The sequence below is a fragment of the Embleya sp. NPDC050493 genome, assembly GCF_044458105.1.
Lineage (GTDB): Bacteria > Actinomycetota > Actinomycetes > Streptomycetales > Streptomycetaceae > Embleya.
In genome coordinates, this window is record NZ_JBITHP010000024.1 from 1 (window position 1) to 161,836 (window position 161,836).

Sequence of the window (161,836 nt, forward strand, 5' to 3'; positions counted from 1 at the left end):
TGATTTGGCCTCAAGCGCCGGCCGGGCTGGTTCGCCTCAAGCGCCGGCGAGGCTGGGTGGCCTCAAGCGCCGGCCGGGCTGGTTCGCCTCAAGCGTCGGCCGGGCTGGGTTCGCCTCAAGCGCCGGCGGGGCTGCTTGGTCGCAAGCGCCGGCCGGGCTGGGTGGTGTCGAACGCCGGTCGGGCTGGGTGGGTTCGTGTGGCGGTGGGGCTGGGTTCGCCTTGGGGGTGGTGGGGAGGGGCTTGTGGGTTCGTGTGGGTTGGGGGTTGGGGGACGTTGGGAACGGACCTGGTGGTTGTTGTGTTCGTCCGGTCGTGGATGAGTGCGCGACTTGGTTGGATGCGTAGGTGTTGGTGGCTGCTTCGGGTTCGGGACTGTCTCGACTTTGTTGTCCGGATCGCGCTGCTTGTGGGGGAGTGCGCCTTGGGGAACGGGGCGCGGCGCCGTGCTCTCCGACCGTCGTCGGGGGGCACGGCGCCGGAAGGGCGTCCCACTGTGCGGTTGTGTTACTGCGGCCGACGGTTGTCGGCGGGGTGATCAGACCGGGCGGGTGGCGCCGGCGATCGGCATGGTGCTGATCGAGGCGATCTCGACCGGCTTGCGCGGGTTGGCGGCGTGCACCATCTTGCCGTCGCCGATGTAGATGCCGACGTGGCTGATGCCCGAGTAGAAGAACACCAGGTCGCCGGGCTGCAGGTTGGCGACCGACACGTGCGGGTCGGCGGCGAACTGGTCGTTGGTCACGCGCGGCAGCGAGATGCCCGCGGACTTGTACGCGGCCTGGACCAGGCCCGAGCAGTCGTACGCGTTCGGGCCGGTGGCGCCGTACACGTACGGCTTGCCGATCTGCGCCTTGGCGAAGGCCACGGCCTGGGCGGCCTTGCTGCTCGACGCGGTGGACGAGCCGCCGGTCGGCGCCTGGTTGCCCTTCGAGCCGCCGGTGGCGGGCTTGGCGGGGGCCTTGGCGGCGGGCTTGACCGACACCCCGGCCGACGGCTTGCTCGCCGGCTTGGTGGTGGTCTTGCCGGGGGTGACGGTGGTCTTCGGCTGCACCTTGACGCTCGGCTGGGCCGGAGCGGCCTTGGACAGCACGGGCGCCGCGCCGGTCAGCCGGAGGGTCTGGCCGATCTGGATAAGGTCCGGGCCGGACAGGAGCACGTCGCGGTTGAGCTCGTACAGGCTCTGCCAGCCGCCGGTGACCTGGTTGGCCTGGGCGAGCCCGAACAGCGTGTCGCCGGCCTTGACCACGTAGCCGGCCTTGTCGGCGGGGACGGCGGTTTCCTGCGCGGCGGGCGCGGCCTGGACCGGAGCGCTCTCGACCGCGGCGGTCGGGGCCGCCGACAGCACGGCGGAGGCGCCGGAGGTGGGCTGCTCGGAGGTGGAGGGGGCTTGTGCCTGAGCCGTACCGGCAGTGGCGACCGGGATCACGACACCCATGCCGGCGATGCCCACCGCCGCGACGAAGCGGCGGACGTTGGCGGGGCGAGCGGCGCGGTGGCGAGCGTTTGCGGACAGCATGAAATGGGGTCCTCTCCTGTCGCCTACGAGGTGAGCTGTCGGATTCGGACTGGAGCAGCCCGGTCGCGCAGACGCGACTTCACCCCTAGCCGTCACCGGAACGATCCCGGCCACGGCGATCCACCTGGTTCCCCCGCTCCCGTCGGATTCTTCGATGTAGACCTCCCGCTGCCGGCGACGGGATTCGGCGTACCGGCGACAGGGTTCACCCGAAAGGTGAATCGGCGAGAAAGGTAGGCAATGCCGATGCCGGATCACAACCGAAACGCCGACTTCGCCTCCGGCGTAAAGGCGGAATAAAGGCGACATCTCACCCGGACCCGGCGCGACGTACCGGTGATGACGAGGGGATATCTCGGAGAGTGGCGTGATCGTCCGGTCACGGAAAATAGTCGAAATTCATGCCGGGACGCGGGAAATGAATTACCACACGAAGTCGGCTTAGTAATTTATGTCCGATTTATCCATGCGGCCTACATCACATTTCGGACGGTTCGATCGAGGGGACATGCCGGACATGCCGGCGATCGAACGATCCGCCCCGCCACCCCATCCGCCCCGCCCGCCCCACCTACCCACTCACCGCGCGCGTCCGCCGATCGTCGATCGCCGACCCGCGCGATGGATGCGATGCCGACCCGCGCCGATGCGCCGATGCCGATCGGGCCCGACCTACCTCCCCACTACGGCGGACCGCAACCGCAACCGCACTCGCGACGCGAGCCGGAGCCGAAACCACGAAGCGGGGGCGCCGACCTCGCGCCCCCGCTCCGCTCCGCTTCCGCAGTCCCAACCCGTCACAACTCCCGCAGTGCCGCCAAGAGCTTGTCCTGAGCCCAGTCCAGGAAGGCGTGCTGCGTCTCGCCGCCGATCTGGACGAGCGCCACCTCGGTGAACCCCGCCTCCACGTACGGGCGCACCGCGTCGACGAAGGCGCCCACGTCGTCGCCGCACGGAATCGACTCGGCCACGTCCTCCGGCCGGACGAACTGCGTGGCGCCCGCGAAGCCGGCGGTGCCCGGAAGCTCGGAGTTGACCTTCCACCCGCCCCCGAACCAGCGGAACTGCTCGTGCGCCCGGGCGATCGCGGCGTCCCGGTCGGGGTCGTAGCTCACCGGCAGCTGGCCCACCCGGGGCTTGCCCGCGCCGCCGTGCCGATCGAATTCGGCCAACAGCTCACCCTTGGGCTCGGTCGCGATGACCAGGTCGGCCAGTTGCCCGGCCAGTGCGCAGCTCTGCGCGCCGGAGACCGCGATGCCGATCGGCGGCGGTCGATCCGGCAGGTCCCACAACTTGGCGGACTCGACGTCGAAGTGTGTGCCGTGATGATCGACATAGCCGCCCGCGAACAGGGCCCGGATGATCTCCACCGCCTCGCCGAGCATCTCCTGCCGTACGTCCGCGGCCGGCCACCCGCCGCCGATCACGTGCTCGTTCAGGTTCTCGCCGGAGCCGAGTCCCAGCCGGAAGCGCCCGTCCGACAACAACTGCACGGTGGCGGCCTTCTGCGCCACCACCGCCGGGTGGTAGCGCATCGTCGGACACGTCACGTACGTCATCAACGGGATCCGCGACGTGGCCTGGGCCGCCGCGCCCAGCACGCTCCAGGCGTACGGCGCGTGGCCCTGCGCATCCAGCCACGGGAAGTAGTGGTCCGAGGTCACCGAGAAGTCGAAGCCGACCCGCTCCGCGTGCACCACGTGCTCGACGAGATCCTTGGGTCCGGCCTGTTCGGTCATCATCGTGTAGCCGATTTTCACCATGGGACGCGGGTGCCCGAGCGGCACGGCGGAAAACCGCCCTTGCGGCTCCCGCCTCCGCGACGCCCGTCCCCGCGACGCCCGCGGCTCCCGCACTCGCCGGGCACCGGCCGAGCATCCAACGAGCACCCGACGAGCAGCCGGCGGGCATCCGCCACCCGGGCCGCCCGGGTCAGGTCAGCCCGTGAACACCTGCACCACCGACCAGATCGCCAGCCCGAGCATGCACACGCCGCCGATCCGCTGCACCGTCCGGAGGGGGACCCGCTTGGCGATGAATCGCCCCGCCAGTAGGGCCAGTGCGGAGACCGACATCAGCGCCGCGGCCGAGCCGATCGCGGTGGACCAGGTGCCGTTGGTGGCCGCCAGGTTGGCGGTGGTGATCTGGGTCAGGTCGCCCCATTCGCTGATGAACACGGCCGTGAACGCGGTCGAGAAGACCGGCCAAAAACCGGTCACGGTCTTGCCCGCGGTGTCCTCGTCGTCGTCGCCGGCCCCGCCGCGCAGCAGCATGAAGGCGCCGAAGCCGAACAGGGCGGCGGAGACGAGTTCGACGATCCAGCCGGGGAGCAGGCCCAGCAGTCCGCCCGCGCCGACGGCGATGGCGACGTGCACGACGAACGCGGTCGAGGTGCCGAACCAGACGAACAGCGGCCGCATGCGGGTGCCCATGGCCAGCGATGCGAACATCGTCTTGTCCGGGAGTTCGGCGAGGAAGATGAGCCCGAAGGCGGTCAGGATCGCCAGAGGGTCGAGGTGCATCCGGGTGGCTTTCTGCGAGAGCCGAGCCTCCGGGTCTTCACGAAGGCGCCGCTCGGCGACCGGAGGACCACTCGGCCCGGCACGACGGGTGCACCCGCGAAGAACGCGGATGCGTCGATACCTGGCCGAAGGTCTCGCCCGCCCGCATCGAGCACGGGCCCGGCCACCGGGAGTCCGAGGACTCCAGCATGTCGACGACCGGTTCGCGGGGCTACTCCCCTTCGCTGTCGTCGACCCTACCGCACCGCGCCCCCCGCCCCGCTACGGCGCGGCCGCCCCCATGACCCGGTCCAGCGACCAGCGCAGTTGCTCCTCGTCCAGGGCCGTGCCCAGCGTGAGCACCTGCAACATCGTGCCGTCCAGGACCGCCAGCGCCGCTGCCGCCGCCCGCCGCCCGACCCGGCCGGCGAGGAAGTCGCCGACCCCCTCGACCCACGCCACCGCGAAACCGCGCAGTTGCGGGCTGCGGGCCGCCGCCAGGTACAACTCGTACTCGACCAGCGCGCGCGGGCGGTCCGCGAGGTATTCGGCGGTGAGCGCCGTGAGTACCCCCGGCAGGTCCTCGGCGTCGTGGGCCCGCCGCACCCACTCCTCCAGCAGCGCCACCGTCTCCGCCGACGCGTGCGCGAGCGCCGCGCCGACCAGGTCGTCGAGCGTCGCGAAGTAGTACGTGGTCGCCCCCAGCGGGACGCCGGCCCGGGACGCGACCAGGCGATGCGTCGTGTTGCCCACGCCCACCTCGGCGATCACCTCGCACGCACCACGCAGGATCCGCAGCCGCCGCCCCTCGGGATCGCGGGTCCCGCTCAATGCGCACCGCCCAGGTTCAGCACCACCACGCCGGCGATCACCAGCGCCATCCCGAACGCCTTGAGCAGCGTCACCGGCTCGTTCAGGAACACCGCCCCGACCAGCGCGATCGCCACGGTCCCGAGCCCGGACCAGATCGCGTAGGCCGTGCCAACCTGCAACTGTCGCAACGACAGCGTCAACAGGTAGAAGGCCCCGGCATATCCGGCCAGACACGTCACGGTCGGCCACAGCCGGGTGAACCCGTCGGTGCTCTTGAGCAGGCTGGTCGCGATCACCTCGCACGAGATCGCCAGTCCCAGGAACAGCCAGGCCACGGGCCTCTCCCTCCGAGTGGTGAAGACGTAGTGGTACAGGTGTACAAGTACAAATGTACTAGTGCGGGATCCGGGGGTGTCCGGGGCGGTGCGGTCGGCGGCCGGGACGACGACGTGCGCCCGGCGTCGCGGCCGGCCGCGCGGGGCGTCCGCGGCGGCTCGGTGGGTAGGCTGCGGCGGTGTCCATCGAACGGCCGGATCCGCCCTGGGACGCGACGGCCGCTCGACTCGCCGCGCGTGCCGTCGTGCTGCCGCCGTCGGTCGGCGGCACCCGGCTGGTGGCGGTGGACGGCATCGGTGGCTCGGGCAAGACCACGCTCGCCGATGCGCTCGCCGTACGGCTCGGGGGTGCGCCCGTGGTGCGTCTGGACGACTTCGCCCGGCCCGGGGACTTCTTCGGCTGGTTGCCGCGACTGCGCGCTCGACTGCTCGAACCGCTCGCCCGGGGGCAGGCGACCCGCTGCGAGACCTACGACTGGGCCGGCTATCGGGTCAGCGGCTGGAGCGAGGTGCCGGCCGCGCCGGTGTTGATCCTGGAGGGGGTCGGCGCGGCTCGGCGCGAACTCGGTGCGGTGACCGCGCTGCGGATCCGGGTGGACACGCCCGCCGAAGTCGCCGCCGCCCGCACCCTGGACCGGGACGGCCCCCAGGTGGCCTGGTTCTGGCGGTTGTGGCGCGCCGCCGAGGCCGCGCACCTGGCCGAAGACCGCCCCTGGACCCGCCCGCACCTGCGCGTCGACGGGACCGACGGGCGATGCGACGCCGGCGCGGGGCGGCATGCGCTTGCGGGCGGCGGCCGGCCGTAGGGCCGCTCTCCAGGCCCTGGGCCGCTTCTCGTCCGGACGTGCTCACATGCCGGCGGCGCCGTCGAGGCGTTCGCGCAGGAGGTCGGCGTGGCCGTTGTGGCGGGCGTACTCGGCGATCAGATGGACCAGGACCCAGCGCAACGAGAACGGTTTGCCGGTGGACTTGCGGATCCCGGTGTCGTCCAGGGACGTCGCGGCGGCGACGATCTCCCGGGAGCGGTCGCACTCCGCATGCCAGCGGGCGAACGCCTCGACCGGGTCGCCGTCCAGCCGCTCGAAGTCCTGGTCGGGGTCGTCGTCGGTGTAGTAGAGCATCGGGACGTCGTCGCCCGCGAACTGGATGTGGAACCACCAGCGTTCGACGCCGGCCAAGTGCCGCGCCATGCCGTGCAACGACAGCCCGGACGGCGAGACGGCCCGTTCGGACAACTGCTCCGCCGACAGGCCCGCGCACTTGAGCTCGAAGGTCGCCCGGTGCCAGTCCAGGAAGCCGGTCAGGATCTCGCGCTCGTCGCCCAGCTCGGAGGGGGAGGTTCGGGCGTCGTCGCTCCAACGCGGGGCGTAGTGCAGCGGCGCGGCGGTCGGCTCGGTCATGATCCACCTTCCGGTTCGGAAAGGCCCGAGTCTTTCAGACGCCCCGGCCCGATCTCCCGCCACCGGCGCGACCCGGGGCACGGCCTCGGCCCCGGACACGATCGCGGCCCGGGACACGGCCTCGGCCAGGGACCCCTCCCCAGCCGGCGGACCCCGCCCCCGGGACCGCACCCGCCGCGCCCGTCCCGCGCGGGCTCACACCCGACGCGGGGCGGGCGGGTGCACCCGAGGCCCGCCTACCTGCGCCCGAGGCGGCGCGGCGCGACGTCCATCGCGTTGGACCGACGGTCCTCGGCGAGATCGGCGATCTCCTCGGGGCTCGCGTTGTTCGCCCGCGCGTACTCCTCGGCCATCGCCGTCGAACTCGACCAGCCGCTCCAGTAGTTCTCGGTGCGACCGAGGCCCGAACCGTGTTCGAGTGCGGCGGTGTCCGCGGCCAGCGCGTGCGCGACGTACCAGTCCATCATCCGGCCGGCGGGGATGCCGACGTGCGGGACGTAGCCGAGGATCTGCGCACTCGTGAGGTACTGGAACTTGCGGTTCCAGGTCGCCTCGGCGACCCCCGCCTCGCGCGCCGCGACGATCGACTCGTCGCGCAGGCCGTCCATGGTCCCGAGCGCGTTGAACGCCTGCCGGGCCTCGACGTCCATGGCCGGCAACGCGCCCGGTGCCTTGACCACCGGGTGCTGAGCCAGCACGTCGGCCGCGTGGTTCACGGTGGCGCCGTGCATGACCGCGAAGGCCTCGGGGTCGGTGCCGGCCGCGGTGATCACCCGCATCAGGTCCTGGTCGTGGAACATCGAACCGTTTCGACCGTCCTTGGCCACGAGTTGGTCGTACACGCCGTCGCCCATGTACGACGCGACCATGTTGCCCACGCTGTCGCGCATGATCGCCGGGAACTTGCCCTGTCTCCCGTCCTCGCCGCCGAGCACGGAGACGGTGTCGCGCATGATCTGCCTCATCGTCTCGTCGTGCACGGGATGGGCCCCGCCGGGCAGACCGTAGCCGCCGGTGGGCACCCGGCCGGTGGCCGCGGCCTCCAACGCGCGCCCCAACGGGTCGTAGCCGGGCGGGTTGTGGCCCTCGGGAATCGGCCCGGCGCCGGCCCAATCCATCAGCCAGTGCCGGTCCTTGAGCATGTAGGCGACCTCGCCCGGGTGCTCGGCCGGATCGAAGAACTCCTTCGCGGCCTCCGGGTTGTTGCCGAACGCGGCCATCAGCCCGGTCATCGGATCGAGCCCCGCGCCGTGCCCGTCGGTGATGTCGAGCCGGAATCCGTTGTATATCGCGCCCGACGGGGTGTTCTCGAGCCACACCGCGGGATCGTCCCGCTCCATGGCACGCATGTCCTGGCCGATCAGGCGCAGGAAATCGGTGTCCTGATGTCCGGTGTCCAGGAGCGTGCCCAGGAGTTGGTAGCCATAGGGCCGAAACGAATACAGCCCGATGTCGGTCTTCTCCCGGCCGGCCCGCTCGAGCTCGTCGATCCAATTCCGATCGACGTGCGGCCCGGGCCCCTTGCCGGTCCCGGCGGCCAACACCCGGCCCAGATCGGCCTGGATGGCCTCGAGATCCTCCTGCTGGTCCTTGGGCACGCCGCTGCCCGCGCCCAGCTTGGCGATCATGCCCGCAAGCCACAGGGTGCCGCGCGGACCCTGCCGGTTCAGGAACGGGGTACCGAACGCGGGGTCGTCGGCATTGGCGGCCAGCAGATTGCGCAGTTCGCCGCGCTCGGCCGGACCGAGCATCATCAGTCGGTTGGCCAGGTCGGTCGCCCGGCGGGCGTCCTGGGCCGGACCGGCGCCGACCGCGTTGCCGTTGAACCTCTTCGGATCCGCGCCGCGGGTGTCCGCGTTCAGGGCGAACGCGGCACGCCGGTCGGCGGCGGTGGCCTCGGTCAGCGCCTTGCCGATCCGGTCCGCGATGTCCTGCGCCGCCTCCTCGAGCGGTCTGGTCACCGCCTCGTAGTCGTCCGGCGGCAGGTTGCGGGCGTACGGCGGCGCCGTCCAGTGCACGCCGCCGCTGTCGTCCACGGTCAGCTTCCGGTCGACCGCGTCGGCGATCGCCTCGGTCAGGTGCTCCTTGGCGGTCCGGAGGTCGCTCGCGGCGTCGAGCAGCACGGTGCGCAGCGCCGCCGCCTCGGTGTGCGCGTCCTCGATCTGTCCCGACATGGTGCGCAGTTCGTCGATCCCGTGGTTCGCCTCGGCGCCCTTCCAGGCGCCGTTCGCGAGCGGGGAGACCACGTCCCGGTCCACGTCGCCGTGTTGGGTGTGCATGCGGTCGGGCAGCGTCGCCCACACCTCGGCGGCGGTGGTCAGCGTGCCCAGGTCGACATCGCGCAGGTGGATGAAGTCGACCACGGGTCAGCCGCCGAACGTCGTGCAGACGGTCTTCTCGGTGCTGCGCCAGCTGCTCGCCGTGCTGTTCAAATCGCCCGCCCGGCCGGCGAGCGTGTCGGCCACCGCGATGGTGCGGTCGTGCCAGGCGGTGTGCGCGCCGTCCAGCGCCTTGGCCAGGTCGAAGCCGGCCAGCGCCTTGGACACCGGTTCGAGCGCGGTGACGCCCTTGAGGCCGGTACTGCGGAAGTCGCCCGCGATCTCCCGCAGTCGGCCGGCGGCGGAGTCGAGCGTGCCGGGCTCGACGTGCACGTCCGGTGCCTGCGGCGCGCAACCCGGGCGCGGATCGGGCGTGTTCGCCGCGGCATATGTGCTCGACCGGGGCAGCCCCGGATTGATTATCGAGTCGAAGTCGGTCGTCATGGTGTAACCCCCGAGTCACCAGCGATACGCGTCATACACCTGTGGTACCCGGACATCCAAGACCACCGGGCCCGACCTGATCAACCAACCCGCGGACATCCGGACAACGACGACCTGCGAGCCTTGTTCGTCGACTGCACGCTCAAGCGCTCACCCGCGGTCGGCAATACGCAGGGACTCGTGGACCTCAGCCGCGGCATCATGACCCGACACGGGGCCGCCGGTGCTACGGCGGTGGCAGCGCGGCGATCGCCTCGGGGGTCCAGGTGCCGGCCGCGCCCGGGCAGCCGGCCAGGTAGCGGGCCGCGCGGAGCGCCGACCAGCCGTGGGCCTCGGCGAGGCCGGCCCTCAGGTGCCGCAGGTAGGCGGCGGCCGGCGCGTTCCACGGCGCGTCGGCGCTGCGCCACGGGGCGGTCAGGGTGAGGATCGCGTGCCCGTCGGCGGTGCCCACCTGCACGACCGTCTCGTAGCGGCCCGGGCCCAGCGTGGCCCGTCCGATGGTCGCCAGCGTGCTCAGGTCCGGGTCGGTGCCGGGCGGGCGGTACATCTCCTGCGCGGCCAGGTCGACGAACTGCGACCTGGTCAGCAGATAGGCCCGGGCGGGGGTGCGGCCCGGATCCAGCGGGTCGTACAGGGCGAGGCCGCCGGTCCAGTTCTTGGATTCGAAGGCGAAGTACATCCGGCCCGGCAGCACCACCGGGCGCGTGGCGCGCGGCGCGGAGGGGTCCCGGCAGCCGGGATACGTGCGCACACCGCCGGGCGGTCGGCCGCCGCGCAGGTAACAGTCCAGGCGGGCGGCGTGCATGTTGGACCCGTACGCGGCATACCAGACCAGGTCGCGACCCACCCGACGCAGCCTAATGCCGCGCCGGGCGGGTCGGCTCACCCCGCGGGTGCCGTCGTGTCGTGCGCCGAACGGGCGGCGCGGGCGGGTCCGGGCGGGGCCGAGGGCGTGAACGCGCGGATGGGCCCCGCGATTCCGGGCAACCATGAGGACGCGCCGAGTACGGCCGGTCGCCGGGTCGACCCGAGGTCGGCCGGGACCGGAACCGAAGTCCCGTGTGCGCCGGGCCACGGCCGATCGCGCCGTCGCCGGCGTGCAGGCACCGCGAAGGAGCCCAGGATGCCCGATCCGCTGCCGCCGCCCGCCGTCGACCACGCCGTCGCGGACGTTCTCGATGCCCACGACGTCCCGCTGGAGGCGACCGTTCGGGTGGACCCGTACCCCGACATGGCGGTGGGCGACCTGCTGACCCTGTCCTGGCGCGGCCCGGACACCGCGGCCTTCACCGTCTGCGTGCCGATCACGGGACACGCGGTCGGCCGACCGGTCCTGTTCAAGGTGCCCGCCGCCGAGATCCTCCCGCACGCGGGCGGCGAGGTGACGTTGAGCTACCGCCTGGAGCGTCCCGGTGGCGAGGTCGCCGGCGACTCGGCCGCACGGGTGCTCAGGATCGAACTGGACGAGGTGGCGGCCACGACCGAGGCCGGCTGACGACCCGGCGCGAGTCGCCCATGAGTGCAATCGGTCTCACGCGACGGACCGACGGAGCAACCGAGAAGCCGGGCCGACGCAGAGGCGGGCAACCGAGCGACGGCACGGCCGGCACCGGGCAACCGCCCTACCCCACCCCCGCACCGTCCGGGTGCCGCACGTCCCACACCTGCACGTCGTCCACCTGCCGACCGGGCCCCAGCAGGGCCGTCAGCGTCGTCGCGAGTTCGGCCCGGTGGCGGTGTTCGGGCAGGACCACCACGTCGGCATGCCAGCGGGCCAGGTCCGCACGGGCCTCGCGGCGCTGGGTCTCGGTGATCTCCGGGACCACGCCGTCGGCGGCGACCCGGCCCAGCAGCGACGAGGTCGGGCTGTACTCCGCTCCGTAGACGCCCACCCGATCGGGACCCCACGGCCCGACGAAGTAGCCCTCCGCCAGCGGGAAGCCCAGATCGGTCGCGCTCTGCCAGTGCAGGGCGGTGGCGTCGCCGACGTTGGGCAGCGGCACCACCACGACGGATCCGTCGTCCACGTACGACCGCCACCCTCCGTCCGCGAAGAACGTCGGCACCGGCCGCCGGTCCCGGACGTCCAGCGGCGTGGGCGCGATCGGCAGCAGCGCCATGGTCAGCACCGCGGCCCAGATCAGCCGGACCGGGAGTTCGCGGCCCTCGGGGGCGGTCCGGGCCGCGTCGAGGACCCGGTCGGTGGCCAGCGCCAGCAGCACCGCGACGGCCGGGACGCAGACCAGCGTGAAGCGCGATTCCAGGATCGACTCGAACAGGGGCAGGTCGTTCAGCAACCGCCACGGACCGGGCAGGCCGGTGTCGTCGTGGTCGACCACGATGTCCAGACCCAGCGACAGCAGCGCCCCCACCGCCGCGGTGATCGCCGCGGCGCGGGCGACGGCCAGTCGGCGCAGCCAGACCACCAGGAAGACGGTGAGGATCACCAGCGGCCAGCCGAAGAACGCGTTCTCCTCGGTGCTCCCCTCGGACAGGGCCGCCGCGCCGGCCCGGTCGCCGCCGAGCGAGTCGCTCGCGTACGCGGTGAACGCGGCCAGATCGTTGCCCGACTCGTGTTCGAGCGTGGAGTAGTGCTGCGGTCCGAAGAACTGCACCCACAGCGGGTACGCGACCAGCGTCAGTGACACTGCGGCGCCGATCAGCAGCCCGGTACCCAACGGCCGCGCCGCCGCCCGTGCCGCGTCCGGCGAGCCGATCGCGAACACGACCCCGAACACCACCAGGCCGACCGCGGCGAACAGCAGCGGCTCCTCGCCGACGAAGATCTGGAAGGTGATCAGCAGCCCGAGCACGACCCCGTTGCGGACCGGCCGCTCGCCCTGCCACAGCCGGATCAACATCTCGATGATCGGCGGGATCACGAACAGCACCACGAAGTTCGGATGCGCGTTGGCGTGCGAGACGATCGGCGGTGCGAAGCCGCACAGCGCGCCGCCCAGGACCGCGGCCGGCGTGCCGCGCACCACCCGACGGGCCAGCAGCCGGTACCACGCGAAGGCGCTGCCGGCCAGGCCGCCGGTGAGCACCAGGGCCCACGTGGTGGTGGGGCCGAAGAGCAGGGTGACCGGGGTCAGCGGGATGCCGAGGCCGAGCATGGCCGTGTTGGCCATCATGTTCACGCCCAGCGGATGGTTCTGCAGGTCCGACACGAGCGGGTCGCGGAAGTTGCGGACCGCGTCGGCGGTGGCGTCGAAGAACCACTCCCACATGTTCTGGTCCTGGCCGCCGTTGACCAGATAGGCACGGTCGAGGTCGGCCCACAGGCCCTTGTACAGCCAACACGCCAGGCCCAGGAACAGGGCGGCCACCCACCAGTCCACCGCGCGCCCCTCGCGCAGCCCGCGGATGGAGAGCCCGCGCACGAGAAGACGGGGATCGGTGCGTTGCCGGGCCTCGGCGACGGGCATGGGTGTCTGGTCCTTCCGGGGGCTGCTGCCCGCCACGGGCGTGCGCGCGACCCCGGTCCGGTGCCCGTACGGGCGAACGCACTGCGGCACCCGGTCGGCGAGGCGCATCCCGACCGAGGGGGCGATCCCCGCGGCGCGTACCGGGACCGAAGCACCCGGCGGGGCGCGCTACGGCGGTTGATCGCCGGCCATGCTACGAGGACCGGCCGGCCGGCCGCACGGCGGGGTTGCCCGGTGCGGACCGCGCCGGGCACCGGGTCGGGGCGCGGAGAAATTCGCCGGCCCGAGCGGGCGCGGTCCGTGAGGATGGCCGGATGTCGATATTCCTGGAGACCGCGCGGCTGGAACTGCGCCCGTTCACCGCGGACGATCTGCCGCACCTGGTCGAGCTGTATCGCGATCCGGAGGTGATGCGCTACATCACCGGCGGCCTGCCGGCTTCGCCCGAGTTCGTGCGTGACCGGGTCCTGCCGATGCTCATGCGTGGGTATCCGGCCTGGGGCAACCGCGGCTTCTGGGCCGCCCGGGAGCGGGCCGGCGGCCGATTCGTCGGCTGGTTCGAATTGCGGCCGGTCGCCGAGGACAGCGCGGACGTGGTCGAGCTCGGCTACCGGTTGCGTCGCGCCGCGTGGGGCCTCGGTTACGCCACCGAGGGCTCGCGGGCGCTGCTGGACAAGGGCTTCGCCGAACTCGGCCTGCGGGAGGTGACCGCCAACACGATGACGGTGAACACCCGCTCGCGGCGGGTGCTGGAGAAGGCGGGCCTGACCCTGCTGCGCACCTACTTCGGTGACTGGCCCGAGCCGATCGAGGGCTCCGAGCTGGGCGAGGTCGAGTACTCCCTCACCCGAGCCGACTGGACCCCGTCCACGATCGCGCCCGCGGCCGAATGAGCCCGCGCATCCCGGCCCGCGGGCCGGCCCACCCACCCGCTCTGCCGGTCGCCTCGGGCCGCATGGGAGGCTGCGCCGCGTGACTGTTCTCGGCGGTGTGCCACTCTTTGTCGGACGCGAGCCCGAGATGGGGCGACTTGTCGAGGCGCTTCGCGAGGCCGATCGAGGCGAGCCCCGGATCGTGCTGACCACCGGGGAGGCCGGAGTCGGCAAGACCCGGTTGCTCGAAGAGTTCCTGACCCAGGCGGTCGGGCGCCCCGAGCACACCTCGGTCGCGGTCGGCGCGTGTCTCGAACTGGGCGCCGAGGGGCTGCCCTTCGCGCCGTTCTCGGCGATCCTGCGCACCCTCGCGGACGCGCTCGGCGACGACTTCGAGGCCGCGGTCGGCGACCGGCGCCGCGAACTCGCCTGGATCTCGCCGACCCTGGCCGCCGAACCCGGGCACGGCCCGGCGCCCGAGCGGGCCCGGCTGTACGAGTCGGCGCTGCGCCTGCTGGAGCGGATCGGCGAGGACCGTACGCTGATCGTCGCCTTCGAAGACCTGCACTGGGCCGACTCGGCCACCCGCGAACTGCTCGCGTTCCTGGTCCGCTCGCTGCGCCGGGGCCGGATCCTGCTGGTCGGCACGCTGCGCGCGGACGCGATGGACCGCAGTCACCCGATGCGCCGACTGGTCGCCGAACTGGAGCGGATCCGCACGGTGACCCGGCTCGAACTCGGCCGCCTCACCATGCCCCAGGTCGAGGAACACCTGACCGCCCTGCTCGGCGGCACCCCCTCGCGCGCCCTCGCCCAGCAGGTGTACGAGCGTTCCGAGGGCAACGCGTTCTTCGTCGAGGAACTCGCCGCCGGGGTCCGGGACGGCCGGCTCGCCGGTCTCTCCGACACGCTGCGCGACCTGCTGCTGATCCGGATCGAGCAACTGCCCGAGCAGGCCCGTCGGGTGGTGCGGTTGGCCGCCGTGGGTGGCATCGGGGTCGAGCATCGGCTGCTTGCCGAGGTGGCGGGCCTCGATCCGGACACCCTGGAGACGGCCCTGCGTGCGGCGGTCTCCGGGCACGTCCTGGTGGCCGAGGCGGAGGGCGAGGGCTACTCGTTCCGGCACGCGCTGGTGCGTGAGGCCGCCCTGGGCGACCTGCTTCCGGGTGAACGCACCCGGATGTACGCGGCGTTCGCCCAGGCCCTGGATGCGCTGATCGAGCGCGGCGAGCTGCCGGCGCGCCGCGACCACGTGGACCGCCGGGCCCGCTACTGGATCGCCGCCGGCCGCCCGGCCCTGGCGCTGCCCGCGAGTGTGACCGCCGCGGCCGCCGCCGCCGACCGCTACGCGTTCGGCGAGGCCTGGGCGCTGTACGAGAGCGCGATCACCATGTGGGACCAGGTTCCCGATCCGGAGCGGCTGACCGGCACGACCCTGGCACAGGTGCTGGACGGCGCCATCGTCGCGGCCCGCTACGACAATTCCGGTGATCGCGAACTGGCTTTGCTGCGCCAGGCGTTGGGTCTGGTCGAGGAGGACCGGGAGCCGGTTCGGGCGGCCGCGCTGTGGACCCAGCGGGCGAAGACGCTCAGCCGGTTGGGCCGCGGCCCCGGCATGGTCGAACTGGAGCACGCGCAGCGGCTGTTGCAGGACCGACCGGAATCGATCGAGTACGCCGGTGTGGTGATCCGGATCGCCCGCGCGCACTTCCTGGAGGGCGGCGCCGACGAGGCGATCCGGATCGCCCGGCAGGTTCTGGAGATCGCCCGGCGCCTCGGCGACCAGGACATGATCGCCACTACCCTCCAGACGTTGTCCTGGTTCCTCACCGGGAGCGGTGAACTCGACGAGTCGCAGGCGCTTTCGCACGGCCTGGAGGCGGTCCGCGTCGCCGAGGCGGCGCAGGGCGGCAAGCCGGACACGCTCGTATACGTGCTCGGCAACTGGGCCTCGGTGCTGGAAGGGGTCGGCCGACACGAGGAGTCGGTCGAGGCGGCCCGCCGGGCGCTGGACCTGTCCCGGGATCGCGGCGTGATCCGCAACACGGGCGCGTTCGTCCTGGGCAACCTCGCGGAGAGCCTGTTCTCGCTCGGCCGCTGGGACGACGTGGCCAAGACGGTGGACGAGATCCGCGAGTACGACGCCGACGGATGCGCCACCGGACACGCCGAACGGGTGCTGGCCATGGCCCACCTGGTCCGCGGCAACGTGTCCGAGGCGGCCGGCCACCTGACCCACGCGCACGAGAGTGCCCGCGGGATGTACCAGGAGGCGCAACACCGGATCCCGCAGTCCGGTGCCGAGATCGCGCTGGCCCGGGCGCTGGGCCGGCGCGCCGAACTGGGCGAGATTCTGGAGGCGGAGCTGCGGGCCGGCTTCGGGGTCGGCAATCAGCGGTTCGCCTTCCCGCTGCTGATCGAGGCGGCGCGCGCGTACGCCGAGGACGAGCCGACCGCCTCCACTCGGGCCGAGCTCGGCCGGATCCGGGCGGCCGGTGCCGCGCTGGCCGTGCACTGCGAGCTGGACCGCACGCAGGCACTGACGCTGGTCGCGCACCTGGACCGGGTCGAGGGCAACGACACCGTCGCGCAGTGGCGGGAGGTGGTCGCGGCCTGGGAGGCGACCACCCAGCCGTATCCCACCGCCCAGGCCCACGCCGACCTGGGCGCCGCGCTGGTGGCCGCCGGCGACCGGGACGCGGCCGGCGCGGCCCTGGCCCGGGCGCACGCCGGCGCCGAACAGCTGGGCACGACCCCGCTGCGCGAACAGGTCGAACTGCTGGCCCGCCGGGCCCGGATCGACCTGCCGGGCCGACCCGGGACCGGTGCCGGACGCGCGGCGCATCAGGCCGGCGACCTGACGCCCCGCGAGCGGGAGGTGCTGCGCCTGCTGATCGAGGGACGCAGCAACCGGCAGATCGCCGAGACCCTGTTCATCAGCGTCAAGACGGCCAGCGTGCACGTGTCCAACATCCTGGCCAAGCTCGAAGTGGCCACCCGCGGCGAGGCCGCCGCCCTGGCCCACCGCATGCACCTGGTGGACGACGAACCCCCCGTCGGATAGGCCCGAGCGGGGTGCCCCCGCCGGTTCGGACGGGCTATACATGGTCCGTTCGGTAATTCGGGGGCATGCCGTCGGGGGTGGTCGTGGAGGAGCACGGAGTACGTGTCGCGGCGAGCGGGGTGAGCCGAACGGTCGGGGGACGCACCGTACTTCGGCACGTCTCGCTGGTCGCCGAGGCCGGTGAGGTCTCGGCTGTCGCGGGGAGCAGCGGATCCGGCAAGACCACGCTCCTGGACACCCTGGCGGGGATTCGACTGCCCGCCACGGGCGAGGTGCGGCACGACGGCGGCCCACCGGACGCACGCGGTCTGGGCTATGTCCCGCAGGACGACATCCTGCACCGGGCGCTGCCGCTGGCACACAGCCTGCGCTACGCCGCGGCGCTGCGCGAACCGGCCGACGAGGGCGTGGACGCCGCGGTCGCACGCGCCCTGGCCGCCCTGGGCCTGACCGCGTGCGCGGACCGGCGGGTGGGTACGCTCAGCGGCGGCGAGCGCAAACGGGCGAGCATCGCGGTGGAGTTGCTGACCCGGCCCCGGGTGTTGTTCCTGGACGAGCCGACGTCCGGCCTGGATCCGGCCGCCGCGGCGGAACTGATGGCCGTACTTCGCGAGTTGGCCCGAGCCGGCACCACCGTCGTGCTGACCACCCACGCGCCGGCCGATCTGGTGCGCTGCGACCGGGTGGTGTTCCTGGCCCCGGACGGGCGGCTCGCGTACGTGGGCGATCCGCGGGCGATGCGCGCGCACTTCGGCGTGGAGACCGAGGCCGACGTGTACGCCGCGGTGGCCGCGCGCGGTGCGAGCGCGGACGCCGAGCGCGAACCGGAACTCGAACTGGAACCCGAAGTCGGAGCGCTGGAGCCGGAGTTGGGCCCGATCCCGGAGCCCGTCGAGGCGAGCGATCAGGCCGCGCCGCAGGCCGGGCGGGCGCTGCGGCAGTGGTCCATCCTGGCCCGCCGCGACCTGGAGTTGATCACCCGAGACCGGCCGGCCGCCGCGATGCTGGTCGGCTCGCCGCTGGTGATCGTGGCGATGTTCGCGATGCTCTTTCGGCCCGGTGCGTTCGACCCGGCCGACCCGAGTCCCTCCGGCTCGGCGATGATCCTGTTCTGGATCGCCTTCGGCGGATTCTTCTTCGGGCTGACCTACGGCCTGTTGCAGATCTGCGTGGAGTTGCCGATCGTGCGCCGCGAACGGCTGACCGTGCTGCGGATCGGGCCCTACGTCGCGGCCAAGTTCACCGTGCTGCTGCCGATCCTGGCCTTCGCCGACGTGCTGCTGCTCGCGGTGTTGCGCGGGCTGGACCGGCTGCCCGCCGCGTCCTGGGGGGTGTACGGGTCCCTGCTGACGACGCTGCTGCTGGCGTCCGCCGCGGCGCTCGCGCTCGGCCTGCTCACCTCCGCGGCGGTCACCGAGGTGAGCCAGGCCACGCTGATGTTGCCGCTTCTGTGCTTTCCCCAGGTGCTCTTCTCCGGCGCGTTCGTGCCGGTGCCCCGGATGCCGGTGATCGGACACACGCTCAGCTACGCGATGACCAACCGATGGGCGTTCGAGGCACTGGGCAGCGACCTGGACCTGCCGGGGCGCTGGGCGCACGGCCGCTCCGCGCTCGGCCCGCCGCTGCTCGCCTCCTACGGCGACAGCTTCGACCACCCGCCCGCGCTCGGCTGGGCCGTACTCGCGGGCTGCGCCGTGCTGTTCGTCGCCGCGACCTGCGCGGTGCTGGCCCGCCGATGTCCGCGCGCCGGGTCCTGAGCACATCCGCGAGCGCCCGTCCCGCGGATCGGGCGGGTCAACAGCGCAGCCGAGGGGCCAGCCCCCGGGCATCGGCGGGCCGGTCGCGGTAGGTGCGCGCGACGAAGTCGAGGAAGGCGTCCACGTCGGCGATCGTGGACGGCAGGCCGAGCGAGACCCGCACCGCGCCGCCCGAGGGCAGCCCGAGGCGGGCCAGGTAGTCGTCGAGCGTCCCGCCGGAGGCGGCCGTACGCAACACCGCGCCGCGCAGTGTGCGGCGCCCGATCGCGAACGCCGCCTCGCCCGCGCCGGGATTGCAGAAGCAGCCGGTGCGCACGCAGATCCGGGCGGCGGCGGTGTCCCGGGCGACGATCCGCTCGTCGACCACGGTGCCGGCGGCGTCCAGGATGTTCAGCGCGACGGTGCCGCCTCGGGCGTGCACCGTGTCCGGCCCGTACACCCGAATCAGTGGCGCGCCGCTGTGGTGGCGCAACTCGGCCAACCCGGCCAGCAGATGGGCGGTGAGCTCGGCGACCCGCTCGTGGATGGCCCGCATGCCCAGCGAATCCACCCAGGCCAGGCCGTGCGCGACATCGGGAATGGCGAGGAAGTTGAGCGTGCCGTCCTCGTAGGCGGATTCGTCGCCGGCCATGCGATGCCAGCCGCCCTGCGCGCTGACCGCCTCGATCGTGCCACCCGCGAACCACGGCCGGCGCAGTCGCGCGAGCGCGTCCCGGCGGGCGAGCAGGCAGCCCACGCCGGTCGGGTAGCCGAACACCTTGTACCAGCTCACCGCGACGAACTCCGGCTGGACCAGCCGTAGATCGAGCACGTTGGTGGGTGTGTACGCGGCCGCGTCCAGGAGCACGTCGTAGCCGTGTGCCTGGGCGACGCCGATCCAGTCCAGGGGGTGCCGGACCCCGGTGAAGTTGCTTTGCGCCGGATAGGCGAACAGCCCGCGGCGGCGGGCCAGCGCGGTGCGCAGCGCGTCTTCGTCCAGCCGCAGATCGGCGCCCGTCAGGCCGATGTAGTGGGTGCGGGCGCCTCGGGCACGGGCGTATTCGCGGATCCCGTTCACCGAATTGTGGTTGTCGATCGGCAACACCAGGCGGGTGCCGCGGCGGAACGGGTAGGCCTCGCCGACCAGTCGGCAGGCGCCGGTGGCGTTCGCGGTGAACACGGCCGCGTACCGGTCGGGATCGGCGTTGAAGTGGTCCAGGATCGCCCGACGGGTGTTCTCCACCAATGTCGTGGAGGCGGTCGAGGCCGGGTGCTCGGAGTGCGGATTGCCGTAGGTGGCCCCGGACAGCCGCTGTGCGTGCGCTTGTCGTTGGCGGCGTGCGGCCAGTCCCGCTCCGGTGTGGTCGAGGTAGACCAGGCCCTCGTCGTCCAGGTATCCGTACTCCTTCCGACGGATCGCGTCGAAGTCCGGACCGAGCACGTCGGCGACCACCACCGGCACCACCTCCCCGGGTCTGCCGAGTCTTGCGCCGCACCGGTGGCGACGTCAACGGATGGGCCGGCCGCGGTGCGGGCGGCCGGGTCCGGGGCCGCCGATGCCCGTTCTCACCCCTGATGGTTGATCCGTGGCAAGGATCCCCTAGGGTAAGGAAAGGTAAGGCTTGCCTCAGCGGATCGCCCTGCCTCAGCAGTGCGGGCCGGCACCGCCTCGTCGCGGCGCCCGGCTCGTGTCATCACACGCGCCAAGGAACCAGGACCCATGCCGATACCTCGCCGCCGGATCGCCGCCGTTGCCGTGACCCTGTCCGCCGCCCTGCTCACCGGGGCCTGCGGCTCGGACTCGTCCGACGGGAACAAGGGCGGCGGCAAGCCCGCCGTCGCAGCCGGCGGCAAGGAGTTCGGCAGCGCCGGCCAGGTGAGCACCGGCCTGGGCACCGACGCCGCGCCCGGTCAGTACCCGCGCACCATCCGTACCGCGATGGGCGACGTGACGCTCAAGGCGCAGCCCAAGCGGGTCGTCGTGCTGGACACCGGCGAACTGGACAACGTCGCGGCGCTGGGCGTGCAGCCGGTCGGCGTCGCCTTCACCGAGGGGTCCCAGGAACTCCCGGCGTACCTCGACGGCAAGGCGGGCAAGCCGGCCAAGGTCGGCACGACCAACAGCCTCAACCTGGAGGCGATCGAGAACCTCAAGCCGGACCTGATCCTGGGCAGCAAGCTGCGCGCGGAACAGCAGTACGCGGTGCTGAGCAAGATCGCGCCGACCGTGTTCTCGGTGCGCCCCGGCTACACCTGGAAGGAGAACTTCCTGCTCAACGCCGCGGCCCTGGACAAGACCGCCGAGGCCAAGCAGCAGCTGGACGCCTACCAGGCCCGGGCCAAGGCGCTGGGCGACAAGCTGGGCGCGAACAAGCCCACCATCTCCATGGTCCGCTTCATGCCGGGCAAGATCCGCCTGTACGCGAACAAGTCGCTGATCGGCACCGTGCTCCAGGACGTGGGCCTGCCGCGCCCGGCCAACCAGAACATCGACGACCTGGCCGTGGAGTTGTCCGAGGAGCGGATCACCGAGGCCGACGCGGATAGGATCTTCGTCGGCACCTACGGCCCGGCGGACAAGACCGCGCAGGCCCGGGTGACCGACAACCCGCTGTGGAAGAAGCTCGGCGCGGTGGAGAAGGGCAAGGCCGTCACGGTCCCCGACGAGACCTGGTACCTCGGCCTGGGCGTGGTCGCGGCCAACTCGATCCTGGGCGACCTGGAGAAGAACCTGATCGGCTGAGCCGAACCGGGCGGGTCGAGCAGCCGACGCGGCGCCGGAATCAGCCGGGTCGGCGACCCGATCCGGCGACGCGCTTCGGCGGTTCGACCCGCCCTACTCGGTGCGATCCGGTGCCCGGCGCGGTCAGGCCCCCGCCGCGGCGGCGCTCGGCGCGACCTGTGCGACCCGCGTGGGGGCGCCGGGCTCGGCCGGTCCCAGCGGCTCCCGGGCCGCGTAGGCGAGCAGCGCGGCAACCCCCGCCGCCGGGCCCTCGGCGCGGCGCCAATGCTCGTCGCGCTCGGTCAGCGCGGCGAACAGGCGCTGCCAGCACCGGTCCTCGGTGCCGAGCAGATCCACGGTCAGCGCGGCCACCTCGGCGTACGCGGCGGCCACCGCCACCCGCACCGGCTCGGACGGGTCGATGCGTGCCCGGGCGTCGGCCAGGTAGCGCAGCACGCGGTCGGCATGACCCACCTCGTGCACCAGGTCGTGGCCGGTGAGCAGGCCCGCCTCGATCAACCGCTCGATCTCGACGTGCCATTCGGCGGTGCCACCGTCCGGCAGCACCCACGCGGCGACGGTCCGGGCCGCCCGCGGGCTGCGCCGGGCCGCCGCGAACGCCTCGGCGGGACGCAGGTCGGTGGGCAGCGCCACGATGATCTCGTCGGGTGCGTCCGGTCGACCCACCAGCGCCTGCCGTACGCCGACGGGCCACGGCGCACGGGCGTGCTCGTCCGCCAGCAGCGCCCAATCGCGCCGGTACGGACGGTCCAGGACGCGTTCGGCATCCGCGAGCCGGTGGCAGGCACGCAGCCTGGCCACCAGCCGGGTCGGCGACAGTTCGCGGTCTATCCGCGAGGTCAGCATCGCGACGCCGGAGCCGATCGGGTCGCCGCCGTCGGCGCCGGCCAGTGCCTTCGCGGCGACCCCGGCGGCCCCGCTGCCGAGCAGTCCGCGGTCGATCAGCACGCGCAGCCGGTGCGGGCCGCCGAAGCGCAACACGTTGCGTGCCGCGATCAGTTGGTCGAGCAGCGACAACTTCCCGGCCAGGCCGGCCAGCGCGGCCTCGACCACGTCGGGGCAGGCCGCCTCCACGGTCACCCGCAACACGTCGGCCCGGTACTTCGAGAACACCCCGGGAGCGAGCAGGCGCCGGCGCAGCACGGGCGACAACGGCCGGGTGTCCCCGGTCGCGCGGGCCAGGATCCGGCGCCGCTCGGCCACGTCCCCACGCCGCTTGACGTCGCCGTACAGCCGGTCCTCCAGCACCGGGTCACCGCGATCGAGCAATCCTTCCCGGATCCGCCGGGTGTGCGGCGAGCGCGGGTCACCCTCGGCCAGGACCAGTGCGGGGCCAGGGTCGGCCTGCTCCAGCACGTACTCGACGAGGTCGTCGCCGACGTGCCGGGTGCGCTCGGCCTCGCGGGCCAGGGTGTCCGCCGCGCCCGGGCCCAGCAGCGGGAGCACGGCGCGGAGCACGTGCACGTCGGCGTACCCGAGCAGGGCCGAACCGGCACCGGTCGGCGACGCGGGCGCGGAATCGGGCCGGGGACCGGGCCCGGCGGTCAGCCGGTCGAGCAGTGCGGGCAGCGGCAGTTCGCCCGCGTCCGTGTCCATCGCGGCCACCGCGGCGAGCCACCGGCGGCGATCGTGGCCGAGTCGATCGGCGAGCAGTGCGCGTACCGCCCGGGTGAGCGGTTCTCGGGCCAGCTGGGAGAACTCGCCGGGGCGGGCCGCGCCGAGCGCGCGCGCCGGCGTCGTGGCGATCATCTCGGCCGGCCCGATCAGGCCCGCGCGATAGCGCACGGAGGCGGAGGCGGTGTCCCGGAAGCCGGCCGGATCCCGCCGGGCCAGTCGCTCGCGCGCCGGCTCGCCCGGGTCGGCCGCACACGCCGCGACCAGCCATTCCGGGTGGCACAGGCCGGGCAGGTCCGCTTCGGGGGTTTCCGCGAAGGCCGCGAGCACCGCCGGGTCGGTGGGTATCGGCGCGTCCGGCACGATCTCCCGCAACATCTGCGCCGCCGCGAGCGCGCAGCCCCGATCCGGGGTGTTGCGCCGACCGCGCCTGGTCGGCAGGGTCGGCCCGGCCGGCTCGCGGGTGCGTCCGGGCGGGGCGTGGCGGGCGAGGGCACGGGCGTACTCGGCGATCTCCGAGTCGTCCAGGGCCCGTTGCGCGGCCCCGGGCGGTGGGCCGGCCGCCTGTGCGGCGACGGTGATCAGCTCGGCGACGGTGCCGGCGAACGAGTCGAGCAGGCCGAGCCCGATCACCGTGGCCTCGACGTGCCCGGCCAGGTGGGTCCGGACCAGTTCCGCCAGCCGTGCGTGGATCGGCGCGGCCACCGTCTCCGGGGTCAGCTTGGGCAGCGCGCGCAGCACCTCGCCGGCCGGCCGGGCGGTGTCCACCAACCTGACCGGATCCAGCAGGTCGTGATCGACGCAGTCGTTCACCCACCCGGCTTCGGCGCGGGCGAAAGCGACGGCGCGCAGCCGGTCGACGGGTTCGCGGTTGAGATCCTCGGGGCCGGCCCCGCATGTTCGGTTGACCAGGGCGAGCCTGAGCAGTCGGCCGAGCTCGCCGTCGGCGTGCTCGTGGCGCAGGAGTTCGTCGATCGCCTCGGGCGGGTACGGCGTTTCACGATGCCGGGCGACCAGACGCGGCAGGTCGTAGACGTACGGCTCGTGGACGAGGCCGGCCATCAGCCGACGGGTGGCGTTGCGTCCCCTGGTGCCGGCGAAGACGCGCGGCAGCGCCTCGGGATCCTCGTACGGGATGCGCAACGTGCCCAATCGGCCCGGCCCGTACGGGCCTTCGAGCGCATCCGGGACGGCGTCGGTGGGATGTGAGCCGCCCGGGCCGCCGAGCAAATGCACCAGGCGTCGGACCGCGTCGGGGCCGCCGCGCTGCCACACCCGCAGGAACGCGAAGCAGCGGGCGTCCGCGGACGGGAACGTATGGAGCGCGGCGTGCACGAGTTCCGGGTCGCCGCTGACCACCAGTGGCGTGAGCCGGCGCTGGTCCCGGCAGTCGAGCAGGTCGGCGCGCAACCGCGGGTCCAGCGGCACGGGTTCGGTGCGGCCCGGGGTGCGCGGCACGCCGGAGGCGATGGTGCGACGCAGGGTCGGCGGGGTGTGATGGTTGCGGTACACGGCCGCGTCCACGCCGGGTTCGTCCAGCGCGACCAATCGGCCCAGCTCGCGCGGATCCAGGCCGGCGTTGTGGGCGACGGCCGCACAGACCCGCGGGTCGCGGGTGGCCAGCGTGACGTCGAGCACGTGCGCCGGGAGCGGCCCTCTGCCCAGCAGGTCACGCAGCAACTCGTCGGGCAACCGCGGCAACAGGGTGCCCAGGTCCTCGGGTTCGGCGGCGTAGAGAAGAAACCTATAGGGCCGGGACAGCGCCGGCGGGACGGCCGCGCCGGCGTCCGGAACGGATCCGTCGGCGATCCGGGCCAACAGCTCGGCCAGAGTGCCCCGGTGGCGCGAGAGCGCGATCCGCATGGTGGCCCAACGGTTTGCCGAGCCGCCCAGGTGACGGTGGATCAGGTCGGCGAGCGGCCGACGGGCCGGGAGTTCGGCCAGCGTCGCGACCGCGACCCGGGCGGGCGCGATCGTCTCCAGGACGAGGACGGTGTGTCGCTCGTCGGTGAGCCCGGCCGCAGCGGCTGCGGCGGCGATCCGGGCCGATTCGGGGTGGCCGGGGTGGTGCGCGGCGGCGACGAGGAGCGCGGCCGAGGGGCGGGCGGCCCGGGCCACGGATTCCGGGTGCGTGCGGTAGAGCTCCACGAGCAGGGCATCGGGACAGTCCTCGTGCCCGGCCAGGGTGGCGGCGGCTGCCTCGGGCAGCGGCTCGGCCCGCTGGGCGGTGACCAGTTCGGCCCAGTCCGGGTCGCGGCGCCAGGACGGTTCCGGCTCGCCGGCGCGGAGACCGGCGATCAGTCCGGCGGTGCCCTCGGCGGTGAACACCGCGGCCCGCAGGTCGGCGATCCGTCCCGAGACGAGGGCGCGGGTGGCGAGAGCGGCGACGTGCGGCGCGATCGGCGGGGCGGCGCCGGAGCGGTCGGTTGCCATCGGCGATCCGGGCCGGCGGCGGCCCGGATCCGTTGGTGCGTCCGCCTGCGGTTGTGCTTCGGCCGGGGCTTGGGCCTCCGCTTCCGCTTCCGCTCGGGCTTCAGCGCCTGCTTCCGCGAGTAGTCCGGTCAATCGTGCGGGGTCCGCGAACAGACCGAGGACGCCGCGGAGTTGCTCGGCTGTGGTCAGTCGCCGGCCGCTCGTGCGCAGCGCGTGCTCGACCAGCGCCGGCACGTCCGACACCACGGCGGCCCCGACGAAGTGCGGGTGGTCCGGCGGGTCTTCGGCACAGGCGCGGATCTCTTCCAACAACGCCGTGAGCGCGCCCGGATCCGGATGTCGGCCCGGGGCGAGCACTTCACGGCGCATCCACGGCAGCGCGGTGGCATGCCGGTACACCAGCCGATCCACCACCGGGTCGGGCCGATCCAACAGTGCGGCCAGATCCGCGACGGTGGCCCGCGGGTTGCGCGCCACCGCACGCCGCACCAGCACGTCGGGATCGCGAACGGCCATGGTACGGGCGGCGATCGGCAACAACGCGTCGGCCAGGTAGCCGGGGTCGGTCTCGCCCAGTCGATGGCGTAACCGTCCCGCGTCCCCGGGTTCGCCGCTCGCCACCGCGAGCCCGAGCAGCACCTCGGCGGCCGGATCGTACCGGCGCGCGGCTCCATGCGTCACTGTGCGATGTCCCCTCGTCGGGCCCGCCCCGCCCACCGCCGTTCCGCCGGTGCGGCCGGTGCGGCCGGGCTCACGAGGACCACCCCACCACAACTGACCGACGGTTGGGCTCCGGGGGCCATCGCCAGGGGGCCGGATAGGGGGCGGACGTGCGAAGGGGTGGGGGGGGGGGGCCCCCCCCGGGGGGCCGGCCCCCCCCCCCCGGCCGGCCCCCCCCCGCCGCCCCCCCGCGGGGCGCACCCCGGGGCGGGGGTCGCCGCCCCCCCCCCCCCCCGGGCGGCGGGCCGGGGGGGGGGGGGGGCCCCCCCGCCCCCCCCCCCCCCCCCCCCCCACCCCTTCGAACAACCCGCCCGTCCCGACGCCCCGTTCCGCCACCCCGTGTCGGCGGTCCCGCCCCACCCACGCCCGCTGTCTGCACACACATCCTGACGGCGTGCGACGACGCCGACCATCCGCTCGACTACTCGGCTGTGAACCTGAGTACCGAACGTCTGTCCTGAGTACCGACGGCGGGCGGTTGGGGCGGGGCGGTGCCGGCAGGGCGGGACAGGGGAGAGGGCCGCCGCGCCTGCGCGAGAGGGAGTCGACGCGGCGGCCGGTTACGGATCGGAGCGGGACCTCACGCCCCGGCGAGGGCCTGACGCCACACCGGGCTGTCCACGTAGTGGTTGTCGAACCGCTCGGACGTCTCGCGCAGTTCGGCGAAGTCGGCCTCACCGCGGTGCACACGCTCCAGGAGCCGGTAGTAGTCGAAGCGGTCCATGCCGGGGGTGAACACGACCAGCATCTTGGCCTCGGTGTCCGGCGCAGGGGCGAAGGCGTGCGGCATGTGCGGCGGCACCAGCAGGAAGTCACCGGTTTCGAGGGTGACGATCTCCTCGCCGAGCAGGATGCGCATCGTGCCCTCGGTGACGTGGAACATCTCGCTCGCCCGAGTGTGGAAGTGGGCGGGCGCGCCAGGGGAGCCCTTCTGGAAGGTGGCCAGGTTCGCGGTCATCCCGGGGGTGTCGGCGAGCAACGTGATCAGGCTGGTGGGGCCGTCCTGGACGATCTCCGCCTCCCGGGTGCGGACCAGGATCGGGGTGGCGGTGGTGGTGTCGGCGGTGTTCGAGGCGTGCGTGGACACGGTGGCTCCCTGGTGCGTGGCGAGGTGGTCGACCGAGTCGACCGGGTGGATCGGTGGGCCGGTGGTGTGCGCCGCTGGTCTCTCGGCGTCCGGCCCCGCTGTTCGTTGGTACCAATCTACGGCGGCTTTCGACCCACGGAGTGGTGCATTTCCCTGGCGAAATGTTGGGTCAATTCAGTCCGCGCCGGGAGGCCGCGCCGTCGTGCCGGACGGGAGGGGTTTCGCCGCCCCGTGACGGCGAAACCCCTCCCTCGCGCGCACCGCGGCCGCAACTCGGCCCGACGGCGCTCCCCGCGGTCGGATCCCGGCGGTCCCGGTGGGTGAGAGGGACCTCAGCGCCCGGCGTTCGCCACCGAAGCCGGGTCGCGTGAGCCGTTGGTCGTGCCCGTTCCGGGGTACAGAAGAAACGTACGACCCGGGTGGGGGCGACACGGATGGCCCGACATGCCAGACAGGGGACCGATCGCGACACGCGTCCGACGGGACGGCCGTCCTCGGTCGGCGCGGGCCCGGCGCGGAGCGGCAGGGCCCGGCTCAGGGCGTCGCGGCCGCTGCCAGTTCTTCGAATTCGGTGCCGAGTGCCCGGGCGAGCCGGTCGGCCAGTGCCCGGTGGGCGCCGTCCGTGGTGACACCGACCGTGAATGTGTCGCCGTGGCTCGTGAAGCCGAAGACCACGTTCTGCGACCCCATCAGCGGCGGCGCCGCGACCAGTTCGACGGCCGGCCGGCCGAGCAGGCGCAACGGCGCGTCCGGGCCGGGGATGTTGGTGCAACTGGTGTTCGCATAGCGCGCGGACATGGTGATCAGGCCGGCGAGCCGGATCACCGGCAGCGGCAATCGGGCGGCGACCTCGATGGCGGTTCGGGCGATGGCGGCCTGGCCGAGCGCCTTGGCGCGTGCCGTCTCGGCGCGGACTCGGGCCAATCGGGCACCGGGATCCGATGCGGTGAGCGGTAGCGGGATCCGGAAGAAGGACACCACGTTGCCGATGCGGGAAGCCTCCTCCGTCGTCCGCATGTTCACCGGGACCAGCGCGGCGACGCGGCACGGTAGCGCCCCGTCGGCCAGGACGGTGCGCAGCGCCCCGGCGACCGCCGCCAGGTATACGTCGTTCACGGTCGGGCGCGGCTCACCCGGAGCCGCGTGCCGGGCGGCTCGTACCGTCTGCCCGGACACCGTCACCCAGGCCGGGTGTCGACCGTCGCCGGGTCGGCCGTTGAACGGCAGCCGGGCGTTTCCCCGGAGCACCCCGGCGGCCGTGGCCAGGACTCCGCGTACCGAGGCCGGGCCCGGTGGCACCCGGCGCACCGCTGCGCCGGGCCATGCGGCTCGCGGTTCGGCGCCGTCGCCCAGCAGTCGCTCCAGCAGCCGGATCACCGAGACGCCGTCGGCCACCGCGTGGTGCACCCGGAACAGCACGGCGAACCCGTCGGCTTCGGGGCCGGACAGCAGGTACAGCCGCCACGTCGCCACGGTCGACGGCAGCGGTTCGCCGAGAAACGCGCCGACTCGCTCGCGCAGTGCATCCGGGCCGGGGCCGAGCGGCGCGGCGACCACGTGCCGTTCCGGGTCCAGGTGCTCGGCCACGAACCAGCGCGGACGCCCGCGCCGGCGGCCGGTCCGTGTCGGGCCCGCCCGCAGCCGCATTCGGGGCACCGGCCCCCAGCGTGATCGGACCAGCTCGCGCAGGTCGGCCAACTCGGGCGCGCCGCCTCGAAAGCGCACCAGTACGAAGAACCAGGGGTCGCCGGGGTTGCCGAACCACTCGTGCGCGGCGAACGGCAGGTCGCCGGGGGCCGGATGGTTCGGCTTCGGCGAGGTGGGTGGCACGTTCCGAACCTCCGGGATGGGTCCGGGGCGAGCCGCGCCCCTCCGGCCGGCGGCGCGGCGCACGACCGGCCGTTGTCCGCTGTGATGCAGAGCACATGCATCCTATCGGCCCCCGGATGCGTATGGATCAAGGACGGAAGCGGCAGGAGGGGAGGACCGGATGGGCCCACAGGGCCGCGAGGGGTTCACCGAGTTCGCCCGGACCTCGGCGCACCGCCTCTGTCAGACGGCGTATCTGTTGTGCGGGGACTGGCATCTCGCCGAGGACCTCACCCAGATCGCGCTGGAGAAGCTCTACGTGGCCTGGCGCCGAATAGAACACACCGACCAACCGCACGCATATGCCAAGCGGGTGCTTTTGAACGCTTACCTGGACCGCAGACGTCGCCGGAGTTCCACCGAGCTTCCCGGCATCGACGCATCGGCCTTGGAGGGCAGACCCGATGCGTCGGCCGACGCGGATCTGCCGGACGTGCGGATGACGTTGATCGACGCACTCATGCGACTGCCACCGCGCGATCGGGCGGTGGTGGTCCTGCGCTACTGGGAGGACCACAGCGTGGAGGCGGTCGCCGAGATGCTCGGTATGTCGGCCTCCGCGGTCAAGAGCGCCGGGCCGCGCGCACTGGCCCGACTGCGCGGCACGCTGGAGGTCAACCCGCTGGTCGGCTGAACCGCGGCCGACGGCGGGTCTGGGGGAGGCCGTTGCGTACCGCTGGTGGGCGTGGCGCTCGGATAGGTGCCCTGGGTACGGGACTTGGGTTCGGGCCTTGGGTTCGGGGCCTGGGGTCGGGCCTCGGGTGCGTTCGTTCGTCGTGCACGACCGTCGAAGGCGCGCACAGGAGGCGCGCATAGGAAGCGTGTACGGGAGGCGTGTACGGGAGGCGTGTACGGGAGGCGCGCACCCGCGTGCCGGAGGTGCGGCGTTTCCGACGCGCACCGGCAACAGGCAGGAGGCAGCAGACGACACACGACAGACGACAGGCAGTGGCGACATGCATCGACGGCGCCAGGTGGGGCCGGCGATCGATGATCGAACGAGAGAGGGGGTGACCATGGCACGCGACAAGGCAATTCCCGGCTCCGGCCCCGATTTCGGAGCCGGCCCCGATTCGGGTCCGGCTTCGGGTCCCGGATCGGGTCCCGATTCGGGTCCCGATTTCGGCTTCGGTTCCGGCTCCGCCTCCGGTTTCGGTGTCGACGGCGGGCGCGAGAGCGAACTCGATCTGGAACGTGCCTTTCGGCGTCGGCTCGACGACGAACTGGCCCACCAGGGCAGCCGTCCGATGGCCGAGGTGGTGGCCCGCGCGGCATCCCGAGGGCGCCGGCGCGTACTGGTCCGTACCGGTGGCATCATGGCCGCCGTTGCCGCGGTGGTGGCGGTGGTCGGAGGGGCGGCCACGATCGCCGTTCAGGACGGCGAGTCGGCGCCCGAGCGGGCGGCGATACCGCCCCCGACGGTGGACCGGCCGACCGCGCCGAGCGCGGACGGTCGGCTCGAAGCCGCCCGCACGGCGATTGCCCGGGACCTCGGCGAGGTGCTCACCGGCCTGCTCCCGCAGGGCAGTTGGTCGCCGGTGCGGACCGGATACGCGCCGGACACCGGCATCTCGGCCGAGGTGACCCGGGAGGACGGCGACGGACCGGGCGGGGTGGTGTCCGTGTCGTTGCGGCCCGGCGCGCTGACGGACTGCCTGGCCACCGTGGCGACTCCGGCGGAGCGCAGGGACGCATTCGGACTCACGCACAGCATCAAGTGCGTGGGACTCGACCGGAACGGGATCGCGGTCGCGGCGGAGACCGTGCTCGCCGGGGACGGCCCCTTCCGGGCCCAGGGGGTGCACCTGTCGGTCGGCTCGACCGTGCTCCGCCTGATCTGGTCCAACGGACCCTTGGACGGGAAGATCCCCCTGGGCATCAAGGGAAGGCCTGCGTTGACCGACGACGTGGGCAAGGAGATCGCCCGGAGCACCCATTGGGAACGGGTCGCCCGGCGACTCCTGGAATCCGGCCTGGGGACGGGGTGAGCGGGCGCCGCTCGGGCCGTCGGGCCAAACCGCGTGCCGCCGGCACCCGAAACGCCGTGCATGCTCGTGCCGCCGGTCGGCCGCGCGTCGTGCGTCGCGCGATGCTCGCGGTGGGCGCGGTGGCCGTCGCGTTATGCGTGTCGGCGGTGGTGCCCGGGATCTCCGGCGGCGGTGCATCGACCGTCGACGTCGGCGCCACGCCCGACACCGGCGCACCGCCGGTGCCGAGTGCTCGACCGGACGAGTCGATACCCACGCCGGAACAGCCGTCGGGGCGGCGGGACCTGCCGGTTCGGGGATCCGCGTCGCAGGACCCGGACACGCAGGCGGGGCTGCGTTTTCCGTTGGAGCCCACTCTCCGGCTCGGTGGGCGGTTCGTCACCGTGCCGGGCAGCGACGCCGGGCCCGCGGTCGGCAGGCGCGTCACCTATCGCGTGGAGATCGAGGAGGGCCTCGCGCTGGACGGCCCCCTGTTCGCCGCGATGGTGCAGAACACCCTCAACGATCCGCGCAGTTGGGCCCGGGACGGCCGGGCCTTCGATCGCACCGACGGTGCGACCGCGTCCTTCGTGGTGCGGCTGTCCAGTCCCGGTACCCTGCATCGGATCTGCTCGCCCATCGTGGGCGACACCGGCAGGTCCAACGTGTCCTGCAACGCCACCGGAACACCGTGGGTGATGATCAACGGCTGGCGGTGGGCTCAGGGTTCGACCGCGTACGGGGACGACATCCGCGGCTACCGGCAGATGCTGATCAACCACGAGGTCGGCCATCGGCTGGGCAACCAGCACAGCACCCGATGCGGCCCCGGCGGCCTGGCGCCGGTGATGATGCAGCAGACCAAGAGCCGCGAGGCGGCCAACGGCAAGGTGTGCGGCGCCAATCCGTGGCCCTACCCCTCCGCCGGCTGACCGGTCGGCGTGCCGGACGTCGGTTCTCTCCAAGACGTCCGGTGCGCCGGCCCGAAACGGTGGTCGATGGGCGGACCAGGTGTTCGGCACCATCGACACGTGGGATGCGCAGAACCCGGTGAAGATCGCCGCGGCGGGCGGATACGCCTCGTACGGCGGCAGGTTCGCCTTCTTCGCCGGCAACACCGCAGGCGGCCTCGACGCACAGATCCAGAGCGACACGGTCGACTTCCACGCCGAACCGAACACGGCCGGCACCACCCACCGCTTCTGCACCGGCCCGGGCACGCACGACTGGGCCTACCGGCAAAAAGACCTCGCCGACTTCCTGAAGGTGATCGCCGGCACCGCCTCGGACACCCAGTGCACCACCAACCCGGGCTGGTCGAAACTCTCGTAGCGCGGAAACCACTCCTGTCGCGGCGTTCCGTCTCTGTTCGCCGACGGTGGTGAAGAAGGGAAGGGGGGTGGAGTATGGATGCCAGTAGGGCGTCCCCCTGTGAGGGCCTCTTCCGCTATCCAGTTGTGCCCAACCGGCCCCACCCCCCATGACCGCGGACCCCGAAGGTGCTCTGACCGGCCTCAGTTGGCGTAGAGAACATATCTGCCGCCTCTGACAGGGGCATTGCCGCTCAGGGCCGACCGGCGTGATGACGCGACACGGGTCGGGTCGTCGGTTGTGGTGGTAGGTGGACGAGTCCGGGTGCGGAGGGTGTTGGGGCCGTGCCGCCGCCCGGGTTCACCCCTTCGGAGGACCCATGGCCGGCGTGTGGACGGGCAGGCTTCGAGCGCGGCGGTCGGGGAGTGCTGGAGGAGGGCTTCCCGGCCGCCCAATCGGCGGCGGGACGGGGCGTGGTGGGCGTCCCCCGGTTCCGGGGACCGGGGGACGCCGCTTGTTCACGCGCGCTCGTCGGCCCGACGTGGCCGCGTGCACCCACGTGTCTGCCCCGCCCAGCGCCTTCACACCACGCCGAACGGGTGATCATGCCCGGATATGCGCCGGGCTGCGCCGACAGCACGCCGAACGGGTGATGACGCCCGGACGGACGCCGGTCTTCGCCGGTCGGGGTGACGCGGCACAGAGTCACCTCGTGGACACACCATCGACCACGCATGCCGGCGACCTCGCCCTGCGGACGGTGCGCCCGCGTCGCATACCGCACCCCGTACCCCGTACCCCGCGCCCCGCACGCAGCACGTGCCGGGGCAGGTCGACGAGTTCGTGGCGGCGGGTCGACCCGGGTCGCGGTGGAGCAGCCAACATTCGGCAAACTTGTGGCGTGAAACCTCCGACTTTGAGCCAAGGCGCCAACTTGTCCATCGATTCCTCGGCCGTCCGTGCCGAGCTTTCGTGGTCCTCAGGTCCCGGCGTGCCCGACATCGACGCGTCGGCGCTGCTCCTCACGGACGCCGGACGCGTGCGTGGAGACGGTGACTTCGTCTTCTACAACCAGCCGTGCCATCCGTCCGAAGCAGTGACGCATCTGGGGAAGGAGACGACCGCCGACCGCGTGACGGACACGCTCGCGGTGCATCCGGCCGTCGTGGAAGACGCGATACAGCGGGTGCTGCTGTGTGCGTCGTCCGAGGGTGGCACGTTCGGCCAGGTGCCGGACCTGAGCCTCAGGTTGTTGGACGCGCGGACGTCGGCCGAGATCGCACGCTTCGACATGGAGGGCGGGAGCGAGACCGCCTTCGTCAGCGGCGAGTTGTACCGGCACCAGGGGCGGTGGAAGTTCCGCGCGGTCGGACAGGGCTACGCCTCGGGGCTCGCCGGGCTGGCCACGGACTACGGCATCACGGTGCACGACGAGCCGACGGCCGACCCTGCCGCGGCCCCGACGGTTCCGGATCGCTCGGTCGCTCCTCGGCCTCCGTCCGGGCCTCCGTCCGAGCCCGTCGCCGAGCCGGTCGGGCACGGCGTGGAGGCGTTGCCCGTGGACATGCGCAAACGCCTTTCGCTCCGCAAGGAGCAGGTGGCGGTGAGTCTCCGGAAGCACGGGGCGCCGGGTATCGCCGCCCGGGTGATCCTGGTCATGGACGCGTCCGGCTCCATGGACTCGCTCTACTCTCGCGGTGTCGTCGCCGACGTGGTGGAGCGCATGACGGCCGTGGCCGCGCAGTTGGAGGACGACGGTGTGATGCAGGCCTGGACGTTCGCCTCGGACCCGGCGCGCCTTCCGGACCTGCGTGTGGGTGAACTCCCCGAATGGCTGCGGCTGCACGTCCGCCCGGGAGGGGACAAGCCCGAGCAGGGGCTGCAACCGGGTCAGGTCGACATGGTGGCGGTCGGTTACGGCAACGAAGAGCACAAGGTGATCGCCGAGGTTCGCTCGTACGTCCGGGCACATCCGTCCGCCGCCCCCACCCTGGTGCTGTTCTTCTCGGACGGCGGCATCTACTGCAACGCCCAGATCAAGGGTGAACTCAAGGACGCGTCCAAGGAACCGGTGTTCTGGCAGTTCGTGGGCCTGGGCAACGCGGATTACGGCGTACTGCGCAGACTCGACACCATGCGCGGTCGCCGCGTCGACAACGTCGGCTTCTTCGCCGTGGACGACATCAGCGAAGTCCCCGATCAAGAGCTTTACGATCGGCTGCTCTCCGAGTTCCCGACCTGGATCACCGCGGCTCGTCGCAAGAACGTCCTTTGAGAATGCGGCCCCGCACGCCGTGCGCGCGCGGGGCCCGCCCGGACATGGCCGAATCGGCTCCTATGCTCATCGCCCGCCCGGACTTCCGGTCGGGCTCGTGGGCCTCGTGAGCGTCGCGAGCGTTCGGTTCACCAAGCGGAAGGCATGTCCTGCAGTCCGTACTCGTTCTTTCCGCGGGGGCAGAGCGCCAGGCGGACGTCGTTGCCGCCGCGGTCCCTCCCGACCATCGACGCGACGGGCGACTCGGAGCAGTCGCTGCCGTGCAGGCTGCATCGGCCTTGGTGGGCAACCGTGTTCTCGCCGTGTTTGTCCGGACTGTAGTCCGCCCATTTGATCGGTGTGTATCGCGTCATCCGGTATGTTCCCCTCCTTGGTGCGTGCGTGCGTGCGACGCTACGCCCCGCGGCCGGTGCCCATCATGAAGTCGCCTGTTTTGTGGATGCGTTCGCGCCCGGGATGGGCGCGTTCGCATTCCCTGATCGGGGGCTTCAGATGTGTTCGCTGATCAGGATCGCGGAGGTGTCCGGGGCCAGCGCCTCGAAGATGTGCGGAGCATCGCCCGGGTAGGTGATGTAGTCGCCGGGTGCGAGTTCGACGGGGGCCTCGATCGGGCCGACCAGGGCGCGGCCGGTGGCGAGCACCACGTGCTCGGTGGTGCCGGCCGGGTGCGGCTCGGAGGTGCGTGGTTCGCCGGGTTGGGCGACGACGCGGTACAGGTCGCGGCGGGCGTTGGGCGGGCAGGTGGCGAGCAGCGTGGCGGCGTAGTCGGCCTGCTCCGAGTGGGTGACGGGTCCGTCGCCGGCGCGGATCACCCGGACGTTGGAATGCGGCGGGTCCACGAGCCGGCTCAACGGCACGTCGAGCGCGACGGCCAGGGCCCACAGCGTCTCCACGCTGGGATTGCCGAGGCCCGCTTCGAGCTGGGACAGCGTGGACTTGGCGATCCGGGCCCGCTTGGCCAGTTCGGTCAGCGACAACCTCGCGCGCTCGCGTTCGCGCCGTACCGACACCGCGATCAGCATGATCGGGCCGGCGGCCGGCGCCGGGGAGGGGTCGGGTGCGGGCGGGATGTGGCCGGCCAAGTGTTCGCTCCAGACGTTGTTTCGTTCGGCTTGACGAACGGCTCCTGTTTCGTTCACTGTACCGGACATGCGTTCGTCATACCGAACACTCGATCGCGGCACCCTTCGCGACATCCTCCTGGTCTGTGTCGCCGACGCGGTGGTCGGTGCCTCCTTCGGCGCGATCGCCGTCAGCGGCGGCCTCGACCCCTGGGTGCCGATCGTCATGTCCGTGTTCGTCTTCGCCGGTGGCGCCCAGTTCGCCGCCGTCGGCGTGGTCCTTGCCGGCGGCAGTCCGGTGGCCGCCGTCCTGGCGGCGCTCGTCCTCAACGCCCGACTGCTGCCGTTCGGCTTCGCCGTCGCGGACGTGCTCGACGATCGGCGACACCGGTGGACCCGACTGGCGGGCGTACACCTGATCACCGACGAGACGGTGGCGTTCGCGCTGCGCCACACCGACCCGGCGCGCCGTCGCGCGGTCTTCCGGCTGTGCGGAGTCGCCCTGTTCGTCACCTGGAACCTGGCCGTCGCGGGCGGCGCGGCGGCCGGCACCGGCCTCGGCGACCCCACCGCGCTGGGCCTGGACGCGGCCTTCCCCGCCGTACTCCTGGCCCTCGTCCTACCCGCGCTCCGCGACCGCGCCACCCGTAACGCGGCACTCCTCGGCGCCGCCGTCGCCCTCGCCGCGACCCCGTTCCTGCCGGCCGGCGTACCGGTACTACTCGCCCTGCTCGGCCTGACCCCCTACCTACGCCCAACCCGCGCCGTCAACGCTCGCCCGACGCCGCCCGCTCCACCCCGGGAGCCGTCCTGATGCGGCTACGACTACGACTACGACTGCGAGTGCCCTGGCCTGCCGACGCACCGGCACTGCTCGCGCTGCCGGGCCCGTCCGCCCCAATCTGCGCCCGCCCCGCGCGGTCGGCACTCGCCGGCCCCCGCCCTGCACGCCTCGGGAGTCGCCTTGGCGCGACCGCGGGGCGCAGACCAGGCCCTGGCCCGCCGGCACCGCTCACGCTGCTCGGCCGCCCCCATTTGTGCCCTTTCGGTGCCGTTGGTTTTCGCCCGATCCGGCCTGAGCCGTTTCGGGAGCCGCCGTCATGCGATCGCGGCGGGGGTCGTCCGCACTCCGGTCCGCCGGCGCGCCGGTACCGTTCGCGCTGCTCCGCAGCCCGCCATCTGTGCCCGCCCGGCGCCTTCGGTGTTCGCCCGATCCGGTCTGGCCCGCCTCGGGAGCCGCCCTCATGCGATCGCGGGGGCGGCCCGCATTCCGGTTCGCCGGCGCGCCGGTAGCGCTCGGGCGGCCGGGCCCGCCCCCAATCAGCGCCCGCCCGCACCGCCTACCCGCACCGCCTACCTGCCTCCCGCTCGTCCGACCTCGCCCGTCTGGGCTCGGGAGTCGTCCCGACGCTGCGATTGCCGGGCGCCGGGCGTACGTGGTTCCGGCAGCGTGGCGCTTGTCGAGCCGCGTCGGCCGATCGTCCGCATGCCACCGCTCGGCGCGGCCGTTGCGCTCGCCGGCACATCGTCCCGCCGACCGTCTCGGCGCACCGTTCCGATCCGGGAGCCCTCCTGATGCCACTGCTCGCCATCGCCTTCCTCGCCGCCGGGACCTACGCCTTCCGCCTGGTCGGCCCACTCTCCCGAGACCGGATACACCTGCCCGAGCGGGCACACCGACTGCTCGGGATCGCCGCCGCCGTCCTCCTGATCGCCCTGGTCGGCGTCGGCACCCTCACCGAGGGGCACGACTTCGCCGGCTGGTCCAGGCCGGCGGGCGTGCTCGTCGCCGGGATCCTGGCGATCCGCCGCGCGCCGTTCCCGGCGGTGGTGGTCGCGGCGATCGGTACAACCGCGCTCCTACGCCTGGCCGGAGCATCCTGAACCGAGGGCGACGAGCCCGGCCGTTCGCGGCGCCGGCGGAAAGGCGCCCTGGCGATCGTCGTCAAACTCGGCAGCCCCGGGCGCGTGTTCGGCGCGTGCACTCTTGCCGCCCGTGAGCCGTTGGTTGGCGCGGGGCCGGCGGGCCCGGTCCCGGTCGGTCGCCACCGGTGGGAACACGGCTTCGCGACTCCTGTCGGCCTCTGCGATGCCGGACCAACCCCGGCCGGTCGCCGCGCCGGTGGGAACGCGGCTTCGCGACCCCCATCGGACTCGGCGGCCTCGGTCGCGCAGTGGCCGCGAACTCTCTTGCGTCTCCGAGTCGTCGGGTTGAACCGAGGATGGCGGGGCCGGCCGATGGTGGCGTCGGCGTGACGACGGTCTCGTGACCCATTGGACTCGGCCCATCCGGGCGCGCGTTCGGCCGCTGCACAATTGTCGTCCGCGGGGCCGTCAGGTCGAGTTGAGCCTGGGCGGCGAGCCCGGCCGGTGGCGGCACCGGCGGGAGCACGCTTCGCGACACCCGGCGGGGTCTGCGGAGTCGGTGGCGTGCTTCGCGACGTGCACTCCTGTCGGGCTCCAAGTCATCGGTGCGGTGGCCGGCTCGGGTGCGGGTCGGTTGTGGCGGTGGGGCGTTTCCTGCCGGGGTGGGGTTCGCGGGGCGCGTTAGCATCGAGCTCATGCGCATTGTCATTGCGGGTGGGCACGGGCAGATCGGGCTCCGGTTGGGGAAGTTGCTGGCCGGACGCGGCGACGAGGCGGTGGGACTGATCCGCCGCGCCGCACAGGCCGACGATCTGGTCGCGGTGGGAGTCGAACCGGTCGTGTGCGACCTCGAAGCGGCCCCCGCAGAGGAATTGGCCGAGCATCTGGTGGGTGCCGACGCCGTGGTGTTCGCGGCCGGCGCGGGTCCGGGCAGTGGCATCGTCCGCAAGGACACCGTGGATCGAGCCGCGGCCACACTGTGCGCGGACGCGGCCGAGTCGGCCGGCGTGCGGCGCTTCCTGGTGGTCTCGGCGATGGGCGTCGACCACGAACCGCCCGCCGGTACCGAAGAGGTGTTCGCGGCCTACCTCCGGGCCAAGGGCGCGGCGGACGCGGATGTACGGGCCCGGGCCGAACTGGACTGGACGATCCTGCGCCCCGGCCGACTCACCGACGACCCCGGCACGGGTCTGGTCACCCTCGCCGAACACACCGACCGAGGCGCCGTTTCCCGCGACGACGTCGCCGCGGTACTGGTGGCACTCCTGGACGAACCCGCCACGGCCGGCCGCAGCCTGGACCTGATCGCCGGCGATACGCCCATCCCACAGGCCATCACCACCCTCACCCGGCCCTGACCAACCCACCCAGCGGCCCCACCCGACCCCTCCGACGTGCTCCGGGCGCGCCCTCCCGGGGGTGTACGCCCTACCCCGACCGCCACCGTGTCCGGGTGAGCCCCCTTGCGTCGGCTCGTACGAGGCCCGTTCTCGCGCCCGCGTCCACCCGGCCGGCTCCGGCCCGGCAGAGCTGCTCCCCGTGAGGCCCACCCGACCCACTTCCGCACGGCGCGCCGCCCGGCTCGACCCGGTACCCACCGGACCCCGCCACCCGTAGGACTCCCGCCCGATCCGCTACCGAGGTTCCGGGCATGATGTCGCGAACCGGTTTCCGCGTCCGGTGAGGTCGGCCGGAACGTTGGCGCGGGAACCCCGTCCGGGGGTGAAGGTCGACCCGCAGGCGAGCAGGAGCAGGGCCGCTGACAGCAGATAGGTGTAGCCAACACCCAGCATGAGCGTGAGCAACGCGAAGACGACGAGCGGCGGAACGATCGCCAGGGACAGGATCCGGAACCATGTGCGGTCGCGGATGGCGACGAGCACGCCGATCCCCGGCAGGGGGATCGCGAGGACCGCGAGGATCGGCAGCCCGATGATCGTGGCCAGGTCCGGCTCCCGGCCGACGAAGAGGCCGCCGATGACGAGGACGGCGAGGGCGAGGACGCCGAGTGCGGCGACGGCGAGCGCGAGCCACGCGAGCACCCGTGTGAGGCGCTGCACATCCGGCCTGGTCGGGAGAGCGGACGCCATGGATTCTCCTTGGGCGATTGCCTGGACAGACAGGCCGAGGCTGATTTGAACGCGTTCAATTACGCTGCATGGACCGTACCGAAGGAATTGAACGTGTTCAACACGTGGCGAACTCCCGGGCCTTCCACGGGTGGAAGCCGGCGTCGGTCGGCCACGTTGCGCAGAGCGGAAGCCGCGTGGCGCGGAGCGATACAGCAGCTGCGGGGGTCGGCCGCAGCTGACGCGGGCGAGCCCCGGGCGAACAGACCCCGCCCCCTTCACGTCCGAACCCGCCCCGGCCCAGGCGGCGTCGGAACAGGCTGTGAACCACTACGGCCCCGGCTCGCTCCCCGCCTGCCCCTCGTCACCCGTACGCCCTCGGCCCGTCCGTGCGTCCGTCCGGCCCGCCGCCCGCTCGACTCGCTACCGGTACGGACGTTGCCTGCTCGGTTCGTTGCCAGGGCGATGTTGCTGCCGCGCTCGACCCGGTAGCCGCCGGACCCCGTCACCCGTAGGGCTCCCGCCGGCCCGCTACCGGCGGAGCCGCTGCCCTCCCCGGTCCGCCATCGGCACGATCCCGGCTCGCCCCGTCCGATGTCGTCACCCGTACGCCCCCGGCCCGTCGGGCCCGGCCCTCGCGGGCGGCCCGGCCGCACTCGCTCGGAGCCGCAGGAGGGCACCGACAAGCGGGGTCTGCCCGCCGGCCCGCCCGCACCCGTTCGGAGCGCTGCCGGCACGGTCGCCGCCCTATCCGCCCGCCACCCTCCCGGCCCGCTCCCGCCGCAGGCCCACCCCGCCCGGCCCTCGCCCCGACCCCCCACCCCGACCGTCGCCACCAGGCTGCTTGCCCATTGGCCGTGGGTGGTTGTCGACCTCGCGTGCCCTCGAGCCGCAGGTGTTCTGCTCCGAGGCGGGGGCGGGGCGGGGGCGGGAATGGGAGTGGGGCGTCGTCTGGAAGGGGTGGGGTGGGAAACGTGATGGTTTGGCTGACTGTGGGCGGGTTTTTGGCTCATCATGGAGTGCGGGAGGCGGGATCGGGGAGAGGTTCCGCTCTGTTGGCTCGGGGGGTCCGATGGAGGTTTGGCCGACGCCTGTGCGGAGGAGGGCCGTTCGGCGGCGGCGTCCGTGGTACGCGGCGCTCGTTGCGGTGTGTACCGCGTGTGCGTTGCTGCTCGGGGCCGCGTCCGGTTGTGAGGATTCGAAGGTGCCGAAGGTGCTCGGGATCGTGGCGGGCGACCTGGGCGCGGACCCGTTCTTCTCGGTCAACTTCGGACTGGACGCGCTCGGTTTGCGTCCCAAGGTGTCCGCCACCAACCTGTCCGGCGATACCCCCGGGCTCTTCGGCGGCTCCAACAAGGCGCGGATCTGCGACAAGGAGCGGCTGATCGAATTCCTCGGCCTGGCCGCCAACGTGGTGCCCGCCACCCGGTGGATGAAGGCACTCAAGATCGTCGGCACACCGGCCATCCGCACGTTCGTGGCACGACTGACGCCGGTCGTACTACGGACCGACACCCTCGTGCGCAACCACACGCTCAAGAACGGCACGCTGGTGGCCTTCGATGCGATTCTTCAGGCCGGTACCGCCGTGCTGATCGACGAACGCGGCAAACCGGTGGTCAAGTGCAACTGTGGAAACCCGCTGGCCGAGCCGGAGAAGGACGCCGGGCACGTACGCCTCGACACCGGCGACGCCGACTGGAAGCGGACCGGATCCAAGCCCACGGCGATCAAGAAGGCCAAGCAGCCGGTGAAGACGTTCGTGATCACCGACCCGATCCGCCCCGACCTCGCCGTCGCCCGGCCACCGGGGAGTACGGGCGACCGGGACGCGCCCACCGCGACCCCGCCGCCGCTGCCCGAGCGAGGCAAGAAGGCGACACCCAACGGATCCACCGGCACCGCCGCGGTCACCGGACCGTCCGGAAGCCCCTCGTCGACCTCGACCTCGAAGTCCACCTCGACCTCGACCGGCACCCGGCGGCCGACCACGCCGGGAGGCGGCAAGTCCGCAAGACCCGGCAGCCCGGCCCCCGCATCGATCGCCCCCGCGTCGATCGCCCCTGTGCTCCGCTGACCGGACCGACGGAGCGGGGGCGACCGCCGACCGCCGACCGCCGGTCCCCGCTCCGTTCCGCCCCCGCCCCGCCCCTGCTCAGCCCGCTGCGATGCCCAAGTGACGTCGCAGGAAGTCGAGTTGATGCAGCAGTAGCTTCTCGAACAGGTTCTCGTCCGAAGGCGCGTGTCCGGTGTCCGGCAGCAACAGCACCTCGTGCGGCCGTCCGGCGGCGAGCAGTTCGGCGGACAGTCGTAGGGTGTTCGCCGGGAACACGTTGTCGTCGGCCAGGCCGTGCACCAGCAGCAGCGGTCGGCTCAGTTGCGCCGCCTCGGCCAACGGCGAGCAGGCGGCGTAGCGTTCGGGATATTCGTCGGGTCGGCCGAGGAATCGTTCCCGCCAGTGCGTGTCGTACAGCCGCTGATCGCTGACACCGGCCCCGGCGATCGCCGCGTGGAACACGTCGGGACGACGCAGCACCGCGGCCATCGCGAACATCGCGCCGAACGACCAACCCCGGACGGCGACCCTGGTCGCATCCAACTCCGTTCGATTGCGCAGGACTTCGGCCAGCGCGGCCACCTGGTCGGCGAGTACCGGTCCGAGGATGTCGCCGGCCACCTCGCGCTCCCATGCGGGACCGCGCCCGGGGGTGCCGCGGCCGTCGGTGATCAGCACCGCGAAACCCTGCTCGGCGAACCACTGCGACACGAAGGTCATCGGGCCCTGTTGGGCGGTGACCCGCTGGAGGGCCGGGCCCGCGTACGGGTCGACCAGCACGGGCAGCGGCGGCGCACCCCGGCGGTACCACGAGGGCAGCAGCAACTGGGTGTGCAGGTTGCGCTCGGTCGTGGTGAATCGGGTGGCGTACAACCGCAGGACCGGGTCGTGTGCCGACGAGCGCACGGGGACGGCGAGTCGGCCCGGGCGCAGGGCCGCGGTACGCGCCCCGGGCCGGTCGGGGGTGCGCGCGGTGTGGATCAGGGTCCCGGCGCGGCGGACGGCGCTGTGTACGCCGGGTTCGGTGTCCAGGCGGCGTGCCTCGGTGCCCGGTCGCCAGGTCCAGAGTTGTGCCTCGGTCGGTTCGGCGGAGGCGCCGAACAGCACGTCGTCGCCGTCCACCCCGAACACCTCGCGGACGTGCAGCCCCGGCGGGGTGATCGGGACGCCGTCCAGGGTCAGCCGTCGGGTGCCGTCCGCGTCGTTGTGTGCGACGAGTGCGCCGGACCAGGTACGCACCGGCGTACCGGGCAACAGGTGTACCCAGTGCGGGTCGTGCTGCTCGGCGAGCGGCCGGGTGCGGCCGGTCGTCGGATCCACGGCCAGGGTGCGGACGGTGCGCTGGTCGCGGCTCTGCACCGCCGCGAACGGGCCGTGGGAATCCCAGTCGGCAGCGGTGAGGTACTCGAACTCCCGGGGATCCCAAGACACTTGCGTGTGCTTTCCGGCGAGCGTGACGACCCGCAGGGTGACCCGGGCGTTGGCGCCGCCGGCCACGGGATAGCGCACCGTACGCGGCGGCGAGGCCGGGCGGGTCGGGTCCGACACGTGCCAGACCGGCACTTCGCTCTCGTCCACCCTGGCCACCAGCAGTCGGGCGCCGTCCGGGGCCCACCAGTAGCCGCGCGATCGGCCGATCGACGCGGTCGCCGCGTACTCGGCGACACCGAACCGCACATGGGCGCCGTCGGGCTCGGCGAGCGCCCGGTCGTTCGTCCCGGCAACGTCGATTACGCGCAACGCGCCGTCGGCGAGGTAGCCGACCCGTCGGCCGGTCGGGTCCGGCCGGGGGTCGAGCACCGGGCCCTCCACGGGCAGCCGCCGGGTCCGGCCGGAAGCGACCTCGACCACCCACAGGCCGCCGGGCAGCACGAACGCGGCGAGGCCGGCCGCGTCGTCGACGGCGTAGCCGGTGATCCCGGACGCTCCGGCCGGCCCGGGCAGCGCGGTCGGATCCACGACCAGCCGCTCCGTCGCCGAGTCCAGGTCCAGGTGCCACAGACAACCGACCGGGTCGTCACCGGATCGACTGCGCAGGAACAACACCGAGGTGCCGTCCGGGGACACGGTGAAGGCCGTGGGGACACCGGCGGAGAAACGCCGGGTCCGTACGAACTGGCGGGGCAACTCGATCGTCGACATGCGGCTCAGGCTGAACCCGGCCGCCCGGTCCCTCCACTGTTTCGCGGAGCAGCGAAACCTCGGCGTCGGAGCGGGGCATCGGGGCAGCGCGGCAGCGCGGCGCATGGGCAGACGCGACCGACCGACCCACCGCCGCCCGGCCACCCGACCGACCGCCGCTCGTCGGCCGCCACGTCTTCGACATGACGGACGGTTGGGACGGGAAGCCTCCGGGCGGGATCGACCACGTGGTCGTCGTGACGCACCGGCCGGAGCCCGAGGGCTGGGACCCCGAGGCGCCGTTTCACTTCGTCGACGGCATCGAGGCAGGAGTGACCAAGGCGCAGGAGCTTGCGGGTGACCGTTTGGTCGAGGTCGCCGCCGGCGACGTCGGTGGCCAGGCGCTTGCCGCGGGCCTGATCGACGAGGTGCGCATGGACGTCGTACCCGTCGTGTTCGGGTCCGGCCAGCACTACTTCGGGGCGGTCCGGGCGCAGCACCTGTTGGAGGATCCCGACGTGGTGATTCAGGGCGACCGGGTGCTTCACCTGCGCCATCGGGTGCGCCGTTGACCGATCCGGGCGGGGGCGACGGGCGTTCCACGGGAGAGCGCCCGCCGCCCGGAGCGAAGCCCGGTGAACTCGGGGCCGGGGCCCGGGCGGAGGCCCGTGCCGTCGCCGGCCCGGAGCCCCCGCGCGGCTTCAGCTCGTGAGGCCGCCCATCAGCGAGGTCACCGCGGTGCCGAGAGCGTCGGCGGCCTCGGCGCCTGTGTCGGTGCCGGTGCCGGTGCCCGTGCCGGCGCCGCCGGCGACCGGAGCCGTCCCGTCCGGCGTGGTGAGTGTGATGTCCTGTCCGGGGCCGGCGTTGGCGACCGGCACGGCCAGCGCCGCGGCGCCCGCGGTCAGCAGGACGGTGGCGAGAATGCGTCGAGTGTGCGTCATGCCATCCTCAACGGCGAGACCGCCTCTTGGGCACGCCCTGTCACCCGCCCGGTCCCGCCCACGCCCGGCCCGGCCGGTCCGCCCATCCGCTCAGTCGGCCCGCCGCGCCTCGATCAAGAATCGGGTCGAGTGTGCGACGAACGGGCCGTCCCGTTGGATGAGTTCGTGCAGCTCGCGGAGCCGGTCCCGGTAGGCGGCCACGGTGAAGCCGGGCACCATCCAGATCACCTTGCGCAGGAAATAGACGACCGCACCGATGTCGAAGAATTCCATCCGCAACCGTTCCAGGCGCAGATCCACGATCTCCAGTCCCGCCGCCCGCGCGTCGGCGCTCTCGGTCTCGGGCCGGCGGCCCTCGCGCGCCTCGGGTTGTGGCCCGAGGAAGTACTCGACCAGCTCGAACACCGAGGCGGGACCCACGTGTTGTGCGAAGTACGTGCCGCCGGGGCGGAGCACGCGGGCGATCTCGGCCCACCACACCGTCGCCGGATGCCGGCTGGTGACCAGGTCGAACGCGGCGTCGGCGAACGGCAGCGGCGGCTCGTCCGGATCCGCGACCACGACCGCGCCGAGCGGGTGCAGCAGTCGGGTCGCCTTGGCCACGTTCGGCGGCCACGACTCGGTGGCGACCATGGTGGCCGGCAACTTCGGCGCGCCCGCCAGCACCTCGCCGCCGCCGGTCTGGATGTCCAGCGCGGCCGACACACCGGCCAGCCGCTCACCCATCAGCCGCTGATAGCCCCATGAGGGGCGTGCTTCGGTGGCCCGCCCGGCCAGCCAGGAGAAGTCCCAGCCGTCCACGGAGACCGACTCGGCCTCGGCCAACAGATCTTCGAACGTGCGTGACATAACCGAATCATTACCGCGAACCGGCGGCTTCGCCAAACGGGTTTCACCCGCCTTTCGAACCACCGGACCGGCCATGACCTGGGTAAATGCGCGGTGTGGGCGGGTCGCGCCGCCGGCCGGGAAGCGCACCCGCCCCGCGTCCGTGCGCCGTCGACCCGGCGGTGCCGATCGGGTGGAACACCCTGCCGGGCCGACCGCACACCGTGCTCTAGCCGACGAACTCCCGGTCCCCGTAGTGGACCGTGGCCTTGGACCAATCGCCGCCCAGGGTGCCGACGAAGCGCTCGACCAGGGCCGCGTCCGCACGGTCGGCGACCAGTATCAGCTTGCCGCCGCGCACGGTGACCGAGCCGCCGAACAGATGCTCGCGCGCCTCGGCATCGGCGACCAGACCGTCGTGCAGGCGCTGTACGTCCACGCCCGGCACCTCGACCTCGATCGCATCCGCCCGCGGCGAGTCGATGCGCAGGTATTCGAAGGTCAGTACCGACTCCTGGGCGAAGCGCTTGCGCAGCACCTCCGCGACATGGTTGAGCCCGGCGGCGTCTATGTCGTCGACGTCGAATTCGCGCGAGCGTTCATAGGTGGTGTTCTGTAGCTCGCCGGACCAGAACACGCCGTCGAGCAGCGAGGACTTCTCCGGATCGGCGCCGTGTGCGCGGATGATCGCGCGCACCTCGCAGGCGAAGCCGTTCAGCCGGGTGTTCAGTCGCGGGTCGTCGGGATCGCTGATCACCGCGGTGTTGTTCGTGACGAAGATCTCCGCCTCCGGCAGGTGCCGGCGGGTGTGTCCGGGCGACGCGTCGGCCGCGCACGACGGGCTGTGCGGACCGGCGGCGACCGCGGTCTGGGCGCCGCCGGCGCCGATGGTGATGCCGAAGGCGAGGACGAGGGCGGCAGGCCAACGCTTCATCGAGTTCCCCCTGGGAGTGGTGGTGGTACCGAACGACTATGGTGCCGAACCACCTCGGCGCCGAACGACACCGGTGCCGAAACGGCGGTAGTACTTCGGCGCCGCGCCGCCTCATGTCCGGGCGTCGGCGCGTTCCGCTCGGCTTCGTGTCCGGGCGTCGGCGTGTTCCGCCCCGCCTCATGTCCGGGCGTCGGCGCGTTCCGCTCGGAAGATGGTGAACAACACCCGCAGGACCAGGACGCAACTGACCACCAGCAGGTTGTAGCCGATCACCTGGTACAGCCCCACGCTGTCGCTCACCTGCGGGCCGCCCTCGGTGCCGAGCAGCAGCACGGCCATGATCCCGGCGGTCGCGCCGAGCACCGTCAGCAGCGTGCGGTTCAGCATGGACGTGAGCACCCGGCGGTCGCGTTCGTCGGCCAGGAGTCGCACGTTGACCCCGAGTCGGCCCTCCTCCAGCGCCCCGGTCACTCGTTCGAAGCGACGTGGCAGCCGACGCAACACCGGTAGCAGGTGCAGGAGTTCGCTCGTGGCCGCGTCCCGCAGACCGGTCGGCTCCAACGTTTCCGTGACGTGCTTGGTCGCATAACCGCGCGCCTCGGCGAAGATGTCGAAGCCCGGTTCGATGTCGGTCAGCGTGCCCTCGACCGTGGCGAGCGCCCGGAAGACGGCCGCGATCTCCGGCGCGACCGTCAGTTCGAACGCGGACACCAGCCGGAACAGGTCGGTGAACATGGCCAGATCCGGCGCCAGTCCCGCACTGAGATGGCGGGCCATGAACTGGCCGAGCGCCCGCTGAAGCCGCTGTTCGTCCAGTTCCGCCGGCCGGGTCACCACCTGGAGCAGCGCATCCGACATCGCGGCCGGATCGGCCTGCCCGAGCGCGAGCAGCAACTCCTGGAGTCCGGACCGCAACTGCGCGTCGATCCGGCCCACCGAGCCGAAGTCGAGCAGGGCCAGCCGACCGTCGCCGAGCAGCATGATGTTGCCCGGGTGCGGGTCGGCGTGGAAGATCCCGTCGAACATGATCTGTCGAAGCAGCTCGCCCAGCAGGATGCGCGCCAACTCGTTCCGGTCGACCCCACGTTCGTCCAGGGTCGCCGCGGCGGTGCCCAGCGGTATGCCGTCCAGCCAGCCGAGCACCAGCACCCGTGCGGTGCTCAGTTCGGGATGCAGGCGCGGCAGGACCAGGCTCGCATGCCGCCGCCCGACCCCGGCGGCGGTCACCGCGCTCGTATTGCGTGCCTCGATCCGGAAGTCCAACTCCTCGCGCAGCGCCACCGCGAAGCCGTCGGCGAGCTCGACCAGACCCAGCGCGTGCCCCCACGTGGTGCGCCGGTCCAGGCTCGCCGCGAGCCGCGCCAGGATGTCCAGGTCCCGCTCGACGATCGGGCCGATCCCCGGGCGCTGCACCTTGACCACCACCTCGCCGCCGGAGCGCAGCCGGGCCCGATGGACCTGCGCGATCGACGCGGCCGCGAGCGGCTCCGGGTCGAATTCGGCGAACACCTCGGTCACCGGTGCGCCCAACTCGGCGGTGAGGACCCGTTCCACCTCCGCCCACGGCGCGGGCGCGACCCGATGTTGGAGCAGTGCCAGCGCGTCCACGAACTCGACCGGCAGCAGGTCGCGGCGGGTGGACAGGACCTGCCCGAGCTTGACGAAGGTCACCCCACCGTCCTGGAGCGCCTCCTGCAACGACCGGGCCAGACCGGCCCGCCGACTCGTGCGATCGGCCCGACGGCCGCGCAGATACGGCCCGAGTCCGTGTCGGGCGGCGATCCGGCTGATCTGCGAATAGCGGCGCCCGCGGGCCAGGCGCCGGCGCAGTCCGCGGGCGAACTCGACCGTGCCCGGCCACGATCCGCTCGGCACGAGTGCCTCGATGACCACGATGAAGGTCATCGCGGCGAGCAGTGCCACACCGAGCGTGACGGTCATGAAGACGCCGGGATTGTGCCGCTGAATGCTCCCGCCGAGCGCCCAGGACACCACGAGTCCGAGCAACCCCGCGGCCAGCGTGCGCCGCGTGCCCACCGGCAGCCCGAGCAATCGCCGTGCACCCCAGGCCAGTCCGAGGGTGAGCAACAGCGCGGTGAGCGCGGTGGCCACCCACAACACACCCGCGCTCACCGGGGGCTCGGCCGTACTCAGCACGGATTCCACCCCCGGCACGAACCGAGCGCGACGTGCGCGCCGTCGGACCGCGACATTGCTTGCGACATGCCGATGAGACCTTCCCCGAGTGATCGCACACACGTGCGCAGGAGAACCTATCGTCCGGGCCGGAAGCGGCGGCGCATCCGATGCCGCCGCGAGCAGGCCCGACGGGCCGGCCTGCCGGGCTGATCGGGCAACGCACGCCCGGCCCGCGGCCCGCCCGCCGCCCGGGACATGCACCAGGGCACCGCCGGGACGTCGGTCTCGGCGGTGCCCCGGTCGTCGCGCGGCGGTCGGGTCGCTACGCGTCAGTCCTTGCGGACGGAGACGTTCTCCGCCTGCGGGCCCTTGGGGCCCTGGACGACATCGAACTCGACCAGGTCGTTCTCCTCCAGCTGCCGGAAGCCCACGCCCTGGATGGCCGAGAAGTGCACGAACACGTCCGGGCCGCGGTCGTCCTGCTCGATGAAGCCGAAGCCCTTGTCCGCGTTGAACCACTTCACCTTGCCTGTAGCCATCGATACATTCCTTCACCTGATGCCACGACGTGTCGTGAAGGACGCGCCGACCGGAGCCTTGTCGCGACTGCGGCCCCCGAGATTTCCCGTCCCGCCACCGGCGAAACACCCCGTGCCGGCGGCGGCGGACCGGGCACGCCCCGCCCGGTCCGCCGGATTTCACTCGTTCGCCCGGTGGCCGGGCCTGTTCAGGGGCGCCGGCCCGCCGAGCGCCGGCCGGCGGCCTCGTCGAGCAGGTAGGCCGGGCTCTCCGTACTTTCGTCGTGCTCGTCGTAGTAGCGGTGGTAGACCGGCGTCAGGCCGCCGGAGACCGGGGGCACGATCCAGCTCCAGTCCGCCGGACACGTGCGGCCCGCCTCCGCCTCGCGTTCGACGTGCCGGAGGAAGCGGTCGGATTCGGTGTGGTGGTCGGTGATGGTCGCACCGGCCGCGTCGAACGAGTGCAGTACGGCGCGGTTGAGTTCGATCAAGGCCCGGTCCCGCCACAGGGTGCGTTCGCTGGAGGTGTCCAGGCCGAACAGGGCGGCGATCGCCGGGAGCATGTCGTAGCGGTCCGCGTCGACCAGGTTGCGGGCGCCGATCTCGGTGCCCATGTACCAGCCGTTGAACGGCGCCGCGCTGTAGGAGACGCCGCCGATCTCCAGTCGCATGTTGGAGATCGCCGGGATCGCGTGCCAGCGCAGGCCCAGGGTGGCGAAGCCGGGGTGTTCGGGGTGGGTGAGCGCGATTTCGCGGATCGCGTCCGGCGGCAGCGCGTACGCGCGGAGTCGGCCGTCCGCGCTCTCGATGATCAGCGGCAACGGGTCGAAGTCGGTGCCCGCGCCGCGCCAGCCGAGTTCGCCGGCAAGTTCGGTGATGCCCAGGTTGCGGCCATCGCCCACGAGCGCGCCATCGGCCCGGCGGTAGCCGGCGTAGCGGATCAACTGCTCGTTCCAGATCCGTACCCTCGGCCCGGTGGGGGCGTCGGGCGCGAATACCGTGATCGTCGGCCGGATTCGGCCGCCGCGCCAGGTCTCGCGCAGGTGTCCGGCGCACTGGGCGGCCACTTCCTCGGGGCGGCTCACATGCCGGCGGTCCCGGACGACCAGGCTGTTCCAGTACAACCGGCCGATGCAGCGGGCCGAGTTGCGCCAGGCGGCCCGGGCGCCCCAGACGAGTTCGGCCGAGGTGTGGATGTAGGTGCCGGTTTCGCGGATCTGCTCGACGATCTCACGCCGGCGAGTGTCCCGATCCTCCGGCGACCTGGTCTCCTGATGGAATCGATCGAGGAACGCGAGGGCCCGGGCGGGGTCCACGGCGCCTTCGGGAGTGACCTCGGGAGGGGCGGACGGGGGCTGCTGGGCGGGGATTTGCGGGTGGTGTGGCACGGGACACGACGGCTGGTCGCCGCGGATCCGGGTGATGCTGTGCTCGGTCAACGCTCTCCTGGGAACCGGCTCGGCGCTGCGACCGGGGTCGCGGGAGCCTGTTTCGGGTCTGGTGGGGGTACGAGCCGGCGACGGCTCGCGGGTCAGCCCGGCGCATCCGCGGGCACCGGGGCGGACGGTTGGGCCGCGTCGTCGGCGGAATACGCGCCGACGACCGGGTCGTGGTGGATCTGTCGCTTGCTCAGGCCGAGTCGGCGCAGCACCCGGGCGCTGTCCAGCACCATCGCGGGTGGTCCGCTCAGGTACGCGTCGCAGTCGTAACGCGGCCCGTACTCCCGGACCACGTCGGAGACCCCTCCGCTGATCCCGGCCAGGGTCAGGTCGTCCAGCGCCGGTCGCACGCGCAGCCAGGACACCCGCTGGGACAGCCGCAGCAGATCCTCCAGGCCGTACAGCCCGCTGTGCGCGCTCGCCCCGTAGAACAGGTCGACGAATCGATCGGTGCCGTAGTAGGCCAGTTCCTCGACCATCGCCTTCAGCGGCGCCAGTCCGGTACCGCCCGCCACGCACAACACCGGATTGGGCGCCAGGTGATCCACGACCATCTCGCCCATTGCGGCGCCCAGTTTGACGCGGTCGCCCGGTTTGGCCTTGTGGACCAGGGCGTTGCTGACCCAGCCCGCGGGCACCGAGCGCACGTGGAAGGTGAGCAGGCCGTTCGGGTCGGGCGCGTTGGCGATCGAGTACGCCCGCCATACGCGCGGCCACCACGGGGTTTCCAGGAAGGTGTATTGGCCCGCCCGGTAGGGGAACGGGATGTCGGGGCGCACCGTGACCACGGCGATGTCGTCGGCGGGCTTCTCGTGCGAGACGATTTCCGCGGCCCAGTGTGGGGGGTTGGTCAGGGCGTCCTCGTCGGCCGCGCCGATCATGATGCCCGCGGCGGCGCCGTACGCGCGTGTCCAGGCGTCCTGTACCGCATCGTTCCAGGTTTCGCCGCTGAATCGGGCGAGGGCGGCGACCAGGCATTCGCCGACCAGGTCGTAGTGCTCGGCGATGACATCGAACTTGCGATGGTCTCGGCCGAGTTGACCGAGGAATCCGGTCAGCGCCGGTGCGTTGTCCAGGTCGCCGACGATGCGGATCAGCGCGTTCAGCAGACGGTCGCGCTGGACGTCCATCGCCGGGGGGAACAGGTCGCGCAGGTCGGGACGGCGCAGGAACAGCAGTGCGTAGAAGTGGGACGTGACATCCGCGGCCTGGGGGGCGATGACCGCGAGATTCTGTCGGATGATTTCTGCGTCTTGAGATTCCAAAATCGGCCCATCGGTAGCCCTTCCGCATGAGGGTTGTCCGGCCGGCTCCGTCGAGAGTCCTTCGCGGAACACCGGCGGCCGGAACACGATCATGGGGTTGTCGTACCGACGTCAAGTCGAAGGCCCGGTTCCGGTTATGGATCGACAGAAGTCCCCTTTGCGACTGTTGGCGGCATTCGACCGGACACTCTCCGCAGCCATACGCTTACGTATGGCTCTCGAATTGCCTGATGGGAGCGCGAATTCAAGCCGATGCGTTCCACGCTCGACGGCCGTGCCGGATGACCCGACGGGCCCGGCGCGCGGCAGGGGAGGCTGCTCGGCCGCGGCCCGGACGCATCGGGCGCCGGCGAGCACAGTGCTCGGCCCGAGACGACGACGAGGACGGCTCCCCGGGACCGCGATTTCCGTCGACGGGCCGACTGCCGTCGGTCGGAGCACCCCTTGCGCACCGGCCGGCGCTGGGGTTGGATGCGGTGGTTCTCGGCCCGCGGTCCTGGGTCCTCGGTCCTCGGTTTTCGATACGGGCCTGCCGGCTCGATGCCGGTAGGTCGGATCGAGCCGCCCCGAGATCAGCCGAAGGTGATCTCGTCGTGCGCCCGAGCCAGGAATCGGTAGCCGGCGCCGTTGGCCTTGATGCCGGCGCGCTCGTCCTCGGTGAGCTCGCGCTTGATCCGGCCCGGTACGCCGGCGACCAGGACGCCGGGCGGTACACGCATGCCCTGGGGCACCACGGCACCGGCGGCGATCAGGGCGCCCGCACCGATGTGGGCGCCGTTGAGGACCGTGGAGTTCATGCCGACCAGGACATCGTCCTCGATCGTGCAGCCGTGCAGCACCGCGTTGTGGCCGACGGACACACGCGCGCCGATCACGGTCGGGAAGTCCGGGTCGCTGTGCACGGTGCAGTTGTCCTGGATGTTGGTGTCCGGGCCCACCGCGATCGATTCGGCGTCGCCGCGCAACACCGCGCCGTACCAGATGCTCGCGCCGGCGGCGAGGGTGACGGCGCCGACGACGGTCGCGTTCGCGGCGACGAATGCGGCGGGATCGATCTGCGGCTCGTGCCCGCCCACGGCGGCGATCAGCGGGTTCGTCATGGTCCTCCTCGTCGGTGGGTGGACCCTGGCAGGTCCGTCGCGACCGCACTCTAGGGCCTGCGACTCGGGCGTCGGGCAGCCGAGAAGGGGGACGGGAGCTGCCGGGGCCGGGCGAGGGTGGCGGGGACGGACTGCCGGGTGGGCGGGCGGGGATGCGGGCTGCGGGCCGCGGGGGCAGGGCAGGGGCCGGGTGGGGTGTTTCGAGGCCGGGGCCCGGGGCGGGTCGGGCGCCTGGTTGCCGTGTGCCGGGCGTGCCGCCCGGTTCGGGTGGGCCGTTGTGGTGTGGGCATACTGGCGGGATGGTCGATGCGCAGGGGTTGGCGGGGATGGGGGCCGAGCGGCTTCGGGCCATGTGTCTGGACTTCAACGGAGCCGTGGAAGAGTTTCCGTTCGGCCGGAATCCGGACCTGTCGACGTTCAAGGTGGGCGGGAAGATCTTCGCGTTCTCGACGCTGACCGAACCGCGGCCGTTGCGGGTGAGCCTGAAGTGCGACCCGGAACTCGCGATCCGGCTGCGCGCCGAACACCCGGCGATCGCTCCCGGCTACCACCTGAGCAAGCGGCACTGGAACACCGTGACACTGGACGGCTCGCTGCCGGAGACGATGGTGCGGGACCTGATCGAGGACTCCTACGACCTCGTCGTCGCCCAACTGCCCAAGCTGCAACGGTTGAAGCTGGACTGGCCGGGACAACAGCCGGAACAGGCCTAGCCGCCCCGGCCGGCCGGGGTCGATCGGGCCGACGCGGCCGACCGCCGGGTGGATTCGGCCGGTCCGGGTGGCGAGACACCCGGAACCGACGGCCATGGCGCCGGACGGCCGGCTCCGTTACGCTCCGCCGCCATTGCCACCGCCACCGCCGGCGTGCTTGGGCATGGTCGTCGCCCACCTGGGCTCGGGCCACTTCGCGCAGATCACCGCGGCAGTCGAACACGTGGGCTTCGACGCGATGTTGACCCCGGTCGACGCAGGTCGGCCCCGACCCCTGGATTGTCTGCTCGGTGCCGATCGAGCGAATCGGCACGCCACGCCGACGAGTTCGTCCGGTCCGATCGGTTGCACTCGGAGGAGGCGTACCGGGTCGGCGTACGCGTCGTCTCGCCGACTCGGTCCGGCACGATCCCGGCCGCGCGTTCCGTCCGACGAGCCGGGCGGACACGCCGGTCGAACTCGCGCCGGGCACGGCGCAGGGCCGCCCGCCCGCGCCCTCTCGGCCGCGCGGCCGACCGACCGACGCCGCCCGTGAGCCGGCCCGTCTCGGCACCGGATTCGCCTGCCCGATCGGCCTCCGCGCGTCCGTGACCACCGGTGCGGCCCCGGGCGGGCCGATCGGCCCGGGCACGACCATTCGGGTGATTCCGAACCGCCCGTCGACCCGGTCCGCACGTGGTCGCCGCCGCCGATTCGGTCCGAGCCTGCCGGTGGCCCCGTTCGGCATCGACGAGGGATCACGCTGCGCTACCGGACCGGCGCAACAGTCCGAGGAGACGGTCGGCGGGTCGGCTCCCGAGCCCCGATCCGCCCGGCACGCCGCGGAATCGGGCCCCGGCCTGCTCGACGCGTCCCATCCGGCCACGGAATCCGTTCCGGCAGGCCCGTACGCGCCCTGTCCCGGTGCGGGATTCCGTCCTCGACCGCCCCGGCGCACCGGACGGGGAGCCGGATTGCGCCGGTGAGCCCGTCCCCCTACGAACCACCGCGAACCACCGCCGACCACTGCGGATCCCGGATCCGCCGGGTGCCGGCGTCACACGCCAGCGCCCGCCGCCGAGTCCGCCGTCGGGTGGCGCGGATGTGCTTCGGGGCGTTGCGGATTCCGCATTCGGCGGGCTGTGCGTGGCCGAAATCGGCCCGGAACGCCTCGACGCGCTCGACGTGCGCCGACCCGGCCCGTGCCCGGACCGGACGGCTCGCGCCTCGACCCGTCGCGAAATCGAGGATTCGTCCGGATCGGCCGCGATTTCCCCGACGCCCGCGGAGGATCCGGTGCGGCGAAGGGCGGATCCACAGCGACGAAGGGCGGATTCAGGGCGGACCCCGGGCGGATCGACCCGATTCGGCCCCTCCACCGGCCCGCCGACGCCCCTGTGGGCCCTCCCGATCGGCCGCCGGCGGTCGCGGAATCCGCTTTCGGCGGCCCTGATCCGCCCCGGGCGCCCGCCCGGATCCGGCTTCGCCGGTCCGCTTTCCCGTGTTCCGGCCTCGGATCGGCCCTTCCGGCGGGCGGATTTCGCGGGCGCGAGCCCCCGGGCGGCCCGATTTCGCGTCTTCGGGCCCGGGTCGGCCCGCTGACGGCCGGAATTGCCACGGCCGGGGCTGTGATCGGGCCCGGTTCGGGAGCCCGGAGTCGTCGTTGTACGGGTCGGTGTGCGGCCCCGACATACCGCCCGCCCGGTCGCCGCCGACGCCCATTACTGGGCATTCGTGCACGTCAACGGCCCTGTGCCGGCTCCGCGGTGTCGGAGATCGAGGGTCGATTCCGCCTTCGGACGGGGGCCGGTCGCCATGCGCCGGCCGGGGCCGCACGGAGTGTCGGGCGGTCGATCGATTGCGGGTCGGATTCGATGAGTTGCCGGCGGCTCGGGGCGCGGATCACGTCCACGGACGGACGTTGCCACGCCGAATGTGCGAAATCCGTTCGGCGGAAGCTCGCGTCGGCGAGTATTTCCCGATTACCGCACCTGCGGAGACCGTCGCCGGGCCACGGGGGAAGCTCGTCCGGAGTGCCTCGGGCCTTGCGCCACAAGGGGAAACCGCCCCTCGGTGGGTCAACATCGGGACCGGACAGGAGGATTTGTCGAGCGTTTCGCGGATCCCCGCGTGGGCTCTCGTCGTTGATCCAAGGGGGTGTTTCGGGCGCGTCTTTGCCGCGGTTCGAAATGCCCCCCGTGTGACGGAGAGTTACAGTCATGGAAATGGGTACTGGCGCAACGGCGTTCGACCCGATCGGTCGGATGGTCCGGCCGGTCGAAACGATCGGTACCCCCGCACCACGAAAGGCATCTCATGAACAAGGCACAACTCGTCGAAGCCATCGCCGACAAGCTCGGCGGCCGGGCTGCGGCCGAGGAAGCGGTCGACGCGGTCCTGGACACCATCATCCGTTCGGTCGTCGCCGGGGACCGCGTCTCGGTCACCGGCTTCGGCTCGTTCGAGAAGGTCGAGCGCGCCGCCCGGTACGCCCGTAACCCCCAGACGGGCGAACGGGTTCGGGTGAAGAAGACCTCGGTGCCGCGCTTCCGCCCGGGCCAGGGCTTCAAGGACCTCACCGGCGGCACCAAGAAGCTGACCCGTGGCGAGACCGCGATCAAGAAGGCTTCGCCGGGCACGGTGACCGGCGGCACCACCGTCGCCGGCAAGAAGGCCGCGGCCAAGAAGACGACCGCGAAGAAGGCCACGGCCAAGAAGGCCCCCGCCAAGAAGGCGACCACCCGGGGCACCACTGCGGCGAAGACCGCCGCGCCGGCCCGCAAGACCACGGCGAAGAAGGCCGTCGCCAAGACGACCGCCGCCAAGAAGACCACCGCCGCGAAGTCGACGGCGGCCAAGAAGACCACCGCGAAGAAGACGACCGCGAAGTCCACGGCGGCCAAGAAGACCACTGCCAAGAAGACGCCCACCACGCGCAGCGCGCCCGGTCGCAAGACGGCCGGCGCCAAGCGCGCGACGGGCGCTCGCACCGCCAATCGCGCCTGAGGACCACCCGGTCGGATGCGATGGTCGGACCGCCCGTGCGGGGCGGTCCGACCGGGGTGCCGGGTCGGAACGCCCCGAGGGTCCCGCCGGAGCGTTCCGACGGCGGACCGACCGGCACACGCGTCGTGCCGCCGATCGCCCCGCCGTGCGTCGGAGATCCGCCGGATCACGCCGGCGACAACGGGGCCGCCACGGCCCGGGCCCGCCCCGCGTGCCTTCCTGCCCCCACGCCGACCCGCCCCGTGCCACCCGGGTGCTTCGCGCCTTGCCTGCCCCGCGCCCACCATGGGCCCCGGGCCCGCTCCACGCGACCTCGCCCGGACCCTCGGCTTCCGCCGCTGGCCGCCGCTCAGCCCCCGTTCAACTCGCCGACGATCGATGCCGGGCTGTGCCCGCTCCCGTCGGATTGCCGATGGAAGTCCACCGCGACGAAGTTCGGATTCCGCCCCGCCGCCGTCGCGCACTGTTGTGCGATGCGATTGCGCAGCTTGGTCCCGTTGTCCAGGGCGGCGGTCCCGATCGTCGGCACATTACGGAAGTGGCTCATCGCGAACAACCGGCGAAAGCCCGGTTCGGTCCGGTTCAGCGGGATGTCGGACCATCGGCTGGTGCAGGCCAGATCGTTGCCCAGGTCACCCAGGCTCCAGTAGTTCTGCACCGTCCAGTCCCGGTCGTACATCACACCCAGACCCTCCTTGCCGGGCTTGTCGGAGAACAGCAGCAGGCGCTTGTCCGCGGTGACCATGTCCGCCACCCTGGGCCAGCCGTTGTTCCGCACGCCGGCGGTGTCCGGCCGAAACAGCAGATCGGGCAGGCCGGGCACCTGCTCCAGGGACCGGCGGAGCCGGTCGGTGTCGACGTAGTCCTCCAGGAACACGGTGACCACCTCCAGCGGATTCGCCTTCAGGAAGTCGACCACCGTCCGCATCGTCCCGGCGAGGCTCTGCCGAGGCAGCGCATAGGTCACCCCCGCGAACGCCTTGCAGTCCCCGTGACACAGGTACACGTCGCTCGGGTAGCAGTCGCTGCCGAAACTGATGATGCACAGGCCGGTGCTGTGCTCGTACCAGTGCGTGTCGAGCATCAGCCCGCGTACGCCCCGGTCCAACTGCCCGCGCACCGACTCGGACTGGTTGACCGAGGACCAGCGCGAGTCCTCGTAGTTGGTGAACGAGTTGTGCGTGGTCAACGAAGTGACCTGGTCGAGCCGGTCGTTGCCCCAGCGTTGCTCCGCGGCGGTGAGGGGTGCCGCGGTGGCCGTGCCGGGGAGGGTCGAGGGGACGAGGGCGGCCAGGAGCGCGAGCACCACGATCAGGAGGCCACGTCCGGGCCGGCCGAAGGAGCGCAACCTGCTGCGGGATCGGGGTCGTTCCCGGGATCCGGGGAAGGCGGCCGGTGTGCCGCTGGAAGAGTCCATGGCAGGGGAACGTACTCGCAACCGGCCGCGTTTTGACCCCCGTCGACCGCCCGGCCGGAATCACGCCACCAGGAGCGCCTGATCCCAGCCGGCCACCACGCGACCCTCCGCGTACGCGTCCAGGGCGAGCGCGACACCCGCCGCGCCCTCCAGGAACGCCGGTACGTCCACGCCCTGCGGGACGCGGGTCATCGTCGAGCGGAAGCCGAAACGGTACTCGTCGCGATACTGCGCCAACACCAGCGCGGCCAACTCGTCCCGAACGGCGGGCAGTCGGGCATCGTCCAGGTGTTCGCCCAGCAGGCCGAGCAGGTGCAGCAGCCCGCCCCAGCCGTGACACAGCGCCGGATCGTCGATGCCCCAGTCCGCGACCGGCGTGTCGAGCAGGCCGGTGAGCGAACGGCGGGTGAGCTCGTGCCAGTCGGGCCGGTCGAGGGCGAGCGCCGCCAACTGCACCGCACGGGAGACCCCGGGGGCGCCGTAGCACCAGGACGGGCGCTGCGCCGGGGCACCCGGGTCGGGTGCGGTCGCCCACTGCTCCAGGGTTCGAAAAGCCGGCCACCACAGGGCATCGCCGGTCGGGACGGCGCACTCGGCGAGCAGCGCCACCAGTTGTTCGATCGCGGCGCGCTGCCCCGGTACCCGTACCTCCGCACGCCAGGCCAGCGCGAGCAGCGCCAGCGGTCCGGCGATCCCATGCGACAGGCCCAGGTTGAGATGGCCGGCGGGCATCTCCACCTCCTGGCCCAGTTTGGGCGCGGCCAGGGTCCACCAGCGCGGCACCCGCCGGCCCCGATGCAGGATCTCGCCCTCGGCCAGCCCGACCAGATAGGACAGCACCATCCGCAACTCGTCGCCGTCGGCGTCGCGGGCCAGCAGGTAGCGGCCGACTCCGCTCAGCCCGCGGACGGCCTCGAACTCGCCGTTGGTGGTGAGCGGCGTGTTGGTGCGCGGGCGCGGCAGCGTCGCCCGGACCACCCGGCGCTGGTGCTCGTCCATGCGGGCCAGGGCGTTCACATACCCGCCGGTCGCGCGGTGGGCGACAAGCGTGGCGAACGCGACCGAGCCCGGCCCGGTGAAGATGCCGGCCGCCGGAAAACGCTCCGCGGCCAGTACCTCCATCGCCCTGGCCAGGTGCGCGTGCGCGCGGGCGGCGTGCTCGGGCCCGCTCGGGGTGCTGCCGCTGAAGGCCAGGGAGACGCCCGGGAATCCGCTGGACAGCGACAGGTCCACCCACAGCGGTTGGTCGTCGCCGTCCCAGGACATCTCCGCCAGGACGGCGGTGTCCGCGGCGACCGCGGCCGGGTCGGCGAGCCGCTCCAAAACCCGCGCCACCATCGCCCGCGCCCGGTCGGCGAAACGGGGCTCGGTGGGTGCGCCGACCGTGGTCGTCGTCGTGCCGTCCTGCGCCTGCTCAGCCATCCCGCTCGTTCCTCTCCCGGTCGTCCGCGCCCTCGCCGGTCCCGGAACCGGCGCCGGCGGTCCCGGGGCCGGTGGTGCCGGACTCCGCCGCCCCGGGCCGTCCCGGGGCGTGCGCGAGCCGGCCCAGGTGGTCGCTCGCGATCCCGCGCAGGAGGGCGTAACCGCGCTGTTCGCCCGCCCGGTCGATGCCGAGCAGTCGGTTGTGCTGCATGTGCAACAGGCCGAGCACGGCGTTCTCGTGCGCGGCACCGGCCGGTCGGCGGCCCGCGTCGGACAACACGATCGCGCCGTACGCGCGGCCGTACTCCGGCCGCGTCCACAACCGGGCCAGCGCCGGGACGCCCAGCCGTTCGCCGACCGCCGCGGCGGTGTGTCCGGGCCGGATCAGCTCCCGGATCAGCGCCCGATGTCGGCGGAACGCGCTCTGGTCCGGGTCCTTGACGAACGCGTACCGCACCCACGAGGGCCAGTCCCAGTCGCCCAGACTCTCCAGGAGCAGTGCGTGGTTGACCGCGATCAGCACCTCGTCCGGCACCGCGAGCGCACCGCTTGCGCGCAGACGCAGTTGGGCGATCGCCGACCTGCTGTCCAGGGTGAACAGGCGCTCCGCCGCGGCCAGTGCGTTCGGCCGCCCGCCGTAGCGCCGGGTCTCCGGCTCGTACACGTCGAGTGCCATCGTGCGGATCGCACCCACGTCGCGCATGGCCCGTACATGCCGGGCCAGTTCGGGCAGCACCCGGTCGCGCAGCGAGGCCGGGGCGCCGTGCAGGCGGATCCTGATGTGCGGGTCCGGGTCCAGGTATCGGATGAAGAACCAGCGGTCGACGTGCTCGCCGACGTCGGCGAGCAGCGCGGGCAGGTGCACCCGGAGCAGTTCGTCGTGGGTGTCCGGCGTCGCGTACAGCTTCGCGAACAACCAGTCCTCGCCCGGCAGATGGTAGGCGGCGGCGGACTCGACGACGGGTTCGGGCACGGCCGGGGCGGTCGAGGGCAGCGCCCGAGCCGTGGCGCGGCGGGTCAGCGGGACCACCACCTCGGTGCTGTGCCCGTGCGCCCAGCCGAAGCCGCGGCCGTCCTCGCTCAGGTCCTCCAGCAGCGCGATCCGGCCCCGGCGCACCTCGTGGCGCAGCAGCGTGCGGTGCCAGGGCAGGGCCAGATCCACGCCGTACACCCGGTCCCAGTGCACCACCTGGACCCGGTCCGGCACGCCGTAGCGGTCGCTCCATTCGCGCAGCGCGCGGTCGAACTCGGGTGGGTCCTCGGCCGCCGCGCACATCGCGCGGTCCGGGGTCCAGCGTTTGGGTGCGGCGACGACCCGGCCGAAGGTCACCCTCGGCAGCAGCGGCAGCGCCTCCAGGCCGGTCCAGTCCCATCCGGTCCAGGTCCGGGACCGGCCGAAGACGATGTCCACCATCAGCCGGACCACCTTGGGCGCCTCGCGATCGAGCGCCAGCATGTGCGGCACCACGGGCATCACCCGCTGCCCGGTCCGGGGCAGGATCAGGTGCAGACCGGCCGGGCCCACTCCCACGAGCAACTCGCGCCAGTCCAGGCAGTGCGGGTCGCGCCGATCGGCGTACACCCCGACCGGGATCTCGTGCGGCAGCAGGCGCGGTACCTGGATCATGTTCAGCGCGCGAGCGGTGTGCGGCCGGAACGAGATCTGGGCGGGTACCGCGTCGGCATCCGCCGCGGCCGCCACCAATTCGGCCAACTCGACGCTGCCGTCCGTGAGTTCGGCGAAGCGCCCGGCCATCGAGCCGGCCACCCAGGAGCCCGCGTGCGCAGTGCCGACCAGCGTGAAGCGGCCCTGGTCCAGTGCGGCGGCGTCGGGCGCCAGGAGTTGGAAGCACAGGTCGAGCGAGTTCGGCGGCGCGGCGGGTTCGCCGCCCTCGGACTGCGCGGTCCCGGCAAGCAGTTCGATCAGGTCCGGGGTGAGCCGCAGTTCACGGTCCTCGCGCAGCAGCGCCTGCTGGACCAGTTCGGCGACCAGCACCCGCCGGTCGCGGCCGGGTCGGTAGCCGCTCGTGGGTTGTTCGCCCGGCGCCAGGCGGTCGCCGTAGCCGGTCGGGAAGCCCAGGCCGCGGTGCGGGTCCACGAGTTCGGCCAGCGGGACGGTTCGGGTGGTGCCGTACCGCTCGATGAACCGATTTCGGTAGTCGCGCATGTGTTCGTGGGTGACCCACGCGTCCGACAGCGTCCACATCGCGTCGGCGTAGGCGCTCGCCTCCTCGCCCACGGCTCGGGGCAGGGTGACTTCGGCGTCCATCCGCAGGTCCACCTGCACGGGCGGACGGGCGGCGTCCGCGTGCGGATCGACCAGTGCCATCAACCGGTGCCACGGCTCGGTGCCCTCGCCCGGCCGGGCCTTCTCGTATTCGCGCACCGCACTGCGGGTGGCCCGGAACTCGGCTGCGACGGCGGGCAGTTCCTCGACGGCGGCATCGATGCGATCGAGCAGTGCGTCGTCGAGCCGGTGCGGGGTGATCGAGCTGAGCAGGAAGCCGTGTCGCAGCAGTTGCGCCACCGAGGCGTCGAGCCGGTCGCGGGGTGCGCCGGGGAACGCCTCGGCGGCTCGGTCGAGCAGCGTCCGGTACGGGACGGGGTGCGGTGCGGCCGCGCGGATGTGCGCGACCAGTGGGCTGTGCCGCACCGAGATCTCCCGTTCGGGACCGGACAACACGAGCCGGTCGCCGCGTACCCGACACAGATCGTTGAGCACCACGTCGACGCGCCGGCGGACCTCGGGCGCGGCGAGCCAGGCCCGGATCTGCTCGTCCAGCCGGCCGGCGTCCGGGCGGACCGCCTTGGTGCCGGGGCCGTGCACCCGCACTCGTGCGGATGTTCCCAGGTGGGCGGTGGTCACGCCGGCGAACAGGCCGAACGGGGTCGGCCGGCCGCTCATCCGCAGCGCGTACCGGGTCACCGACAGCGCGGTGCCGGTCAGCCGCTTCGCGCCGAGGTCCACGCCCGCGTCGAGCCGATCCAGGGCGGCGGACAGGCTGCCGCTGGCGACCCGTACCGCCTCGCGCAGCAGCGGGTCGGCGATGATCCGGCGCAGCCCCTCGGCGGTGTGCGCGTGGGCCGTGTCCGGAGCCGATTCGGCGCGTCGGGGGTCGGTGTCGGAGCCGGTGCCGGCGCGCGGCACGCTCGCCATCCGCACGAAGACCGGGCCGGCCGGTTCGTATTGCTTGTCTCGCGCGTCGTCGCGTCCCGCGCCGGGACCGTCGACGTGCCCAGGATTCCGCTCGGAGTGTCGCACCGTGTTCCGCACCGACCCCATGCCCGTGTGACCGGCTCTCGCCGAAGGATGACACCCGGGGGCGGGCGCGACCGCCCGCCCCCGGACTTGCAGGTCAGGCGCAGCAGAGCGGACAGCGCGACTGCACGCCGTACGTGCTCGGCGAGGTCCAGCCGCCGGCCGCCCCGAAGTCGGCCGCCTCGAGCTCGCCGTCCGCGATGCGGACGTCGAGGTCGAAGTCGGCGAAGTCGCGCGTCTCGGTGGTTTCTTCGAGCAGAATCTTGTCGTTCATGACAACTCCCGCGATATCGGTCGCAGCGCTTTGGTGGGTGCCGCGAATCCAGGAGATCTGTTTGATCTCGGGGAGGACGCTAAGCGCTGAATAGGCGGCCGACAAGAACGATTACCAGCCATGCGCGCCGGCTGGAAATCTCCCTGTGGAAAGCGCGATCAGGCTCCTACCCTGCAAGGATGCCGAGCGGGTGCGGGCCCGTCCGGCGTCTTCACGAGGGGGTCGCCTGCGTCGTGACGGGCCGGGAGGTGAATCCCGGTTAACCGATTTCGTTGGCATCTTCTGCGTCGAGAACATTCCGCGCGGCAATTTTTCGGTGCGGGCCGCAGGGTCTCGTGGAATTCATTCGAATGAGCCGCCCGGCCCTATTCGGAAATGATCTTCGAGGGTGATCTTCGCTTCGGTCCGAGGCCGTGGTGCGGGGTTCGGGTCCGGGCCCGCCCGCATCACCCGCCGGCACGCGGCGGGTGGTTCAGCGGGGCGCCGTCCCCGACCGGCGGCAGATCGCCACGCTCGACCGGGGTGTTCGCGGTGGTCGGCGCCGAGCGCGGCGCGGGGGTGCCGGAGGCCGGGGGCGCCGGGAGGGCGGCGGAGGGTTCGGCCGGGCGGGCGGCGAGCAGCGCCGCGTACAGGGTGGCCCGGTCGATCTCCTTCGGGTCGGCCCACACCCGCACGACCATGCCGTTGCCGGCGCGGGTGTAGGTGTGCTCGGCCGAGGTGCCGCGGTACCACGCGGTGCCGTCCGCCACGCACGTCTCGCCCGCCGGCGGATTCGGCCGGCAGTCCGCGGAGTTCGGGTCGCCCGCGTCCACGCCGAGGTGAATCCGCCTGCCCTGCGCCGATACGTAGACCGCCTGGAAGCCGCTGTCGCCGTACACCGCGACCGATTGCGGCGCGAGCACGTAGCCGGGCACCTCCGTGACGTGGACGAACCGGGGCTCGACGCCGGCGGGCGGTGTACCGGCGGACCCGGGGTCCCCGGTCGGCGGGTTCGCGCCCGGGGGGTGCGGGCCGCCCGAGCCGGCCACCGGGCCGTGGCCGGCCTCGGTGCTCCCGCACCCGACCAGTAACAGTGCCGCCGACAGTACGACCCCTGCGGTGAGTCCACGCGTGTCCATGCGGCGCACCCTAATCGACGGCCCGGACGCCGCCGAGGTCGCCGTCGGCCGGACGGCGGGTTCAGGCCGGGGTCACCGTGACCGGGAGTTCCTTGATGCCGTTGACGAAGTTGGACCGGACCCGGCGTACCTCGCCCGCGAGCCGGATGTCGGCGATCCGGGGCAGGAGTTCCTCGAACATGATCCGCATCTCCAGGCGGGCGAGGGCGTTGCCCAGGCAGAAGTGCGGGCCGCCCTTGCCGAAGGTGACGTGGTCCACGCCGCGGCGGGTGACGTCGAAGTCGTACGGGTTCTCGAATACGGCCTCGTCCCGGTTGCCCGAGGCGAACCACAGCACCACCTTGTCGCCCTCGCGGATCGACCGGCCGCCCAGTTCGGTGTCCCGGGTCGCGGTGCGGCGGAAGTGGTAGACGGGGGAGGCCCAGCGCAGGAACTCCTCGACCGCGTCCGGCATCAGGGCGAGGTTGTCGCGCAGCAGCGCCAGCTGCTCCGGGTTGCGCAGCAGCGCGAGCATCGCGTGCGAGATGGCGTGCCGGGTGGTCTCGTTGCCGGCCACGACCAGCAGCAGGAAGTAGTTGTCGAAGTCGTGCCGCGACAGCGGAACGCCGTCCGAGGGGGTCTGGTTGACCAGCCGGCTGACCAGGTCGGTGCCGGTGCCGCCGCGCCGTCGGGCGGCCAACTCCCGTCCGTACTCGAAGACCTCCAGCGAGGCGGGACTGCGGAAGGGCAACTCGCGGTAGCGCTCGCTCTCCGCACTCTCCAGAAGCACGTCCGCGTAGTCCGGGTCGGTGTTGCCGATGATCCGGTTGCCCCAGTCGATCAGCCTGCCGGTGTCCTCGCCGGGCACGTCCAGCATCTTGGCCAACACGTTGATCGGGAAGTCGGCGGAGACCTCGTGCACGAAGTCGAAGGTGCCCTTGGCCAGCGCGTTGTCCAGGGTGCGTGCGGTCAGCCCGCGCAGGAACGTGCCGTAGTCGGCGATCGCGCGCGGGGTGAACTGCTTCTGGAGCAGCCGGCGCAGCGCGGTGTGCCGCAGCCCGTCCGTTTCCAGGAGCGAGCGGCGGATGGCGATCTGCGAGTCGTCGACCTCCTCCAGGTTGGTGAACCGCGAGGAGGTGAAGGTCTGCGGATCGCGGTCGACCGCGACGATGTCCGCGTGCCGGGTCAGCGCCCAGAAGCCGCTGTTGGGGGCCGCTTCGGGCTGCCAGTGCACGGGGTCCTCGCGGCGCAGCGTGTGGAACATCCGCCAGGGCGTGTCGCCGTCCAGGAAGCGGTCGTTGTCGGCGAGGTCGATCTCGTCGAGCGGCATCGGCTCGGGGACCGCGGAGGCGGTGGTGGTGGTGCTCACGAAGGCTCCTCGCGGGGGATCGGCCGGGTGCGCGGGGGCGCCGGCGCGGGTGGACTCACAGGTGGTAGGCGTACTCGGCGAACTCCCAGTCGGTGACGTGCCGGCGAAAGCGGGCGACCTCGTCGCGTTTGTAGGTCGTGAACGCGTCGGTGAACCGCGCGCCGAGCAGCGCGGTGAGTTCCGTGTCGGCCTCGAACGCGTCCAGTGCGTCGGCCAGGGTCGCGGGCAGGATCGGCGCCTTGGCGGCGTCGTACCCGTAGCCCTCCAGCGGCGGCGGCGGACTCGCCTTGTCGCGCAGTCCCAGGTGGACCGCGGCGAGCACGCCGGCGACGGCCAGGTACGGGTTGGCGCTCGCGTCGCCGAGCCGGATCTCCAGGCGGGCGCCGGCGCCGCGCTCGGGTGGGATGCGGACCATCGCGCTGCGGTTGTCCAGGCCCCAGTCGATCAGCCAGGGCGCGAGCGTGTCCGGGCCGAACCGCTTGTACGAGTTGATCGTCGGGTTCAACAGCGCGGTGAGCGCGGGGGCGTGGGCCAGGACGCCGGCGATCGCGTGGTGTGCGGCGGGGGACAGACCGTGCGGGCCGGCCGGGTCGTCGAAGGCGTTGGCGCCGTCCGCGTCCAGGCAGCTCAGGTGCAGGTGGAAGCCGGAACCGCCCTCGTCGTTGAAGGGTTTGGCCATGAACGTGGCCAACCTGCCCTCCAGGCGCGCGAGTTCCTTGATCGCGGCTTTGAAGCGGAAGGCCCGGTCGGCGGCGTCCAACGCGTCGGAGTGGTCGAGGTTGATCTCGAACTGGCCCGAGCAGTACTCGTGGTTGCCGGTGGTGACGCCGATGCCCAGCGGACCGAGGCTGCGCAGGGTGCGCAGCAGGTGGCCGTCCGGGTCGCCGCGGCGCCCGGCCACGTAGACGTTGCCCGGCGCGTCGCCGTACCGCCGCCAACCGCCCGTGCGCCGCGGGTCCGGTTCGCACAGGAAGTACTCCAACTCCGGTCCGACCACCGGTCGCAGGCCCACCTCGTCGGTCATCCGGGCCAGCACGTCGCGCAGCAGCGAACGGGGCGCCTCGGCGGCGGGGCCATTGCCGGCCGGGTCCGTGGTCTCGCCCAGGCACCACGCGACGCCGGGCTCCCACGGGATGTCGACGAGGGTGTCCAGGTCGGGGTGGACGCAGATGTCCGGCAGTCCGACGTCCATGCCGCCGGCCACCGGCACGGTCTCGCCGCGCGGGGTGGTGTGGAAGACCGCCCGGCAGAACGCCAGACCGTGTGCGCACACCGAGGGCAGGTGGTCCACCAGCACGTCGCGTCCGCGATCGGTGCCGATCAGGTCCGGGTAGGCGATCCGGACCACGTCGATGCCGCGTGCCTTGAGGTCGGCGACGACGGCGTGGGCCCGGTCCGCTTCGGATGGATTCACCGGATTCTCCTCGCACAGGACGGGCGACGGCGGGACGGCCGATTCGTTTGAGCCCAAACCATATGGACGTGGCAGACGTCGCACAAGGGGTTGAGGGCAAGGCTTTGCGTGCGTGACAACGCGCTGCGGGAGGCATATCGTACGGACCCAAACGATTGGCCAGGGTTCGCAGAGGGAGGCGCCATGACCGGCGTACACGGTTTCTTCCACCCCAAGACCGGCACGGGCCGGTCCTCGCTGATCCCGGCACCGCCGTGGTCGTACTCGGGCGACCTGCTCACCGTCGAGTACCGCACCGATCCCGCGCGGGTCGCCGAGCTGCTGCCCCCGCAGTTGGCGCTCGCCGAGGAGGACCCGGGGGCGGTGGCGCTGATCTGGGCCGACTGGCAGTCCTGCTCGACCGGCCGCGCGGAACTGCTCGATCCGGTGCGCGCGCAGTACAAGGAGTGCTTCGCGGTGGTGCGCTGCCGGTATGCGGGGGTGACCTACTCGCGCTGTGTGTACATCTGGGTCGACAAGGACTTCGCCATCGCACGCGGTCTGCACCAGGGGTATCCGAAGAAGCTCGGCTCGATCCACCAGACCCGGCCGCACCCGTACGGCCCGGCGCCGCGGATCGAGGCGGGCGCGAGGTTCGGCGCGACCCTGGCCGCCGCCGACCGCCGGTTGGCCGAGGCCGTGGTGACGCTGCGCGAGCCGTCGCCGACCAACGGCTTCGTCAACGGGCACCCGATGGCCCACCACCGCTGGTTGCCGTCCATCGAACCGGGTCGGGGTCCGGCGCTGGACGAACTCGTGGCCACCGGCGCCGAGTCCGCCGAGGGCGGGCAGGCCTGGACCGGCGACGCGGAGTTGACCCTGTTCGAGGCGCCCACCGAGGAACTGGCCCGACTGGAGCCGGTCGAGATGATCGGCGCCTACTACCGGCAGGTGGGCGTGGTCTGGAACGGCGGCACGCTCTTGGAGAGCGGCGGTTCGGGCGCGGCATAGCGGGTGGCGACGAACGCGCCGGGGCCCGGCACCCGACGGCCGGCCCCGGCGCGCGGGCCGCCGGTCAGCTCCGGCCGCGCCCGATGCCCGCGTACACGCCCGGCCGGGCCGCGCGCAGGTACAGCGCGAACAGCGCGCCCACCACCCCCGCGCCGAGCACCAGCGCGGGCAACACCCAGCGCAGCACGGAGCCGGAGTCCACGCCGAGCAGGACACCGAAGTTGTCCAGCGCGGCGACGAACACCGCCGCGAGCAGCACCGCCGACCCGGCGGGCGCGATCGACCGGCTCCAGGCACTCTCCCCGTCCGCGCCCCGCCGGAGGAAGAACACGATCACCGCGAGCGAGGTCAGCACGAGCAACAGCAGTACGCCCAGCGCGCCCAGGTTGGTGAACCAGTTGAACAGCGTCGCCATCGGGTCGCGATCGAGCGCGGCGAAGACGATCACCACCGCGGCGGCGAGCACGGTCTGGGTGGCCGAACCGATGTGCGGCGAGTCGTTGCGCGGGTGGGTGCGGCCCAACGCGGTGGGCAGCACGCCCTCGCGGCCGAGCGCGAAGAAGTAGCGGGCGACCGCGTTGTGGAAGGACAGCAGGGCCGCGAACAGGCTGGTGATCAGGAACACCTGGGCCAGGTCGGCGAAGCCGGAGCCGATCCGGTCGCCGCCCAGCACGAAGATCAGGTTCGGCCCGTTCTCGGTCGCCGCCTCGACCGCCCTGTCGGTGCCGGCGCCGCTCATCAGGGCCCACGCGGTGACCGCGTACAGCACACCGATCACGCCGACCGACACATACGTCGCGCGGGCCACGGTGCGCCGGGGATCCGCGCACTCCTCGCCGTAGATCGCGGCCGACTCGAAGCCGGTGAAGGAGGCCATCACGAAACAGAACGCCGCGCCCATCGAGCCCGAGGTCAGCGCGTCCCAGGAGAACGGGTGCAGCGACAGGCCGTCCGGCGCCCGGCTGAACGCGCCGATGTCGAAGATCAGTACGGTCACCGTCTCGGCGATCAGCAGCGCGGCCAACACCCGTGCGTTGAGGTCGATCCGCAGGTAGCCCAGCACGCCCACGAGCACGATGCCGACCAGGACCACCACCCACCACTCCAGGTGCCAACCGAGCTTGGCGTCCAGGAAGTCGGCGGTGGTGAAGCCGAACAGGCCGTAGATGCCGATCTGCATCGCGTTGTAGGAGATCAGCGCCACGAACGCGGCGCCCAGGCCGGCCACCCGGCCCAGGCCCTGCGCGACGTAGGCGTAGAACGCGCCCGCGCCGGTGATGCGCCGGCTCATCGCGGCGTAGCCGACGCTGAACATCGCGAGCAGCGCGGCCAGTACGAGGTAGACCGCGGGGATGCCGGAGGTGCCGGTGACCGCGAGGCTCTGCGGGATGCCGCCTGCGGCGACGGTGAGTGGAGCGGAGGCCGCCACCACGAAGAAGACGATGTGTGCGACGCCGAGCGAACCGCGCGCGGGGGCGGAAGTGGGGTCGGTGGTGCCGTTCGTCGACGCTTGTCTGGTTGCCATGCCCGGCGCCTCCGAGGGGCGGGAGCCCATTCGTTTGGGCCCGTACGATCTGCGGGTGCCGCTGATCGTACGGATGCAAACAGGTCGCCACAAGGACTAGATTTCGGGGTGCGGAAGGCGTATCGGGGCACCACCCGGACGCGGACGACGAGGAAGGCGGAGCACGTGGTCGGCAAGCGGTCCATCACCGAAACGGAGAAGGCCGTCCAGGCACGACTGGGCGACATCCCGCTGCGGCGCGAGCAGATGGCCGCGGTGTCGAACATCTACCGCGCCGCCGCCGCGGTACGCCAGCACCTGGAGAACTCGGTGCTGCGCGACGCCGAACTCACCTGGACCGCGTTCACCGTGCTGTGGGAGGTGTGGATCTGGGGCGAGAGCGAGACCCGGCACGTCGCCGAGGAGGCGGGCATCTCCAAGGGCACGCTCACCGGCGTGGCCCGCACGCTGGAGTCGCGTGGCCTGCTCACCCGCGCCGCACACGCCACCGACGGCCGGCTCGTGCTGCTCTCGCTGACCCCCGCCGGCGAGGCACTGATGGCCAAGGTCTTCCCGGCGTTCAACGCCGAGGAGGCGTTCGTCACCGACGACCTCACCGCCGACGAGTGCCTCACCCTCGCCGACTCCCTGCGCCGCATCGTCGCCCGCCTCGAAGCCAAGGGCGAGGAACGCCGCCAGGACCTGCTCGGCGGTGACGCACCGAAGCCGAGGCGCGGAGGGCGACGGGCGAAGGGCTGACCACGCAACCCTCGGCCGACGCGGGCCGCTCGACGGATAGGGTCACCGGCGGGCGTGGCGGTGGGCTGCCTCGGTGAGGGTGGTGAAGAGGGAATGTTGGGTGGGGTCGGTGCGGGCAGTGTCCTCGGGGTGCCACTGGACGGCCGTGAACCAGCCGGTGGGGGAAGTGGGTTCGAGGGACTCGACGGTGCCGTCGGGGGTGGTGCCGGTGCTGCGGAGGCCGGGGGCCAGGCGGTCGACGGACTGGTGGTGGTAGCAGGATGCGTCGAGTTCGGTGGTGCCGGTGGCGCGGGCGATGGTGGAGTCGGGGGTCAGGGTCACCCGGTGGAGCACATGGCGGTGGTGCACGGGCATGTCCTGGGTGAGGGTGCCGCCCAGGGCCACGTTGACCACCTGGAGGCCGCGGCAGACGGCCAGCGTCGGCAGGCCGACCGCGAGCGCGTGGCGGGCGCAGGCGAGGTCGAAGGCGTCCTGCGTGGCGTCGACGTCGTACACCCGGTCGTGCACGGTGTCCGCGCCGTAGGTGCTCGGCGCCAGGTCGCCGCCGCCGGGCAGCAACAGGCCGTCCGCGCGGGCGAGTCGGGACGCGGCGCCGGCCGGCTCGGCCGGGTGCATCATGAACGGCTCGCCGCCCGCCGCGTACACCGCCTCGGCCAGCGCTCGGGCGGTCACCTCGGCGGCGTAGCGCAGGGCGGACGTGGTGGCCGCGAACCGGCACGGCACGGCGATCAACGGACGGGTCACTGCGGTCTCCGCGGGTCTCGAAAGGCTCGAAAGGCTTGAAGTATTCGAAGGGTCCGAAGGGTTCGAAAGGAGGCAGGGCGGGAGGGGGTGGCGGGGGGATCTGGGCGCGGTCGGGTCAGAGTCGGATCCAGGTGGTCTTCGGGTCGGTGTACTTCTCCAGTGCGTGCAGCGACTTGTCCCGTCCGTGGCCGGACTGCTTCATCCCGCCGAACGGCACGTTCAGGCCGCCCTCCTCGTAGCAGTTGACCCAGACCGTGCCCGCCCGCACCGCCCGGGAGATCCGGTGCGCGGCCGACAGGTTCGTGGTCCACACACCCGCCGCCAGGCCGTACTCGGTCGCGTTGGCGAGCCGGATCGCCTCGTCCTCGGTGTCGAAGGTCAGTACCGCGAGCACCGGACCGAACACCTCCTCGCGAGCCAAAGCCATCTCCGGGGCGACCCGGTCGAACACCGTCGGCTCCAGGAAGTGGCCCGGCCGGTCCACCCGTTCCCCGCCGGTGCGCAGCCGGGCGCCGGCCGCGTGCGCCCCGGCGATGTGCGCGCGCACCCGGGCCAGGTGCGCCGCGCTCACCAGCGCGCCCATCGTGGTGGCCGGGTCGAGCGGGTCGCCGATGCGCAGCGCGCGGGCCCGTTCGACCACCGCGTCCGTCACGTGCTCCGCGATCGAGGAGTGCACGAGCAGCCGGGACGGCGCGGTGCACATCTCGCCCTGGTTGAAGAAGACGCCCCACGCCGCGCTCGCCGCCGCGGCGATCGGGTCGGCGTCGGGCAGCACGATGTTCGGGGATTTGCCGCCCAGTTCGAGCCAGACCCGCTTGAGGTTGGAGTCGGCCGCATAGCGCAGGAAGTGTCGGCCGACCGCGGTCGAGCCGGTGAACGCGAGCACGTCGACGTCCGGATGCAGGCCCAGCGCCCGCCCGGCGGTGGGACCCTCGCCGGCGACCACGTTGAACACGCCCGCCGGCAGGCCGGCCTCGGCGCCGAGCCGGCCCAGCCGCAGGGCGGAGAGCGGTGACTGCTCGGCCGGTTTGAGGACGACGGTGCAGCCGGCCGCGAGCGCCGGGGCGACCTTCCAGGCGGCCATGGTGAGCGGGAAGTTCCACGGGACGACCGCCGCGACCACGCCCACCGGCTCGCGGGTGACCAGTGCGAGTGCGTCCGGGCCGGACTGTGGGGCCTCGTCGATCAGCTTGTCGGCGACCTCGCCGTACCAGCGGAAGCACGCCGCGACCGCGCGCAGTTCGATGTCGTATGCCTCGGTGACCGGCTTGCCCATCTCCAGCGCGACGGTCAGCGCGAGTTCCTCGCGGTGCGCCTCGATCGTGTCCGCGAACCTGATCAGCGCGCGACCGCGTTCGGCGGGCGCGAGTCGGGGCCAGGCCCCGGTGTCGAAGGCGCGGCGCGCGGCGGCCACGGCCAGGTCCACCTCGCGCTGCCCGGCCCGGGCCGGTTCGGCCAGCGGTGTCCCGTCGCGCGGCGCGATCACAGTGAACGTGTCGCCGTCGCCCACGTGGTCGGCGCCGTCGATGTGGTGGACGGTCACCGGGCGCAGCCGCGCCGCCCGGTCGAGCCAGTCCTGGTGGGAGAGCTGCGCCATGGTGCCCGCTTTCGCCGACAAGATTGTTTGGGGGCAAACGATACAACGCGGGCCCGGTCGGCGGGAATGCCGCCGGGGTGCCCCGGGGGCGCCGCCGGAGCGCCGGGTGAAGCCCGAGCCCCCCTTGACCGCCCCGATCGCAGCCGGCTAAATTGTTTGGGGTCAAACGACTTGGAGGCTTTTCCATGACCGAGGTCACCGTTGCGGGCGTCACCGTCGACACCCGGCACTGGATCGGTGGCGAGCGCGTCGGGTCCGCGGACACCTTCACCGACGTCTCGCCCATCGACGGCACCACCCTCGGCGAGATCGCCCGGGCCGGCCGTGTCGAGGCGGACGCGGCCGTCGCCGCCGCGCGCGCCGCGTTCCCCGCCTGGGCCGCCACGCCGCCCGCCGAACGGGCCCGCCTCCTGCATGCCATCGCCGACGGAGTCGAGGCCAGGCTCGCCGACCTGGCGATCGTCGAGACCACCGACAACGGCGCGCTGCTGCGCTCGCACCTGCGCGGGGTGATGCCGCGCGTCGCCCACAACTTCCGCTTCTTCGCGGACTGGCTCACCGAACACCTGGGCCACGACGACTTCGACACCCGCGGCCACGGCAACCACGTCTCCTGGGACGCGGCCGGGCCGTGCGTACTGATCACCCCGTGGAACGCGCCGCTGATGCTGGCCACCTGGAAGGTCGCCCCGGCGCTGGCGGCCGGCAACACTGTCGTGCTCAAGGCCGCCGAGTGGACGCCGCTGACCGCGTCGCTGCTCGCGGACATCACCGCCGAGGCGGGCCTGCCCGCCGGCGTGTTCAACGTGGTGCAGGGCTACGGCGAGGAGGTCGGCGCCGCGCTGACCGCACACCCGGACGTACGCCGGATCAGCTTCACCGGATCGGTGCCCACCGCCCGCCGGATCGGTGCCTCGGCCGCCGCCAACCTGACCCCGGTGAGCCTTGAACTCGGCGGAAAATCACCGCTGTTGGTCTTCGCCGATGCCGACCTGGAGCTGGCCGTCGAACTCGCCGTCGAGCAGTACGACAACGCGGGCCAGGTCTGCCTGGCCGGGACCCGACTGCTCGTGGACGCCTCGATCGCCGACGAGTTCACCGCCCGCTTCCTGGCCAAGGCACGCACCCTGGTCCAGGGCGACCCACGCGCCGCGGCCACCGACGTGGGGCCCAACATCCACGCCGACCACGTGGAGCGGGTGGACGGCTTCGTCCGCCGTGCCCTCGACGCCGGCGCCAAGGCACTGCTCGGCGGCGGGCGCAACACCGACCTCGGCGGCCTGTACTACCGACCCACACTGCTCGCCGACGTCGCGCAGGACAGCGAGATCGTCCAGGAGGAGGTCTTCGGCCCGGTCCTGACCCTGCAGACCTTCGGCACCGAGGCCGAGGCGATCGGGCTCGCCAACGACACCCGATTCGGGCTCGCCGCCACACTGGTGACGGGGGATCGGGATCGTGCCCGGCGGGTCGGCGAGCAACTCGTGGCCGGGACGTTGTGGGTCAACTGCTTCTTCGTCCGCGACCTGAGGGCACCGTTCGGCGGCGCCCGGCACTCCGGCATCGGCCGCGAAGGCGGCACCTGGAGCTTCGACTTCTACTGCGACGTCAAGAACACCGTGACCGCGCCGAACGGATGGCACTGACCATGGGCGAGATCGTCGGCGCGGGCATCCTGGCCCATTCGCCCACCATCATGTTGCCCCGCGAGGTCCGGTACGAACTCAACGAGGGCCGGGAGATCAGCCTGGTTCCGGCCCTGGCCCGGCTGCGCGCCGAGGTGTTCGAGCGGCTCGACTACGACACCGTCGTGGTCTTCGACTCGCACTGGGCGACCACCGTCGAATACGTGATCGCCGCACAGCCGCACCGCAGCGGGCTGTACACCTCGGAGGAACTGCCGCGCGGCATGCGGCAGATCCCCTACGACTTCGCCGGTGATCCGGAACTGGCCCACGCCACCGCCGCCTTCGCCGACCGACACGGCACCTGGATCACCGCGATCGAGGATCCGTACCTGCCGATCCACTACGCCACCGTCAACCTGTGGCACCACCTCGGCGTGCCCGGCAAACGCTGGATGGGCATCGGCTGCTGCCAGACCGCGGACGTGGAGGACAACCTGCGGCTGGGCCGCGCGCTCGCCGACGGCATCGCGGCCACCGATCGCAAGGTGTTGCTCGTGGCCTCCGGCGCCTTCTCGCACACTTTCTGGAACCTGCGCGAACTGCGTGCCCACGAGGCATCCGATCCGGTGCACGTGCGCACCCCGCAGGCCCGGGCCGCCGACGAACAGCGGATCGCCTGGATGCAACGCGGCGACCACGCGAGCGTGCTCGCCGGCATGCCGGACTTCCTGCGGTACAAGCCCGAGGCGCGCTTCGGGCACTACCTGATGATGCTCGGCGCGCTCGGCGAGGAACGCTGCACCGCACCCGGCCGGCTGGTGGGCGACTACGAGAACGCCACCGGCACCGGCCAGGCCCACGTCTGGTTCGACCGACCCGACGGTGGCTGGACCACCCCCGACGTCCGCACCCCCACCAGCCAAGGACACGTCGCATGAGCAGCACCACCGAGTACCGCCGCATCCTGCTCGACGGCACGATCGTCGAAGTCGTGCGCGAGGGCGCCGAGTTGGTCGCCGCCGACGGTAGGCGTACCAGGGTCTCCGAGGCCCGGCACCTGCCGCCGGTCGAGCCCGGCAAGATCATCGCCGTGCATCTCAACCACCGCAGCAGGGTGGACGAGTTCGGCACCACACTGCCGCCCGCGCCGACCTACTTCCACAAGCCGACCTCGTCGCTGAATGCGCACGGCGGAGCGATCGTGCGTCCGGCCGGCTGCAAGTACCTCAACTACGAGGGCGAGATCGCCATCGTGATCGGCCGCACCTGCCGCAACATCGCCCCCGCCGACGCGGGCGCCTTCATTCGCGGCTACACCGTGGCCAACGACTACGGCCTGCACGACTTCCGGGACACCGACGCGGGTTCGATGCTCCGGGTCAAGGGCTCGGACACGCTGTGCCCGCTGGGCCCCGGACTGGTCGAGGGCTGGGACTTCCGCGGCAAGACCCTGCGCACCTACGTCAACGGCATGGTGGCGCAGGAGGGTTCGACCGACGAGATGGAGTGGGACATGCACTACCTCGTCGCCGACATCGCCCGCACGATCACCCTCGATCCGGGCGACGTGCTGCTCTCGGGCACACCGGCCGGATCGCGTCCGGTGCAGCCGGGCGACGTGGTCGAGGTCGAGGTGGAGGGCTTGGGCCGACTCGCCAACCACATCGTCGAGGGCCCGACCCCGATCCGCACCGACTGCGGCGCGCAGCCCACCGAGTCCGAAGAGGTGCGCTCCACCGCGCTGGGCGGCGACTGGGAGTTGCGCGGCATCCGCGCCCCGCGACGCTGACCGCCGGCGCGCCCGCCCCGCGTTTCGCCCACTCGACCAGCCCATCGATCGGAAAGGACCACCACCGTGAAGGTCGTCGTCGACATGGACCGGTGCCGGGACCACGGACAGTGCGTGTTCTCCGCACCCGAGGTCTTCCACATCAACGCCTCCGGCCGGCTGGAGTTCGTCGCCGACCCGGACGAGGCGCTGCGCGACGCGGTCGAGGAGGCCGCCGACGTGTGCCCGCTCCAGGCCATCACGATCGAGGACTGAACCATGACCGCTCCCCGGGTCGTCGTGGTGGGTGCCTCCATGGGCGGCCTGCGGGCCGCGGAACAGCTGCGCGCAGCCGGTTGGGACGGCGGCATCACCGTGATCGGCGACGAGCCGCACATGCCGTACAACCGACCGCCGCTGTCCAAGGAGGTGCTCGCGGGCGGGGTGACGCACGCCGCGGTCGCCTTTCGGCTGCGGGCCGGTTGCGCCGACGTGGACTGGCGGTTGGGCCGACCGGCCGTCGGCGTCGACCTGACCGCCCGTACGGTACGGCTCGCGGGCGGCGAGTCGTTGTCCTACGCGGGTCTCGTGGTGGCCACCGGCCTGCGCCCGCGCCGGCTGACCTGCCCGGGACCGAGCGCGGGACGGCACGTCGTGCGCACCCTCGACGACGCACACCGGCTGCACGCCGCACTCGGGCCGGGCCGCCGGGTGGTGGTCGTGGGGGCCGGCTTCATCGGCTGCGAAGTGGCCGCGACGGCGCGCTCGCTCGGGGCCGAGGTGACGGTGGTGGCGCCCGAGCCGGAGCCGATGCACCGCCCGCTCGGCACCGACCTGGGCGCGGCGCTGCGCCGACGCCATCTGGCCCGCGGCGTGCGCTTCGAACTCGGCCACACCGTAAGGCACGTGACCGGTGATCGGCAGGTCACCGGGGTGGTCCTGGACGACGGCCGGGAACTGCCGGCGCACGTCGTGGTCGAGGCGATCGGCGCGATCCCGAACACCGAATGGCTCGCGGGCAACGGCCTCGACCTCGCCGACGGGGTACGCTGCGACGCCCTCCTGCGGGTCGAGTCGCGCCCGGACGTGGTCGCCGTCGGCGACGTGGCCAGGTTCGCCAATCCGCGCTACGACGACGTACCGCGCCGGGTCGAGTACTGGAGCATCCCCACCGACAGCGCCAAACACGCGGCCCGCACGCTCGCCGCGTATCTGGCCGGGAGCGCGGACCGCGCGTCGACCCCGTTCGCACCGCTGCCCACGTTCTGGTCGGACCAGTACGACGAACGCCTCCAGTCGTACGGCGCTCCCGGGTTGGGCGGCGCGGACATCCGTCTCCTGGAGGGCGATTGGGACGCGGATTGTGCGGTCGGCTACCACCGCGCCGGCGCACTGGTCGGCGTGGTGGCGCTGGGCGGACGGGCGATCACCCTGGCCGCGAAGTACCGCCGGGAGCTGATCGCGTGACCGCGGTCCGGCGCCGGTAGCCGACCGTGTGCGAAGTATCGGCGGTTGCGGGTCGACTGATCGCGAAGCACCGCCGGGAGCCGGTCGCCCCACCCCTCCCGGCGGCGGAGCTCAGGCGCCGGTGAGCGGCTCGACCTCCGGTCCCGGCTCGGGTCGCCCGTGCGGTTCGACCGCGGTGACCGACTCGGCCTCGTCCGGACCGGTCCAGCGGATCTGCGTGGCGCATACCGACACCAGCACCGCCGAGGCGGCCACCGCGCCCATGCCCCACACCAGGCTGCTGCCGCTCGCGATGAAGCCGATCAGCGCCGGCCCGGCGAGCAGGCCGGTGGTGCCCATGGCGGCCACCAGGGCCAGCGCGTCCGAGCCCGCGCGGGCCGCCGCCACGTACACGCACGGCGTCACCGCGGCGACGCCCAACCCGACGCACGCGAAGCCGATCAGCGCCGGCACCACACCACCCACCAGCAGCGCGACCGCCAGCCCGGTGCCGGCCAGCGCGCTGCCGACCCGGACGATCCGCCCGTCGCCCCAACGGCTGCGCCACCCGTCGGCGAACACCCGGGCCAGCACCATCATCACCGAGACCACCGCGATGCCCAGCGGCGCCACCTCCGACGCCGCGTGCGCGACGTCCTTCATGTACAGCGCCGACCAGTCGTTCATCGCGCCCTCGGTCACCGTGCCGAACGCCATCGCACAGCCCATCCAGATGGTGATCCGGGACGGCAGCGTCCACCCCCGCCGCTCCGACCGCGACGACTCCTCGGCCTCGGCGGATTCGGCCGCCGCTCGATCCTCGGTCAGCAGCCCGGGTCGGGCGTAGGCCAGGAGCAGCAACAGCAGCACGGCGGCGACCGCGAAGTGCGCGGCCAGGTTCGAGGTCAGCGCGTTCATCCCGGACGCGAGCAGTGCGGCGCACAACGAACCGGCGCTGAACGTCGCGTGCAGTTGCGACATCGCGGTGCGCCGGTATTCGACTTCGAGCGCGGCGCCCTGCGCGTTCATCGCCACGTTGAGACAGCCGACGGCGACCCCGTCGCAGCAGATGATCACCAGCGCGACCGGATAGTTCGGCGCGGCGGCCAGCGCGAGCAGGAGCAGGCCCAGCGCCAGGGCGGAGGACAGCGCCAACAGGCGCGAGCCCAGCCGCTTGGTCAACGCCGCGACGAGCGGAAAGGAGGCCGCCGCGCCCGCGCCGCAGGCCATCAGCAACAGGCCGACCTCGGCTTCGCTCAGGTCGAGTTCCGCCTTGATCGCGGGCAACCGCGATGCCCAGGTGGCGTATTGCAGCCCGAGAAAACAGAACAGTGCTGCGATCGCCACCTGTGCTCGGCGGAAGTCATCGCGAACGCGAAACATGTGAATCGGCCTACTTCGTCTTCCGGGGATGATCCGCGGACCGGACCATCGGCTGGCTTCGCCTTCTCGCATCGCGGTCCTCGTGCACCGCTTCGGACATGTACGTCGGATCGGACGTGTAGGTCGGATCGGACGTGTACGCCGCCCTGGACGTGGACAGCGTTTTGCACATGTACACCGCGCCCGCGCCGTAACCGGGCGCGAGCGCCACCTCGGGGACGGCGTCGAAGGCGTTCGCCGACCAGAAGCCCTCGCTGCCGCCGACCGCGATCAGCGAGATGCGTTCGTACTTCTTCGCCCGGGCCGTCGCGGTCAGCCGGTGCAGGAGCTCGCGGGCCAGGCCGTTGCCCCGCACGTGCTCGGCGACGACGAGGTCGTGCAGGTGCAGATTGCGCGAGTGGTGGACCACGTCCTCCGCGCGGGACAGGTCCGGATAGCGGAACATCGGGTAGGGCAGGGCCAGTACGTAACCCGCGGGTCGTTGCTCGAAGTCCAGCACGAAGCACGTGCCGGGCGAGGAACGGGCCCGGGACTCCAGCGCGTGCCGCTCCTCGGACAGCGCGCCGGCGGAGTAGGTGGCCGCCTCCAGCGCGACGATGGCGTCCCAGTCGCCTTCGGCGATGTGCCGGATGCGCACGTCGTGTCCCATCTACACCAGCCCTTCCGGAAGTACGTCGACGGCGGAGGAGGGATTCGGGTACCGCGCCTGGTTGCCGGCGTCGTGGTCGCCGCCGACGCAGGTGTACGGAAGCGGAGCGAAACCGTTGAACCCCCGGGTCGTGTAGCTGGTGACGTAGGCGCCGCAGGAGACGATCCAGACCGGATCCCCCGAGGCGACCGCCCTCGGCACCGGCACGAGGTCCTCCTCGTGCGGGTAGGCGTCGTCGCTGTCGCAGGTCGGGCCGGCGACGACGGCAGGTACGCACTCCGCGCCCTCGTGGGTGGGGAAGACCAGCCGATACTGCAATTCGTCCATCTCGTACAGCCCGTTGAACTTGCCGCAGCTCAGGTACAGCCAGAACTGGCGTTCGCCGTCCAGCTGCTCCCGGGCGGACAAGCGGGAGACCCGGGCCCGGATCGCGCCGTTGTCGGCGACGAACCAGCGACCCGGTTCCATCAGGAAGCGCAATGGCGATGCGGACACTTCGCGGAGCCGTTGCATGCCCTCGCGGATCACCACGAAGATCTTGTCCAGCGGCGGATCCAGCGGCCGCCCGCGCCGGTCCAGGTAGCCCAGGGCGGGCAGCCCGCCGCCGAGGTTGATGTGGTCCGGGGCGATGCCGCGTCGATTCAGGTCCGCGAGGACGTCCGCCAGTCCGTCGAAGGCGTCCTGCCAGGCTTCGGCGGTCATCTGTTGCGAGCCGACGTGGACCGACAGGCCCGACGGGGTCAGACCCAGGGCCCGGGCCTGCTCCAGGACGAGGACCGCATCCGGGCCCGAGCAGCCGAATTTGCGGCTCAGGCCCCACAGGGCCCCGTCGCCGCTGGTGGCCAGCCGGCAGAAGACCCGGGCACCGGGCGCGTGCACGGCGACGGCCCGCACGTCCTCGACGCTGTCGGTGGCGAAGTCCCGGATCCCGAGCCGGTATGCGTCCCGGATGTTCCGGTCCGACTTGATGGTGTTGCCGTAGTGGATGCGGTCGGTCGGTACGCCGGTGGCGATCGCCTGCTCGATCTCGTGCGGACTGGCCGCGTCGAAGCCGGCGCCCTTGCGGGCCAGGCAGGAGAGCACCTCGTCGACGGGGCAGGCCTTCATCGCGAATCTGACCGAGATGTCGGGCAACTCCGCAAGCAGCGAGTCGTATCGCTCCTCGATGCCGGCGAGATCGAAGACGATGCGGTCCTCGGTGGAGGCCGCCAGGGCAGCGCGCATGTGTGCGTTTACGTGCATGATTGGGTCCGGGTCCCACTATCGGTGCGGTTCGTGGACGCTCGTGGCCTTGCTCGCGTGGATCAGTGCCGCCCACGCCTCGATCAGCAGCGCGAAGTCTTCGATGTCCGCCTGGGCCTCGTCGAGCAGGCGTGGGCCGCGGGCGGCCAGCGTGTCGGCGAACGCGGCGTATCGGCCGCCCAGGCTGCGGTAGGAGCGGTCGAGGCTGCGTAGACGGTGTACGTTCTCGGCGCGATCCGACCGGGCGGCGGCCCGGGCGAGTTCGGCGACCGCCGCGGGCCGAAGGCGCTGTTCGGCATCGAGCAGCGCGGCGCCGGCCGTCGCCATCTCGGCATAGACGGCATTGAAGTAGAGCATCGACAGGAAGAACTTGGTCAGCCGCAACTGATAGGCGACGAAGCCCGAGTCGGTGCGTCGTTCCTCGGTGTAGAAGTTCACGATGTTGCGGTTGTGCAGCACGCCCGGCAACCGGGCATCGTGCACCAGGTGCATGAGGAAGTAGTCGCTGCCGATGGTGTCGGTCGCCGGCGGCAGCGGCACCCGCTCGTACACCTCGTGCCGGAAGGAGATGTTGCACATGTCCAGCCGCATCGGGTCGACGATGGTCAGCGTCGAGTGATCCCGCACGAAGGGGTCGGTGCCCGCGCCGGTGAAGGACTCCTCGACCAGCCGACGCTTCTTCTCGGGCGACCACTCGGGCGGTGCCCACAGGCTGACGATGTCGAAATAGGCTTCCGGGTCCAGACGTTGGATCTCGCCGATGTCCACCGACAACTCCCCGACGAACGAACTGCCCGCCAGTACCACGGGTTTGTCCGCGTGGGCCGGATCCAGCACGGTTTCGCTCACGCCGGACGCCGCGTCGCGGGCGCGCTTGCCGAGCGATGTCAGCTCGTGGTGGATGGGGAAGACCGGTTGCCCGTCCAGCGTCTGATAGTTGCTGTCCGAGTCCCGACGGTGGACCGAGGCGCACCCGAGTGCGGCGGCGATCAGGAAGGCACGATTGGTGCAGGCGCCGTAGGAGACCGCGGCGGGCAACATCAGGTCGAGGAACAGGTCCGGCCTGTCGACGCCGGATCGGTCGACCACCCGGCGCAGGAAGTTCCGCTGTGCGGCCTCGTCGAGATGGTGCACGATCACATTCGGCGTCGCGGGCGTCGCCTCGACGGCCTTGGCGTGGATCGCGAACGCGGACTCCTCGCACGAGTCGAGGATCAGCAGATGCACCTCGACGTCGAAGTGCGTCGCCGCGTAGGCGGCCTCCTCGCCGATGGCGGATATCGTGGCGGCGCAGGCTCGGTTCGTGGGCAGGGTCAGGCAGATTTTGTGCATGCCGGCTCTCCGGTGAACTGGTCGGTGTCTTGCCCGCTCCAGGAGTCGAGCCCCAGGAGTTTCCTGCCGAGGTCGTTCAGCGTGGCGGTGCCGTACCTGAGCGATTCGTGCTTCGTGGCGTCGCCGACGAGCGTCTTGTTCCAGTCCGGTGTGCGCAGGTGACGCCAGGACTCGATCCGGGATCGACGTTGCTCGTGGTGGGATTCCAGGGCGGGCATCATGGACAGGTACTGGACCGCGCGCACACCGTTCGCGGAGGTGTTGCGGGCCACCCCGTGGGCGAGCATCCCGTTCCAGATCAGCAGGTCGCCGGCTTCGAGTTCCGGTCTGATCACCGGGAACTCGTCGCGGTCGGCGGCGGGTCGGATCGGATCACGATCGGCGGGTTGACCGGCCTTCCACTCGCCGAACCGGCGGAACAACTCGGGCGAGCACTGGAATCCGCCGTGGTCCGGCCGGGTCGCGTCGAGCGCGATGATGCCCTGCACCCGTTGCGGCGGGACATCCAGGGTGGTGTCGACGTCCCAGTGCAGTTCGATGTCGAAGCCCTTGTCCGTGGGCGCGATGTGCGCACGATCACGGTCCCGGATATTGGGCGGGTTCAGGTTGAGGCGGTCCAGGGTCACCCACAACTCTTCGCAGTCCCACACGTCGACGAACGCGTCGTAGACGCGCCGGGTCTGGCGGCTGTCCCAGATGAGCTGATGGTGGTAGGCCTCGACGAACCCGTAGATGTGCAGTTCCCGGTCCAGATCGGAGCGGAACTGCCGATCGTCGCGGTACCAACTCTCCGGCCGGGACGGGTCGAGCCCTTGGAAGTCCCATGCGAACTCCAGCAGGCGGGCCGCCGCAGCCGCCGGGATGGCCTCCTTGACCACGACATAACCGTAGGTCTGCCAGAAGTCGAAGTCCTGCTCGGACAACACCCGCAGCGGCCGGGACTTCTTGAGGTCACGCAGCGGGGTCGGAGCCAGATACGTCTCGCCGTCCGCGCTGAAGTAGGGGATGTCGGAGGCTGCTCGATACGGATAGGGGCCGGACGTCGGCATGTGATCACTCCAAGGCGCGAGATTTTTCCGTGGCTGGGCGCACATCGACCGCACTCTCGGCGGTTGATCGATCGAATGTCGGATGTCGGACGTCGGATAGCGGGTGTCAGGGCGCCGCGGCCGGCACCGGGAACGGCTTCGACCGGGTCGCCGTCGCCGTCCGGGATCGCCGGCTCGACGGGCGGCCGCGCCGGATCCGCGTCATGGCATGGTGAAGCAGCCCTTCGGCAAGGGCAGTTCGCGCACATCGGAAGGATGTGACCGAGGACCGCTGCCCCGGCCGGCGGAAGTCGCGTCGCGGACCCACCGGGATCCGCCGGGCAGGGTCGGGGCAGCCGCGGTGCGGCCCCCGCCGGTGACCGTCCACCGGCCCGCCGGCGGGCGCCGGTCGGCAGATGGGTGAGCGGTGCGTGGTCCCTCGCCGCGCCGGGTCCCCCGGACCCACGGTGCGGTGTCGTGAAGAGCTGAACGGGCTTTATGCCAAGCGGACTTGGTAAGAGAGCGCACTACCGCCCCCGGCCGGTCGCGCTGCGGAGGTCGTGGTTCTCCGCGATGACAGAGCCGGGATTCCTACCTCCTTGTACTCGGTGCCCGTACGGGTCGTGGAACGCCCGTGGCGGACGCGCGGTGCCGGCCGGCCGGTCCGCTCGGTCGGCGGACAGCCATGCCGGGCACACCTCTCCGATCCCCGTTCCACTAGGTTGGTCTAGACCAACTTTCAGTGTCAACCCCCGCGTTGATCCTTTTTGCAGCCGTCCGTTGACGCGTGGTGACGGATGCGCTTCGTGCGCCGGGGCGGGCGGGCAGTCGATGCGAAGGGCGGGATGATAGACCAACGTCGGTTATGGATAAGGGAGTTCGTTCTCAAGATTGGATGAACGCGGCAGGCGGCCGGCGTGCTGCGGCCGACCGGCCGGTGGCGGTGATCGCGGCTGCGGCCGAGTGGTCGGGCCGCCTGCTCGACGTGCCCGATCGCGTCCGGCCGGCACCCCCCGGGCGGTTCTGCGCCGGTGCCCGACGATGCCGCGACACGCCGCGATCTACTCACAGGATCGAAAAGAACTCGAAAGAGCCGCCGCCACACACGGTCGTCACCCGGGTGCCGGGAGTTCTCGCGCCTGATGGGACAGCGCAGGCGCACACCGCCGACGGACGCCGAGGACGTCGCCGACCCGGCCGGATCCGCCCACCCGACGGACGGGGCGCGACCGCGCGACGTGTTTCGGCCGCCGGTGTCGGGGGTGGCTCAGAGCTTGGCCACATCCGCCAGGAATGCGTCCACCAGCGCGTCGGCCCGCTCTCGGGCAGCCGGCTCCATCCGCCGCAATGCCGCGATGTCGAGGCCGAGTTCCCGGGCCTGGCCGGCGCCGCCGCCGGCCAGCCAGGCGGCCACGATCCCCGGGGTGACCTCGGGATGGAACTGCACGCCGAGCGAACGCCCCACGACGTACGCCTGCGGACCGGCCGCGGACCGGGCGATCTCCCGCCCGCCCGGCGGGACGGTGAAGCGGTCGAAGTGCCACTGGTACCAGGGGCCGGGCGAGATCAGGGTCGGCTCGTCCGACTCGATCGGGTGCCACCCCAGCTCGAACCGCGGTGCCCGTTCGACGCGTCCGCCCAGCGCGGCGGCCAACGTCTGCGCGCCGAAGCAGATCCCCAGGACGGGTACGTCCGCCCGGACCGCCTCGGCCAACAGCGCGAGTTCCTCGCCGATCCAGGTACCGATCGTCGCGGTGTCGTAGACCGACCACGGCGCACCCAGCGACACGACGAGGTCGAAGTCGGTGGGGCGCGGGAAGTCGACCCGCACGTCGGGGGAGTGGAAACGCCGCTCGGGCACGACCGTCACCTCGTGCGGCACGAAGCCGCGTTCGGCCAACCGCGCACCCACGTATCCGGCGTGCGAGTGGTGGTCGTGGCGAATGATCAGGGCGCGCACCGAGGGCCTCCGAGACTGATTTGATCCCAAACGATAGGCCGCGTCGGCGCGGATCGCAAGGTGCGGGCCGCCGGTTGCGAGGTCTCGGGGGCGCCGGGGCGGCCCCGGGGTCCAGGGGTCGGTCCAGGGGCTCGGGGATCGGGGCCGGCTTGCGAGATCGTGCGGCTCGCGCTCGCCGGTCTCCCCGTCCGAGGTCGAAGAATCGTCCCGAGGTCTTGTGGCGGTCGGGGTCGATCCATATCGTTTGGCCTCAAATAATATTGGGTGTCGACTCCCCGATGTGTCGTCGCTACGCAAGGAGACCCGGATGCCGGTCTGCGCCGATCTGGTCCTGATCAACGGCCGCGTACTCACCGTGGACGCCGCGTTCACCGTCGTCGAGGCGCTCGCGGTGCGCGCCGGCCGGATCGTCGCGGTCGGCTCGGATGCCGAGATCCGGCCGCTGATCGGCCCCGGGACCGAGGTGGTCGACCTGGCCGGCCGCACCGCGCTGCCCGGCATCAACGACTCGCACCTGCACGCGTGCGCCTTCGGCGCGACCCGCCCGCCGCTCGCCGTCGACGTGTCGCACCCCGCCGTCGGCTCGATCGCCGACATCGCCGGCGCCGTGGCCCGGCACGCCGAGACGCTGCCGCCGGACGCCTGGGTGATCGGCAACGGCTGGGACATCGGCTACCTGGCGGAGTGCCGGTCGCCGGCTCCGACCGAGGCCGGCGCCCGTCTGCCGCACCGCCGGGACCTGGACGCGGTGGTCGAGGATCGACCGGTCCTGCTCTACGAGTTCAGCGGGCACACCGCATGGTTGAACAGCCACGCCCTCCGGGTCGCCGGGATCGACCGGAACACGGTCGCCCCGCCCGGCGGCATCATCGAGGTCGACGCCGCCGGCGAGCCCACCGGCCTGCTCCGCGAGGGCGCGCAGAACCTGGTCAACGCGGCCGTACCGCCGATGACCCGGGCCGACCGGGAGCGGGCCGTGCGCGCGGCCGTGGCCATCTGCCACGCCGAGGGCATCACCAGCTTCACCGAACCGGGGCTGGGTCCCGGCGGCGGCTCGCTGTTCCTCGGCGCGGCCGGCGCGGACACCCTGGCGGTCTACGCGGACCTGGCCCGCTCGGGGGAACTCGCGGCCCGGGTAAGCGTGTTGCTGCTCCCGCTGGCCATGGGCGAGGCCGCCGACGTGTTGCCCGAGCGGCTGGCGGCGCCGCTCCCGGACGGGATCGCCGACCTGGACCCCCGACTGCTGCGGATCCTGGGCGTCAAGGTCTTCGCGGACGGGATACCGCCGAGTCGCACCGCGTGGATGCGCGAGGAGTACGTCGGCGGCGGCAACGGTTGCCTGTGCATGCACGGCGACTCGGATGTCCTGCGCGTGGACGAACTGCGCACCATCGTCCGGCACGCACACGCCGCCGGGCACCAGATCGGCGTGCACGTCACCGGTGACCGGGCGATCGACGCGTTGGTCGAGGCGTTCGAGGAGGCCGCCGCGGCGTGCCCGCGTCGGGACGAGCGGCACTACGTCATCCACGGCGACTTCTGCACGCCGCGCAGCCTGCGCACGCTCGCCGCACACGGCTGGGGGGTGAACATGAACCCGGCGATCAAGTGGACCATCGCGGACCTGATGGACGGCGTGGTCGGTCCGGAACGCTCCGCCTACCAGTGGCCGGTGCGCAGCGCCGTGGAAGCGGGCATCGCGGTCACCGCGAGTTCGGACGCGCCGATCACGCACCCCGATTGGCGGCGCGGGGTGTCCGCGATGATGTTGCGCGAATCCAAGGCCACCGGCCGACCCAGCGGGCCCGAGCAGTGCGTGGACCTGGCCACGGCGGTGCGCGCGTACACGATCAACGCCGCGCGCCAGGACTTCGCCGAGGACTGGAAGGGCTCGCTGGAGGTGGGCAAGGTGGCCGACGTCTGCGTCCTGGACGGCGACCTGACCGCCGCCGACCCGCACGAGATCGCCGACCTTGCGGTCGCGCTGACCATCTTCGACGGCCGGATCGTGTACGCGGCCCGATAGCGCCGCCCTCCGCGCCGCAAGGTCCGTCGCCGGGCCCCACCACCTCGCCGCGGCGGCCTGGTCGGGGCCGGTGAGGACGGCGGACCTTCGCGCGACCGGGAGCGGTTTCGGAGTATGCCGGTGCGTCGGCGCCCCCGCTGCCTGACACACCATCAGTTATTCGGGGCGGAATTCGTGCACCCCGCATCGATTTTCGAGTCGTCGATCCGTCGGGGAGACCGTTCCAAGATCTTCGAAAATTTCTTTTCCCGGCCGGCTCGGAGCCTCGACGACCGGAATCCATCGAAACCCGGTCGAGCGCGCCCCGAGGTGAACTGTTCTGTTCGTATTCTTTCCCTCGGGCCGGCCGAAGCGGTGAAATCCGGACGGCCATCAAAATCAAAAACGAATGATCCGGAGCCGTGAATCGGGAGACGTTTGTTCTCCGCCCGAAACCGTCGTACGCTCCCTTCAAGAGGTCATCCTAAAGCTCCGAACGGCTAATTGATCATTCTCCTGTTCGGTCCCTCGTCACCGTCGCCTGTCTTTCGGCGCTTGGCCGCATTCGTTGCGGTGTACCGCCCACCGAGAAAAGCGCGATGGCGAGGAGGAATGTCCCTATGAGTACGGCCGGGACCGGGCCCCAGGACCCGAATGAGGAGCGGTGGCGGGCGATGCATGCCTTCACGGCTGTCGAGTGCGCCGCCGGTATGTGCGAGCGGGCCGCATCGACGGACCACGTCGGCGCACCCGCCGACATCGGGTGGGCGACCGGCCTCGCGGTCGTGATCGTCGCGATCGTGTACGCCCTGCGCTCGATGCCGCACGACTGACCGACGCCGCACGACCGACCGAGGACGCCACCCGACCGACGACAGGTGATCGGCTCGTGGGTCCGGACGACACGCGTCGCCCGGACCCACGGGATCCGATCGACCCCGCCCCCATGAGGGCGCGAACTCCGGATTGACGCAGGAATAGGGGACCCCGATGCGCAAGGGGAAGAACGAACGCGACCGCGAACGCACGGCGGCCAGGGCCTGCGAGGCCGTCGAGAAGTATCGCGGGATCGCCGCCGAGTACAACTCGGAACTGCTGCTCGGATCCGATTTCCGCGAGGACATCGAACTCCTCGCCGGATTCAACGATCTTCACTACACCGCTCTCTACGCCGTCGTCGGGCGAAAGCCCGAAGCGCTCTGGATCGCGGCGGCCAACGCGAGCGGAAGCAACGTCTTCGTTCCGATGCCCAGGCCCTCCACCCTGGTGCTCGGCCTCGGTTCCTGCACATTCCACGTCGTGCTCTATCTCAACGGACACCAGGAGCAGTACGCGCAACACCTCCACCATCGCCTGGAGCCTTGGGACCTGCTGCCGCGCAGGTACACCGGGCGGGTCAATCTGCTTCCGCACAAGGAGAAGCGGGGTGAGGTCTGGTACTCCGGCGGAGGACGGCAGCACCACAACGGACTGCTGCCCCGCGACCGTGAGGGGCTCCGGGTGGGCGACCACGTCGAGTTCAGCCTGGCGTGGGACGCCAAGCGAAGGTCTCCGGTCGCGGTCCTGCTCACCCCACCCGGAGGGCGCGACCGCCGGCTCGGCGTCACCCCCATGGAACGCGCGTTTCACGTGTCGGCGGAAACCGCCGCCTGAGAGAGAACGGATGTGTCGACCGTGCCCGTCGGCGATCAAGGAATCCCCGTCGAAGTCATGCTGCGCCAGGCGGGTCTGCGCAGGCGACGCGGGGAACTGGTGGCCCTGCAACTCCAGGCCCAACAACGCAACTGGGAACGCATCTTCGACACCATCGTCCGCGTCGACGGGCCACTGGCGAAGGACATCGCCGAGATCACCGGCCTGGGCGGGAGCACGGTGACCGGGGTGCTGCAGCGGATGGAGGAGAAGAACCTCATCACCCGCGAGCCCGTCGCCTCCGACGGGTCGAAGCGCGTCGGCCGGTCCGCCCGGGTCCGCGTCGTTGCCGGCAGGCACTACCTCGCCGGGGTGGAGATCCGCCGGGACGGCCTCACCGGACTGATCGTCGACCTGCGCGGCGAGCCCGTCGGCGAGCCGCGCGAACTCGCCTTGGCCCCCGTTCGCGGACCCATGGACGTCGACCTCCTGGTCGACGGCGTACGCGACCTCGTCGACGAACTGACCCTGAGTCTGCGCGCACTTCGCGACGACGCGCAGGCGCCGCTCCTGGGGCTGGGCGTCGAACTCGGTGGCCACATCGACGGCCGCAGCGGGGAGGTCGTCTGTTCCCCCGACCTCCAGTGGGGGGAACACTGGGCCATCCCGCGGGTGCCGTTGCGCCGGCTGCTGCGCGCGGCCACCCGGCTGCACACGGTGGTCGACAACGACGCCAACGCGCTCGGCACGGCCCAGAGATGGTTCGGGGCCGCCCGCAACGAAGACTCGTTCCTGATGGTGCTCGTCACCCGCGACGGGGTCGGCGCATGCGAGTTCCGCGACGGCCAACCCCACCGAGGGGCGACCGGCAAGGCCGGGGAACTCGGCCACGTGGTCGCCGTCCCCGGCGGCGAGCCGTGTCGTTGCGGCAATCGTGGATGCGTGGAAGCCGTGGCCACCATGTCGGCGATCGTCAAGGCCGCCGACGCCAAGGACCTGGCCGAGGCCCGCACACGTGCCGCCGACCGGGATGCCGGCGCCCGGAAGGCCTTCGTGGACGCGGGCACCGCGCTCGGGCGTGGTCTGGCGTCCATGATCACCTGCATCGATCCGGCGAAGATCATCTTCACCGGTGACGCCGTCACCGCGTCGGAGTCCGACGCGCAGCGGCTCGTCCTGTACAGCGACGACTATCACGAGGCGATGCTTCGTGCCGTCGACGAGTACACCGTCTTCTCCGGTCCACCGCCGGGTTCGTTCCTGCTCATCCAGGACAGGGAGCACTGGAACGGTCCTCGCGGCGCGGCGACCATGGTCATCCGCGACGTCATCGCAGGGGCCGTGGACGTCGGCGCGACCGCCGAGCGCTGAGCGCGGGGCCGAACACGCCCCGACCGCGCCGCCGGGCCCACATGTCCCGCACCACCCCACCGCCACCACCCCACCACCCCACCGCCACAAGACGGAGCCTGTGCCCATGTCTGAACACGTCCCCTCGGCCCCCGCGCGGAGCGCGGCACCGCCCATCCCCCGTCTCGCCATCGGCCTCGACATCGGCGGCACCAAGATCGCCGGCGGCGTCGTGGCCGCGTCCGGTGAGATCCTGCGGTACCTGCGCATCCCCACGCCCCCCGGACGCGACGGGACCCCCATCGCCCTCCTGGACCTGATCGCCCGCCTCCGCGCCGAGTACCCGGCCGTCGAAGCCGTCGGGGTCGGCGCCGCGGGAATGGTCGAGTGGCCCGCCGGGCTCCTGCGCTGGGCGCCGAACAACGACTACCAGGAACTGCCGCTGCGGGACCTGCTGATCGAACGCACCGGCCTACCCGTCGTCGTGGAGAACGACGCCAACGCCGCCGCCTGGGCCGAAGTGCGCCTCGGCGGCGGGGCGGGGCACGCCGACGTCGTCGTTCTCACCGTGGGAACGGGCATCGGCGGCGGCCTGATTCTCGACGGGGCCCTCTACCGCGGGCACACCGGCATCGGCTCCGAGGTCGGGCACATCATCGTCGACCCGGAAGGCGGCAACATCTGCGGTTGTGGGGCCACCGGCTGCCTGGAGGCCCAGGCGTCGGGAACGGCGCTCGGACGCATGGCCCGCGAGGCCGTCGCCGCCGACCCCGACGGTGCGCTGGCGGGCTTCGCCCCGAGTTCCGGCGAGGTGACCGGCGAGACCGTCTTCGCGGCCGCCGAACAGGGGGACCCCACGGCGCGCGCCCTCTTCGATCGGCTCGGCTTCTGGCTCGGCACCGGCGTCGCCTCACTCGTCAACATCTTCGACCCCGAGATCGTCGTCATCGGCGGCAGCCTCGGAGCCACCGGCGACCACCTGTTCCGTCCCACCCGGGCCACCTTCGAGCGCCTCGTCGTCGCCCGGGACCACCGAAAAGTGCCCCCCGTCGTCCCCGCCGCCCTCGGCACCGAGGCGGGCATCATCGGCGCCGCCATCCTCGCCCTGGAGGAGCCACCCGCCACCCGCGCCGACGCCCCGACCCCGGTCGCGGCCGCCGTGTGACGCCTCCTCCGCGGTTCGGTACGGCCGTGATCGCGGCCGTACCACGCGGGATCCGCTCCGTGGATCCGGGCGGGCCGTCCGCCGGGTCGGTCCGGGGAGCCGTCGCGATGATCCCGGGGCGGCGGGCCGCGCGAGCGTCGGAGTGGGCCCGCGAGCTCGCCCGCCCCGGGGCGAGGGGCGGGCGGGCGTCGATCACATGTCGAACAGTGCGCTGACGCTTTCGCCGTTGTGGATGCGGCGGACGGCCTCGGCGAGGGCGGGGGCGATGGACAACACGCGCAGCTTGTCGGTGTGTTCACCGGAGGGGACCGGGACCGTGTTGGTGCAGACGATCTCCAGCACGTCGGGCTGGTCGGAGAGGCGTTTGAGGGCCCCGGCGGCGAACAGGCCGTGCGTGCACGCGACCCGGATCGAGCGCGCGCCCAACTCGCGGAGCCGGTCGAGCAGTTCCAGGACCGTGCTGCCCTTGGCGATCTCGTCGTCCAGCACGATCACGTCCCGGCCGGCGACCTCGCCGATCACCGCGCTGATCGCCACCCGGTCGTCCGCGAAGCGCTGCTTGGCACCGGCGGCCACCTGCGCGCCGAGCATCCGGGCGAACGCGGCGGCCTCCTTGGCGTTGCCCAGGTCGGGCGAGACCACGGTGGTGTTGGACAGGTCGTAGCGCCGGAAGTGCTCGGCCAACTCGCGCAGCGCATGCAGATGGTCGACCGGGACCGAGAAGAATCCGTGCACCTGCGGCGAGTGCAGCGTCATCGCCAGCACCCGACTCGCGCCGGAGGCGACCATGAGGTCGGCGACCAGCCGGCCGCCGATCGAGATGCGCGGCGCATCCTTCTTGTCCGAGCGAGCGTAGGCGTAGTGCGGCATCACCACCGTGATCCGGCCCGCCGAGGCGCCGCGGGCGGCGTCGCACATCAGCAACAACTCGACCAGGTTCTCCTGGACGGGCGCGACCAGCGGCTGGATCAGAAACACGTCGTGTTCACGGCAGTTGGCCTGAAGTTGCACTTCGAGGCAGTCGTTCGCGAATCTGTTCACCCGGGTCGGACTGAGGGGGACACCCAGGTGTGCGCAGACCTGGGCGGCCAGTTCGGGATGTGCGCTACCGCTGAACACGGCGATCTCTCGCACGAACGCTCCTTGTTCTTTCGAGTCGCAGTCGTGGGCCCGTCGCCACATGCTATGGGCCGACCCCCGAGACACCGAAACGACGACGCCCGCCCGGGACGCGGCCGCGTCGGCCGCTGTGCGTGCCGCTGTTCGCGGGTGTGATCACGCGGACGGTGGCCGTCGATCGACTCGGGCCGCCATGGCGGCCTGAAGCCGCTCGGCGACCCGGGTGACCCGCGCGATGTGCGGTGGTCGGAGCGGATCCGGGCTGCGCGACGCGAGCGACGCGAGTGCTACGGGAGCCGGGCGCCGATCCGCAGCAGCACGTCGCCCGAGCCGTCGGGGGAGGAGTGCACCGACCACACCCGCTCGGAGATGGTGGTGCCGCGCTCGGTCGTGTACTCCCCGACCCACAGCGTCGAGTGCTCGTCCGGGTCGACCAGCACCTGCGCCGTCGTCCGCGAACCGTCCGCGAACAGCAGATCGCCCGGCACCGTCCCGGCCCGGTGCGGATCGGTCGTCCCCGGGGCGTGCACGCGCACCAGGGCGCCGGGATACAGGTGTGAATTCGCGGCTCGCAGGACGGGCCGTTCGATCGCGTCGCTCACGCGCGCCGCTCCTTCCGTCGGGTGCGGCCCATCCAACGCCATCGTGCACCCGGGCGCTTCCGCTGCTGCGCCCATCGGGTGACCCGCGGTTCGGCCCACCGCGTACCCGGGCGGCCGAACTCCCGGGCGGTCAGGTCCAGTCCCAGCCGATGCCCAGGATGCCCGGCCCGACGTCCCGTTCGGCCAGGTGGACCACGCAGTGCCGGCCGTTCAGGGTCAGATCGCGCCGGTCGGTGCGCGGCCCGCCCGCCGTGCTCCGGGTGAACCGACGGCAGTGCACGGGCAGCGCGGCGGGGTCGAAACGCACCTGGAGTACGTACTGCCCGCACGGGAAGGTGAAGCCGCGCACGTACTCGTCGCTGGGGCCGCCGGTGCCGTCCTCGAACCCGTAGCCGAAGACGTAGGTGTCGCCGGCGCGCAACCGCGCGTCGAACAACAACTCCGCCACGAGCACGGCGGCCTCCCGGCTCCAGCGCACCCGTCCCACCCGGCAGTTCTCCGTCGCCCGGACCCGGACCTGCTCGGGCGCGCAGCCGCGGTCGCCGATGTGGATGGCGAGATAGCGGTCGACCCCGTCGCGATGCGCGCGGACCACGTGTTGCGAGGCGCGGCCCAGGAGTTCGCGCCGGGCTCCGACCCGGACCTGTTCGAGCTGGCACACCGTGTGCAGGCCGCCGTCCGCGGGCGACTCCAGGTCGGTCAACAACCGGCCGAGCGTGCCGGACTCCTCCACCACCGCACGATAGGAGCGCGACGCGGTGCGCTCGGCGGCCCCCGGCTCCAACAACCGGGTCAGCGCGTGCGGCGGCAGGTCCAACACCTCTTCGAGCGCTCGCACCGCGCGCAGCGACTCGGCTCGCTGCGGCCGACGCGCGCCCTGCTGCCAATAGCTGAGGCTGGTCACCCCGACCTGCACACCGCGCTGGGCCAACCGGTGCTGCACCCGGTGCAGGGCCAGGCCGCGGGCGGCCAGCGCCGCGCGCAGCGCCAGATGGAACGGCCCCGCACGCAGGACCCGGGCCAACTCCGCCTCGACCGGCTCGCCCCGGGTGTCGGTCCGCGGCATCGCTCGCCTCCCTTGTGAACGTTCACGGCGGACCGGTCGGGATCGGCGCTCGCGACCGAGGTGTTCCGGTCGACCGGTCACGCGTCGTTCACAGGCCGGTCGAGGCGTTCACACCACCGCTTCACCCCGCATTGAAGCGTCTTGAAACACACCACGACAACACCCGATGCTCCACCTTGCAGCGTCCGGACGCGCACCACGCCCCACCTCGTCCCTCCGTTACGGAAGGAACGTCATGACTCGAACGTCCCCACGAACGGGCCGCATATCCGGCCGCCGCACGTCGGCGCTGACCCTCACGGTGGTCGCGCTGCTCTCCGCGCTGCTCGCGGTGCCCTCGGCCGCATCCGCCTCGACCGCCGGCACCATCGCACCGGCCGCACGGACGCAGAACTCCGCGGAGCAGGCGCAGCCGTTCGCGCTCGCGGCCAAGAAGCTGAACATCACCATGCAGGCCCAGCAGAAGAGCAACTGGTGCTGGGCGGGCGCGGGCAACACCATCGCGACCTGGTACGGCCGCAACTACAGCCAGAACCAGTTCTGCAACGCGGCCTTCGGCCGTTCGCAGAGCACCGAGTGCCCCAACTCGCAGGCCACGCTGGGCAACGTGCAGACCGCGCTGCGCTGGGCCGGCATCAACTCGGGTTCCTACGTGAGCGGTTGGCTCCAGTACGGCACGGTACAGACCGAGATCAACGCGAACCGGCCGATCGAGACCCGGATCCAATGGTCCTCGGGCGGCGGCCACATGCACGTGATCCACGGCTACGACACCGCGCAGAACTGGGTCTACTGGGGCGACCCGTGGCCGGACAACTACCGCTACAACTGGGCCGCGCACAACTGGTACGTGGACAACAACGAGTTCTCCTGGACCCACTCGCTCTACCGGATCGGAGCGTGACGCCATGACCGGAGGCGGCATCAAGCGCCTGTTCGCGGCGGGCACCCTCGCGGCGGCGCTCACCCTGACGCTCACCCCGCAGTCCGCGCACGCCGCGTCCGTACCCGCGCCGTCGGCGCCGGACGCGATCAGCGTGGGCGCCGCGCGCGACGTGGTCGCGGCGCCCGGCACGCTCGACACGCTGTCCAGGTTCTTCGCCCGCGACGGCGCGCTCGCCGCGGCGGACGCGGCACCCAGGATCGAGGGCGACGTGGTCGCCGTGTACACACTGGCCCCGGAGTTCGTCGCGGCCCGACCGGGGGCTCGGCCGGTGCCGATCGCCCGGCAGGAGTTCCTGGCCGCCACGGTCGTGGCCGCGGACGGCCGCAAGGCGTCGGTGTGGACGGCCGACACGCCGCGCGGTCGGCAGGTGGTCAACATCGCGGACGGCGACGACGAGGCCCGTTACGCCGCGGCCGGCGCGCGTCTGCTCGCCGGCGGCATCGTCTTCCGCGAGCCGCAGATCAACGCCTGGTACGTGCAGGGCGGCGACCGGGTGTTGCCGCTGAACGCCGACGCGAAACGCGCGATCGGCGCCGCCGGGACCAGCGTTTCGGCCTACCGGGACCGGGTGCACCGGGCCTACGCGGACAAGTTGCCCGGCTCCGGCTACGACGCCAAGGGCCTCGCGGGCGGCTTCGGGCCGACGGACACCGGTACGGGCACGGCACGCACCGCCGACGACCCGTTCGGCGTCGGACCGACCGCGATCGCCGCGGCCGGCCTGCTCGGCGTCGCCGGCGCGGGCGGCGTGCTGGTCAAGGTGCGGCGCCGCCGCGGCTGACCCCGATGCGTCCCGGCCCGACCGGGCCGGGACCTTCCGGCCGAGCGGGGTCGACGCCCCTCTCCACGTCGACCCCGCTCGGGAACGGCTCTGCCACGACTGCCCGCGCACCCACGCCCGCACCCGCCGAGCACGCGGGGGCGGGTGCGGGCGCAAGCGCGGTACGGGCGACTACATCCGCTCGGGCGTCTCGATGCCCAGCAGGTCCAGACCGCGGGCCAGGGTGCGCGCGGTCAGGTCGCACAGGACCAGCCGCGAGTGTCGGATCTCGCCCTCCGAGCGCAGCACCGGGCAGTTCTCGTAGAAGCCGGTGAATGCGGTGGCCAGTTCGAACAGATGGTGGGCGAGGCGGTGGAACTGCAGCGATTCGCCGACCTCCTCGATCACGTCCGGGAAGGCCAGGAGCCGCAGGGCCAGCGCTCGTTCGGCGGGCTCCCGGATCACCAGGGGCCCGGCGGCCACCCGGGGCGCCCGGATGGCGGCCCGGGCGAAGATCGAGCGGATTCGGGCGTGCGCGTACTGGAGGTAGGGCGCGGTGTTGCCGTCGAGGGACAACATCCGGTCGTAGTCGAAGCGATAGTCCTTGCGCCGATCCCCGGACAGGTCCGCGTACTTCACCGCACCGATGCCCACCGCCCGGGCGAGCGCCGCCCGGGCGTCCGCATCCAGGTCCGGGTCCTTTTCGGCGATCGTCGCGGCGGCCCGGGCCACCGCCTCGTCGAGCAGGTCCACCAACTTGACCGAGGCCCCGGCCCGGGTGCGCAGGATCTTCCCGTCGGAGCCCAGGACATACCCGAAGTCGACGTGCTCGACCCGCGTGGGCGCCCGCGGCGGGCCCGCGTCGCCCGCGGTCGGGTCGGCCCCGTCCGCGCCTTCCGCGGCCGCACCGTACCAGCCCGCGTCCCGCGCGGTCGCGAAGACCATCGCCAGATGTTCGCTCTGCGGCGTGCCGACCACGTACAACAACCGGTCCGCGGCCAGGTCCCGCAGCCGGTGCCGCAGGGTGGCCAGATCGGTGGCGGCGTAACCGAATCCGCCGTCGCCCTTGCGCACGATCAGCGGCAGCGGATCGCCGTCGCGGTTGACGAATCCGGCGGGGAAGACGCACTGTGCGCCGGCGCTCTCCCGAAGCAGACCCAGCTCGGCCAACTCCTCCACCAGTGGCGGTAGTTCATCGTTGTACCGGCTCTCCCCGAAGAAGTCGTCCGCGGTGAGCCGGACACCGAGCCGGGCGTAGACGGCCATGAAGTACTTCTTGGATTCGGTCACCAGGACCCGCCACAGCCGCAACGTGGTCGGATCACCGGCCTGCAACGCGACCACACGTTCGCGGGAGCGGATCCGGAACGCCTCGTCGGCGTCGAACGCCCGCCGTGCGGCCTGGTAGAAGCCGGTCAGGTCGCCGACCGAGAGTTCGTGCGCGGCCTCGGTCTCGCCGACGTCCAGGAGGTGCTCGATCAGCATGCCGAACGGCGTGCCCCAGTCGCCGAGGTGGTTGCGGCGCAGCACGGTGTGCCCCTGCCATTCCAGCACCCGCACGGCGGCGTCGCCGATGATCGTCGAGCGCAGGTGGCCGACGTGCATTTCCTTGGCGGTGTTCGGGCCCGAGTAGTCGACGACGATCGTCTCGGGCCGGGCCGTCCGCGGCACGCCGAGCCGTTCGTCGGCGGCGATCCCGGCGAGCAGCCGGCCGAGTCCGGTCGGCGCGAGGGTGAGGTTCACGAAGCCGGGCCCGCTGACCTCCACCGCCGAGCACACGTCGTCCAGCACGGCGTACCGGAGCACCTCGGCCGCGATCTCACGCGCGTCGCGGCCCAGGCGTCGGCCCAGGGCCAGGGCCCCGTCGCACTGGAAGTCCGCGTGCCGGCCGCGGCGCATCGACGGGTCCGCGGGCATGCCCGCGACCTGTGCGAACGCCGGTGCCAGCCGCTCGATGAGCAGCTTCTCCGGAGTGACCATGTGCGGACGGTAGTGCACCGGGCGCACCGGGTTCATGCCATTTTCCCGGCCGCGCGGGCTGATCGGGCGGGCGCGGGGTGGGTCACCGAGTAGCGGAGGGTCAGCCGTCGGAGCGGGTGATCCGGTCGAGTTCGGCGTCGAGCGTGCGGGCAGCGGCGGCGGGGCTCAGCCGGTCGGGGTAGAGCAGGACGTGCACGCTCAGGCCGTCGATCAGGGCCAGCAGGTCGGTCGCGGCCCGGTCCACGTCCACGCCGTCGACCAGTTCGCCGTTGTCCCGGGCGTCGAGCAGCACGCCGCGGACGATCACCCTCAGGTCCTCGCGTTCGCGGCGGTTGCTCTCGGCGACCTTCGGGGCGGCCAGGCTGCGATGCCACACGGCCACCTCCAGCATGCTCTCCCGGAGGCGGTCCTCGTCCAGCGGCAGCAGGTCCGCCAGACCGGTGCGCAGCGCGGCCAGCCCGAAGCGGCCCGCGGTCAGGTCGAAGAAGCGCCGGGCGATCCGCAGGTGCGACCAGTGCACGGCGGCGAGCAGCACGTCGTCGGAATCGGCCAGGTCGAGTTCCGCCGGCGGGGGGTCCAGGGCCGCGGCCACCTCCTCGGGCGCGACCGCGGCGCCACCCTTCGCCGTCACGAGCCGGAACGCGGCGGCCCGCACTCGGTCCTGGTCATGGGCAGCATCCTGGGGACCCGACATGCCGGCAGCTTAGAGCCTGTCCGCCCGATCCCGGTGGACCCCGCACCGTGCCCCGCGCTGCGCCGGATCGGGCGGGCGACCTTCCTCCCGCCCGACGCACCCCGCGCCGCCCGGTCGCATCGGTCGCGCCCGTCGCCGGTGCGGGTCGTACCCGTCGCGCCCGTCGCCGGGGCGGGTCGCGCTACAACACCAGCGACAGCAACAGCACGAAGCCGCCCGCGACCACCGAGATGATCGTCTCCATCAGCGACCAGGTCTTCACCGTCTGGCCCACGCTCATCCCGAAGTACTCCTTGACCAGCCAGAATCCGGCGTCGTTGAGGTGGCTGAAGAACAACGACCCCGCGCCCACGGCCAGTACGAGCAGGGCGGTGTGCGTGCTGCTCATGTCCGCCGCCAGCGGCGCCACCAGACCCGCCGCCGAGATGGTCGCCACCGTCGCCGACCCGGTGGCCAGGCGGATCGCCACCGCGATCAACCACGCGAGCAGCAGGGGTGAGATGGACCAGTCCTCGGAGATGTCCAGGATCATCCGGCCGACGCCCACGTCGACCAGGGTCTGCTTGAAGCCGCCGCCCGCACCGACGATCAGCAGGATGCCGGCGATCGGCAGCAGTGCCTTCTCCACCGTGGTCGACAACCGGTCCCGGGTGAATCCGGCGGCCCGACCGAGCGTGAACATCGCCACGATCACCGCCGACAGCAGCGCGATCAACGGCGAGCCGACCACGTCCGCGACCCGCTGGACGCGGTCCGCCGGGTCGTCGACGACGATGTCGACCAGCGCCTTGCCGAGCATCAGCACCACCGGGAGCAGCACGGTGCCCACGGTGACGGCGAAGCCGGGCCGCCGCTCCAGGTCCGCCGAGGAGCGTTCCGGGACCAGGTCCTGCGGGGGCGCGATGTCCACCCAGCGCGCCGCGTAACGGCCGAACAGCGGGCCCGCGATGGCCAGCGTCGGTATCGCCACCAGCACGCCCAGGGCGAGCACCACGCCCAGGTCGGCGTGGATCGCGTCGATGGCCGCGAGCGGTCCGGGGTGCGGCGGAACCAGGCCGTGCATCACGGACAGGCCGGCCAGTGCGGGGATGCCCACCCGCATCAGCGAGTGGTTGCCGCGCTTGGCCACCAGGAGCACCACCGGGATCAGCAGCACCACGCCGACCTCGAAGAACAGCGGCAGCCCGATGACGCCCGCGATCAGCGCCATCGCCCACGGCATGGTGCGATCGCTCGCCCTGGCCAGGATGGTGTCCACGATCTGGTCGGCGCCGCCGGAGTCGGCCAGCAGCTTGCCCAGGATCGCGCCGAGCGCGATCAGCACGCCCACGCCCGCGACGGTGGAGCCCAGACCCGAGGTGAAACTGGCGATCGCCTTGTCCAGCGGAGCGGCGGCCACCGCGCCGAGCACGAGCGACCCGATGGTCAGCGCGAGGAAGGCGTGCAGCTTGAACCGGCCGATGAGCAGCACGATCACGCCGATGCCGACGAGCACCGCCAGGCCCAGTTGGGCGTGTCCGGCCGAGGTGATCGGCGCGACGGGTGTCCCCGCCGCCAGCGCCGGCAGGTCGATGGTGCTCACGTGGTTCCCTGATCCGCGTCCAGGCGGCGCAGCGCGGCGACGGCCTGCTCGGTTATGGTCTCGGGCCCGGGCGAGACGTCGACCGCGAGGCCCGCCTCGTCCGGCTCCAGGGGTTGCAGATCGGCGAACTGCGAGTCGAGCAGCGCCTCCGGCATGAAGTGGCCGGTCCGCTCGTGCAGGCGCGCGGCGATCAGCGCGCGGTCGCCGACGAGATGGACGGTGATCATCCCGGGGACCGCTCGGCGCAGTCGGTCGCGGTAGGCGCGCTTGAGCGCGGAGCAGGCGACCACGCCGCCGGAGTGTTCGTGCGCGGCGAGCCAGTCGCCGATGGCGTCCAGCCACGGCGCGCGGTCCACGTCGTCCAACGGGATCCCGGCCGACATCTTGGCGACGTTGGCGGGTGGGTGGAAGTCGTCCGCGTCCGCGAAGGGCACCCGCAGTTCCGCGGCCAGCATGCGGCCGACCGTGGACTTCCCGGTGCCGGACACACCCATGACCACCACGACGTGGGGGGCGTTCATCGATACCTCGCTGTCTTTGCCCGGCTGGTGCCCGGGCGCCGTCCCATACCCAAACGCATAGGTAGTACTTAATCAAGACTTCGGAGCAATTAAGTCATACGTAATCCGAGCGGCTCGGAGCACCCCTCCCAGTAGGCTGACGCCATGGAGAACGAGGGCCGGGGCTTGCATATGAAGGTGCTGGAGTCCCTCGGGCCGGCCATCACGGCCGGCGCCTACCCCGCCGGCACGGTTTTGCGCACCGACGAGCTGGAGCACCGCTTCGAGGTCTCGCGCACCGTGGTCCGCGAGGCCGTTCGGGTGCTGGAATCGATGCGGCTCGTCGAGTCGCGGCGCCGGGTCGGGGTCACCGTGCGCCCGCCCGAGCAGTGGAACGTCTTCGACCCGTACGTGATCCGCTGGCGCCTGGCCGGCGCCGATCGCCCGCGCCAGCTCCGGTCGCTGACCGCGCTGCGCTCGGCGATCGAACCCGCGGCGGCGGCGCTGGCCGCGGTGTCCGCGACGCCGGCCCAGTGCGCCGCGCTGACCGAGCATGCGCTGGGCATGGTCTCCACCTCGCGCGGTCGGCAGTTGGCGGCGTACCTCGTGCACGACATCGCCTTCCACCGGGTGATCCTGGCCGCGTCGGGCAACGAGATGTTCGCCCGGCTGGGCGACGTGGTCGCCGAGGTGCTGACCGGTCGCACCCACCACGACGTGATGTTTCCGGACCCGGACCCGACCGCGGTCACGCTGCACGTACGCGTCGCCGAGGCGGTCCGCGAGGGCGACGCGGTCGGCGCCGAGCGGCTGACCCGCGAGATCACCGTCGGTGCGATGGCCGAACTGGACGTACTGGCGCCGCAGTTCGAGACGGGCGTCGATCGGGTCCAGTGATCGGCCCCCGGCCTGCGGGCGGCCCCGGGCTGCGCCGTCGGCGCCGGCATGATCGCCAACCGCATTGTCCGGAAAGGGACTTCGCTTTCGTTGACGTGGTCCAGACCATTGACCGAGTGGTCTGGACCTCTTAACTTGAGGAGCGCACTACGGATGTGAACAACCGGTGAAATAAGGCGTACGACGCGGACCCGGACCGTTCGAACGTCCTTCGCATTCACTCGTCCCCTAGGAGAGTTCCATGCGTAAAAGGACCATCCTGACGGCGCTGACCATCCCCGCCGTCTCGTTTCCCCTGATGATGGCCGGCACGGCGGGCGCGCACGGCTGGGTCACCAGCCCGCCGAGCCGTGCCGCCTACTGTGCCCAGGGCACCGTCAGCAACTGCGGTGAGATCCAGTGGGAGCCGCAGAGCGTCGAGGGCCCCAAGGGCTTCCCGGCGCGCGGACCGGCCGACGGCAGGCTCTGCGCGGGCGGCAACAGCCGATTCGCCGAACTCGACGACCCGCGTGGCGGCGCGTGGCCGAGCACCCCGGTGAGCTCGGGGTCGAGCAAGACGTTCACCTGGAAGCTCACCGCGCGGCACGCCACCACGTCGTTCCGCTACTTCATCACCAAGTCGAGCTGGAGCCCCGGCCAGTCGATCACCCGGGCGCAGTTGGAGAGCACCCCGTTCCTGACCGTTCCCTACGGCGGGGTCCAACCCGCCGCGACCGTCTCGCACACCGGCACGCTCCCGGCCGGCCGCAGCGGCAAGGCGGTGATCTTCGCGGTCTGGGACATCGCGGACACCGGCAACGCCTTCTATCAGTGCACCGACGTCACCTTCTGATCGACCCCGTCCGCCGACCCACGCCGGCGGGACCGGGGCGGGCCGGTGGGTCGCCGTACCGTGGCGACCCACCGGCCCGGCCACCCGCGCGGACCGGGCTCACCCGCCGCCGGGCCGGGCCCGTACGTGCATGCGCTCGCCCTGCTTGCCATACAGGCTGAGGAACTCCACCGGCTCCGGCCCGGCGCAGATGAAGGCGTGCGGGGTACGGGTGTCGAACTCGGCGGCCTCGCCCGCGGCCAGCACGAGATCGTGCTCGCCCAGGAACAGCCGCAGCCGACCGGACAGGACGTACATCCACTCGTAGCCCTCGTGCGTCTGCAACTCCGGTCGGGCCCCGCCGAGTCCGGGCGGCAGGATCTGCTTGAACGCGTGCAGCCCGCCGCTGTACCGGGTCAACGGGATGATGGTCATGCCGTAGCGCTGGATCGGGCGCGCGTGCACCCGCGGATCACCCGTCTCCGGAGCGTCCACCAACTCGTCCAACTGCACGCCGTACGCCTTCGCCAGCGGGAGCAGCAGTTCCAGGGTGGGTTTGCGCTGCCCGGACTCCAGCCTGGACAACGTGCTGGGGGAGATCCCGGTCGTCGTGCTCAGCTCGGTCAAGGTGGTGCCCCGTTCCTGCCGCAGGGCTCGCAGACGCGGGCCGACGGCGGTCAGAACGGAGACGAGTTCGCCATCTTTCATGGCTCCATTTGCCGACTCGGCAACAACGTTTGTCAACCGCGGTGCAGCGGGCGGACCATGTCGATCGGGCGCCGAACCACACGCCGCCCGGCCCGATCGGCTGCGGTCGGGCCGCATTCCCCACCGCACGGAGGACCCCACGATGACCGACGACCGAATCGCCGAGCACGCCGGACAGCCGTCGGCGGCGGAAGTCTGGGACGCACGCTATGCGGAGAGCACCCGCATCTGGAGCGGCAAGCCGAACGCCGCCCTGGTCCGGGAGACCTCGGACCTGCCGCCCGGCCGGGCCCTGGACCTGGGTTGCGGCGAGGGCGGCGACGCGATCTGGCTTGCCGAGCGGGGCTGGCGGGTGACCGCCACCGACGTGTCCCGGATCGCCCTGGAGCGGGCGGCCGAGCACGCGAAGGCGAAGCAGGTGGCCGATCTGATCGACTGGCAGTGGCACGATCTGAACGCGACCTTCCCGGCCGGCACCTTCGACCTGGTCTCGGCGCACTTCCTGCACTCGCACGGGGAGTTGGACCGCGAGGCGATCCTGCGCACCGCCGCCACGACGGTCGCACCCGGCGGCGTGTTGTTGATCGTCGGCCACTCGGGGATGCCGCCGTGGGAGCAGAACCCGCACCCCGACGTGGTCCTGCCGACCCCCGACGAGGTGCTCGCCGCGCTCGAACTCCCGGAGGGAGAGTGGGAGGTGCTCCGCAAGGACGAGCACGAGCGGATTCAGAACGACCCCGAGGGCCGGCCGATCACCCGCACGGACAACACCGTGATGGTGCGGCGTCGCCCGGCCGGCTGAGCGGGGTTCCGGCACGACCGGAGCCGATCGGCCCGGGAGGGCGATCCGGCGCCCGGAGGTGGTCCGGTGCCCGGGATCGCACGTTGCCGGGAATGCGCTCCGGTGCCGGGGCGGTCCCGCGCCGGGAGTCGGACGGCTCCGGGAAATCCGATCCGGCGCCGGCGTCGGACGATTCCGGGAGCCGGCGCCGGCCCGCCCCGGGAATGCGATCCGGTGCCGGGAGGGCGATCCGGTCAGGCCGGTTCGTGGGTGACCGACCAGTGATCCGCCGGCGCGTGCCGGATCCGGCTCACGCCGCCGTCCGCCCACGTCACGTCCACGTCCGCCGCCGTCGCCGACACCCGCGGCGCCGGGGTGGGGGCGGCGTCCGCCCAGGTCAGGGACAGCACGGTGACCAGCGGGCCGGCCGCCACCGTGCCCTCCAGCACGGCGAGTTCGGCCTGCTCGCCGAACGCGGTCCCGTGCGGCGCCACGCGGACGGCCGCCCGGTCCCAGCCGTGCGCGCCGGTCAGCGTGCTGTGCACCGACGCGGTGGCCACCCGGGCACCGAGGCCGTCGACCGAGGACCGCACCTCCTCGCCGGGCCCGGCCGCCGGCGCCCACCCGCCCTCGCGCACCGTGGTGCCCGCCGCCGCCCGCACGTGGTGCACGCGCACCTCGTACGGGCCGCGCACCACGCTGACCGTGACGATTCGGGTGTCCGGGACCGGCTGCCCGTCGAGGGTGGGCGACTGCGCCGAGGCGGCCCATCCGGGACCCGCGCCCAGCGGCCGGATCCGGCCGCGTTCGGTCACCCGATCGGCCAGGACCAGACCGATGTGGTTGTCCGCCGGATCGCCGCCGCGGGTGGGGCCGGTCAGCGTCGAGTAGGCCAGCCGGGCATACAGCGGATCGTCCGCGTCGAGCGCGCCGGCCGGCGCGGCCGGCTGGTGGTCGGCGCCGTGGTTGACCAACCGGGCCACGCCGTGCCCGGCGTGCACGAGCAGTCCGGGACCGGGCAGGCCGAGCGCGGGGTCGGGCTCCCCCTCCTCGGCCGGCCCCGCGCACTCGCGCGCGGTCCACACCTCGTGCCGCTCGGGCAGCAACAGGCCGACGAAGCCCTTGGCCGCCCAGTACGGCGACGCCGAGCCCGAGTAGGGCTGCACCGTCGCGGCGTCCGGGCCGTACCAGCCCAGCGAGAGCAGGCCGTCGCGGGCGGCGCCGCGGTCCAGGAAGTGCCGCAGCACGCCGCTCGCCAGGCGTCGGGTGGTGCCCGGTGCGTAGGGCGTGGCGTCCACGAGCGCGCCCAGCCACAGCGGGGCCGCCGCGGCGAACCGGTAGGTCAGCGAACGCCCCTGGTGCAGCGGCGCGCCGGTGCGGTCGAAGAGCCGGCCGTACCCGGTCAGGAACTCGCGCAGCCGCTCGCGCCGGACCGGGTCGGCCGGCGCACCCGCGACCGCCGCGCACAACAGCGGATACAGGTGCATGGCCCAGCCGTTGTAGTGGTCGAAGTAGCGCCCGGCGCCGTCGGTGTACCACCCGTCGCCGACGTACCAACGCTCGATGCGGGCCAGGCCCCGGTCGATTGCCGCCCGGGCCTGCTCGGTGTGCCGGTCGGCCGCCTCCAGGAAGGTGCCCACCGCGACCGGGAAGAGCCACCAGTTGTTGTCCACCGGTTCGTGCCGCAGCGCACCGGCGAGCCAGTCGGCGGCCCGTTCGCGGGTGGACTCGTCGAGCCGGTCCCACAGTTGAGCCTTCGTCAGGTGCAGGGCCAGGGCCACCGACGCAGCCTCCACCATCGCCTGGCCGCGATCGACCACGGCCGGCCAGGATTCCGCATCCGCCGTGCCGGGCGCGGCCGTTCCCGTGCGCAGCCCGTCCGCGTACGGCTCCAGCAGCCCGGCCGGGACGGGCCGGCCGCAGGCGACGGTGCCGGCCGCGCGCAGCGCCGCGAGCAGGAACGTACGGGCGTAGCCCTCCAGGCCGTCCGAGCGCTCGCCGGACCAACTCGTGCGCCCGGGAAGGGTGATCAGTGCGCCGCCCGGCGAGCGATACGGGCGCACCGCGGCGAGCAGGCCGTCGGCCACCGCCTCCCAGTGCGCGCGGGTCCAGCCGGTGTACGGGCTCAGCGTGCGGTCCTCCGGGGGCAGCACGAAGGGGTGCGGTGTGGTCACGGATCTCCTCGACGTGTGCACGGACCTCCTCGGCTGGACGCGCCCGGGCGTCGACACGCTAGGCGGGGTCGATCGATCAGGTCAAGAGTCGGTTTGATCGAACGATCCTTTTCAATCAAAATCGAATGGCGATGCCCTAGGCTGAGCCGGTGGCCGGACAGCAGCCGGGCGCAGGGGGGCACGGCCCGTTCCGGGCGTGCGCTGATCGGAAGGACGACGTCCACGGTGTTGGCGGAACAGCGGCAGGAACTCATTCTCAGGACGGCCCGCGAACAGGGCAGCGTCAAGGTGGTCGAGATCGCCGAGGAACTGGGCGTGTCCCTGGTCACCGTGCGGCGCGACGTGACCGCCCTGGTGGCGAGCGGTCTGCTGGCCCGGGTGCACGGCGGTGCCACCCTGCCGCACGCCCGCCCCTCCGCGCCGGAGCCGGGCCGGCCGCCGGCGAACGGCCACGACGGGCCGACGGTGGGCATGCTCGTGCCGTCCGCCACCTACTACTTCCCGGAGGTCGTGCGCGGCGCCCGGGACGCGGTCGAGGCGATCGGTGGGCGGTTGGTGCTGGGCATCTCGCGCTATCTGCCCAGCGAGGACCGCGACCAGGTGGACCAGCTGTTGCGCGGCGGCGTGGACGGCCTGCTGCTGACCCCCTCGCGGGCGCCGGGACCGGGCGGCGAGGATGCGTGGATGGGGCGGCTCCCGGTGCCCGTCGTGCTGGTGGAGCGCCGGGCCGAGATCGGCTCCGGGCTCGAACACCTGGACCGGGTCGCCTCCGACCACGCGCTGGGCGCGGCCCAGGCGGTGCGCCGGTTGGGCACGCTCGGCCACGAGCGCATCCTGCTCGTGGCCCGGCTGGGCAGTCCGACCACGCCGGCCGTGCACGCCGGGTACACCGCGGCGATGGCCGCCCTGGGGCTGACCCCGCCGGACCCGGCCGGGGTGGAGACGCCGCATCCGGGCGAGGACGCGGACGGCTTCGACCGGGCGGTGTCGCGGGTGATCGAGGCGGCCCGCTCGGGTGCGGCCACCGCCGCGCTCGTGCACAACGACCAGGACGCGCTGCTGCTGGTGTCCCGGCTGCGCGCGGCGGGTCTGGACGTGCCCGGCGACCTGGCGCTGATCGCCTACGACGACGAGGTGGCGGCGCTGGCCGATCCGCCGCTGAGCGCGATCGCGCCGGCCAAGCACGAGGTCGGCCGGATCGCGGTCGAGCTGCTCGCCGCGCGCCTGGCGGACGGGGACGACGGGCGTGCGCCGCGGCACATCTCGCTGGTGCCCAGGCTGCGGCTGCGGGCCACCACCGAGCCGGCCGACGCGGGGGAGCCGGTCGAGCGGGGGGAGGGCGAGCGGACCACGCGGACCGAACCCGTCCGGACAAGCGAAAGTAACCCAGCCACTCTGTGATCGAACGATCATAGCGAGTTTCGTTTTTCATCGATTGTTCATTTGCTCTTGACGCTGTTCGCTCCTGACCGAATGATGCTCGCTATCGCCTTCGATGCAGGTTCGACCCAGGAGCGTCCATGCAGCGCACATCCATCAGACTCGGCACGGCTCTCGTCGGCATAGTCACCGCCCTGAGCCTCGTCACCGGTTGTGGCGGCGGCGACGACAAGAAGAAGGACGCCGGAGCCGCCCCCGCCGCCCCCGGTGGCGCCCCGGGCCAGAAGCAGGAACTCACCTTCTGGTCCTGGACCAAGGGCACCCAGGAGGTCGTGGACGCGTTCAACAAGTCGCACCCCGACATCCAGGTCAAGTACGAGCAGATCCCCTCCGGCAACGCGGGCGGCTACGCGAAGATGGCCAACGCGGTCAAGGCGGGCAACGCCCCCGACGTGCTGACCATCGAGTACCCGCAACTGCCGGACTTCGTCAGCCAGGGGGCCGTGCAGGACCTCACGTCGAAGGTGTCCGGCCTCAAGTCGAAGTTCCCCGCGTCGGTCAACAAGCTGACCGAACTCGGCGGCAAGACCTGGGCGGTGCCGCTGGACGCCGCACCGATGGCGCTGTACTACCGCAAGGACTTCTTCACCGACCACAACATCGCCGTGCCCAAGACCTGGGACGAGTACCGGGCCGCGGCCGAGCAGGTCAAGAAGGCCGACCCGAACGCCCGGATCGGCACCTTCTACCCGGACGACCCCAGCACCGTGGCCGGGCTGACCTGGCAGGCCGGCGGCGCGTGGTTCGGCACCGAGGGCGACGCCTGGAAGGTCTCGCTGACCGACCCGAACGCGCGCAAGGTCGGCGAGTACTGGAACAAGCTCGTCTCCGACGACCTGGTGCGCGTGCAGCCCTCGTTCAGCCAGCAGTGGAACGCCGACCTCAAGAGCGGCGGCACGGTCGGCATCGTCGGCGCCTCGTGGAGCGCGGGTGTCCTCAAGAGCAGCCAGCCCGACCTGGCCGGCAAGTGGGCGGTCGCGCCGCTGCCGGACTGGGGCACCCCCTCCAACGGCATGCTCGGCGGCTCGACCTTCGCGGTGAGCAAGGACAGCAAGAAGGGCAAGGCCGCGCTCACCTTCATCGAGTGGATGACCACCACCAAGGAGGGCATCTCCGCGCGGATCGCCTCCGGCACCTCCAGCGCCTACCCCGCCGCCACCGAGCTGGTGCCCGTCGCAGCGCAGTTCTTCGACACCGGCTACTTCGGCAAGCAGGACATCTACCCGCTGTTCACCGAGGCGACCGGCAAGATCGGCGGCGGCTGGACCTGGGGCCCGTCGATGACCCAGACCAACACCATCCTCAAGGACCAGTTCGGCAAGCTCTCCAGCGGCGGCAGCATCGTGGGCGCCCTGGAGGAGGCCCAGCGCAGCACCGTCGAGGACCTGAAGAAGCGCGGCATCTCGGTCAAGAGCTGACCACTGGTGCCGTGACCGGGAACCGGCGACGTTCCCGGCCACGGCACCAGCCCTGCGAGGCCGCCCGTCGGCCCGTGATCCGCAGGCCCCCGGCACCCCGCGCCGCCCGCACCGGGGGACCGCCACGAGGAAGCAGTTCCATGAACACATCCCTGCGCGCCGGACGCCGGCGCCGGAAGACCACCGCCGCGCTGTTCCTGACCCCGTTCTACGTGTTGTTCATCGCCACCATGGTCGTGCCGATCGGCTACGCGATCTGGCTCAGCCTGTTCACCGAGAAGACCTCGGGCCTGGGCTTCGGCGGCACCAGACGCGTATTCAGCGGCTTCGGCAACTATGCCGACGCGCTCGGTGACGAGAAGTTCCGCGACGGGTTCGTCGCGATCGGGCTGTACTGCCTCCTGTACATCCCGGTGATGGTCGGCACCGCCCTCGCGCTGGCGCTCCTGCTGGACTCCGCGCTCGCCCGGGCCCGCCGGTTCTTCCAACTCGCCCTGTTCCTGCCGCACGCGGTCCCGGGCATCATCGCCGCGCTGATCTGGGTCTACCTCTACACCCCGGGCCTGAGCCCGGTCGTGGAACTGCTCGAATCCGGCGGCCTGCACTGGGACTTCCTGGCCTCGGACACCGCGCTGTTCTCGATCGTCAACATCGCCACGTGGGAGTGGATCGGCTACAACATGATCATCTTCTACGCCGCGCTCCAGGCGATCCCGCGCGAGGTGGTCGAGGCCGCCACCGTGGACGGCGCCGGACCGGTGCGCATCGCGGTCTCGGTGAAGATCCCGATGATCCGCGCCGCCGTCGCGATGACGATGTTGTTCACCATCATCGGCTCGCTGCAACTGTTCACCGAACCGTCCATCCTCAGCGACGCCAACCCCGCCGTGGGCAGCTCCTGGACACCCAACATGTACGCCTACTCGGCCGCCTTCCGCGCCAACGACTTCGGCCTCGCGGCGGCCGCCTCGGTGCTGCTCGCCGTGTTCGCCGCGGCGCTGTCGTTCGGCGTCACCCGCCTGTCGTCCGGACGGAGGACCGCATGAGCACCACCGTGCAGCAGCCGGACGGGGTCGCGGCCGACGCGCCCGCGCCGACCCGCACACCCGCAACCAAGCCCGCCCGCCGCCCGCGCGCCAAGGGTCGCGCCACCGAGGCGCTGATGGGCAAGGTCGCCGTCAACGGTGCCCTGGTCCTGGTCACCCTCTACATGATGTTGCCGCTGGCCTGGCTGCTGATCGCCGCGACCAAGGACATGGGCGGCCTGTTCGGCGGCGACGGCTTCGCCTTCGAGGGCTTCCACTTCACCGAGAACGTCAAGGCCGTCGGCACCGAGGGCGACGGCATCTACTGGCACTGGTACCTCAACAGCCTGCTCTACGCCGGCGTCGGCGCGGCGCTGGGCTCGTTCATCAGCGTGCTGGCCGGCTACGCGTTCGACAAGTTCGACTTCCCCGGCAAGGAGAAGCTGTTCGGCGGGGTGCTGCTGGGCGTGCTCGTGCCCACCACCGCCGTCGCGCTGCCGCTGTACCTGCTCGCGTCCAAGGTGGGTCTGGTCAACACCTTCTGGGCGGTGTTCATCCCGGTCATCGTCAACCCGTTCGGGGTCTACCTGGCCCGGGTGTTCAGCGCCGGATACATCCCCGGCGAGGTGCTCGAAGCCGCCCGGATGGACGGCGCCGGCGAGATCCGGACCTTCTTCTCGGTCGCCATGCCGATGATGATGCCGGGCTTCGTGACCATCTTCCTGTTCCAGTTCACCGCGATCTGGAACAACTTCTTCCTGCCCCTGGTGATGCTCTCCGACCAGAAGCTGTACCCGGTCAGCCTGGGCCTGTACTCGTGGAACACCAACGCGCACGCGTACCCGGAGTTCTATCCGCTGGTCATCACCGGATCGCTGATGGCCGTGGTCCCGCTGGTCGTCGCCTTCGTCTCGCTCCAGCGCCACTGGCGTGCGGGCCTGTCCGCGGGGAGCGTCAAGTGACCAACGGCACCACCCGATTCGAGTCCCCCGCCGGTACGTCCGCGCCGGCGCGGCACCGGCCTCGACTCCTGCTCGCGATGGACCCGTCCGTGGCCGCACGCATCCTGGACACCGAAGCCCGCGAGCGGCTCGACGCGCTGGCCGACGTCGATCTCGACCTGATCGCCGACGACTTCGACCGTCCCGAGGCCGCCGCGGCGCTGGCCGAGGCGGAAGTCCTGTTCACCTGCTGGGGCAGCGCCCGCCTGGACGCCGCGGTGCTGGCCCGGGCGCCGCGACTGCGCGCGGTGGTCCACGCGGCGGGTTCGGTCAAACACCACCTCACCGACGCCGCCTGGGAACGCGGCCTGATCGTCTCCTCGGGCGCCGCCGCCAACGCCCTGCCGGTGGCCGAATACACCGTCGCCGCCGTGCTGTTCGCCAACAAGCGGGTGCTGCGGATCCGGGACGCCTACCGCGCGGAACGGCGCCTGGTGGACTGGGACGCGCGATTCCCGGGGTTCGGCAACTACCGACGCACCATAGGCATCGTCGGCGCTTCCCGGATCGGCCGCCGGGTGCTCGAACTGCTCCGCCCGTTCGATTTCGAACTGCTGCTGCACGACCCGTACGTGACTGCCGATCAGGCGGAGGCACTGGGCGCGCGCAGCGTGGATCTGGACGAACTGGTGCGAAGCTCGGACGTGGTCAGCGTGCACGCCCCCGAACTGGAGTCCACCCGGCACCTCCTGGACCGCCGCCGGCTCGCGCTGATGCGGGACGGCGCGACGCTGATCAACACCGCCCGCGGCTCCCTCGTGGACCAGGACGCCCTCACCGAGGAACTGGTCGCGGGCCGCCTCGACGCGGTCATCGACGTCACCGAACCGGACGTCCTCCCGGCCGCCTCGCCGCTCTACGACCTGCCCAACGTGCTCCTGACCCCGCACATCGCCGGCTCCCTCGGCGGCGAACTGCGCCGCATGGTCGCCCTGGCCCTGGACGAACTCGACCGCTACACCCAGGGCATCCCCTTCGCCCACGCCGTGGAACCGGCAACCCTGACCCACTCGGCCTGAACAACCCCCGACCGCCGGCCGGGCCCGACGAGGACCCCGGCCGGCACGCGAACAACCGGGCGGGTACCGGCCCCGATTCGTTTCGATCGAGCCCCAGCTCCGCACTCTCAGGCCGGTCGGGCTCGAGGCCAACCTCGGCCCGGCCGGCATTCGAGGCCAACCTCGGCCCGGTCGGGCTTGAGGCCACCCGGAGCAACCGAAGCGCCAGGCCCCCAGAGATCCTCGGCCGGTCGGCGCGTGAGGAGCCCACCCATCTTCCGGCCCCAGCCGGAGGCTCTTGCAAGACCCCCCAGACCGGAGGTCACATGCACGGCTTCAGACCCCTGACCCGCATCCTCTCGGCGACGCTGCTGGCCACGGCGGGCCTGGTCTCCGCCCAAGCCGCCGCAGGCGCGCCCGCATCCGCGGCCAGGTCCACGGCCGCATCGCCGACCACGACATACGTCGATTGCGGCGTAGGCCGCCCAGGTGCCACCGGGACCACTCCCGAGGACCCGCTGGGCGACCTCGCCCCGATCAACACCCGCATCCACCAACCCGGCGACCGCATCCTGCTCCGCGCCGGCACCCTGTGCACCGGCACGCTCACCCCGCAGGGCTCCGGCACCGCGGGCAACCCGATCACGATCGGCGCCTACGGCGAAGGCCCACGTCCGGTGATCCAGGGCACCGGCGGACCCGCCACGCTGCGCCTGGTCGACCGGAGCTGGTGGACCGTGCAGGGCCTCCACGTGACCAACCCGGCGCCGACACAGGCCCTGCGTACCGGAGTTCAGGTCGACACCACCACCCCCGACCGCAAGTACGGGATCGTGCTGCGCGACCTGGAGGTCTCCGATGTCGCCGGCTGGAGCGACAAGACCGGTACCAACGCGGGCTGGTTCTCCGCCTCGGCCGGCATCGTGGTGCTCGGTCGGGCGACCGCCGGCCCGATCGAGGGCCTGACCATCACCGACAACCAGGTGCACGACACCGGTGGCGGCGGCATCAAGATCTCGGTCAAGCCCGCCGACTTCCACCGCAACGTACTGATCCGGGCGAACACCATCCGCAGCGTCGGCGGCGACGGGATCGTGGTGCACGGCTCGGACGCGCCGCTGATCGAGCACAACCTCTTCGACGATGGCGGAGGCGGCAAGTACCCCTACGTCAACGGCAACTTCGCGGGCATGTGGCCGATCAACTCGCGTGACCCCGTCTTCCAGTACAACGAAGTCACCCGGCAACGGCCGTCGATCTTCGACTCCACCGCGTGGGACTGCGACGGCGCGATCACCGGCTCGTGCACCTACCAGTACAACTACTCGCACGACAACGGCGGCGGCTTCTACCTCGGCTGCCAGAACTGCACCGCCCTCGGCAACTTCCACGCCACCCAGATCCTGCGTTTCAACATCGCCCAGGACGACTGCCGGATCCGGGCCAACGCATCGGGCGACAACACCAGCCCGCTGCGGATGTACAACAACACGTTCTTCTGCCCGAGCAAGAAGCTGGACGTCGAACTCCCGGGCGGCCCCTCGGCGAACACCCTGGTCGCCAACAACGTCTTCGTCGCCGGCCAGGGCGCGCTGCCCACGGGAGCGGGCATCAGCTACCAGGCGAACGTCTACGACGGCGGCTTCACCGCGCCGACCGGCGACACCTCGGCCGTGACCACCGACCCGGGCCTGGCCGCACCCGGCACCGCGACCGGCGCTACCGACGCGGGCGGTTACGCGCTGCTCACCGGATCTCCCGCGCTGGGGAGCGGGGTTGCGGTACCGGGCATGGGCACACACGACTACTTCGGCAACCCCGTCACGGCCGGGGGTACGGGAGTCAACCGGGGTGCCTACAACGGCCCTGCGGTGCAGGCGCCGCGGTATGCGTCGATCGCCGCCGCGTACAACAACGTCGGGGTCGGCGACGACGCCAACCCGAACACCGGCGGCCTCGGGTTGTCCGGACGCAGCTACTCCGGCCCCGCACTGGCGGCGGCCGGATACGTCCCGGGCGGCACGGTCACCGCGGGCGGCGCCGCATTCACGTGGCACCCGCGTGCATACGGCCTGCCGGACAACGTCAAGCCGGCCGGGCAACGCATCGCCCTCACCGGCAGCGGCAGTCGCCTCGTGGTACTGGGTGCGAGTGCCTACGGCGCGCAGAGCGGCACCGTCACCGTCACCTACACCGACGGCACTTCCTCGACGGCGACGCTCGCCCTGGGCGACTGGTGGAGCACCGCCGCCGGTCCGTCCGACCAGGTCGCAGTCCGCGCCGCCTACCATCACAAGCCGCAGACCGACTACCGCAATCCGGCCACGGCGCGGTCCGAGGAGGACGTCACGGTACGGGTCGCATCGTTGTCCATCGACCCCTCCCGGACGGTGGATTCGGTGACCCTGCCGGCGGGCAGCCCGATCGCCGGACCCGGGCTGCACGTGTTCGACCTGAAGGTCGTCGCCTGATGGCCCGCCGGGGACGCGCCCAGAGGCCGGTGCGTGGCGTCGAGCCGCAGACGGGCCCCGCTCGTCGTCGCCGGCGGCGGGCGCTCGGCTGGGCCGCCGCACTGACCGTGGCGATCACGGTCGTGGGCGTCTCGCCGGCCCTGCTGGGCCCGTCCTCGGCATCCGGGCGGGCGACGCCCGCATCCGACGGCGCCCCGCCCTCGCGCGCGGCTGCCGTGGCTCCGACCGCCGTGGTCGCGACCGTCGACGAAGTACCGATCACGGCGGGTCAGTTGCGCCGTGCGGCGGTGCGGCTGCGCGCCGAGGTGGTCGCGGAGTACCCGATGACCGGGGCACGCGCCGACTATTGGCGGACGGCGATCGCGGGTCGGACCCCGCACGAGGTGCTGACGGAACGGGCGTTGCGGGCGGCGGCCACGGAATCGGTGCTGCGGCGCCGGGCGCAGCAGGCCGGGGTGTTGGCCGACCCGACCGAGACCGGATTCCAGGCCCGACTCGACGCCGAGAACGAGCGTCGCGCGGCGGCCCGCGCGGCGGGGCATCCGGTGCCGGGCGTGCCGCGCTACGACGAGGACGGCTTCGCGCGCAACGAGAGCGCCGAACTCTCACGCGCACTGAGCCGGTTGCCGGCGGCAACCCCGGAGGACGTGTCCGAGTCGCGACTGCGCGACCGCTACGCCGAACTGGCGGGTGCCGCCGGTCCGTCGGCCACGGTGCCGCCATTCGAGCAGGCCAGGGACCGGATTCGACTCGACCTCCTGTCGGCCGCATTCGACCGGGAGCTGGCGCGAAGGGTGGCCGCGGCACGCACGATCCCCCTCCAAGAGGCCGAAGCCGTGGTCTGCGGAGCCGAATAGCCAACGGTGCCGGGCCGTGTCGTCGTGCTGTGCGGGTCGCATTGCGCCGTGCGCGTCGTCGTGCCGTGCCGTGCCGTGCCGTCGTGCCGCGTCGCGTCGCGTCGCGTCGACGAGCGTCGGTCGAGAGCTTGGGGTGCCGCGAGAGCCCGGGTGTGAACTACACCGGGTCCCGGGTTTCTTCGGCGGGCCCAGCGGCGGCTTCCGCGGCTCCCGCGGCGGTGAAGGACACGTCCTCGGCGTGTGCGACGATCTCGACCTCGTCGCCCAGCGCCCATTCGGCCACGCGCGAGACCATCGGCGCCGGTACCGCCGCGCTGATGCCGGGCGCGGCCGGGATGTCGTACGTGGCATGGGCGTCGTGCGGCAGCACCACCCGGTAGCCCCGTTCCAGCGCGGCCCGCGCGGTCGCGCCCACGCACATCTCGGACATCACCCCGCACACGGACACACCCGCCACGCCAGCCCGGGTCAGCAGGTCGGCCAGCGGCGTACCGTCGAAGCCGTCGTCCTCGGTCTTGCGGATCACCACCTCGCGGGGGCCGGCCTCCACCGGCAGCCGCAATTCCCACCCGGGCGTGCCGGTCTCGTCGTCCGCGCCGACCGGCCCGTCGTTCTGGAGATGCACCACCAGCGCACCACTCGCCCGGGCCCGGGCGATCAACGTGGCGGCCCGTTCCACCACACGCTCCGCATCCGGTACCGCGCCGGCGCCGGTGACGAAGGCCATCTGCACGTCGACGACGAGCAGGGCGGATACGGGGGCGATGTTCTCTGTCATGCCACCCCATCCTGCCTGCCGAGCAGCTCCGCCGATTCGTGGGGTCCGCGGACTCGCCCGGTCCGAGTGCCGGTCGGCGGAACCCGTCGGCGGATGGCGGCGAGTGGTTCACGGTCACGGTCACGGTCACGAGTGCCGGTGCCGAAACCGCTGTGGGATGCGCTATTCCGCAGCGTGGTCCGCGTCGACGAGAGCGGTGATCACTCGGTCCAGTGCGGCCAGGTCCGCCGGTGGGAGGTTGCGCAGGAAATCCGGGGGGTTGTCCAGGATTTCGCGGGCGGTCCGCGCCACCCGCAGACCCTGTGCGGTCGCCGCCAACATCCGCTGTCTGCGGTCGGTGGGATGGACTGTGCGTTCGATCAGCCCGCGGCGTTCGAGGTCGTCGACGACCAGCGTCGTGTACGGCTTGTCGGTGGACAGCCCGGCGGCCAGTTCGCGCATCGACAGCGGACCGCCGGCGATCCGTCGCAGCGCCTTGACGCGGATGAAGCTCAGTCCGGTGGCCTCGACGACCTCGCGGCGGCGGTCGTGGCGCTCCAGGACGAGGAGGCGCATCCCGGTCCAGACGCGTCCCGCCGCGTCCGAGGGGGCATCGCTCGCCGCGTCGTGTGCCGGGGAACCGGTCATTGCCTCACGTCCGTCGTCCTCGGCGTCCCGGCGGGCGGCGCCGCGGGCATCAGTTCCGCGCCCGTGCGTTCGGCCGTGCGCAGGGCCCAGCGGCCCGTGGTGAGCATACCGAGGCCCGCGACCGAGACGCCGCAGCCCAGCACGATCCACCATCCGGTGTGCGTCGCGGCGGCCAGACCGGCTCCGCCGGGGTCGGACAGGACGGACCCCATGGTGGTGCCGACCACCGCGACCCCGAAGGACTGGCCGACTTGGCGACTCGTCGACGCGATCGCCGAGGCCACTCCCGCCTGGGCACGCGGCATGCCGGACACGGCGGTGTTCGTGATCGGCGCGTTGACCAGCCCGAAGCCGATGCCGAACAGGCTGTACGCGGCCACCATCCGCACGGTGGACGTGTCGTCGGCCAGCCCGACCAGCAACGCCGCGCTCGCCGCGATGGCGAGGCCGGCCGCGATCAGCGGTACGCGCGGGCCGACCCGCCCGACCAGCCGCCCGGAGATCGGCGAGAACACGACCGTCATCAGCGCCATCGGCAGCGTACGCAGGCCCGCCTCGGTCGGCGAGTAGCCGCGCGCGTCCTGGAGGTAGAGCGTGTTCAGGAAGAGGAATCCGGACATCGACGCGAACGTGCACACCGCGATCACGGTCGAGCCCGCGAACGGCACGCTGCGGAAGAAGCGCAGGTCGATCAGCGGTTCCGCGCGCCGCGGCGACCAGTACAGCAGTCCGGTCAGGCAGCCCGCGGCGAGGGCGAACAGCGCCAGGATCAGCGGCGAGGACCACCCCGCCGCGCGGCCCTCGATGATCGCGTAGGCGAGCGACAACAGGAACGCGAACACGAGCGACTGGCCGACCGGATCCGCCCGCCTGGGATGAGCCGCCTTGGACTCGGGCACGTACAGCGCACTGAGTACGAGGGCGGCGAGCGCGACCGGCAGGTTGATCCAGAACACCGACCGCCAGCCCGCCGAGTCGACCAGCGCGCCGCCCACGACCGGCCCGAGCGCCATGGCGATTCCGACCACCGCACCCCACACGCCGATGGCGCGAGCGCGTTCGCGGGGCTCGGTGAAGGTGTTGGTGATGATCGACATCGCGACCGGGTTGAGCATCGACCCACCGACGGCCTGGACCACCCGGAACGCGATCAACCACCCGAGTCCCGGCGCCAGACCGCACAATGCCGAGCCTGCCGCGAACAACACGAGTCCGGTCTGGAAGACCCGACGCCGACCGATGCGATCGGCCGTCGAGCCGGCCACCATGAGCAGGGAGGCCAGCACCAACGTGTAGGCGTCGATGGTCCATTGCAGTTGGGAGACCGAGGCGTTCAGGTCGCCCCGAATGGATGGGAGAGCCACGTTCAGGATCGTGTTGTCGAGCCCGACGATGAACAGACTCAGGCAACAGGTGAACAGAACGAGGAGTTTTCCGTGCCGACCGGTCCCGGAGAACGCCATGCAATCACTCCAGTCATTACTTCTGTACAATCATTATAGGTTGTACAACTAAACTGAAGCGGTAGTCAACCGGTCGCGTGGTCGCGTGATGGCTGCGCGGCGCGCTGCGCCTGTCGCTGCCGGAGGGCCGGAGGCCGGCGGGTGACGACGACGCGACGGCCCGACCGATCGATCGACGGCGCGACCGACCGACCCATGGAGGTGCCGGTGGCCCGGAGCGGGCGCGACTTTCGTGTACCGGGCTTCGAGGAATCCCGGATCGAGGTTCCCCACCCCCGGCTGTCACATCTTCGGGCCGGGGTCCGTCAGGGCTGTGTCGACGCAATCCGGTGCCGCCGGGTTGGGGATCGCACACCGTCGTAGAGGGAGAGAACCATGGAGACTCGTTCGAGGATCGCCGTCGTCGGAGCCACCGGGCGGGCCGGGCGGCATGTCGTGCGCCGGAACAGCACGAGGCCACCGAGTTCTTCACCACCTCGGCGCGCAACCTGCACGAGGCGGGCGTCAAGGCCGGCGTGAATCGTATGGTGGTGGCCTCGATCATCGGCATCGATGCCTCGATCGCGGGTTACAACGCGGCCAAGCTTGCCCACGAACAGGCCGTACTGGCCGGTCCGTTGCCGGTTCGGATCCTGCGCGCGGCGCAGTTCCACGAGTTCGTGGCGGAGCTCGCGAGCTGGGGGATCCAGGGCGACGTCTGCTACGTGCCCAGGATGCGCACCCAGCTGATCGCCGCCCGCGCCGTCGCCGAAGGACTGGTCGACCTGGCCACCGGCGACGGGCCGGTGACCGAGTCGCCCGGCACCCCGTTCGCGGAGGTAGCCGGCCCCCGCGAGGAGAACCTCGCCGCGATGGCCGAGTCGGCACTGGCCCGACGCGGCCTCGACGTCCGCATCGAAGAGGTGAGCGACCCGGCCAACCCCGACCGCGACATCTTCGAGAACGGCGCCCTGCTTCCTTCCCCGCACGCCACCCTCGCCGGCCCCACCTACCGCGACTGGCTCGACGCCCAGGCGTAGGCCCCCGCGGTCAGCCGTGGCGCACACGCATCGACCGGTAGGCACCGAGCGCCCGGAACGGGACCGCTCGTACGGGGCGGGCGTGTGTATCGATCCGAGTCGGTTGGCGACCTCCGACTCCCGACCCCCGACCCCCGCCGCCGGGCCGCCCCCGCGGCCCGGCACTGCGCGCTCGGGCTCGGGCCCGGCGGGGGCCCGTTCCGCTCAGACCGTCGGGGTGCGGCGGGTGGTCCAGATTCGGCGTTCGGGGCCGAGGGGGTCGGGGGCGACCCGGGGGGTGGTGTCCCAGACCATCGTGTCGCGGTGGGCCCGGGTGTAGCGCGGCCACTGGGGGCCCGGGTCGAGGTCGCGGATGAAGGCGACCCACGCGCCGTGCATCGCGTCGGCCAGCTTCTGGGGTGCGTCGGGGCCGGTTGCGTTCTCGGCTCCCTCGGCGGCCAGCAGGTCGAAGGCGAACGGCAGGTCGAGGCAATGGAACGCCTTGCCGCCGAACATGGGCGCGGAGGAGAGCCATTCGAAGGTGTACAGCCAGGTCGGCAGTTCCCGGTCGGCGCGGGCCTCGGCGATGGAGACCGCGGTGGCGCGGAACAGGCTGTCGGTGAGCGCCTGGCCGATCACCTGGGCGGGGGTCGCGCCGTCGTGCAGGGCGAGGTACGCCTCGATGCCCTCCGGCGGCAGGCCGACCGAGCCGAGGATGCCGACGGCGGCCTCGATCGGGGCGTCCGGCATGCCGAATTCGGCGGCGGCGTTGAACTCGTGATGCGTGGCGCCGAGCATCAGCGGCGCGGGTGCGGCCGAGCCGTCCCGGAACGCGGCGTGTACGTCCTCGGGGATCGACTCGCCGTCGGTGAACGGCGCCAGCAGCAGGCCGGGCAGTGCGGCGGCGCCCTCCTCGGGTGCGGTGACCAGGTCCTGCAGGCGCTGCATCTCGTCGTGCGAGAGGTCGCGCAGCGCGGCGACGGTCGCGGGCAGGCCGGTGCGGGAGGTGAAGAGTTCGGAGACGGCGAGGCCGGCCGCGCGGCTCTGGGGTTCCATCACCGCGCCGGAGACCGAGATCGCGGCCCGGAAGAGGTCGTGCGCGGACGGCGTGACCATCAGCGTCTGCACCGCGCCGCCGCCGGCCGACTGGCCGGCGATGGTGACCTTGGCCGGATCCCCGCCGAAGGCCGCGATGTTGTCCCGGACCCAGCGCAGCGCGGCGATCCAGTCCAGGACGCCCCGGTTGTCGGGAGCGCCCTCCAGGTGCAGGAAGCCCTCGATGCCCAGGCGGTAGCCGAGCGAGACCAGCACCACGCCGTCCCGGTTGAACGCGGCGCCGTCGTACCACGGGCTGGCCGCGGAGCCGGCCACGAAGCCGCCGCCGTGGATCCAGACCAGTACCGGCAGCGCGGCGTCCGGGCTCGGGTTCGGGGTGAACACGTTGACGCCGAGTACGTCGTCGCCGGGGATCGACGGCTCCGGGATGATCGTCGGCCCGTCACCGAACGTGCGGCGCTGGGCGGTGGGACCGTACGCGGTGGCCGCCAGCGGCTCGGTCCACGCCTCGGGGGGCTCGGGCGCGGCGAAGCGCAGGTCGCCGACGGGGGGCTTGGCGTACGGAATGCCCAGGAAGCGGGCGGACCGGCCCTGCCAGAACCCTTGGACGGGGCCCAGGGTGGTGGTGACGAGCGGCTGCTGGGACACGGGTCATCCTTTGCGCGGAGGAGTCTGGCGGTCGGCGCGGGGGTGGGGCCCGAGCGTTCCCTGCGGTTGCATGGCTGAGTATCGACTCGCCCGACATATATTACAAGAGTTGAAAAAATTGCTGTTGAGCATCCGGGGCGACCACGTCGACCGCGTCAACCGAGGTCGCGGATCCCGAGGCCCTAGGCCCGCAGCGACCGCGAGGGCGCTCGCCCCGCCGCCCCGCCGCCCCGCGGCGGCGCGGCGGCGCGGAGCCGTCACGCCGGCGACCTTCCGGCGGCTGCGGGGTCGCCGGCCCGCTCCGGCGAACCGGTCCTGTTACCTTCTCGCGTCGGCATCCGTCATAGGTGCGAAGACCGAATCCGAACGGTCGTCACACCAACGAGTGAATCGAGAACCGGATGCTGACCAACATCATGTACACGACGATCTACGTCACCGATCAGGACCGCGCGCTGGCGTTCTATACGGACGGGCTCGGCCTGGAGAAGCGGATCGACTTCCCGGGGCCCGACGGACGTTTCCTCACCGTCGGCGTTCCCGACAGCCCGGTCCAGATCATCCTGTGGTCGCATCCGGCGGCCGCGGGACAGCCGGCCGACGTGGGCCGGGAGGCCGCGCCCGGGCCGCTGATTCTCGAATCCGACGATTTGCGAAAGGACTTCGAGATCATGCGCCGGCGTGGCGTCGACTTCGAGGAGTCCGAGCCCGTGGACTATCCGTTCGGGATCCGCGTCGAGGCGGTGGATCCGGACGGCAACCGGGTCTCGCTCCGTCAGCAGCGACAGCCGTGACCGCCGACCCGTCCGGCTTCGTGACCGAGGCGTTCGAAGCCCAGCGCGATCGGCTGCGCGCCGTCGCGCACCGCATACTGGGCTCGCACGCCGACGCAGAGGACGTGGTCCAGGAAGCCTGGATGCGCCTGGTCCGTCAGGACGAGGCGACCATCGGCAACCTGGCGGGTTGGCTGACCACGGTGGTCGGCCGAATCAGCCTGGACCTCCTCAGGTCCCGGCAGGCCCGCCCCGAAGTCGGCTACGGGCAGGAGTTCGCGAACCTCGTGGTGCTGCCCGACGACGACCCCGCGCCGGACGAGCAGGCGGCGTTGGCCGATTCGGTCGGCCTCGCCCTGCTCGTCGTGCTCGACTCGCTCACCCCGAGCGAGCGTGTGGCGTTCGTCCTGCACGACATGTTCGCGGTCCCGTTCCAGGAAATCGGCCGGATCCTGGGCAAATCCGCCGATGCCACCAAGATGGTCGCCAGCCGCGCCCGCCGGAAGGTTCGAGCCACGGACCGGCCGGCCAGCCCCGGTCGCGAGCACCGGGAGGCCGTCCGGGCATTCCAGGCCGCCGCCCTCGGCGGCGACTTCGAAGCGCTCCTGCGTGTCCTCGATCCGAACGTGAAGCTGACCGTCGATACCGCCGACGGCGTGGTGGTCACCCTCGGCGCCACCAGGGTCGCCGCCGGCGCCCGGATGTTCTCCGGCGAGGTCGCCCGCCACCGACGCGTGTTGCTCGACGGCATCCCCGGCCAGATGTCCTGGCGCCCCGACGGAACCCCGCTGTCCGTCATCGCCTTCACGGTCACCGAAGGCCGGATCACCGGGATCCGTATCGTCGTCGACCCGGTCGAACTCGCCTCGATCCGGCTGCCCGCCCCGGCCTGAGCCGGCGTCGCCGAAGCCGGAATCGGCTACCGAGGGCTGCTCGGGCCCGGTGGCGATCCGAGCCCCGGACCGTGGCCCGGCGGCCCGGCTCTCGGCGTCACCCGGCGGTGGCCGGATCGGGCTGGGGCAGAATCGGTGGGTGAACACCCCCACCGACACCGCCGCGGTCCGACGCCACAACGTGGCCCTCGTGCTGCGCGAGATCGCCGCGCACGGTCCCTGCGCGCGTACCGAGGTCGCGGCGGCCACCGGCCTGGTACATGCGTCGGTCACCGCCCTGGCCGCCGACCTGATCGGGCGCGGCCTGGTGGCCGAGGTCGGCTCCACGTCCTCCGGGGGTCGGGGCCGACCGCGTCGGCTGCTGCGCCTGGTGCCAGGGCGTGTGGTGGCGATCGCGCTGCAGGTGACGCTGGAGCGGGTCGAGGTGATGGCCGCGGACCTGGCCGGCGCGGTGGCGCATCGTGCGTCGGTACCGCACCGTGCGCCGTTCGGCGACCCCGAGCCGCTGGCCGAGGTGCTCGCGCGCGAGATCGAACGGGCCGAGGCCGTGGTTCGAGCCCGGCCCGACGCGCATCTGGCCCGGGTGGTGATCGCGATGGCGGGACCGGTGACCGGGGCCGGGCACACCGTCGCCGCCGCGATCGACTTCGGCTGGTCGCGGACCGACCTGCGCGCGCTGGTGCTGGCGCACCTGCCGGACCTCGCCTGCCCACTGGACGTGGTCAACGACGCGAACGTCGCGGCCCTGGCCGAGTACCACGCCCGCGCCGACCGGGGTGGCGAACTCCCTTGCGCAGCCGCGTACATCAAGGCCGACACCGGTGTCGGCGGCGGTCTGGTGGTCGACGGCCGGATGCATACCGGTACACATGGCATGGCCGGCGAAGTGGGCCACATCCCGCTCGCGTTCGACGGCCCCGACTGTCCGTGCGGCGCGCGCGGATGCCTGGCCATGTACGTTGGGCCCGAGCCGCTGACCGCCGCCGCCGGACTCGCCGACGTGGCCGCGCGGGACGGGGTGGACGCGGCCCTGGCCGAACTCGACCGCCGATTGCGCGCCGGCGACCCGCGCGCGACCGAGGCGCTGGCGGTCGCGGGCCGCTCGGTGGGCGCGGCGGTGCTGGCGATCTCGGGATTGGTGGACCCGGGCGAGGTGATCCTCGGCGGCTACCTGGCGACCTGGGCCGCGTGGCTGACCCCCGGTATCGACGCCGTCCTGGCGGGCCGCCGCGCGGTCGCCCCGCACCTCGAACCGACCATCGCACAAGGCATATTGGGCCCGGACGCCACCTTGTACGGAGCGCTGCGAACCAGCCGGGAAGCCACCCTCGACGACGCCGCCACCGTCCCCCCACTCGACCGGACGACCCCGCCGGCCTGACCGGGTAGCCGCAGCGACGGTGGTAGCCGTAGCGGTAGTGGCAGCCGCCACGGCCTCGGCCGGAGTCGGCGTCCCGGGTACGAACGGTCGGACGAGACGCCCTGCCCGGCGGCGGTACCGGATCCGCTTCGGGCAGGGCGTCTCAGCGCAGCATCGCCGCCATCAGGTCCGTGCCCAGCGCCGCCGTCGCCGACGTGTCCAGGTCGTAGTGCACGTACCGGCCGCGCCGCCGCATCTTCAGCAGCCCGGCCCTGCGCAGTACGGCCAGGTGTCGGGAGACCTCGGGTGCGGACAGTTCCCAGGCCGAGGCCAGTTCGCCGGTGGTGTGCGAGCCGCGCGCGAGCGTGCGCGCCAGGCGTAGCCGGACCGGATGCGACAGCGCCTCCAGGCGCTGTCGGACCAGGTCCATCGGGACCGGCTCCGGGACGTCCCGGCCGGTGACCGCGACCGGATACTGGAGTACCGGACGCCACCCGCGCGCGTGCACCACGATCAGATGCGGGGCGCCGAACACGGTGGGCAGGAAGGTCACCCCGTCGCCCACCGCGCTGGTCGCGTTGTCCTGGAGCTTGTCCACCACGATCCGCTGCCGGGAACGGTCCAGGTCGACGGCCCGGGAGACCGAGGCCAGGGCGTCGGCGACGCCGCGCCGGGCCATCAGGTCGGCCTTCAACCGCAGATCGGCGATCAGGCGCGGGGCCACCTGCCGCCAGGTCGCGGTGAAGAACGCCGCCTGGCACTCCTCCAACATCCGCCGTACCCGGGCCCGCACCATCGGCGGGTCCGCGATCAGGCGATCCGCGAAGGACGCCTGGCGCGGGCCGCGGGCCTGCGCCAGGTCCAGGATGCGTTCGCGGGTGCCCGAGTTGCGCAACGGCGACGGGTCGCCGAGCAACATCCGGTCGCTGCCGCACGTGGCGACCAGTGCGGTCGACACGTAGGCGTCGTCGTCGAGGCGGTCCACCTCGTCCAACTCGTCCGCCAACGTCGCCCCGGGGTTGCCCGGCAGCAGGAAGTCCGCCCGCGACGAGCGCCAGAGGAATTCCGCTTCGAGCAGTTGCTCCGCCAACTCCGGGCGCAGCGCCGCCCGGGTCTCGGCGGCCCAGTCGCGGTGCGCCGGGTGATGGGCGGGCTCGGCGAGCACGTGCAGCATCGCGGTCAGCTCGGCGAGCGGGGATACGGCGAACAGCAGCTGCTCGGGCGATACCCCCGTGATGTCGATGGTCAGGCTCACCACGGGATCATCGCAGCCGGCGGACGGTGGACCGGAGTCGATTGACGACAACGGTCAATCGAGGTGACCGGGCGCGATGCGGCCGACGACGGTTTCGCCCATGACGACGACTCCGGCGCAACCGCCATCCACACCTCTCGCGGGCCTACCGTCATCGCCGGCGGACGACGAATCGGGCGGACGGACCCGGGCCGACCGGCCGGGGCGCCCGCCTCTGGGTGAACTGGTCCGGGCCTCGGGCGGTCCGCGCTACGCGGTCGCGCTCGGGGTGGATGCGCTCGGGTCCGGGATGTTGCGGCCGTTCCTGCTGCTCTACGGAGTGCGGGTGCTGGGGCTCGGCGTGGCTCGAGCCGGTACGGCGATGTCGATCGGCATGCTGCTCGGGCTCGCCACGATGCCGTTCCTCGGCCGGTGGATCGACCGGGGCGCCCGGAGCGCGGCGGTCGCCGGCGCGATGTCGATTCGGGTGCTGGGTGTGGCGGTGCTGCTCGCCGGTACGGGACTCGGCGGCTCCGGCGTATGGGGGTTCACCGTCGCGGCGCTGTTCCTCGGGATCGGCGACCAGTGCTGGCCGCCCGCACACGCCGCGTTGGTCGGCACGGTGGCCGACGAGCGGTATCGGGATGCCGCGCTGGCCGCCGGGCGATCGCTGCGCAACGCGGGCATGGGCGCGGGCGCGTTGATCGCGACACTGGCGATGACCGGCGGTACGGGGGCCCTGCGGGCGCTCGCGGCCGTGACCGGGCTCGGCTACGCCGTCGCCGCGCTGCTGGTGCGATCGTTGCGCATAGCCGGCAGCGGAACCGGCAGGGGTACGGGAACCGCCACCGGCACGGGCACGGGCACGGGCACGGGCACGGGCACGGGTACGGGCAGCGGAACCGGCACGGGCACCGGAACCGCAACCGACACGGGTACGGGCAGCGGAACCGGCACGGGCACCGGAACCGCAACCGGCACCGGCCGGGGCGGGGTGCGGGCTTCGGCCGCAACGGCGAGCGGCACGCGTGCGGCCGGCAAGCGCGCGGCCGGCATGCGGGTGGCCGGCGCTTGGCCGACCGGCCGGCGTGAGGCCGAAAAGCGGCCGGTCGGCCGGATCGGTGTGCTCGTTGTGGCCAACCTGCCCTACGCGTTCTGCTTCAACGTGCTGGAGGTGGCGCTGCCCGCCGTACTCGTCACCCGATTGCACGCGGCACCGGCCTGGTCCGCCGGTATCTTCGTGGCCAACACCCTCATCGTCGTCACCACCCAGGTCGCCGTCGTGGTGTGGTTGTCCCGCCGCCCCCGGCGCTCGGCGCTGGCCGGCGCGGGTCTCGTACTCGCCTTGTCCTATTTGGGCTTCTGGGCGGCCGGCGGCCTGGGCGGTCAACTCGGCGCGGCGGCCATCGCGCTGGTGTCCGTGCTCTACACGGCCGGCGAGATCATGTACACCGGCAGCGCCACCGCGCTCGTCGTGGCGACCACGCCGCCCCACCGCCTGGGCCGGGCCCTGGCCCGATTCCAGCTCGGCCACGGCCTCGGCGTGGCCGCGTCGCCGGCGGTGCTGATGGCACTGCTCGCCTGGGGCCCGGGCATCCTGTGGGCCTCCCTGACCGTAGCCACCCTGACCGCGGCAGCTGCCATCCACCGCTGGGCCCCCGACGACCGAACCCCGGCGGGCCCCTGACCCCTTCACGCGGCAGGCATGGTTCGGGCGGGAGTCGAACACGTTCGGCCCCGCCTGCGTCCCGGGCGCCGTGAGGTCGCCCGGTTCGTACCGGAGTTCGCTCTCGAATCGCTTCGGGCGGGCGGGAACTTCGCCAAGGCTGCGGATGGTTGACCGGATGGCAGGCGGCCGGTGACGGCCCGTGATCGGGACGAGAGGGCAACGCATGGATGCATCCGCGATCGTCGACCGGCTCACCGCCCCGCAGACTCGGGCGAACCCCTACCCACTGTACGAACAGGCCCGCGAACTCGGCCCCGTAGTGCCGGTGACCGACACCCTCGTGCTGGTCAACGGCTACGCGGCGGCCGATCGGGTGCTGCGTGATCGCGGGTTCGGCATGATGGACCACGAGGCGAGTACGGCGGTGTTCGGCGACGGGCCGGAACCCCCGTCGTGGGAGCTGTTCGGCCGGTCGATCCTGCACAGCAACCCACCGGTACACACCCGGCTGCGCGGGCCGATCGCGGCCGTGTTCACCCCGCGCCGGGTCGCCGCGCTGGAACCGGCCATCGCGCGCGCCGTGGACCGCCTCCTGGCCGGGATGGCCGAGTCGGGCCGGGAGGGCGCACCCGTCGACTTCATGGATCGGTTCGCCTTTCCGCTCCCGGTCGGGGTGATCTGCGAACTGCTCGGGGTCCCGGAGGAGGACCGGTATCGGTTCCGACACCCCGTCCACGAGCTGACCAGGGTCCTGGAGTTCATGTCGGCCGACACCGATACGCACGCGGCGGATCGGGCCGCGCACGAACTCGGCGGCTACTTTGCCGATTTGGTCGCCGAACGTCGGGCTCGGCCGCGCGAGGATCTGATCGGCGCGCTGGTACGGCTGCGCGACGAGGACCCGGAGCAGGCGATCGGTGACGCCGAACTGGTCGCCAATCTGGTGCTTTTGCTGGTGGCCGGATTCGAGACCACCACGAATCTGCTCGGCAACGGCCTCGCCCTGCTGGGCGAGTACCCCGACGTGCGCGGCGCGCTGGCCGACCGGAGCCTGCCGGCGGCCGACTTCGTCGAGGAGGTGTTGCGGTACGACCCGCCGATCCAGTTGACCTCGCGGATCGCGCTTCGGGACGGCCTGTCGATCGACGGAGTGCCGGTGCCGCGCTTCGGCGAGGTGCTGGTGATGATCGCCGCCGCCAACCGGGATCCCGCGCGCTATCGCGACCCGCAGCGCTTCGATCCGTGGCGCGCCGAGAGTGGCTCGTTGAGCTTCGGGGCCGGGATCCACTTCTGCGTGGGCGCGATGCTCGCCCGACTGGAGGCGGCGGTGGCCTTTCCCCGCCTGCTCGACCGTTTCCCGGCGGCGACCCTCGCGCCCGGCGCGATCCGGCACGACCGCTTGTTGTTCCGCGGCTACGGTGAACTCCCGGTCGTGGTGGGTGATCAGGGTGCTCAGGACCGTCCGGGTGATCAGGGTGCTCCGCGCAGCCCGGGTGGCCCGTCACCGCTGTGACCGCGGGTGCCGTCGGCGGCTCGCCGCACGGTCCGCCGCCGGCCGCGCCGCCGCGGGGTCAGGCCGAACTCTCGGGCGCGGTGGGCGACTCGGCCGGGTTTCGGCGCTGATTCGCGGCGGCGGTCGGGGTGGGCAGCCAACGCCCGCGCATCCGACATCGGCCACCGACGGACAACACCTCGACCGGGTTGATCATCAGCCGGTGTCTCCGCCGGTGGTGCGCTCGTAGACCCGCTTGTCGGGGAGCGGCGGCAACTGTGCGTCCGGGATCGGAAGAACCTCGGCCATGAGCCGTTCGAAGTCGTCGTGGTCGAGCCACTCGGGCTCGACTTCGGGCTGCGGATGCTCGTCCATGCCACGATGCTGCCACGCGACGGCTCGGTTGGCAGCCAACGTTCCCGAATCAGTCCGTAATCAACCGGTTACCCGGCCGATTCGGATCCCCGCCGGATCGGCATGGACACCGCACCGCATACCGGCCGACACCGACTCCAACGGGTTGTCCGTACGCCGCCGTGGCCGACCGTACCGGCGGCTCGGCTCTGGTCGTCGCCGGAAGGCGTGGATGTGGTCGGACTCACGTCGCCGGTCGGCCGGTTGGCGCGACGGTGGGCCGAAATGCGAACGGCTGCGCGTTGCACCGCGCGTCGCACCCCCGGCCGGGCCTCCGTCCGGGACCGCGCGGGCCGGATCGTGGTGTCGGAAGGTTCGATGGTGCGCGCCGTCTTCCGAACCTGACCGGTCCTCAGGTCACTTTGTGACCAACCCGGATGACGGCACACGAGTTTGCAGGAGATGTTCTCGGTCCTCTTGGCGGCGGAACCCGGCAGTGCTTCAATGTGTCTCGTCCTAGTTAGGAAACTTTCCTAACAATGGATGGACACGGAGCCCCCCGAACGTGGCCGTAGAGCCGGAACGGAGACGCACGTGCAATCTCACCTCGGACGATCCCGCAAGCGGCTGACCCTGCTTGTGGCAACCGGACTGTTGATCGCCGCACCCGGGCCGCTGGCCCACGCTGCGACGAGCGCCACGCAGTCGGGTTCGACCAGCGTGACCCAGCAGGCCGCCGCGCGGATCGGGTTGGACGACCCGCACAAGAAGGACATCGCCATGCAACTGGTGTCCAGTGCGGAGAACTCCTCCCTGGACTGGAAGGCGCAGTACAAGTACATCGAGGACATCGACGACGGGCGCGGATACACGGCCGGCATCATCGGCTTCTGTTCCGGCACCGGCGACATGCTCGACCTGGTCGAGCTGTACACCGCCCGCAAGCCGGGCAACGTGCTGGCCAAGTACCTGCCCGCACTGCGCAAGGTCAACGGCACGGACTCGCATTCGGGTCTGGGCAGTTCGTTCGAGAAGGCCTGGGCGACCGCCGCCGGCGACGCGGACTTCCGCAAGGCCCAGGACGACGAGCGGGACCGGGTGTACTTCAACCCGGCGGTCAACCGCGGCAAGTCCGACGGCCTGGGCGCACTGGGCCAGTTCATCTACTACGACGCGATCGTCATGCACGGCGACGGTGGCGACCGGGACAGCTTCAGCTCGATCCGGGCGAACGCACTCAAGAAGGCCAAGCCGCCGGCCCAGGGCGGCAACGAGACCACCTACCTCAACGCCTTCCTCGACGCCCGCAAGGTCGCGATGAAGCACGAGGACGCGCACAGCGACACCAGCCGCGTCGACACCGAGCAGCGCGTCTTCCTCAAGGCCGGCAACCTCGACCTCAACCCCCCACTGAAGTGGAAGGTCTACGGCGACAGCTACACGATCAACAGCTGATCGAAGCGGCGCCGCACGGACCGGTCCGAGCCGGACCGGCCATTCCCCCCTCCACACGGATCGACTCGAAGCCGAGCCGATCACAACTCCCTGCTCGTCCCGCACGATGGAAGGCCACCGCCCCCGCGGTGGCCTTCCGCGCGTCCGGGGTCGCACCCGCTGTGACCGGGAGGCGGCCATCCGCATCGGGGAGCACACGATCCCGCCGGCACCGTGGCGTTCCCGGCTCGGGGCGGCGGAGGGGCGGGGCGGGGCGGGCGGGAATGGTGAGGGCGGCTTCGGGGGTTTGTGCGGGAACACGTGGCTGAGGTCGGATGTCCTGTGTCGGCGGGGCGTGTGAGGATTGCGCGGTGACTGACGTGGGCTGGGATGTGGCGCTGGTGGGGCGGGGCGAGGAGGTCGCCCGGCTCGACGAGGCGTTGGCGCGGGGGCGGGCGGGGGATCCGTACGCCGTTTTGCTGACCGGGGACGCCGGGGTGGGCAAGACCCGGTTGCTGGCGGAGGCCGCTGCTCGGGCGGCCGCAGCGGGGACGACCGTGTTGACCGGGCACTGTGTCGACCTCGGGGATGTCGGCCTGCCCTACCTGCCGTTCGTCGAGGTGTTGCGCCGGCTGGACGCCGATACCCGGTATGCCGACGTCGTGGCCGCGCATCCGGCCGTCGAGCGGCTGCTGCGGGCCGGCGGGGGAGCGGCGGAGTATGCCGGCGCGCTGCCCGATGCCGGGGTGCGGCTGCGGTTGTTGGAGGACGTCGCCGCGCTGCTCGGGGACCTCGCCGAGCGGGCTCCCGTACTGCTCGTGGTCGAGGACCTGCACTGGGCCGACCAGTCGACCCGCGACCTGCTGCGTTTCCTGCTCAGCCGGCTGTTGCCCCAGCGTCCGGGCGGCGCCGCGTACCAGCGGCTCACCGTGCTCGTCTCCTACCGCTCGGACGATCTGCATCGGCGGCACCCGCTGCGCCCGCTGTTGGCCGAGTTGGTTCGGCTGCCCTCCGTCGGGCGGTTGGATCTGCGGCCGATGGAGGACGAGGACGTGGCCAGGCTGGTCCGCGGCCTGGCCACCGATCCGCTGCCCGAGGACACCGTGCGGGCCATCGTCGAGCGGGCCGAGGGCAACGCGTTCTACGCGCAGGAGTTGCGCGCCGCGACCGATGCCACGGCCGGCGGCGTGCCCAGCGGCCTGGCCGAGGTGCTGCTCACCCGCATCGAGCAGATGTCGGGCACCGCCCAGCGGGTGATCCGCACCGCCGCCGTGGCCGGTCGCCGCGTCGAACACGGGCTGCTCCGGGACGCCGTCGACCTGCCCGACGACGAGTTGGACACCGCGCTGCGCGAGGCGGTCGGACGGCACCTGCTGGTGGCCGCCGAAGGGGACACCTATGCGTTCCGGCACGCGCTGATTCGCGAGGCGGCGTACGCGGACCTGTTGCCGGGCGAGCGAGCGCGGATCCACGGGGTGTTCGCGCGGCTGCTCGGCGACCCGGAGCGGCGGGCGGGCAGTGCCGCCGAGCGCGCCCACCATCACCGGGCCGCGCACGACCTGCCCGGTGCGCTCTCCGCGTCGATCGAGGCGGCCGACCACGCCGCGCGCGTCGGTGCACCGGCCGAGGAGATGCGCCGGTTGGAGGCGGCCCTGGAGGTGTGGGACGCGGTGCCCGACGCGCGGGAGTTGGCCGACAGCGACGACGTGTCGCTGATGCTGCGCGCGTCCGCGGCCGCGGTCCGGGCCGGCGAGGCGCACCGTGCCGTCGCGTTCGCGCGTACCGCCCTGGACCGACTCGGCGCGAACGCGGACATCGACCTCGCGGTGACCGTCCGCTACACGCTCGCCTCCAGTCTGCTGAGCGTGGACGACCTGCAGGCCGCGTTCGAGTACAGCCGCCAGGCACTGGCGATGATCCCGGCCGAGCCGGTGTCGCGCACCTGGTTGTGGGCGGCGACCACGTTCGTGCAGGCCGCGTACTACTCCAGGGACGACGAAACCGCCCGGCGGGTCGGTCGCCAGGTGTTGGCCGCCGCCGAGAAACTGGGTACCGACGACGCCCTCGCCGACGCGATCATCTCGCTGACCGGCCTGGAGTGGGACACTCGGCAATCCGCCGGGGGGCGGGAACGGCTGAGCCAGGCACGCGAGTTGGCTCGCCGGGCGGGCAACACGACGATCGAGCTGCGGGCGCTGTTCAACCTGGCCATGGGCAGCTTCGAGTCCGGCCGACTCGAGGAGAGCCTGCGCTGGCTGGACGACGGCCTGGAACTGGCCCGTCGCACCACCAGGTCCTCGTCGCCCCATTCACTCGACATGCGTTACCTGCGCACCCAAGTCCTGTACACGCTGGGCCGCTGGGACGACGCGCTGGCGGCGGTGCCCTCGGCAGTGCCGTCGGCCTTCGGACACGTCGCCGCCGCGGCACTGTACGTCTCGCTGGGTCGCGGCGAACCCGGTGTCGTGGAGCAGGCGCGGACCCTGTTCGAGACGAAGCCGTTCAACTGGATGGGTAGGCTCGTGGGCGGCCTGGTGCTGACCGACGAGGCGGCCTGGCGCGGCGATTCCCGCGCCGCGGCCGACTGGGCACATCGGCTGCTGGGCGAACTGGCCGAGGAGCGCAACCCCTATCCGGACGTGGGTATCCGGCTGTCCGCCCTGGTGCTGTCCGCGATCGGCGACACGGTGGCCGACCTGCGGGCGGCGGGCGACGCCGAGGGCGTGCGGCAAGAGGTGGCGGCGGCAGAGGAGTTCATCGAGCTGGCCCGTATCACGCCCGGTTGGCCCGGCCGGCGCTTTCCGCGCAGCGGATCGGAGGGCCGCGCCTGGTTGCTGCGCGCCGAAGCCGAGTGGTCGCGGGTATCCGGTGACGCGGACGTCGCGCTGTGGGAGAAGACGGTCGAGGCATTCGGCTACGGCAACGTCTTCGAGGAGGCGCGCAGCGAACTGCGGCTGGTCCAGGCACTGGTGGCGGTGGGGCGCCGGGACGAGGCGGCCGACCTGGCGCGGCGGGTGCGGGAGACGGCGGATCGACTGGGCTCGGTGCCGCTGCGGGATGCGGTGGACGCGACGGCGCGGCGCGCGCGGCTGGGCGATCCGGACTCCGCGCCGACAGGCGAGGCGATGTTGACCGCTCGCGAGCAGGAGGTGTTGCAGTTGCTCGCCGAGGGTCGGACCAACCGGCAGATCGGCGAGGAGCTGTTCATCAGTGCCAAGACCGCGAGTGTGCACGTCTCCAACATCATGGCCAAGGTCGGCGCGTCCCGCCGCACCGAGGCGGTTGCGCTGGCTCGACGCAGCGGGTTGATCCCGGACTAGGGTCCGTCTTCGATCCCGCGTCCGGCTGCGCGGTGTGGCGGGTCGTCGCGGGGGGCTTTCGAACCCGTCGGCACCCGTAGCGTGCCCCTGTCCCGGGCATACCGTACTCGTCGGCCGGGAGGGGTTCGCGGATGACCGGGCAAGTGCCTGAGGAGATGTGCGAGTTCGACGAGCTGGGGCAGGGGTACGACACTCCGTTCGACGGGGACGCGGCGAACGCGGGTCTGGGCCGCATGGTCACCCGGCTGCCGGTCGCGCTCGCGCAGGTGTGGCGGCTGTCCCGGGCGGCGAGTCGGCGAGCGACGTGGCTGTTGGTGCTCGCGCAGTCGGCCGCGGGGGTGGCCACCGCGCTGGCGTTGCTGGCCACCGCAAGGGCGTTGGGGGCGTTGTTCGCCTCGGGGCCGGCGCCGGATCGGGTCGGCGCGGCGTTGCCCGCGGTGGTCGCGGTGGTGCTGGCCACGGCCGTGCGGGCGGGGCTGGAGACGGTGGTGGCGGCGACCCAGGCGCGGTTGTCACCGGGGATCCGCCGGGTGGCGGAGAACCGGCTGCACGCCGCGGCGGTCGGCGCGGACCTGGGCGCGTTCGACGACGCGGACTGGCACGACGCGCTGGCCCGGGCCCGGGATCGCGGCATCGACCACGCGCAACTGGCCCTGGGGCACGCGGTCGAACTGCTGGGGGCGCTGGTGGGACTGCTGGTCGGGATCGGCGTGGTGACCGGGCTGCATCCGGTACTGCTGCCGCTGCTGGCCCTGTCGATCGCACCGCAGGGGTGGGCGGCGCTGCGTTCGGCCCGGATCGGCTTCGAGGGCATGGTGCAGCGGATGACGCTGTATCGGCGGTTGTGGCTGTTCGCGGATCTGCTCAGCGCCCGGGAGGCGGCGGCGGAGGTGCGCGCCTGTACCGCCGAGCGACCGTTGCTCGCCGAATTCCGGCGGCTGGCCGGGTCGGTGGAGAGGGCCGAGGTCCGGGTCGGTTATGCGCAGGTCCGGGTGGGGGTGATCGGACGGACCCTGTCCGGACTGGCACTGGGCGCCACGTACGTCGCGCTCGGCCTGCTCGTGCGCGCCGAGATCGTGCCGCTCGCGGTGGCGGGTACGGCGGTGTTGGCGGTGCGGACCGCGAGCGGTTCGCTGGCCACGTTGATGGTGGCCGTCGACCGACTCTACGAGAAGTCCCTGTACATCACCGACTATCACGCGTTCCTGGATGAGGCGACCGCGCGTTCGCGGCCGGCGGCGACCCGGGCGGTGCCGGTCGGCTTCGCCGAGATCCGGTTGCGGGACGTGTACTTCGCCTATCCCGGTAGTGCGGAGTCGGCGCTGCGTGGGGTGGATCTGGTCATCCGGCGTGGGGAGACGGTGGCGCTGGTCGGCGAGAACGGGTCGGGAAAGACCACGCTCGCCCTGCTGTTGGCCGCGCTCTACCACCCGGACAAGGGCACGGTGCACTGGGACGACACGGATCTGGCCGATGTCGATCCGGTCGGGATCCGCGAGCAGGTGGCGCTGGTGATGCAGCAGCCGACCCGCTGGCCGGTGACGGCGCGCGGCAACATCGTGCTGGGGCGCGCCGATCGGGTCGACCCGGACGGCGCGGCCATGATGCGGGCGGCGCGGGACGCGGGGGCGGACGGGCTTATCTCGCGACTGCCGCACGGGTACGAGACGTTGTTGTCGAAGAAGTTCCGTGCCGGGGTGGACCTGTCCGGCGGGCAGTGGCAGCGGATCGGGATCGCGCGCGGGTTCTATCGCGATGCGGGGTTGCTGATCGCGGACGAGCCGACGGCGGCGTTGGACGCGCGGGCGGAGCATGCGGTGTACGCGAACATCCGGCGGCTGGCGGCGGGGCGGACGGTGGTGCTGATCAGTCATCGGCTGGCTTCGGTGCGGGAATGCGATCGGATCGTGGTGCTGGGGGGTGGGGCGGTGGTGGAGCATGGTACGCACGAGCAGTTGATGCGTTCGGGGGGTTTGTACGCGGAGCTGTATCGGCTGCAAGCGGCGGCATACGTGGGGCCTGACGAGGCGCACTCGCCTTCGGCCTCGGGGGCCTGATGGCCTCAAGCGCCGGCGGGGCTGGGTGGCCTCAAGCGCCGGCCGGGCTGATTTGGCCTCATGCGCCGGCCGGGCTGGTTCGCCTCAAGCGCCGGCGGGGTTGAGTGGCCTCAAGCGCCGGCCGGGCTGATTTGGCCTCATGCGCCGGCCGGGCTGGTTCGCCTCATGCGCCGGCGGGGCTGAGTGGCCTCAAGCGCCGGCCGGGCTGATTTGGCCTCATGCGCCGGCCGGGCTGGTTCGCCTCAAGCGCCGGCGAGGCTGCTTGGCCTCAAACGCCGGCCGGGCTGCTTGGCCTCATGCGCCGGCGGGGCTGAGTGGCCTCATGCGCCGGCGGGGCTGAGTGGCCTCAAGCGCCGGCGGGGCTGAGTGGCCTCATGCGCCGGCCGGGCTGCTTGGCTTCAAGTGCGGCGAGGCTGTTGGTCATGTGCCGGCCGGGATGGTTGTCCGGCTACAGCTCGTCCAGTAGCAGGAGTGATGGAGGGCGGTGTGGCTGGGTGTGGTTCAGGCGGAGGAGTTGGTGGAGGGCGCCGGCCGTGCCGGGGAGGAGGCCGGTTGTGGTGTCGGTGGTGGACTTGGTGAGGGGGCCGTAGGTTTCCAGGGTGGTGAGGAGGAGGGCGTTCAGGTGGTGGGGGGTGGGGGCGTCGGGGACGTGGGTGCGTAGGTGGTCGGGGGCGCCGTGGAGGAGGGTGTCCAGGAGTTCCCAGGAGCCCAGGTCGCCGTGGCACAGGGTGTAGTCCCAGCCGAAGCCGGTGCGCCAGGTGGCCGCGGCGGCGCGGAGGGCGCGGTCCAGGTGGGTGCGGGCGTCGGTGCGCACGTACAGGTCCCAGGCGGCCAGGCCGATGCCCGTGCTGCCGTGGCACCAGGAGTCCAGGTACAGGACCTGGTCCGCCTCCCGGCCGTCGAGCCAGGCGCCGGCCTCGGGTCGGTACAGGTTCTCCTGGAACGTGCAGGCCAGCTCGCCGAGTTCGAGGTGTTCGGGGTCGCCGGTCACCAGACCCAGGCGGGTCAGTGCCCAGCCGAAGCCCGCCGCGCCGTGGGCGAACCCGCCGATGCCGTGCGGGAAGAGCGCGGTCGGCCAGCGGGCGGCCCGTCCGCGCTCGGTGTCCTCGACGACCGCGCGCTCGACCAGCAGTTTCCCGGCGGACTCCGCGACGCCGCGCCAACGGGGGTCGCCGGTTCGCTCGGTCAGTGCCAGCAGCGGGACCACGAGCCCGGCGGCGCCCCCCGCGACGTCGAGGATCGGGTCCTGGGCCAACAGCTCCGACGCGCGCTCCGCGTGTGCGATCGCCCGATCCAGGTACGCCTGCCGGCCCGAGGTCGCGCCCAGCGCCAGCCAGGTGCGTACCGCCGCGCCGATCCCGTCGAATGCGCCGACCCGGGTGATGGGTACCGCGTCCTCCATCGCCGCGAGTGCCCGGATCGCGCCGTCGGCGACGGCTTCCAACTCGGGCACCGTCGGTACGTGTCCGCTGCGCGATTGGGCCAGATAGGCGTCCAGTGCCAGTGCCACCCCGGCCTGTCCGCTGTAGAAGTCGGTGGCGAACGGCCTCACGCTGAACCCGCCTTCGGTGTACACCGGGCCGATCCAGGTGGCCGTGCCGTCCGCGCCCACCACCGCGCGTGCGCACAGGTCCCGGGCCATCCGGGCGGCCAGGTCGAGGCGGCGGTCGTGCAATCGGCCGGTGCGGACCGGCAGGTCCCGGCGTCGATTCGCCTCGGGCATCGCGCTGCGGTCGCGATAGACGCCCAGCAGCGAGGAGCGGATCATCACCTCCTCGAACTCCGGGTCGCCCGCGCGCCAGCGCTCGACGCTCGCGTCGATCAGGTGGACCGGGTCCCCCCAGGTGGTGCCACGTGGCCCGTCCATCCGGCCGTCCTCGGGGCGGACACCGAAGAACGGCACGTCGCCGTCGAGGAGATCGGCCACCTCGGCGCCCACCACCTCGGGGCTGGTCGGCGCGCCGTGCAGGGCCTTCGCCTGGCGGGTCAGCACGTCCCGGGCGCGTTCGACGGCCGCCGGCTCGTCGTGCAGGGAGGCGGGGTGCCACAACATCCGGGCGATCTCGACGTAGACCTGGGTGGGTCGCAACACCACGCGCAGGTCACAGCCGAGGAAGGCATCCAGGATCGGGCGCAGTCGGCCGGCCCGGTCCAGGCCGTCGAGTCGGCCGCGCAGGTCTCGGTAGCCGCGCACGATGTCGTCCTGATGGGCCATCGGATCGGCGTCGGGGGCGGGCAGGTTGGCCGAACCGGCCACCTCGGCGGGCTCCATCGCCAGGCGGGCCTGGTCGGTGCCGGCGCCGGAGATCACCGGTACCGGGATTCGGGGTTGTTGCGAGGGCAGCGCGCCGACGGCGGACATGTCCACGCCCTGGAGCACGAGTTGGGCCAGTCGCATGGGCAACAGCCCGGTGCGCAGCACCGTTCGGCGGACCGAGGCGGCGGCGGTGTCGAATGCGTCGCCGAGTCCGCTCGCGCCCACGTTCGGCTCGGGGCTGAACAACGTTTCGCAGTCGACCACCCACGGGACGGGGCCCTGGGCGATGACGTTGTCCGAGTGCAGGTCGGTGGCGCCGAGCAGTTGCATCACGCACATCCACTCGCCCAGCCCCTGGTAGAAGCGGGCCTGTTCGCGCGCGTCGGCGCAGTGGCGGTGCTCGACGTGCTCGGCCCAGCCGTAGTCGTCGCCGAGCAGGACGCGCGGGACCCGGATCCGGTCCGTATGCGGGGTGCCGGCCAGGAGGGCATCCAGGGTCGCGGCCAGCGCGACGTCCACGGCCAGCGGGCGGGGCTTGTACACCGCGCGGCCGGCTTCGAAGCGCAGCAGGGCGACGGTGTGGCCGCCACGATGCGAGTCACCGGCGTCCAGGCCGAGTTCGACCAGTTCGCCGGGCGGCGTGCCGAGCAGGGCGGCCAGGCGGTGGCGGTCGGCGGCCAGGCGGCGGGCCAGGGCGAGCAGCGCCGCGCAGCGATTGCGGATCACCCGGTCCAAGCGGGGTGCGAACGCCGGGTAGTCCGCGTCCAGTTCGCCCCAGAAGCGGGCCTCGGCGGCGAGTTCGAGGAATTCGTCCCAGCGTTGCTCACTGGTGTCCCGGGTGAGTCGGCCGGACATCCGTGCGGCGTGCAGTTCGAGCAGGAGCAGTCGGTTGGCCTTGGGGCGGATCGCGCCCAGCAGGGTGCGATGGGCGGCGTGCCGCAGGATGTTCCGCTCGGCTGCCGACAGGGGATCCGGCACCGCGTCCAGGCTGCGGCGGAAGCGATCCAGGGCGGGCACGATCAAGGGCTCCAACGCGGCGTCGAATTCGCCGGCGTCGTCGTACGTCACCACCGGGTGGGGCCGGACCGGGATTGCCATGCGCGGATCGCCACCCATCGATGACGGACCCGCCGCCCGCGTTCGTCGAGGTGCGACGTGCCCCGGGCGGCGGGTCGTTGAGGTACGGATCAACAACAGGCGCGAGTGCGCGACCAGGAGCACGCGGTGCCGCAGCTGATCGCGGCGACGTCGATCTCGGTGAGACCCTGTTCGGTTGCGGTTCCGCCGATGTAGAGCGAACCGGCGGGGTTCTCCACGCCGTCGGCCGATTCGGCGCCGGAGCGCCAGGCGTTGACGACGGTGTTCCGAGCGGCATTCGATGCGGTGCGCATGACGATACCTTTCCGCCGATGTCCGACGTTCCCGGCGGGTACGCCGGGTTCACCGGCCATCGACCCTGGGTTAGGGAAGTGCGGCAGGCTCACGGTAGCGCCGGAAACCCGGCCGCGACAGACCCTGATCGACGCGGGTGAATTCGCTCTGCCGGCACGGGAATCGAGCGATTCGTCCGGCGCCGCCCGACCAACCGGTGTGGGTGTGCCGGGTGTTCGAAGCAGCTCGGCGAGCGATTTCTCGCCCGGATCCGGACCGGGATGTCGTCCGGCTCTTGTCATTGGTCTAGTCCATTGACAGTCTTGGAGTTGTCGCCGACGGTCATCGCTCCATGACCTGATCGGCGGTTCCCGTATGGCATTTGCGCTGCCCAGCGTGGGCCGATGTTGCCCATCGCGTTTTGCACGTTGCACTCCTACCCCGGAGATACATCCATGCGCCGAGCCACAACTCTTCCATGCCCGCGTCCGGTCCCACCGATTCGGACCGCGAGGTGACCGCCGCCGAGGCCCGCCGGAGGTCGGCCGACCCGGCGCACCCCGTGACGAGAGCGACCGCGCCGGGATCGACCGTGCCGGGCCTGCTGGCCGCCCGCGCGCTCGTCGACCCCGATCGGATCGCCGTCCTCCAGCCCGGAACACCGGAAATCCGGCTCACGTTCGCCGCCTGGGATCGCCGATCCACTTCCCTGGCTCGCGAGTTGCGCGCGCGCGGAGTGCGCGGGGGAGACCGGATCGGGTTGATCTTCGCCGGTCGCGAATGGGCCGACTACGCCGTCGCCTACTGCGCGGTGCACCGGGCCGGCGCGGTCGCGGTACCGCTCCCGGAGCGACTGCCGCCCGCCGCCCTGGACACGATGCTCACCCACTGCGCCGCCACCGGCGTGCTGCACGGCGCCGAGATCCGGCCGGCCCCCACCGATGCGTGGAGCTCGCCCGCAGCCGAACTCGAAGCCGCCGCCGCCCGGGCCGAGGGCCGTACGCCCGAACCGGGTCCACCGGAGCGGCACCGACCCGATTCGCTCCGACCCGATCCGCACGGGCCCGCCCCGCACCGGCCCCCCGCGCCGACCCCGCCCGATCTGCCCGTCCCGCACCCCGACGATCTCGCCCAGATCCTGTACACCTCCGGCACCACCGGCACCCCCAAGGGCGTCGCCGCCACCCACGCCAACCTCACCTTCGGCTTCGAACCGGCACCCAAACGGCGCCAGTTGGCCCACTCGCGGCACTTCCTGCACGCGTTCCCGATCGGCACCAACGCGGGCCAGACGATGTTGCTGAACGCGTTGACCGCCGAGCCGACCGCACTGTGCGCACCCGCGTTCGACGCCGAGGACTTCTGCGCGCTGATCGCCGCCTACCGGGTCGGGACCGTGTTCACCGTCCCGGCGATGGCCGCCGAGCTGGTGAACTCGCGAGCCTGGACCCGGCACGACGTGAGCACGGTACAACTGTTCGGCTCGACCGCCGCGGCCCTGCCGCCGACCACCGCGCTCGCGCTGGCCGAGGCGTTCCCGGATGCCACCATCGTCAACTCCTACACCTCCACCGAGGCGGCGCCCGCGCAGACCACCATGGTCTTCGACCCCGACCGACCCACCTCGGTGGGCCGCGGCACCGGACGGGACGACCTGCGCATCGTCGGCGACGACGGCGAGCTTGTACCCACCGGCGAGGCCGGCGAGATCTGGCTGCGCTCGCCCACCGCGTCGCGCAGCTACTACCGCGACGCCCGGGCCGACGCCGAGGTGTTCACCGACGGCTGGGTACGGATGGGCGACATCGGCCGCCTGGACGCCGACGGCTACCTGTACCTGATCGACCGGGAGAGCGACCTGATCAAGTCCGGCGCGATGCGGATCTCCACCCTCGCGGTGGAGGCCGCGCTGTACGAACACCCCGCCGTCGCCGACGCATCCGTGTTCGGCGTGCCGCACCCGGTGATGGGCACCATGGTTGCCGCCGCGCTGGTGCTGCGGGCCGAGGTGTCGGCCGAGGACCTGCGCGCGTTCCTGCGCGAGCGGTTGACCCGGCACGAGATCCCGACCCGCCTCCTGCGGATGGACTCGCTGCCCCGGAACCCGGCGGGCAAGGTGCTCAAACAGCAACTGCGCGCCCGGTTGGACGCGAGCGACCCGCCGACGGCGCGCGTGCCCCGGACCGCGACCGAGGTGGCGGTGAGCGCACTGTGGGACGAGGTGCTCGGCTCCTCCGGCGCGGGTCCCGACGACAACTTCTTCGCGCTCGGCGGCGACTCGTTCAAGGCCACCCGGCTCGCCGCCGCCGCCGAGCGACTGTTCGCCCTGGACGTGCCCTCCTCGCTCGTCTTCGACCGACCCGAACTGGCCGCGCAGGCCGCCTGGATCGACGCCGCGCGGGCCGAACCCGTGCCCGCCCGGGCAGGCGACCCGCAGACATCGGCCGAACTCGCCCCGATGCCGCTCAGCTCGCAGCAGGAGAACTTCTTCGTCTGGATGCACGCCACCGAGGAGACCCGCGACGTCGGCCCGGTCAGTGTGGGCATCCGGATCACCGACACCTTCGACCCGGACACGCTGACCGCCGCTCTGGCCGAAATCGTGCGCCGACACGAGGCGCTGCGCACCGTGTTCCGCTACGTCGACGGCGTCCCGGAGGCGGTCGTGCGGACCGAACTGCCGCCCGAAGTGCGACGGGTGCGCGCCGAGGGGGGAACACCGGCCGAACGCGAGCGCTTCGCCCACGAGCACGCCCGGATCGAACGCGAACAGGGCTGGGATCTGGCGCGCGGCCCGCTCGTGCGCGCCCTGCTGATCGAACTCGACGCCACGGACCACGTGTTGATCCTCGCCGTACACCACATGGTCTTCGACGGCTGGTCGATGGGCGTGCTGTTGCGCGAACTCGCGCTGATCTACTCGGCGTTTCGCACCGGACGCCCCAGTCCGCTGCCGCCACCCACGCCGACCTGCTCGGAACACCTGGGCTGGGCCCGGGCCCAATGGCCGCGCACCCGGCCGTTCTGGGAGGCGTCCCTGGCGGGCGCACCCGCGGCGATCGACCCCTTTCCCGGCCGGAACGTCACCGACCGGCTGCACAGCGCATCGGTGCGGTTCACCCTGGACGCGGACCTGGTCACCCGGCTGCGTACGAGCGCGCGCGAACGGGGCGCGACCCCGTTCATGCTGGCCGCCGCGTGCTGGACGAGCGTGCTGGCCAGGGCCGCCGGCACCCGCGACATCGTGGTGATGTCACCGGTACCGGGGCGTTCGCGACCCGGCAGCGAGAACCTGATCGGCTGCCTGGTGCAATCCCTGCTGATCCGGGTCGACCTGCACGGCGAACCCTCGTTCGACGAACTCCTGACCCGGGTCCGCAGCGCCGCGCTGGCCGCCAACGAGCACCAGTCCTACCCGTTCGCCGAGTTCTACCCGCGCTTTCCGGACGCCGCATGGATCCGCTACGAGAGCTGGTCCAACCGGGCGCACTTCCTCGGGCTGGTCTCCGAACCCTTCGAGCTGCCCCGCGAGTTGGACGCCGAATGGTCCACTCCCGGCGGCCGTCCCGATCTGGGCGTGCCGGAACTGGCCCTCACCGAACAACCGGACGGCACCATCGCCGGCTGGCTGCTGTACAACGAGCGCGCATTCGCCCCCTCCGTCGTCGAGGACCTGGCGCAGGCCTTCGTCGACGCCTGGGCACCGGCGCTCGACCACCCCCAAGCGCCGGTGTTCGGGGACACCGACGCGCTTGTGCACCCATCCACCGCCACCGAGAAGGGCTGACGATGCGCAAGTCCCAGCCGGTACCCCTGCCGCCGGAACCCCTCGACCGCGCCGCGGCGACCCCGGCGCAACACGGGATCCGGTTCACCGAACTCGCCGGGCACACCGGCACCGCCCACCACATGCCGCTCGCCATCCGGTTCACCGGCGACCTCGACCCGGCGGCCCTGGCCGACGCCTGCGACGCCCTGGTCGCCCGCCACCCGGTCCTGGGCAGCGTGCTGCGCGAAGACGACGGCGAACTGTGGCTGGTCCCCGCCGACACCATGCCCCGACTGGTGACCCGTACCCTGCCCGCGTCGGCCGCCGAGCGGCGCGCGGAAGCCGTCGCGGAGCTGATCCGGCGCGAGTCGACGCGCCCGTTCGAACTCGGCTCCGCCCCGCCGGCGCGCTTCACCCTGCTGGACGCGGGCCCGGACCACCGGCTGCTGCTGGTCGTGGTCCACCATCTGGCCTTCGACGGCGGCTCCAAGGACATCCTGGTCCGCGAACTCGGCGCGCTTTATGCCGCGTTCGCCACCGGCATCAAGCCGGACCCGGCGGAGCGCGCGGAATGCGCCGACGCCGAGCGCATCGCCCGCGAGGCGGCGGAGTTCACCCGTCGCGTCGCGCTCGCCAAGGAGCGCTTCGCCGCCGAGGCCCAGGACCCGCCACCGATGCGGCTGCCCGGCGCGGCCCGCGCCGGAACCGACGGCGGACCCGGCGAGTCGGTGCCGATCCCCGTCGACGACACACTGCGGCGCGACCTCGCCGGCACCGCCGAACTGCTGGGTCTCAGCTCGTTCGCGCTGCTCCTCGGCGCGCTGCACGTGCTGCTGTGGCGCTACGGCAACGAACACCCCACGGTCGCCATCGGTCTGGGCACCCGCACGCCGGACACCCGCGACCGGATCGGCCCGTACGTCAACGAACTCCCGGTACACAGCCACCCGTCGCCGAACACCGCGTTCGCCGACTTCGGTCGGGCGCTGCGCGCGGACCTGCGAGAGCTGTACCGGGTGCGCGACGTGCCACTGGGCCGGGCGGTGGCCGGGCTCACGCCGCGCCCGGCTCTGGCGCCGGTGTCGATGAGCTACCGCCGGCGTACCGAGGTGCCCGAGTTCGCGGGTGTGCCCGCGTCGATCGACTGGACCATGTTCAACCACGCCGTGCGCGGCGATCTGCATCTGCAATGCCTGGACGACCCCGACCGGCTCGCGCTGCACCTGCACTTCGCCACCGACGCCCTCGACCGGGGCGCGGCCGAACGGATCGCGGGCCACTACCTCACCCTGCTGCGCGCGATCGTCGCGGACCCGGACACCCCGCTGTCCCGACTCGCGGTGCCGACCGATCGGGAACGCAGCACGGTCCTGGTCGACTGGAACGACACCGCCCGGGCCGCCGACCGCGCGACCCTGCCCGAACTCTTCGCCGCGCAGGCCGCCCGCACCCCGAACGCACCGGCGGTGCACTGCGGTGCCGAACGACTGACCTACGCCCGGCTGGACGCGGCCGTGGAGGCGATCGCCCGGCGGCTGCGCACCGCCGGCATCGGAGCGGGCGATCTGGTGGCGGTCTGCGTACGGCGCACCGCCGCGCTGCCGACGGCCCTGCTGGGCGTCCTGCGAACCGGCGCCGGCTATCTGCCCCTGGACCCCGAATATCCGTCGGCGCGGCTGGCGAGCGTGCTCGGCGACTGCGCCGCGACCGTGCTGCTGACCGAACGCGACCTGCTCATTCGATTCCCCGAACACGCCGCCGACGCGCTGCTGATCGACGAGATCGACGAGATCGACACCGCGACGGCCGGGACGGCCCGATCCCACGTGCCGCCGGCACCCGGCGACCTGGCCTACGTGCTGGCCACCTCCGGCTCCACCGGCCGGCCCAAGGGCGTGGAGATCGAGCACGGCGCGCTGACCAACCTGCTCGCCTCGATGCGGGACACGTTGGCCGGCGAACACGACCCGGTGTGGCTCGGGCTGACCTCGGCCTCGTTCGACATCTCCGCCGTGGAACTGTACGTACCGCTGATCACCGGCGGCCTGCTGGTCCTCGCCCGAGACGGCGAAGTACGCGACGGTCGGGCGTTGCTCCGACTGATCCGGGACGAACACGTCTCCCATGTGCAGGCCACACCGTCCGGATGGCGGATGTTGCTCGACGCCGGCTTCGCGGAGCCCGCCGTGGTCGCGGTCGCCGGCGGCGAGGCACTCCCGCTTCCGCTCGCCCGCGAACTGCGGTCCCGAGCCGCGCGGTTGGTGAACGCGTACGGACCGACCGAGACGACGGTGTGGTCCAGTACCGCGGAGATCGGTCCGGACGCCGACGAGGTGACCATCGGCCGCCCGATCGCCAACACCCGGATGTACATCCTGGATGCCGAGGCGGCACCGGTCCCGATCGGCGTCGAGGGCGACCTGTACATCGGCGGCAGCGGACTCGCCCGCGGCTACCGACACCTGCCCGGCGCCACCGCCGACCGGTTCGGCCCGGACCCGTTCGGCCCGCCCGGCAGCCGGATGTATCGCACCGGCGACCGGGCCCGCCACCGCGCGGACGGCCGGATCGAGTTCCTGGGCCGGGTCGACCACCAGGTCAAGATCCTCGGACACCGGATCGAACTCGGCGAGATCGAGGCGGCGTTGCTCGCGCACCCGGACATCGCGACGGCCGCCGCGGTGGCCCGGCAGGACGGGACCGACGAGCCGCATCTGGTGGCCTACCTGGTACCGCGCGCGGGCATCGCCCCGAGTCCGGCCGAACTACGAGTACACCTGGCCGCGACGCTGCCCCGCGCACTGGTGCCGAGCGCCTTCGTCGTGTTGGAGCGTCTGCCGCTGACCCCCAACGGCAAGCTGGACCGGGCCGAGCTCCCGGCGCCGGCGCGAGTGCGGGCGGCGGACCCGGAGCCCGACCCGGATCCGGCGGCCCCACCGGGCATCGACCCCGGCCCGGCCGCCGAGATCACCGCCATCTGGCGCGAAGTGCTCGGGCTGGACGACATCCGCCCCGACGAGGACCTGTTCGACCTCGGCGGTCACTCGCTCACCGTCACCCGGATCGGCGCACGGATCCGCAAGCGCCTGGGTGTGGACGTACCGCTGCACGTCTTCTTCGAATCCCCGACCATCAACGGACTCACCAGCGCGGTCTCCGCGATGCAAAGCGAACGGCGGCCATGAACACCCCATCCCGAAGCCAAGACCCGCACCCGCACCGGCCCGCGCGGCAGACCGTGCACCGACCCGAACGCTCCGCCCGCGCACCGCTGTCGGCGGGGCAGGAACGGCTCTGGCTGCTGGACCGGCTCAATCCCGGTGACGCCGCCTTCAACATGTTCCAGATCCACCGACTGCGCGGACCGCTGGACGTCGACGCCTTCGAGCGCTCGCTGGCCGAACTGCTCGCGCGGCACGACAGTCTGCGGGCCACGTTTCCGGACGAGGACGGCGTGCCCGCCCAGGTGATCGGCCCGCCCGGCGACTTCGTGCTGGAACGGGTGGCCGTCGACGGCATGCCGACCGAACGCGAGCGGCACGCCCGCGAACTGGTCGCCGAACGCACCAATCGTGCCTTCGACGTGGCCCGGGGCCCACTGCTGCGGGCGAGCCTGCTGCGCCTGGACGAGGACGGGTACGACCACGTGTTCTGCCTGGTCCTGCACCACATCGTCGCCGACGGTTGGTCGATGAACGTCCTGGAGGCCGAATTGGGCGTCCTCTACGCGGCCTTCACGGCCGGTCGACCGTCGCCGCTGGAACCGCTGCCGCTGAGCTACGTCGACTACGTGCGGCGCCAACGCGAACTCGTCGACGCGCCGGGATTCGACGAACGGCTGACCTACTGGACCCGCGAACTCGCCGGAGCACCGACCCTGGACCTGCCCGCCGACCGCCCCCGCGTCGGCGGCGGCCACGCCGGGCGCGGCGGCACGGTCACCCACCACCTGCCCGCCGAACTGCGCACCGGTGTCGAGCAACTCGCCCGCCGGGAACGGGTCACCCTGTACATGACCCTGCTCGCCGCCTATCAGACCCTGCTCGCGCGCTACTGCGATCAGGAGGACGTGTGTGTGGGCTCGCCGCTGGCGGGCCGGGACGAGGAGGAGTACGAACCGCTGGTCGGCTATTTCCTCAATACCCTGGTCCTGCGCGGCAGCACCGCCGGTGATCCCACGTTCCGGGCTTTCCTGGCCGGCACCCGGACGGTGGCACTCCAGGCGTTCCAGTACCAGGACGTGCCGTTCGAACGGCTCCTCGCCGCCTTGGACGTGGAGCGCGATCCGGACAGCCCACCGGTGTTCCAGACCATGCTGGTGCTTCGCCCGCCCGCGGGCCCCGGGTTGCGGCTCGGCGAGGTGACCGCGGAGGTCTTCGAATCCGGGTTCCGGCAGGCCAAGTTCGATCTGACCCTGGAGGTGTGGCCGCAAGACGACGAATTGGTCGTCGAGTTCGTCTACGACACCGAACGCTTCGTGCCCGAGACCGTGGCCCGGCTCGCGCGCTGCTTCGAGACGCTGCTCCGGGGCGCGGTTGCGGACCCGGACACGCCGCTGTCCCGACTGCCGCTGCTGCCGCCCGCCGAGCGGGCCCGGGTTTTGGGCGCCTCGTCCGGACCGCAGCCGGGCGAATGCCCGGACCCGATCGCGGCCTTCGAGGCACAGGCGCTGCGCACCCCGCAGGCCGATGCGGTCGAGTGCGGCGACACCCGGATCGGCTACGCCGACCTGGACGCCCGGGCGAACCGGCTGGCCCGGGAACTGCGGCGCGGCGGCACCGGCCCGGACTCGGTGGTCGCGGTGTGCGCCGAGCGCTCGATCGAGACGATCGTCGCGCTGCTCGCGGTGCTCAAGGCGGGCGGTGCCTACCTCGCGGTGGATCCCGCGCTGCCGACCGAGCGCATCGCCTACATGCTGGCCGACAGCGCGGCCCAACGTGTGTTGTGCCGCCCAGAGTTCGCGGACCGCTTTGCCGACGTGGCGCCTGCGATGCTGCTCTTGGACGCAGACGTCGTCGGTGGTCGCGACGGAGAGCGGGACGCAGATCGCGAGGGAGACCGCGACGGGGGCCGGGACGCAGGTGGGGACCGGTCCGCAGACGTGGACCGCGACGAGGCGCAGGATTCACCGCGCCCCCCGCTCGCCGGTCCCGACCATCTCGCCTACCTCGTCTACACCTCAGGCTCCACCGGCCGACCCAAGGGCACCCTGATCACCCGGGAGGCGCTGGCCGCCCGGGTGGCCTGGATGCGCGAGCGCTACCGGACCGGCCCCACCGACCGGGTGTTGCAGTTCGCCTCGTTCGGCTTCGACACGCACGTCGAGGAGGTGTATCCGACGCTGCTGAGCGGTGCGACCCTGGTGCTCGCCCCCGCCGACGGGCTGCTGCCGGACTTCTTCGGCACCGATGCCGGTCGCTCGCTGACCGTGCTCGACCTGCCCACGTCCTACTGGCACGAACTGGTCGCACAGACCCCGGGCCTGCCCTGGCCGAAGGCACTGCGGCTGCTGATCATCGGCGGCGATCAGGCGGACGTGGCCTCGACGCGGCGCTGGCGCGAGGTGTTCGGCGACCGGGTCGACCTGGTCAACACGTACGGTCCCACCGAGACCGCGGTGATCGCCACGTCGGCCACCCTGGCCGGCCCGCGCGCCGAACCCTGGGACGGCACCCGACCACCGATCGGGCGCCCGTTGGCCGGCACCCGCGTGCACGTGCTGGACCGGCATCTCGAACCCGTGCCGCCGGGCGTACCGGGCGAGTTGTGCATCGGCGGCATCGGACCCGCCCGGGGATACCTGGGCCGCCCGGGCCAGACCGGGCTGCACTTCGTGCCCGACCCGTACGGCCCACCCGGCTCCCGGCTCTATCGCACCGGCGATCGTGCGCGGCAACGCCCGGACGGGCAACTGGAGTTCCTCGGCCGCACCGACCAACAGGTCAAGCTGCGCGGCTACCGGATCGAACTCGGCGAGATCGAGGCGGCCCTGGTCGCGCAACCGGACATCGCCCAGGCGGCGGTACTGCTGTGGGACGAGCCGGGCGATCCACGACTGGTCGCCTATCTGGTGCCCGGCACCCCGGCGGCCGATCCGCCGGACCCGGCGGCGGTACGGGCAGCGCTGGCCCGGACGTTGCCCGCGTACCTGCTGCCCGCCGCGTTCGTGGTGCTGGAGCGGCTGCCGTTGACCGCGAACGGCAAGCTCGACCGGGCCGCATTGCCCGCACCCGAACAACGCGCCCCGTCGGCAGCCTCGTTCGTGGCGCCGCGGGGCAGCGCCGAGGAGCTGGTCGCGGAGACCTTCGCCGACGTGCTCGGCCTGGAGCGGGTCGGCGCGCTCGACGACTTCTTCGCACTCGGCGGCCACTCGCTGCTGGCCACTCGCGCGGTGGCCCGGCTCGGCGCGGCGATCGAACTGACCGTGCCGATCCGCGCCCTGTTCGCCGATCCCACGGTGGCCGGACTGGCCGCGTCGGTCGAGGAACTGCTGCTGGCCGAACTCGACACCCTCTCCGAAGCGGACGCCGAGCGACTGGTGCTGGACCAGGCCGAGACAGGAGACCCGCGATGACGCTTACCCCGGCGCCGGCGACTCGTCCCGGCGAACTCTCGGTCGCCAAGCGCACCCTGCTCGAACAGCGGCTGCGCAGATCCGGCACGGCCGCCCCCGCATCGATCCCCCGACTGCCGGACAGGGCCGAAGTACCGCTGTCCTCGGCACAGATCCCGCTGTGGTTCATGGAGAACCTGACGCCGGGAACCGCCGCGTACACCATCCCGTTCGCACTGCGGCTGCGTGGGCGGCTCGACGAGCAGGCACTGGACCGGGCCTTGAACGCGCTGCTGACCCGGCACGACAGCCTGCGCACCACGTTCGCCACCAGTGCGGACGGCCGACCGGTGGCCACCGTGCATCCGCCGCTGCCGCTCACCGTGGCCCGGCATACGCCCGACGAGCATCTCGACGCCGAGGGCCGGGAGCGCTGGGCGTCGGCCCTCGTGGGCGCGGAGTTCGCCCGTCCGTTCCACCTGGAGGTGCCTCCGCTGGTGCGCGCCGCACTGGTGCGGTTGGACTCGGAGGACACCGTACTGGTGGTGGTCCTGCACCACCTGGTCGGCGACGGCTGGTCGGTGCACCTGCTCGTCAACGAACTGATGGACGACTACAACGCGTTCACGACCGGTCTGGAATCGCCCCTGACCGAACCGGCGGTTCGATACGGCGACTACGCGGCCTGGCAGCAGCAGCGCCTGGCCGGTCCCGAAGGCGAGCGGGCCGCCCGCTATTGGCGGGATCGACTGACCGGGCTGGGTACGCTGGCGCTGCCCACCGACCGTCCCCGACCGGCGCAGCAGACCTTCACCGGCGACGCGCACGCCTTCACTCTGGACGCGGAACTTGCTGCCGCCATCGTTGAGTTGGGCCGTGCACACGGCGCCACGACGTACATGACGCTGCTCGCGGCGTGGCAGGCGGTGTTGTCCCGGCACGGCGGCCAGAGCGACTTCGCGGTCGGCTCGCCGATCGCCGGACGTCCGCACCCGGACCTGGAACCGATGATCGGCATGTTCGTCAACATGCTGGCCATGCGAGCGCCGCTGGCGGGGGATCCCACCTTCGCCGAACTCCTGGGCCGGGTCAGGGAGAGCAGCCTGGATGCCTACGCACACCAGGATCTGCCGTTCGACCAGGTGGTCCGGGACCAGAACGTGACCCGCGACGTCAGTCGCACGCCGCTGTTCCAGGTCACCTTCGCGCTGCAGAACTACGGGCGCGGGGAACGAGGCTTCGCCGGGCTCGGCCACGAGTGGTTCAGCGGCGATTCCCGGGTGACCCGGTTCGACCTGAGCCTGTTCGTGTTCGAGGCCGCCGCCGGGATGCACGGCCTGCTCACCTACAACACCGACCTGTTCGACGCGAGCACGGTGGCCCGGCTCGTCGGGCATCTGACCACACTGCTGCGGGCGGTGGTCGCGGACCCGCATACGTCGCTGTCCCGAATCGACCTGCTCGAACCGCAGGAGCGGTTCCAACTGGTGACGGGCTGGAACGACACCGCTCGGGCGCTGCCCGAACACCCCACGCTCGCCGCCGCGATCGAGGCCAGGGTGGCCCTCGATCCGCGCGCGCCGGCGGTGACCCATGAGGGGCGCACCCTCGACTACGGCGAACTCGACGCCCGCGCCGAGCGGCTCGCCCGCTACCTGCGCGGGTGCGGGGTCGGCCCGGAGACACCGGTCGCACTGTGCCTGGAACAGTCGCTCGACCTCGCGGTGGCGGTCCTGGCCGTGCTCAAGGCGGGTGGGGCGTATCTCCCCCTCGACCCCGAACAGCCGGTGGAACGACTGGCGTTCATGCTCGCCGACGCCGATGTGCGGGTGTTGGTGACGGACACCGCGCTGCGCGAGCGCACGGCGGGGTACACCGGAACGGTGATCCTGCTGGACCGCGAACAGGCCGCGATCGACGCGCGGGAACCGGACTCGGGCCCTGCGCCGGCGGCCGGGCCGGGGAACCTGGCCTATGTGATCTACACGTCCGGCTCCACCGGCCGGCCCAAGGGCGTCGCCGTGCAGCACCGCGAAGTGCTGGCCTATCTGGACGGCGTACGCGAGCGGTTCGAGGTGGTGCCCGGATCCGTCTTCGGCCTGGCCCAGTCGTTGTCCTTCGACTTCGCGATCACCGCGCTGTACCTGGCCTGGACCACCGGCGGCGAACTTCACCTGATCCCCAAGCGGTTGTCCGGCGCGGAGTTCGCCGACCGGCTGAGTCGGCATCCGGTCGACTACCTGAAGATGACGCCCTCGCACCTGGCCGGACTGGCCGCCGAGGTCGGCGCCGAACATCTCCTGCCCCGCCGGTTGTTGATCCTCGGCGGTGAGGGCTCGTCCTGGGAGTGGGCGCGGGACCTGGCCGCGATCGGCGGGTGCGCGGTGGTCAACCACTACGGGCCGACCGAGACCACGGTCGGCGTGACCACCTATCGGGTCGATCCGCAGGACGAGCCGATCTCGACGGTGACGCCGATCGGTCGACCGCTCCCGAACACGCGGGTGTACCTGCTGGACGCACACCTGCAACCGGTGCCCATCGGGGTCACCGGGGAGATCCACATCGGCGGCGAGCGGCTGGCGCGCGGCTACCTGGGTCAACCTGGGGCCACCGCGGACCGGTTCGTACCCGACCCGTTCGGACCGCCGGGCGGGCGGCTGTACCGGACCGGCGACCTGGGGCGATATCTGCCCGGTGGCGACGTGGAGTTCCTCGGGCGCAGCGACCAACAGGTCAAGATTCGCGGCTATCGGGTGGAGCCGGCCGAGATCGAGGAGGCCTTGCGCGCGCAACCCGCCGTCGGACAGGCCGTGGTCGATGCCCGGGGTCCCGCGGGGGCGCAGCGGCTGATCGCCTACCTGGTGCCGGCCGAGGACCGTTCCGGCGAGCCGCCGGCCACCGCCGACCTGCGCCGGGAACTGCTCGTTCGACTGCCCGAGTACATGGTGCCGTCCCGCTTCGTCTGGCTCGACCGACTGCCGCTGAAGGCGCACGGCAAGGTGGATCGGGCGCTGCTGCCGGAACCGGACGCCGGGGCCGGGGCGGACGGCGGCGAGCGGGTGGCCCCGGTCGGCGCGACCGAGGAGGCCCTGGTCGGGATCTGGACGTCGGTGCTCGACCTCGCCTCGGTCGGCGTCACCGACGACTTCTTCGAACTGGGCGGCCATTCGCTGCTGGCGATGCAGGTGTTGGCCCGACTGCGCAAGGCGTTGCCGCCCGGCAGCCGGCAGGTCAGCCTGTTGGAGCTGTTCAAGCACCGGACCGTGCGCGAGCTGGCGGCACTGATCGATCGCCCGGTCGGCGAGGACGAACCACGCTCGCTGCTGCACGAGTTGACCCGGCCGGTGCCGGCGGCGCAGCGGGTACTCTCGCTGGTGTGCGTGCCCTACGGCGGTGGCAGCGCGGTGGTGTATCAGCCGCTGGCCGATGCGCTGCCCGCCGGGCACTCGCTGTACTCGGTGGCGATTCCCGGTCACGACCTGTCCATGCCGGAGGCGCCCAGGCCGATCGAGGAGGTCGCGCAGGAGTGCGTGGACGAGATCCTGGCCCGGGTCGAGGGACCGCTGGCGCTGTACGGGCACTGCGGGGTGGGCAGCGCGCTGACCGCGCAGATCGCACACCTCCTGGAGGAGTCGGGGCGCCGGTTGGAGGCGGTGTACCTGGGCGCGATCTTCCCGTTCGCCCGACCCGAGGGCGGCGTGCTCGGCGCGCTGTCGCGATTCGCCGGACTGGAGCGGCTGCGCGGGGACCGGGTGCATCTGAACTGGCTGACCTCGATGGGCGCGGACCTCGGCGACCTGGACGAGGAACAGGTCACCTTCATCGTCCGCAACATGCGCAAGGACGGGCGGACCTCGGAGGAGTATTTCACCCGGCGGATGGCCGAGGGCATGCGGCCGTTGGCGGCGCCGGTGATCTCGGTGATCGGCGAGCGCGACCCCAGCACCGAGTTCTACCAGGAGCGCTACCGCGAGTGGCACTTCATGGCCGACGCCACGGCGCTGGTGGTGATCGACGAGGCGGGCCACTACTTCCTGCGCTATCGGGCGGACGAGTTGGCCGAGATCGTCACCGCGACACACGAGGCGGTGGCCCGGGACCGGACCGAGCCGCTGACCCGGGACGCGCGCGGTGCGGACGCGGGGTGGTGGTTGCAGGGGGTGTCGGGCGGCACGGGCGCGGGCAGTCCCGGCGCGGACGCGAGCGTGGGCGCAGGCACTGGCAAGGGCGCAGGCGCCGGGAGCGGGTCCGCGGCTGCCGAAGCCCGGTCGGCTCGGCCACCGGCCGTGCGGCCGAGCATGGGTCGGTTCATGGCGGTGGCCCTCGGGCAGCTCGCCTCGATCACCGGGTCGGCGCTGACCGAGTTCGCCATCCCGATCTGGATCTATCTGCGCACCGATTCGCTCACCCAATTCGCGCTGTTCTCGGTGCTGGCGCTGGTGCCGGGCATCGTGGTGGCGCCGTTGGCGGGCGCGGTGGTGGACCGCAACAGTCGCCGGGCGGTGATGCTGGCCGCGGACTGCGCGGCGGGAGCGGTACAAGTGGTGATGGCGCTGCTGCTGTGGAGCGGCCATCTGGGCGTGGGCGCGGTGTACGGACTGCTGGTGGTGTTGTCGGTGACCGCCACCTTCCAACGCCTCGCCTACAACTCGGCGGTGCCTCAGCTGGTGCCCAAACGCTATCTGGGTCACGCCAACGGCATCGTGCAAATGAGCACCGGGCTGGCGCAGTTGGTCGTGCCGCTGATCGCGGTCGCGCTGCTGGCGAGCATCGGACTCGGCGGGATTCTGGCGATCGACATCAGCACGTTCGTGATCGCGGTGACGGTGGTCGCGTTCGTGCCGTTCCCCGACACGATGGCGCAGACCCGGCGCGAGAGCATGGTCAAGGAGATCGCCAACGGGGTGCGCTACTCGATGGGGCACGCCGGGTTCCGCACCATGCTGCTCTACTTCGCGCTGTTGAACGTGTTCCTGGCGCCGATGCTGGTGCTGATGACACCGCTGGTGTTGTCCTTCGGGTCGGTGCACACCGCAGGCGCGGTCGGCGTCGCGGCGGGCGCGGGTGCGCTGCTCGGCGGCTTGGCGATGGGGGTGTGGGGAGGCCCGCGGCATCGCCGGATGCACGGCATCCTGCTGGCCACCGTGCTGATCGCGGTCTTCGCCTTCGTGGCCGGCCTGCGGCCCTCGCCGGTGCTGGTCGGCGTCGGATTCTTCGGGGTGTTCTTCGGACTGTCCCTGCTCAACGGCATCTACGCGACGATCATCCAGGTCAAGGTGCCACAGCGATTCCACGGCCGAGTGATCGCGCTGAACACGATGGTGGCGTGGTCCACGCTCCCGCTGGGCTTCGGGGTGATCGCGCCGCTGGCGGTGCACCTGCTCGAACCGCTGTTCACCCCGGACGGCGCGCTGGCATCCAGCGTCGGCCGGGTGATCGGGGTCGGCGAGGGCCGCGGCACCGGGTTCCTGTACCTGCTGTGCGCGTCGGCGATGATCCTGCTCGCGCTCGCCTCGTTCCGGCACCGGGTGATCGCCGGATTCGACGACGAGGTCCCGGACGCGATGCCGGACGACCTGATCGGCATCGAGGAACGCCGCAGGAAGCGTGCGGACGCGTCGACGACGCCGCCACCCGTCCGCGAACAACCCGAACCCGAACTGGAGAAGGTATGACCACCAACGACGAGTCCGAACGCCACTACCGAGTGGTGATCAACGACGAGGACCAATACTCGGTCTGGGCCACCGACGGCGACATCCCGGCCGGCTGGCGACCGGAAGGCTTCACCGGCACCCGCCCGGCCTGCCTCGCCCACATCGACGAGGTCTGGACCGACATGCGCCCACGCAGCACGCGCGAGTCGACTCGGCTCTGACCACCCGCGGCGGTGAGCCTTCATGGTGAGCCTTCATGGGGGCTCACCGCCGAGATCGGCGCGTCACCGAACCAGGTCCAAGAGTTCGTCGGTCTCCAGCGCGAGGTCGACGGGCGAGGGAAGATGCACGATTTTCCCGAAGGGGCGCGTGACGATGGTGGTGTAGGTTCCGCCCGCGGGATCGCTGTGCAGGACGGTCTCGCAGCTGTCACGGTCGATCAGTAGGTAGATCGGAATGTCCGTCTCGGCATATGCGCGGGGCTTGTCCGCGCGATCCCGACGGTCGGTATCCGGGTCGAAAGAGGTCACCTCCACGACCATGAGCACCGCTGACGGGTCGGCCCACTCGCCGTGCCCGACGAAGCTGCGCTTGGGGGCAACAGTGCAATCGGGGCGAGCTCTGCCCTTTCGATATTTTTCGATCTTCAGGCCGCGCTCGGGGTAGACCGAGAGCTTGCGCTGCTGTCGCGCAAACTCTTCGATCAGCCAGACGACGAATTCGTCGTGATCGCCGTCGGGCATTGCCTTTACTCCCACCCTGCCGCCGATGAATTCCAGTCGTACCGACTCGGCGGTGTCGCGGGCAATGCCTTCGAACTCCTCGACGGGCATGCCTGCACGTGCGGTCACCGTGGTCACCGGTGGCCTCCGTCCCTGTGGCTCGCGTCGCGTCATGTCTCCATGATTACCGCCGACCGCACATCGGGCCATGAACCGGGCCGATGTACCGCCGTCGAATCGAAACCGTACGCACGTATGTGCTCGACAGACCGGCTTCCCGACGGGAGTCACCCGAACGGGTGAGTTGGCCGACTCGCGCCGGTCGTCGACGGGGCAGACCGGCGAGTCGACCGCCGGTGGATTGCCTTTCGGCCGGTGTGGCGCGTCCACCGGTCGTCGTCCTCGGTCAGCCGACCTCGGAGTGGGTCTCGGTGGGCTCGGTTTCGGACGTGGGCTCGAACTCGCTTTGGGGCGGGGCGAGATGGCGTCGTTGCCAGAACGGGTGGTCGGACCAACGGCGTTCGGCCGCGTATGCGTCGCGGTGGTTGCGGCGGTAGGCCCGAAGCAGGTCCGCGAGCCGGGCCCGGTACACGTCGGGCGCATCTCGGCGGCCCGCCAGACACGCGTCGACGGTGTGGCCGGCGGTCAGGCCGGTGTACAGCGCGCTGAGGATGCCCTGTGCGGACAGCGGATCGAAGGCGGCTGCGGCGTCGCCCACCGCGATCCAGCCGGCACCGCAGACGCGGTCCAGATGCGCACCGTGGGCGGGTGCCCGGCGCGGCGCCGCGTGCGCGGGCAGTGGCCATCCGGCCAGCCGGCGCCCGACCCGGCTCGTCTCGGCGAGGAGAGCCCGGAAGCGGGCCGGGTCACCCGCTCGCGCGGCGGGCAGGTCGGCGTCGGTGAAGTAGACCACCAGGCGCCGGTCGCCGGGCAGCAGCGCGGTGTACCACCAACCGTCCGCGCCGGATTCGACCAGGGTGCTCGCGTCGGTGTCGGGCTCGGTGGGATCGGCCAGGGTCAGGTGCAGTGCGACCAGCGCGTCGTGCGTGTGGCGCCGGGCGCCGCCGCTTCCGGTCGCGACCGTCGCACGGCGTCCGGTCGCGTCGACGACCCAGTCACAACCCACCACTTCGCGCCGGCCGGGCCGACCCAGCGGCACCGACCAGGTGCCGTCCGGCCGCCGCACCGGCGCGCCGACCGGGGTGTGCTCGACCACCTCGGCACCGGCCGCACGGGCACCATCGCGCAACCGGCGGTCGAACAACGGGCGATCCAGGTGCCGGCCGGGCCCGTTCGGGTCGTGGATCGCGGAGACCGTGGTGGGCCGCGCCGACCCCCACGCGGACAGCGTGGCGTAGCAGGTGAGATGGCCGGGCCCGGGGACGTGCTCGCCGACCCCCAGGTCGGCCAGCAGCACCCGGGCCGCACCCGGCAGCGCCTCGCCGACCGAGGGCGGCCCGCCACCCGCGTCGGCGAGCAGCACCGAACGACCGGCGCGTGCGAGCGTGATCGCGGCCGAGGCACCGGCCGGCCCGCCACCGGCAACCACGACGTCATAGCGCCGCCGACGCCCGCCCGGCACCTCGACCCCGGTCACGGGAAGCCCGCTCCCGAGCCGACGCCGGTCACCCGCACCCCACGCCGGACGCGGCACTCGGCGCGGTGCACGAGGCAGCGCCCGAACCGACGCCGGTCACGGCGAGTCCAGATACGGGTCGATGTTGTCGACGTAGCCCACGGTCACGTCCGCCGCATGTTGCCCGGTGGCGTCGGCGACGCCACGGATGACCGCATCGGCCGCAGCGGGCTCCGGCACGTGGACATTGACCAGGTTGTTCGCGTCCGAGGCCTGATCGAAAGGCGGTTCCGGCGGCGACTCGACCTGCATGCGCGCCGGGAACCGGCCGTCGCCGACCGTGTAGGGCCGCACCTCGACGATGCCGAGCTTGTACCAACCGTCGACCATCTGCCGACGCTGCGCCTCGGGCGTGGTCCCGGTCAGTCCCCGCAACCAGACCGCGCGGTGCGCGAACGCGGCCTCGCGGTCGGCCGATCCGGTGCCGTCCGGCCGATTGACCGTCTCGTAGTCGCTCTGCTTGAGCACGTGGTTGGGTACCCGCGCGGGCCAGAACGTCGGCACGTAGGGGTCGTAGCGCGGCCCGAGCCCGGCCTGCGACTCGTAGCCCGCCCGGCAGCCCGCGGTGTCGGTCTGCCAGGGCACCGCCATCCATCGACTGAGGTCGCCCGGACCCTGCGCGTGCAAGGGGCCGTTCGCGGCCAGCGCCGCGTCCGGGGTGAGCGTGTCGCCGTAGTCCGGATCGGGATCGCCCTCCGCCCGCACCCGGATCCGGAACGGCTCGCCGAACATGGACGCGTGCCGGATCGGCCAGGTCACCTCGATGCCGGGATGGAACGCGTCCGCCACGCAGAAGTCCAATGCCGCCCGATCCAGCAGACCCGGCTGCGCGGCCGGTGGCGCGTCCTCCAGGCGATGCGGGTATCCGGCGAACGGCGTCGCGTCGAAGTCCCCGCGCGACCACGCGAGCAGCAGCTTGTCCTGGGTCGGCGACAGCGTCATGTGCTGGCGCACCGTCCTGGGCACACTGGCCATGCCGTCGCCGTAGATCCACGGCCACGGCATCGGTGACTTGTCGTCGCGCTTGTAGTCGCGCAGCGCGGTGTACACCTGCCGGCGCGTCTCGCGATGCTCGGGCGCGGGACTGGACAACCGGCGCAGTGCCTCGGGCGCGAGGAAGTAGTCGGGCCCTGCCCACCCGAACTTGGCCGCGAACCCGGCGTTGACCCACTGGAGTTCGCAGAACCGGCGCAGGATCGGTTCGATGTGCTCGCCGAAGGAGACCCGGGCCGGGAAGGGCAGTCGACCGCTCTCGACGAACACGTCGAAGAGCAGGTCGTAGAGGGTGCGCACGGTGCGCACGTCCGGCGCGAAGTTCGGCGGTGCGACCACCACCCAGGCCGGGTCCACCGGTACGCCGACACCGTCGACGGTGACCGAGGCGGTGACCGGCCCATCCGAAATGTCGTCGTACCAACCGTCGTTGTTGGTCACCGAGGCCAGCGGCGTCTGATCCGGCGAGCCGGAGGCGCCCAGTCCGCCGAGCACCACCAGTCGGCCGTGCTCGTCGGTGCGCATCTCGCCCAGCGGGACGTCGACCCGACCCAGGAACCGGCCGCCGGTGAACGGCACTCGGCCGCCGGGCGCGGCATCGAGCGTCTTGCGGCCGGGGTCGATCACCAGCGTCCGGCGATCGGCGACGCCCGGATTGCGGCGCGCGGACGGCCTGGCCGCCGGATCCCGGGAGTCGGGGATGTCCAGCGGCAATTGGAACTGGTACCACGCGGCCTTGCGATTGGCCACGTGCACGCCCCACGTGATCCGGGTACCCGGGTCGGCGACGGTGACTTCGCGCACCACGCGCCCGTCGGCGGCGAGGCCGTACAGCCGGAAGCGGGCCGCCTGGCGTTTGATCGCGCCGTCCGCGTCCTTGGCGAAGCCCGGCGGGAAGGGCTCCGGATCGGGGGTCTCGGGTCCGATGTACCAGCCGTCCGGGCGCGTGCTGTTGCCCACGCGCGCGATGCCGATGGCCGGATGGATCCGTACTCGGACGATGCGGTCGTCCGTTCGCCTGTCGCCGTTCCGGTCGCTCACAGCACTCCCGCTGGTCTCGTCCGCCCACGCCGCCGGGCCCGATGCGCGCGCCCGTACGGGGTGTGCTCGTTCCGACGTGTGGTCACACGCCGTGTGTGCGCAACTCCACGCTGTCCAACCCGCGATCGTCGGCGCAAGACCCAGTCGGGTGACAACCCCGGGATTCGGTGCGATCGATGGGCGGGCAAGGGACCGAAGTCCGCGAACTCGTGCGGCTTCCCCCATCCACATCGCCCCGACCCCGCAGTATGCGAACCGGAGACCGGGCGAGGGGAACGAGTGCCCGATGAGCCCGGTAGCCGGCGATTTCGGATCCGCCGTCCGGGTGACGAACGGCACGGTGGGGTCCGGTGGTCGACGGTTGTCCGCAAGGTGTGCTCTCTCGTACGCTCCGGACGCCGACGCAGTTCGTCGGTGCGCGGCGGTCCGCTCGGATCGTCGTGCGACAACAACATGTTCGAAGCCCAGGGGAAGCCGGTCGAATTCCGGCGCTGTCCCGCAACCGTGGGTGGTGACCGACAGGTCGCCACGAGTCGGAATGCCTGGGTTCATTCGATCTCGAAGGCTCCAGCTGTCGTGGACTGCACGCTGAAGCCCGGATTCCGCGGCCGACGCCTGGCTTCGGCCGGACGCCGGGACTCTCCGTTCCCGCCGTCCGCGCCCGCGTCCATCGCACGAAGGGAATCCGTCCGTGAAGATCTTCCGGTACAAGGGCCGAATCGGCCGACTGTTCGGCGCACTGGCTCTGTTGGTATTGCCCGCCACCGCGCAGGCCACGGTGTCGGCGTCGAGCGCGTACGCCGTGGACACCACCAAGGGCAGTGCGGGCGTCTGCCCGACCAACGACGGCGTGACCGTGATCGTCGACTTCCAGGAGCTCGGCGGCACCACCCTCGTGCGCTGTGCGCCGGGTGATCAGGCCACCGGACTGGCCGCGCTGAAGAACGCCGGTTTCCAGATCCAGGGCACTGCCCGCTGGGGCGAGGCGTTCATCTGCCGGATCGAGAACAAGCCCGGCCCGGACACCGAGCCGTGCCTGAACACACCGCTGGCAAGCGCCTATTGGTCATACTGGCACGCGCCGAACAACGGCACCTGGACGTACAGCTCGTGGGGTGCGTCCAACCGCAAGCCTCCGCTGGGCAGCTTCGAGGGTTGGTCCTTCTCCAAGGACAGGACCACTACGACCAATCCGCCGCCGCGCGTGGCCCCCTCGCGGTAGGACGGCCCAGACCCGGCCCATGGGGGGTGTTCGGCCCGCTTTGCGAGGCTCGCGTCGTCGGTCGTCCGGCTCGGCGACCGACGACACGGGTGGCCCGGGTCGAAACGGTGACTACGGGCAGTTCAGGGTCGGTGCGTCGGGCAGGGCGTGCGCGGAGGTCAGGTCGGCGAAGCCGATGCCGGCCAGACCCGGTATCGCCTGGGCGGTGGCCCGGGTGGCGGTGGACGGGTCGAACCCGGTGGCGTCGTACGCGATGGCACCTCGCGTGGCGGGCGTCGCCGAGCAGCCGACCTGGCGCTGGATGAGGAAGTGCCGTGCGGTCAGCCCGGGTACCACCCGCCACGAGGAAAGCAGGGCCTGCCCGGCCAGGCCGGTGCTGTTGGCGTTGGACGTGGTGGCGCCCGGCGTGCCGAAGCCCCCGTCGGAAAGCTGGTGCGCGGCCAGCCAGTTCAGTCCCGCTGTGGCCTCCTGCTGCCGGCCGGTGGCGACCAGCGCCTGCACGCTCATCGCAGTCGAGTCCGCGTCGCTGGTGCAGGTGGCGAGGCCGAAGTTCAGCGGGAACCCGCCGTCCGCGCAGTGTGCGCCGGCCAGGAAGTCGACCGCGGCCGTCGGTGCGCCGGCGGGCGTGCGATCCAGGGCCAGCAGCGCGAGCGACTGGCTGAACGTGTTGCTGTAGTCGCCCCACGGGGAGGTGTCGGTGAACCGGCCCGAGGACTCTTGCAGCGAGCGCAACCGGGTTGGGAGGTCCACGCCGCCGAAATTGCTCGGATTCGCGCCGCGCACCTCCGCCGCGAGCAGCAGTTTGGCGGTGGCCCCGGCGTACGCGTTGGTCGTGCCGTCGCCGATGTAGCCGGAGAGGATCTCCGGGCGGGCCAGCCACGTGGTGGCCTTGGCCCCGCTCTGGTCGGCCACCCCCGCGGCGGCAAACGCCAGGATCGCGTCGATGGTCAGACCCTGGTCGGGGTAGGTCACCCCGTCGAAGGTCGTCTCGAACCGCTCTCCGTCGACGAGTTGCCCGGCGAGCCAGCCCGCGGCGGCCCGGGTGCGGTTGCCGGCCAGGATCGAAGCGGTCGCCGACTGGTCGGCGGGCGCCGGGGCGGCGGCGTCGGCGGTCGCGGGTACGACGGCGGTCGCGGCGGCGAGGAGCAGACCGCCGAAGAGGGCGGAGATCTTCCGGCCGGATCGGGTGAGCGTCATGGCGAAGCCTTTCCGAGCCTGCGAAGCGGCATGCCCGGCGGACGTGCCACGCGTTCGACCGTGACCCCGAGGGCAGGACGGTCTCGGCACGGCGGCGCGAGGGCTCCGCCCCGTAGACCACGACGGGGAATGGAGGTGGAACGCTCCGGCCCCAGGCATTCGGGCTCGCCGTCGCAAGGACGGACCACCGCTGCGGGTCAGCGCCGGAATCACACCGGACTTTCCCTGCGGCCGAAGATGACGCGGGTCGCCGCGCCCCGGAACCGGCCGGACACGGCGCTGCCCGGGATCGGACGACGCCGTCACACCGATGTTCCTCGGGCGAGACGCTGCGCACTCTACGGACAGTTCGTCGCCGAGGGTAACTCGGTTTCCGGCCAGGGGTTCGGCGAGCCTTGCCCCCGATCGCCGTCCCGAAGCCCGGAGTTCGAGCCGGGGGGGGGGGGGGGGGGGGCGGGGGCGCCGCGGGCCCCCCCCCCCCCCGCGCCCGGCCCCCACCGCCGGCGGGCCCCC

The 161,836-nt window shown here is 72.2% G+C and carries 118 protein-coding genes, 2 pseudogenes and 3 riboswitches; of the genes and pseudogenes, 57 read left to right on the top strand and 63 right to left on the bottom strand.

Translation table 11 applies throughout. The annotated features are described in order from the left end of the window. Window positions 1-536: 536 nt before the first annotated feature. The 5 genes from ACIBM5_RS34460 to ACIBM5_RS34480 all read right to left on the bottom strand — a co-directional run bounded on the left by ACIBM5_RS34460 (window position 537) and on the right by ACIBM5_RS34480 (window position 5,166). The gene (locus tag ACIBM5_RS34460; RefSeq protein WP_396010604.1) at window positions 537-1,517 is read right to left on the bottom strand and encodes an NlpC/P60 family protein; all 981 of its coding nucleotides are present in this window, start codon (window positions 1,515-1,517) and stop codon (window positions 537-539) included. 6 nt (window positions 1,518-1,523) lie between these two features. Further along, window positions 1,524-1,681, bottom strand: a riboswitch (cyclic di-AMP (ydaO/yuaA leader). A gap of 633 nt (window positions 1,682-2,314) precedes the next feature. Next, entirely contained in the window at window positions 2,315-3,280 is a 966-nt protein-coding gene (locus ACIBM5_RS34465; RefSeq protein ID WP_396010606.1) for an LLM class F420-dependent oxidoreductase, read from the bottom strand. A gap of 174 nt (window positions 3,281-3,454) precedes the next feature. Next, window positions 3,455-4,039 carry a TMEM165/GDT1 family protein gene (locus tag ACIBM5_RS34470; RefSeq protein WP_396010607.1) on the bottom strand — a complete coding sequence of 195 codons (585 nt, stop codon included), beginning with the start codon at window positions 4,037-4,039 and terminating at the stop codon, window positions 3,455-3,457. A 261-nt stretch (window positions 4,040-4,300) separates the two neighbouring features. Next, a complete protein-coding gene (locus tag ACIBM5_RS34475) occupies window positions 4,301-4,849 on the bottom strand; it encodes a TetR/AcrR family transcriptional regulator (protein WP_396010608.1) in 549 nt (182 codons plus the stop codon). Then, complete coding sequence (locus ACIBM5_RS34480) at window positions 4,846-5,166, bottom strand: multidrug efflux SMR transporter (RefSeq protein WP_360311037.1); 321 nt, start codon at window positions 5,164-5,166, stop codon at window positions 4,846-4,848. The genes ACIBM5_RS34475 and ACIBM5_RS34480 overlap by 4 nt, the downstream gene beginning before the upstream one ends. A 179-nt stretch (window positions 5,167-5,345) precedes the next feature. Here ACIBM5_RS34480 and ACIBM5_RS34485 point away from each other — a divergent pair, with 179 nt between their 5' ends. Then, window positions 5,346-5,972, top strand: a complete 627-nt coding sequence (locus ACIBM5_RS34485; RefSeq protein WP_396010609.1) for a uridine kinase — start codon at window positions 5,346-5,348, stop codon at window positions 5,970-5,972. 42 nt (window positions 5,973-6,014) lie between these two features. Here ACIBM5_RS34485 and ACIBM5_RS34490 read toward each other — a convergent pair whose 3' ends face one another. From ACIBM5_RS34490 to ACIBM5_RS34505, 4 genes are all read right to left on the bottom strand, one after another. After that, window positions 6,015-6,566, bottom strand: coding sequence for a DinB family protein (locus tag ACIBM5_RS34490; protein WP_396010610.1), 552 nt, complete (start codon window positions 6,564-6,566; stop codon window positions 6,015-6,017). Window positions 6,567-6,802: 236 nt separating this feature from the next. Further along, window positions 6,803-8,929: a hypothetical protein gene (locus ACIBM5_RS34495; protein WP_396010611.1), complete on the bottom strand. Its 2,127-nt coding sequence runs from the start codon at window positions 8,927-8,929 to the stop codon at window positions 6,803-6,805. Between the two features lie 3 nt (window positions 8,930-8,932). Next, window positions 8,933-9,328 carry a WXG100 family type VII secretion target gene (locus tag ACIBM5_RS34500; RefSeq protein ID WP_396010612.1) on the bottom strand — a complete coding sequence of 132 codons (396 nt, stop codon included), beginning with the start codon at window positions 9,326-9,328 and terminating at the stop codon, window positions 8,933-8,935. Window positions 9,329-9,554: 226 nt separating this feature from the next. Next, window positions 9,555-10,175, bottom strand: coding sequence for a histone deacetylase (locus ACIBM5_RS34505; protein WP_396010613.1), 621 nt, complete (start codon window positions 10,173-10,175; stop codon window positions 9,555-9,557). A 276-nt stretch (window positions 10,176-10,451) separates the two neighbouring features. Between ACIBM5_RS34505 and ACIBM5_RS34510 the strand changes: the two genes are divergently transcribed. Beyond that, window positions 10,452-10,823 (top strand): hypothetical protein, encoded by a 372-nt coding sequence (locus ACIBM5_RS34510; RefSeq protein WP_391585656.1) that lies wholly within the window; start codon window positions 10,452-10,454, stop codon window positions 10,821-10,823. A 127-nt stretch (window positions 10,824-10,950) separates the two neighbouring features. On the opposite strand, the gene ACIBM5_RS34515 is transcribed toward ACIBM5_RS34510, so the two are convergent. Next, complete coding sequence (locus ACIBM5_RS34515) at window positions 10,951-12,756, bottom strand: glycosyl transferase (protein WP_396010614.1); 1,806 nt, start codon at window positions 12,754-12,756, stop codon at window positions 10,951-10,953. Window positions 12,757-13,070: 314 nt separating this feature from the next. Here ACIBM5_RS34515 and ACIBM5_RS34520 point away from each other — a divergent pair, with 314 nt between their 5' ends. The 3 genes from ACIBM5_RS34520 (at window position 13,071) to ACIBM5_RS34530 (ending at window position 18,449) form a co-directional block, all read left to right on the top strand. Further along, the gene (locus ACIBM5_RS34520; RefSeq protein ID WP_396010615.1) at window positions 13,071-13,649 is read left to right on the top strand and encodes a GNAT family N-acetyltransferase; all 579 of its coding nucleotides are present in this window, start codon (window positions 13,071-13,073) and stop codon (window positions 13,647-13,649) included. A gap of 79 nt (window positions 13,650-13,728) precedes the next feature. After that, the gene (locus ACIBM5_RS34525; protein WP_396010616.1) at window positions 13,729-16,692 is read left to right on the top strand and encodes a helix-turn-helix transcriptional regulator; all 2,964 of its coding nucleotides are present in this window, start codon (window positions 13,729-13,731) and stop codon (window positions 16,690-16,692) included. Between the two features lie 65 nt (window positions 16,693-16,757). Further along, on the top strand, window positions 16,758-18,449 hold the full coding sequence (locus ACIBM5_RS34530; RefSeq protein WP_396010617.1) for an ATP-binding cassette domain-containing protein: 1,692 nt from the start codon (window positions 16,758-16,760) through the stop codon (window positions 18,447-18,449). A gap of 37 nt (window positions 18,450-18,486) precedes the next feature. On the opposite strand, the gene ACIBM5_RS34535 is transcribed toward ACIBM5_RS34530, so the two are convergent. Next, window positions 18,487-19,884, bottom strand: a complete 1,398-nt coding sequence (locus ACIBM5_RS34535; RefSeq protein ID WP_396010618.1) for an aminotransferase class V-fold PLP-dependent enzyme — start codon at window positions 19,882-19,884, stop codon at window positions 18,487-18,489. A 264-nt stretch (window positions 19,885-20,148) separates the two neighbouring features. Between ACIBM5_RS34535 and ACIBM5_RS34540 the strand changes: the two genes are divergently transcribed. Further along, on the top strand, window positions 20,149-21,171 hold the full coding sequence (locus ACIBM5_RS34540) for an ABC transporter substrate-binding protein (RefSeq protein WP_396010619.1): 1,023 nt from the start codon (window positions 20,149-20,151) through the stop codon (window positions 21,169-21,171). Window positions 21,172-21,294: 123 nt separating this feature from the next. Here ACIBM5_RS34540 and ACIBM5_RS34545 read toward each other — a convergent pair whose 3' ends face one another. The 3 genes from ACIBM5_RS34545 to ACIBM5_RS34555 all read right to left on the bottom strand — a co-directional run bounded on the left by ACIBM5_RS34545 (window position 21,295) and on the right by ACIBM5_RS34555 (window position 28,855). Then, window positions 21,295-25,899 carry a hypothetical protein gene (locus ACIBM5_RS34545; RefSeq protein ID WP_396010620.1) on the bottom strand — a complete coding sequence of 1,535 codons (4,605 nt, stop codon included), beginning with the start codon at window positions 25,897-25,899 and terminating at the stop codon, window positions 21,295-21,297. A gap of 619 nt (window positions 25,900-26,518) precedes the next feature. Beyond that, window positions 26,519-27,025 carry a cupin domain-containing protein gene (locus ACIBM5_RS34550; protein ID WP_396010621.1) on the bottom strand — a complete coding sequence of 169 codons (507 nt, stop codon included), beginning with the start codon at window positions 27,023-27,025 and terminating at the stop codon, window positions 26,519-26,521. 534 nt (window positions 27,026-27,559) lie between these two features. Then, window positions 27,560-28,855, bottom strand: a complete 1,296-nt coding sequence (locus ACIBM5_RS34555; RefSeq protein WP_396010622.1) for a WS/DGAT domain-containing protein — start codon at window positions 28,853-28,855, stop codon at window positions 27,560-27,562. A gap of 160 nt (window positions 28,856-29,015) precedes the next feature. On the opposite strand from ACIBM5_RS34555, the gene ACIBM5_RS34560 reads away from it, so the two are divergent. From ACIBM5_RS34560 to ACIBM5_RS34580, 5 genes are all read left to right on the top strand, one after another. Then, on the top strand, window positions 29,016-29,528 hold the full coding sequence (locus tag ACIBM5_RS34560) for a SigE family RNA polymerase sigma factor (protein ID WP_396010623.1): 513 nt from the start codon (window positions 29,016-29,018) through the stop codon (window positions 29,526-29,528). Window positions 29,529-29,910: 382 nt separating this feature from the next. After that, complete coding sequence (locus tag ACIBM5_RS34565; protein ID WP_396010624.1) at window positions 29,911-30,882, top strand: hypothetical protein; 972 nt, start codon at window positions 29,911-29,913, stop codon at window positions 30,880-30,882. 56 nt (window positions 30,883-30,938) lie between these two features. Further along, window positions 30,939-31,793, top strand: a complete 855-nt coding sequence (locus tag ACIBM5_RS34570; RefSeq protein WP_396010625.1) for a DUF3152 domain-containing protein — start codon at window positions 30,939-30,941, stop codon at window positions 31,791-31,793. A 79-nt stretch (window positions 31,794-31,872) separates the two neighbouring features. After that, a complete protein-coding gene (locus ACIBM5_RS34575) occupies window positions 31,873-32,193 on the top strand; it encodes a hypothetical protein (protein ID WP_396010626.1) in 321 nt (106 codons plus the stop codon). An 880-nt stretch (window positions 32,194-33,073) separates the two neighbouring features. Next, on the top strand, window positions 33,074-34,447 hold the full coding sequence (locus ACIBM5_RS34580; protein ID WP_396010628.1) for a VWA domain-containing protein: 1,374 nt from the start codon (window positions 33,074-33,076) through the stop codon (window positions 34,445-34,447). A gap of 488 nt (window positions 34,448-34,935) precedes the next feature. Here the strand turns inward: ACIBM5_RS34580 and ACIBM5_RS34585 are convergent, their stop codons facing one another. Next, complete coding sequence (locus tag ACIBM5_RS34585) at window positions 34,936-35,469, bottom strand: helix-turn-helix domain-containing protein (protein WP_391585878.1); 534 nt, start codon at window positions 35,467-35,469, stop codon at window positions 34,936-34,938. Window positions 35,470-35,596: 127 nt separating this feature from the next. Here ACIBM5_RS34585 and ACIBM5_RS34590 point away from each other — a divergent pair, with 127 nt between their 5' ends. From ACIBM5_RS34590 to ACIBM5_RS34600, 3 genes are all read left to right on the top strand, one after another. Continuing rightward, a complete protein-coding gene (locus tag ACIBM5_RS34590; protein WP_396010629.1) occupies window positions 35,597-36,322 on the top strand; it encodes an AzlC family ABC transporter permease in 726 nt (241 codons plus the stop codon). Between the two features lie 761 nt (window positions 36,323-37,083). Next, a complete protein-coding gene (locus ACIBM5_RS34595) occupies window positions 37,084-37,392 on the top strand; it encodes an AzlD domain-containing protein (RefSeq protein WP_396010630.1) in 309 nt (102 codons plus the stop codon). 677 nt (window positions 37,393-38,069) lie between these two features. Next, entirely contained in the window at window positions 38,070-38,732 is a 663-nt protein-coding gene (locus tag ACIBM5_RS34600) for an NAD(P)H-binding protein (protein ID WP_396010631.1), read from the top strand. A 276-nt stretch (window positions 38,733-39,008) separates the two neighbouring features. Here ACIBM5_RS34600 and ACIBM5_RS34605 read toward each other — a convergent pair whose 3' ends face one another. Beyond that, complete coding sequence (locus tag ACIBM5_RS34605; protein ID WP_396010632.1) at window positions 39,009-39,464, bottom strand: hypothetical protein; 456 nt, start codon at window positions 39,462-39,464, stop codon at window positions 39,009-39,011. Window positions 39,465-40,647: 1,183 nt separating this feature from the next. Here ACIBM5_RS34605 and ACIBM5_RS34610 point away from each other — a divergent pair. Further along, window positions 40,648-41,520 carry a DUF6777 domain-containing protein gene (locus tag ACIBM5_RS34610; protein ID WP_396010634.1) on the top strand — a complete coding sequence of 291 codons (873 nt, stop codon included), beginning with the start codon at window positions 40,648-40,650 and terminating at the stop codon, window positions 41,518-41,520. Between the two features lie 78 nt (window positions 41,521-41,598). Here ACIBM5_RS34610 and ACIBM5_RS34615 read toward each other — a convergent pair whose 3' ends face one another. Beyond that, window positions 41,599-43,641, bottom strand: coding sequence for a prolyl oligopeptidase family serine peptidase (locus ACIBM5_RS34615; protein WP_396010635.1), 2,043 nt, complete (start codon window positions 43,639-43,641; stop codon window positions 41,599-41,601). Window positions 43,642-43,799: 158 nt separating this feature from the next. On the opposite strand from ACIBM5_RS34615, the pseudogene ACIBM5_RS34620 reads away from it, so the two are divergent. Then, window positions 43,800-44,192, top strand: a pseudogene (locus ACIBM5_RS34620) (dihydrofolate reductase family protein); the annotation flags it as partial. Window positions 44,193-44,321: 129 nt separating this feature from the next. Here ACIBM5_RS34620 and ACIBM5_RS34625 read toward each other — a convergent pair. The 8 genes from ACIBM5_RS34625 to ACIBM5_RS34660 form a co-directional block, all read right to left on the bottom strand. Beyond that, complete coding sequence (locus tag ACIBM5_RS34625; RefSeq protein WP_396010636.1) at window positions 44,322-44,561, bottom strand: hypothetical protein; 240 nt, start codon at window positions 44,559-44,561, stop codon at window positions 44,322-44,324. Between the two features lie 90 nt (window positions 44,562-44,651). Beyond that, entirely contained in the window at window positions 44,652-45,410 is a 759-nt protein-coding gene (locus ACIBM5_RS34630; RefSeq protein ID WP_396010637.1) for a class I SAM-dependent methyltransferase, read from the bottom strand. A gap of 208 nt (window positions 45,411-45,618) precedes the next feature. Next, complete coding sequence (locus ACIBM5_RS34635) at window positions 45,619-46,323, bottom strand: hypothetical protein (RefSeq protein WP_396010638.1); 705 nt, start codon at window positions 46,321-46,323, stop codon at window positions 45,619-45,621. 177 nt (window positions 46,324-46,500) lie between these two features. Continuing rightward, a complete protein-coding gene (locus tag ACIBM5_RS34640) occupies window positions 46,501-48,480 on the bottom strand; it encodes an ABC1 kinase family protein (RefSeq protein ID WP_396010639.1) in 1,980 nt (659 codons plus the stop codon). A 311-nt stretch (window positions 48,481-48,791) separates the two neighbouring features. Beyond that, window positions 48,792-49,001: a cold-shock protein gene (locus ACIBM5_RS34645; RefSeq protein WP_396010640.1), complete on the bottom strand. Its 210-nt coding sequence runs from the start codon at window positions 48,999-49,001 to the stop codon at window positions 48,792-48,794. Window positions 49,002-49,189: 188 nt separating this feature from the next. Then, window positions 49,190-50,296 (bottom strand): nitric oxide synthase oxygenase, encoded by a 1,107-nt coding sequence (locus ACIBM5_RS34650; protein WP_396010714.1) that lies wholly within the window; start codon window positions 50,294-50,296, stop codon window positions 49,190-49,192. 215 nt (window positions 50,297-50,511) lie between these two features. Continuing rightward, on the bottom strand, window positions 50,512-51,684 hold the full coding sequence (locus ACIBM5_RS34655) for a globin domain-containing protein (RefSeq protein ID WP_396010641.1): 1,173 nt from the start codon (window positions 51,682-51,684) through the stop codon (window positions 50,512-50,514). A 572-nt stretch (window positions 51,685-52,256) separates the two neighbouring features. After that, the gene (locus ACIBM5_RS34660) at window positions 52,257-52,784 is read right to left on the bottom strand and encodes a gamma carbonic anhydrase family protein (protein ID WP_396010642.1); all 528 of its coding nucleotides are present in this window, start codon (window positions 52,782-52,784) and stop codon (window positions 52,257-52,259) included. 326 nt (window positions 52,785-53,110) lie between these two features. Here ACIBM5_RS34660 and ACIBM5_RS34665 point away from each other — a divergent pair, with 326 nt between their 5' ends. Together ACIBM5_RS34665 and ACIBM5_RS34670 are read left to right on the top strand one after the other, a co-directional pair. Next, window positions 53,111-53,497: an MmcQ/YjbR family DNA-binding protein gene (locus ACIBM5_RS34665; RefSeq protein WP_396010715.1), complete on the top strand. Its 387-nt coding sequence runs from the start codon at window positions 53,111-53,113 to the stop codon at window positions 53,495-53,497. A gap of 2,295 nt (window positions 53,498-55,792) precedes the next feature. Further along, window positions 55,793-56,482: an HU family DNA-binding protein gene (locus tag ACIBM5_RS34670; RefSeq protein WP_391585625.1), complete on the top strand. Its 690-nt coding sequence runs from the start codon at window positions 55,793-55,795 to the stop codon at window positions 56,480-56,482. Window positions 56,483-56,831: 349 nt separating this feature from the next. On the opposite strand, the gene ACIBM5_RS34675 is transcribed toward ACIBM5_RS34670, so the two are convergent. The 7 genes from ACIBM5_RS34675 to ACIBM5_RS34705 form a co-directional block, all read right to left on the bottom strand. Beyond that, window positions 56,832-57,899 carry a PI-PLC domain-containing protein gene (locus tag ACIBM5_RS34675; RefSeq protein ID WP_396010645.1) on the bottom strand — a complete coding sequence of 356 codons (1,068 nt, stop codon included), beginning with the start codon at window positions 57,897-57,899 and terminating at the stop codon, window positions 56,832-56,834. Window positions 57,900-57,959: 60 nt separating this feature from the next. Then, on the bottom strand, window positions 57,960-59,321 hold the full coding sequence (locus ACIBM5_RS34680; RefSeq protein WP_396010646.1) for a lanthionine synthetase C family protein: 1,362 nt from the start codon (window positions 59,319-59,321) through the stop codon (window positions 57,960-57,962). Beyond that, window positions 59,314-62,583 carry a lantibiotic dehydratase gene (locus tag ACIBM5_RS34685; protein ID WP_396010647.1) on the bottom strand — a complete coding sequence of 1,090 codons (3,270 nt, stop codon included), beginning with the start codon at window positions 62,581-62,583 and terminating at the stop codon, window positions 59,314-59,316. The genes ACIBM5_RS34680 and ACIBM5_RS34685 overlap by 8 nt, the downstream gene beginning before the upstream one ends. Before the next feature lie 94 nt (window positions 62,584-62,677). Continuing rightward, entirely contained in the window at window positions 62,678-62,854 is a 177-nt protein-coding gene (lanA, locus tag ACIBM5_RS34690; protein ID WP_391585621.1) for an SCO0268 family class II lanthipeptide, read from the bottom strand. A 446-nt stretch (window positions 62,855-63,300) separates the two neighbouring features. Continuing rightward, entirely contained in the window at window positions 63,301-63,972 is a 672-nt protein-coding gene (locus ACIBM5_RS34695) for a hypothetical protein (RefSeq protein WP_396010648.1), read from the bottom strand. 61 nt (window positions 63,973-64,033) lie between these two features. After that, window positions 64,034-65,281, bottom strand: a complete 1,248-nt coding sequence (locus tag ACIBM5_RS34700) for a cytochrome P450 (RefSeq protein ID WP_396010716.1) — start codon at window positions 65,279-65,281, stop codon at window positions 64,034-64,036. 94 nt (window positions 65,282-65,375) lie between these two features. Next, window positions 65,376-66,734 (bottom strand): glutamine synthetase family protein, encoded by a 1,359-nt coding sequence (locus ACIBM5_RS34705; protein WP_396010649.1) that lies wholly within the window; start codon window positions 66,732-66,734, stop codon window positions 65,376-65,378. 183 nt (window positions 66,735-66,917) lie between these two features. Here ACIBM5_RS34705 and ACIBM5_RS34710 point away from each other — a divergent pair, with 183 nt between their 5' ends. Beyond that, on the top strand, window positions 66,918-67,724 hold the full coding sequence (locus ACIBM5_RS34710; RefSeq protein ID WP_396010650.1) for an acetoacetate decarboxylase family protein: 807 nt from the start codon (window positions 66,918-66,920) through the stop codon (window positions 67,722-67,724). Between the two features lie 64 nt (window positions 67,725-67,788). On the opposite strand, the gene ACIBM5_RS34715 is transcribed toward ACIBM5_RS34710, so the two are convergent. Continuing rightward, the gene (locus tag ACIBM5_RS34715) at window positions 67,789-69,249 is read right to left on the bottom strand and encodes an APC family permease (RefSeq protein ID WP_396010652.1); all 1,461 of its coding nucleotides are present in this window, start codon (window positions 69,247-69,249) and stop codon (window positions 67,789-67,791) included. 165 nt (window positions 69,250-69,414) lie between these two features. Between ACIBM5_RS34715 and ACIBM5_RS34720 the strand changes: the two genes are divergently transcribed. Beyond that, window positions 69,415-69,987 (top strand): MarR family winged helix-turn-helix transcriptional regulator, encoded by a 573-nt coding sequence (locus ACIBM5_RS34720; protein ID WP_391585616.1) that lies wholly within the window; start codon window positions 69,415-69,417, stop codon window positions 69,985-69,987. A 42-nt stretch (window positions 69,988-70,029) separates the two neighbouring features. Here ACIBM5_RS34720 and ACIBM5_RS34725 read toward each other — a convergent pair whose 3' ends face one another. Further along, complete coding sequence (locus ACIBM5_RS34725) at window positions 70,030-70,731, bottom strand: gamma-glutamyl-gamma-aminobutyrate hydrolase family protein (protein ID WP_396010653.1); 702 nt, start codon at window positions 70,729-70,731, stop codon at window positions 70,030-70,032. 115 nt (window positions 70,732-70,846) lie between these two features. After that, window positions 70,847-72,328, bottom strand: a complete 1,482-nt coding sequence (locus ACIBM5_RS34730; RefSeq protein WP_396010654.1) for an aldehyde dehydrogenase — start codon at window positions 72,326-72,328, stop codon at window positions 70,847-70,849. A gap of 185 nt (window positions 72,329-72,513) precedes the next feature. Between ACIBM5_RS34730 and ACIBM5_RS34735 the strand changes: the two are divergent. The 5 genes and pseudogenes from ACIBM5_RS34735 to ACIBM5_RS34755 all read left to right on the top strand — a co-directional run. Then, window positions 72,514-73,971 (top strand): annotated as a pseudogene (locus ACIBM5_RS34735) (aldehyde dehydrogenase); the annotation flags it as partial. Window positions 73,972-73,976: 5 nt separating this feature from the next. Beyond that, window positions 73,977-74,894: a catechol 1,2-dioxygenase gene (locus ACIBM5_RS34740; RefSeq protein WP_396010655.1), complete on the top strand. Its 918-nt coding sequence runs from the start codon at window positions 73,977-73,979 to the stop codon at window positions 74,892-74,894. Next, window positions 74,891-75,745 carry a fumarylacetoacetate hydrolase family protein gene (locus tag ACIBM5_RS34745; RefSeq protein ID WP_396010656.1) on the top strand — a complete coding sequence of 285 codons (855 nt, stop codon included), beginning with the start codon at window positions 74,891-74,893 and terminating at the stop codon, window positions 75,743-75,745. Before ACIBM5_RS34740 ends, ACIBM5_RS34745 begins: the two co-directional genes overlap by 4 nt. A 66-nt stretch (window positions 75,746-75,811) precedes the next feature. Continuing rightward, window positions 75,812-76,000: a ferredoxin gene (locus ACIBM5_RS34750; protein WP_396010657.1), complete on the top strand. Its 189-nt coding sequence runs from the start codon at window positions 75,812-75,814 to the stop codon at window positions 75,998-76,000. A gap of 3 nt (window positions 76,001-76,003) precedes the next feature. Continuing rightward, on the top strand, window positions 76,004-77,191 hold the full coding sequence (locus ACIBM5_RS34755) for an NAD(P)/FAD-dependent oxidoreductase (protein ID WP_396010658.1): 1,188 nt from the start codon (window positions 76,004-76,006) through the stop codon (window positions 77,189-77,191). A 111-nt stretch (window positions 77,192-77,302) separates the two neighbouring features. Here ACIBM5_RS34755 and ACIBM5_RS34760 read toward each other — a convergent pair whose 3' ends face one another. The 6 genes from ACIBM5_RS34760 to ACIBM5_RS34785 form a co-directional block, all read right to left on the bottom strand. Further along, the gene (locus tag ACIBM5_RS34760; protein WP_396010659.1) at window positions 77,303-78,553 is read right to left on the bottom strand and encodes an MFS transporter; all 1,251 of its coding nucleotides are present in this window, start codon (window positions 78,551-78,553) and stop codon (window positions 77,303-77,305) included. Between the two features lie 10 nt (window positions 78,554-78,563). Continuing rightward, a complete protein-coding gene (locus ACIBM5_RS34765; protein ID WP_396010660.1) occupies window positions 78,564-79,202 on the bottom strand; it encodes a GNAT family N-acetyltransferase in 639 nt (212 codons plus the stop codon). After that, window positions 79,203-80,426, bottom strand: a complete 1,224-nt coding sequence (locus tag ACIBM5_RS34770) for a type III PLP-dependent enzyme (RefSeq protein WP_396010661.1) — start codon at window positions 80,424-80,426, stop codon at window positions 79,203-79,205. Between the two features lie 36 nt (window positions 80,427-80,462). Then, window positions 80,463-81,776: a DUF6271 family protein gene (locus ACIBM5_RS34775; protein WP_396010662.1), complete on the bottom strand. Its 1,314-nt coding sequence runs from the start codon at window positions 81,774-81,776 to the stop codon at window positions 80,463-80,465. Beyond that, window positions 81,758-82,825: a phytanoyl-CoA dioxygenase family protein gene (locus tag ACIBM5_RS34780; protein WP_396010663.1), complete on the bottom strand. Its 1,068-nt coding sequence runs from the start codon at window positions 82,823-82,825 to the stop codon at window positions 81,758-81,760. The genes ACIBM5_RS34775 and ACIBM5_RS34780 overlap by 19 nt, the downstream gene beginning before the upstream one ends. A 1,246-nt stretch (window positions 82,826-84,071) precedes the next feature. Beyond that, window positions 84,072-84,764, bottom strand: coding sequence for a type 1 glutamine amidotransferase (locus ACIBM5_RS34785; protein ID WP_396010664.1), 693 nt, complete (start codon window positions 84,762-84,764; stop codon window positions 84,072-84,074). A 307-nt stretch (window positions 84,765-85,071) separates the two neighbouring features. Here ACIBM5_RS34785 and ACIBM5_RS34790 point away from each other — a divergent pair, with 307 nt between their 5' ends. From ACIBM5_RS34790 to ACIBM5_RS34810, 5 genes are all read left to right on the top strand, one after another. Continuing rightward, complete coding sequence (locus ACIBM5_RS34790) at window positions 85,072-86,790, top strand: amidohydrolase (RefSeq protein ID WP_396010665.1); 1,719 nt, start codon at window positions 85,072-85,074, stop codon at window positions 86,788-86,790. Window positions 86,791-87,389: 599 nt separating this feature from the next. Beyond that, complete coding sequence (locus ACIBM5_RS34795; protein WP_396010666.1) at window positions 87,390-87,602, top strand: hypothetical protein; 213 nt, start codon at window positions 87,390-87,392, stop codon at window positions 87,600-87,602. Window positions 87,603-87,759: 157 nt separating this feature from the next. Beyond that, a complete protein-coding gene (locus ACIBM5_RS34800) occupies window positions 87,760-88,422 on the top strand; it encodes a hypothetical protein (protein ID WP_396010667.1) in 663 nt (220 codons plus the stop codon). Between the two features lie 12 nt (window positions 88,423-88,434). Beyond that, a complete protein-coding gene (locus ACIBM5_RS34805) occupies window positions 88,435-89,772 on the top strand; it encodes an ROK family protein (RefSeq protein WP_396010668.1) in 1,338 nt (445 codons plus the stop codon). A 106-nt stretch (window positions 89,773-89,878) separates the two neighbouring features. Then, window positions 89,879-90,916: an ROK family glucokinase gene (locus ACIBM5_RS34810; RefSeq protein WP_396010669.1), complete on the top strand. Its 1,038-nt coding sequence runs from the start codon at window positions 89,879-89,881 to the stop codon at window positions 90,914-90,916. 192 nt (window positions 90,917-91,108) lie between these two features. Here ACIBM5_RS34810 and ACIBM5_RS34815 read toward each other — a convergent pair whose 3' ends face one another. From ACIBM5_RS34815 to ACIBM5_RS34825, 3 genes are all read right to left on the bottom strand, one after another. Further along, window positions 91,109-92,050: a ribose-phosphate diphosphokinase gene (locus tag ACIBM5_RS34815; RefSeq protein ID WP_391585598.1), complete on the bottom strand. Its 942-nt coding sequence runs from the start codon at window positions 92,048-92,050 to the stop codon at window positions 91,109-91,111. A gap of 272 nt (window positions 92,051-92,322) precedes the next feature. After that, window positions 92,323-92,637, bottom strand: coding sequence for a hypothetical protein (locus ACIBM5_RS34820; protein WP_396010670.1), 315 nt, complete (start codon window positions 92,635-92,637; stop codon window positions 92,323-92,325). Between the two features lie 130 nt (window positions 92,638-92,767). Beyond that, a complete protein-coding gene (locus ACIBM5_RS34825; RefSeq protein WP_396010671.1) occupies window positions 92,768-93,703 on the bottom strand; it encodes a hypothetical protein in 936 nt (311 codons plus the stop codon). A gap of 235 nt (window positions 93,704-93,938) precedes the next feature. On the opposite strand from ACIBM5_RS34825, the gene ACIBM5_RS34830 reads away from it, so the two are divergent. Both ACIBM5_RS34830 and ACIBM5_RS34835 read left to right on the top strand, forming a co-directional pair. Then, entirely contained in the window at window positions 93,939-94,607 is a 669-nt protein-coding gene (locus tag ACIBM5_RS34830; RefSeq protein ID WP_396010672.1) for a papain-like cysteine protease family protein, read from the top strand. Window positions 94,608-94,611: 4 nt separating this feature from the next. Then, window positions 94,612-95,430, top strand: coding sequence for a hypothetical protein (locus tag ACIBM5_RS34835; protein WP_396010673.1), 819 nt, complete (start codon window positions 94,612-94,614; stop codon window positions 95,428-95,430). A gap of 171 nt (window positions 95,431-95,601) precedes the next feature. Here ACIBM5_RS34835 and ACIBM5_RS34840 read toward each other — a convergent pair whose 3' ends face one another. The 4 genes from ACIBM5_RS34840 to ACIBM5_RS34855 all read right to left on the bottom strand — a co-directional run bounded on the left by ACIBM5_RS34840 (window position 95,602) and on the right by ACIBM5_RS34855 (window position 100,186). After that, window positions 95,602-97,389, bottom strand: a complete 1,788-nt coding sequence (locus tag ACIBM5_RS34840) for an arginine--tRNA ligase (RefSeq protein ID WP_396010674.1) — start codon at window positions 97,387-97,389, stop codon at window positions 95,602-95,604. A gap of 100 nt (window positions 97,390-97,489) precedes the next feature. Then, a complete protein-coding gene (locus ACIBM5_RS34845) occupies window positions 97,490-98,083 on the bottom strand; it encodes a TetR family transcriptional regulator C-terminal domain-containing protein (RefSeq protein ID WP_396010675.1) in 594 nt (197 codons plus the stop codon). A 181-nt stretch (window positions 98,084-98,264) separates the two neighbouring features. After that, on the bottom strand, window positions 98,265-99,665 hold the full coding sequence (locus ACIBM5_RS34850) for a gluconate:H+ symporter (RefSeq protein ID WP_396010676.1): 1,401 nt from the start codon (window positions 99,663-99,665) through the stop codon (window positions 98,265-98,267). Continuing rightward, window positions 99,662-100,186, bottom strand: a complete 525-nt coding sequence (locus ACIBM5_RS34855; RefSeq protein ID WP_396010677.1) for a gluconokinase — start codon at window positions 100,184-100,186, stop codon at window positions 99,662-99,664. Before ACIBM5_RS34855 ends, ACIBM5_RS34850 begins: the two co-directional genes overlap by 4 nt. Window positions 100,187-100,330: 144 nt before the next feature. Between ACIBM5_RS34855 and ACIBM5_RS34860 the strand changes: the two genes are divergently transcribed. Together ACIBM5_RS34860 and ACIBM5_RS34865 are read left to right on the top strand one after the other, a co-directional pair. Further along, window positions 100,331-101,062, top strand: coding sequence for a FadR/GntR family transcriptional regulator (locus ACIBM5_RS34860; RefSeq protein ID WP_396010678.1), 732 nt, complete (start codon window positions 100,331-100,333; stop codon window positions 101,060-101,062). A gap of 241 nt (window positions 101,063-101,303) precedes the next feature. Then, entirely contained in the window at window positions 101,304-101,894 is a 591-nt protein-coding gene (locus tag ACIBM5_RS34865; RefSeq protein ID WP_391585588.1) for a lytic polysaccharide monooxygenase, read from the top strand. Between the two features lie 99 nt (window positions 101,895-101,993). Here the strand turns inward: ACIBM5_RS34865 and ACIBM5_RS34870 are convergent, their stop codons facing one another. After that, on the bottom strand, window positions 101,994-102,581 hold the full coding sequence (locus tag ACIBM5_RS34870) for a helix-turn-helix domain-containing protein (RefSeq protein WP_396010679.1): 588 nt from the start codon (window positions 102,579-102,581) through the stop codon (window positions 101,994-101,996). A 142-nt stretch (window positions 102,582-102,723) separates the two neighbouring features. Here ACIBM5_RS34870 and ACIBM5_RS34875 point away from each other — a divergent pair, with 142 nt between their 5' ends. Further along, window positions 102,724-103,383, top strand: a complete 660-nt coding sequence (locus tag ACIBM5_RS34875) for a class I SAM-dependent methyltransferase (protein ID WP_396010680.1) — start codon at window positions 102,724-102,726, stop codon at window positions 103,381-103,383. Window positions 103,384-103,616: 233 nt separating this feature from the next. Here the strand turns inward: ACIBM5_RS34875 and ACIBM5_RS34880 are convergent, their stop codons facing one another. Continuing rightward, entirely contained in the window at window positions 103,617-105,536 is a 1,920-nt protein-coding gene (locus ACIBM5_RS34880; RefSeq protein ID WP_396010681.1) for a DUF2264 domain-containing protein, read from the bottom strand. Window positions 105,537-105,761: 225 nt separating this feature from the next. Here ACIBM5_RS34880 and ACIBM5_RS34885 point away from each other — a divergent pair, with 225 nt between their 5' ends. The 7 genes from ACIBM5_RS34885 to ACIBM5_RS34915 all read left to right on the top strand — a co-directional run bounded on the left by ACIBM5_RS34885 (window position 105,762) and on the right by ACIBM5_RS34915 (window position 114,746). Then, window positions 105,762-106,937 (top strand): substrate-binding domain-containing protein, encoded by a 1,176-nt coding sequence (locus ACIBM5_RS34885; protein WP_396010682.1) that lies wholly within the window; start codon window positions 105,762-105,764, stop codon window positions 106,935-106,937. 119 nt (window positions 106,938-107,056) lie between these two features. Beyond that, a complete protein-coding gene (locus ACIBM5_RS34890; protein ID WP_396010683.1) occupies window positions 107,057-108,394 on the top strand; it encodes an ABC transporter substrate-binding protein in 1,338 nt (445 codons plus the stop codon). A 140-nt stretch (window positions 108,395-108,534) separates the two neighbouring features. After that, a complete protein-coding gene (locus tag ACIBM5_RS34895) occupies window positions 108,535-109,440 on the top strand; it encodes a sugar ABC transporter permease (protein ID WP_360317097.1) in 906 nt (301 codons plus the stop codon). After that, on the top strand, window positions 109,437-110,381 hold the full coding sequence (locus tag ACIBM5_RS34900; protein ID WP_396010684.1) for a carbohydrate ABC transporter permease: 945 nt from the start codon (window positions 109,437-109,439) through the stop codon (window positions 110,379-110,381). The genes ACIBM5_RS34895 and ACIBM5_RS34900 overlap by 4 nt, the downstream gene beginning before the upstream one ends. A gap of 77 nt (window positions 110,382-110,458) precedes the next feature. After that, window positions 110,459-111,439: a hydroxyacid dehydrogenase gene (locus tag ACIBM5_RS34905; RefSeq protein ID WP_396010717.1), complete on the top strand. Its 981-nt coding sequence runs from the start codon at window positions 110,459-110,461 to the stop codon at window positions 111,437-111,439. 305 nt (window positions 111,440-111,744) lie between these two features. Continuing rightward, window positions 111,745-113,889 carry a right-handed parallel beta-helix repeat-containing protein gene (locus ACIBM5_RS34910; RefSeq protein WP_396010685.1) on the top strand — a complete coding sequence of 715 codons (2,145 nt, stop codon included), beginning with the start codon at window positions 111,745-111,747 and terminating at the stop codon, window positions 113,887-113,889. After that, window positions 113,889-114,746, top strand: coding sequence for a hypothetical protein (locus tag ACIBM5_RS34915; RefSeq protein ID WP_396010686.1), 858 nt, complete (start codon window positions 113,889-113,891; stop codon window positions 114,744-114,746). Before ACIBM5_RS34910 ends, ACIBM5_RS34915 begins: the two co-directional genes overlap by 1 nt. 157 nt (window positions 114,747-114,903) lie before the next feature. Here the strand turns inward: ACIBM5_RS34915 and ACIBM5_RS34920 are convergent, their stop codons facing one another. From ACIBM5_RS34920 to ACIBM5_RS34930, 3 genes are all read right to left on the bottom strand, one after another. Continuing rightward, the gene (locus tag ACIBM5_RS34920) at window positions 114,904-115,524 is read right to left on the bottom strand and encodes an isochorismatase family protein (RefSeq protein ID WP_396010687.1); all 621 of its coding nucleotides are present in this window, start codon (window positions 115,522-115,524) and stop codon (window positions 114,904-114,906) included. Window positions 115,525-115,686: 162 nt separating this feature from the next. Continuing rightward, entirely contained in the window at window positions 115,687-116,151 is a 465-nt protein-coding gene (locus tag ACIBM5_RS34925; RefSeq protein ID WP_396010688.1) for a MarR family winged helix-turn-helix transcriptional regulator, read from the bottom strand. Then, window positions 116,148-117,614, bottom strand: coding sequence for an MFS transporter (locus ACIBM5_RS34930; RefSeq protein ID WP_396010690.1), 1,467 nt, complete (start codon window positions 117,612-117,614; stop codon window positions 116,148-116,150). The genes ACIBM5_RS34925 and ACIBM5_RS34930 overlap by 4 nt, the downstream gene beginning before the upstream one ends. A gap of 530 nt (window positions 117,615-118,144) precedes the next feature. Between ACIBM5_RS34930 and ACIBM5_RS34935 the strand changes: the two genes are divergently transcribed. Further along, on the top strand, window positions 118,145-118,633 hold the full coding sequence (locus ACIBM5_RS34935; protein WP_396010692.1) for a hypothetical protein: 489 nt from the start codon (window positions 118,145-118,147) through the stop codon (window positions 118,631-118,633). 204 nt (window positions 118,634-118,837) lie between these two features. On the opposite strand, the gene ACIBM5_RS34940 is transcribed toward ACIBM5_RS34935, so the two are convergent. Continuing rightward, the gene (locus tag ACIBM5_RS34940) at window positions 118,838-120,316 is read right to left on the bottom strand and encodes a carboxylesterase/lipase family protein (RefSeq protein WP_396010693.1); all 1,479 of its coding nucleotides are present in this window, start codon (window positions 120,314-120,316) and stop codon (window positions 118,838-118,840) included. 401 nt (window positions 120,317-120,717) lie between these two features. On the opposite strand from ACIBM5_RS34940, the gene ACIBM5_RS34945 reads away from it, so the two are divergent. The 3 genes from ACIBM5_RS34945 (at window position 120,718) to ACIBM5_RS34955 (ending at window position 123,363) form a co-directional block, all read left to right on the top strand. Next, the gene (locus tag ACIBM5_RS34945) at window positions 120,718-121,110 is read left to right on the top strand and encodes a VOC family protein (RefSeq protein WP_396010694.1); all 393 of its coding nucleotides are present in this window, start codon (window positions 120,718-120,720) and stop codon (window positions 121,108-121,110) included. Continuing rightward, window positions 121,107-121,982: a sigma-70 family RNA polymerase sigma factor gene (locus ACIBM5_RS34950; RefSeq protein ID WP_396010695.1), complete on the top strand. Its 876-nt coding sequence runs from the start codon at window positions 121,107-121,109 to the stop codon at window positions 121,980-121,982. Before ACIBM5_RS34945 ends, ACIBM5_RS34950 begins: the two co-directional genes overlap by 4 nt. A gap of 139 nt (window positions 121,983-122,121) precedes the next feature. Then, the gene (locus ACIBM5_RS34955; protein WP_396010696.1) at window positions 122,122-123,363 is read left to right on the top strand and encodes an ROK family protein; all 1,242 of its coding nucleotides are present in this window, start codon (window positions 122,122-122,124) and stop codon (window positions 123,361-123,363) included. Window positions 123,364-123,505: 142 nt separating this feature from the next. On the opposite strand, the gene ACIBM5_RS34960 is transcribed toward ACIBM5_RS34955, so the two are convergent. Next, window positions 123,506-124,597: a DUF5937 family protein gene (locus ACIBM5_RS34960; RefSeq protein WP_396010697.1), complete on the bottom strand. Its 1,092-nt coding sequence runs from the start codon at window positions 124,595-124,597 to the stop codon at window positions 123,506-123,508. A gap of 100 nt (window positions 124,598-124,697) precedes the next feature. Here ACIBM5_RS34960 and ACIBM5_RS34965 point away from each other — a divergent pair, with 100 nt between their 5' ends. Then, entirely contained in the window at window positions 124,698-126,263 is a 1,566-nt protein-coding gene (locus ACIBM5_RS34965) for an MFS transporter (RefSeq protein ID WP_396010698.1), read from the top strand. A gap of 205 nt (window positions 126,264-126,468) precedes the next feature. Continuing rightward, window positions 126,469-127,758 (top strand): cytochrome P450, encoded by a 1,290-nt coding sequence (locus ACIBM5_RS34970; RefSeq protein WP_396010699.1) that lies wholly within the window; start codon window positions 126,469-126,471, stop codon window positions 127,756-127,758. A gap of 58 nt (window positions 127,759-127,816) precedes the next feature. Here ACIBM5_RS34970 and ACIBM5_RS34975 read toward each other — a convergent pair whose 3' ends face one another. Together ACIBM5_RS34975 and ACIBM5_RS34980 are read right to left on the bottom strand one after the other, a co-directional pair. After that, a complete protein-coding gene (locus ACIBM5_RS34975) occupies window positions 127,817-127,954 on the bottom strand; it encodes a hypothetical protein (RefSeq protein ID WP_396010700.1) in 138 nt (45 codons plus the stop codon). Continuing rightward, window positions 127,954-128,112, bottom strand: coding sequence for a hypothetical protein (locus ACIBM5_RS34980; RefSeq protein WP_391585572.1), 159 nt, complete (start codon window positions 128,110-128,112; stop codon window positions 127,954-127,956). The genes ACIBM5_RS34975 and ACIBM5_RS34980 overlap by 1 nt, the downstream gene beginning before the upstream one ends. A 618-nt stretch (window positions 128,113-128,730) precedes the next feature. Between ACIBM5_RS34980 and ACIBM5_RS34985 the strand changes: the two genes are divergently transcribed. From ACIBM5_RS34985 to ACIBM5_RS34995, 3 genes are all read left to right on the top strand, one after another. Then, window positions 128,731-129,546 carry a chitosanase gene (locus ACIBM5_RS34985; RefSeq protein WP_396010718.1) on the top strand — a complete coding sequence of 272 codons (816 nt, stop codon included), beginning with the start codon at window positions 128,731-128,733 and terminating at the stop codon, window positions 129,544-129,546. 359 nt (window positions 129,547-129,905) lie between these two features. After that, a complete protein-coding gene (locus ACIBM5_RS34990; protein ID WP_396010720.1) occupies window positions 129,906-132,845 on the top strand; it encodes an AAA family ATPase in 2,940 nt (979 codons plus the stop codon). A gap of 131 nt (window positions 132,846-132,976) precedes the next feature. After that, complete coding sequence (locus tag ACIBM5_RS34995; protein ID WP_396010701.1) at window positions 132,977-134,902, top strand: ABC transporter ATP-binding protein; 1,926 nt, start codon at window positions 132,977-132,979, stop codon at window positions 134,900-134,902. Window positions 134,903-135,350: 448 nt separating this feature from the next. On the opposite strand, the gene ACIBM5_RS35000 is transcribed toward ACIBM5_RS34995, so the two are convergent. Both ACIBM5_RS35000 and ACIBM5_RS35005 read right to left on the bottom strand, forming a co-directional pair. Continuing rightward, window positions 135,351-138,257, bottom strand: coding sequence for a type 2 lanthipeptide synthetase LanM family protein (locus tag ACIBM5_RS35000; protein ID WP_396010702.1), 2,907 nt, complete (start codon window positions 138,255-138,257; stop codon window positions 135,351-135,353). Between the two features lie 89 nt (window positions 138,258-138,346). Continuing rightward, the gene (locus ACIBM5_RS35005; protein WP_020557656.1) at window positions 138,347-138,550 is read right to left on the bottom strand and encodes a DUF6229 family protein; all 204 of its coding nucleotides are present in this window, start codon (window positions 138,548-138,550) and stop codon (window positions 138,347-138,349) included. Between the two features lie 458 nt (window positions 138,551-139,008). Here ACIBM5_RS35005 and ACIBM5_RS35010 point away from each other — a divergent pair, with 458 nt between their 5' ends. The 5 genes from ACIBM5_RS35010 to ACIBM5_RS35030 are packed head-to-tail and all read left to right on the top strand — an operon-like array spanning window position 139,009 to window position 154,733. Continuing rightward, window positions 139,009-142,317: an AMP-binding protein gene (locus tag ACIBM5_RS35010; RefSeq protein WP_396010703.1), complete on the top strand. Its 3,309-nt coding sequence runs from the start codon at window positions 139,009-139,011 to the stop codon at window positions 142,315-142,317. A 2-nt stretch (window positions 142,318-142,319) separates the two neighbouring features. Beyond that, the gene (locus tag ACIBM5_RS35015; RefSeq protein WP_396010704.1) at window positions 142,320-145,484 is read left to right on the top strand and encodes an amino acid adenylation domain-containing protein; all 3,165 of its coding nucleotides are present in this window, start codon (window positions 142,320-142,322) and stop codon (window positions 145,482-145,484) included. After that, on the top strand, window positions 145,481-148,873 hold the full coding sequence (locus ACIBM5_RS35020; RefSeq protein WP_396010705.1) for an amino acid adenylation domain-containing protein: 3,393 nt from the start codon (window positions 145,481-145,483) through the stop codon (window positions 148,871-148,873). Before ACIBM5_RS35015 ends, ACIBM5_RS35020 begins: the two co-directional genes overlap by 4 nt. Next, entirely contained in the window at window positions 148,870-154,530 is a 5,661-nt protein-coding gene (locus tag ACIBM5_RS35025) for an amino acid adenylation domain-containing protein (RefSeq protein WP_396010707.1), read from the top strand. Before ACIBM5_RS35020 ends, ACIBM5_RS35025 begins: the two co-directional genes overlap by 4 nt. Beyond that, window positions 154,527-154,733, top strand: a complete 207-nt coding sequence (locus ACIBM5_RS35030) for an MbtH family protein (RefSeq protein ID WP_396010708.1) — start codon at window positions 154,527-154,529, stop codon at window positions 154,731-154,733. The genes ACIBM5_RS35025 and ACIBM5_RS35030 overlap by 4 nt, the downstream gene beginning before the upstream one ends. 63 nt (window positions 154,734-154,796) lie before the next feature. On the opposite strand, the gene ACIBM5_RS35035 is transcribed toward ACIBM5_RS35030, so the two are convergent. The 3 genes from ACIBM5_RS35035 to ACIBM5_RS35045 form a co-directional block, all read right to left on the bottom strand. Next, complete coding sequence (locus ACIBM5_RS35035) at window positions 154,797-155,372, bottom strand: Uma2 family endonuclease (protein WP_396010709.1); 576 nt, start codon at window positions 155,370-155,372, stop codon at window positions 154,797-154,799. Between the two features lie 268 nt (window positions 155,373-155,640). Next, a complete protein-coding gene (locus tag ACIBM5_RS35040) occupies window positions 155,641-156,831 on the bottom strand; it encodes an NAD(P)/FAD-dependent oxidoreductase (RefSeq protein ID WP_396010710.1) in 1,191 nt (396 codons plus the stop codon). Window positions 156,832-156,927: 96 nt separating this feature from the next. Continuing rightward, window positions 156,928-158,904 (bottom strand): LodA/GoxA family CTQ-dependent oxidase, encoded by a 1,977-nt coding sequence (locus tag ACIBM5_RS35045; RefSeq protein ID WP_396010711.1) that lies wholly within the window; start codon window positions 158,902-158,904, stop codon window positions 156,928-156,930. A 468-nt stretch (window positions 158,905-159,372) separates the two neighbouring features. Further along, window positions 159,373-159,447: riboswitch (cobalamin riboswitch) on the top strand. A gap of 148 nt (window positions 159,448-159,595) precedes the next feature. Between ACIBM5_RS35045 and ACIBM5_RS35050 the strand changes: the two genes are divergently transcribed. Further along, a complete protein-coding gene (locus ACIBM5_RS35050; RefSeq protein ID WP_396010712.1) occupies window positions 159,596-160,126 on the top strand; it encodes a flagellar hook-length control protein FliK in 531 nt (176 codons plus the stop codon). A gap of 111 nt (window positions 160,127-160,237) precedes the next feature. Here the strand turns inward: ACIBM5_RS35050 and ACIBM5_RS35055 are convergent, their stop codons facing one another. Further along, window positions 160,238-161,323, bottom strand: a complete 1,086-nt coding sequence (locus ACIBM5_RS35055) for a peptidase (protein ID WP_396010713.1) — start codon at window positions 161,321-161,323, stop codon at window positions 160,238-160,240. Between the two features lie 153 nt (window positions 161,324-161,476). Continuing rightward, window positions 161,477-161,550: riboswitch (cobalamin riboswitch) on the bottom strand. Window positions 161,551-161,836 lie beyond the last annotated feature (286 nt).

What these genes read in the sequence shown, in the direction of transcription:
- ACIBM5_RS34460 (WP_396010604.1), bottom strand. Translation starts at nt 1,517, where the DNA reads ATGCTGTCCGCAAACGCTCGCCACCGCGCCGCTCGCCCCGCCAACGTC.
- ACIBM5_RS34465 (WP_396010606.1), bottom strand. Translation starts at nt 3,280, where the DNA reads ATGGTGAAAATCGGCTACACGATGATGACCGAACAGGCCGGACCCAAG.
- ACIBM5_RS34470 (WP_396010607.1), bottom strand. Translation starts at nt 4,039, where the DNA reads ATGCACCTCGACCCTCTGGCGATCCTGACCGCCTTCGGGCTCATCTTC.
- ACIBM5_RS34490 (WP_396010610.1), bottom strand. Translation starts at nt 6,566, where the DNA reads ATGACCGAGCCGACCGCCGCGCCGCTGCACTACGCCCCGCGTTGGAGC.
- ACIBM5_RS34500 (WP_396010612.1), bottom strand. Translation starts at nt 9,328, where the DNA reads ATGACGACCGACTTCGACTCGATAATCAATCCGGGGCTGCCCCGGTCG.
- ACIBM5_RS34510 (WP_391585656.1), top strand. Translation starts at nt 10,452, where the DNA reads ATGCCCGATCCGCTGCCGCCGCCCGCCGTCGACCACGCCGTCGCGGAC.
- ACIBM5_RS34515 (WP_396010614.1), bottom strand. Translation starts at nt 12,756, where the DNA reads ATGCCCGTCGCCGAGGCCCGGCAACGCACCGATCCCCGTCTTCTCGTG.
- ACIBM5_RS34520 (WP_396010615.1), top strand. Translation starts at nt 13,071, where the DNA reads ATGTCGATATTCCTGGAGACCGCGCGGCTGGAACTGCGCCCGTTCACC.
- ACIBM5_RS34530 (WP_396010617.1), top strand. Translation starts at nt 16,758, where the DNA reads ATGCCGTCGGGGGTGGTCGTGGAGGAGCACGGAGTACGTGTCGCGGCG.
- ACIBM5_RS34540 (WP_396010619.1), top strand. Translation starts at nt 20,149, where the DNA reads ATGCCGATACCTCGCCGCCGGATCGCCGCCGTTGCCGTGACCCTGTCC.
- ACIBM5_RS34560 (WP_396010623.1), top strand. Translation starts at nt 29,016, where the DNA reads ATGGGCCCACAGGGCCGCGAGGGGTTCACCGAGTTCGCCCGGACCTCG.
- ACIBM5_RS34565 (WP_396010624.1), top strand. Translation starts at nt 29,911, where the DNA reads ATGGCACGCGACAAGGCAATTCCCGGCTCCGGCCCCGATTTCGGAGCC.
- ACIBM5_RS34585 (WP_391585878.1), bottom strand. Translation starts at nt 35,469, where the DNA reads ATGCTGATCGCGGTGTCGGTACGGCGCGAACGCGAGCGCGCGAGGTTG.
- ACIBM5_RS34590 (WP_396010629.1), top strand. Translation starts at nt 35,597, where the DNA reads ATGCGTTCGTCATACCGAACACTCGATCGCGGCACCCTTCGCGACATC.
- ACIBM5_RS34595 (WP_396010630.1), top strand. Translation starts at nt 37,084, where the DNA reads ATGCCACTGCTCGCCATCGCCTTCCTCGCCGCCGGGACCTACGCCTTC.
- ACIBM5_RS34600 (WP_396010631.1), top strand. Translation starts at nt 38,070, where the DNA reads ATGCGCATTGTCATTGCGGGTGGGCACGGGCAGATCGGGCTCCGGTTG.
- ACIBM5_RS34605 (WP_396010632.1), bottom strand. Translation starts at nt 39,464, where the DNA reads ATGGCGTCCGCTCTCCCGACCAGGCCGGATGTGCAGCGCCTCACACGG.
- ACIBM5_RS34615 (WP_396010635.1), bottom strand. Translation starts at nt 43,641, where the DNA reads ATGTCGACGATCGAGTTGCCCCGCCAGTTCGTACGGACCCGGCGTTTC.
- ACIBM5_RS34625 (WP_396010636.1), bottom strand. Translation starts at nt 44,561, where the DNA reads ATGACGCACACTCGACGCATTCTCGCCACCGTCCTGCTGACCGCGGGC.
- ACIBM5_RS34630 (WP_396010637.1), bottom strand. Translation starts at nt 45,410, where the DNA reads ATGTCACGCACGTTCGAAGATCTGTTGGCCGAGGCCGAGTCGGTCTCC.
- ACIBM5_RS34635 (WP_396010638.1), bottom strand. Translation starts at nt 46,323, where the DNA reads ATGAAGCGTTGGCCTGCCGCCCTCGTCCTCGCCTTCGGCATCACCATC.
- ACIBM5_RS34645 (WP_396010640.1), bottom strand. Translation starts at nt 49,001, where the DNA reads ATGGCTACAGGCAAGGTGAAGTGGTTCAACGCGGACAAGGGCTTCGGC.
- ACIBM5_RS34660 (WP_396010642.1), bottom strand. Translation starts at nt 52,784, where the DNA reads ATGACGAACCCGCTGATCGCCGCCGTGGGCGGGCACGAGCCGCAGATC.
- ACIBM5_RS34665 (WP_396010715.1), top strand. Translation starts at nt 53,111, where the DNA reads ATGGGGGCCGAGCGGCTTCGGGCCATGTGTCTGGACTTCAACGGAGCC.
- ACIBM5_RS34670 (WP_391585625.1), top strand. Translation starts at nt 55,793, where the DNA reads ATGAACAAGGCACAACTCGTCGAAGCCATCGCCGACAAGCTCGGCGGC.
- ACIBM5_RS34675 (WP_396010645.1), bottom strand. Translation starts at nt 57,899, where the DNA reads ATGGACTCTTCCAGCGGCACACCGGCCGCCTTCCCCGGATCCCGGGAA.
- ACIBM5_RS34680 (WP_396010646.1), bottom strand. Translation starts at nt 59,321, where the DNA reads ATGGCTGAGCAGGCGCAGGACGGCACGACGACGACCACGGTCGGCGCA.
- lanA (WP_391585621.1), bottom strand. Translation starts at nt 62,854, where the DNA reads ATGAACGACAAGATTCTGCTCGAAGAAACCACCGAGACGCGCGACTTC.
- ACIBM5_RS34695 (WP_396010648.1), bottom strand. Translation starts at nt 63,972, where the DNA reads ATGGACACGCGTGGACTCACCGCAGGGGTCGTACTGTCGGCGGCACTG.
- ACIBM5_RS34700 (WP_396010716.1), bottom strand. Translation starts at nt 65,281, where the DNA reads ATGCCGCTCGACGAGATCGACCTCGCCGACAACGACCGCTTCCTGGAC.
- ACIBM5_RS34710 (WP_396010650.1), top strand. Translation starts at nt 66,918, where the DNA reads ATGACCGGCGTACACGGTTTCTTCCACCCCAAGACCGGCACGGGCCGG.
- ACIBM5_RS34715 (WP_396010652.1), bottom strand. Translation starts at nt 69,249, where the DNA reads ATGGCAACCAGACAAGCGTCGACGAACGGCACCACCGACCCCACTTCC.
- ACIBM5_RS34730 (WP_396010654.1), bottom strand. Translation starts at nt 72,328, where the DNA reads ATGGCGCAGCTCTCCCACCAGGACTGGCTCGACCGGGCGGCGCGGCTG.
- ACIBM5_RS34740 (WP_396010655.1), top strand. Translation starts at nt 73,977, where the DNA reads ATGGGCGAGATCGTCGGCGCGGGCATCCTGGCCCATTCGCCCACCATC.
- ACIBM5_RS34745 (WP_396010656.1), top strand. Translation starts at nt 74,891, where the DNA reads ATGAGCAGCACCACCGAGTACCGCCGCATCCTGCTCGACGGCACGATC.
- ACIBM5_RS34755 (WP_396010658.1), top strand. Translation starts at nt 76,004, where the DNA reads ATGACCGCTCCCCGGGTCGTCGTGGTGGGTGCCTCCATGGGCGGCCTG.
- ACIBM5_RS34760 (WP_396010659.1), bottom strand. Translation starts at nt 78,553, where the DNA reads ATGTTTCGCGTTCGCGATGACTTCCGCCGAGCACAGGTGGCGATCGCA.
- ACIBM5_RS34765 (WP_396010660.1), bottom strand. Translation starts at nt 79,202, where the DNA reads ATGGGACACGACGTGCGCATCCGGCACATCGCCGAAGGCGACTGGGAC.
- ACIBM5_RS34770 (WP_396010661.1), bottom strand. Translation starts at nt 80,426, where the DNA reads ATGCGCGCTGCCCTGGCGGCCTCCACCGAGGACCGCATCGTCTTCGAT.
- ACIBM5_RS34775 (WP_396010662.1), bottom strand. Translation starts at nt 81,776, where the DNA reads ATGCACAAAATCTGCCTGACCCTGCCCACGAACCGAGCCTGCGCCGCC.
- ACIBM5_RS34780 (WP_396010663.1), bottom strand. Translation starts at nt 82,825, where the DNA reads ATGCCGACGTCCGGCCCCTATCCGTATCGAGCAGCCTCCGACATCCCC.
- ACIBM5_RS34790 (WP_396010665.1), top strand. Translation starts at nt 85,072, where the DNA reads ATGCCGGTCTGCGCCGATCTGGTCCTGATCAACGGCCGCGTACTCACC.
- ACIBM5_RS34795 (WP_396010666.1), top strand. Translation starts at nt 87,390, where the DNA reads ATGAGTACGGCCGGGACCGGGCCCCAGGACCCGAATGAGGAGCGGTGG.
- ACIBM5_RS34800 (WP_396010667.1), top strand. Translation starts at nt 87,760, where the DNA reads ATGCGCAAGGGGAAGAACGAACGCGACCGCGAACGCACGGCGGCCAGG.
- ACIBM5_RS34810 (WP_396010669.1), top strand. Translation starts at nt 89,879, where the DNA reads ATGTCTGAACACGTCCCCTCGGCCCCCGCGCGGAGCGCGGCACCGCCC.
- ACIBM5_RS34825 (WP_396010671.1), bottom strand. Translation starts at nt 93,703, where the DNA reads ATGCCGCGGACCGACACCCGGGGCGAGCCGGTCGAGGCGGAGTTGGCC.
- ACIBM5_RS34830 (WP_396010672.1), top strand. Translation starts at nt 93,939, where the DNA reads ATGACTCGAACGTCCCCACGAACGGGCCGCATATCCGGCCGCCGCACG.
- ACIBM5_RS34835 (WP_396010673.1), top strand. Translation starts at nt 94,612, where the DNA reads ATGACCGGAGGCGGCATCAAGCGCCTGTTCGCGGCGGGCACCCTCGCG.
- ACIBM5_RS34840 (WP_396010674.1), bottom strand. Translation starts at nt 97,389, where the DNA reads ATGGTCACTCCGGAGAAGCTGCTCATCGAGCGGCTGGCACCGGCGTTC.
- ACIBM5_RS34845 (WP_396010675.1), bottom strand. Translation starts at nt 98,083, where the DNA reads ATGTCGGGTCCCCAGGATGCTGCCCATGACCAGGACCGAGTGCGGGCC.
- ACIBM5_RS34855 (WP_396010677.1), bottom strand. Translation starts at nt 100,186, where the DNA reads ATGAACGCCCCCCACGTCGTGGTGGTCATGGGTGTGTCCGGCACCGGG.
- ACIBM5_RS34860 (WP_396010678.1), top strand. Translation starts at nt 100,331, where the DNA reads ATGGAGAACGAGGGCCGGGGCTTGCATATGAAGGTGCTGGAGTCCCTC.
- ACIBM5_RS34865 (WP_391585588.1), top strand. Translation starts at nt 101,304, where the DNA reads ATGCGTAAAAGGACCATCCTGACGGCGCTGACCATCCCCGCCGTCTCG.
- ACIBM5_RS34870 (WP_396010679.1), bottom strand. Translation starts at nt 102,581, where the DNA reads ATGAAAGATGGCGAACTCGTCTCCGTTCTGACCGCCGTCGGCCCGCGT.
- ACIBM5_RS34875 (WP_396010680.1), top strand. Translation starts at nt 102,724, where the DNA reads ATGACCGACGACCGAATCGCCGAGCACGCCGGACAGCCGTCGGCGGCG.
- ACIBM5_RS34890 (WP_396010683.1), top strand. Translation starts at nt 107,057, where the DNA reads ATGCAGCGCACATCCATCAGACTCGGCACGGCTCTCGTCGGCATAGTC.
- ACIBM5_RS34895 (WP_360317097.1), top strand. Translation starts at nt 108,535, where the DNA reads ATGAACACATCCCTGCGCGCCGGACGCCGGCGCCGGAAGACCACCGCC.
- ACIBM5_RS34900 (WP_396010684.1), top strand. Translation starts at nt 109,437, where the DNA reads ATGAGCACCACCGTGCAGCAGCCGGACGGGGTCGCGGCCGACGCGCCC.
- ACIBM5_RS34905 (WP_396010717.1), top strand. Translation starts at nt 110,459, where the DNA reads ATGGACCCGTCCGTGGCCGCACGCATCCTGGACACCGAAGCCCGCGAG.
- ACIBM5_RS34910 (WP_396010685.1), top strand. Translation starts at nt 111,745, where the DNA reads ATGCACGGCTTCAGACCCCTGACCCGCATCCTCTCGGCGACGCTGCTG.
- ACIBM5_RS34915 (WP_396010686.1), top strand. Translation starts at nt 113,889, where the DNA reads ATGGCCCGCCGGGGACGCGCCCAGAGGCCGGTGCGTGGCGTCGAGCCG.
- ACIBM5_RS34920 (WP_396010687.1), bottom strand. Translation starts at nt 115,524, where the DNA reads ATGACAGAGAACATCGCCCCCGTATCCGCCCTGCTCGTCGTCGACGTG.
- ACIBM5_RS34925 (WP_396010688.1), bottom strand. Translation starts at nt 116,151, where the DNA reads ATGACCGGTTCCCCGGCACACGACGCGGCGAGCGATGCCCCCTCGGAC.
- ACIBM5_RS34930 (WP_396010690.1), bottom strand. Translation starts at nt 117,614, where the DNA reads ATGGCGTTCTCCGGGACCGGTCGGCACGGAAAACTCCTCGTTCTGTTC.
- ACIBM5_RS34945 (WP_396010694.1), top strand. Translation starts at nt 120,718, where the DNA reads ATGCTGACCAACATCATGTACACGACGATCTACGTCACCGATCAGGAC.
- ACIBM5_RS34965 (WP_396010698.1), top strand. Translation starts at nt 124,698, where the DNA reads ATGACGACGACTCCGGCGCAACCGCCATCCACACCTCTCGCGGGCCTA.
- ACIBM5_RS34970 (WP_396010699.1), top strand. Translation starts at nt 126,469, where the DNA reads ATGGATGCATCCGCGATCGTCGACCGGCTCACCGCCCCGCAGACTCGG.
- ACIBM5_RS34975 (WP_396010700.1), bottom strand. Translation starts at nt 127,954, where the DNA reads ATGATCAACCCGGTCGAGGTGTTGTCCGTCGGTGGCCGATGTCGGATG.
- ACIBM5_RS34980 (WP_391585572.1), bottom strand. Translation starts at nt 128,112, where the DNA reads ATGGACGAGCATCCGCAGCCCGAAGTCGAGCCCGAGTGGCTCGACCAC.
- ACIBM5_RS34995 (WP_396010701.1), top strand. Translation starts at nt 132,977, where the DNA reads ATGACCGGGCAAGTGCCTGAGGAGATGTGCGAGTTCGACGAGCTGGGG.
- ACIBM5_RS35000 (WP_396010702.1), bottom strand. Translation starts at nt 138,257, where the DNA reads ATGGCAATCCCGGTCCGGCCCCACCCGGTGGTGACGTACGACGACGCC.
- ACIBM5_RS35005 (WP_020557656.1), bottom strand. Translation starts at nt 138,550, where the DNA reads ATGCGCACCGCATCGAATGCCGCTCGGAACACCGTCGTCAACGCCTGG.
- ACIBM5_RS35010 (WP_396010703.1), top strand. Translation starts at nt 139,009, where the DNA reads ATGCCCGCGTCCGGTCCCACCGATTCGGACCGCGAGGTGACCGCCGCC.
- ACIBM5_RS35015 (WP_396010704.1), top strand. Translation starts at nt 142,320, where the DNA reads ATGCGCAAGTCCCAGCCGGTACCCCTGCCGCCGGAACCCCTCGACCGC.
- ACIBM5_RS35020 (WP_396010705.1), top strand. Translation starts at nt 145,481, where the DNA reads ATGAACACCCCATCCCGAAGCCAAGACCCGCACCCGCACCGGCCCGCG.
- ACIBM5_RS35025 (WP_396010707.1), top strand. Translation starts at nt 148,870, where the DNA reads ATGACGCTTACCCCGGCGCCGGCGACTCGTCCCGGCGAACTCTCGGTC.
- ACIBM5_RS35030 (WP_396010708.1), top strand. Translation starts at nt 154,527, where the DNA reads ATGACCACCAACGACGAGTCCGAACGCCACTACCGAGTGGTGATCAAC.
- ACIBM5_RS35055 (WP_396010713.1), bottom strand. Translation starts at nt 161,323, where the DNA reads ATGACGCTCACCCGATCCGGCCGGAAGATCTCCGCCCTCTTCGGCGGT.